This is a genomic window from Providencia sp. (genome assembly GCF_040396775.1).
Classification (GTDB): domain Bacteria; phylum Pseudomonadota; class Gammaproteobacteria; order Enterobacterales; family Enterobacteriaceae; genus Providencia.
Genome location: NZ_JBEBNT010000001.1, coordinates 230,687 through 461,372 on the forward strand (window position 1 = coordinate 230,687; position 230,686 = coordinate 461,372).

At 39.5% G+C, this 230,686-nt stretch carries 204 protein-coding genes and 1 pseudogene (2 of these 205 cut by a window edge); 83 read left to right on the forward strand and 122 right to left on the reverse strand.

What is annotated here, in order from left to right; genetic code table 11:
• Window positions 1-554, forward strand: the 3' portion of a protein-coding gene (locus tag ABWP91_RS01070; RefSeq protein WP_353241611.1) for a LysR family transcriptional regulator. 349 nt of this gene lie to the left of the window's left edge; only the last 554 of its 903 coding nucleotides appear in the window; its start codon lies beyond the left edge, outside the window; it ends in the stop codon at window positions 552-554.
• 177 nt (window positions 555-731) lie between these two features.
• Here the strand turns inward: ABWP91_RS01070 and add are convergent, their stop codons facing one another.
• The 3 genes from add to manA all read right to left on the reverse strand — a co-directional run bounded on the left by add (window position 732) and on the right by manA (window position 4,861).
• Window positions 732-1,733 (reverse strand): adenosine deaminase, encoded by a 1,002-nt coding sequence (add, locus tag ABWP91_RS01075; RefSeq protein WP_353241612.1) that lies wholly within the window; start codon window positions 1,731-1,733, stop codon window positions 732-734.
• A gap of 192 nt (window positions 1,734-1,925) precedes the next feature.
• Window positions 1,926-3,575 (reverse strand): YdgA family protein, encoded by a 1,650-nt coding sequence (locus tag ABWP91_RS01080; protein WP_353241613.1) that lies wholly within the window; start codon window positions 3,573-3,575, stop codon window positions 1,926-1,928.
• A 110-nt stretch (window positions 3,576-3,685) separates the two neighbouring features.
• The gene (gene manA / locus ABWP91_RS01085; RefSeq protein WP_353241614.1) at window positions 3,686-4,861 is read right to left on the reverse strand and encodes a mannose-6-phosphate isomerase; all 1,176 of its coding nucleotides are present in this window, start codon (window positions 4,859-4,861) and stop codon (window positions 3,686-3,688) included.
• A gap of 179 nt (window positions 4,862-5,040) precedes the next feature.
• Between manA and fumC the strand changes: the two genes are divergently transcribed.
• Window positions 5,041-6,438, forward strand: coding sequence for a class II fumarate hydratase (gene fumC / locus ABWP91_RS01090; protein ID WP_219247843.1), 1,398 nt, complete (start codon window positions 5,041-5,043; stop codon window positions 6,436-6,438).
• A 56-nt stretch (window positions 6,439-6,494) separates the two neighbouring features.
• On the opposite strand, the gene tus is transcribed toward fumC, so the two are convergent.
• The 3 genes from tus to ABWP91_RS01105 form a co-directional block, all read right to left on the reverse strand.
• Complete coding sequence (gene tus, locus ABWP91_RS01095) at window positions 6,495-7,403, reverse strand: DNA replication terminus site-binding protein (protein WP_353241615.1); 909 nt, start codon at window positions 7,401-7,403, stop codon at window positions 6,495-6,497.
• A 115-nt stretch (window positions 7,404-7,518) separates the two neighbouring features.
• Window positions 7,519-8,097 (reverse strand): lytic polysaccharide monooxygenase, encoded by a 579-nt coding sequence (locus tag ABWP91_RS01100; RefSeq protein WP_219247847.1) that lies wholly within the window; start codon window positions 8,095-8,097, stop codon window positions 7,519-7,521.
• Window positions 8,098-8,179: 82 nt separating this feature from the next.
• Window positions 8,180-9,451, reverse strand: coding sequence for an MFS transporter (locus ABWP91_RS01105; protein ID WP_353241616.1), 1,272 nt, complete (start codon window positions 9,449-9,451; stop codon window positions 8,180-8,182).
• A 114-nt stretch (window positions 9,452-9,565) separates the two neighbouring features.
• Between ABWP91_RS01105 and ABWP91_RS01110 the strand changes: the two genes are divergently transcribed.
• From ABWP91_RS01110 to bioD, 3 genes are all read left to right on the forward strand, one after another.
• On the forward strand, window positions 9,566-10,471 hold the full coding sequence (locus tag ABWP91_RS01110; RefSeq protein ID WP_353241617.1) for a LysR family transcriptional regulator: 906 nt from the start codon (window positions 9,566-9,568) through the stop codon (window positions 10,469-10,471).
• A 96-nt stretch (window positions 10,472-10,567) separates the two neighbouring features.
• Complete coding sequence (locus tag ABWP91_RS01115; protein WP_353241618.1) at window positions 10,568-11,779, forward strand: ROK family protein; 1,212 nt, start codon at window positions 10,568-10,570, stop codon at window positions 11,777-11,779.
• Between the two features lie 142 nt (window positions 11,780-11,921).
• Complete coding sequence (gene bioD, locus ABWP91_RS01120; RefSeq protein WP_353241619.1) at window positions 11,922-12,596, forward strand: dethiobiotin synthase; 675 nt, start codon at window positions 11,922-11,924, stop codon at window positions 12,594-12,596.
• A gap of 64 nt (window positions 12,597-12,660) precedes the next feature.
• Here the strand turns inward: bioD and ABWP91_RS01125 are convergent, their stop codons facing one another.
• The 4 genes from ABWP91_RS01125 to ABWP91_RS01140 form a co-directional block, all read right to left on the reverse strand.
• Complete coding sequence (locus ABWP91_RS01125; RefSeq protein ID WP_219247856.1) at window positions 12,661-12,894, reverse strand: DUF1161 domain-containing protein; 234 nt, start codon at window positions 12,892-12,894, stop codon at window positions 12,661-12,663.
• A gap of 44 nt (window positions 12,895-12,938) precedes the next feature.
• Complete coding sequence (locus tag ABWP91_RS01130; protein WP_353241620.1) at window positions 12,939-13,313, reverse strand: DUF1283 family protein; 375 nt, start codon at window positions 13,311-13,313, stop codon at window positions 12,939-12,941.
• 81 nt (window positions 13,314-13,394) lie between these two features.
• On the reverse strand, window positions 13,395-14,144 hold the full coding sequence (ydfG, locus tag ABWP91_RS01135) for a bifunctional NADP-dependent 3-hydroxy acid dehydrogenase/3-hydroxypropionate dehydrogenase YdfG (RefSeq protein ID WP_353241621.1): 750 nt from the start codon (window positions 14,142-14,144) through the stop codon (window positions 13,395-13,397).
• Window positions 14,145-14,218: 74 nt separating this feature from the next.
• A complete protein-coding gene (locus tag ABWP91_RS01140; protein ID WP_353241622.1) occupies window positions 14,219-15,850 on the reverse strand; it encodes a DUF4139 domain-containing protein in 1,632 nt (543 codons plus the stop codon).
• A gap of 214 nt (window positions 15,851-16,064) precedes the next feature.
• Here ABWP91_RS01140 and ABWP91_RS01145 point away from each other — a divergent pair, with 214 nt between their 5' ends.
• Both ABWP91_RS01145 and ABWP91_RS01150 read left to right on the forward strand, forming a co-directional pair.
• Window positions 16,065-16,229, forward strand: a complete 165-nt coding sequence (locus tag ABWP91_RS01145; protein WP_353241623.1) for a PAAR domain-containing protein — start codon at window positions 16,065-16,067, stop codon at window positions 16,227-16,229.
• Window positions 16,230-16,330: 101 nt separating this feature from the next.
• Window positions 16,331-17,341: a DUF4225 domain-containing protein gene (locus tag ABWP91_RS01150; protein ID WP_353241624.1), complete on the forward strand. Its 1,011-nt coding sequence runs from the start codon at window positions 16,331-16,333 to the stop codon at window positions 17,339-17,341.
• 428 nt (window positions 17,342-17,769) lie between these two features.
• On the opposite strand, the gene ABWP91_RS01155 is transcribed toward ABWP91_RS01150, so the two are convergent.
• Window positions 17,770-18,180, reverse strand: coding sequence for a hypothetical protein (locus ABWP91_RS01155; protein WP_353241625.1), 411 nt, complete (start codon window positions 18,178-18,180; stop codon window positions 17,770-17,772).
• Window positions 18,181-18,248: 68 nt separating this feature from the next.
• Here ABWP91_RS01155 and ABWP91_RS01160 point away from each other — a divergent pair, with 68 nt between their 5' ends.
• The gene (locus tag ABWP91_RS01160) at window positions 18,249-18,560 is read left to right on the forward strand and encodes a cupin (protein WP_353241626.1); all 312 of its coding nucleotides are present in this window, start codon (window positions 18,249-18,251) and stop codon (window positions 18,558-18,560) included.
• Between the two features lie 159 nt (window positions 18,561-18,719).
• Window positions 18,720-18,965 carry a DUF2543 family protein gene (locus ABWP91_RS01165; protein WP_353241627.1) on the forward strand — a complete coding sequence of 82 codons (246 nt, stop codon included), beginning with the start codon at window positions 18,720-18,722 and terminating at the stop codon, window positions 18,963-18,965.
• Window positions 18,966-19,083: 118 nt separating this feature from the next.
• Here ABWP91_RS01165 and ABWP91_RS01170 read toward each other — a convergent pair whose 3' ends face one another.
• Window positions 19,084-20,205, reverse strand: a complete 1,122-nt coding sequence (locus ABWP91_RS01170; protein WP_353241628.1) for a ribosomal protein uL16 3-hydroxylase — start codon at window positions 20,203-20,205, stop codon at window positions 19,084-19,086.
• A gap of 334 nt (window positions 20,206-20,539) precedes the next feature.
• Here ABWP91_RS01170 and ABWP91_RS01175 point away from each other — a divergent pair, with 334 nt between their 5' ends.
• Window positions 20,540-20,818, forward strand: coding sequence for a VF530 family protein (locus ABWP91_RS01175; RefSeq protein WP_353241629.1), 279 nt, complete (start codon window positions 20,540-20,542; stop codon window positions 20,816-20,818).
• Window positions 20,819-21,102: 284 nt separating this feature from the next.
• Here the strand turns inward: ABWP91_RS01175 and ABWP91_RS01180 are convergent, their stop codons facing one another.
• Both ABWP91_RS01180 and ABWP91_RS01185 read right to left on the reverse strand, forming a co-directional pair.
• On the reverse strand, window positions 21,103-21,858 hold the full coding sequence (locus tag ABWP91_RS01180; protein ID WP_353241630.1) for an alpha/beta fold hydrolase: 756 nt from the start codon (window positions 21,856-21,858) through the stop codon (window positions 21,103-21,105).
• 38 nt (window positions 21,859-21,896) lie between these two features.
• Window positions 21,897-22,928, reverse strand: coding sequence for an MDR family NADP-dependent oxidoreductase (locus ABWP91_RS01185; protein ID WP_353241631.1), 1,032 nt, complete (start codon window positions 22,926-22,928; stop codon window positions 21,897-21,899).
• Window positions 22,929-23,014: 86 nt separating this feature from the next.
• Between ABWP91_RS01185 and ABWP91_RS01190 the strand changes: the two genes are divergently transcribed.
• Window positions 23,015-23,647: a TetR/AcrR family transcriptional regulator gene (locus ABWP91_RS01190; protein ID WP_353241632.1), complete on the forward strand. Its 633-nt coding sequence runs from the start codon at window positions 23,015-23,017 to the stop codon at window positions 23,645-23,647.
• Window positions 23,648-23,830: 183 nt separating this feature from the next.
• The gene (locus ABWP91_RS01195) at window positions 23,831-24,496 is read left to right on the forward strand and encodes an alanyl-tRNA editing protein (protein WP_353241633.1); all 666 of its coding nucleotides are present in this window, start codon (window positions 23,831-23,833) and stop codon (window positions 24,494-24,496) included.
• A 181-nt stretch (window positions 24,497-24,677) separates the two neighbouring features.
• Here the strand turns inward: ABWP91_RS01195 and ABWP91_RS01200 are convergent, their stop codons facing one another.
• Window positions 24,678-25,175: a GNAT family N-acetyltransferase gene (locus ABWP91_RS01200; protein ID WP_353241634.1), complete on the reverse strand. Its 498-nt coding sequence runs from the start codon at window positions 25,173-25,175 to the stop codon at window positions 24,678-24,680.
• Between the two features lie 104 nt (window positions 25,176-25,279).
• On the opposite strand from ABWP91_RS01200, the gene ABWP91_RS01205 reads away from it, so the two are divergent.
• The gene (locus ABWP91_RS01205) at window positions 25,280-25,732 is read left to right on the forward strand and encodes a GNAT family N-acetyltransferase (RefSeq protein ID WP_353241635.1); all 453 of its coding nucleotides are present in this window, start codon (window positions 25,280-25,282) and stop codon (window positions 25,730-25,732) included.
• A 48-nt stretch (window positions 25,733-25,780) separates the two neighbouring features.
• Here the strand turns inward: ABWP91_RS01205 and ABWP91_RS01210 are convergent.
• Window positions 25,781-26,910 (reverse strand): annotated as a pseudogene (locus ABWP91_RS01210) (lactonase family protein).
• 522 nt (window positions 26,911-27,432) lie between these two features.
• On the opposite strand from ABWP91_RS01210, the gene ABWP91_RS01215 reads away from it, so the two are divergent.
• Window positions 27,433-28,524 carry a porin gene (locus tag ABWP91_RS01215; protein ID WP_353241636.1) on the forward strand — a complete coding sequence of 364 codons (1,092 nt, stop codon included), beginning with the start codon at window positions 27,433-27,435 and terminating at the stop codon, window positions 28,522-28,524.
• Between the two features lie 65 nt (window positions 28,525-28,589).
• Here ABWP91_RS01215 and ABWP91_RS01220 read toward each other — a convergent pair whose 3' ends face one another.
• Complete coding sequence (locus tag ABWP91_RS01220) at window positions 28,590-29,162, reverse strand: hypothetical protein (protein ID WP_353241637.1); 573 nt, start codon at window positions 29,160-29,162, stop codon at window positions 28,590-28,592.
• 281 nt (window positions 29,163-29,443) lie between these two features.
• Here ABWP91_RS01220 and ABWP91_RS01225 point away from each other — a divergent pair, with 281 nt between their 5' ends.
• The gene (locus ABWP91_RS01225) at window positions 29,444-29,944 is read left to right on the forward strand and encodes a DUF2938 domain-containing protein (protein WP_353241638.1); all 501 of its coding nucleotides are present in this window, start codon (window positions 29,444-29,446) and stop codon (window positions 29,942-29,944) included.
• 219 nt (window positions 29,945-30,163) lie between these two features.
• Window positions 30,164-30,628 carry a MarR family winged helix-turn-helix transcriptional regulator gene (locus ABWP91_RS01230; RefSeq protein WP_353241639.1) on the forward strand — a complete coding sequence of 155 codons (465 nt, stop codon included), beginning with the start codon at window positions 30,164-30,166 and terminating at the stop codon, window positions 30,626-30,628.
• Window positions 30,629-30,727: 99 nt separating this feature from the next.
• On the opposite strand, the gene ABWP91_RS01235 is transcribed toward ABWP91_RS01230, so the two are convergent.
• Window positions 30,728-31,666 (reverse strand): quinone oxidoreductase family protein, encoded by a 939-nt coding sequence (locus ABWP91_RS01235; RefSeq protein WP_353241640.1) that lies wholly within the window; start codon window positions 31,664-31,666, stop codon window positions 30,728-30,730.
• Window positions 31,667-31,735: 69 nt separating this feature from the next.
• Here ABWP91_RS01235 and ABWP91_RS01240 point away from each other — a divergent pair, with 69 nt between their 5' ends.
• Window positions 31,736-32,200, forward strand: coding sequence for a MarR family winged helix-turn-helix transcriptional regulator (locus ABWP91_RS01240; protein ID WP_353241641.1), 465 nt, complete (start codon window positions 31,736-31,738; stop codon window positions 32,198-32,200).
• 19 nt (window positions 32,201-32,219) lie between these two features.
• On the opposite strand, the gene ABWP91_RS01245 is transcribed toward ABWP91_RS01240, so the two are convergent.
• Window positions 32,220-32,762: a hypothetical protein gene (locus ABWP91_RS01245; RefSeq protein WP_353241642.1), complete on the reverse strand. Its 543-nt coding sequence runs from the start codon at window positions 32,760-32,762 to the stop codon at window positions 32,220-32,222.
• A 190-nt stretch (window positions 32,763-32,952) separates the two neighbouring features.
• On the opposite strand from ABWP91_RS01245, the gene ABWP91_RS01250 reads away from it, so the two are divergent.
• Together ABWP91_RS01250 and ABWP91_RS01255 are read left to right on the forward strand one after the other, a co-directional pair.
• Complete coding sequence (locus tag ABWP91_RS01250) at window positions 32,953-33,300, forward strand: helix-turn-helix domain-containing protein (RefSeq protein WP_219247923.1); 348 nt, start codon at window positions 32,953-32,955, stop codon at window positions 33,298-33,300.
• On the forward strand, window positions 33,297-34,604 hold the full coding sequence (locus ABWP91_RS01255) for a type II toxin-antitoxin system HipA family toxin (protein ID WP_353241643.1): 1,308 nt from the start codon (window positions 33,297-33,299) through the stop codon (window positions 34,602-34,604). The genes ABWP91_RS01250 and ABWP91_RS01255 overlap by 4 nt, the downstream gene beginning before the upstream one ends.
• 113 nt (window positions 34,605-34,717) lie before the next feature.
• Here the strand turns inward: ABWP91_RS01255 and ABWP91_RS01260 are convergent, their stop codons facing one another.
• Both ABWP91_RS01260 and ABWP91_RS01265 read right to left on the reverse strand, forming a co-directional pair.
• The gene (locus tag ABWP91_RS01260) at window positions 34,718-35,818 is read right to left on the reverse strand and encodes an alkene reductase (protein ID WP_353241644.1); all 1,101 of its coding nucleotides are present in this window, start codon (window positions 35,816-35,818) and stop codon (window positions 34,718-34,720) included.
• A 53-nt stretch (window positions 35,819-35,871) separates the two neighbouring features.
• On the reverse strand, window positions 35,872-36,477 hold the full coding sequence (locus ABWP91_RS01265; RefSeq protein ID WP_353241645.1) for a TetR/AcrR family transcriptional regulator: 606 nt from the start codon (window positions 36,475-36,477) through the stop codon (window positions 35,872-35,874).
• Between the two features lie 126 nt (window positions 36,478-36,603).
• Here ABWP91_RS01265 and ABWP91_RS01270 point away from each other — a divergent pair, with 126 nt between their 5' ends.
• The 4 genes from ABWP91_RS01270 to ABWP91_RS01285 all read left to right on the forward strand — a co-directional run bounded on the left by ABWP91_RS01270 (window position 36,604) and on the right by ABWP91_RS01285 (window position 40,132).
• Window positions 36,604-37,302 carry a hypothetical protein gene (locus ABWP91_RS01270; RefSeq protein WP_353241646.1) on the forward strand — a complete coding sequence of 233 codons (699 nt, stop codon included), beginning with the start codon at window positions 36,604-36,606 and terminating at the stop codon, window positions 37,300-37,302.
• Between the two features lie 105 nt (window positions 37,303-37,407).
• Window positions 37,408-37,731: a YhaZ family DNA alkylation repair protein gene (locus ABWP91_RS01275; RefSeq protein ID WP_502935779.1), complete on the forward strand. Its 324-nt coding sequence runs from the start codon at window positions 37,408-37,410 to the stop codon at window positions 37,729-37,731.
• Between the two features lie 294 nt (window positions 37,732-38,025).
• On the forward strand, window positions 38,026-39,060 hold the full coding sequence (galE, locus tag ABWP91_RS01280) for a UDP-glucose 4-epimerase GalE (RefSeq protein WP_353241648.1): 1,035 nt from the start codon (window positions 38,026-38,028) through the stop codon (window positions 39,058-39,060).
• 19 nt (window positions 39,061-39,079) lie between these two features.
• Window positions 39,080-40,132, forward strand: a complete 1,053-nt coding sequence (locus ABWP91_RS01285; RefSeq protein WP_353241649.1) for a UDP-glucose--hexose-1-phosphate uridylyltransferase — start codon at window positions 39,080-39,082, stop codon at window positions 40,130-40,132.
• 46 nt (window positions 40,133-40,178) lie between these two features.
• Here the strand turns inward: ABWP91_RS01285 and ABWP91_RS01290 are convergent, their stop codons facing one another.
• Entirely contained in the window at window positions 40,179-42,365 is a 2,187-nt protein-coding gene (locus tag ABWP91_RS01290; RefSeq protein ID WP_353241650.1) for an extracellular solute-binding protein, read from the reverse strand.
• 292 nt (window positions 42,366-42,657) lie between these two features.
• On the opposite strand from ABWP91_RS01290, the gene ABWP91_RS01295 reads away from it, so the two are divergent.
• From ABWP91_RS01295 to ABWP91_RS01305, 3 genes are read left to right on the forward strand one after another with little or no spacing between them, the layout of a single operon-like run.
• Entirely contained in the window at window positions 42,658-43,479 is an 822-nt protein-coding gene (locus tag ABWP91_RS01295; protein ID WP_353241651.1) for an MBL fold metallo-hydrolase, read from the forward strand.
• 8 nt (window positions 43,480-43,487) lie between these two features.
• Window positions 43,488-44,747: an MFS transporter gene (locus tag ABWP91_RS01300; protein WP_353241652.1), complete on the forward strand. Its 1,260-nt coding sequence runs from the start codon at window positions 43,488-43,490 to the stop codon at window positions 44,745-44,747.
• Between the two features lie 18 nt (window positions 44,748-44,765).
• On the forward strand, window positions 44,766-45,476 hold the full coding sequence (locus ABWP91_RS01305) for an MgtC/SapB family protein (RefSeq protein WP_502935774.1): 711 nt from the start codon (window positions 44,766-44,768) through the stop codon (window positions 45,474-45,476).
• A gap of 45 nt (window positions 45,477-45,521) precedes the next feature.
• Here ABWP91_RS01305 and ABWP91_RS01310 read toward each other — a convergent pair whose 3' ends face one another.
• Together ABWP91_RS01310 and ABWP91_RS01315 are read right to left on the reverse strand one after the other, a co-directional pair.
• Window positions 45,522-46,058, reverse strand: a complete 537-nt coding sequence (locus tag ABWP91_RS01310) for a hypothetical protein (protein WP_353241653.1) — start codon at window positions 46,056-46,058, stop codon at window positions 45,522-45,524.
• 111 nt (window positions 46,059-46,169) lie between these two features.
• Window positions 46,170-46,631 (reverse strand): Lrp/AsnC family transcriptional regulator, encoded by a 462-nt coding sequence (locus tag ABWP91_RS01315; RefSeq protein ID WP_353241654.1) that lies wholly within the window; start codon window positions 46,629-46,631, stop codon window positions 46,170-46,172.
• 199 nt (window positions 46,632-46,830) lie between these two features.
• Between ABWP91_RS01315 and dpaL the strand changes: the two genes are divergently transcribed.
• From dpaL to ABWP91_RS01335, 4 genes are all read left to right on the forward strand, one after another.
• Window positions 46,831-48,033, forward strand: coding sequence for a diaminopropionate ammonia-lyase (gene dpaL / locus ABWP91_RS01320; protein ID WP_353241655.1), 1,203 nt, complete (start codon window positions 46,831-46,833; stop codon window positions 48,031-48,033).
• Between the two features lie 104 nt (window positions 48,034-48,137).
• Window positions 48,138-49,529, forward strand: a complete 1,392-nt coding sequence (locus ABWP91_RS01325; protein ID WP_353241656.1) for an alanine/glycine:cation symporter family protein — start codon at window positions 48,138-48,140, stop codon at window positions 49,527-49,529.
• Between the two features lie 22 nt (window positions 49,530-49,551).
• Window positions 49,552-50,802 (forward strand): M20 family metallo-hydrolase, encoded by a 1,251-nt coding sequence (locus ABWP91_RS01330; protein ID WP_353241657.1) that lies wholly within the window; start codon window positions 49,552-49,554, stop codon window positions 50,800-50,802.
• A 1-nt stretch (window position 50,803) separates the two neighbouring features.
• Entirely contained in the window at window positions 50,804-51,967 is a 1,164-nt protein-coding gene (locus ABWP91_RS01335; RefSeq protein WP_353241658.1) for a M20 aminoacylase family protein, read from the forward strand.
• Between the two features lie 41 nt (window positions 51,968-52,008).
• Here ABWP91_RS01335 and ABWP91_RS01340 read toward each other — a convergent pair whose 3' ends face one another.
• The 16 genes from ABWP91_RS01340 to ABWP91_RS01415 all read right to left on the reverse strand — a co-directional run bounded on the left by ABWP91_RS01340 (window position 52,009) and on the right by ABWP91_RS01415 (window position 80,936).
• A complete protein-coding gene (locus tag ABWP91_RS01340; RefSeq protein ID WP_353241659.1) occupies window positions 52,009-54,036 on the reverse strand; it encodes an RHS repeat-associated core domain-containing protein in 2,028 nt (675 codons plus the stop codon).
• A gap of 35 nt (window positions 54,037-54,071) precedes the next feature.
• The gene (locus ABWP91_RS01345; protein WP_353241660.1) at window positions 54,072-56,954 is read right to left on the reverse strand and encodes an RHS repeat-associated core domain-containing protein; all 2,883 of its coding nucleotides are present in this window, start codon (window positions 56,952-56,954) and stop codon (window positions 54,072-54,074) included.
• 11 nt (window positions 56,955-56,965) lie between these two features.
• Window positions 56,966-61,363 (reverse strand): SpvB/TcaC N-terminal domain-containing protein, encoded by a 4,398-nt coding sequence (locus ABWP91_RS01350; protein WP_353241661.1) that lies wholly within the window; start codon window positions 61,361-61,363, stop codon window positions 56,966-56,968.
• A 44-nt stretch (window positions 61,364-61,407) separates the two neighbouring features.
• A complete protein-coding gene (locus ABWP91_RS01355) occupies window positions 61,408-68,487 on the reverse strand; it encodes a Tc toxin subunit A-related protein (RefSeq protein ID WP_353241662.1) in 7,080 nt (2,359 codons plus the stop codon).
• Window positions 68,488-69,098: 611 nt separating this feature from the next.
• A complete protein-coding gene (locus ABWP91_RS01360; protein ID WP_353241663.1) occupies window positions 69,099-69,980 on the reverse strand; it encodes a hypothetical protein in 882 nt (293 codons plus the stop codon).
• 119 nt (window positions 69,981-70,099) lie between these two features.
• Window positions 70,100-70,873 (reverse strand): prepilin peptidase, encoded by a 774-nt coding sequence (locus tag ABWP91_RS01365; protein ID WP_353241664.1) that lies wholly within the window; start codon window positions 70,871-70,873, stop codon window positions 70,100-70,102.
• A 58-nt stretch (window positions 70,874-70,931) separates the two neighbouring features.
• Window positions 70,932-72,131 (reverse strand): hypothetical protein, encoded by a 1,200-nt coding sequence (locus ABWP91_RS01370; RefSeq protein ID WP_353241665.1) that lies wholly within the window; start codon window positions 72,129-72,131, stop codon window positions 70,932-70,934.
• Between the two features lie 12 nt (window positions 72,132-72,143).
• Complete coding sequence (locus tag ABWP91_RS01375) at window positions 72,144-73,172, reverse strand: type II secretion system F family protein (RefSeq protein WP_353241666.1); 1,029 nt, start codon at window positions 73,170-73,172, stop codon at window positions 72,144-72,146.
• On the reverse strand, window positions 73,156-74,700 hold the full coding sequence (locus ABWP91_RS01380; protein WP_353241667.1) for an ATPase, T2SS/T4P/T4SS family: 1,545 nt from the start codon (window positions 74,698-74,700) through the stop codon (window positions 73,156-73,158). Before ABWP91_RS01380 ends, ABWP91_RS01375 begins: the two co-directional genes overlap by 17 nt.
• 1 nt (window position 74,701) lies before the next feature.
• Window positions 74,702-75,217, reverse strand: a complete 516-nt coding sequence (locus ABWP91_RS01385) for a hypothetical protein (protein WP_353241668.1) — start codon at window positions 75,215-75,217, stop codon at window positions 74,702-74,704.
• On the reverse strand, window positions 75,205-76,023 hold the full coding sequence (locus tag ABWP91_RS01390; protein WP_353241669.1) for a hypothetical protein: 819 nt from the start codon (window positions 76,021-76,023) through the stop codon (window positions 75,205-75,207). The genes ABWP91_RS01385 and ABWP91_RS01390 overlap by 13 nt, the downstream gene beginning before the upstream one ends.
• A 10-nt stretch (window positions 76,024-76,033) precedes the next feature.
• Window positions 76,034-76,576: a hypothetical protein gene (locus tag ABWP91_RS01395; protein WP_353241670.1), complete on the reverse strand. Its 543-nt coding sequence runs from the start codon at window positions 76,574-76,576 to the stop codon at window positions 76,034-76,036.
• Window positions 76,577-76,579: 3 nt separating this feature from the next.
• The gene (locus ABWP91_RS01400; protein ID WP_353241671.1) at window positions 76,580-78,052 is read right to left on the reverse strand and encodes a type II and III secretion system protein; all 1,473 of its coding nucleotides are present in this window, start codon (window positions 78,050-78,052) and stop codon (window positions 76,580-76,582) included.
• Window positions 78,053-78,067: 15 nt separating this feature from the next.
• Entirely contained in the window at window positions 78,068-78,505 is a 438-nt protein-coding gene (locus ABWP91_RS01405; RefSeq protein WP_353241672.1) for a TcpQ domain-containing protein, read from the reverse strand.
• Window positions 78,506-78,519: 14 nt separating this feature from the next.
• On the reverse strand, window positions 78,520-80,148 hold the full coding sequence (locus ABWP91_RS01410) for a type II secretion system protein (protein ID WP_353241673.1): 1,629 nt from the start codon (window positions 80,146-80,148) through the stop codon (window positions 78,520-78,522).
• A 65-nt stretch (window positions 80,149-80,213) separates the two neighbouring features.
• On the reverse strand, window positions 80,214-80,936 hold the full coding sequence (locus tag ABWP91_RS01415) for a type IV pilus major pilin (protein ID WP_353241674.1): 723 nt from the start codon (window positions 80,934-80,936) through the stop codon (window positions 80,214-80,216).
• A 586-nt stretch (window positions 80,937-81,522) separates the two neighbouring features.
• On the opposite strand from ABWP91_RS01415, the gene ABWP91_RS01420 reads away from it, so the two are divergent.
• Window positions 81,523-81,774 (forward strand): hypothetical protein, encoded by a 252-nt coding sequence (locus tag ABWP91_RS01420; RefSeq protein WP_353241675.1) that lies wholly within the window; start codon window positions 81,523-81,525, stop codon window positions 81,772-81,774.
• A gap of 123 nt (window positions 81,775-81,897) precedes the next feature.
• On the opposite strand, the gene ABWP91_RS01425 is transcribed toward ABWP91_RS01420, so the two are convergent.
• Window positions 81,898-82,161: a YjbD family protein gene (locus tag ABWP91_RS01425; RefSeq protein ID WP_353241676.1), complete on the reverse strand. Its 264-nt coding sequence runs from the start codon at window positions 82,159-82,161 to the stop codon at window positions 81,898-81,900.
• A 186-nt stretch (window positions 82,162-82,347) separates the two neighbouring features.
• On the opposite strand from ABWP91_RS01425, the gene mnmH reads away from it, so the two are divergent.
• From mnmH to ABWP91_RS01445, 4 genes are all read left to right on the forward strand, one after another.
• Entirely contained in the window at window positions 82,348-83,433 is a 1,086-nt protein-coding gene (gene mnmH, locus ABWP91_RS01430; protein ID WP_353241881.1) for a tRNA 2-selenouridine(34) synthase MnmH, read from the forward strand.
• A 166-nt stretch (window positions 83,434-83,599) separates the two neighbouring features.
• On the forward strand, window positions 83,600-84,349 hold the full coding sequence (gene modA, locus ABWP91_RS01435) for a molybdate ABC transporter substrate-binding protein (protein WP_502935775.1): 750 nt from the start codon (window positions 83,600-83,602) through the stop codon (window positions 84,347-84,349).
• Between the two features lie 8 nt (window positions 84,350-84,357).
• Window positions 84,358-85,146: an ABC transporter permease gene (locus ABWP91_RS01440; RefSeq protein ID WP_502935776.1), complete on the forward strand. Its 789-nt coding sequence runs from the start codon at window positions 84,358-84,360 to the stop codon at window positions 85,144-85,146.
• Window positions 85,133-85,747: an ATP-binding cassette domain-containing protein gene (locus ABWP91_RS01445; protein ID WP_353241677.1), complete on the forward strand. Its 615-nt coding sequence runs from the start codon at window positions 85,133-85,135 to the stop codon at window positions 85,745-85,747. The genes ABWP91_RS01440 and ABWP91_RS01445 overlap by 14 nt, the downstream gene beginning before the upstream one ends.
• A gap of 60 nt (window positions 85,748-85,807) precedes the next feature.
• Here the strand turns inward: ABWP91_RS01445 and aceE are convergent, their stop codons facing one another.
• Window positions 85,808-88,495, reverse strand: a complete 2,688-nt coding sequence (gene aceE / locus ABWP91_RS01450) for a pyruvate dehydrogenase (acetyl-transferring), homodimeric type (RefSeq protein WP_502935777.1) — start codon at window positions 88,493-88,495, stop codon at window positions 85,808-85,810.
• Window positions 88,496-88,678: 183 nt separating this feature from the next.
• Here aceE and ABWP91_RS01455 point away from each other — a divergent pair, with 183 nt between their 5' ends.
• Window positions 88,679-89,116 (forward strand): MarR family winged helix-turn-helix transcriptional regulator, encoded by a 438-nt coding sequence (locus tag ABWP91_RS01455; RefSeq protein ID WP_353241679.1) that lies wholly within the window; start codon window positions 88,679-88,681, stop codon window positions 89,114-89,116.
• 38 nt (window positions 89,117-89,154) lie between these two features.
• Here the strand turns inward: ABWP91_RS01455 and ABWP91_RS01460 are convergent, their stop codons facing one another.
• The 5 genes from ABWP91_RS01460 to ABWP91_RS01480 all read right to left on the reverse strand — a co-directional run bounded on the left by ABWP91_RS01460 (window position 89,155) and on the right by ABWP91_RS01480 (window position 93,407).
• Entirely contained in the window at window positions 89,155-90,180 is a 1,026-nt protein-coding gene (locus ABWP91_RS01460) for a transketolase-like TK C-terminal-containing protein (protein ID WP_353241680.1), read from the reverse strand.
• A 78-nt stretch (window positions 90,181-90,258) separates the two neighbouring features.
• Entirely contained in the window at window positions 90,259-90,903 is a 645-nt protein-coding gene (locus ABWP91_RS01465) for a LysE family transporter (RefSeq protein WP_353241681.1), read from the reverse strand.
• 114 nt (window positions 90,904-91,017) lie between these two features.
• Window positions 91,018-91,479, reverse strand: a complete 462-nt coding sequence (locus ABWP91_RS01470; protein WP_353241682.1) for a YaiI/YqxD family protein — start codon at window positions 91,477-91,479, stop codon at window positions 91,018-91,020.
• Between the two features lie 170 nt (window positions 91,480-91,649).
• The gene (locus tag ABWP91_RS01475) at window positions 91,650-92,141 is read right to left on the reverse strand and encodes a GNAT family N-acetyltransferase (RefSeq protein ID WP_353241683.1); all 492 of its coding nucleotides are present in this window, start codon (window positions 92,139-92,141) and stop codon (window positions 91,650-91,652) included.
• 45 nt (window positions 92,142-92,186) lie between these two features.
• On the reverse strand, window positions 92,187-93,407 hold the full coding sequence (locus ABWP91_RS01480; RefSeq protein WP_353241684.1) for an MFS transporter: 1,221 nt from the start codon (window positions 93,405-93,407) through the stop codon (window positions 92,187-92,189).
• Between the two features lie 109 nt (window positions 93,408-93,516).
• On the opposite strand from ABWP91_RS01480, the gene ABWP91_RS01485 reads away from it, so the two are divergent.
• Window positions 93,517-94,098: a TetR/AcrR family transcriptional regulator gene (locus tag ABWP91_RS01485; RefSeq protein ID WP_353241685.1), complete on the forward strand. Its 582-nt coding sequence runs from the start codon at window positions 93,517-93,519 to the stop codon at window positions 94,096-94,098.
• Here ABWP91_RS01485 and ABWP91_RS01490 read toward each other — a convergent pair.
• The 4 genes from ABWP91_RS01490 to ABWP91_RS01505 all read right to left on the reverse strand — a co-directional run bounded on the left by ABWP91_RS01490 (window position 94,095) and on the right by ABWP91_RS01505 (window position 97,721).
• Window positions 94,095-94,856, reverse strand: a complete 762-nt coding sequence (locus ABWP91_RS01490) for a DUF4184 family protein (protein WP_353241686.1) — start codon at window positions 94,854-94,856, stop codon at window positions 94,095-94,097. The genes ABWP91_RS01485 and ABWP91_RS01490 overlap by 4 nt on opposite strands.
• A 120-nt stretch (window positions 94,857-94,976) precedes the next feature.
• Complete coding sequence (locus ABWP91_RS01495; protein WP_353241687.1) at window positions 94,977-96,002, reverse strand: threonine aldolase family protein; 1,026 nt, start codon at window positions 96,000-96,002, stop codon at window positions 94,977-94,979.
• 167 nt (window positions 96,003-96,169) lie between these two features.
• The gene (gene alkB / locus ABWP91_RS01500) at window positions 96,170-96,805 is read right to left on the reverse strand and encodes a DNA oxidative demethylase AlkB (RefSeq protein ID WP_353241688.1); all 636 of its coding nucleotides are present in this window, start codon (window positions 96,803-96,805) and stop codon (window positions 96,170-96,172) included.
• Between the two features lie 58 nt (window positions 96,806-96,863).
• Window positions 96,864-97,721 carry an EamA family transporter gene (locus ABWP91_RS01505; protein WP_353241689.1) on the reverse strand — a complete coding sequence of 286 codons (858 nt, stop codon included), beginning with the start codon at window positions 97,719-97,721 and terminating at the stop codon, window positions 96,864-96,866.
• A gap of 84 nt (window positions 97,722-97,805) precedes the next feature.
• On the opposite strand from ABWP91_RS01505, the gene ABWP91_RS01510 reads away from it, so the two are divergent.
• Window positions 97,806-98,291, forward strand: a complete 486-nt coding sequence (locus tag ABWP91_RS01510) for a MarR family winged helix-turn-helix transcriptional regulator (RefSeq protein ID WP_353241884.1) — start codon at window positions 97,806-97,808, stop codon at window positions 98,289-98,291.
• Window positions 98,292-98,294: 3 nt separating this feature from the next.
• On the opposite strand, the gene ABWP91_RS01515 is transcribed toward ABWP91_RS01510, so the two are convergent.
• The 5 genes from ABWP91_RS01515 to ABWP91_RS01535 form a co-directional block, all read right to left on the reverse strand.
• Window positions 98,295-100,352: an SWIM zinc finger family protein gene (locus tag ABWP91_RS01515; protein ID WP_353241690.1), complete on the reverse strand. Its 2,058-nt coding sequence runs from the start codon at window positions 100,350-100,352 to the stop codon at window positions 98,295-98,297.
• Window positions 100,349-101,503 (reverse strand): VWA domain-containing protein, encoded by a 1,155-nt coding sequence (locus ABWP91_RS01520; protein WP_353241691.1) that lies wholly within the window; start codon window positions 101,501-101,503, stop codon window positions 100,349-100,351. Before ABWP91_RS01520 ends, ABWP91_RS01515 begins: the two co-directional genes overlap by 4 nt.
• 2 nt (window positions 101,504-101,505) lie before the next feature.
• A complete protein-coding gene (locus ABWP91_RS01525; protein WP_353241692.1) occupies window positions 101,506-104,052 on the reverse strand; it encodes a DUF5682 family protein in 2,547 nt (848 codons plus the stop codon).
• Window positions 104,053-104,122: 70 nt separating this feature from the next.
• A complete protein-coding gene (locus tag ABWP91_RS01530; RefSeq protein ID WP_353241693.1) occupies window positions 104,123-105,232 on the reverse strand; it encodes an ATP-binding protein in 1,110 nt (369 codons plus the stop codon).
• Window positions 105,233-105,255: 23 nt separating this feature from the next.
• A complete protein-coding gene (locus ABWP91_RS01535) occupies window positions 105,256-108,990 on the reverse strand; it encodes a DUF4132 domain-containing protein (RefSeq protein ID WP_353241694.1) in 3,735 nt (1,244 codons plus the stop codon).
• A gap of 388 nt (window positions 108,991-109,378) precedes the next feature.
• Here ABWP91_RS01535 and ABWP91_RS01540 point away from each other — a divergent pair, with 388 nt between their 5' ends.
• The 3 genes from ABWP91_RS01540 to ABWP91_RS01550 all read left to right on the forward strand — a co-directional run bounded on the left by ABWP91_RS01540 (window position 109,379) and on the right by ABWP91_RS01550 (window position 111,466).
• Entirely contained in the window at window positions 109,379-109,768 is a 390-nt protein-coding gene (locus tag ABWP91_RS01540; protein WP_353241695.1) for a RidA family protein, read from the forward strand.
• Between the two features lie 27 nt (window positions 109,769-109,795).
• Window positions 109,796-110,764, forward strand: coding sequence for a threo-3-hydroxy-L-aspartate ammonia-lyase (locus ABWP91_RS01545; RefSeq protein WP_353241696.1), 969 nt, complete (start codon window positions 109,796-109,798; stop codon window positions 110,762-110,764).
• A gap of 78 nt (window positions 110,765-110,842) precedes the next feature.
• On the forward strand, window positions 110,843-111,466 hold the full coding sequence (locus ABWP91_RS01550) for a helix-turn-helix transcriptional regulator (protein WP_353241697.1): 624 nt from the start codon (window positions 110,843-110,845) through the stop codon (window positions 111,464-111,466).
• Between the two features lie 20 nt (window positions 111,467-111,486).
• Here ABWP91_RS01550 and ABWP91_RS01555 read toward each other — a convergent pair whose 3' ends face one another.
• Together ABWP91_RS01555 and ABWP91_RS01560 are read right to left on the reverse strand one after the other, a co-directional pair.
• Complete coding sequence (locus ABWP91_RS01555) at window positions 111,487-112,023, reverse strand: metallophosphoesterase family protein (protein WP_353241698.1); 537 nt, start codon at window positions 112,021-112,023, stop codon at window positions 111,487-111,489.
• 112 nt (window positions 112,024-112,135) lie between these two features.
• The gene (locus ABWP91_RS01560; protein WP_353241699.1) at window positions 112,136-113,074 is read right to left on the reverse strand and encodes a LysR family transcriptional regulator; all 939 of its coding nucleotides are present in this window, start codon (window positions 113,072-113,074) and stop codon (window positions 112,136-112,138) included.
• Between the two features lie 94 nt (window positions 113,075-113,168).
• Here ABWP91_RS01560 and ABWP91_RS01565 point away from each other — a divergent pair, with 94 nt between their 5' ends.
• Together ABWP91_RS01565 and ABWP91_RS01570 are read left to right on the forward strand one after the other, a co-directional pair.
• Window positions 113,169-114,356, forward strand: a complete 1,188-nt coding sequence (locus ABWP91_RS01565) for an MFS transporter (RefSeq protein WP_353241700.1) — start codon at window positions 113,169-113,171, stop codon at window positions 114,354-114,356.
• A gap of 137 nt (window positions 114,357-114,493) precedes the next feature.
• Window positions 114,494-115,384: an alpha/beta fold hydrolase gene (locus ABWP91_RS01570; RefSeq protein WP_353241701.1), complete on the forward strand. Its 891-nt coding sequence runs from the start codon at window positions 114,494-114,496 to the stop codon at window positions 115,382-115,384.
• A 32-nt stretch (window positions 115,385-115,416) separates the two neighbouring features.
• Here ABWP91_RS01570 and ABWP91_RS01575 read toward each other — a convergent pair whose 3' ends face one another.
• Both ABWP91_RS01575 and ABWP91_RS01580 read right to left on the reverse strand, forming a co-directional pair.
• Complete coding sequence (locus ABWP91_RS01575; protein WP_353241702.1) at window positions 115,417-116,301, reverse strand: 4Fe-4S binding protein; 885 nt, start codon at window positions 116,299-116,301, stop codon at window positions 115,417-115,419.
• A 215-nt stretch (window positions 116,302-116,516) separates the two neighbouring features.
• Window positions 116,517-123,791: a C80 family cysteine peptidase gene (locus tag ABWP91_RS01580; protein ID WP_353241703.1), complete on the reverse strand. Its 7,275-nt coding sequence runs from the start codon at window positions 123,789-123,791 to the stop codon at window positions 116,517-116,519.
• Between the two features lie 284 nt (window positions 123,792-124,075).
• Between ABWP91_RS01580 and ABWP91_RS01585 the strand changes: the two genes are divergently transcribed.
• A complete protein-coding gene (locus ABWP91_RS01585) occupies window positions 124,076-125,233 on the forward strand; it encodes an iron-containing alcohol dehydrogenase (protein ID WP_353241704.1) in 1,158 nt (385 codons plus the stop codon).
• 310 nt (window positions 125,234-125,543) lie between these two features.
• The gene (ydeE, locus tag ABWP91_RS01590) at window positions 125,544-126,734 is read left to right on the forward strand and encodes an efflux MFS transporter YdeE (protein WP_353241705.1); all 1,191 of its coding nucleotides are present in this window, start codon (window positions 125,544-125,546) and stop codon (window positions 126,732-126,734) included.
• 45 nt (window positions 126,735-126,779) lie between these two features.
• Here ydeE and ABWP91_RS01595 read toward each other — a convergent pair whose 3' ends face one another.
• Window positions 126,780-127,919, reverse strand: coding sequence for an MFS transporter (locus ABWP91_RS01595; protein ID WP_353241706.1), 1,140 nt, complete (start codon window positions 127,917-127,919; stop codon window positions 126,780-126,782).
• Window positions 127,920-128,460: 541 nt separating this feature from the next.
• Between ABWP91_RS01595 and ABWP91_RS01600 the strand changes: the two genes are divergently transcribed.
• The gene (locus tag ABWP91_RS01600) at window positions 128,461-129,702 is read left to right on the forward strand and encodes an MFS transporter (protein ID WP_353241707.1); all 1,242 of its coding nucleotides are present in this window, start codon (window positions 128,461-128,463) and stop codon (window positions 129,700-129,702) included.
• A 58-nt stretch (window positions 129,703-129,760) separates the two neighbouring features.
• On the opposite strand, the gene ABWP91_RS01605 is transcribed toward ABWP91_RS01600, so the two are convergent.
• From ABWP91_RS01605 to ABWP91_RS01620, 4 genes are all read right to left on the reverse strand, one after another.
• Entirely contained in the window at window positions 129,761-131,167 is a 1,407-nt protein-coding gene (locus ABWP91_RS01605; protein WP_353241708.1) for an aminotransferase-like domain-containing protein, read from the reverse strand.
• A 535-nt stretch (window positions 131,168-131,702) separates the two neighbouring features.
• Window positions 131,703-132,785: a bifunctional DNA-binding transcriptional regulator/O6-methylguanine-DNA methyltransferase Ada gene (gene ada / locus ABWP91_RS01610; protein WP_353241709.1), complete on the reverse strand. Its 1,083-nt coding sequence runs from the start codon at window positions 132,783-132,785 to the stop codon at window positions 131,703-131,705.
• A gap of 86 nt (window positions 132,786-132,871) precedes the next feature.
• Window positions 132,872-134,086, reverse strand: a complete 1,215-nt coding sequence (locus tag ABWP91_RS01615) for an MFS transporter (protein WP_353241710.1) — start codon at window positions 134,084-134,086, stop codon at window positions 132,872-132,874.
• Window positions 134,087-134,170: 84 nt separating this feature from the next.
• Complete coding sequence (locus ABWP91_RS01620) at window positions 134,171-135,349, reverse strand: MFS transporter (protein ID WP_353241711.1); 1,179 nt, start codon at window positions 135,347-135,349, stop codon at window positions 134,171-134,173.
• 116 nt (window positions 135,350-135,465) lie between these two features.
• Between ABWP91_RS01620 and ABWP91_RS01625 the strand changes: the two genes are divergently transcribed.
• The gene (locus tag ABWP91_RS01625; RefSeq protein ID WP_353241712.1) at window positions 135,466-136,365 is read left to right on the forward strand and encodes a LysR substrate-binding domain-containing protein; all 900 of its coding nucleotides are present in this window, start codon (window positions 135,466-135,468) and stop codon (window positions 136,363-136,365) included.
• On the opposite strand, the gene ABWP91_RS01630 is transcribed toward ABWP91_RS01625, so the two are convergent.
• A complete protein-coding gene (locus ABWP91_RS01630; RefSeq protein WP_353241713.1) occupies window positions 136,362-137,150 on the reverse strand; it encodes a helix-turn-helix domain-containing protein in 789 nt (262 codons plus the stop codon). The two genes, ABWP91_RS01625 and ABWP91_RS01630, sit on opposite strands and share 4 nt — an antisense overlap.
• A 206-nt stretch (window positions 137,151-137,356) precedes the next feature.
• On the opposite strand from ABWP91_RS01630, the gene ABWP91_RS01635 reads away from it, so the two are divergent.
• The 4 genes from ABWP91_RS01635 to ABWP91_RS01650 all read left to right on the forward strand — a co-directional run bounded on the left by ABWP91_RS01635 (window position 137,357) and on the right by ABWP91_RS01650 (window position 141,179).
• Complete coding sequence (locus ABWP91_RS01635) at window positions 137,357-137,899, forward strand: GNAT family N-acetyltransferase (RefSeq protein ID WP_353241714.1); 543 nt, start codon at window positions 137,357-137,359, stop codon at window positions 137,897-137,899.
• A gap of 168 nt (window positions 137,900-138,067) precedes the next feature.
• Window positions 138,068-139,495 carry a Na+/H+ antiporter NhaC family protein gene (locus tag ABWP91_RS01640; RefSeq protein WP_353241715.1) on the forward strand — a complete coding sequence of 476 codons (1,428 nt, stop codon included), beginning with the start codon at window positions 138,068-138,070 and terminating at the stop codon, window positions 139,493-139,495.
• Between the two features lie 16 nt (window positions 139,496-139,511).
• A complete protein-coding gene (locus tag ABWP91_RS01645) occupies window positions 139,512-140,498 on the forward strand; it encodes a D-cysteine desulfhydrase (protein ID WP_353241716.1) in 987 nt (328 codons plus the stop codon).
• A gap of 159 nt (window positions 140,499-140,657) precedes the next feature.
• Window positions 140,658-141,179: a GNAT family N-acetyltransferase gene (locus ABWP91_RS01650; RefSeq protein WP_353241717.1), complete on the forward strand. Its 522-nt coding sequence runs from the start codon at window positions 140,658-140,660 to the stop codon at window positions 141,177-141,179.
• 42 nt (window positions 141,180-141,221) lie between these two features.
• Here ABWP91_RS01650 and ABWP91_RS01655 read toward each other — a convergent pair whose 3' ends face one another.
• Window positions 141,222-142,136, reverse strand: a complete 915-nt coding sequence (locus ABWP91_RS01655; protein ID WP_353241718.1) for a DMT family transporter — start codon at window positions 142,134-142,136, stop codon at window positions 141,222-141,224.
• 97 nt (window positions 142,137-142,233) lie between these two features.
• On the opposite strand from ABWP91_RS01655, the gene ABWP91_RS01660 reads away from it, so the two are divergent.
• Window positions 142,234-143,100, forward strand: coding sequence for a LysR family transcriptional regulator (locus tag ABWP91_RS01660; RefSeq protein WP_353241719.1), 867 nt, complete (start codon window positions 142,234-142,236; stop codon window positions 143,098-143,100).
• Here ABWP91_RS01660 and yqfB read toward each other — a convergent pair.
• Window positions 143,097-143,417: a N(4)-acetylcytidine aminohydrolase gene (gene yqfB / locus ABWP91_RS01665; RefSeq protein WP_353241720.1), complete on the reverse strand. Its 321-nt coding sequence runs from the start codon at window positions 143,415-143,417 to the stop codon at window positions 143,097-143,099. The genes ABWP91_RS01660 and yqfB overlap by 4 nt on opposite strands.
• Before the next feature lie 175 nt (window positions 143,418-143,592).
• Here yqfB and ABWP91_RS01670 point away from each other — a divergent pair, with 175 nt between their 5' ends.
• The gene (locus ABWP91_RS01670; protein ID WP_353241721.1) at window positions 143,593-144,375 is read left to right on the forward strand and encodes a GNAT family N-acetyltransferase; all 783 of its coding nucleotides are present in this window, start codon (window positions 143,593-143,595) and stop codon (window positions 144,373-144,375) included.
• A 38-nt stretch (window positions 144,376-144,413) separates the two neighbouring features.
• On the opposite strand, the gene ABWP91_RS01675 is transcribed toward ABWP91_RS01670, so the two are convergent.
• The 3 genes from ABWP91_RS01675 to ABWP91_RS01685 form a co-directional block, all read right to left on the reverse strand.
• Window positions 144,414-145,010 (reverse strand): LysE family translocator, encoded by a 597-nt coding sequence (locus ABWP91_RS01675; RefSeq protein WP_353241722.1) that lies wholly within the window; start codon window positions 145,008-145,010, stop codon window positions 144,414-144,416.
• A gap of 25 nt (window positions 145,011-145,035) precedes the next feature.
• The gene (locus ABWP91_RS01680) at window positions 145,036-145,959 is read right to left on the reverse strand and encodes an alpha/beta hydrolase (protein ID WP_353241723.1); all 924 of its coding nucleotides are present in this window, start codon (window positions 145,957-145,959) and stop codon (window positions 145,036-145,038) included.
• 77 nt (window positions 145,960-146,036) lie between these two features.
• Entirely contained in the window at window positions 146,037-146,810 is a 774-nt protein-coding gene (locus ABWP91_RS01685; RefSeq protein WP_353241724.1) for a DeoR/GlpR family DNA-binding transcription regulator, read from the reverse strand.
• Window positions 146,811-146,897: 87 nt separating this feature from the next.
• Between ABWP91_RS01685 and ABWP91_RS01690 the strand changes: the two genes are divergently transcribed.
• Window positions 146,898-147,698, forward strand: a complete 801-nt coding sequence (locus ABWP91_RS01690) for an inositol monophosphatase family protein (RefSeq protein WP_353241725.1) — start codon at window positions 146,898-146,900, stop codon at window positions 147,696-147,698.
• Between the two features lie 28 nt (window positions 147,699-147,726).
• The gene (locus ABWP91_RS01695; RefSeq protein ID WP_353241726.1) at window positions 147,727-148,887 is read left to right on the forward strand and encodes an MFS transporter; all 1,161 of its coding nucleotides are present in this window, start codon (window positions 147,727-147,729) and stop codon (window positions 148,885-148,887) included.
• 55 nt (window positions 148,888-148,942) lie between these two features.
• Here ABWP91_RS01695 and ABWP91_RS01700 read toward each other — a convergent pair whose 3' ends face one another.
• Window positions 148,943-149,770 carry a PhzF family phenazine biosynthesis protein gene (locus ABWP91_RS01700; protein ID WP_353241727.1) on the reverse strand — a complete coding sequence of 276 codons (828 nt, stop codon included), beginning with the start codon at window positions 149,768-149,770 and terminating at the stop codon, window positions 148,943-148,945.
• Window positions 149,771-149,903: 133 nt separating this feature from the next.
• Between ABWP91_RS01700 and ABWP91_RS01705 the strand changes: the two genes are divergently transcribed.
• From ABWP91_RS01705 to ABWP91_RS01720, 4 genes are read left to right on the forward strand one after another with little or no spacing between them, the layout of a single operon-like run.
• The gene (locus tag ABWP91_RS01705; protein WP_353241728.1) at window positions 149,904-151,004 is read left to right on the forward strand and encodes an NAD(P)/FAD-dependent oxidoreductase; all 1,101 of its coding nucleotides are present in this window, start codon (window positions 149,904-149,906) and stop codon (window positions 151,002-151,004) included.
• 3 nt (window positions 151,005-151,007) lie between these two features.
• Window positions 151,008-151,781, forward strand: a complete 774-nt coding sequence (locus tag ABWP91_RS01710; RefSeq protein ID WP_353241729.1) for a GNAT family N-acetyltransferase — start codon at window positions 151,008-151,010, stop codon at window positions 151,779-151,781.
• Complete coding sequence (locus tag ABWP91_RS01715; RefSeq protein WP_353241730.1) at window positions 151,765-152,238, forward strand: GNAT family N-acetyltransferase; 474 nt, start codon at window positions 151,765-151,767, stop codon at window positions 152,236-152,238. Before ABWP91_RS01710 ends, ABWP91_RS01715 begins: the two co-directional genes overlap by 17 nt.
• A gap of 10 nt (window positions 152,239-152,248) precedes the next feature.
• Window positions 152,249-152,803, forward strand: coding sequence for a P-loop NTPase family protein (locus ABWP91_RS01720; protein WP_353241731.1), 555 nt, complete (start codon window positions 152,249-152,251; stop codon window positions 152,801-152,803).
• 68 nt (window positions 152,804-152,871) lie between these two features.
• Here the strand turns inward: ABWP91_RS01720 and ddlA are convergent, their stop codons facing one another.
• Both ddlA and ABWP91_RS01730 read right to left on the reverse strand, forming a co-directional pair.
• Complete coding sequence (gene ddlA, locus ABWP91_RS01725) at window positions 152,872-153,975, reverse strand: D-alanine--D-alanine ligase (RefSeq protein ID WP_353241732.1); 1,104 nt, start codon at window positions 153,973-153,975, stop codon at window positions 152,872-152,874.
• 134 nt (window positions 153,976-154,109) lie between these two features.
• The gene (locus ABWP91_RS01730; RefSeq protein ID WP_353241733.1) at window positions 154,110-154,979 is read right to left on the reverse strand and encodes a LysR family transcriptional regulator; all 870 of its coding nucleotides are present in this window, start codon (window positions 154,977-154,979) and stop codon (window positions 154,110-154,112) included.
• A 147-nt stretch (window positions 154,980-155,126) separates the two neighbouring features.
• On the opposite strand from ABWP91_RS01730, the gene ABWP91_RS01735 reads away from it, so the two are divergent.
• On the forward strand, window positions 155,127-155,741 hold the full coding sequence (locus tag ABWP91_RS01735) for a LysE family translocator (protein ID WP_353241734.1): 615 nt from the start codon (window positions 155,127-155,129) through the stop codon (window positions 155,739-155,741).
• Here the strand turns inward: ABWP91_RS01735 and ABWP91_RS01740 are convergent.
• From ABWP91_RS01740 to ABWP91_RS01750, 3 genes are all read right to left on the reverse strand, one after another.
• Window positions 155,738-156,214, reverse strand: coding sequence for an NUDIX hydrolase (locus tag ABWP91_RS01740; protein WP_353241735.1), 477 nt, complete (start codon window positions 156,212-156,214; stop codon window positions 155,738-155,740). The genes ABWP91_RS01735 and ABWP91_RS01740 overlap by 4 nt on opposite strands.
• A gap of 23 nt (window positions 156,215-156,237) precedes the next feature.
• A complete protein-coding gene (locus tag ABWP91_RS01745) occupies window positions 156,238-156,624 on the reverse strand; it encodes a cytidine deaminase family protein (protein ID WP_353241736.1) in 387 nt (128 codons plus the stop codon).
• 76 nt (window positions 156,625-156,700) lie between these two features.
• Entirely contained in the window at window positions 156,701-158,041 is a 1,341-nt protein-coding gene (locus tag ABWP91_RS01750) for an aminotransferase-like domain-containing protein (protein WP_353241737.1), read from the reverse strand.
• A gap of 94 nt (window positions 158,042-158,135) precedes the next feature.
• On the opposite strand from ABWP91_RS01750, the gene ABWP91_RS01755 reads away from it, so the two are divergent.
• From ABWP91_RS01755 to ABWP91_RS01765, 3 genes are all read left to right on the forward strand, one after another.
• Window positions 158,136-159,020, forward strand: coding sequence for a DMT family transporter (locus ABWP91_RS01755; protein WP_353241738.1), 885 nt, complete (start codon window positions 158,136-158,138; stop codon window positions 159,018-159,020).
• 92 nt (window positions 159,021-159,112) lie between these two features.
• On the forward strand, window positions 159,113-159,742 hold the full coding sequence (locus tag ABWP91_RS01760) for a GrpB family protein (protein WP_353241739.1): 630 nt from the start codon (window positions 159,113-159,115) through the stop codon (window positions 159,740-159,742).
• Between the two features lie 5 nt (window positions 159,743-159,747).
• Window positions 159,748-160,206 (forward strand): GNAT family N-acetyltransferase, encoded by a 459-nt coding sequence (locus ABWP91_RS01765; RefSeq protein WP_353241740.1) that lies wholly within the window; start codon window positions 159,748-159,750, stop codon window positions 160,204-160,206.
• An 83-nt stretch (window positions 160,207-160,289) separates the two neighbouring features.
• On the opposite strand, the gene leuE is transcribed toward ABWP91_RS01765, so the two are convergent.
• Window positions 160,290-160,931 carry a leucine efflux protein LeuE gene (leuE, locus tag ABWP91_RS01770; RefSeq protein ID WP_353241741.1) on the reverse strand — a complete coding sequence of 214 codons (642 nt, stop codon included), beginning with the start codon at window positions 160,929-160,931 and terminating at the stop codon, window positions 160,290-160,292.
• A gap of 503 nt (window positions 160,932-161,434) precedes the next feature.
• Here leuE and ABWP91_RS01775 point away from each other — a divergent pair.
• The 4 genes from ABWP91_RS01775 (at window position 161,435) to ABWP91_RS01790 (ending at window position 164,010) form a co-directional block, all read left to right on the forward strand.
• Window positions 161,435-162,256: an AraC family transcriptional regulator gene (locus ABWP91_RS01775; protein ID WP_353241742.1), complete on the forward strand. Its 822-nt coding sequence runs from the start codon at window positions 161,435-161,437 to the stop codon at window positions 162,254-162,256.
• Between the two features lie 91 nt (window positions 162,257-162,347).
• The gene (locus ABWP91_RS01780) at window positions 162,348-163,049 is read left to right on the forward strand and encodes an AzlC family ABC transporter permease (RefSeq protein ID WP_353241743.1); all 702 of its coding nucleotides are present in this window, start codon (window positions 162,348-162,350) and stop codon (window positions 163,047-163,049) included.
• The gene (locus tag ABWP91_RS01785) at window positions 163,046-163,360 is read left to right on the forward strand and encodes an AzlD domain-containing protein (protein ID WP_353241744.1); all 315 of its coding nucleotides are present in this window, start codon (window positions 163,046-163,048) and stop codon (window positions 163,358-163,360) included. Before ABWP91_RS01780 ends, ABWP91_RS01785 begins: the two co-directional genes overlap by 4 nt.
• Before the next feature lie 182 nt (window positions 163,361-163,542).
• On the forward strand, window positions 163,543-164,010 hold the full coding sequence (locus ABWP91_RS01790) for a YehS family protein (protein ID WP_353241745.1): 468 nt from the start codon (window positions 163,543-163,545) through the stop codon (window positions 164,008-164,010).
• A gap of 95 nt (window positions 164,011-164,105) precedes the next feature.
• On the opposite strand, the gene ABWP91_RS01795 is transcribed toward ABWP91_RS01790, so the two are convergent.
• From ABWP91_RS01795 to ABWP91_RS01820, 6 genes are all read right to left on the reverse strand, one after another.
• Window positions 164,106-165,020 (reverse strand): LysR family transcriptional regulator, encoded by a 915-nt coding sequence (locus tag ABWP91_RS01795; protein WP_353241746.1) that lies wholly within the window; start codon window positions 165,018-165,020, stop codon window positions 164,106-164,108.
• A 21-nt stretch (window positions 165,021-165,041) separates the two neighbouring features.
• A complete protein-coding gene (gene accA / locus ABWP91_RS01800) occupies window positions 165,042-166,001 on the reverse strand; it encodes an acetyl-CoA carboxylase carboxyl transferase subunit alpha (RefSeq protein ID WP_353241747.1) in 960 nt (319 codons plus the stop codon).
• A gap of 109 nt (window positions 166,002-166,110) precedes the next feature.
• The gene (locus tag ABWP91_RS01805; protein ID WP_353241748.1) at window positions 166,111-166,527 is read right to left on the reverse strand and encodes a helix-turn-helix domain-containing protein; all 417 of its coding nucleotides are present in this window, start codon (window positions 166,525-166,527) and stop codon (window positions 166,111-166,113) included.
• Between the two features lie 20 nt (window positions 166,528-166,547).
• Entirely contained in the window at window positions 166,548-167,087 is a 540-nt protein-coding gene (locus ABWP91_RS01810) for a GNAT family N-acetyltransferase (RefSeq protein ID WP_353241749.1), read from the reverse strand.
• Between the two features lie 16 nt (window positions 167,088-167,103).
• Window positions 167,104-168,564, reverse strand: a complete 1,461-nt coding sequence (locus tag ABWP91_RS01815) for an AMP nucleosidase (protein WP_502935780.1) — start codon at window positions 168,562-168,564, stop codon at window positions 167,104-167,106.
• 82 nt (window positions 168,565-168,646) lie between these two features.
• Entirely contained in the window at window positions 168,647-169,555 is a 909-nt protein-coding gene (locus ABWP91_RS01820; protein ID WP_353241751.1) for an AEC family transporter, read from the reverse strand.
• Window positions 169,556-169,807: 252 nt separating this feature from the next.
• On the opposite strand from ABWP91_RS01820, the gene ybiA reads away from it, so the two are divergent.
• Window positions 169,808-170,347 carry a riboflavin biosynthesis intermediates N-glycosidase gene (ybiA, locus tag ABWP91_RS01825; protein ID WP_353241752.1) on the forward strand — a complete coding sequence of 180 codons (540 nt, stop codon included), beginning with the start codon at window positions 169,808-169,810 and terminating at the stop codon, window positions 170,345-170,347.
• 102 nt (window positions 170,348-170,449) lie between these two features.
• Here the strand turns inward: ybiA and ABWP91_RS01830 are convergent, their stop codons facing one another.
• Complete coding sequence (locus ABWP91_RS01830; protein WP_353241753.1) at window positions 170,450-170,908, reverse strand: GNAT family N-acetyltransferase; 459 nt, start codon at window positions 170,906-170,908, stop codon at window positions 170,450-170,452.
• A 102-nt stretch (window positions 170,909-171,010) separates the two neighbouring features.
• Between ABWP91_RS01830 and pdxR the strand changes: the two genes are divergently transcribed.
• Both pdxR and ABWP91_RS01840 read left to right on the forward strand, forming a co-directional pair.
• Window positions 171,011-172,498 (forward strand): MocR-like pyridoxine biosynthesis transcription factor PdxR, encoded by a 1,488-nt coding sequence (gene pdxR / locus ABWP91_RS01835; RefSeq protein WP_353241754.1) that lies wholly within the window; start codon window positions 171,011-171,013, stop codon window positions 172,496-172,498.
• Window positions 172,499-172,599: 101 nt separating this feature from the next.
• Complete coding sequence (locus ABWP91_RS01840) at window positions 172,600-173,178, forward strand: YebB family permuted papain-like enzyme (protein ID WP_353241885.1); 579 nt, start codon at window positions 172,600-172,602, stop codon at window positions 173,176-173,178.
• A 62-nt stretch (window positions 173,179-173,240) separates the two neighbouring features.
• Here the strand turns inward: ABWP91_RS01840 and ABWP91_RS01845 are convergent, their stop codons facing one another.
• From ABWP91_RS01845 to ABWP91_RS01895, 11 genes are all read right to left on the reverse strand, one after another.
• Window positions 173,241-173,909 carry a CerR family C-terminal domain-containing protein gene (locus tag ABWP91_RS01845; RefSeq protein WP_353241755.1) on the reverse strand — a complete coding sequence of 223 codons (669 nt, stop codon included), beginning with the start codon at window positions 173,907-173,909 and terminating at the stop codon, window positions 173,241-173,243.
• A gap of 21 nt (window positions 173,910-173,930) precedes the next feature.
• Window positions 173,931-175,196 (reverse strand): M24 family metallopeptidase, encoded by a 1,266-nt coding sequence (locus ABWP91_RS01850; protein ID WP_353241756.1) that lies wholly within the window; start codon window positions 175,194-175,196, stop codon window positions 173,931-173,933.
• 272 nt (window positions 175,197-175,468) lie between these two features.
• On the reverse strand, window positions 175,469-175,816 hold the full coding sequence (yajD, locus tag ABWP91_RS01855; RefSeq protein ID WP_219248137.1) for an HNH nuclease YajD: 348 nt from the start codon (window positions 175,814-175,816) through the stop codon (window positions 175,469-175,471).
• Between the two features lie 142 nt (window positions 175,817-175,958).
• On the reverse strand, window positions 175,959-176,990 hold the full coding sequence (locus ABWP91_RS01860) for a methionine synthase (RefSeq protein WP_353241757.1): 1,032 nt from the start codon (window positions 176,988-176,990) through the stop codon (window positions 175,959-175,961).
• A gap of 29 nt (window positions 176,991-177,019) precedes the next feature.
• On the reverse strand, window positions 177,020-177,997 hold the full coding sequence (locus ABWP91_RS01865) for a DUF1852 domain-containing protein (RefSeq protein ID WP_353241758.1): 978 nt from the start codon (window positions 177,995-177,997) through the stop codon (window positions 177,020-177,022).
• 414 nt (window positions 177,998-178,411) lie between these two features.
• Entirely contained in the window at window positions 178,412-179,986 is a 1,575-nt protein-coding gene (gene ahpF, locus ABWP91_RS01870; protein ID WP_353241759.1) for an alkyl hydroperoxide reductase subunit F, read from the reverse strand.
• Window positions 179,987-180,112: 126 nt separating this feature from the next.
• On the reverse strand, window positions 180,113-180,676 hold the full coding sequence (ahpC, locus tag ABWP91_RS01875; protein ID WP_206084249.1) for an alkyl hydroperoxide reductase subunit C: 564 nt from the start codon (window positions 180,674-180,676) through the stop codon (window positions 180,113-180,115).
• Between the two features lie 186 nt (window positions 180,677-180,862).
• Window positions 180,863-181,987 carry an ABC transporter permease gene (locus ABWP91_RS01880; protein WP_219249430.1) on the reverse strand — a complete coding sequence of 375 codons (1,125 nt, stop codon included), beginning with the start codon at window positions 181,985-181,987 and terminating at the stop codon, window positions 180,863-180,865.
• Window positions 181,988-181,992: 5 nt separating this feature from the next.
• Window positions 181,993-184,749 carry a ribosome-associated ATPase/putative transporter RbbA gene (gene rbbA, locus ABWP91_RS01885; protein WP_353241760.1) on the reverse strand — a complete coding sequence of 919 codons (2,757 nt, stop codon included), beginning with the start codon at window positions 184,747-184,749 and terminating at the stop codon, window positions 181,993-181,995.
• Window positions 184,746-185,816 (reverse strand): HlyD family secretion protein, encoded by a 1,071-nt coding sequence (locus tag ABWP91_RS01890; RefSeq protein ID WP_353241761.1) that lies wholly within the window; start codon window positions 185,814-185,816, stop codon window positions 184,746-184,748. Before ABWP91_RS01890 ends, rbbA begins: the two co-directional genes overlap by 4 nt.
• A gap of 387 nt (window positions 185,817-186,203) precedes the next feature.
• Window positions 186,204-186,680 carry a GNAT family N-acetyltransferase gene (locus ABWP91_RS01895; RefSeq protein WP_353241762.1) on the reverse strand — a complete coding sequence of 159 codons (477 nt, stop codon included), beginning with the start codon at window positions 186,678-186,680 and terminating at the stop codon, window positions 186,204-186,206.
• A 413-nt stretch (window positions 186,681-187,093) separates the two neighbouring features.
• On the opposite strand from ABWP91_RS01895, the gene ABWP91_RS01900 reads away from it, so the two are divergent.
• Window positions 187,094-188,836 (forward strand): ABC-F family ATP-binding cassette domain-containing protein, encoded by a 1,743-nt coding sequence (locus ABWP91_RS01900; RefSeq protein ID WP_353241763.1) that lies wholly within the window; start codon window positions 187,094-187,096, stop codon window positions 188,834-188,836.
• A 211-nt stretch (window positions 188,837-189,047) separates the two neighbouring features.
• Here the strand turns inward: ABWP91_RS01900 and ABWP91_RS01905 are convergent, their stop codons facing one another.
• The 5 genes from ABWP91_RS01905 to ABWP91_RS01925 form a co-directional block, all read right to left on the reverse strand.
• Window positions 189,048-189,248 carry a DEAD/DEAH box helicase gene (locus tag ABWP91_RS01905; protein ID WP_353241764.1) on the reverse strand — a complete coding sequence of 67 codons (201 nt, stop codon included), beginning with the start codon at window positions 189,246-189,248 and terminating at the stop codon, window positions 189,048-189,050.
• On the reverse strand, window positions 189,241-189,798 hold the full coding sequence (locus tag ABWP91_RS01910; RefSeq protein WP_353241765.1) for a PadR family transcriptional regulator: 558 nt from the start codon (window positions 189,796-189,798) through the stop codon (window positions 189,241-189,243). The genes ABWP91_RS01905 and ABWP91_RS01910 overlap by 8 nt, the downstream gene beginning before the upstream one ends.
• A gap of 248 nt (window positions 189,799-190,046) precedes the next feature.
• The gene (gene tyrP, locus ABWP91_RS01915) at window positions 190,047-191,195 is read right to left on the reverse strand and encodes a tyrosine transporter TyrP (protein WP_353241766.1); all 1,149 of its coding nucleotides are present in this window, start codon (window positions 191,193-191,195) and stop codon (window positions 190,047-190,049) included.
• A gap of 77 nt (window positions 191,196-191,272) precedes the next feature.
• Complete coding sequence (locus tag ABWP91_RS01920) at window positions 191,273-193,216, reverse strand: pyridoxal phosphate-dependent decarboxylase family protein (RefSeq protein ID WP_353241767.1); 1,944 nt, start codon at window positions 193,214-193,216, stop codon at window positions 191,273-191,275.
• Window positions 193,217-193,620: 404 nt separating this feature from the next.
• Entirely contained in the window at window positions 193,621-194,631 is a 1,011-nt protein-coding gene (locus ABWP91_RS01925) for an NAD(P)H-quinone oxidoreductase (protein WP_502935781.1), read from the reverse strand.
• A 364-nt stretch (window positions 194,632-194,995) separates the two neighbouring features.
• Here ABWP91_RS01925 and fnr point away from each other — a divergent pair, with 364 nt between their 5' ends.
• A complete protein-coding gene (fnr, locus tag ABWP91_RS01930) occupies window positions 194,996-195,751 on the forward strand; it encodes a fumarate/nitrate reduction transcriptional regulator Fnr (protein WP_068443675.1) in 756 nt (251 codons plus the stop codon).
• A gap of 125 nt (window positions 195,752-195,876) precedes the next feature.
• The gene (uspE, locus tag ABWP91_RS01935) at window positions 195,877-196,827 is read left to right on the forward strand and encodes a universal stress protein UspE (protein WP_353241769.1); all 951 of its coding nucleotides are present in this window, start codon (window positions 195,877-195,879) and stop codon (window positions 196,825-196,827) included.
• 59 nt (window positions 196,828-196,886) lie between these two features.
• On the opposite strand, the gene ABWP91_RS01940 is transcribed toward uspE, so the two are convergent.
• Window positions 196,887-197,513: a TetR/AcrR family transcriptional regulator gene (locus ABWP91_RS01940; protein ID WP_353241770.1), complete on the reverse strand. Its 627-nt coding sequence runs from the start codon at window positions 197,511-197,513 to the stop codon at window positions 196,887-196,889.
• Between the two features lie 168 nt (window positions 197,514-197,681).
• Between ABWP91_RS01940 and ABWP91_RS01945 the strand changes: the two genes are divergently transcribed.
• Window positions 197,682-198,881 carry an MFS transporter gene (locus ABWP91_RS01945; protein WP_353241771.1) on the forward strand — a complete coding sequence of 400 codons (1,200 nt, stop codon included), beginning with the start codon at window positions 197,682-197,684 and terminating at the stop codon, window positions 198,879-198,881.
• Between the two features lie 69 nt (window positions 198,882-198,950).
• Here the strand turns inward: ABWP91_RS01945 and pntB are convergent, their stop codons facing one another.
• Complete coding sequence (gene pntB / locus ABWP91_RS01950) at window positions 198,951-200,339, reverse strand: Re/Si-specific NAD(P)(+) transhydrogenase subunit beta (RefSeq protein ID WP_353241886.1); 1,389 nt, start codon at window positions 200,337-200,339, stop codon at window positions 198,951-198,953.
• Between the two features lie 13 nt (window positions 200,340-200,352).
• Entirely contained in the window at window positions 200,353-201,882 is a 1,530-nt protein-coding gene (pntA, locus tag ABWP91_RS01955) for a Re/Si-specific NAD(P)(+) transhydrogenase subunit alpha (RefSeq protein ID WP_353241772.1), read from the reverse strand.
• Window positions 201,883-202,270: 388 nt separating this feature from the next.
• On the opposite strand from pntA, the gene ydgH reads away from it, so the two are divergent.
• Window positions 202,271-203,221 carry a DUF1471 family protein YdgH gene (ydgH, locus tag ABWP91_RS01960; protein WP_206084228.1) on the forward strand — a complete coding sequence of 317 codons (951 nt, stop codon included), beginning with the start codon at window positions 202,271-202,273 and terminating at the stop codon, window positions 203,219-203,221.
• Between the two features lie 363 nt (window positions 203,222-203,584).
• The gene (locus ABWP91_RS01965) at window positions 203,585-204,925 is read left to right on the forward strand and encodes a basic amino acid/polyamine antiporter (RefSeq protein ID WP_502935782.1); all 1,341 of its coding nucleotides are present in this window, start codon (window positions 203,585-203,587) and stop codon (window positions 204,923-204,925) included.
• Window positions 204,926-205,211: 286 nt separating this feature from the next.
• Here ABWP91_RS01965 and hrpA read toward each other — a convergent pair whose 3' ends face one another.
• Complete coding sequence (hrpA, locus tag ABWP91_RS01970; RefSeq protein WP_353241774.1) at window positions 205,212-209,111, reverse strand: ATP-dependent RNA helicase HrpA; 3,900 nt, start codon at window positions 209,109-209,111, stop codon at window positions 205,212-205,214.
• Between the two features lie 214 nt (window positions 209,112-209,325).
• On the opposite strand from hrpA, the gene ABWP91_RS01975 reads away from it, so the two are divergent.
• The gene (locus ABWP91_RS01975) at window positions 209,326-209,925 is read left to right on the forward strand and encodes an FMN-dependent NADH-azoreductase (protein ID WP_353241775.1); all 600 of its coding nucleotides are present in this window, start codon (window positions 209,326-209,328) and stop codon (window positions 209,923-209,925) included.
• A 64-nt stretch (window positions 209,926-209,989) separates the two neighbouring features.
• On the opposite strand, the gene ABWP91_RS01980 is transcribed toward ABWP91_RS01975, so the two are convergent.
• Genes ABWP91_RS01980 through ABWP91_RS01990 form a run of 3 tightly spaced genes read right to left on the reverse strand, consistent with a single transcriptional unit; the run spans window position 209,990 to window position 213,140 of the window.
• Window positions 209,990-210,319 (reverse strand): YdbL family probable chaperone protein, encoded by a 330-nt coding sequence (locus ABWP91_RS01980; RefSeq protein ID WP_353241776.1) that lies wholly within the window; start codon window positions 210,317-210,319, stop codon window positions 209,990-209,992.
• Window positions 210,316-210,489, reverse strand: coding sequence for a YnbE family lipoprotein (locus ABWP91_RS01985; protein WP_206084422.1), 174 nt, complete (start codon window positions 210,487-210,489; stop codon window positions 210,316-210,318). The genes ABWP91_RS01980 and ABWP91_RS01985 overlap by 4 nt, the downstream gene beginning before the upstream one ends.
• A 50-nt stretch (window positions 210,490-210,539) precedes the next feature.
• Window positions 210,540-213,140 carry a YdbH family protein gene (locus ABWP91_RS01990; protein ID WP_353241777.1) on the reverse strand — a complete coding sequence of 867 codons (2,601 nt, stop codon included), beginning with the start codon at window positions 213,138-213,140 and terminating at the stop codon, window positions 210,540-210,542.
• A 232-nt stretch (window positions 213,141-213,372) separates the two neighbouring features.
• Between ABWP91_RS01990 and ABWP91_RS01995 the strand changes: the two genes are divergently transcribed.
• Both ABWP91_RS01995 and ABWP91_RS02000 read left to right on the forward strand, forming a co-directional pair.
• Window positions 213,373-214,371 carry a 2-hydroxyacid dehydrogenase gene (locus tag ABWP91_RS01995; protein WP_353241778.1) on the forward strand — a complete coding sequence of 333 codons (999 nt, stop codon included), beginning with the start codon at window positions 213,373-213,375 and terminating at the stop codon, window positions 214,369-214,371.
• Window positions 214,372-214,386: 15 nt separating this feature from the next.
• Window positions 214,387-214,824 (forward strand): META domain-containing protein, encoded by a 438-nt coding sequence (locus ABWP91_RS02000; RefSeq protein ID WP_353241779.1) that lies wholly within the window; start codon window positions 214,387-214,389, stop codon window positions 214,822-214,824.
• A gap of 81 nt (window positions 214,825-214,905) precedes the next feature.
• Here the strand turns inward: ABWP91_RS02000 and grxB are convergent, their stop codons facing one another.
• Window positions 214,906-215,544 carry a glutaredoxin 2 gene (gene grxB / locus ABWP91_RS02005; protein ID WP_353241780.1) on the reverse strand — a complete coding sequence of 213 codons (639 nt, stop codon included), beginning with the start codon at window positions 215,542-215,544 and terminating at the stop codon, window positions 214,906-214,908.
• Between the two features lie 178 nt (window positions 215,545-215,722).
• On the opposite strand from grxB, the gene ABWP91_RS02010 reads away from it, so the two are divergent.
• Both ABWP91_RS02010 and ABWP91_RS02015 read left to right on the forward strand, forming a co-directional pair.
• A complete protein-coding gene (locus tag ABWP91_RS02010; protein WP_353241781.1) occupies window positions 215,723-216,322 on the forward strand; it encodes a DJ-1/PfpI family protein in 600 nt (199 codons plus the stop codon).
• Window positions 216,323-216,826: 504 nt separating this feature from the next.
• Window positions 216,827-217,138: a helix-turn-helix domain-containing protein gene (locus ABWP91_RS02015; protein WP_219248307.1), complete on the forward strand. Its 312-nt coding sequence runs from the start codon at window positions 216,827-216,829 to the stop codon at window positions 217,136-217,138.
• 203 nt (window positions 217,139-217,341) lie between these two features.
• On the opposite strand, the gene ABWP91_RS02020 is transcribed toward ABWP91_RS02015, so the two are convergent.
• The 9 genes from ABWP91_RS02020 to ABWP91_RS02060 form a co-directional block, all read right to left on the reverse strand.
• Window positions 217,342-218,337, reverse strand: coding sequence for a fimbrial protein (locus ABWP91_RS02020; protein WP_353241782.1), 996 nt, complete (start codon window positions 218,335-218,337; stop codon window positions 217,342-217,344).
• Complete coding sequence (locus ABWP91_RS02025; RefSeq protein WP_502935783.1) at window positions 218,328-220,814, reverse strand: fimbria/pilus outer membrane usher protein; 2,487 nt, start codon at window positions 220,812-220,814, stop codon at window positions 218,328-218,330. Before ABWP91_RS02025 ends, ABWP91_RS02020 begins: the two co-directional genes overlap by 10 nt.
• A gap of 9 nt (window positions 220,815-220,823) precedes the next feature.
• The gene (locus ABWP91_RS02030) at window positions 220,824-221,525 is read right to left on the reverse strand and encodes a fimbrial biogenesis chaperone (protein ID WP_353241784.1); all 702 of its coding nucleotides are present in this window, start codon (window positions 221,523-221,525) and stop codon (window positions 220,824-220,826) included.
• Between the two features lie 115 nt (window positions 221,526-221,640).
• Window positions 221,641-222,264 carry a fimbrial protein gene (locus ABWP91_RS02035; RefSeq protein WP_353241785.1) on the reverse strand — a complete coding sequence of 208 codons (624 nt, stop codon included), beginning with the start codon at window positions 222,262-222,264 and terminating at the stop codon, window positions 221,641-221,643.
• A 1,563-nt stretch (window positions 222,265-223,827) separates the two neighbouring features.
• Complete coding sequence (locus ABWP91_RS02040; RefSeq protein WP_353241786.1) at window positions 223,828-224,058, reverse strand: putative hemolysin; 231 nt, start codon at window positions 224,056-224,058, stop codon at window positions 223,828-223,830.
• Between the two features lie 598 nt (window positions 224,059-224,656).
• The gene (locus tag ABWP91_RS02045) at window positions 224,657-224,866 is read right to left on the reverse strand and encodes a hypothetical protein (RefSeq protein ID WP_353241787.1); all 210 of its coding nucleotides are present in this window, start codon (window positions 224,864-224,866) and stop codon (window positions 224,657-224,659) included.
• Window positions 224,867-225,063: 197 nt separating this feature from the next.
• A complete protein-coding gene (locus ABWP91_RS02050; protein ID WP_353241788.1) occupies window positions 225,064-225,186 on the reverse strand; it encodes a hypothetical protein in 123 nt (40 codons plus the stop codon).
• 51 nt (window positions 225,187-225,237) lie between these two features.
• Window positions 225,238-225,657, reverse strand: coding sequence for a hypothetical protein (locus ABWP91_RS02055; RefSeq protein WP_353241789.1), 420 nt, complete (start codon window positions 225,655-225,657; stop codon window positions 225,238-225,240).
• A gap of 118 nt (window positions 225,658-225,775) precedes the next feature.
• Complete coding sequence (locus ABWP91_RS02060; RefSeq protein ID WP_353241790.1) at window positions 225,776-225,988, reverse strand: AAA family ATPase; 213 nt, start codon at window positions 225,986-225,988, stop codon at window positions 225,776-225,778.
• A 693-nt stretch (window positions 225,989-226,681) separates the two neighbouring features.
• Between ABWP91_RS02060 and ABWP91_RS02065 the strand changes: the two genes are divergently transcribed.
• Window positions 226,682-227,428 carry an SDR family oxidoreductase gene (locus ABWP91_RS02065; RefSeq protein ID WP_353241791.1) on the forward strand — a complete coding sequence of 249 codons (747 nt, stop codon included), beginning with the start codon at window positions 226,682-226,684 and terminating at the stop codon, window positions 227,426-227,428.
• Window positions 227,429-227,463: 35 nt separating this feature from the next.
• Here ABWP91_RS02065 and ycgN read toward each other — a convergent pair whose 3' ends face one another.
• From ycgN to ABWP91_RS02085, 4 genes are read right to left on the reverse strand one after another with little or no spacing between them, the layout of a single operon-like run.
• Window positions 227,464-227,904, reverse strand: coding sequence for a cysteine cluster protein YcgN (ycgN, locus tag ABWP91_RS02070; protein ID WP_353241792.1), 441 nt, complete (start codon window positions 227,902-227,904; stop codon window positions 227,464-227,466).
• Between the two features lie 20 nt (window positions 227,905-227,924).
• Window positions 227,925-228,581: a fumarylacetoacetate hydrolase family protein gene (locus tag ABWP91_RS02075; protein ID WP_353241793.1), complete on the reverse strand. Its 657-nt coding sequence runs from the start codon at window positions 228,579-228,581 to the stop codon at window positions 227,925-227,927.
• Window positions 228,582-228,601: 20 nt separating this feature from the next.
• Entirely contained in the window at window positions 228,602-229,690 is a 1,089-nt protein-coding gene (locus ABWP91_RS02080; RefSeq protein ID WP_353241794.1) for a lytic murein transglycosylase, read from the reverse strand.
• Between the two features lie 47 nt (window positions 229,691-229,737).
• The gene (locus ABWP91_RS02085) at window positions 229,738-230,007 is read right to left on the reverse strand and encodes a YcgL domain-containing protein (protein ID WP_353241795.1); all 270 of its coding nucleotides are present in this window, start codon (window positions 230,005-230,007) and stop codon (window positions 229,738-229,740) included.
• Between the two features lie 129 nt (window positions 230,008-230,136).
• Here ABWP91_RS02085 and minC point away from each other — a divergent pair, with 129 nt between their 5' ends.
• Window positions 230,137-230,686 carry the 5' portion of a septum site-determining protein MinC gene (gene minC, locus ABWP91_RS02090; RefSeq protein ID WP_353241796.1) on the forward strand. 152 nt of this gene lie beyond the right edge of the window, so 550 of the gene's 702 nt are visible here — the first part of the coding sequence; the start codon lies at window positions 230,137-230,139; its stop codon lies off the right edge, out of view.

The window sequence follows — 230,686 nt, forward strand, 5'->3', positions numbered from 1 at the left end:
CAATGATCAATCTGGATATTGATTATTCTGACAATCTTGTTGATATCATCAAAGGGGACTTTGATGCCGTAATTAGAACAGGAAATCCTAAGAGTTCAGGCTTAACCGCAAGGAGAATTGGAGAAAGTCGTAGAGTTATTGTGGGGGCACCGCATTACTTTAATGGCATTTCGCTACCTGTTCATCCTGAAGAATTATTGCAACACAAATGTTTACGTTACAGATTTCCACATAACGGGAAATTGGATAGCTGGCCTTTCCAGTTGACTGATTTTCCTTATGATAATGTGCTTCCTATGAATATGGTTGCAAATTCGCTAGACCCATTAATTAGTTTTGTAGAGCAAGGATTTGGACTGGCTTGTTTACCTGAAATGGTGCTGTATGAGCAGATAAACAGTGGTAAATTAATCACTGTTTTAGATGATTATTTAACTGACCCAATGGTTTTTCACATTGTGTGGCCTTCAAGTCGCTTTTTATCACCGAAAGTACGTGTATTTATTGATTTCATTGTAGATAATTTATTTCAATCGTTAGCCAGAGAAGCATAGCGAGTCATGGCGAACACGGTGAGAATGTTTATTACACCCATATTAGTTACAACATTCAATTATTAATTAGTTCTAAACCCTTAACATCAAAATAGGGATTATAGTCACCTAGGAAAAATCAGGGATAGGGCATATACGAAGAGTGGGCACCGAATGATGCCCTTAATGAATCATTGATTAACGGTTTGCTGCTTTTTGGCTTAAAGCCGCTTTCTCACTGTCAGATAAAAACGCCATTGTTAGGCCGTTGCGTTGAGCTTGTTCTATCTGGGCAGCACTTAAACCAGCTTGCGGAGCTGCAACTTCATATTCATGGCGCAACTCAATACCTTGAACGGCTGGGTCATCAGTATTAATCGATGCTAATACACCGTGTTGTAAAAAGGTTTTGAGGGGATGTTGTGCTAATGAAGGCACTGTGCTCGTTTGGATATTCGACGTTAAACAGCTTTCCATGCCAATTTGGTGTTGCACTAAATATTCAATCAGAGCAGGGTCTTCAATGGCTTTTACACCATGACCAATACGTTGTGCGCCTAATTCTTTGATGGCATGCCAAATACTGGCTGCACCAGCGGCTTCACCCGCATGCACAGTAATGTTTAAACCTGTATCACGAGCCTTGATAAAGTGGTCTTCAAATAACTCACCAGGGAAACCTAACTCATCACCCGCAAGGTCTAAAGCACATAACTGATTGCGATGTGCAAGTAAGCCTTGCAACTCAGTAGTACAGGCTTTTTGCCCAAATGTACGGCTCAAGATACCAATGAGATTAATTTTAATATCATACTGGCGACAACCAGCTTGCACACCATCAATAATCGCTTCCACTACACCTTCAACTGGCAACTGGTACTTCATGGCCATGTAATAAGGTGAAAAACGTAATTCTGCATAATCGATACCTGCATTGAAGGCATCTTCGACGTTTTCAAGTGCAACGCGGCGACAGGCATCTAAATCAGCGAGAACAGCAACACCCCAATCTAATTTTGCTAAGAAACCGACTAAGTCGGCTTCTTGGCCTATAATTTGTACGTGAGGGCGCAACGCTTCAAGTTCAGTGGCAGGCAGCTGAATGTTGTGTTCTTTCGCTAAGGAAAGAATAGTTTCTGGACGGATATTACCATCAAGGTGGCGATGTAAATCGGTTAAAGGGAGATTTGTTTTTATCACGGAATGTTCCTTTATCTATTTTCTTCCCTTATTTTGGCGGTTATAACGGCAAAAGCAATTTTAAATCACGAAAAATGTGAAACGCGTTTATTTATTACATTAAAATCGTGATATGTATCACGTTATTTTCTGTGGGATAAAAAAACGCCAATCAAATTGACTGGCGCTTTTAATCTTTTCAGATAACAGAAATTAGTTGGCTGGCGCTTCTTGCGGAGCAGGTGCTAATTCCGGTGCTTCCATCTCTGGTGCTACTTCAGCGCCAGGTGCCGGTTCAGCTTCATACTCTAAAGTATCATCTTCTGGGTTAGACATCACTTTCATCTTAGTCAGGAATTCAGCTAAGGTGTATTTATCGTTATTGAATGTCAGGTCATTACCTGCAAACTTGATAGTCATAGTTAAATCATTTTCGCTATCAATCATCCAAGGTGATTTTTTCTGTTTTGCTTTTTCAGCACGTTCTTCGTCAGTCATGAACATTTCTTCGAATGGGGAAGAGAACATGTCAGAGGTTAACATTTGCTGAACGCCTTCAAACTCAGACGTGACCATACCTTTCATTTCTTTCTTTGTATCAGCATCAACAGGTACACCTTGGTCGATGATCATGGTTTGAGTCATGGATTCAATCAACATAGGTTTGTTCAGTTTCAGGTTGAAATCAAAAGAAGAAATCAGTTGTTTGATTGCTTCATCAACTTTGTTAGACATGGCTAACGCAGTGATTTCGTCTTGGTTCCATTTGTTAAATGTGATGTTTAAGTCAACAGAACTTTGGCCAGCTTCGTTTTTCCAGTAGAACGGGCTAACAGAGAAAACAGGCTTGCTTTTCATCAGCTCAGGTAATGTTGTAGACATCATTTCCATCGCTAAACGCTCAGTCGCTTCCGTCGGATCGCCACTTGCTAAGCCTTGCGCTAATGCTTCGTTGTATTGCTCAACAAATTTACCTAATGCTTTTGCATCTAATTTTTCAATCGCAACCGTTAATGCGCCTGAACCTAAGTTTTGCTCTAATGCTTTTAAGTCAGCGATGCTGTAAGAGATATTCCCTTTAACATCTTCACCAGTAATAGAGGTATCACTTGAGATTTTGAAATCTTTGAATGAGAATTTAGTATCAGGGATGTTAAAGTCAGTATCCGCAATAACAAACTCTTGTTTACCTGTATAGAAACCGTATTGAGATTTGGTCACATTAGAGACTAATTTTAAGCCTTTTAATGTCATGGATTCGGTTTTATCTTTTTTACCGATAACTAAACTGTCAGTAACTAAAGAAGCATCAACTGCCGCAAGGTCAGCGGTTGTGGAAACATCAAACTTAGAGCCACTGAAAGAAACTGTTGCGTCATCTTTTGTGTATTCAACAGGGATTAACTCTAAATTAGTATCAATGCTCTTGCTGTAACCAATAACGGCATTACCATGAATAAATGGTTTACCTTTGGTTGCTTCAAATAATTCTTTAGTTGTCGCATTGTTCGCTAATTCAACTTGGGTCGCTGCTAATTTAGGCATTAAATTAAACTTAGCAACCTGTGAAATAGGGAATGGACCATGGTCGATATTCGCTTTAAATACGATTGACTCATCAGGTGTTGCAGAGTCTGCTGACGTAATTACGATATCTGCTTGTGAAGAGAAAACACCTTTTTTGTAGTTTTCTAATTTAAAGTTCACACCTGACTCAGGTACATTTACAGCAAAAAAATCGTTGGTTTTCAGGATGACTCGATCAAGTTCATCTTTAACTTTAGAACCTGTATACCATGATGCACCGGTCCACACTGCACCCAGAGCAACGATAACACCAACCGCGACTAATGACTTTTTCATTATAAACATCCATCCTTTCAGTACGTTTCTAACGCACTTATAAATTTGTATAAGTTTTATATAATCGTCCTAATGCTGCGTAAGAAGGACGGTTAATACAGAATATGACACTAAATATTAAATACTCGGGCTAGTTTACCATTACCTTTAATGGAAACACTTTCCTCATACGCAGGCAGAAAAACAGACTCACCAGAATCAATGATAATTTCTTTATTGCCTGAGTTTAAAACTAACTCACCATCAATACAGAATAAAATTGAGGCTGTATCGTTAGTTAGGGTAACCCCCGAGTAGTTAATAGAATATATATTAAATGAAAAATCTTCTACTGGAATATGATATTTCCAGATATTTCCAGATTTTTCGGGGATATTTAACAAATCCTGTGCGGCCGTGGGTTTGAAATCGATATTGGCAATTAACTCAGGTATATCAATATGCTTGTTTGTTAGGCCTGCACGTAACACATTATCTGAGTTGGCCATCACTTCTAAACCGACGCCTTCTAAGTACGCATGCGGTGTTCGCGCATATAAAAACATTGCCTCGCCAGGTTGCAATTCAACTACATTCAACAGGAGAGGGGTAAATAACCCATTATCTTCGGGGTATAAGCTAACCATTTGCTTAATTGAAGCCCAAGGCTCCCCCTGGCGGCTATTTAAAGCTGCTTTTAGTACCCCAAGCGCTAACTCTTTTTGTGCGCCTGTTAAATTCAGAATTTGTGCAAACAATCGAGAAAGACGTTCTTCAGTTGGCGACTGAACAAATAACTGAATATCAGGGTGAGCAGCAGAAACAAAATCAAGTAAAGTTGCAATCTCATCCAAAGGACGGAATGCATTCATGGCTTTAAATGGTGTTAATGCATAGATTAGCTCAGGTTTATGATTATCGTCTTTGTAGTTACGAATCGGCGAATCGAGTGGTATACCCGCTGCATTCTCTTTTGCAAAGCCAACCTCAGCATACTTTTTATTGGGATGAACTTGAACGGACAGAGGCTGAGCCGCACAAAGCACTTTGAAAAGATAAGGCAAGCGGTGGTAAGTCTGCGCAACCTTTTTTCCTAAATACAGCTCAGGGTTACTATCAATTAATGTATTTAGCGGCGTAATTTGATTATTTTGGCTATCGATAACGTCGGAGCTTGCTTTAGGGTGAGCTCCCATCCAAAGCTCAGCCATTGGCAAATTCTCTGGATTTGCGATTCCGTACAGCTGTGTTAGGGCGCTTTTGCTTCCCCAATCATAATTTTGGACTTTGTTTATCATTTTAAGCATAGCAAAATTCTCTTTTTTGTAAAAATCAACTCATTTCCTTAACATCAGGGCACAATAAGCTCGACCAAGTCTCATAAATGAAATTCAATTTGTGGCATTATACTGCTCGGTTATTTGCTTACCTGCAAGCAGATGATTCTAAAATCAATTATTCTGTGTATGTACCTAAGGAGATAGTAATGGCAGCCACTCGCATTGAAAAAGACTCAATGGGGCCTATCGAAGTACCTGCTGACCAATTGTGGGGCGCGCAAACGCAGCGTTCTTTAGAACATTTCCGTATATCTGTAGAAAAAATGCCAGTCGCGCTTATCCACGCACTTGCGATTACAAAAAAAGCGGCAGCAAGTGTGAATATGGATTTAGGGTTACTCGTAAAAGAACGTGGCGATGCAATTCTTGCAGCTGCTGACGAAGTCTTAGCGGGTAAACACCCAACAGAATTTCCGTTAGCGATTTGGCAAACGGGTTCTGGTACACAAAGTAACATGAACATGAATGAAGTGTTAGCAAATCGTGGAAGTGAAATTTTAGGTGGACAAAGAGGTAATGACCGTCTAATTCACCCAAATGATGATGTTAACAAAAGCCAAAGTTCAAATGATGTCTTCCCAACTGCGATGCACGTAGCTGCTGTTGTAGCAATTCGTGAACATCTGCTCCCAGAACTGAAAATTTTGCATAAAACTCTAGATGCAAAAGCAAAAGAATTCAAAGACATTGTTAAAATTGGCCGTACCCACTTACAAGATGCAACACCGCTGACTTTAGGCCAAGAAATTTCTGGCTGGGCGGCGATGTTAGCCCATAGCGAAAAGCACATTGAGAACGCGGTTCCTCATGTTTGTGAATTAGCATTAGGAGGGACCGCAGTAGGTACGGGCCTGAATACTCACCCTGAATATGCTGTTCGTGTCGCGAAAAAAATCGCAGAATTAACAGGGCAGCCATTCATCACAGCGCCGAATAAATTCGAAGCACTAGCAACGTGCGATAGCTTAGTCCATGCTCATGGCGCATTAAAAGGTTTAGCAGCATCATTAATGAAAATCGCTAATGATGTTAGATGGTTAGCATCGGGCCCTCGTTGTGGTATTGGTGAAATTTCAATTCCAGAAAACGAACCAGGTAGTTCAATCATGCCAGGTAAAGTTAACCCAACACAATGTGAAGCATTAACCATGCTGTGTGCACAAGTTATGGGTAACGATGTAGCTGTAAACATCGGTGGTGCTTCGGGTAACTTTGAATTAAACGTTTTTCGTCCAATGTTAATTGATAACTTCCTGCAATCGGTTCGTTTATTAGCAGATGGTATGCGCAGCTTTAACGAACACTGTGCGGTAGGTATCGAGCCAAACCGTGAGCGTATTGAAAAATTACTGCATGAATCATTAATGCTAGTGACCGCATTAAATACGCACATTGGTTATGATAAAGCTGCTGAAATTGCGAAAAAAGCGCATAAAGAAGGCCTAACACTTAAAGAGTCTGCATTAAAGCTGAACTATTTAACGGAAGAACAGTTTAATGACTGGGTTCGTCCAGAGGACATGGTTGGCAGTATGAAATCTTAATTTAAACGTTAAGATTAAATTTATGACACCCGTTGGCGTAAGTTAGCGGGTGTTTTTTATCGCTCAATATAAAGATTTAGTCGAGGGAGCAATAACTCAACAGGTTTTGCTCGGGGGCGATTACGCAAAGCGATATTATCTGCATGGTAGTCAGGCAACTCTCCAATTTTAATTTCCGCCAATGTTTTTTCTACAGCAAAGACCAATAATGGTGTTGCACAGGCAAATTGAGTCTGTTTTTGTTGTGCCTTATCCCAAACACGAGCAATTGGTTGAACTTTTACAGGACGCTGTGTTTTTAAAACGGCATCATGTGGAAGGGACGCAATCAATTGTATTTCTGTTTTTAACTGCAATTGCCAATGCTCTCGCGTTAGATGAGCAGGGCAACGGCCACTTTCTAAACTGTATTGTAATTTATCGAGCAATGCCTCTCTGGTGATTTTATTGATCACCTTTTTATTCGCCCAGCCAAAGCCCAAAGTGTCTATATCAACTAAATCAGTAAGCGTGCGATAAGTATTAAGCGTGAGTAGGCCATGCAAACTTTCGCGAATAAAATCAAAGCGCTGAGTTTCTTCAACTTGGGTTACAATATTTTTAACTGTACTTTTTAATTGATTAATTTCGGTAATTAACTGATGAAACTGTTGGTAGCCTTGACTATTTGTTTGGATGCACACAACGCCAGGTAAGCGAATTGCTGTTTTATTGCTTAACTCATCTGACTTGTGGTGAATAAATAACAAATTGAGTAGGGTGATTGTTTCTTCAATGGCTTTTGTGCCAGAAACTTTATCAACAATAATTTCGCTTATTTCATTATTTTCATCACCTTTGGCCGTACCCGGTAAGGTAAACACATGAGCAATATAGTGTTTTTGTTCGGAGAGTAAGCGTGAAAGCTGCTTAATCTGTAATTCTAATAAGTTAAATGATTCGATTAATATCTGTTTTTTGTTCATATTAGTTACAACATCCTATATGTTTAAATTAGAATAACATCAGCATCCAGATAAAACAAATGGAAATGGCTAAAAAGGAAGGGGAGGAACTATTCCCCTTATTCTAACATGACTTCTAACCAACAGGTGTGTAAATTATATTTAAATCAATCACTTGATAGAATGCATTTGGCGTATCTGCTATTGTCCAAACTGCTAAAACAATATGTTGCCCATGATTTAAAGGGGGTAAGCTACAACTATGACTTTCCTGATCATTCACTGGGCCTATTTGGTCAACTTTACAAAAAGGTGTTGATTCAAACTGGCTACGCGTTAGGGGGGCATTTGGGTTCCAACCTCTCTTTGTAATAAAATACTCCCATTTTGTGGTTTTGTGTTTTGCTGTTATTTTCCATCTAAAATCAATCTGGACATATTCTAATTTAGAACGTTTCCAACGATTTGCAGATTGTTCATCCAATTGGCCAAAACGGGCAATTCCAGCACTTGCTAGCTTACCATCAGCAGGCCCTCCCTGAGGAAAGCCTTTAGGGGCTTCAAGGGATTGGGGTTCATATTGAACAGGGCCGCAATTAGTATTTTGGCCCTTTTGGCAATAATACGCTCGACTTTCTGGAAATTCGACATACCCATGTGACCAAACTAGAAAGCTACAACAGAAAAGAATAGGGGCAAGTAACAACTGTTTCATTTGATTTCCTCGTTATTAAAAGAGTTCATATCATCCGGTAATAACGAGGGGGAGAAAATTTCAACCTTTATCAGTGTCTAAGCTAATGGTCATAACAGCCTGATTTCAATCGGTATGCAATGATAACACCTACCAATAATATCCCTGCGATAAATAAAGCGACGCCGTTCCAACCATAATTAGCCCAAAATAGCCCACCGACCGTTCCCGCAATACTCGAACCTGCATAATAACTAAATAAGTACAGTGATGATGCCTGCCCGCGAGCCCGTTTAGCACGACGCCCAACCCAGCTACTTGCAACAGAGTGAGCAGCAAAAAAACCAGTTGTTAATAAGGTCATACCCAATAAAACAATCCATACATTCGAATGCAGTGTGACTAAGATACCTAATAACATCATAGCAATAGCAGCAATCAATATATTACCTAAGCCATATTTTTGGGTTAAGCTACCTGTTTTTGTCGCGCTGTATGTCCCCGTTAAGTAGATAACAGACAAAAAGCCAACGGTAGATTGTGAGAAATTATAAGGGGCTTCTAATAAACGGTAACCAATATAGTTATACATTGTGACGAACCCGCCCATGAGCACGAACCCCTCAACAAATAACCAAGGTAAGCCTTTATCCCTAAAATGAAGGTGTAGATTCACCCATAAGTTTTTCGGTTTTAACGAGCTAGCACGAAAATGTTGTGAGGGCGGTAATAAACGCCAGAAACCAATTGCCGCGATTAAAGCTAAAGTCCCTAAAATCACCACGGCGACACGCCATGAAAAATAATCCGCAACAACCCCCGTCATTAAACGGCCACTCATACCTCCAATTGAGTTACCACTGATATAAAGCCCCATGGAAAGAGCCACATAACTCGGGTGGATTTCTTCACTCAAATAGGTCATCGCAACGGCGGCAACACCACTTAACGACAAGCCGACTAAGGCTCTAGCAATCAAAATACCTTGCCAACTTTGCATCACTGAGCTCAATAACGTAAATAATGCCGCGCATGTTAAGGCTATTACCATCACATTTTTGCGGCCAATCGCATCAGATATTGGCCCTGTTATTAATAAGCCTAAGGCCATTAAACCTGTACTTAATGATAGTGCCAAACTGGCCGTTGCGGGGGAGACATTAAAATCAGCGGATAACAACGGTAGAATGGGCTGGACAAAATAGAGCAATGCAAATGTTGCAAACCCAACGGTAAAAAAGGAAAGAGTCACACGCAAATATAATGCATCATCTCTTTGAATATAATGCTTTTTAGGTGAGGTATGTACGGTAGGAACCGTTCTTTCCTTGTCATTCGCTTGCTCAGTCGCCAGGCTATTTGATGAGTGTTCCATGTGTATTCCTTTTCATACCAACTCGATTGATTTCGATCAAATCATAGAAATTTCTCAATTTTTTGTCTAATATATTAATTATGTAAAATAATACTTTAAAGATATCAATTAGCAATGAGTATAGAACTTAGGCATTTACGTTATTTTATTGCGGTCGCAGAGGAGCTGCACTTTGGCCGTGCCGCTGAGCGATTGCATATTTCACAGCCCCCTTTAAGCCAACAAATACAATCACTTGAAGAGAAAGTTCATGCAAAATTATTAGAACGGAATAACCGAAATGTGGCTCTAACGCCAGCGGGTACCATGTTTTTGAAAGAGGCCTACCAAATACTTTCTCAAGTGGATGCGGCATCAACTAAAGCGGCAAGAATGGAGAAGGGGGAATTAGGAGAGCTTTCTATTGGTTTTACCTCGACCACGCCGTTTATGCATAGAGTTACGATGAGCTTACGCCAATATCGTGAAACCTATCCCGAAGTCTCGATTCACATGCACCAAATGAATACAAAACAACAAATTGCACCGCTCGTTACGGGGCGTATTGATATGGGGATTATGAGAAATACGGTTTTACCGGAGCAACTTGACTACCAATTGTTATTTAAAGAGCCATTTATGGTCGCTGTTTATGAAGGCCATCCATTGCTCGAATATGAGAAACAGGGCATTGATATTCAACAGCTTGCAAATTATCCGTTAATCTTTTTTGAACGAGAAGTGGGTACTGCGCTTTATGATGAAATTAACCGCTTATTGACATCTGCGGGTATCGTTCCAAAAATATCCCAAGAGGCGGGTGAAGCGATGACAATACTTGGGCTCGTCTCCGCAGGAATGGGGATATCCATTATTACAGAATCATTCACCAGAATGAAAGTTGATGGTGTAAGGTATGTAAAACTCACTAATATTGAGGCATCATCCGAAGTGTGGTTAGTTTATAATACCCGTAGAACTTTACCCGCGGTGGCCAAAAAACTCACTCATCTTTTGATTTCTAATATTGTGGGTAAATAATTGAGACAGCCATCACAATTAATATGTATATGAAATCATTACTATACATAATAAGGCATAATAACTGATTGCTTTATAAAGGATTTGACAATAGCCATGCTGAATCAAACGGGTCACATTGACCAAATCAAACAATTAAACACGGGTATCGTGTATCGAATTATTGATCAACATGGTCCAATTTCGCGTATTGCCTTATCTAAGCAAGCCTCATTAGCCCCTGCAAGTATTACAAAAATCACGCGTGAGCTCATGGATGCTCATTTAATCAAAGAATTAGAGTTCCCAGTATTAGGTTTACGCGGGCGTCCTGCCGTAGGTTTGGTGATTGAAAGTGAAGGATGGCAGTTTCTTTCAATGGTTATTGAGCCACGTAAAATTACGGTTTCGTTGAAGGAAATCAATGGAATAACACTCGCTCAGAATGAATACACATTTGATGTAAAAGGTAGCGATGCTTTTATTCACGCGTTACTTGAGCTAATTAGCCAGTTTTTTGCCGACCATCAACCCTTGATTGAACGGCTTACCGCCATCAGTATTTTAGCTGAAGGGATTTTAGACCCATACCAAGGCACCATCCACCAATTAGCGGGGTTTGATATCAAAGCACTGCCCATTTCTGAACACCTCACGAAGCAAACAGGGTTACCCGTTTATTTGCACCCAACGGTTGATGCATTGGCACTGATGGATCATTTCGCGTTCTCCGCCAAGCGGCAGGTAAAAAACATTATTTACCTACAACTCCATGATGTTGTTAATGTGACTGTCCTCAACCAAGGATCAACCTTAGATGCTAGCACACAAAAACCGCTTCTTTTTGGACACAGCCAATCCAATGAACTTCATCAAACTGCTTGTTACTGTGGTGGTAAAGGCTGCTTAGAAAGGCAAGTTTCCATTCCTGCAATCGTACAAAAAGCCAACGATTTATGTTGTGAATACCCGAATACGGTTTTACACCAAAGTGAAATTTCAATTGATAAAATTTGCGCTGGCGCAATATTGGGCGATGACCTTTGTGTTTATCTAATGGAAGATGTCGCAAAACAACTCGCAAAACCATTGGCACTTATGATGAATTTACTTGGTACAGAATTAATCCTTATTAATTCACCTTTAAATGTCGCATCAACGGTATTATTTGAACAGTTACATCATTACATACAACAAAATGCATCTCCTCTGTATAGTGCTAATTTATCGATAGAAAAATCTAATTTTTCCATAGTAGAGAGTGAATCTACATTAATTCAGCGTGCTTTGTATGATGGTTCACTATTACTACAATTGCTACAAGGTTAAAACAATTCGATAAACTTTTGACTATCGACCACAAAATTGAGCTAACGCAAACTTATCACTTTCCCATTCCCATAAACTGAATCCATATCATTTTTGCAGCTTATTGCTGTGCGAGTCTGTCACTTCAGGATAGAAAAAGACCATGATCAATCTATTTATTACCGGGACAGATACAGATGTCGGGAAGACAGTATCGACGCTTGCAATCTTGCAAGCACTCAATGGGCAAGGAATTAAAGCAGTAGGATACAAACCTATTGCCGATCAATGCATTGATACCCCTGAAGGAGTCAGGAATAAAGATGCTTTACTGATCCATAGCGTGTCTAAAGACCTTGTTTCTTATGATGAAGTTAATCCTGTTCGTATTACGGATAACTACAGTCATGAGAACAGCATAGATTTTAGTAAGATAAAACAAGGTTTAGAACACTTGCATAATCAGTGTGATATGGTGGTCATCGAAGGAAATGGCGGTTGGCGTTATTTGCTTGATGATAATACCTTTTATGCAGACTGGCTTAAAGGGCAGTCGGTTGGTGTCATCTTAGTTGTCGGAATTCAACATGGTTGTGTCAATCATGCTCTGTTAACTGCGGATGCAATTAGGGCGGATGGTTTACCATTAATTGGTTGGATGGCTAACCGAATTAATCCTGGTCTTGCACATTACGCGCAAATTATTGACCGTTTACAGCACCATATCAAGGCACCATTGATTGGTGAAATTCCGTATTTATTACGACCAGAAGAGCGCGATTTAGGGCATTATTTACATATCGAAAAATTACAGGAATTTATTACTGTACCTGCATAATCGATTGAAAAATAAGAATTGAAAGGGCGACTGAGTCGCCCTTTATTTTGTTATTTATTAAACTCTAGTGACGAGTATAAATAATTTTGTATGAATCATTTTGGCAGTGACCGACAACTTGCCCTTTGGCAGGGTCAACTTCATCATTAGGAACAGCAACTAAACTGAAATTATCGGCAGGTACACCGTTATTGATAATTTTCTGTTTAATTTCCTCTATCACGCTTTCACATGACGCTTGAGCAAAAGCCGGCACTAACATCGCTAAGAATAATGGAATTAATAATTTCTTTTGCATCGTTCCTCCTTGGGTAAATGATTCCATCAAGTACAATTCAAAACTTATGGGTTAATTGGGCGGCCAGTACCCACATCTAAACAACGTTTCGTACTCGGTTCCCAATAAGCATTAAGATTTAAGCTTTTTTCACATTTGTCTTTTGCATCAAATGCGGCATCAATCTTATCGAACTCTCTTTCAGTACGTGTATTGACCTTATTACGCAGCATACGGGTGTTATCCCATTGCTCTTTTTCTTGTCGGGCTTGCTCTTTATTTAAAGAGTCATCACCTTTACCAACAGAAACACAAGTGCTGCCTGCGGTACATGAGGTTGTGGTATTCCCCTGAGCAGCGGGTGCAGCTGCCGCCCAAAATAATGGCAGACAAACACAAACTGCTGCGACGCTTTTCTTCAAAATATTCTGTGTACTCATGTAAATTCCTTACTAAACAGGGTCTATAAACTGAGTATAGCCAAAAATAAACTGTTTCGTCTGTAGAGAATAGTACGAAAATTAAAGTTGTTTATGAACGGTTAACCCAGCAAATGTTTGGCAAACTGGCATTAACTCAAGCGTATTAACGTTCATATGCGCTGGAAGTGTTGCCACCCAAAAGACGGTTTCAGCAATATCTTCTGGGGTTAGTGCTTCAGCACCTTTATAGGTATTTGATGCTTTATCGCCATCACCTTTAAAACGCACATTAGAGAATTCAGTCCCGCCAACTAAGCCAGGCTCAATATCAGTAACTCTGATTTTTTTGCCTTGTAAATCAGCGCGTAAACCTAACGAAAATTGTTTAACAAAGGCTTTAGTGGCACCGTACACATTCCCACCTTTATACGGCCAACTTGCCGCTGTCGAGCCAATGTTAATGATATGACCATGGTCTTTTGCCACCATACCTTGCAGTACTTCATAAGTCATATTGACCAATCCTTTGGTGTTGGTATCAATCATGACTTCCCAATCATCAGGATTTGCATCAAAAGCGGGTTCCAAACCCAATGCCAGTCCCGCATTATTAACGAGAACATCAATATTTTTCAAAGACGAGGGTAAATTAGCAACAGCGGCTTGAATCGCTTTTCTATCTTGAACGTCTAATGTCAGTGGGTGAAAGTTATCGCCTAGCTCTTGTTGCAGTGCGACTAAGCGTGCTGTTCTGCGCCCAGTGCCAATAACAGTATGACCTTGCTGAATAAATTTACGCGCGATAGACTCACCAAAGCCTGATGATGCACCTGTCACTAATATAATCATGGAAACCTCTGAGTTGTTATAGTTGTATTGCGTAAATTTATTCTAACGCCTTCGAAAGGGAACTACAAAAGTTACTATTCAAGGCCCAAAATATGCTTATCTTTTGGGTAACTCAACGTATAATTAAACGGAATTTCAATCTGTTGGTTGGGCTCTATAGCGACTTTCCAAGTTAATTCTCCTGTTGTTTTATTCACTACCGCCTGTTTATTATCTATTTCAGATACCTTGATTTCACTGTCTTGGCTAACTGGTAATTGGTCAATAATCGTCAGGTTAATTGGTTTCGAATGCATGTTTTTGGCTTTAATTAAATAGCCTTCTTTTTGTTCGATGGTCGAACCAATAAAACTTGGTTTTTTCTTCATTTTTTCGTTACTTTCACGAGAAATCTGAATGTTTTTATCGATGCCAAAAGGAATGAATAGGGTATCGCTTAGTTGATTGGTATCAATTTGGAAATTACCAATATAGGTATTTCCATAATAAATGTTGACATTACCATTGAGTAAATTCAGCGCCTGCCAATTATCGATATTGGCTTGTAAGAAGACATCTTCAGCCAATTTGGGTGTCGCTGTGTATTGGTATTTCCCTGTTACATCCGATTGTTTGATGGTTAACGAGTTAGGTTTCGTACTGCTTTTTAGACTATAGGGTAATGAAATATCGTAGTTTAAATTAATGCCATTGTTTGATGCCGTGACAAAATCGGCAATGCCTGAGCTATCACGCTGTTTTTTTGCACGCATACTGGTTTCTGCCATTGCGATGGGTGCAGGAGCCGGTCGCATTAAGGCTTGGGATTCATATTGCACACTATCATCGTAAACTGATAATCGCCAAGGTTGTAAGTTAAACGGTGTTATATTTTTAGATGGATTAACCGAGGACAAGGTTAAATTAACGTCTTGCCAATCAATCCCTGTATTTTGTACAACATTAGCTTTGTAGGTCAGAACGATAGGGGATTCAATATCTTGACTACGAAAATCATAACTTGGGGACCATGCAGCATCAGGGGTAAGGTAAGAAAGCTGCATTTGTGCTGTGGTTGTATTTTTCGCATCAATAACCATTACCACTTGGGTTTGCTGATCGACAACAGCGGGTAGGTTTTCATCAATCTGCGCTTGTAATAATGCATTTTTTTCTTCAAGTGCATCAATTGAAGCTTGGCTTTGCTGCTGTTCTTGCAGTATTTGTGTCATTTGTTGGCGGATAAAACTCAACTTCTGTAATGATTGCTCAATGGTTTGGCTGTTGCTTTCGCCAAAAAAACGCTGGTCTTTCAATAAAGATAACTGTTCTTCACCAACTTTAATTGTAATATTCAAGTTTTCAATTTGTTGGTTATTCTGTTTTTGTTGTTCTTGCAGTGTTGTTATCTCAGGCGAGTAGACAGGGGGTATAGAGACTTTCTGAACATTGATTGAGCGAATAATAACATCACCGTTTTTCAGGCTAACAGACAGCGTTCGTGGATCTATGTTTGTTGCAATATTGGTTAATACGACATTATTTTGGCCTTGCTTAAGTGACAGCGTCACATTATTATCCAACTCCGCCCCGCGTAGAAATATTGTCGCATGGTTTAGTTTAACACTTTGATTTAAATTACTTTCTGCTTGTGCGAGTGCATGATTAGCGGCAACAAGAAGTGATGTCAAAAGTAAACCACTGGCAATACGAATGGAAACCGTCATAGTTGAACTCCGAGTATAAAGACCAAAACTGGATAAATGGGCAATTTCCTCATCATATTTTATCCGCTTGTCACTTGGTAACAGATAAAGCCTAAAAATCAGCTTATTTTTTCAAACTTTTAGAGGAAGCAGTAACCTATTTAGCTATTTTTATTTAATTTAAGTTAAATTATTATGCCACCTAAAATTGAATAAAGATGGCAAAGGTGATTAAATGGCAACTGGGTATTTTTTGCGGGTCGGTGATAAAACAACCTGTGGCGGTCAGATTTTAACGGGTGATAATACGATGCAGTGGTATGGCGCGGCAGGCGCTCGAGAAGGAGATAGAGTCACCTGCGGAAAACATTCTGGCCTCTATTATATTCTTGGGGCGTGAATAGCTTCTGGTTAGAAGACCGAAAGCATGCGGGAACATTAGAGAGTTTTAGCTCCTGTCCCTGTAATGCGCGATTTATACACTCCATTAATGATTGTTACATGACAGAGGATGAACCTAGCCCGAGAGTGGCAACCTCACCCACCCAGCAACCTGAACAGACATTTGCGCAACCAAATTCCCCGCAATCTAGCACAATGCCATTTGTTCCTGTCTCCGATAATCGCATTCGTATTGATGCCCAACAACTTATTGATTGTGCTAATAATATTTGTGAAAAACACCTGTATTTTCCTGATATAAAAGCGGCGTTCAGAAGCGAAATTGAAGCCTTTGCCTCAATGATTGTTGAACAAGTCGAATCAGGCCAAAAAAGCTATGAACAAGGCTCTGCTGAGCTAAAAGAAACCGAAAAAGATATTGTAGAGCAATCTATTGATTGGCTTCTCAATGGGCTATCTATTTTAGGGGGCATAGGGCAAATTTGGGCAGGGGGAGCGTTATGTATGACGGGTGGAGGGTGTTTTATTGGCGCAATGTTAATCTCTCATGGTGCAAATAATATTTATGAAGGGACGGTAGGTATTCATGAAGGACATAGTAACGCCAATGGTTTTTTAAAGGAGGGGTATCAAGCTGCAGCAACTGGACTTGGATTTGATGAATCCGTAGGAACCCTAGCTTATGATATGGCGGACTTTGGGTTATCAATGCATGGTAAATTAAAGCTTGTACCTAAACTAAATGAGTTTGGAGAAGCAGAAAAACCGCTATATTTGAAAAAATATGCTCGTCAAGATATGGAGCGAGCATATAAACAAACCCGAGATATCCTATTAAGATTTGATATGATTAATGATGTAATTAGCATCGTGAAAATAAGAAATGATATCAAAAATGCCTTCTTTTTAGATAAGCAATCAGGAGAAGTTACTATGGTTGTAACTAAACCAGAAAAAATTATCAATGTAAAACAAATCCTTACGGATGATTGCCGCCGATACATTGTCTTTACTAATGATGGTATAGACCATTCTTATTTTGAGTGTCCAGATCCTGATAATAGTAATAACATATTAAAAGTTAATAAGAATGGTGGAATTATTGAATGAACCCATACTTTGTTTATTATTTATCCTTTTTCATCGGTGTAATTATTTACATTAAAATAAATAATCATTATATGTCTGTTGGAAAAATAACACGAAGAGTAGTTTATATAAAAAGAGCATTTATTTTATCTCTTTATATTATTGGTGCTGTAGGGATTAATTTAGCAAGAGAAATGAAAGGTGAATCATTTTTTCGTTGGTTTATTTTTATATCGTCCGTCATCATTTTGTTTACTAATATATATTTGATAACAAAATTAGAATCTCTTCGGAGTTGACTCTTTTATGCCGTAAGGCATGTAAGGCAACACTTTAGATTTCCAGAAATAACTAAAACTTACTCGCCGATAAAACGGGTGGGCTTTTAAAAAAATACGAAACTGTGCTTGTGCCAGACAAAAGAATATACGACACCATTCTGGCACTGCTTAATATTTGTACTTTTGAATTTGGTAGATAAAGTATCCAGTTGCTAAAGGAATGATAAATGGAATAATCATCATTAAATACAAAACGCCGAAGCCTCTGGCTCCACCTCCATTAATAAACTCTTCAAATGTATGCTCTGAAAAATAGTGAAGAAGAACATCATCGCTGCATTTTTTAGCAAAAGGAAATAAAGGTAGGCAAACACAAGCATAGATTATCCACAAGAGATGTGAAGTCGCATTTTCACTTAACGAATAAATAATCATTCCAAAAATAATAAATCCAAAGCAGGTTTTCCCCAAAAAGTCCCAACTTTTGATAAATAAACGAATAGGGTGTTTATTTTTTCGCTCCAAGGCCTTACGTTTGTTAATTTTATCTTTTGTGTAATATCTCCCGCTTTTACTCATAAAATTTCCTTGTAAAACAAAAAGAAGTAAAGCTATATTAATCTATCATTAATAGTTCAAAGGTTAAAATGAAAATATTTAACAGCGCTAGTTTTACAGCTTCAAAAGCGTGGGAAGCTCAAGATATTGCTAATTTTGATGGTATAACTGTCCGTTTACATTGGACTGATAAACCTTATAAATGGCACATCAATGATGGGCAAGAAGTTTTCGCTGTCATGGATGGTTCAGTAGAAATGCACTACAAAGAGAATAACGAAGTTAAAAAAGCGATCCTAAATACAGGTGATATTTTTTATGCCAATGTAGGTTGTGAGCATGTTGCACACCCGATTGGTACCGCTCGAATTTTAGTTATCGAAAAAGAAGGTTCAGTGTGACGATCATTTCATTATCTAACGCTTTTTAAATAAACTGAACTGCTTGTATGAGGCTAACATCAGCATATCTGCGGCATCGTGTTTAGTTTGTGCCACTCCTCATGTAAGATATGGCTAACAATAAGATACGGACGTACAGGTTAACTTCAGAGGTTTTTAATGGCTCATTATATACCATTTAAATATTATGACATGGTGGAAGAATATTCACTGGAATCCGCAATTCCAGTCACTGAAGAGGAATTCGACCCTCTGGCTCACTATTTTCAGTTATTGCTTACCCGTTTGTCTGATAACGAAGAAATTAGTGAAGAGATGCAAAAAGAAATGGCAAAAGAAGCAGGTATCAACAAAAAATATATTGATGACATAGCTGAATTTTTGAATAGCTGGGGTAATGACTAAAAAACGGAGCAGGGAAGCATCACACCGTTTAATCGAGGTTCTTTAACGTTATTCAAAAGCGGAGCGTTGAGATAAAACACCCGACAGCAGGTGTTTTATCTTGTCAGGCGGATATGACTTATTCTTCGAAATACCAATATCCCTGATTGATAAACTCGGTTAATTCCACAACAAAATCAGGATTTTTCAGTGCTTCACCAAGTTCATTCTTTCCAACTTCGGTAAACTGGCATAATGTATCTGCGCCTTTCACTTCTGTAGTAATCCAACTTTCTGTATTAACGAAGAAGTCATCTCCGACACGCAAGACGCGTAATCCATTCAGCCGTATTAGCTTTTCACCTGCATTCAGCGCGCCCAATACTTCTTCAGGCTGATACGGTGGTTCTGGAGGAGCAATATCCAGCTCATGGCGTGGGGTGGTTGCAAAACGGCCTAACCACTGCTCAAAATCACCGGGTTTATTGACCATTTCAATCATCATGGCGCGTAGACGTTCAACCTCATAAGTTTCCATAGTTCCTGCATTTTCACGCACGGTCAGGTCGGGGTCGCCATAATTTACTCCCCCCAAATCCTGTTCCAGTGCATAGTCTGCAAAACTACTCAGCAGGTCACGTCCAGTTGGTCCGCGAAAGCCAACAGAATAATTCATGGTATCTTCGAAGGTGAAACCATCATGAGGAAATCCGGGCGGAATATACAGAATATCTCCGGGAGCCATTTCCACATCAATAATCGGCTCAAACGGATCGACATGTAATAATGCTGGATGTGAACAGAACTGACGCATCGGGAGGGCATCACCCACACGCCAGCGCCGATGTCCCATTCCTTGGATGATGAAAACATCATAGTTATCAATATGCGGTCCAACGCCACCACCGGGTACCGAATAGGAGATCATCAAGTCATCAAGACGCCACTCAGGCAGCACACGGAATGGTTTCACCAGTTCAGCGGCAGGAACATGCCAATGGTTGACGGCCTGTACCAGCAGTGACCATCCTTTTTCCCCTAATTCGCTGTAATCCTCAAACGGGCCATGACTCGCTTCCCATTTATTATCAATGAAGCTAACTAGGCGGCTGTCAACTTCCGGCTCCATCGCCAAGCCGGCCAGTTCATCTGGCGTGATAGGGTCCGCAAAATCAGGAAATGCATTTTTCAATACAACGGGTTTTTTCTGCCAGTATTTTTCTAAAAATTCAGGCCAGTTAAGATTTAGTTTGTTAACCATGTGACCACATCTATATGAGTAAATAAGCTGATAATTATAGAGGTAATGCACCGCCATATTTTTGTTTGGCGTCAAGTGCTGGCCAATAACTTTATGTGAAGATAAAGGCGCATATCGAAGCTCAAAAGAACCAACACGATTAACCAGCCAGAACGCTGGATTTCTTCATTTCACACTTTGGTTCGCATAATGCATATTATGTTAAATAGAATATTGCATTAATAATCGGCTACAGTGGCTCAGGTATTGTGAGCTCCCTATTGACTTAGTTTCGTGTTCAGCTTATTTATATGCGCCAACAATGATAACCTAGCCTCTGCTTCGGATATACCGTATGAATGAATCTAAATCGAAAGACCCTCTACATGGCATTACACTAGAAATGCAAGTTATTGCATTGGTTGATAGATACGGTTGGAGCCAACTTGGGCGCACGATAAAAATAAATTGCTTTAATAAAGATCCAAGTATTAAATCGAGCTTAAAGTTTCTTCGTCGAACGCCTTGGGCAAGAGCTGAAGTTGAATTGCTCTACCTGGATATGATAGAAAATAATTCGATTGATAATGCTGGCTCAGATTCTGATGACCCATGGCATAATTCACGGCGTTAATAGATAAAATGGTATTGAACTCAATAACCCAGCTACATAATACTGCATCTAATAATGTCCCAAATAGTGCATCTGCGATGTGAAGGAAATCAAATTCACAACCATACACTATTCGTACATCCATTTAGAGCTTGGGCTAAAAACTAATTTTGTCCATATTTATCTCAAAAGCAAACCTTCTTCCCATCAAATGCCCTAACCTATTATTTTTAAACCTATATTAGGGCATTTATTTTCATCTTGTTTTAAACCTAAAATAGCAAGAAAGACCATCTCGAACTAATCTATTGATTTTTGAGAAAACACTCAATAGCCCCAACAAGCGAAAGTGGAGTCTCGTTCATCGGATAATGGCCAGCATTTTCGATAATATCAACAGTTGCATGGGGATAACGTCGAAGATAGGTTCTCGTCATTAATTCTGCATTGAATGTTGGGTCGTGCTCACCCACGAGTACTTTTACCGGATGTAAACCAATAATCTCATCGCTGAAATCAGTATCAGCCCACGAATGAAAATATGCAGAAAATGCTTCCAAAGAGGAATGTGATATCGAATACGCCGCTTTCCATTCGACCCAAGATGCAGGTAATCGACTACCAGTACTACGGTCTATAATGGTTTTTCGATTGTCCAGTTGTTCTGCGGCATCTTCAAGTAAGCGGCGCGTTGGAATATCGTACGAAATACCACCACAAGGAACGGGAGCAACAGCTACGAGTGCACGCACTCGATTAGGTGCGAGTATTGCAATCCGCTCAATCACCATCCCTCCCATCGAGTGGCCAATCAAGCTAAAATCGTAAAAGCCGAGAGCATCAGCAAGTTTTAATGCATCGGAGGCAATCTCATCGATGGTGTAGGCTCCGCATATTTCTTTCATCCCCCCGTATCCGCGATAATCCATGAACACATAACTGAATGCATCTCCATTCAACCAAGGTTCAATTTGTTCGAACGAGTGTGCATCACCGAACCAGCCGTGAAGTACTAGGATGGGATGCGGGCCGTTTCCTACGCGATGATATGTGTTAATCATATTAACTCCAATGTGAAAAAAAATGGATGGCTTCAGCCTTATAGCTCAACGAGGACCACGCCTTTAAGACGGCCAGCACAGGCTTCTTGTAAGGCAAAAATTGAATTTTCTATTCCCTTGAAGGTGACGGTTGGAAGATGAATGCGCCCTTCACGCTTCCATCTCTTCAGATCCTGCAACCAAAATTCAAACGCATCGGGCGAATGATCCGCACTAAAACCACGTAATGCCATGTCTTTGAAAATGAGTTGAAAACTATCCAAAGTAACTGGTGCTTGCAAAGACGCCTTTTCTGCGTTCAACTCAGCGGTGAGCGCCCCAAGCAAAACGCCACGGGCACCATTATTAGCCAGCTGGATGGCAGCTGATAGCTGTTCACCACCCACCATGTCTACGATGACATCAATACCTTCAGGTGCAGCTTTCGATAATTGTTCTATTATTGGGCCACCATCACGAGTGATGACGGCATCGTAGCCCAGCTCCTCTTGCATCCATCTGGCTTTGTTGAAACTACTCGTACTACCAACCACTCGTGTCACACCGAGGATCCTTGCTATTTGCCCTGCCATCGAGCCTATGGCTCCTGCTCCACTGGAAACGAATACAGTATCGCCTTTTTTCACCTGCACACCTCGGGTCAATGCTGCATAGGCCGTCCAGCCATGACCGAGATAAGCTGCGGGATCAGGTTCACGGCAGTTGATGAGCTTGCAGTCTTGCTCGTGAACCACTGCATATTTCCGCCAACCAAACGGATGCATGACAAGGCTACCAACAGATAGGCCGCTGCCCGCTCCAGCCTGAATAACTTCTCCGATCGCGCCATCCGCCAAAGTATCTCCAAGATTAAGCGGTGGGAATGGAATTCCTTCAGCAGCCTTCGCATCTTCCTGTGCCATCAACCGTGTTGATATGGATACACGGAACCAACGATTGCGGATGATGACTTCATGAGGTTTGGGCGCAGGAATGGGCGTTTCCATAATGGTAAAATCTTCGGGGTGAATTTCCCCTTGTATATGGCGTATGAGTTTAACTTCGCGATTATTGGTTGAACTTGTAAACATGACGGACACTCCATAAGAATAAGTTTGCTCTTTCTGGTAAAATCCAAAATATGAGCATTTGCTTATATTAATAATAGAGGTCGTATATGGCTACTCGCATTCCTACAGGCCATCGCGTGATGCGCAAATCCCCTAAACAACAGCGTTCGCAGGTCACGGTGGAAATCATCGTCGAAGCCGGTGCTCGCGTTTTAGCTCATAAAGGCTGGGCTAATTTTACAACTAATGAGGTAGTACGTACCGCAGGTGTCAGTATCGGATCGCTGTACCAATATTTTCCAAATAACTTGGCGATTGCCGAAGCTATTCGAAAACGGCATCTTGATGAAATACTACGCGTGCTTCCTGATATCAAAGAACAAGAAGAAACGGTTTCTCTCGAACAACATATTGGTCAGTTAATTGATGGACTTATTGCACTTCATTCGACTAACCAAAATCTGCATCGCGTTCTGATCCATGAAGTTCCGCTTGCTCCAAGGGAGTTTTATGAAACTTTTGAGCGTGAGTATCATCGTCGCTATGAAGTTATCATCCGAGCGGCGGCTCCTTCAAATGATACTAAAACTGACTACTTAGTCGCAGCACGTATTCTTGCAGATGCGTTGGAAGGCATTGTCCATTCAGCCTCTCGTCGGAATGAACTGATGTCACCGGTTATAAAAAAAGAAATGATGAAGATGATAATGTCTTATCTCTCGTTGCAAGAGAGTCGCTAAACGCCTCTGGGGAAAGCCAGTCAAAAATAATGGTAGTGTTGTTAGTGCGATACTGAGTTCAAATTCTAGACAATTTTCTTGAGATTCATTACATTGAATTAGCTTAGTTTTTCGTTACCTATTTGTATTCATGGGTCTGAATCATGTTCAATGCCCTTTCCTCAAAGAAGCAAGAGTAATACGATGACAATTAAATCATTTTGGCTAGATCCCTATGCAACATCACATACCACACAAGTTAAAAATGTCGTTGGCAATGACATTGAATTAAATTCAACAATTTTCTTCGCTTTTTCTGGCGGGCAAGAAAGTGATGAAGGCTCTATAGGTGGTTACCCTGTGATTGCGGCTAAAAAAACAGCATTAAGTATTACCTATACACTACCAGAAGGCCATCAGCTAGAAGTTGGGCAATCGGTAGATGTGCTGATTAATGGTGAAAGACGTCAACGTCTTATGCGTCTTCATTTTGCGGCAGAGCTTGTGCTTGAACTATTTTATAAAACGTACGGGGACATCACAAAAATTGGTGCGCATATTAGCCAAGACAAGTCTCGAATTGATTTTTTCTGGCCAGAAAGTATCACAAATATCCTTCCTGATTTAGCAACAAAGGCCAATGAAATTATACTTGAAGATCATCAAATTCAGACAGGGTTTGATGATGAACCTAATGAACGTAGATACTGGAAAATCGAAGGATTTTCTAAAGTCCCTTGTGGCGGTACACACGTTAGATCGACAGCTGAGATTGGTACTATTCGATTAAAAAGAGTGAATATTGGCAAAGGAAAAGAACGAGTAGAAATCTATCTTGATGATGCTGGAGATAAGGTTAACACTTTATGAAAAAAGTTGCGTTAATATTAACCCCTGGCTTTGCTGACTGGGAATACATACTTACTGATTGCTGGAACGAATGTCTATTACGGTGTTGAGATTGCTCGCTACGAGTGGGCTTTGCTCCCTTAGAAACTATTCATAAGCAATTTCTAAGGCTACTCTAAGATAACTTCCGAGGCATTGGGCGTTAACGAAGGATTAACGCCATCAGAATTTCATCCCGATATTCAGTGCCCTCTTTCAATGCTCGAGGCTCAACCCCATATATCTTGAAACCATGTTTCTCATAGAGGCTAATAGCAGCTTTATTTCCATCAACCACAGTCAACATAATTTGTTCCATATGTTCATTTGCGTAACGCTTCACCGCCAATAATAATTTTTCAGCGATTCCATGGCCTCGCTGTTCAGGAGCCACAAATACCCCTGATAAATATGCTTTGTGTGCATCTTTGGGGCCTCCATCCTGTTTAAGGACTGAAAGACCGACAATTTCTTTATCTATGTATGCACCAAATACCATTGCATCACGCAATCGTGCTTCAAACACTTCAATAGATAGTTTTTCTTCGCATGCATAAGTAGAGCCAAACATCTCTGGTGACTCTTTCAGTGCTGACAACCGAATATCTCGAAAATCTTGTGCATCAGCCAATTCGAGTAAGCGAATTTTAGGTTCAGTCATAGTATTTAATTTCCTGAATAAGTCATACGCATTTAAGAACAAACAGATACTATCATCATTAGTGTATATTTTCTTCTTTATCGCTTAAGCATATTGGGTGAAAAATGAAAAATATTTATCAATGGAGCCGACTGAATTATCGAATTACAACAGATCCAGAAGATTTTGATTTATCCGCTATTCACCAGTATCTAACCCGTTCAACTTGGGCAAAAGGAATTGACCTAGAAACGGTCGCTCAAAGTATATCTCACAGCCTTTCTTTTGCCCTTTTTCACGATGATAAGCAAATTGGTTTTGCTCGTATTGTTACTGATTGGGCGACATTTGGTTATTTATGTGATGTTTATATCCTAGAGGAATACCAAGGTGAGAAACTTGGACGCTGGTTAATGGAATGCTGTCATTCTCACCCCCTAATGAAACGCCTGCGACGAACCATGTTGGTGACATCAACAGCACCTTGGCTATATGAAAAAATAGGATATACCCCGATAAACCGCGAAAATTTTGTTTGGGAAATTGCTAGACCCGATATTTATCAAAAAATTGAGTAAGACGGTTTAAAATAAGACGGTATGTTTCTCACATACCGTCTTTCTCAATTACTTATTTCCGATAACCATTTGTGATGGTGCTCCTACTGCCACATATTCATCGACAAAGGTTAACTCACCTGTATTTGGGGCAATCTTAAAACGTGTGATATTGTCACTACGCTGATTTAATGCATATAGATATTGGCCATCTGGCGAAAGTGTTAATGTTCTTGGATAATCACCGCGAGTCCATGTGTATACTGCATCCCCCAAAGTACCATCGGCATTAACATTAAAATGAGCAATTGAATTATGCAATCGGTTCGCAGCATATAGTTGCTTGCCATCTTTGCTTTCAACAATGCCTGAAATAAAACTGGTTCCTTTATAGTTTTTAGGTAATGTTGAAGTTGAGTGCCCTTCTTTTAATGTCCCTTTTTGCTTGTCAAAGTGGTACTGAGTGAGTGTTGACGCTTCTTCGTTGACTAGCCACACATTATTCCCTCCTTTTGAAAAAACAAAATGACGTGGCCCAGAGCCTTTTGAGGATGACATAATAAACGGTGGATTATTCGGTATGAGTTTTCCGTTTTTATCATCAAATTTATATTGATAAATACGGTCTAAGCCAAGATCGGTAACAAACACAAATTTTCCAGATGGGTCAGTTCCTATCATGTGTGCATGAGGACCATTATGGTCGCTACGGCGGCTTCTGGTCGTGGTGCACCCGCAGGGCCTTGATTTTGTATCATTTCACTCGCGATATTTAACCCGCCATCCTCGCGTATAGGTAAAACCGCAACCGAACCACTATGGTAATTTGCCACTAATAAAAAGCGTTCATCCGGTGTTAATGACAAGTAGACTGGGCCATCGCCGCCTGAAGGCACATCATTAATAACCTCAAGTTCACCCGTATCTTTGACCCGCCAAGCGTGAATAGTGCCTTTTTCAGTTTCACTGCCAGCATATAGCACATGACCATTTTTAGAGAGTACCAACTGCGCAGCATTGATCAGAGGAGCGGCGAGTGTTTTGTTGGTTAATTGCCCAGTTTGACCGTTGATATCAAAACGATAAACACCCTCCCCATTTGGGCTATAAGTTCCTACCCATGCAAACTGTGCTTCAGCAAATAACGACGAACTAGCAAACATTAAGGATAATGCCCAATACGATAATTTCGTTGACATAATAAGCACCTAAATTAAGCCATTAATAAAGTCGCATCATGTTGATGATGTGTGCGATATCTAACCATTACTCTGACACCATACTGGATTGGCTTAATGCTGTGCAGACAGTGAATTTCCATTTCACCGTGGAAATAATGCCTACACCAGGGCATCCCTTTTCCACTTATCTATTCATCGAGATGAAAACTGGTTTTTCGCAAAAATCATAGCGTTATCCATTATGAGAATACTTAAATTTAGACTAAGTAATAATTACTATTTTTGGGATACCGATCGCGATATTAAAACCATCCTGAATAATTTATTTATCCTAAAAAATATTATTCTCTTTTTTTTGCGATAACGTACTTATTAATAAGAAAATAATAGTATGTTCTGCTCTATATCTGCCTAAATGACATCTTTTCTTACTTATTAAGAATTGCTTAAAGTATTTTTTATGGTTGATAATACCCAGCAGTTACTTGTTATAAGTACTAATAATGTATTCCAAATAAATAAACTTAAGGAAGACTTCCGATGCAACTCAATAAGTTAGCGATATATAGCACGATGTTAATCGTGACAGGAACAGCTTACAGTGCTGAAGTTTATAACCATCAAGGCAACAAAATGGATGTTTATGGGCAAATTGATGTCCGTCATCATATTGCTAAGTCTAAAAGTGGTGAAGATGGTGATGATTCAAGAGTTCGTTTAGGGCTAAAAGGTGATACGCAAATTACAGATCAGCTTATTGGTTTTGGCCGTTTTGAGTGGGAAACAGCGACGAATGAGTCTGAAAACGCTAACAATAACCAAAACCGTTTGGCCTATGCTGGGCTAAAATTGGGGGATTTTGGCTCCCTTGATTATGGTCGTAATTATGGTGTTATTTATGATACCAATGCATGGACTGATGTTCTGCCTTTATGGGGCGCGGATACGATGGATCAAGAAGATACGTTCATGACCAGCCGTAACCGTAACCTACTGACTTACAGAAATAATAATGGCTTTGGTTACATCGAAGGGTTAAGCTTCGCGCTTCAATATCAAGGCAAAAATGGTGACCAAAACTTATCTTCCAGTGATGATGTTATGAGTAACAATGGTGATGGTTATGGTTTCTCAGCGGCGTATGAATTAGGTTATGGCGTCACGTTTGGAGGGGGGTATTCAAATTCGAAACGTACATCGGGTCAAAATAATATTGCGACTGGCGCAACTGGTAAACGTGCTGAAGCATGGAATATTGGCAGTAAATTGGAGCTTGATGAGTTTTATTTAGCTGCAATGTACGGCCAAGCTTTAAATACCACAAGATTTGGTTCCGATGATGAGTCGATTGCGAATAAAACAGAAAACTTAGAAGTTGTTGCGCTATATTCTTTTGATTTTGGCCTCACGCCCTCCATTGGTTACAATCAATCTAAAGGTAAAAACTTAGGTTCAAATGGTAATCAAGATCTAGTTAAATATATTGCTGTTGGTGCAGCTTATGATTTTAATAACAATATGTCCGCGGTAATTGATTATAAAATCAATTTGCTTAATAACAATAGTTTCACCCGTGATTATGGCATCAATACTGATAATGTATTGGGGTTAGGTTTACTTTACCAATTCTAATAAAATAAGAATAAGGTTGATTTATTGGCCCTATTCTTTCTATTTAACCCTGTAGCTGATAAAAGTTAACCTTTATATTTTTTATAAAAATCTTTTCCACACATTGTTTTTGTAAATTCTTCCGTTACAGTGGCAATGGATATAGGCCTATCTCTCGCGACATAAATAAAATCTTTTCTTATTTTGTCTTCATCCTTAACTTCGGCAACTTTACCATTAATCACTCTGTCTGAGTCATAATTCACACAATAGCCAATAACCTTAGATGACTGCTTATCTTTTACAGCCATGACCTCATTATATTTAAATTGGTAACCTTGGTTTGAATCCGCTAATTCTTGCTTTGTCTTGGAGTTCAATGCAAATGGACTAGCAACACGATTAACTGCATCAGCATACTCATCATTCATTTTTTTACTGACAAATTGCTGATCTGATGTGGTTGACTTTGCATAAAAAACACCCTTTTGAGTTGTTTTAACACTATAATCTTCCCAATCTTCCGATTCTTTAACAAATGGCATCGCGCCATCTAATATATTCGAAAATTTTCCCCAGACATCATTGCTAGAGCTGCAACCCGATACGAATAAAACTGAGGTACTCAACATACCGAATAAAAGAATCGTTTTTTTCATTTCTCTTCCTATCATATAAATATCATAAACTAAGAAAGCACAAAATTGGCAATAAGAGTTAAGTATAGGTAAGGAATTAGGTATATTCAAATATGAAAAAAAAAGAAACCCATTGATATTATTAAGTATATTCACCTAACTATAGGGCTTTGCACAATTTATCTATGTGCTTATCTAAAAAACCGAAAGCACGATTGCATCTTTGCTTTACATTATTTTAGCTATATTAACGTGTATTAATTACCCAATAATTGCGTGTAACTTAACACTAAAGGGGCGAAATGACGTTATCAACATTATTTTTAATTATCTTGCTTGGCGTAGGCGCAACCATCGTGATGGACCTCTGGGCGCTATTTCTTAAATTTTGTGGTCAGCATACATTAAACTTTTCAATGGTTGGCCGCTGGGTGGGCCATATGGCTCATGGGCAATTTATGCATAAACCATCGGTTGCTCAAAGCGATAAAATCCCCGCAGAAAATGCATTAGGTTGGGTTGTCCACTATGCCATTGGTATTGTTTTTGCTTTTATTTTTATCTTCATTTATGGTAACAGCTGGTTTCTCGCACCGACATTTTTGCCTGCTTTAATATGGGGAATTGTCACGGTCGTGGCTCCCTATTTCTTTATGCAACCCTGTATGGGAGCTGGTATTGCTGCAAGCAAAACACCCAATCCGAATAAAGCCCGTTTAATGAGTTTGTTGTCGCACAGCGCATTTGGTATTGGAATTTATCTTACAGGATTGATTTTATTACCATTTATTACACATTTTTGATGTGATTCTTGGTTAGCAGTTTGTTATTTCTATCCTGCTAACCACCTCTGTTGAGTCTCGTAAAAATACCTCTCAGGTTTTATTCTTCATTTATTAATGATATACGTGATATTATTAACCTAATATTAAATTAATAATGACGTTATTATTAGCACAATAGAAAAACGGCTAAATAATAAGCTCTGCAATTAACCTGCGTATTACCGAGAGTAAAAAACGATGGATGAAAACAAAAAAAATATCAGACTATGGCTATATTTACTGTCCACAGTAAAAATTATTGAATCCGAATTACAACTACGCATGCGCAATAATTTTAATAGCTCATTATCTCGGTTTGATATTCTTTCTCAATTGGAACGTAACCCTGAGGGGATCCGTATGGGGCTACTTTCTGAGTTGATTATCGTCACCGCGGGCAACATTACAGGGCTTGCAACACGACTTGAGAAAGATGGCTTAATTATTCGCCTCCCTGACCCTGATGATCGCCGCGCGAGTATTATTAAAATAACCCAGACAGGCTTAGACTTATTTTATGAAATGAAAACTCAGCATCAAGCATGGATTAATGAATTGTTGGCGGGCATTAAAACAGAAGATAAAGAAATTTTAAGCAGTTTATTATCCAGCACTAAATCAAAAGTAAATGACATTGTTCACCAACACCCTATTTTGAAATAAAGCTAAGCCGAGATAATCTATTTAGGATTATTTCGGCTTAGTATTTATTCGAGTAATTAATAGTGGAGAATTTCCTCCGCTATTATCCTTCATGAGAATTTAACAAACCAAAAACACAGTACGTTTGTCGCTGTTATCATCGTGCCATACATGTGCTAACTGGCTTAATGGAACTGTTTGATAAGGCAAGTTAAACCCTTTTTCTGCGGTAGCGAACAATAGTTCCCCAACGCAAGTCACTAAATCCTCAAGGGAAACACTACCTAATCCACTGCCGATTAATGTAAGGCTCGAAGAGCGTAATACTTTGCTGCTTAATTGGATAGCATCACCACTAATTGACCCTATTTGCACAAAGCGGATCGGGTCACTTTCCACATTTATCGCACCATTAAGGATGGCCGTTGCACTTTCCCCCCATAAATAATCAAGAATAATATCAATGCCTTCATTAAATAAGCGAGGTAATTCGTCTGTAAGTTTATCCAGCGGAATGGCTTCATCAGCACCTTGTTGGCGTAACTGTTCAAGTTTTTCAAGATTACGCCCCGTGACGATCACCTTTGATGCCCCAAGGTGTTTCGCAATGGGGACGGCAAGCGTGCCCGATGTCCCCGTGGCGCCGTTAATTAAAACGGTATCCCCTACTTGAATTTTTGCTTGGCGAGTTAATGCAGCCCAAGATGAAAAACCGGGGTTGGCAATTGCCGCCGCCAGTGCCACATCGAGATCCTCAGGTACACTAATGCAATGTGTTATTGGCACCAACGTTTGTTCTGACATTCCGCCCCATGGCGCATCCGGTAATAAAAAATAAACACGTTGCCCATTTTCGAGCCGCCCTACGCCATCAATCCCCGCAATAAATGGGTATTGTTTAGGGGAACTATAATGTGTTCCCGCCGCACGTACTCTTGCCAGCTGGCTTAATGCACTCGCTTCAACGTTAATGAGGAAGTGCCCTTCTTGTTCGATAGGCGCATTAATATCATCATAAACGGGAGTTTCCCCTTTATTTTTCACAACAGCTGCTTTCATTTTTTTTCCTTTCATATAAGTGTATAATACACATATTAAATGAAGATAAATTAAACACCAAGAAATAACATGCAAAATACACCTAATTTACAGCAAATCGATGAACTCCATAGCGTATTGCTGCGGATCGTTTTCCAATTTAATGACCCTAATCGTGATGACATTCTCATTAAAGCCGCTGGCATTAATTTAGATAAAGCATTGTTTCCGTTGCTAATTGGCATAGACAAGTTTGGTCCCGTAGGCATTGTTGAGCTAGCCAATATGGTTGGGCGGGATTACACCACAGTCAGCCGTCAAGTGGGGAAATTAGTGGCACTACAACTGGTCATCCGCCAGCAAGATAGCCAAGATAAGCGTATTAATAATGCCCTGATAAGCCCTCAGGGAAAAAAAATGACCGCTAAAATTGACCAAACCCGCTACCAGTTTTATCAACAAATGTTTAATCAATGGTGTGATGATGAGATTGACGATTTTAAGCGCCTGATTGAGAAGTTTTCAACCGCCTTAACGCAATTTGAAATCTCTTAGTATCAAGGGGCGTTGTTAATCAAACAGGCCTATCAATTTTATTTGCAGCTTTTTCTAATAGGCTATCTAAGCTGGAGTGCAGTAAGCGGTTTTTCACCGTTTTGCTTTCAACTCCCAGTTTAGACCCAATTTTTTTATCCATCGTATAGATATTCACTTTGCCTGCTACATGCTCATATAACAATAAGCCATCAACCCCCTCACCTTGCTTATCATGAAACTCAGTTAAGACTGTTTGCATACGGTTTTTTGCTTGCTTATCTCCCTCCACTGCTTTGCGGAGGTCTTCTGTTAATAGCCCAACGGGTGCAGAATAAACATACAGTACCTCAACAGAATAGCTGTCATCATTAGCGTCACAGATAAAACAGCGATGATTTTGCTCGTCAGGAAGTTCGTTCATTTCGCGCAGTTCAATCAATAACTTTTGCCCATCATTATATGGAGCTTGAGATATATCGAGAAATACTAAACGGTAAGGCCCTGGGTCGCCTGCAAATGCACTTGTCATGCTACAGAGTGAGATAAGGCCTGCGGTAATTAATGAAAGAATGCGTTTCATAAATGACTCAATGAGAATAAATGTGCATTTACTGTACGGGGTTTACTCAGTAAAAGAAAAGAGTGAATTGTCCTATTCATCAACCTGGGCTCATCTAGCGTTGAATTTAATTTATTATTGCAACGTATACATTGCAAAATAATCAAATAATCGCTAAATTGTAATATATACATTACAGATTGAGGTTCCTATGAAAATTTCAATGGCAATGTCGGACTTAGCAATCACACAAGAACTTTATAACCGCCTTGAATATTATAGACAATCAAGAGGCCTATCACAGGAAGAACTCGTTGAAAATTTAGGTATTAGCCGGCCGACTTATGCACGGATACAGAAAGGAACTTGCAGCCTTGGCACTTTTATTAGTGTATTACGCGAACTCAATTTACTGGAAGGGTTCGATACCTTAGTGCCCCCACCGTCTTTGCGCCCTTCAGAAATCGTTAAACAACAAAATGTTAGACGTAACCAAATACAGACTAAACTTTCCGTCAAAGAAATGTTAGCTAACCGGAAAAATAAAGGTTCAATATGATAGCCAAATCTTGCACTGTCTTTTTTGATAATATCCCTACTGGCTATTTGGCCTACACCGATGATAGCGGATTTGCGACGTTTGAATACACTAAAGAATGGCAAAAAGACGGTTTCAGCCTATCCCCACTTCACTTACCGTTAAGTTCACAAACCTATACATTTCGCAGTTTGCCAGTTGATACCTATCGTGGCTTACCTGCCGTATTTGCAGATTCATTACCTGATGATTTTGGAAATGCCTTAATCAATGCGTGGCTTGCACGCCAAGGTAAAGACAAATCACAATTTTTAGCCCTAGACCGATTACTCTATACCGGAACTCGAGGTATGGGTGCACTTGAGTACCAACCGACAAATTATCCAAATGCTGAAGAAGATACTCCTATCTTGATTGAAGAATTGGTGAATATCGCCCAAAAAGTGTTGGATGCGCGAGATGATTTGCACTTAACTGATAGCGAAGAATCCTCGATGTCTAAACTGCTGCAAATCGGTACTTCCGCAGGTGGCGCACGGGCTAAAGCCGTAGTCGCCGTCAATAAAGACCGCACAGAAATACGTTCAGGCCAAGTCACCGTCCCTGAAGGTTTTGAACATTACTTACTTAAATTTGATGGCGTGGTCGAACACCAAAGCAATAAAGAAACCTTTGGTGACCCAAAAGGGTTTGGGGTCATGGAGTATGTTTATTACCTGATGGCCACGCAAGTGGGTATTGAAATGTCCGAATGCGAGTTATTAAGGGAATCGCAAAGTGGTCGCGCCCATTTTATGACCAAACGCTTTGATCGTGTGGGTAATTTAAAATATCACGTATTAAGTTTATGCGGCTTGGCTCATGCTGATTTTCGCAAACCTGGCGCATTCAGTTACGAAGAATTGCTGTTAACCGCGCGGCAATTGGGTTTGTCGAATAAAGAGCAAGAGCAAATTTATCGCCGAATGGTATTTAACATCATCGCCCGTAACCATGATGACCACACCAAAAATTGGTCCTTTATGGTAAATGACCAATATGAGTGGCAATTAGCGCCTGCTTATGACCTTGCATGGAGTTATAAAAAAGACTCAGAATGGGTACAGTCGCACCAATTATCCTTAGCGGGTAAGCGCGATAATTTTACTCATGATGATTTGTTATCAATTACCGAACAAATTACTCACCTTCGCCGTAATAAAGCGCAAAAGATTATTGATGAGACAATTGCGGTAGTTTCAACATGGCGAGAGCTGGCAGAACACCATGGTGTACCCGCTGCGCTAAGGGAAAGTGTTTGGCGTACACTCAGGCTTCACTGGTAACGTATAGATTACAAAAAACAGTTAAAACCTTTAAATTGTCATATATACATTACAGAATAGGCACGAACAGTTTTAATGCTAATCTATTGTTTGTGCCTATTTCAATTATATTGCTACTTCATGAAGGGGTAGTCAGTGTAACCTTCTGCACCACCACCATAAAATGATTCAGGTCGCTGAGGATTCAGTGACGCATCTTGTTGCAAGCGGGCGACTAAATCAGGGTTAGCAATAAAGTCACGGCCAAAAGCCACTGCATCAATCAATCCTTTTTCAATTAAGTTTTCTGCTTTTTCAGGAGTATAAGCACCTGCACCAATAATCACACCATCAAAACATTGGCGAACTTTCTGGCGAAATGCTTCGGTATAAGGCTCTCCACCAGCCCAATCAGGCTCAGAGAGGTGTAAATAACCGATGCCTCGTTGGTTTAACGCGTCAATAACATACAATGCATCCGCTTCTTCATCAGGGCCATTCCCTGTATTTTGGAAACTACCAATAGGTGATAAACGAATACCAATACGCTCGGGAGCCCATTGTTCACAGACCGCATCAATCACTTCTAGCAGAAAACGGGCACGATTTTCAATGCCACCACCATATTGGTCATCACGATGGTTCGCATCTGGCGATAAGAATTGGTGCAATAAATACCCATGAGCGCCATGCAATTCCACCATATCAAACCCAGCTTGGCGTGCGTTTTCTACCGCTTGGCGAAAATCATCAACAATTTGCGGGATCTCGTGCAATTCCAATGCTCTTGGAGTGGCGGTTTCCACTCGAACTGCTTTCCCATGCTCATCACGCAGCGATGTTCGTGTATTCGCATTCAAGGCTGAAGGAGCAACGGGCGCTTGATGCTCAGGCTGTAAGGTTTCATGGGAGATCCGCCCAGTGTGCCACAATTGGACAGCAATATGCCCACCGGCATCATGTACTCCCGCGGTGATCTGTTTCCATGCGGCAATTTGCTCAGGACTATGTAACCCTGGAGCCCCAGCATAGCCTTTGGCTTGTGCTGAAATTTGTGTCGCTTCAGAGATGATAAGCCCAGCACTCGTACGTTGACGATAATATTCACCCATTAATGACGTAGGAACATCACCAGGTTCAATACTACGTAAACGAGTTAATGGCGCCATAAAGACTCTATTCTTAGCGGTGAAGGCACCTACTTTTAGCGGGGTAAATAATTTTTTTTGCGACATAACGACTCCGTATTAGACCAGTCGACTATTAACTCGGTAAATAAAAACGCCAATTACATATTTGGCGCTTGTGTTTGCAGTATGGTTTTGACATGTTCCAAAGCGTTTTCCAATGGAACTATACTGCGTGTAATTTTCGATTGTAAATTTGCCCCTAACCATAGTGCATAATAAACTTGTGCGTTTGATAAGGGAGAGCCAGTAAAATGAAGTGATTTTTCTTGCCGGCCTTTTTCTAAGGTATCAGCAAGCAACCCAATAATTTGCCGAACACCCTCATCCATCGCTTTGTTCATATCTTCAGATAAATCACACACTTCAGCGGATAATTTTACCGTGAGGCAACCATTAATATGGCTCATTTGACAAACCTGTTGCAGCATTTCGCCATAATACGCTAAAAAGCGGTCACCATAATTCCCCACCCCTTGTTCGAAGTGCGTTGTTAGCCGTTGCAAGTAGTCAGCGTAATAACGCTCTAACATCGCAACACCAAACGCCTCTTTGGAGCGGAAATAATGGTAAAACGACCCTTTAGGCACTTGTGCGGTTTTTAACAGCTCGCTAAGCCCCATCCCCGTAAAACCGAGATGCAGACAAAGGCGCTCACCCGTGGCTAAAAGATGTTCACGCGTATCGTGTTCAGTGTGTTTGTTCATGGTATTACTGTAGTAGACCAACTGGTCTATTACAAGTTTTTTTTCATCCACAGCACAAAAATGGCATATTCCGCCAAGATAATTTCAGGCAATATAACGACTTAAAATAGCGATAAAGGAATAAACATGACGAGTGCAGCTGAAGAGCAAAACGAAAAGGCATTTAAGCATCTTTTTAATGAAACACTGTTGCAGCAACTTGCTGAACTCATTCGCCCTGAATATCCAGAATTTAGCGCTAACGCATTGTATAATTTAACGCTTGATTTTCCTCAACTCGAAATGAAAGCGCGTGTTTGTGCTATCCGAGATGTGCTCATAAAAGAACTGCCAGCTGATTACCCTGCTGCACTTAAAATTATTGTTTCAGTGCTAAAACAAAATAAGTTACAAGGATTTTCCGTTTGGCCACTCGCCGAATTTATTCAATCCCAAGGCTTAGCCCACCGCCAAATCTCATTAGATGCCCTAAAATTGCTTACCACCTATTTTACATCAGAGTGGGCCATTCGCCCTTTTATCAAACAATATCCTGATGAAACTATGGTATTTTTAGCTAAGTGCGCCAGTGATGAGAATGTGCATGTACGCCGTTTTTCATCAGAAGGCACTCGCCCTCGTCTACCTTGGGGAGAACAATTACAGGCATTTATCCTGAACCCTATCGCAACTCGACCTATTTTGGATGCCCTTAAATTTGATGGTGAACTCTATGTGCGTAAAAGCGTGGCGAATCATCTTAATGATATTTCAAAAGATCACCCTAACTATGTGACACAATTACTCGCTGAGTGGAAACAACAAGCGGATACACTGCAAAAATAGCAACATATCACATGGGTTATCAAGCAAGCGCTAAGAACGTTAATTAAAAAAGGAGATCCCAACGCCTTAGCACTCATAGGTGTAGAGCATGAAGCAAAGGTTTCTATTGAGCAGTTTAATGCCACTCCAAATATTACACTGGGAGAATATTTAACGCTTAACCTTTGCATACGTTCACACAGTGACAAACCGCAAAATTTGGTGATCGATTATATTATTGACTTTATGAAAGCAAATGGGAAAACCACCCCTAAAGTATTTAAACTACGCACTATGACACTAGGTGCCCATGAAACCCTTACCCTAGAAAAGAAACATGCGGTTAAATCCATTACCACTCGGCAATACTATGCAGGAAAGCAGCAAATACAATTACAAATCAATGGAAAAATAATGGCTAAGCAAGATTGGCAGTTAATTTTACCTTAAGACGTCTCCATTAATAGGCTGGGATAAAATCCGTTTATTAACGCTAGGAGTATATCTATCATTTTAGGTGAAAATGTAATGCACTTATTTTCATCCACATTAATATCCTGTGCTAACCTCAAACTGCCTATCACATACACCTGTAAGTTACCCCCCCTTTTACTTTGCTAATCAGCTTTTTTATTACGACTCACTTCACTTTAATTTAAAACTCAAAAAGAGATCACGATCATGGTAATTGATACGTTCAAATTATAATATCACCTAAGTTTAATTTGAAAATCGAGGAAGCAAATGGACAAGCCAGAAATACTTGTAACAGGTGGCATGGGCTATATCGGCAGTCATACGTGTGTCCAACTTAGTCTTGCGGGTTATCGCCCCGTAATTATCGATAGCTTGATTAATGCTAACATTGAAGTGCTTAACCGCATTGAGGCATTAACAGGAATTCGACCCGTTTTCTACCAAGGCGATATTCGCGATGAGCGTTTATTGAAGTGTATTTTTAATAGTCACAACATCCAATCTGTAATCCATTTTGCAGGTTTAAAATCAGTAGCTGAGTCGGTTGTTGAGCCGATTAAATACTATGAAACCAATGTCAATGGAACGCTCGTACTGCTTGATGCGATGAAAAACGCGGGCGTTTTTAGTATCCTTTTTAGCTCCTCCGCAACGGTATACGGTGAACCAGCTCAAGTTCCTATTGATGAAACCTTCCCAACAGGCGCAACATCCAGCCCTTATGGCACGAGTAAGTATATGGTCGAGCGTATACTCACTGATTTATCAGCATCGGATAACCGCTGGTCTGCAACCTTATTACGTTACTTTAACCCAGTGGGCGCCCATCCTTCCGGCACAATGGGCGAAGACCCACTTGGGGTACCCAATAACCTAATGCCATTTATTGCCCAAGTCGCTGTTGGTAAAAGAAAAATTCTGTCTATCTTTGGTAATGACTACCCAACAATCGATGGAACGGGTGTTCGCGATTATATCCACGTGATGGATTTAGCGGATGGGCACCTTGCGGCACTAAAAGCGGTTTCTCACCAAGCAGGGCTACATGTCTTTAATTTAGGGGCGGGAAAAGGTACCAGTGTGCTGGAAATGCTTAAGGCATTTGAAATTGCATGCGGGCACCCTATTGCGTTTGAATTTAAACCTCGTCGCGCAGGCGATATCGCTGAATATTGGTCAACACCAGAGAAAGCACAAAGAAAGTTACAGTGGCAAGCAACACGCAGTGTTCAAGATATGGCCAATGATGCTTGGCGCTGGCAGACAAATAACCCTAATGGCTACCACTCAATGGATTCATAAATAAAAAGGACTAAATCATATGGACAGTTTACCTTTTGACCCAGCAAACACCCCTCATCGTCGCTATAACCCATTAACTAACCAATGGGTACTTGTGTCTCCCCATCGTGCGAAACGACCTTGGAGTGGGCAAGATGAGCCGCCACAATCACAGGCTCTCCCGTCCTATGATGAGCATTGTTTCTTGTGCCCGACAAACCAACGAATTTCGGGAGATACTAACCCTAAGTATCAACAGACATTTGTTTTTCAAAATGATTTTTCAGCCCTATTGCCAGACGCAGTCCAACAACCGACAAACAACACTGATTTAATTAGAGCCCAAGCAGCACAAGGTTTAAGTCGAGTTATTTGTTTCTCTCCTGACCACAGCAAAACACTCCCTGAGCTCCCTATTAAGCAAATTGAGCATGTCGTACAGACTTGGATAAGCCAACTAAATGAATTAAAAAACGATTATGTTTGGGTACAGATATTTGAAAATAAAGGGGAAATGATGGGATGCTCTCAACCTCATCCCCATGGACAAATTTGGGCGAGTGACTTTTTACCCAATGAGATTCAGCGTAAAGAAGATAACCTACGTCTCTATTATCAAAAGCATAAACGTAACTTGTTGCTTGATTATCTTGAATATGAAAAGCAAGACGGTAATCGTACTGTTGTGGAAACAGAACATTGGCTTGCAGTTGTCCCTTACTGGGCGGCATGGCCATTTGAAACGTTATTACTGCCTAAAGCTCATGTCACTCGAATGACAGATTTGACACCGTTACAACAGGCTGATTTAGCCCTTGCTTTGAAGCAACTCACCTCAAGGTATGATAATCTATTTCAAACACCATTCCCGTATTCAATGGGATGGCATTTTGCGCCTTTCTTTACGGATAGTCACAATGTTGAACATTGGCAGTTACACGCACATTTTTACCCTCCCTTATTAAGATCCGCTTCTGTGCGTAAATTTATGGTGGGATATGAAATGTTGGCGGAAACACAACGAGACTTAACACCTGAGCAAGCCGCTCAAAGGTTGTGTGCTGTCAGCAATGTGCATTATAAACAGGGATAATCACAACCGCAGATTACCTCGGTATTTCTGCGGTCTATTGTTTTCACTAATTAAGTTCTTTCAATGATTGATTGATATGCGAGATGGCATCTGCTGGTGACATAATGCCATCCACCGCATTAATCACCCCTCGGCCAATGACCATTTCCGCTTTTCGCAAGTTAAATGCCTCGCCATTTTCAAACGTAGACTCACGAATACCGACATTAATTTCATCATATGCCATCGGTAACCATGGATAGCGGTGAGTGATCTCCTGCGTATAGACAAAATCACGCTGAACACTGTTCCCCCCTAACATAACGATATGGTCCATTATCACATCTGAATACAGCCAGCGTAAGAACTGCTCCGCTAAATGCGGCTTCTGACTGTACTTTGAAACTCCTAATGCCCCGCCCCCCACTTGTGGAACCCCGCCTGGTACAGGCGCGAAACCAATACAGGATGAAATGGCACTGTGTGCGACATCATTAAAGAGGTTCATGTAGGCAATGTTCATAGCCAAGTTACCATTTTCAAAATGGCTGATGGAATCACTCCACCACTCACTGTTGATCCGCTCAGAGTAAGGTAATTGACGTATATAGTCATTGAGCACAGCAAGGGCAATGCCTTCATTTAGCTGCGGAGGTGCGTTGGACGTAATAATTTTCCCCCCCGCCGCATAATAGCGCAGTAAATATTCCGAAGAGATAATACCTGCACTCCCCGTCGTTGCGGAGGTACCAAAGGGGCGCATCACATTGCCGGTTTCTTTATAGCAATGGAAAAATCGACCTATACGGTCATATTCTTCAAATGTTTGCGGCGGGCATAATTCCTTACCCGTATGTTCAAAATACATGCGGCGAATGACAGGGTCATCAAATAAATCTTTCCGATAAAACAGTAACTGTACACTGGCATCAAAAGGCAATGAGTAGGCTTTGCCATTCACTAAACTGAAGCGTTGTTGCTTGCTTTGGGTGAATTTTGTCAGCAAATCGGTGACGCCGTCACCGATTTGCTCTAGCGGCATTAATGTTTGATTGGCAAACCAAGGAAAAAAGGCAACATCAACACGTAATAAATCATAATACGGGTAATCCGCTATCTCTGACAAAATATTAAAAATCTCGCTAAACGGCCTAACCGCAAGATTAACGGAAATCCCCGTGTGGCGATAAAAGTTTGGCAATAACTTTTGTAATGCACTGGTCGATGGGCTTGGCAGCGTGAGCAAATTTAGACTCATTTTTGACATGCCAATGTTTTCATCCGGTAGCGAGCCAGTATAAATACGTTTACCAGGATTAGGCACGCGAATATTTGATGCCGATATTAATTTTTCTTTTTTAAACAGATGGTTGATAACATCTTGTCCAAGTTGTGCATAGTTAACGGGATAACAAAATAGCCCATTGAGCATCGGCGGTATATTACTGCATAAGGTATATAATGGTGGGCAGGTTTGTGTGCTACCAAAATAACTGGCTTGGCTGATAAACCGCATTTTTTCAATGTCTTGTGTGACGATAATATCAGGGCGAAGATGTAATGAGAAAAACTCAAATGCCGTGTTATATGATTCTGAATCAGACGAATGATAGGTAATAATTTCAATAGCTGTTTTATTTTGTAGTATTTCTTTTCTGAATGCTTCAACAAACTCTTCGCTGTCTAAACGATTCGAGCCATCGGCATAAATACCAACAACCTGTACATCGTCAAAATCAATTTGACTGCAAACTGCCTCTGCCGCTTGGCGATAATCAAGGCTAAAGAAATTTTTTGCCCCTTTCGGTTTACGGTAAACAAACACCACATCGTCTTCTGGGATTTGTAACGCGTCAAAATAGGCTGTAGCATTATTTAAGCAACTAATTGCAATCACATAACGATAACCACCAGAAGCAATTTGCTGGATAACTTTGCGCTCTTTGACTTCAAGATCATCTGTAAGGTAAATGTCAAAATGATAATCAGCACGTTCTTCAATAGATTGGCGCAATGCATTGAAAAATGTAGTGTATTTTTCAGAAACTAATTGAGGTAGGACAATGGCAATCTTATTGCTCGAATTGGAACGTAACATTTGCGCTTGCGTATTAACACTGTAACCCGCTTCTTTCGCTGCATTCAGGACGGCTTCCATCTTTTCGACACTGACATTCCCGCGGCCGTTAAGTACATTTGAAACGGTACCATAAGAAACCCCCGCAATTCGGGCGATATCTTTCATTGTTGCCATATTAAGAACCCTTCTCCACCACGTTTTACTCATCATACCCGATTTTTATATGCATAACACAAATATTGATTGGTTCGTATCAATAATAAGACACATTCAACAAAATAAAATCTGTTAAATACACTGGAAAATTTATCTCCTGATCCCCTTTTATTTGGCTTAAACACCGATTTATTTTGACCGTGATCACTGAATGAACGATATCCACTTTCTATTTTTCCATTCAATCATATATTGATACGTATCAATTGATAAAAATTTAAACAGAAATAATAAAAATAAGGAATGAAATATGAAAATCCATTTTTTAGGGACTGCGGCTTCTGAAGGGATCCCAAACCCATTTTGCCGTTGTGAACATTGCTTGGAAGCTCGTCGTTTAGGCGGAAAAGACATCCGGACACAATCTTCCGCTATCATTGATGACCTCATGTTGGTTGATATGTCACCCACATTTAGTTACCAATTATTACGTGATGGTCGTGATGCAACTGAAATTGAAATGTTATTATTTACTCACACTCATCCTGATCACTTTAATGTGGGTGACCTGTATAGCAGAATGGAAGGCTACGGCTATGAAATCTGCCACCCTCTGCATATTTTTGGTAATGACCGTGCAATCAATGGCTCTGTTAACGTGTTGCCAGGGTATTCAAAAGATCGTTTTGGTTTTCACTGCTTAGTACCCTATGAAACCATTGAGCATAATGGCTATAAAATCACCCCGCTACTGGCGAACCATGCAAAATGGGAATATTGCTTTGTTTACCATATTGAAAAAAATGGCCAGGTTATTTTTTATGGCCATGACTCGGGCTGGTTCCCTGAATTAACGTGGAACTGGCTCATCAATAAACCGTTGGATATTGTCGTCCTTGAATGTACTTATGGATTAAATGGCAATGATCGTACCGATAACCACATGAGTTTAGAGACAGTTTTTGCAGCAAAAGAAAAACTCACTAACCAAGGTTGTATTCACGACAAAACACAGGTACTTGTTTCGCATATTTCCCACAGTGCTCGCTTGTTACACACTGATTTAGAAGCGGTTTGTGCAGAACACAATATTCTTGTTGCCTCTGATGGGCTGACCGTAACTTGCCCATAGGAGGCAATATGAATATCAATATTACCTCTCGACTGCTGGTCATGATGTTTATCCAGTATTTTATGCAAGGGGCATGGAATATGACCATGGGGCTGGTTTTAAGCTCCTACGGTATGGCGAATATTATCGGAAACGCATATGCTCTACTGGGTTTAGCGACAATTTTATCACCGTTATTTATTGGTATGATCGCAGACCGTTTCTTCTCATCACAAAAAGTGATGGCGGTACTGCATATTATCAATGCAGCTGTATTGTTTACCGTGCCTCAATTTGTGGAAGCGCAAAATGTGGGCATGACCCTGTTTTTAATCTTTATCGTCGGGTTACTCTTTTACCCGACCACAGCCTTATCCAATAGCATCACTTTCTCGCATATTAACGGCGTCAAAATGTTCCCAGTGATCCGTGTATTCGGCAACTTCGGCTTTATGGTTGTCGGGTTTATCATGGGTGAAATGGGTTTCTCTGGCAGTACCATGACTTGGTATATTGCAGCTTGTAGCGGTATTGTACTTGCACTCTACTGTTTAACCCTACCTGACACACCACCCAAAGCAAAAGATAAACCGTTCGCACCACGGGATATTCTTTGCCTTGATGCACTATCGCTGTTCAAAGACCGCTATTTTGCCATCTTGATGTTCAGTATCTTTGTCTTAATGATCCCTAAAACGGCTTACTCCGCTTATATCCCTGTATTTATCAAAGCATTAGGGTTTGATAATGCGGCCTCAATGATGCAAATTGGTGTCGCTTGTGAAATCGTATTTATGTTCTTGCTCTCCTTTGTGTTACTTAAATTCGGTTTCAAAATCACATTAGCGTTAGGTATTGTGTCATGGATCATCCGTACCGTTCTGTTTTCCTACGCAGCTGTCGATTCAGGTACAACATTTCTTATTATCGGCCTGTTGCTTCAAGGGCTCTGTTGGGACTTTTTCTTCACCGCAGGCGATATTTATGTCGATAAAAAAGCCAAGCCTGAAATTCGTGCCCAAGCGCAAGGTATCCGCTTTATTGTCTCCAATGGTGCAGGGTTACTATTTGCATCAACCGTTTGCGGCTTCATCTTCAACAACACTGTCACTGAAACAGGTGCCGCATCATTGCCACAATGGGTGAACTATTGGCATTACCCAACCGCGATTGCCGGTATTGTCTTTATCTTCTTTATATTCTTCTTTAAAGATGACGTATCAAAAAAAGACACTGCAAACACAAACTCAAGTAAAAAGGATGGCCTGAATCACTCAGAAAGCCAGTAAAGGAGTTAATGAAGTTATATGGACAGCTTGACCTCGATTTACCCCATGTTGAGCAACTTCACTCCCGTCTTTATCAAGTTAACGGTCGCCTTTGTACTTGGCGGCCTTCTTGGATTAGAGCGGGAAGCAAAAGGAAAACCTGTCGGGTTTACAACCTGTGTCATTATTTCCGTTGCCAGTTGCCTGTTAACCATCGTGTCGATTCAATCAGCGGAATACTATGCTGGAATTTCAGACAATATTCGCAGTGATCCAATGCGCTTAGCCGCACAAATCATCAGCGGTATTGGTTTTCTTGGTGCAGGTGTCATTATGCATCGCAGTGATGACGCCATTTCTGGATTAACCACTGCTGCCATTGTTTGGGCATCTGCCGGTATCGGTATTGCATCAGGAAACGGTTTTTATCTTCATGCGTTAGCCGTCACAGGGCTATTTTTTGTTGCCATTTGGCTCAGCCCACAAGTTTTACTCTACCAATCAAAATCTAAACGTATTGGAAAATTAAATGTGCGTCTGTTATTTAATGATGAACAAGGTGTGCCCATTTTGATGGAGTATATGAGGCGCAAACGAAATATTATTGATAACTTGAATATTCGCGATATAAAAAAAGAACGTGTAGAAGTGAATTTACGGCTCAACGTACGCCAACGGATTACCCTTCCTGAGCTTTATTGCACGTTGAAACAACTTCCCCATGTTCATGCTGTGACATTAGAGCATTAAGTCACCAATAAGGTCAGGTTTTCCTGGCCTTATTCACGAGAATCATTAACGACGGATAATTTTGATGGAGCGGATTTTCTCGCCATAACCTAACGCGTTATGTGTACCACCTGACTCTGAGTGGTACTTTCCTGTGTAGTTAAATCCTTCATAAAAACGCACTGTCCAACCATCTGGAATACTGAAAGAGGCTATTTTATCAGCAAAATTATAGCGGGATAAGTTAGGAATATTTTCATCAATTTCTAGATACTCCCCTTTTTGCCATGTTTTTGTGTAAACAACCATGCTCTCTTCGATGTAATCGCCATTGAATGATATTTTACTGGTACTGCATTTCGCATCTTTGGCTTTACAAAAAATACTGCCGTTTCCTTGACCTAACTCACAACGGCGAGATACTTTTTGCCGTGCATTTTGTTCTGAAAACGCGGCTTCTGCATAAAATTCAGAAAATGGCGACAGTGCGCAAATATGCACAGCTTGTGTGTCATGACGGGAGGAATTACCATGGTAATTGGACTGGGACTTTGCGTAGCTAAAGCTGGTAAACAAAATCAGCAATAAAATACATTTTTTCATCGTAAAAGCATCTCTGGTAAATATTGAATTGCGTCAAATTACGGTGAATAAGTTAAATTTCCCAGTGGAACACTCTGATAAACAGTGAATTAGTGACTTTTACTTATAAAGTCAGTTCAGTATAACCGTCAGCTCTTGTTTGGCATTTTGCATAGATACAATCGTTCTAAAGCTCTGTATATTTTCAGAATTGAAAAAAAGCGCATGCGTTAGACGCTCATACTCTTCCATATCCGCGACATTAATAATCAACAAGAAATCAAAATCCCCTGTGACATAGTAAACTTGTTGAACTTGAGGGCAGTTCGTAAAATTCTTTTTGAGTTTTTCTAACAAGTCTAAGCGTTCATTAATCAAGCTAACCTGAGTAATAATCGTAATAGGCCTGCCAACTTTATGGGCATTCACTACGGTCACACTATTTTTGATGACTCCAGCTTTTTCCATTGCGGCAATACGCCGATTAATCGCAGAGGCTGATAAACTAATTTCAGACGATAACTCCCGCTGTGAAATTCTATTATCTCTTTGTAATATCGCTAGAATTTTCTTATCAAACACATCTAACTTCATTATCCCGCCCTTTTATTAGCAGAAAAAAATGCAACATTGTTGCGTATTTTTTCGATATTAACGTTATTTTTGCATTTTGCCTGCAAAAACAAGTCAATTATTAGCGCCAGTTATCAATATGATTAATACATCATTAATTGGGATGGTCATGATTATTGCCATGTAGCGATTATATTGTGTTAATTAACAAGGATTTTTTATGTTAGAGAAAATTGCCTATCAATTTAATTTACAAAAAAAAATACGCCAACAAGCCGCGGATTTGTCGTTTTTAAATCAACTTGTCGGAGATGAGGTTAGGCATTTCCACAGTAAGTTTCACGATTACCAACCAACACCACTTAGGGAATTACCCCACTTAAGCCGCACTCTTGGGCTAGGTGCTATTCATGTTAAAGACGAATCAAAGCGCTTTGGCTTAAATGCATTCAAAGGGCTTGGCGGCTCTTATGCGATTGGTAAATTTTTAGCAAAAAAATTAAACCGAGATATCAATACATTAAGCTTTGAAATGCTGTCATCACCAGCAATAAAAGCACAAATTGGTGATGTTACTTTTGTGACTGCAACTGATGGCAATCATGGTCGTGGCGTTGCATGGGCCACCGAGCAGCTAGGAATGAAAGCTGTTGTTTATATGCCAAAGGGTTCATCAGAAATCCGAGCACAGAATATCCGTAATCACGGCGCTAAATGCACTATCACCGCATTAAATTATGACGACACTGTGCAGCTAGCTAGCCAAATGGCGGTTCAAAACAACTGGATCCTACTGCAAGATACCGCTTGGGATGGATATGAAGAAATTCCAACTTGGATCATGCAAGGGTATATGACTCTCGCCTTGGAAGCTGTTGAACAATTAAAACAACCGCCAACACACCTTATTTTACAAGCGGGTGTAGGTTCATTCGCCGCTGCCATCATGGGTTATTTTGCTGGGTTAATGAAAGATAATCCACCAGTTTTAATTGTTGTCGAACCTCATAAAGCGAATTGCCTATACCAATCTGCCATCGCTAACGATAGCTTGCCACATAGTGTCGGTGGTGCCATGGATACGGTAATGGCTGGCTTAGCATGTGGCGTACCAAATACCATCAGTTGGCCTGTGCTACGTGACTATAGTGATATTTTCATCTCAGCACATGACAGCCTTGCTGCAAACGGCGTTCGCATTGCAGCAGCCCCCCGGCCGGATACTGACACACCTTTTATTTCAGGGGAATCCGGTGCTATTGGTCTTGGCCTTTTGTATGAACTCACTAAAAACCCAACTCATCATACTTTGTGCCAACAGCTCAAACTTGATGACCACTCACGCATATTACTTATCAGCACTGAAGGAGATACTTCACCCGATATTTACGAAGACATTGTTTGGTTAGGCAGAAATGAATAATTAAAAAAACAAACCGTATTGCTGTTACCCATGACCCTACATCATTAGCGCAATGCGTTGGAGGTAATAGCAATGCAGGTAATAAACACTGTAAGAGGCTCACCATGGAATTTTTACAATCAATAAATAATATCTTCTGGGGATGGCTCGTTGCCGGTTTGCTATTAGGCACAGGCATTTTTTTTGCTTTTCGATTTTCCTTTCCTCAAATCCGTTACTTTACTCAGCTATTTAATGTTTTTAAAAATAATAAGAAATCTACCAATGAAAAAGGCGTCTCTGGTTTTGGTGCACTTTGTGCAGCTTTAAGCAGCCAAGTGGGCACAGGAAGTTTAGTCGGTGTTGCTACGGCGCTAGCGTCGGGTGGACCAGGGGCAATTTTTTGGATGTGGGTTACTGCTATCTTAGGCATGGGGATTAGCTTTAGCGAGGCAATTCTAGCCATATTGTTTCGCGAAAGTAACGGGGATGGAACCTATCGAGGAGGCCCCGCCTACTATATTTCAAAAGGCCTAAACTGTAAGCCATTAGCCATTGCCTTCTCGATCAGTATGATCATCGGTATGGGGTTTTTCTACACCATGGTACAAGGCAACTCGGTTATCTTAGCCACAACAGGCGTTATTGATATCCACCCTGCTTTAGTCGGCTTAATCCTAGTTCTGTTAGTCTCCATTATTATCTTTGGTGGTGTAAAACGGATCAGTGATTTTGCTTCATTCTTTGTCCCATTTTTATCTATTGGTTATATCCTTTTATCACTTTTTATCATTGTTCTGAATGTCACTGAGCTACCAGCCATTCTCTCGCTCATCATCAAATCTGCATTCAATTTTGACTCAGCGGCAGGTGGTGCAGCAGGTTATACCATCTATATGGCTTTCCGTTATGGCGTTGCTCGCGGCTTGTTCTCTAATGATGCAGGAAATGGGACAACACCGAGTATGCATGCCACCGCAACGGTAAACCACCCTGTGACGCAAGGTTTTACCGCAATGTTTGGCACCTTCTTTACGACAATTATCGTCTGTAGCTGCACCGCTTTTACCATTTTGTTAACCGGCGCACTTGGCAGTGGACATACAGGCGTTGAACTTACCCAACATGCTTTCACACTGGGCGTCGGTGATTGGGGTAAACATGTGGTATTTGTCGCGATGGTGCTATTTGGTTTTAAATCTGTTATTGCCGATATCTACTACGGTGAAGTGAATCTGCGTTGGATTATTGATAATAAAATGGCCACACAGTGCTATCGCTTACTGTGCTGTGCGTTAGTGGTGTTCTGCGGCATGATCCCTGTTTCAACTATTTGGGAATTAGTGGATTTTGCCGCGGCCATGCTGATTATTTTCAACGTTCCTGCGCTCTTGCTCCTCTCAAGATATGTCATTTTTGTCCTACGAGACTACATACAGCAAAAAAACAAGGGTATCAGCGATCCAATGTGGGATTACGCAAGTGATGTTAAAACACGAATTAAAACAAATAAATAAAGATTAAAAACAAGGAATTAAAATGAAAAATAAACGCTACATCAACTCAGAGCGCCTAATGAGCTCTCTCTTTGAACTGGGAACACTGGGGGCATTACCCGAAGGAGGATGCTGCCGTATCGCAGGAACGCCACAAGATAAACTCGGTCGGGATTTCGTCGTTGCGAAAATGCAATCTTTGGGTCTAAAAATCCGAATTGATGAGATTGGTAACGTAACGGGCATTTATTCAGGTCGCCATGATTTACCCCCAGTCATGATGGGGTCTCATATTGATACAGTTGGAACTGGCGGGTTATATGATGGTAATTATGGGGTTTTAGCTGGGCTTGAGGTGATTAATACACTAAAAGACGCCAATATTCAGCCATACCGCCCTATTGCTGTGACTTTTTTTACAAATGAAGAAGGTGTACGTTTTCAACCTGACATGATGGGAAGTGTTGTTTTTGCTGAACAATATCCAGTGGAAAATGCACTAGCAGCAAAAGATCTTGATGGTATCTGCGTTGAACAAGCTTTACTTGATATGGGTTATAAAGGCGATGCCAAAATTGGTAGCTTCCCTGTCGACAGCTATTTTGAACTGCATATCGAACAAGGCCCTATTTTAGATAAAGAAAATATTAATATTGGTATTGTTACAGGTGTTCAAGGTATTTCATGGACAGAATACACTATCGAAGGTGTTTCAAACCATGCAGGTACGACACCAATGTCAATGCGCCATGATGCAGGTCTAGTTGCATTTAAAATGGGCGCATTTGTGAGGGAAATCACCCAAATATTGGGCAGTAATCAAGTCGCAACGGCAGGTTTTATCTCGTTCAAACCGAATCTAATCAATGTGATCCCTAATCAGGCAACCCTGACTGTCGACCTGCGCAACACTGACAATAATCAACTCAAAAAAGCAGAAAAAATGATGCAAGACTACGCACAGAAAATCGCTGCGGAAGAAGGCGTCCTACTCAGCAGCCGAACATTAGCACGCTTTGACCCTGTTGTTTTCTCAAATACGATCATTGACGCAATTGAGCATGAAGTGAAACAGCAAAACCTCAGTTACCGGAAAATGCCAAGTGGTGCGGGGCATGATGCCCAATTTATGGCAAGTATTTGCCCATCTGGCATGATATTTGTCCCTTGTGCTGGTGGGATAAGCCATAACATCAATGAATTTAGTGAACCTGAAGATTTAGCTCGTGGAGCCAATATTCTTCTCAATGTTGTTTTACAAAGAGCCCAACGCTCCCATTCAGAGGACAAATAATATGGATAAGAATCAATTAAAACAGCAAATGATTGAATGGCGTCACCATTTACATCAGCACCCAGAAAGTGCATTTGAAGAAACGCATACCGCTGATTTTGTTGCTGAACAATTAACTCATATGGGGTTAGAGGTTCATCGGAGTATCGGCAAAACAGGCTTGGTCGCCCTATTAAAATGCGGTGATGGCACAGACGTGATTGGCTTGCGTGCAGATATGGACTGTATTCAATTAACGGAAAAAACTGGCCTACCTTATGCCTCGCAAACGCCTAATAGAATGCATGCATGCGGCCATGACGGACACACTTCCGTCATGTTAGGTACCGCACAGCTTTTAGCAGAACGAAAGGATTTTAATGGAACCGTCTGTTTTGTTTTCCAACCTGCGGAAGAACCTGGTTGGGGCGCTAAAGCCATGATTGATGACGGCGTAATTGAACGTTTCAACATCAAAGAAATTTACGGTATGCACAATATGCCGGGCATCCGAAAAGGCCAAATAGCGACCCGTGTTGGGGGGATAATGGGTAGTGAAGATAACTTTATTATTCGAATCAAAGGCTTTGGCAGCCACGCATCGCGCCCTCATATGGGGAAAGATCCACTCGTCATCGCCGCAGAAATTATTCTTTGCTTACAAACTATCGTGTCACGTAATATTGACCCTAGCATTCCTATCGTGATTTCTTGCACAGAAATTCACACAGATGGCATTCGTAATGCCATCCCTACCCATGTTGAAATCAAGGGAGATACACGCAGTTATGACCTACAAGCTCAAAAGTTAATTGAAACTCGAATGCGTTCAATTTGCGAACACATTTGTGCGATGAATGATGCTGAATGTGAGTTTGAGTACACCCATGAATTTGCGCCAACCGTTAACTGGGCTGAATGCGTCGATGTTGCGATTGAAGCTGCAAATAATACAGTCGGTGCACAACATGTTGATAGTAATGTACAAGCCATGATGACCTCCGAGGATTTTGGTGCATTTTTACAAAAAATTCCAGGTTGCTTCGTCTTTATTGGTAATGGGGATGAGGAAGACGGAGTTGGTCATATACCACTGCATAATGCTTTGTATAATTTTAATGATGATATTTTGCTCACTGGAGCCGAATTTTTTTCTGAAATCATTCGATTAAGGCTCCCTAAGTAAAAAAATGCCTCAATCTCTTTTAGGGATTGAGGTATATGTTTTTAGACAGAAGCCCGTCTAGCGCTTTGGGGTTTATACCAAGTATTTCCATTCGAATTTAACCCGTAAGCCCATCTTGGCATCCCTCGTTGTGTTGGCGTAATTTCTGTTCTATGACCAAAAAGATCAGATTCTTTAATATACTTTGATTTTCGTAAAAGAAAGGTCGATACACTAGCTCGAAGCCAACTAGAAAACATACCTGGACCTGTTCCTCTTACTGTAATATTTAACCGATCATCCGCTTTAGAGCGTTTAGCGCCCCACATAATCGATTCCCAAGATACATTCGAGTAAGACTGCTTTTTTATTTCATTTAAGTTATCAACGGGAGCTACCGGGCCGGATGTTGCGAAAGTTTCGACTTCATTGTTAGTATAAAGATGGCGGATATAACGCATCATACTACGCGAACTTAATGCCCTTGGATTGGCCGCAATAACGGCATTTGACAAAGAAAATGACCCTGGGTCATCAGGCTCTAGTGCATAATGAAAAAGAAGGTCGCGACACATGCCTCGCATCTTAATAGCTGGGTTAATTTCGCCAATATTCTGTTTCACCGCAACATCCACATCCATATATAAGCCACCAGAGTGATAAAGCACCCCTAATCTCACCATATCCGATGCCGCCGCATAATTCGCATAGGCCGTATTTGTTGACTCCCGATTAATCGCCGCTTGGTATTGATAGTCAAATTGCGGTACTTTCTGAATATTAATTACATTCAATAGAGCTTGGCTGTACCCCCGCTCTAGCAGGTTGTTTTTCAACCTGTCGGGATTATCACTCCACAAATTGACTTGATATACCCGATTATGGTCTTTAAAGTGGATCATATTACTAATCCCTTCGGTAGGAAGTTCTTTATTACCTAACCAAATATAATGCGCAATTTTAGGGTATTGTCCTTGCTCGTCATGGTAAGTCATTGGGTTATTGCGCACCATGCGGTATAAGTTGCTCCCATCTACAGCGCCTGACGGATCTGCACTCAGCCAGCGACCAACCCATGGCTGGTAATAACGGCTCCCATAATAATATAGCCCGGTGATATCCCGCTCTTTACCCCCATAATGCCGGGTTTTATAACCCGCCGTTAACTCACTGTCCGCTAGCCAAATGGCTATGCCACCATAAGGGTAATACTCTTCTTGGCTAACAATGTTACCATCTCCATCAAGTTCAGTTCCCCGGCTGCCAATTAATGAGGTTAAGCTATAGCGCATGGCGTTATTGTCGATTTCTTTGGGCTTATTTTTATCCCAGTGGAATACTTGAAGCGTGATACCGATCAACTCATCAAGGGAAATAACCTGCAACTCCCCTTGCTGCGAAGAGCGTCTTAACTCCAAATTGGCTAAATACGTCACGGATGATGTTTGGCCAGCGCTCTGTGTCACTTTTAATATGCGCTGTCGTTGGCTGTCATAGCGATAATGCTCATTTACCGCTGAGCACCTTACCGACCGCAGTTCTTGGTAGGCTGTCCAATGGAGAGTTTGCCCTTGTAACAGCAATTTTTGCCCGCCTGCTGGGGTAAAGAACGTTTCAACTTGATCGGCGTTTTCCACCAAAGGATCCACTACCCCATGGTTACTGTGGTCGCTCACCGCTATGTTCGTTGAATACTGTTGGTTTGTTGCTGGAGCGCGGTGGTGGATCTGGGTTAAGTTGCCACTTTCGTCGTAATGATAGGTGCGAACGTACCGCGTATAGGTGGCATTATCAAAGGCAGTGAACGTTGGGTTTGGCGTATTTTTCAGCTGCTGATTAGCCATTTCACGCCCCGAGGCACTGACTAACTGGTAGAGCGTGTCGTATTGAAAGGCTTGTTTTGCCTCGACTTTTTGGTTGCGCCAAAAGCGTGTGGGTTCGGCGAAGTTACACAGCGATAACAGATTTCCCACGGGATCATACTGATAGTGTAAGTCTTGGAGCAGTTTAAACCTCAATGCGTGTTGAGCTGGGCGCTCGGTTTTCACCCTGATTATTGTTGGTGTGTTTGTTGACAGTAAAAAAGCCATATTCCTCCCTATTCCATAAACAAAGACATTACACTTCATGAACCCAGTAGCTCAGGCCGGTATCTGATCTCACGCACAGTGGTATTTTTTGATTTTAATTCTCTCGGAACGAGGATTTGAGGGCGAAATAGCAGTGACATGAATGAGTCAAATTCAGCGTTCTCTTGAATATTCATCACACGATTGTACCCCTCTTGAGATAGCAATCTTGCAGTATTAACCATAGCCAACGCGATGGCTTCTTTAAAATCTTTGATGTCAAAAACCGTATCCATCGCCTCTAAAGCAATGGTTTGTCTTATCAGAATTTTTGTGTCAGCAGGACCAAATACGCTTTCTAAACGTGACGAGGACTGCCGCGTGGTAAAACGCAACGTGTCATTAAGCGCCATGTGTGCATATGGCATATAGCGCTCATTTTCAACCTGATTTAGGGAAGTGATATAGAGTTTATTGCCGAATCGACTTGAGTTTTTACCTTCCGCGCCCTCAACCCCAAGGGAGAAAAAAACAAACTCCCTTGTTTCTAGATTTCTATCATCATCATAGCTGGTATTAGGATGTTCATATTCAATGGTATTCTTGGTTCTTAACTTAACGCGGGATTTAAAATGGACTTCGCCGTTTACCCTAAAATCTGTATTAGAAGCATGTAATAATGTGAAATCGAGTGCCTTAAACCGCCCAACAAAACCTGTTTCTTGCTCATTCAACGAACTACCTACAACTTCGCGCATACCGGCAATATTTTCCCCTGTCCTTTTATCAAAACTTGATTTGCCATTAAAATGATTTCGCCAAAGGAGACCTCTACTCATAAAAAGGTAACAATCGTCAACATTCGTCGCGGTATTATACTCATCTATTTTTTGGCTTAGTGACCTAACCCAATGTAACGGGTTAAGTAAATGGAAAGGAAATAAACCATTAGGGTCATGAAAATTAATCGGATTATTGCGGGACATTCGGTAAAAATTAAGCCCATCGGCGGTTCCCGCAGGATCAGCGCTTAACCAACGTCCAGCCCAAGGTTGATAATAACGGTAGCCGTAATAATACAACCCTGTCGCATCACGCTCTTTCCCCGCATAACGCCGTGTTTTGTAGTCTGCCTCTATTTGATCACGCGCCAGCCAAACAGCGGTACCGCCATAGGGATAAAACTCTTCTTGGCTGATAATATGCCCTTCTCCATCTAACTCTAAACCCCCATTACCGGCTAAAAAATCAAAATGATAACGCCATAAATTGTTCTTTATGCCATTAGGAACATTACCTTCCCAGTGTAGAACTTGCACTTGCGTATAGCCTTCACTACCCGCACTAACGACCTGTAAGCATTCTTTTGTAATACCATTTCTTTGTGTGTTTTTTACATCTAAATCAGTTAAATACCTAGTTTGGATGCAAGAATGCTCTTGTTGGCTCATTTTGAAAACACGTTGGCTTGCACTGTCATAGCGATAGTGTTCATTCAAACTTAAACTGGAAACATGTTGCAACTCTTGGCGAGGTGTCCAATGGAGATGTTGCCCTTTCAAAAGCTGTTTTTGCTGGCCACTTAAGGTAAAAAAATCATCGACTTGGTTTGGTTCTGTAACTAGTGCTGCGATAACGGCACGGTTACTGCTTTGACTTACCGTCATTTGCATTACGTAACTTTGATTTGTAGCAGGAGAGCGATGATATATCTTAGTTAAATTCCCCCCTCGGTCATATTCATAACGCCGCCTATATTGGGTATAAGTTGCATTATCAAAAGGAACATAATCAGGTATTTGATGGCCTTGTTGCCCAATATTCGCCATTTCTCGACCTGTTGCACTAACCAGTTGATATAGCGTGTCATATTGATAACATTGTTCTGGAGTAACTTTCTGATTACGCCAAAAACGCGTTAGTTCTGCTTCATTACGTATACTTACCCTATTCCCTACAGGGTCATATGCATAATGGACATCTTGGAAAAGTTTGAAGCCTAGTGGATGGGCTTTAGGGCGTTGTGTTTTAACATGTAATAAACGCTGCGTTTGTGGTTCATATCCATAATAGGTGAATACCCCATTACCATGCTCTTCATGCTGTTTTTGGTTGGTTGCCAAGTACTCAACCGATTTAATTACCGATTGCTCTTTTTGGCTATTGATAGTTAACCAATGTTGTTTAAGTTGCCCCGTAATATTGTATGCATAGCGCTGTTGATGACCTTTTCCATCAATAGATTGCAATGGGTTCCCCATCGCATCAACCTGTATTTGATGACGGTACTCTTCTGTTTCAAGCTTTTCTTTTTGGTCGTTATTTACCCAGTTTACCAGAGTGTCTTTTTCCTCAATTTGCTGAATAAACTGGCGCGTGGTTAAAAGCGGCTTCCCTTGCAGAGAAACCTGGTTTAAAACCAATACCCCAGCGGTATCATAATGACGAACACAATGCCCTGCTAAATTGGTTTGCTGTTCAGCGACAGAGAAGCCTGCATAATCAAAGTATTCACTGATACAAGGAGCTTTATTCTTAGTTTGTTCCATGATGCTGACGGGACGACCTAACATCGAGCTCTCTTCATATTGGCATGTTCGACGTGTTTTATTTGCATCGATACTGAACACTAAACGTCCTTCAATGTCGTTTAGCGCAACACCAGTACCCACATCTACCCCATGAGTGCGCAGTGTTTCCCCCGTTAAATTATAGAGACAAGCCACGTTGTTTATTTTACTCGATGCAAATCGAGGGTCAGCTAAACTGACTAAATACCCTTGTACATTTAACTGCTGTAATGTGACCCGTTCGTCAAGCTCAGCTGGCCGCTCAAGTTCCCGATAATACTGTAGATGGCGAATGGCCAAGCCCCGATTATCCACGACTTGTATTGTTGGTGTACCTGCATGAAAGGACAGGTTTACGCTTGTTTTCATCGCTCCCCCGTTTAGCCTTCTAACGTGTCATTTTCATCTTCTTCAACCGTAAACCATGGAAATATTTGAGTACGTCGTAAATAGCTTTTAGCTGTTAGCACTTGGCTGGCTCTTCCCAAAGGGTCGTAATAGACGGTATCGGCATACAGATCACTACGGCTACTCGCATCGCTGACATAACGCCAGTCATTGAGGAAATAAGGTTGATAAGTCCTGACAGCAAGGCCTTTGTTGTTATATTCCGTTTTTCCTGTTACTGCCCAACGAGTTGGCGTAAAACGCTCAATTAATCTCCCCTGAGAATCACAATCTAGACCAGCTAAGTCATTACGCACGTAGGCATTTCCGGCTTCATGGCGTACGGCTGTTTGCAGTTCACGACCAAACCCATCAAAAAAAGCGACTTGTTGGCGCAGCTGCTGTTCAGGGTCATTATCATAACGGTCAGTCGTAATCGTACAAAAATGTGGAGGAATACGAGAGCCTGTCGTCAATGAGTCAAACGCGTTTTGCTTTAAAGCACAATACTTTCGCAACCGACGTAATGCCAAAGAGCCTATTTTTTTTGTGCTTGATACTCTAATCCCATAGGGTAAATCATGCGTTTTATCAACCTGATACATCCAGCTATCATCTCTGTAAACTATTGCCTGAGAAACTGGTGTGCCTTTCGGTAAACTCAACATGCCCTCAACAGTTAATGGTGCCTTAAACGGTTTATCAGAAGGTGGACTGTAGCCACAAGGTAAGCCATTTTCTGTCCCCCAAAAACGTGTAGAAATAACTCGTCCTAAGGCATCTAACGCAACATGACTCTGGTTATTATTGATATCTTGAATCTGAATTGGTGTCATAAACCGATAATCATACTGCGCGTATGTTGTCATACCCGCAGCATCTTCTGTCGCAGTGATAACACAGTAATGTTGGCTCCAACGATAATGTGTCTTGCCTGTCAACAACGTGGTTCGGGTGGCCAATGGCTGCCAAAATTGCTTTGCATCTCCATAATCGGTATATCCTTGACGGGCACACCAAACTAATTCAGTGGAATTACCTAATAGTTGTGGTGTTTGTACATAGCCTCCCTTATGTAAATATTGAATAAGTTCCTCTTTTCCAATATGTCCATCAAATGCTTTTAATGCTTGCTCATCTAATACCGCAGTTTCGGTATAAGCGACAAGAACAGGAAAAACAGGCTCAACAAACTCTTGTTTGCCATCGGTATAAACAATTCGTTGTTGCCCTAAATACGCGGAAGAATGATGTTTCCCAAGTAGAGCACTGTCTGTTATCAACGTTTCGAGCGTAATGCCCTCTTTAGGGACTTCAGTGGCATCAAACTCAAACGCATCGCTACGTTGGCAATCTACAATGCCTAATACATAGGTATCTGAAGAGATTAATTGGTGCCATCGTGATTGCTTTATGACTAAGCGTAAAATAGTTTGTTGCTCATCATAGCTGCTCCCCACCGTTGTTGTGGGGAGTGTCGTCGGATAAGGGTCACTTGTCGGTTTTGGCCTACGAGGATAGGCAATTGTGATATCTTTAAGGGATGCACCAAATAAGTCTTGTTCCACAACAATCGACTGGGCGCATTGAGGGTCAGAGACAATTCGTTCGTAGGTATAGGTTCTTTCCTCTATTTGCGAAATTTGAGTGACATATTGAGCAGATGCGCTAGGCAGTAAGCGAGATTGGCAGCGAAATTCAGCAATATTGTAAGGAGTATCTTGTTTTTCGCTGCCATCTAAACCAAATACTTCGGTACGAAGTGGCATCCCTTTCAAACCTCTGGATAGCCAATATTCACTCCCATCAGGGTAAACATCCAGCAATATATCTTTATCATCAATCCATTGCGTATGGCGAGGATATAAATAGTCAAATGCGTGGGGATCCCCTTTCCAGAAATGTGCGTATTGTTGTTGGTCAACGGCTTGTTTTCCCGTTAGAAACCAATTTTTTGTTAGTATTGGTGCTGTACGCTCAGGCGCATTACCTTGAGCTCGTTCATCAGTATCAAGACTTTCCAAGTAACCAAATCCACGAAACTCACGCTCAATACTGTCCCAAACCCCTTGCTCATAACGAACACTACTGATCAGGCTATTTTGCGTGATTTCATCCACACTTTGCGTCTGCCATAAGAGATGGATAGGAAATGGAAGATGTGATGTTGCAGGTAAGTTCATTTGCCGCAACTTGACTTTTTCATCCAGCCAAAATTGTGCCGAACTTCGATATTTCAGGGTAGTTTCAGCCCCCATATTGTTGTTGATCGTATTTAATAGCCACGCTTTTTCCGAGGCAAAATCCAATTTCCAGTGGTAGGGAGCTTGATGAGGAACGGTTAAGATTAAGCTGACAACTCCCATACCTGTGACATCAGCGGCCTGCAACATGCACGTATTATCAAATTGCACGCCATTTGGCAGAGGAAGCGTATAAGGTTCACTAAAGCGATTACCGCCTTCATTGCAATAAACTAAAAGTTGAGTCGGTTGCACATAAATTAAATCCACATAGCCAGAACCATCAGTATCAACAAGGTAGATAAAATCAGGGTTAAATTCGGCTTTTGGTATATTAAAACCGTCGAGTTTGCATGGAGAGCTAAACGTCCCGTAACCTAAGTTAGCCCAACAAGTCACTCCTTCCGCATTAATGGCTATCAGGTGCTGCTGTCCCGATCCTAAAAGATCGCTAAACCCGACTAATGTTTCTGCATTGGCAATGGGTAAAATAACCCCAGTGGATTGTATTGTTAGTTCACCTGCCGCAAACCCTCCGCGTGTATTGGGATAAATACGCACACTTTTCGGACCAATTAAAACAAGGTCAGTAATGCCATCACCGGTTAAATCAATAAGTTGTGAACTAGCGTAAAAATATTCTGTCGGAAATGCAGATATTGGAATAAATTGAGTCCAATGACCATCCGGTTTTTGGCTGTAATAACCCTCAAGACCAGGTTGAGCAATCACCCAGTCCAGTTGGCCATCCCCCGTAAAATCCATCAAAACTGCATTTTGTTTTAACGACGGTGTTTGCATTAATTCAGTAGGTTCTGCGAAACTGACTGCGCTTCCCCCTGTGATGGCATCCCGTTCAGGTGAACGATACCACCAGGCTTCAAACGTTTGATATAAAATGCCTGAGATCCCCTCACCAAGTAGGTCAACCAATTGATAGGGCTGCTGTGAATTGAAATAACGTAACGCTGTAAACTCTGTCCATTTATCCGCTTTATGGGGCTCTTGATGTTGATAATCAAACTCTAATGGCGCCCTAGTAATAATTGTCCCGTCGATTTCATGTCCAATTTGTTTGACAGCCACCAGCGTAGTTAGTGTCGGTTGTAAATCATACTCAAACAACATTCTAGCAACTAATTCAGGTGGTTGTTCAGAGGCTGTTGCCCCCGATAATAAATCAACCCGATGAAACATAAAAACTTGGTGGCAAAGGCGACGTGTCCGTATTTCAAAGCCATATTCAAACCGTGAAAAGCAATCAGGTCGGCACAACCACAGTGGTTGTTCGTGATAATCAGGCTTATCCGTATCAATGATACTGCGTTCGCCATAATCAAAGATGGCATGAAATAACCAACCATGTTCTTGAATAGGAGTATCTCTTAGAATGAACGGTTTTTTATCGACTTGAATGTTGCCATAAGAAACTTGCCATAAGTAACGTTGTGCACCGATAGTTGCGGGAGCTCGTGCTTGCTCTTGTTCATCACAGTTCGTGAGGTCTTCTGCTTTATATTGATAATAAATATGTTCACCTGTTGGGGTAATCGTCTCCTCAATAAGCCATTGTGCAATATGTCCCGTATTTTCAGAGGAATAAATACGCGCCTGTTTCGTCTTACCTAAAAAGTGAATATTTCCATCGGGGGTATAAATAACCCAGAAAGGTTTTTCGTCGCCTTCACGGCTCGGTTGCCAATATTCTAAGCGGCTATTATCTTCGATGACTCTTGGTTGATACGTGCTCACTAAATGTGTCGATGACAGAGTCACACCTTGTAATTCTGTACGTGGTTGAACATCGGCAGTACCCAACGTGTTGAGCGCTATGACTAATAGTTCGCCTGCTGGAGACAAAAATTGGTCCTTGCCTGCATAACGGGGAACACCATGTTGTGTTCTAAGGCTTATCGCTAACAGTCCGACTTGCCAACCTAAGCCAAAGGCTCCATTTCCTGCGCCGCTGTTGTAGGATAGTGATAGAGATGGTGAATACGTTCTCCCTGAAGATAAAGGAAGTGGAATTGACATTGATGACATACCGCTTGGCCCCGCATTGCCAATGTTTTCCCCCATACCTTGACTACTTCCACCCCCTTTGGGGAGTGATAATGGCGCGATATTAACACCGGATTGTTTTTCCATAGTATTTTCCTGACAGGCAGCTTCCTGCCTGTGCTTCCATGAGATTAATGACGTATGCCGTAGTGAATATGCAAAATAATGTTACTTAAACTCAAAAGTAATAGTTTTTGCTTTCCTACTGCATTTGGAAAACTGAGGGTGAAAATCCCGCTATCATCAATAGGAATGCCTTCAAAAGGCAGGAATTGGGGATCGTCAAAATTAAGTTGGAATTGGCCACTGTCATTCGTGCCATGAGAAAGCGCGATGGTATTGCACCCTCTTGGCACGATAAGGCTACTACTGTAGTTCAAAACAGCTTGAACATCTTGATAAGCACCCATTAACATAGGAAGAGAAACACTAATTTGTTTGATTCGACGAATATTTCCTAGGTTATCCGGGTAGTCATTTTTTATATTAAAATCAGCGAGTTTAAATTTGCTCATTAAAATACCATTACGCTCAAGTGTTAATCCATTTTCTTGAGTTCCCACCCATCCATCCCCCTTCATCAGGAGGTTTTTTACTTCATCGGCTAAGGTAAAACCGTTACCATCGGGTTGTGAAGAATACCATTGAGCCAGTGAAATTGTGCGAGTCACGTCCATCGGGCGGCTTTCTTGTTTGATGTATGCTTCGTCCATTTGGGTCAAATTCAAGGCAAGGTTTTCGCCTGCAAGTAACCCCGCATAATTGCTGTTCCATGCGCCAGGTTTGATAAATGAAGCGTCTCTTTGGTTACTTTCCCAACGAAAAGCCTCTTGAGCCATTAAGCAACGAGACAATGTTAGGTCATAAAATTGGTAATAAATTGAAGATAAACAACCACGTAACCAATTATACATCGCTTTATTGCTAAACTTGCGCTGTATAAATTCAAGTTGAGCTTGTGTATGCCCCCTTTGCATTTCTAAATAATGCTTTTGTAACATTGCCGATTTATGTCGGATCCCTAGCATATCGAGCTGCGCATCTATTTGCCGCAATTCGTTCTCTGCATTATCTTTATGGATCCCCCACTCTTGACGTCGTCGCCGATAAGTTTCATTGTAACTTAGACGTTCCGCTGAAATTCGCATAGCATGTGAGCTCATTTCGGTGCCAATAGCTAGTGCATTGAAAATAGCGCCACTTTCTCCCCCCCCTATTGCTAAACCATAAATATTGGGGATCATATTCATCATCGCCGCCGCCATACGTAATGCTTCGCAACCGACCACTGTGATGGATGATGATAAAAAGAGATCCATCGCCAATTGTTCGCCCTCATTCACATTCTCATCATAAAGCTCGGTATAACTATTGAAACGTTGTTGTGCCCCTTGTCGGTTAGCCTTTAGGACTTTTTCATCGGCTTCAATTTCAGCTATGGTCGATTCTTGTAATGCAATCGATACTTGAGAAAGATCACGTGCTTGTAATTGCAACATCTGAGCGAGCGCTTCACTATCCTGTCGTTCAATGATCCCCTGTAACATGCCGCCAAATTGAATCAATTGGTTAACTAATCCACGAGCGTTATTTAATGTGACTGAAAAACGTTGTAGGGGTAATTGCACTTTCGGCAATGTTCCACCGCCATGTGATGAAGCAATATTTGCACTTTTTAATACGTCAGGGGAAATTGGCGCTGCGTATAGCGGTAGGTACAAAGGCTGCCCGTCAATTGAAAGATTATGTCGCAAGTTATAGAGCCGTAGTTCTAATAGCTTCCAATAACCGTCGAGCTTAGTATTAACCTGTGGATAGAAACATGTTGTCTGCCGACCAACGCTTGCTGGTAACCGATGTGATACGCCATGCTGCTGAATTTGAATAATATCATCATGATAATTTTTAATACGTTGTTGTTCTGCGGCTGCACCTAAATTAATATCCTCCCATTCATCACCTTTATGCGGTACATAAGGCTTGTCCCCAAGTAAACTGAGCGCATTGGTATACCACATTTTGGCTTCATTCAACGTATCTCTTTCCAATTGCCGATAAGCGGTATCCCCACGCGCAATCAACAAATCAAGCATTTTCATAAATGTGGTGATTTTATAATGCATCGGATCATTCTGTGCAATTGCATCAGGGTCAGTGGTATCAACCGTTGATGCACTCCAAGAAATACTTTCCTCAAGTGGTCGGCAATTCCAATGATAAGGCGCTTTGTTCCCTTGCCATGTCTGATACCCCATTGGGCTCCAAATATATTTGAGCCAGACAAGCGATTGGTCAAATTGGTTTTCTTGCAACAATCTTGAACAAACCATGGCGGGCAGATAATAGAACATCTCCCAAAAATACAATGAGTTAGCGCCATCAAAATCCATTGGCTCGATGTAATTTTTTAGCAATTCAACCTGAACCGATTGATTATCATTTGGCGTATAACGGGTAAGGGAAAGCCGGCTATTTGCTACAGTAACAGCGAATATACCAATGGGCGATATGCCGCTTTGGCTTTGGAAATGTAATTGTAGAGTTAAGCCTGGGTTATCAGGGAAATCTATAATATCATTGAATGGTGATGCTTTTTTACTCAGCGGGACAAAAAGGACAATATTCGTATCGATATCGTTCAGTTTCCCCTGCCAAAAAACTGTCATAGAAGAAGAATCTGATCCGATAAGTAATTTAGCGGCTCGCGAATTTCCATGAAGCTCAGCGTCGTATTTAGGTATTGTAACGCGAACATAATCACCATTCCCCATTCGTGGTTCAGGTAAATACTGTGTGTCCATTGTTAAAATCCGATCGATGCCCTTATTCGCTTTTGTAATTAATTGCTGTGCAAATAAAGTATTGATTCGAATTCGGTGCACATCACGCTGTAAATATTGAGAAAAACTTTCTGTTTTACATAAGCTGATAGCATCGAGCTCAATACCTTGTCGCTGAACTTTAAAACTAAAATACTGGCTACCTAATGGACGCCCCTCAATAGATAAGGCACGGCACTCAACGTTAACAGTCAGTGTATTATTAATAAACTCAGACGTTGGGATCTCGATGTTCAAACCACCAAAGTGATATAGCATCTCCTCAAGGCTGAAACTTGGTAAATTATCTATATAATCAATGGCTTTAAATCGTTTTTGGGTTTTACCAGCAGTGATAACGACATAAACATTTTGAGGGTCTATCTGAGTATTAATTTCATAGCACCCTTTTGTTATCGATTTATTATTTGCAGAATCAGAAACATTGAGGGAAGAAATAGTTGTTGCCACATTAAAAGAATAATCGAGTCGGTAGTACTCTTCATAAGGTGGGATTGATAAATTAGCCCCTGTTGTTCCCGTTGAATAATTATAATAGCTAGCGGCACTTGGATTATTAAGTAAAACTTTTTGCGTGAGCCCTGCATTATCTTTTGTAAAATGCACCACATTATAAAGTGGCTTACCCGCTAAGGTATGCTGATAAAAAATAACAAATTCACTTGGGGTGTGATTGTAATATTTTTTCATCATATTACATTGCTCGTGTTGGCGAGACCCAATTCCGCGATAAGTGATACGTAAATTAGCGTCTAAAGTTAGCATAATTGAGCCAATTTCAGCCTCAACAATACTGACATTACTCAGTCCCCCGCCATCCAACGTTGTTAAATCATCGTAGCCATATTTATTATAACTTTGGTTAAGTTCCAATTTGTTATATAGGTAATTGCTTTGTGTGGTTTTTTTTATCAATCGTTGGCTGTTTAAAGTATCGAAGTCATTATAAACTCTGGTGGTTATATTTTTTGAGTCTTGGCTGCTCATCTGCTTAATTGCCATATTTGGATAAATAAACAAACCTGAAGCAGTGGTCAGTATTTCTGCTGTGTAAGATTCTTTTTTTGCATAAAAAAGAACTGTTATCGTGTCCTGTTCCAGCTCTTCAACGGTGTTGCTATACAAAGAGCAATAGAAACCAACTTGGTGTAAATTGTCTTTTGAAAAAGTACTTATTGCGCCATCAATATTAAAAGCGTTAATTCCTCCCCATGTTCCATTATAGTTTAACTTGCTGATTTTTAATACATAACGGTCTATTGGTTGATTATCGCTATCGGTTTGTTTTTCTTTTTCAACCCAAACAATATGAAGCCTAGAATTAAAAATAAGCGGCCTGACCCAGTCTTGAACTACGTTTACCCCTATTTGAATCACTTTCCACTCACTCCAAGCATTCGCTGGGAATTTTCCATCTTCATTAAATTGGCTTTGGTCAACACTGCGCCAATAAAACTCACTAGAATCTGATGAATGGCCAATAAGATAGGTAAGCCCATTATCGAAATTAATATTATCGTGGTAACCACTGACAATATTTAAATTTGCGATTTGTTCAAATTGGCTTAGGTATGAGTTAAAGGCTGTTTCTAACGTATCTGGATTTAAATTGCTCTGACTAATATCTTGTAGCATGCCATCCATCATCTGCGTTTGCCCAACTCGCATTGTTGGATCCAGGTAGTTTTCTGGGTAATACAGTAATTGAGAGCTCCCTGCCCAAGTGCTGTATCTAGCATTATATTTATCCCAATTGATAAAAAATGGGCGGCCGATTACACCGCTTTCCGTTTTCTCCTCAAGGTCATTGAGTGCCCGATAGATATACAGTTGTAGTGATGCAATCGTTTCTGCGATCCTCGATGTTGTTACTGTCGCTGAAACTTGGTTATCAATTAATAAGTAATAATAAACATCATCACGACTAAGCAATGAAACTGGGGCTGCTTTTAAACGATAATATGTACTTAATGCATTTCCCAATTGCTCATCTAATTGATGATAAACAATTTCATTATCAGGTTGTTTCAAAGCTCCTTGAATAAGATGGCTTTGTATAGACCAAGTAGAATAATTTTTATTGGGATCGTAGGATAATTCGAGAAGCTGAACTATACCGTCAGGTGTGATATTGAGCTGTTTTGATACAATGAGTAACTGTATTGCTATAGAAACTTGGCCCCAGTGCCCTAAATAGGTTCGTTCTTGCAATCGCAAAGAGGTATCCTTACTGTGCCGAAGCCCAATCTGTCTAGCGAGCATGAGTGCTTGGCCAACTCTTGCCACATCATCTTGCAAACTATTCGCTAAAATTTCAGCAGATAATTGTTGATGATTCAGTGCAGTAAGTACATCATTTGAAAATTCACCTGAACCGTTAACCCATTGATGAAACTGTGTTAATTGCATTAATATTTCAGTCGTTAACCCGAGTTCTGACAATCCAGCTATCAACAGTGATGGCTTTTTAATGATCAGATCTAATTCTTCTTCGCTTATGTGAATTTGATTAATAATAATGGCTAATTGAGCCAATGCTTGTGTAAATGCAATAACATCAATGCGTTCAGCATCCGTAAGAGATTGTTTTTGGATTAATTGCCAGAATTTATCCGTTGTTTGCCCGTTGGGCTTTATCTGATTAACCCAATGTAAGCATAATTCTGAAATATAATTAGAATTTAAAGACAATGTTGAGACAAAAAATGGTGCCATCCATATGATAAGCTCCTCACCTTGTAAATTAGGCACAGCACCAATGCCATTTAATAACGTTTTCTGCAAATCATCGAGGGCTGGAGTCCACACAGTAGTCATGGTATCGCCGACCATAATAAACAACTGATAAACGCTCCAATTTTGTTCTGCTAGCCATAACGTGATCTTCGATACATATTGTATAATTTCATGTAATTGATTATTATCGAGATTATAGAGTGGCACTTCACGGTAAACAGATAGCTGCAATATAATTTCGAGTTCATCAATGGTTAATGAATGAACTCGTGCAAGCAATACTATTCGGTATAAGTCTGATAGCTTTTCCCTTGTATTATTAAACGCATCAGAGCCATCTCTACTCCCCATTCGATGAAGTAACCATAAACCTGCATCATCAACTTTAAAACTGCGCTTCAATACTGACCGATGAAAGGTTTCGCCTTGAAATAGCTTATCTGGATGAACTGTAATTAATTGTTCATCAAATTCATATCTTTTCCCATCGAGTAATGGTGTGTTAAATAAAAGATCAAACTGACTAACTTGTAATGGTGTTGAACTGACACCAATCATCCCATGAGTTAAAATTAAGGCTTCTGGCAGTGTTAAAAGACCTTGTTGTACAAATATTTTAGCATCCGCAATTTGATAAACAATATCGGGAGTTAATTTATCAATGGGTAAATCTGTATTAAGAACCAAGATAGCCATGTCTTGCAAAGTGAATTCTGTCGCCCTGAACAGCCTGACCATTTTATTTAAATAAAGAAGAAACAATGCGGTATAGTTACCATCATCCCCCGTTTCTGATAACCCGCATCTCTGACTAGTCATTTCTATTAAGGCAGCAATCTCATCTGTAGAAACTTGATAATAGTGAGATAATTGATTTATAGACGACAAATCGGACTCACTGATGCCTTCAAAATTATTATCATAAAGTTCACTAATTTCTTTTTCGACCTCGGTGACTTCTTCAGTCAAAATAGCAAAGCCTTCTGGTGGAAGATTTAAACTAAGGGCAGTTAATTTTTGCGCTGTTAATAGCAGATTGAAAAATGGGAAACTTTTTATTATTTTTAAATGAGGGTCTTGCTGAAGTATTCCTAAGCGGACAGTATTGTAAGCATGATGATAAGGTAGATACCCGCCTTGTCGACAGAATGACAATTTTTCTTCGATTTTATCTGGTGGTTCAACCATAATACTTGAAATTGCATTTACAAGTATTTCATTTGCATACGTGAGTGTGGAAATTTTAATGTCCATGTTATCTTGGGATAACAATATATTGCTTATATCAGGACGCCTATTAGCTAGACTATATATTGACTGTTTATCATGAATGGGCAGAGCTTCCCGATAAAGCTCCGTTAAATAAGCGGCAGGTGAAAATATAGAAGAAACAGAGCCCTCAGCAACAAAATTACTAGACCGCTCAGGGAATGTATCAATATAACTGTATTTTTCAATGATGGAGTTTGCATTCAATGATAACAAATCGGATGTTTGAGGATTAATACGAGATAATAATTGGGACTCAAATAGTCTGTTTTCTTTATCTTTTTTCTGTGCTATCGCATATAACTTTACGATTTCATCCCTATTTAATATATGGCTAAATTGCTCATGTAATTGTTCTTGGGACATTAGCATTATCTCTGCTAATGATAAGGGCTCTGGACATATTTTATTAACTTTATTTGATATCATCTCAAATGATGGCATTAAGCGCTCCTTACTCATAACGGTTTCATAGTCTCAATAATCAATAAGACACTACTTTAATAACCACTAAGTAGGTAACACTCTTATGATCTATTAAGTTACTTCTAATTTAGTTTTAAAAGAAAAATAATAAATCACTTTTTTTAATGGCCATACATACTAAATATAATAGCAATGCATATTATTTTAATATAAAAACCCCAAAAAAATAGGGGGTGACCAGCACCCCCTTAAATAACGAATCATGAAAATGAAAGTAAATGTTACTTACCTTATTTAATATAAACAGAATAAAACAAAAAGCAATCATTAAAAACAAAAATAATTTTTAATAGCAATTTGAAATTCAGTGGAAATTTAAATTAAAATATTATAATGGATATTAAATTCATATTTAATTAATATAAAATAAATTTTATATTAATACTCCAGTAAAAACTAAAATAGCTTATAATTAAAAAATAGAATTGATATCTCGTGACAACTGTGAAAATTTCAAATATTCTAACTAATGCCTGCTGGTACTGTAATTTTTATTCTATGATACACTCGGAACCAGATACTTTTGTAAAACCTGAAATAACTGCGCTACCACAGACTTGTGCATTATCTTCTACCATTGCGTGGCCTGAAATAACAGCCTGCCCATAGATTTTTGCATTATCTTTAATTATTATATTTTCAATTAAAGATGCCTTTTCATAAATTTGAGCATTTCCCCTTACAATCGCTTTGCCACTCACAGTTGCATTATCAAAAATAACCGATTGTCCTAAAATAATCGCTTCTTGCTGGAGCATCGCATCCCCAGAAATCTTTACTTCTCCATTTAACCGAACATGACCAGAAATGATTACATTATCGGTGACAAATGCTCCTCCATCAATTTTAGCATTTTCTAAAATAATCGCATTGCCCTCAATAGTTGAAATATTCACCACTGCATCATTTACCACTTTGGCACAGTCTTTAATAGTACTATCAATAATCTGTGACTGATTTGAAACAAAAGCACTCCCCGATATTTTTGAATAACCAGTGACACGAGCAAAACCACTGATAATTGCCAGATCAGATATCTGTGTGTTTCCACTGATACTAACTTGCTCATCTAAATACGTAGAACCAGAAATCTTAGCTTGGCCAAACACACGGGCATTGCCCGACACAATCGCATTATCAAATATGTGACATTGACCAGAGACTATTGCATTTTCTTTTATTTTTGCATTTCCACTGACTACCGCATCCTGAAAGACTTTAGCATCATTGTAAATCCATGCAGAACCTTTCTGACTTAAGTTATTTTCGTTTTCGATCCAGCCTCCTAGCTCACCCGTTAATACATTTTTAATTCTAAATAACTTAATACCATTGAATTCCATTGATATATCAGAAATTATATACTTTTCCATTTCACGTCCTATTTACTGAAAAAATAACAGTAACGGAAAACGCCTGCAATGAATAGAGTACAATAAATAACAATCACATTAAATTATATTTGGATAATTAATATAATATTATGCGATCACTAACACATTAAATTATAGTAAAATAAAAAAATTATTGCTAAACAAATTGCTGGGCCAAATGGTACATGATATTTTTCATCAATATCGTAATAATTTTTATATTCACCTCGTTCAGGGGCATATTTATATGCCTTAAATATGAGATAACAGCCTACTCCAAATATGGATGAGAGTAAGAGTAGCCAATGCACTTGTGAAATACCCATAAAAGAGGCTCCTGCTGCAAATAGCTTGGCATCACCATCCCCCATTCCGTCCTTTCCTGTTAGTCTTTTAAACACAATAATCATTGTTTTGATAATTAGCCATGTCACAACACAACCCAACACAGCTTGAATAGGCGTTATCGGTGCCCATTTCATAACTGCGCTGATCAAACCTAGCCATATCAACAAAAAGTTGAGTTCATCAGGGATGATATACCACTTGAGATCAATAAAAAAAATAGCGTAACACGTGCTAAAAACAGTCAGGGAAATAATGATAAATATGAGATCTTTTTCTTGATAAAAAAAATAAAAAATTGCCGCAAAAATAACACCAAAAACTATTTCTGATAATGGATAAATCTTAGGAATTACTGCCTGACAGTGTCTGCATTTTCCATTTAAAATAAACCAGCTAATAATAGGTATATTATCACGTTTATAAACCTTAGTTTTGCAATGAGGGCAATGTGACGAGGGAAAACTCAGTGTCATGGTTTCACCCTCACCACAATTAAAAACCATGACAGGTAAACGATAAATGACGACATTAATAAAGCTGCCCACACAGCATCCTACTGTAAGAGCTAAAACAGTATAAAAATAATAGATAAAATTATGCATATTAATCACAGATATCTAAAATTGAGCCATTTTTACGGTATTGTTCTTCATTAATATAAACATTATTGTAAGCGTTGATACTACCTCTAAAATAAGTTTGCTTAAATTTATCGAAACCAAACTCACCCAAATTACCTTCAATCAAATCAATATTGGCATAAATAAAATCAAGTTTTCTTAAGCTAATATCGTAACCAGGAAATTTTTCATTTCTTTCCATACCATTATATAAATCGGGAAAGTTGACTTTGAGCGCCCCAAAGGCATCCCTAGCCGCTCTATATTGTTTAGAATAGTTACCGTTTGTTGTCAGATTTCGTATATCAGGAATTCGGCTCCACTTCATAGCTAACGTATACGTTTCACCAAGTGACATACTCACTTTTGCACTCAAATTAGATAAAAACTGAACGTTTAAATCATTATCAATACCTTGTGAGTAACTCCCACCATTTTCGGCATCCCACCCTGACATTTCGACTTTGCTCAATTCTAATATTGGCGGCGTCGTTGATTTTGGGTTATAGCCTGACTTGGCAGTCCATGTAAATGCAACAAAAGCTGGTATATTTGAGATTTCAGGCCTTGGCGGTGAGTTTTTATCCTCAATCTTTATCTTCAGACTTTTTATGGAACGTGTTGGTAGCCAAATTATCTCATCAGGTTGCCTCAATCCATAATCACCATACTGGACATCAGGATTATAGAGGATGACATAAGAATTTCGGGATTTTAAATATTTCACTTGGCTATAGTAAGGCGAAAACTGTTTCTTTTGATCTTGTGTTTTTGGGTAACCAATTCCTGCATCCGCTACGCTCATACCTGGCATGTATCTCGTGCTCAGTGGGATTTGTGATACTTCCGTACTCGGTGTGTTTTCTCCAAACGCTGGTTTTCCATCCCAATCTATTTGACGATCACCAAAAAAATTAGCCAACTTAATGGGAAAGCCCCGTTCTTTCTCTGTCCAATAAAAAACTTCAATTGTAACCAGTATTCGGCCTTTATATGCAGAAGTGATACCAAAATCCCGTAATGTTGAAATTACAATAGGTAATGGGGTTGATGTATTTGCACAGACCATAGACGCTGGGTTTGTTGGCCCAGAGCCATCGATATATTTGATACCTTTTGTTATCTCACTAATCGCAATCGGCGGCAGTAGTAACATAGCTAAATATAATCCTTTAAATTTCATATTGTGCACCTATTACATTTGAGACATTTTTGAAAGTTGATCGGATAACGAAAATAAAGCAATAAACACCCAAATAACACAACCACCCAATATTAATGTCGATAATGACTTTAATAGTGCGGCTAGTTTATCCATTTTATCATTAATATTTACTTTGGATTTTTCTGATACTGACGTTAAAACTTCATGAAAGGAGGGTAATGCTGAATATAAACTAATATTTAATAATTCGTGAACATTTAATAAACCAGTATTAAGCGCATCGCCATAATTCATGCCTTTAGACATATTGATTTGCATGATTTTAATATGCCCTTTTAGCCACCGGTTAGCATTTAAACTCAATATAGTTAAAGCATCATTAATCGGTATTTTGTTTTTAAGCATACCAGATAGACTATTCAAAACAATGGAGGCATTTAATTGTTTAAATGTTGAAAATGGAATGACCCTATCAACAAATTTATCACGAATTAAGCCCGTTAAGTTCGCCATGATGATACGAACAATCACTGTCACTACGATTAAAAAAACAAGCATATATATCCATAGTCCATCATATAACGCTAATCCAAACTTATACAATGAACTAGTGACTGCAGGCCAACGGCTCACGGGTAAAACACGTTCAAAAGCAGGAAAGACCTTTAGAGAATACCCGGCAATAACAATTAAAGATAAAACAAGCATAATCATTGGAAACGTCATCGATTTAATAACTTTGGCCATTAATTGATCTTTATATTTAATAACGTCAATAATACTTGTAAAGCCATTTGCCAATGCCCCACTTTTTTCTGCGGCATAAATTAAACTCAATTCATTTTTAGGTACCATACCATCAAAAACAGAAGCAATTGATTCCTTGTTTGCCATCTTATCTAATAGAAAATTCAATTTTTTTATAAACCCTTTTCCAATAACTGATCCTCCTTCTTTTTTTAGCTTTATAATCGAATCATATAATGGAAGATTAGAATTAATCATATCTGCACAAAATTGATATAAATATAATCGTTGAGACTTAGTGAATTTTTTCAAAAATCACCTCCAGATCTTCGGGTGGAACAGCACCAAATTCATGAGTAAACCAGTGATAACAAACTTTATTATCAATAACCAAGAGCATTGTTTTTTCTTTTATTTGAAACCCCTCGCCAATTCCCTGCCCTATAAAACGTTTTTTTCGCCAATGCACGTATGCTTCAAGCCAATTATTTTTAGCAATAGCAGAAAGCTCATCAATAGAGGGCCGCATATATTCAATCACTAATTTTCGTCCACTAATGCCTGTATTCTTGCAATGCTTGCAGCCATCACGATTAATAACGGAAATATCTTTTTTATATTTACCCAAAATTACCGTTTCCGTTTTTTTACAATGGGGGCATAAAAGAGGCATTAACTTTTGGCATTGTAACCCCGCAATAAAACCAGGTGTACAAAGCTTATCACCGGCTATCCCTAAAGCAGACAACCGTTGCAATAAAGTAACAATACTTCCCGCATGCACGGTTGTGAAATAATAGTGGCCACTTTCAACGGCGCCAGATAATGCATTAGCAGAAATTTTGTCACGAATTTCCCCTATCATTAAAACATCTGGGTCGCGTCGCAGTGCAGACTTTATCGCAGAATGAAATCCTCCACCATCAACATCCAATACCGAACTTTGCTTAGTCCCATAAATATAATATTCAACTGGGTCTTCAACTGTTAAAAAGCAACCTTTATTATTAAAGCGGTTTATTTGTAGCCATTCCATCACTGTTTTAAGCGTTGTCGATTTTCCCGAACCTGTTGTACCAGCAATAAAATATGCGCCATAGGGATTACTCAAAATTGTTTTAATATCATCGATTTCAATTTCTGATAGCCCTGTATTTTCGAGTCGAGGATTTGGATTAGTATCAATAGATGCGGGAATTATCCGTAAAACACAGTGATAACAATCACTGCTTTCGCCAAAAATTGGAAAATGAGCATACCTAAAACGGTATTTTTTACCTTGTAAGTCATAAAGGATATTTGCACTTTGTGGTTGTTGACGGTTCCATGTTGTTTCTTTAGTGGTGGCCTCAACGTTATACAATACAAAGACAAGTTCATCACAACTTGCAGATGTCATTTGTGAATAGAGAATTAAAGAGCCATTGACCCTAAATTCAATTTTAGAAATAACATCTCCCCGAGTGATATGCAAATCACTCGCTCCTGTATCTACCGCTATTTGTAATAAGCTTTCGAGTTCTTTTTGCACGTGACTGGTCTCAAGTAAGATATCATTACTTGTTGCACGCGTAACGCTTTCGATTATTTGATAATACTGGGCCTCACTACTTAGCATAAATCCATTAATTTTCTTTTTATATACAGACATTGCATAATGCAAGTCCATATAATGATTTGCTAAGTTGTCAATTTCAAATTTATTAACAATAAGATATTTTTTATTATTATAGTCAACCGTAATTAAATCTTTTTCTAATAAGTTGAATTGGCATTTTTCTATCGCCTTTATACCATTTTCTATATTATTTAAACAAATAAAGTCAACAGGTAAATTCATTTCATTCAATAACTCTATATTGTTGATTTTTTAGAACAACACGATAACGTATCCCATTCATTCTAAATGTCGTATTTTCCGCCGTAAATGTTACTTGTCTATTTTCGGGATTTAAGACACCGATTTTTTTCACTCCAGCAACATGAGAGATCATAATTACTCTAGGCTTTTCTGTAGGTTTAATAGGTGCATCCATTAGTTCAGTAATTTTTTGTTCATAAGCTTCGTTTTCAGGCTCATTCACAACGGGTTTATCTTGAACAATAGGTTCATTGAGCAATTCATTAACTTCTTTAAGCTCTTTTTTTAATTTTGCTAATGTAATTTGATTTTCAATATTGAGTTTTTCAGATTCAAATTTCAGGTTATTTTGCATTAAGTCAATAATATTTTTTTGTTCGATAGAGAGCACTGGTGCTTCTGGTTCTGTTAATCCTTGGTTTTCAACCTGCTCTTCTGCGAAAGCATTCTGACTACCTACAACAAGGATAAAAAATGAAAAAACTATCTTGTACATGAAAAAGCTCCTGTTACTTTAATGTTATTACTATCTAGTTTTTCTATCGACTTGAAAATATAAAAATTAATATAGGGTTGCCTTTCAAGAATTTTTTCTATTTTCAATGGATTTTCTGGTAATACCATCTCAAACTTTGAAAATAGAAGGTTATGACTATTTTCAAAGTTTGGGTATTTTTGTTCTAAATTAACCACTGATGAAGATGGGAGTTCAATAAGTGAAATTCTATCATTAGCATTGTGTTTCGATGAGTTAAATGCATATATATAATTAATATAGTCATTACATAATGGAATGTTATCACTACCCTGCTTAACAATATTCCCTATAACCTGCCCATCTGCATAGCCGATATTTAACCCAGTAAACTCGATACTATCTGAGCTTATTGTCCCATCATAATGTTCATTAAAAAATATTTTTTCTTGAACATTAAAGATCGCCCCTGACTTTAACTTATATAAAAAATTACATTCATTAGTATCACAATTAAATGCATCTTCGGAATAACCACTAAGCGCAAAAGCATAGCGACTTACCATAACTTGCTCAAGTATGTTGATTAAATCATGGAATTGATAGCCATATAATTGATTAGTATAAAAATCCGATATTTTTTTCTTTTCATTTATAACTAATTGCTGTTTTTGATATTCTCGTTTTTCTTCCTCAACTTTTTTTTGGTATATATAGTAAGTCCCAACCGAAATCATGAGCAAAACCATTACTAATATTATAGAAATATACATACTTTTAGATTTAAGCAGACCATGCTCTCGCCAGCCAGAAAGAATATCTTTCATATTAATAGCCTTAGTATAGAAAAAATAAAGAAACGAATAAAGTAAATAAAAAAATAGAAATTGATATTGATGTATATATTTTTAATGATTTAATACGATACCTTTTTTCCTGATTTTTATATTCCTCATGGATAGCATTAAAAATTTCATTGTTTATCACTGTAATATTTAATGAACCGTATTCAGAGTTTTCTTTTTTACTTAGTAAGTAAGCTAACATGCTTTCAGTGATGATAGTATCCGAAGGGGATATAACACAGTCATCCTTAATGCAAATCAAATAATAATTCGTTATGCTACTTTCGATAACTGGAGCATAAAAAAAGCCATCGCCATACAATCCTTTTATATACAAGGCTAAAATTTCATGAACTTTAACATGCCGTGGGAATAAAACTTCCTTCATCCCATTTTGTGTTTGATAACGTATTTTTTTATATCTCTTCTTCGTTGATTCTAACCAGAACCGATGGCGATGTTCATCGACTTTATAAGAGTCAATCCATATGCCGTTGATTGTTAATTTGTTTTTTAATAATTCATTTAATGTCATAACTTACTCATTAATTGAAAAATAATTATCTATCCCAACAATCATAATTACCGTTGAGTTTGTATCCTCGCCATTTAATATTCCTGAGAAAATCCCAGCTTGTTGCATGTCAGAATCACTGTCTTCATCGTATTTACCGACGATAAGTAAATCACCAGGTTTAATTGTTGAAGTATTAAACATTTCAGTCGTCGTAAAATTCGGTAATTGTACGCTATCAAATTTTTCAATACTGATTAAGTTTTTACGCGTAAAGCCGCTTGCCACCTCAATTTTACCGTCAGATAATGCTCTTGGTGTAATAATAAAACTGCTCCCAGTGACGATTTGGTCTGTCGTTAACTGGCTTTCAGTGATATCCATATTGGTATTTTTAGTACTTGTCACACCCGAAACATAATGATGTGTTTTTGTTAGGTTCAACGGTATTGGCATGTTATTGCGCGTAATAAATGACCCACTTTGCAATATTTTACTGCCCGTTAATTTATAGACGGCATCCAACTGGCTTGCTAAGCGAAATTTGGCATCTTCTCCGCCATGGAAATTAGAATTCGCATTTAATTTACCAGTAAGCTTTGTCAGTAAATGCTGATTGAAGCCTATTTGCGTGCCACCACTATTATAAGAAAACCCTAATTCAGCTTCGAGATTTTTTGATTTGCCCTTGTCTATAATGTAAATTTTATAGCTAACAACAAATTGACGGTTATTTGCCTGTTTATACTGTTCTAATACTTTACTTACATGGTCATATTCTGATTGTCGACCAACAAACGTCAAAATTGATGAATCTTGAAAAATATTGTAAACGCCTGATGAAATATATTTGTCCATCATATCTTTTACATCCTCCCAAAAAGAAGACTTAAAAGATGTTGTCGATTTACCTTTCAGCCCGCTTGCAGTCGCAGCGTCATTATTAGAAATATCTAAACTTGCCTCATAATTATTGTCTTTGCCATAATAATCTAGGCTAATTGCATAATTACTGTATAAATTCACCTCAAGTAGATTGTTTTTCTTCAATTGTATATTTACATCATATAAATTAGATAGATAACTAATAAACTCTTTTAGATCACCATTGAAGTTAATTGTATAAACCGTATTCTTTAGTATCTCCTCTCCTGCAACTTGGTTTTCAGTTTTACCTGGCGTATTAGCGTCAATTTTATACGTAATTTCCATCTGTTCGCCAAGCATTTCCATTACCGTATAGATATTAATCGGTGAGTAAGAAGTTAATGAAATCTCCTTATCCAAGACTTTTTTTTGCTGGCGATCGTAATCAACTTCTTTGCCCAAATAAGGTGAATCTAAAGACATAAACGCATTTTGCTTGCTATCATTGATATCCTGTAACCCCGTTACACGGTCGAACAGTTCTTTTTCATCATACTTTTCTTCAAAAAAGCTGCTGCAACCTTGAATAAGAAAAGGAATGAGTAAAAAAAATATTTTATTTAGTTTCATTGCTGTTTCTACTTATTAATTGTCTATAACAAGAACATTATTTTTTTCATAAAACTTAAGGTAAAAACCGGCTTTTTGGTAAGATAACTGCTTACCCAATTTTTCCATAACCTCAATTTTATTTTTACCTTCAATTTTAATTTCATTAAACACGACAATATCTTTTGGACTATTCCATATGAAATCTATTCCATTATATTTAGCCCAATCTTCAACACTTTGGCTCAAGAGCTCATTCTTTTTTAATACCAATTCACTCAAAACATCAATTTGACGTGGTGATTCTCCTCCAGTTTTTTCTTGGTTTAGTTGTGTATCAAGTTGGGGGGTACTCTTAATCGCTTTTATTTCTTTCATGGGTTTTAAATTAATCCACTCTTGCATTTCGATATCTGTATTTGCAAAACTACTTAACGTAAAACCACATAACATAATCAAATAATTATATTTCATTTTACTTATACCTTTTAATCAAAAGCCGCCCAATAATCCCCTTTAATTGAGCTGCACCATTCGACTGCCATAATGGACAGTGACTTAGGGTTAACATATGTTTTTGATTTTCCATCAGCTGGGTTATTAACACCTAAAGAAGCACTAATTATCCAAACCCTTTTACCACCAATAAAAGCATGACGAGGTTGTAAAACAACGCCAGCGGCTAGCCCCACATTCGTGATTTTATTTTTCCGTGTGTTATATTCCCGGCTAAGATCGATATCGAGTTTTTTACTATCGTCGTATACAACGGGCATCATCGATGAAACCGCAACAGTCAGTCTTGGCCATAGCCTCACGTTTTGTACTACTGGGCATTTTTTTATCGGGATAATTACTTTGCCTTCCTCTTTTTCATCATCGCCAATGTAATCTTCACCAACTACCATCGTCTTATCATTATTTCCGGTAAAATTGTGGTAACTCACCTCAGGGACCGTGCGATATTCTTTTATTAACTTGTTACCTTCATAATGGCTATCCTCAATAATAATATTTGCGACTAATGTGCCTGTGACAGCGTTCCCTTTATTATCTGTATCCGTCAGCATAAAATTACTTTCAGGGAGGTACTGAGCATCCGTTATAGGAAATTTTGGATCCTGTTTTTTTAATGCTAGACAAGTCGTTTGCGTTTTATTTTCTCTATCCCAACAAAGTGTAGGGGCTTTTTTTTCATTGTCTGGATCACCACTAGTCAATACTAATGTATTTTCGTCTTTTGCTTTTAAACATGGGCCATATTGGCTTGTTTTTGTATTCCAACATAATTTATCTGCATTAACAGAACCGTCTGACCTTAAAAACTTACCTGCTTTAACATTAAAACTAAACCGAAGCCCATAATCAAAACCTGGGTTTTTGACTAGCTCTGCATGAGAGGCTAAATCGCCAAATTGAACATTTTCATTATTTATTTTAATGAGCTCCCAGCCAGTGTTCGCAGTGGATTTTTTCCTTTTAACAAAACTTGCCTGTGTTAAGTACAAAAATTTATTTTTAAACGCATCATTAAAGTTACTATAGTAGGACTCAATATATAACCCCTGCTCATCTTCAATAGGATGATATAAAACAATAAAATCTACACGCTCAATTGTTCTTTTTAGTTCATCACCTATAAGGTCAATTCTTTCAATAGAGAACTGAGGATTGCTAATCAGTAATGCATCCATCGTACATTTTAAAAACTCTTTTTTTAATGATATTCCTAATAAACTTCCTTTGCATGTCTTATCAGTAAATAGGTTTCTATCACTGTTTACCGTCTGTTCCCAATTGAAGTGTTTACCATCCGTCGTGATTGCCTCTTCTAGCTTATAATTACTCGTTCGTCTACTATAGGCTATATTTTTTTGCTCTTTTTGAAATAAAGGATTACGAACAAAATTATTATCTTCTTTTTCTAACTCATCATTATTAATAAAATCGATAAAACGGTATATTTCATCAACAACAGCATCTGAAATATGCTGCCTATGATTATCCTCAATTCGATTAATAATGAATCGACTCAATGGAATCATTATTACTCCAATAATTCCAAGTACGACAATAACCTCAAGTAATGAATAACCAGCTATTCTATTATTTCTCATATTTTGTCTCTCGAACCTCCCTAATTATAAGGGAGGTTCTTTAGCAAGTTATTATTGCTTATGAATTAACGACTACCTAAAATTACAGAGTTTTCAGGGCTATCAGTACATACGCCAGCAACTTGGTCTGGTGTAATATTGATATTACCGGCTGCATTTAATGTCCTTAAAATATCTTTTCCAGTTACAACAGACATATCAACCGCTGATTTCACGCTGTATGTACCCGCTGCCGCTGAATCGACTGCAACATAATCCCACTGATTACCAACTTGAGAAATAATATTACGGCATTGGTCTTGGCTTAATCCATTAAGCTCAATCACAAAGCCTTTAAGACCTGAATCTCCTTGTGCCGCTGCCGTTTTTGCCCCACTAATATTAAGAAAGTCATTTGAAATACTATTACGAGCCTCATCAATAGATAACTTACCTAATTGAACAAGGCGGGCAATGGCTTCTTTAGAGTTTTCAGTGTCCTTAATATTATCGACATTATAACCACTCGCAGCACCGGTAGAGGCAGGATATCCAGCCGCTCGCTGATAGGCATCTTTCATGGCAACTCTGACTGTATTAGTATTGCTGACAACATCAGAAACAGCACGGCTATCAAATGCACGCTGTGCCAATACCACAACACCAGCAGCAATTGTCCCTATGATACCTAATACAATGATAATTTCTAATAACGTCATACCCCTTTGTTTTTTGGCTTCATGATGTTTTTGTACTTTTTTAATTTGTTCCATTTTTAAGCTCTGTGTCTGTTGATAGACTTTAAACATAGGTATTCCTTAAGAATTTAATCTAATTTAATTTGGTTTATTAATTTGAATGTTTATATTACTGGTAAAAACTATATTAATTAAACTAATTACTTTTTTTACTAATTAAGTTCCTTCTAACTTCCTTTCATTGCAATAATTATTAGTTTAAATTATTTTCCAGTCAATAAAGTTTTATTCAAAGAAATATTTACACGGTGAATTTATTGTGAAATTCATTAACTTTTCCTTAATATTACATACACTGACTATATCAAAGACATATATATAAAATAATAAAATCGTATCTATAAAAAATAATGTTAGGATTATTCCTAATGTCATTTAAATCAAAAGAAATATTCCCTTACATTATTTATTTCGATTCAATCATTATAAACATATACAAATAAGTAATATTAATATATTTTACTCTATATTCGACTAAATACTCTTATTTTAGGTAATTGATACCTTGCAAATACACTTTATTAAATTAGTTTAATCTAGTGACATAAATTTTAGTCGAACTACTACTTTTACTAAATAATATCGCTATAGCCTCAATAGTCTGTGTGGCAGGTAGCTCTGATATGAGATTAATAATATGGCATATTCTAAATTGGTTTTTTCAGGTACATCTTTTACCTCTAATCATGAATCTACGCTGAATCAAAAAACAGGAAAAGTGATGAAGCCTGATTTGAAAAAAGCAAAATTAATACAAGTCCCAATGATATATATAGATGCTTTTGAAAGCATAAAAAATGAAGGATATACATCGTTGTCGTTCTCGTCATACCTGATAGAAGCATTAAAGGAAAAAATTATTTGTGATGTTTCAAGGCTTGATTCGTAAACTATATTAGCATTCAAAATATAATATAAAAAAATCGCGTATCTCATGTTTAATGAAATACGCGATTTTTTTATAAACTATTACCCGAACAATTAAATAAACTGCGTTATTAATTCATTTAATTTAACGATAACCCCGTTTATGATTACTGGATGACCAGCTGTATGTTGCATCACTCGGTACTAGTTTATCTTTTTTCTGTTGGGCTCGAATTTTTCGAGCTTCTTTATCAACTTCTTTAGAGATTTCCGCAATAATTCCTTTTTTTACTTTCGTTTGCTCTGAATTTGTTAATTCACGCTCTAATTTTTTGCGCTCTTGCGCTAATCGTGTTCGTACTCGATTTTTTTGTGTTTCTGTCATTTCCTGGATAGTTAACATTTTCATTGTACAGCCCCTTACTCATGTTTAAATTCCTTTTTGCAATATAACACTATTTCGAAAGCCATAATATGAAAAACTACACTCATTATGTCTTAATAGGACTTTTTCGATTCTGCAAGAGCTGCAAAAATGCGGAATTAGGCGTATAATATCGAGCATTGCTACTTGGATAAGCGTATTTTTACTATTATGGAATTAGCCCCCTCACCTCAAAACATTCGCCAGATACTCGCCTCTGACACCCCTATTATTGACGTCCGTGCTCCTATTGAGTATCAACAAGGAGCAATGCCCACGGCGATAAATCTTCCGTTAATGAATGATGCAGAACGCGCCGCAGTTGGCACTTGTTATAAGCAACATGGTTCCCATAAAGCCGTAGAACTCGGTCATCAACTAGTCAGTGGTGAAATCAAAGCTGCTCGTATCACCGCATGGCAAGCTGCTTGCCAACAATTTCCCAATGGTTTTATTTGTTGTGCTCGGGGTGGTATGCGTTCTCATATTGTACAAGCATGGCTTAAAGAGAATGGCATTGATTACCCACTCATAAACGGTGGTTATAAATCACTTCGTCAAACAACTATTGATGCCATTAATGAATTATCCTTACGGCCTACTATTTTAATTGGTGGATGTACGGGAAATGGTAAAACAACGCTGGTGCATAACCAAGCTGACGGTATTGATTTAGAAGGTATTGCCCACCACCGTGGGTCGTCATTTGGTCGTACTCTGCAAGCGCAATTTTCACAAGCCACTTTTGAAAATCATCTCGCCGTCGAAATGCTTAAAAAATCGATAAGCCATACTCGATGGATACTTGAAGATGAAGGACGAGCAATTGGAGCAAATAGCCTCCCTGTAACATTACGTACACAAATGGAAAAGGCAGCTATCGCGGTTATAGATGACCCTTTTGAGTTACGCCTTGAACGACTAAAAAATGAATATTTTGACCGAATGACCCACGACTTTATTGATGTATATGGTGAAGAAACAGGATGGCAATATTACAGTGAGTATCTCCACCACGGTTTGTTTGCTATCCGTAAACGTTTAGGCTCTCAACGCGCCACTGAATTAACACATTTATTAGATACTGCATTAATTCACCAACAAGCGACGGGCGAAACCCAATCACATTTTTCTTGGCTTTGCCCATTACTGCATGAATATTATGACCCAATGTATCGTTATCAATTAAGCCAAAAACAAGAGCGAATTATTTTTCAAGGCACTTATGGTGAAGTTGAGCAGTGGCTCAATCAATAATTACCGAAAAATCAGATTTGGCTTTAAGTTCATTCGACTGATAAGCCAACTCATCATTAAATTCTCAAATAGCTTAATGAATATCAAAACTTACGCAGTTGCGCCTTGCGTAACTTAACCTGATTCCTCATTATATGTTTTTTTATATAACGATAATGAGGTACTCATGCGCCGCCTATTACTCTCTTCTTTATTTATCTGCTTTACATTACCCCAAGCGATGGCTGCTCAGCTACACATGTACGCAGGAGCAGGATTGCGCCCACCGATTGAAAAAGTGGTCGAAAAATTCGAAAAAGAAACAGGCAACACTGTCACTGTTGAATATGGCGGTTCGGGGCAAATTTTGACGCGCTTTGAGTTAACTCAGCAAGGGGATTTGTTTTTCCCAGGATCTGAAGATTATGTTGAAAAACTGCAAGCCAAATCTTTAGCAACGGATGCATACCCTATCGTACGCCATATCCCTGTCGTTGCCGTACGAAAAGATAAAGCCCAAGGAATAACCAGTATTGAAGATCTCGCCAAAAGCAATTTACGTTTAGGTATGGGCGACCCGAAGGCTATCGCCCTTGGCCGTAGTGGTGAACTGTTACTTGATGCCAGCGGTTATGGCGACCAATTACGCGATAAAGTCATTGTTCGCGCCGCAACGATTAAACACCTGTCCATGTATTTGCTCAATGGCGAGGTGGATGCGGCAATTATTGGCCGAGCGGATGCGATGAAAAACCAAGATAAACTGCTTGTGTTGCCATCCCCAGAAGGCAGCCCTGAAGAAATCGCCACCATTGCGGTACTGAGCACCAGCGCTGCGCCAAAAGAGGCTAAATTACTTGCTGAGTATTTTGCTGCGCCTGAAGGCATCAAAGCCTTTACAGACTACGGTTTTTTACCTGTTACCGCTAAAAAATAATTCTCAATATGTACCCAATCATGAAGTGGGCACTTGTGCCCCTATTACTCTTATTACTTTTGATTGTCGGGTCATTGACGGCGTTGCTGTTTCAACTCACGCCATCACTACTTTCGCAATTAATTGCTGAGCCTGAGTTCCATTTCGCAATTTTAATGTCCCTTGCTACGTCATTGACGTCATTATTTTTCGCATTCTTAATTGCCATTCCTGCGGCTTGGGTGATGACACGCAGCGAATTTTTCGGCAAACGTGCCGTTGACGCGCTGTTTGATTTGCCCCTCGTCACCCCTCCGTTAGTCATTGGGATAGGTTTATTGCTACTTTTGGGTAGCCAAGGGCCTTTTTCCGTGATTTTTCCAGAACTCAGCCGTTGGTTATTTTCCCCACTCGGCGTGATCATTGCACAAACTTATGTGGCAAGTGCGGTGCTGTATCGTTCTGCACAAGGGGCTTTTGCCGCCATTGACCCTGCTTTTGTCAGAACAGGGTTAAATTTGGGGCTATCTCCTGCAAAAACATTAGTTTTGGTTGAGATCCCCCTGTGTTGGCAAGGGTTAATGAGTGGCGGCATATTGGCCTACTCACGGGCTTTGGGGGAATTCGGAGCTACCTTAATGTTGGCTGGCGCCACTCGCTTTAAAACGGAAACTTTGCCCATGGCAATTTATTTGAATATTGCCAGCGGGGATTTTTCACTCGCACTTGGGTGCGCTCTGATTTTAATGGCATTAGCGGTTGTGTTGTTGCTCGCGCTTCACCGTTTAAAAAGGCGGAAAACCCATGCTAAACCTTGAGAATATTCACGCAGGGATTTTAAAAGACGTGACACTGTCACTTCAAGAGGGGTGCTGTACCGCGATTTGTGGCCCTTCTGGTAGCGGGAAAACCACGCTGCTCAATTGCATAGCAGGCTATCAACGTTATCAAGGCGATATTTATTACCAAGGTAATTTATTGAATAAATTGCCCATCTGGCAGCGCCCTTGTCGTTATCTCAACCAGCGGTTGTATTTATTTCCGTGGCTAAACGTAATGAACAATCTCCGTTTAGCTCAATACGCAGCTAAAATACCCAGAGATAAGCAACACATTATCGCTTTGTTAGATAAGATGAATATTACACACTTGGCCAAACGTTACCCCCATGAAATATCAGGAGGTGAACAGCAACGGGTTGCACTTGCTCGCGCGATGATTTCATCGCCATCTTTGCTCTTATTGGATGAACCGTTTTCTAGCTTAGATTGGCAAACAAGGGAGCAACTTTGGTCGCAAGTGAATCAATTAAAACAAGATGGCGTCACTATTTTATTAGTTACTCATGAACCGAAAGAAGCGGCTGCATTGGCGGAATACCACGTTGCCATAGAAAATGGGTACATACTCCAGAGTTAGCAAAAAGAGGCTTAGGCCTCTTTTTGCTTTTTCACGATAAGATAAAAATCACTGATAAGGCTACTTTATCGAATCAGGTGCAGGTTTATCCACATTTATCTCATAAAGTTGTAGCGCTCGGTTAACTTCTGAACGAGCAATCAGACCTTCATCCGCTAATAATTTCAGCGCAGCCACCACAATAAAGTGACGGTTGACCTCAAAGAACTCGCGCAGTGCCTCTCGAGTGTCTGAACGCCCAAATCCATCCGTACCTAATGAGATAAATTTTCTATCTGATACATAGGGTTTAATTTGGTCACCTACGATTTTCATATAGTCCGTTGCAACCACCAATGGCCCTTTGTATGGCTCAATCATTTGTTCCACATACGGTTTTTTAGGCTCATCTTCAGGGTGTAGCATATTCCAACGCTCTACTTTCATCGCTTCACGCCGTAATTCGTTTAAGCTGGTTGCACTCCAAATATCGCTATTCACCCCAAAGTCAGTCGCTAAGAGCTCCGCTGCTGCAAGGGTTTCACGCATAATCGAGCCACTAGACATCAACTGAACACGCGGGGAATTCTCAGGGGCATTATCGTAGGATTTAAATAAATACGCCCCTTTTAGAATACCATCCTCGACCCCTTCTGGCATGGCGGGTTGCGGGTAGCCCTCATTGAGTAGCGTGATGTAATAGTAAATATCTTCATTATCAACGAACATGCGTTGCATACCGTTTTGGATAATTACTGCTAACTCATAAGCATACGCTGGGTCATAAGAGACACAACTTGGGATCACGGAAGATAAAACATGGCTGTGACCATCGTCATGCTGTAAGCCTTCACCCATTAAGGTGGTACGCCCTGACGTTGCCCCCAGCAAAAAGCCTTTGGTGCGCGCATCTGCCGCAGCCCAAGCAAGGTCACCTACGCGCTGCAAACCAAACATAGAATAGAAAATATAGAAAGGGATCGTTGGCACATCATGGTTACTGTATGCCGTACCCGCAGCTATCCATGTAGAAATGGCCCCTGATTCGTTGATCCCCTCTTGCAGAATTTGCCCGTCTTTTGCCTCTTTATAGTAGCTTAATTGCCCTGCATCTTGTGGAGTATAAAGCTGGCCTAAATAGGAGTGAATGCCTATTTGACGGAACAACCCTTCCATTCCAAAGGTTCTTGATTCATCAGGTACAATTGGTACCACCAGCTTGCCAACTTCGGCATCTTTGAGTAACACATTTAAAATGTTCACAAATGCCATCGTGGTGGACATATTACGCTCCCCACTGCCTTTGAATAAATTGGCAAAACTGGCTAATGGCGGAATAGCCACAGGGCTTGTTTGGCCAAAACGTGCTGGAATATACCCTCCCAGCACTTGACGCGTGCTCTTAATATACAGGGCTTCTGGGCTATCAACTTCAGGTTTGAGATACGGAATTTCGTCTAATTGCTCATCTGCCACAGGCAAATTGAGTTTGTCACGAAAGGCGCGAACCGCATCTTGGCTCATCTTTTTCAATTGGTGATTAATGTTTTGCCCTTCACCCGCCTCTCCCATCCCGAAACCTTTTACTGTTTTGGCTAAAATAACAGATGGCTTGCCTTTGGTATTTACCGCTTGATGATAGGCAGCGTAAACTTTTTCTGGGTCGTGTCCCCCACGGTGTAAATTCCAAATGTCGTCGTCACTCATATCCGCCACAAGCGCGAGCAGCTCAGGGTATTTGCCAAAGAAATGTTCGCGAACATACGCGCCGCTTTGCGATTTGAAGGTTTGGTAATCACCATCAACGCACTCCATCATTCGCTGCATCAATAAGCCCGAGGTATCTTTTTCCAGTAATTTGTCCCAAGCACTTCCCCAAATGACCTTAATAACGTTCCAACCAGCCGCTTTAAATACCGACTCAAGCTCTTGAATAATTTTACTATTGCCACGTACTGGGCCATCGAGTCTTTGTAGATTACAATTTACGACAAACACTAAGTTATCCAGTTTTTCTCGCCCACCTAAGGAGATTGCCGCTAGTGATTCAGGCTGATCCATTTCCCCATCACCAAGGAATGCCCAAACTTTACGGCCTTGATGAGGTTTGAGGTTACGATACTCAAGGTAGCGCATGTAGCGCGCTTGATACGCCGCAGTTAATGGCCCAAGCCCCATCGATACTGTCGGGTACTGCCAAAAATCAGGCATTAAGCGCGGGTGAGGATAAGATGATAAGCCACGGCGGACAGATTCACGGCGGAAATTATCGAGCTGTTCTTCGTCAATTCGCCCCTCTAAATAGGCACGGCCATAAATTCCCGGTGCAGAGTGCCCTTGGATATACACCATGTCCCCGGCAAAATCATCGGTTCTCCCCCTAAAAAAATGTGTAAAACCAATGTCGTATAACACTGCCGCGGATTGGTAAGTTGCAATATGCCCCCCCACATTAGAGTGTTTCCCCGCGCGGAGTACCATCGCCATCGCATTCCAACGAATATACGCGTTTAACCGCCCTTCCGTTGCCAAATTACCTGGATATTCAGGTTGGTTATGGACGGGAATACTATTGATATACGGCGTGGTCACAATGCTTTGAAAATCACCGTATTTTCGTTGATCCGCTTGCGCCATTTTGTTAAGTAAAAAATGTGCGCGCTCACGGCCATCAACTTCGGTAACGCCTTCATAAGACTCAAGCCATTCCGCGGTTTCCTGAGGATCGACATCTTTTTCTATTGTTGTGTGGTTCATATTTTCTCCCAAATCTACTTTCCCGTCAGGGCAGGTTTACGTCTCAAACCGGATTATTGACCTTGAATTGCAATTGCTATAGTTGCGATTACTATTATACCTAACGGTATAGTTGCATATGCAATAATGGTAAAAAAGACTTTATCCTTTTATAATTGCAATTGCAACTAACTCCCTTTAATCAAGAAAGGCCATATGAAAACTAAACAAGCGGATTTGTGGTTTTCCTTTGTCCGCGCACATCGGATCATCATCAGAAAAATCGAAACTAAACTTTCCGAAGCAAAATTGCCTATTTATGCGTGGTATGATGTTTTATGGGGGTTGGAAAGCGGCGAAAACGGAACGCGGCGAATGCATGAATTAGCGGATGTCGTGGTGATTGAACGCTATAATTTAACGCGTTTAATTGACCGCTTAGAAAAGGAAGAACTCGTCATTCGCTCTCGTTCAGACGATGACAGAAGAGCATCTTTTGCCACAATCACGGAAAAAGGCAAACAGCTTCGCAAACAAATGTGGGAAATCTACCGAGAAGTCGTTAAAACACATTTTCTCAGTCAATTTAGTGAAGCTGAAATCAATAATTTTGCCAACGCTCTTGATAAAACCGCATTGAGCGCAAAAGACTAAACAAAATGTGGCGGTACCACTGACGATACCGTCACATCCTAGTGGGTTAGCTTTTCGATCGCCTCTTCATAGATAGCGACAGAGAGCTGATTTTCCTCATAAAGTTGCTTCAATGCACACAAGGTAATCCAATTTACTGATGGGTAAATAATCCCGTTTTTATCAATAGAATCAGAACCTAATGCCATAAATCCTCGAGGTATGAATGGTTTTATTTGCTTAGCGATATGGTGAGAGTAATCCGTTACCGCAATGACAGGCACCTTGGTATTCCCTAAACAGTGTTTAAGGTGAGAAGACGCAAACTGCTGCTTTGCATCAGACGCGAGTCGCGTATAACTTGGGCAACTCCACACTTCAGACTCAACGCCCCATTGTGTTTTCAATAATTGGGCAGCTTGTTTAATCCTTTCGAGTGATTTTCCTGCCCCACACAATTGAATATCAATTTTTGGCGCACTGCGCGATAACCGGTACATACCTTTAAAAGCCGCTATGGCTGCGTCTTCAGATAAAGGCTCCGTTGTTTGATTAACACTGTGTAATGCCATATACACCAATGACTTATCGCCATTTACATACAAATGTGTCAATGCTTGTTGGGCGATAGCCGCGGCTTCTTGCGCATTCGCGATATCATAAGCTAGCCAATTTTCCATCGACGTAAGCTTTAATGGAAACCACGGATAGACCCCTTTAGGTAAATAGCTTTCACTCGTATCGATACAGTTAAGAAAAATCCCTTTATGGTTTGTTTCTGTCTCTAGTGCGCTTAACTGCTCAATTAAGGGAGTATTCACAAAATAAAATAAGGGTTTTTCATAGGTTTCTTGGCTATTAAACCAAATTGGCCACGCTGTTTCTTGCTGACCAGCAGCGCCATTTTGATTAATAACCCAAATCGAAGCGTTATTATGTTTAAACACTTTATGAAGCAAACTTGCCGGAGAGCTTGGCAGATTAGCGCTGTCATGAGCAACCTGATTGATATGTTGTAAACACACATTAGCGGCGGCTTGAGTTTGTGCCGTTGCAGCTGGCATTTTCATTGTTTGGGTGAACATTAGCGCTCCTTTTTGTTATTGCAATTGCAACTATTGTAATTACAATAATAAGGTGAAGTCAAATGAAGCCTAACGCTCTTATTTTTTAATCACTAGCTCAGTAACGCCTTGGTAGATAAGCCTTGTCGCCAATGTCCCCAAAATCAACCCGACCACTTTCCCCACCACTTTATGGATGCGCGAATAGCTCCGTCTGACCGATGAAAGAGAGAATGTTTGGCAGAGAATAATTCGCCATATCAATGAAGCCAAGACGATCCCAAGCCAAATCACCAGTTTTGTCCATAATGGCGTTGAGGGGGAAATGGTCGTTGAGAAAATACTCATGAAGAACAGCACAGTTTGTGGGTTCGAAAGATCGGAAATCAAACCACGGCGAAAATACACACCTTTCGGGAAATGTTCCGTAATATTTTCAGTAGATAAATTTAGTTGGGTTTTATTTTTAAAAACGCTAATCGCGTAATACAGCAAATACAATCCGCCTAGTATTTTAATTAACGAAAACAACGCACCAAACTCTGACATTAAGGTCACAAGCCCAAATAGCCCAAGTCCTGAATAGATGGCATTACCTAAAACGACACCATAACCACAGGTCAGCCCCGCCTTTTTCCCTGAACTAAGCGTGGTTTGAACAACAATAAATAAATTGGCGCCAGGATTAAAAAAAGTCAGTACAAATAAAAATAGAGTGATAATAATGCTATGTAACGGATCCATAATTTTGTCTTCGAAAATTTAGGGTTTTCCATTATAGGCACGAAATTATTATCAACTCTATTTCAAAATACAGATTTACTGCACAAAATTAGGGCAATTATTCGACAAATCGTATTATTGGCTTAACACTTTTTTTCGTTGTAATAACCATTTATCTAATTCATTTGCAAATTGCTGGCGATCCCGTTGGTTTAAACTTGCAGGGCCACCAGTTTGCACACCACTCGCCCGCATCGTATCCATAAAATCACGAATATTCAGACGCTCACGAATAGTTGCATCACTGTATCGTTCACCTCTAGGGTTCAATGCTGACGCGCCCTTTTCCATCACTTCTGCGGCAAGAGGAATATCTGCGGTGATCACTAAATCCCCTTTTTGCGCACGAAGAACAATTTCATTATCTGCGACATCAAAGCCCGCGGGAACTTGTAAGGTTTTTAAAAAACGAGATGGCGGAACCGACAAGCGTTGGTTGGCAACAAATGTAATTTGCACATTTTCTCTGTCAGCTGCGCGATATAAAACTTCTTTGATCACTTTAGGACACGCATCCGCATCAACCCATATTTCCATTATTTTATCCAAAACTTAGCGGTATATTATGGACGTATCATAACACGATCACAGCAAGAAAAAGTACCGATGTGATTTTAGCGGGGTTTAATTAAACATTACATCGACCAAGCTTATTACTGATAATATTAGCAATTAATCTGAAATAAACTTGGTCATCATTCGATGTTCTAAAGCACCATAACCATTTCATGCCATGTCATTCCACCGTGATCTGACTCAGAGGGTTTGACATATTGGTAACCAAAATGTTTATACAAATCAACGTGGTGTTCTTTGCACATTAGATGAATGGTTTCTTTGTTATTTTTTCGCATTAATGCAATAAACTCTTTCATTAACAACGATGAATAGCCTTTTCCTTGATGGGCTGGGTGAACCACAACCGACATAATAACCACATTTGGTGCTTGTGGGTCATGGCCAATCAGCTCTTTGAATTCTTCATCGGACATCACCACGTCCCACGCGCAGCCAGCATTAATGAAGCCGACGATTTCACCCGCGGCCTCCATGCACAAAAAACCTTGTGGATACTGCGCTATTCGCGTGGCAATTTTTTCTTTGGTCGCTGCCTCATCCCCTTCATATGACTCTATTTCAATGGCAAAACATGTATCAACATCATTTAATGTCGCTTGTCTAAATACGGGGGGTTGCATTTAATAACCTCTTATTCTTTATTTGTACTTCTTTTATTTTCCAAACTATGGGCAGCTATTTTCGCACGTTTTTGTCATTTTTTGCAGCGCATTTAGTTGTACATAACTTAATGTCGTGGATAGTAATACCATGGTACCCCCGACTATTGCCACGAGAAAACCCGCATTTAGTCCATAAGTATCAACCATTTTCCCCGTCATCATGGCGCCTATAGCCACACCAATATTTAACCCTGCGAGTAACCACGTCATCCCTTCTGTTAACCGATTTTGTGGAACGATATTTTCCACTAATGACATCGCAATAATCATGGTTGGTGCAAAGAATAACCCTGAAATAAACACCACAATTGCGAGGGAATAAACGCCGCTTACCCACCACATTGGCACGATAGATAAAAAGGTCATGACCCCACTAATAAATAATAAGCGTGGTAATGGTACCTTTAAATTGAGCGCCCCAAAAACCAAGCCCATAGCACAAGAACCTATCGCATAAGCGGATAAAACTAAGCTTGCCGCTGCGGGTTGTTGCTGTAATTGTGCGAGCGTGACACTTAATATATCCACAGAGCCCACAATAACCCCCAGTGCAATCATTAATACAATCAACAGCTGCAAACTGATCATTGATAAAATTGGTTTTTGCTTCGGCAACAACATTTCACGAGAAGCCACGCTCGGCTCAGTGCTACGTTGCTGTACAAGAAACATCACCCCCACCAGCAGCAAAACAGCGGCAGCCAATAAACCTGCTTGCGGAAACAAGGCAACCGTCAATCCAACTGACAGCGGTGGCCCTGCAATAAACGTTGCATCATCAAAAACAGTTTCAAGTGAATAGGCCGTTTGTAAAATGGGCTGTCCTTTATACAATGCCGTCCATCTTGCCCTAATCATGGCGGACATACTAGGCATCGCGCCTGCTAAAAACGCACCAATAAATAACCCAGCGTCAGGTAATACCAGCCACGTTGTAGCGACGAGCAACACAACACCCAATAAGCTGATAAGCGTAACTACAGGTAACACCCGATACTGTCCCAATTTATCAACTAATCGGGAAATTTGCGGTGACAGCAATGCATAGGTAAGCACAAACGTGGCTGAAACAAGCCCCGCCAAAGTATAACTCCCCCTTAATTGTGCCAGCATAGTGATAATACCGATGCCCATCATCGGTAACGCTAGGCGAGCAAGCAATCCTGCAATAACAAAGCGCTGGCTTCCTTTAGCTTGGAAAAGCTCTTGATAGCGACTTAGCATGTAAGCTCCATATGATAAATTTATTATACATACACTGGGTATGTATAAAGATGATATAATCATACACAGTGAATGTAAATAACAAAACTCAGTGTTTGTAAGAGGTTTTATGGCAAGAAGAACACAAGCTCAAATGGAAGAAACCCGTGAGCTTTTATTAACCACAGCACGGGAACACTTTAGCCGTTTGGGTTTTACAGCAGCTTCCATGGATGAAATTGCGGCGAGTGTTGATTTAACGCGAGGCGCTCTTTATCACCATTTTGGTGATAAAAAAGGTTTATTTACGGCCGTTGTCGAAGAAATTGATAACGAAATGAATGGGCGGTTGCAAAAAATCTCTGCCAATTCTACTGATCTGTGGAATAACTTCCGCCTGCGCTGCCATGCCTATTTAGAAATGGCGCTAGAGTCTGATTATCAACAAATTATCTTACGCGATGCCAAATCTGTTGTGGCTGAAGATCTTGCAAAATCAAACCTTAAATGCACTGAACAAGTCGACATCCTGCTACAGGAATTAATGAGCAAGAAAATCATTGGCAATGTTAATACTCGCGCCCTTGCCTTTTTAATCAATGGCGGGCTTGCTGAATCCGCCTATTGGATTTCTCAGGCCAATAGCCAAGAACGACTACATCAAAGTATTCAGGCTATTGATAAAATTCTTAATGGACTACTGGAAAACTAATCGCTATTGACCATGAGCGGCTTATCTTTCACATAAAGCCGCCATCCAAGTATCAATACAATTAGCAAAAAAACAGGCACTGTTAGTGTTAACTCTAAATAAACGAACCGATTGAAATTAAAACCATTTATTTTCGGCGTTAGCCAATAAGCTAAAGGCAACGTTGATACGCATGCAAGCCCACCAAGAATAATCAATCGCTTTAGCTTTTTATTGTTTTTGTTTTTAATTTCAATTGGTTGAAAACGATGAAACTGAAAGTATTTATAGCAAAGATAGGCGAAGCCACCCGCAGACCCAAGGTGTTGTAACAGTTTATAAAACGCAATTTCTTGGCTATCAGACATCGCAAACAGTTTCATTTGCAAAAATGAAATTTCCCGTACAAATGCCCCTGATTCATGTGTAAAACTATCCCACATAATATGTGTTAATGCCCCGATATACAGGGAAATAAAGATAATTAACGTTTGTCGGGCAGATGGCACATTCATTGTGTGAATAGTAAAAGGGCTCATACAATTCAATGCGGGTACCATTTTTTGCGTTAACCAATAAACCAATATGCATAATGGAAGCCCTGTATAGAACCATCCAATATATTCATGCGCCACTGATGCGGCGTTGTACCAAGTCAGCGAATAAAATAAATCTGGGCTCAAGCTACCTAAAATAAGTGCAGGCAAACTTAACCAACGAAAATATTTGGCCTGTTTAATGGGGAAAACCACCGCAGGATGGGAAAACGTCCAAGGCATACTCGCGACCAACTCAGTTAAATAGATATCAGGATAGTGCCGTTTTATTTGTAAAAGGGATATACGAGAAATCGGAAAGATTTGCCCACAAATTCATGCGGGCAATACATTTTAGGCGAACTAGATGAGCGAATTGAAAGTGTGTTTCAATTTTTCAATATCTTGTGCTGTTGTTGACCAAGATGTACAAAAACGTAGGCAAGTTGTGTCTGCCGTTGGCTCGCAAACTTTACTGACGACATAGTGAGCCAAGACTTTGTCACTGAGTGAATTAGGTAAAATCACAAAAACTTGGTTTGATTCCACAGGCGCTAAAAAGTCGAATCCTTTTTCGCTAAAGAAATCGGCAAGTTCACTTGCGGCATCGTTAATTTGCTGACCTAACTGGAAATAAAGATCATCATTAAAGAGTGCTTCAAACTGCGCAGCTAATAACCAGCCTTTAGCTTGTAACCCGCCTTTTTGCTTAATGCTATAACGAAAATCAGATTTTATCGCGGGGTTTAAAATCACTAAAATTTCCCCAGTCAATGCCCCAATTTTTGTCCCACCGATATAGAAAACATCCGTGAGTTGTGCAATATCTTCAATGGTTAAATCACTGACGGAGGACATCAAACCTGATGCAAGACGTGCACCATCCATAAATAGGAACAAACCATTTTCGTCACAAATTTTACGCAGAGCAACCAGCTCCTCTTTGCGATACACCGTACCGATTTCAGTAGAGTTACTGATATAAACGACTTTTGGCTGAACTGAATGCTCATCAGGATGCTCAGACAATACTTTTTCAATATGCGCCGGAGTCAGTTTCCCTGAGGCAGACTCTACTGTGATAACTTTATGCCCAGATGCTTCAATCGCCCCTGTTTCGTGAACATCAATATGGCCACCAATAACGGAGATCACCGCTTGGTGTGGACGTAAAATATGGGAAATCGTCGTTAAATTGGTGATCGTTCCGCCGTTAAAGAAATGGATATCCGCATTAGGCTGACCAATACGGTGTTTAACTTGCTCAGCAACTTGCTTGCACAGGCCGTCTGTACCATAACCTGTAAAACGTTTCCCTGCTAAGTTGTTCAATGCATCCATCACATTAGGATGCGCAATTTCGTTATAATCATTTGTAAAGCTATACATTAATTCACCACCAATACCCTGTTATGTAAATAATTAGCTAATAGTTATAGAGACAACTAATTTATTATTCAACGATCTTTTTTATCGTTCTCTGATACAATTTTATAGGTACACAAAAATAACAGCTACCAACGAAATTTGTAAACAAAACCAACGCTTATAAACCGTTATTTTTGCGAGCGACGAAATGTGAGATTAAAACGGTATGGCCCCAGTAATGGGTGTTCCCCCGCCTTTATGGTTCGAACACCATGGTAATTTAAACGGGATTTTCCACCCCAAACCAGTACATCCCCATGTTCCAGTGTCAGCGCTATTTTAGGCGCTTCTCGTGTAGTTCCACCAAAATCAAATAGGCAGGGCAACCCTAATGAAAACGAAACAATTGGTTGTGAAAAATCCGCTTCATCTTTATCTTGGTGAAGTGACAGCTTAGTCCCTACAGCATAACGGTTAATCAAACAGGCATCTGGTTCAAACCCCAGAAAACCCGCTCTTTCTGCCGCCTCTTGGGCTAATTGGCGAAAGGCTCTTGGCATAGGCTGCCAAGGCTTATTAGTGACAGGGTCACTATCTGCATAGCGATACCCTGTTTTATCAGTCACCCACCCCCAATCACCGCAATTGCTCATCGCAACTGACATGCGGTGCCCTCCTGGGGTTTCCATATTTCTCAATGGGGATAGCGAAATAATGTCATTTAATGATTGTAATAACACCTGGCTATTGCCCAGTAAAAAGCCTTTTAGCAAGAAAGCATCTGGTGCTATCTCAATGGTGTTTTCATCATCAGAAAATAACATATTCGATTATCTCATTAATTTAACCGTAGCCACTCATAATACGCCGTTAAGCGTCACGTCACCGTGCTTTGCGTGCTTCTGCGCGTTGGCTCATCCAAACACTGCCTAAAATCACTATCATGCCAATAAATTGTAAGGTACTCAGCTGTTGATTAAGGTAAAACCACCCTAAAACCACAGCACTGACAGGGCTAAGAAAACCTAACGATGCCACTGAGCTCGGCCCTAACAACGCCAACCCACGGAACCATAGTGCATAGGTTAATGCCCCACCAATTAAGGTTAAATAGCTGAGCCCGATAATATTCACGGATGTTAACGCGGGCAATGCTGGCTCAAAAATGAATGCAAATGGGAGTAAAATCAAGCCGCCTGCGGTTAATTGCCACGATGTAAAGGTCAATGCACTAACGGGTGGCTGCCAACGACGGCTTAACACGGTGCCCGCGGCCATTGAAAATGCCCCTGCCAACCCAGCCATCACCCCCACCCAGTCAAGTGCAGCCGTGGGGGTTAACAGTAAAATTGCCACACCAACAATTCCACTTAGTGAAGCGATTACTGAAACACTGGATAATCGGTTGTTCAATAACCAACGACTTAAGAATAGTACAATCAAAGGCTGTACAGCCCCCACCGTTGCGGCAACACCACCAGGTAGACGGTAAGCCGCAATAAACAATAACCACCAAAACAGTGAAAAGTTCAACGCCCCTAAGATAGCAACTCGTAACCACCAAATTCCTGAAGGTAACTGGCGTAAAAGCTGTATCAGCAATAATCCCGCAGGTAAAGCGCGTAAAACAGCCAATGTTAAAGGAAGGCCCGAGGGCAGCATTTCAGTCGTCACCAAGTAGGTACTTCCCCACACAATGGGGGCTAATGCAGTGAAACATAAAACAACATAACGATTCATAGTATGACTCTCAATTTTTATCTTGAGGTCAAGATAGTTTTTATTTACCTTGACGTCAAGATAAATAAAGCCCATTATTTGCCTATGGATAGAATTGATAAAATCACTCAACAATGGGAGCGTGAGCGCCCAGATCTCGATATTAGCCCAATGGGGTTAATTGGTCGGCTAGGCAATGTTGCCTATCATCTCACTCGTGAAATGGAAAAAGTCTTCGCTGAATTTGGCCTTAATCGGTCAAGTTTTGATGTGCTGGCCACTTTACGGCGCTCAGGTAAACCTTATACCCTGAGCCCTGGGGATATGCTTGCTACGCTAATGGTAACCTCGGGGACTATGACAAACCGCATTGATCAACTGGAAAAAGCGGGGTTAGTCTCCCGCCACACTAACCCCGATGATGGTCGAGGTTTTTTAGTTTCACTGACTAATGATGGGCTAACCTTAATTAATCAAGTCATTGAAGCCCATACAAAAAACCAAGCACGGTTAGTCGCCAAGTTGACGTTGGAAGAGCGACAGGCGCTCAACCAACTATTACGGACATTTCTTGGGACGTTTGAATCTTAAGTACTATTGTGTAAATTGAAACGGTAACGGCATTTGCAAGCGCTCAAATTTATCGCATAGGTAGACTAATCGTAATACGTTTTCGGAGGGGATCTCCCCTGAAGCAGTTAACAATTTGACCTGATTGGCTAACCATATTGTTCCCAAATCCTCCAAAACACGTATAACATAATTAATTTCAGCGTGTTGAGACGATGAAAGCTGCTGCCTTCCCGTGCAGGCTTGGGTTTCCAGTACGGATAAAATTGGGCGAACCAATTGGCTTGCGAGTGTTATTTCTGGCGCAAATGTATTGCGCTTTTGCTGTTTTTTCTCCATGTATTCCATGATCTTATTGAAAAAACCTGAACGCTGTTTTTTACGGGGAATGGATTCAAAATCAAGGTAAAACAGCTCAATATCTTGTTCTTTCTTCAGCCACACGGTTTTTGGCACCAGTTGAATACCGTTCGAAGTGTGATTGATCAAAACACTCACCGCGGCAATAGGCCACTTTTCTTTGGTGATAAAACGTAATTCATCGATTTTATGGTTTTCATTCCCTTCCCAGTTTAACCGCAAAAACGCCCTATTTTTTTCGCTATCGGATACCGCCCATAAAATGCACTGTTCTGCTTCATCCCAATACAACTGTTCGTAATCAGCAATATGCAAAATAACCGGTTGATAAACATTTTCGTTGGATAAACTCGAAAGGAACTCGCTAGCCTCTTGCCAATGCGTAAAGCCCAATTCCCCTTGAAGGGTTTGGTAATCCTCATTCGCTAACAGTTTTTGGCTATTTTTTACAGCAAAACTGTCGCCACTGGCCGATAATTTACCTTCATCCGAAAGCCGTGGATCATGTAATTTAAACGGTGTTCGCATCAAATTATCAGCCGTTTGCTTCCAAATGGATAACGTTTGCCAAACGTTTTGTCGACCAAACATCGGGTCAAGTCGGTTTGCGCGCCCTTGCGTACATTGAATAATTTTTTTCTCTTGGTTATCCCAAAAACTAAATGTTGCGCCAATTGCACCACTTTGCGCTTGCCACCAATTCGCATCAATCGGTGTTAAATCAAGCACTGACGATTGGTCGGTATATTGCCGACGCTGTAAACCTTTAAGCATCGCAAGCTGTGCTTCATCTGCCGTTAAAAGTTGCTGTAGATAGGCGGAAATTTCGGCGATTAGCCGCAAAACTTGCCCTTCATCCATGGTAAAGTGCTTATCAGCGAGCAATTTCACTTGTTGACTAAGCCTTTTCAAATAATTAGCTAACCGAGGTAAACCTTCCGCTTTCGCCGACATATTCAACAAATGCAATTGCGTGGCGCTACTTTGGCTAATGTGCGACAAACCTTGGCGCAACAAATCTTGGATAAATTGCCCGATGGTGGCGATAACGGTTTTATCATCATCAGTTAATAACAGTGCAATATCAGGCGCAGGGGCTAAATCATCAGGCCATTGCCAAACCACACCATTTTGCATCAACAGTTTAGCAATCACCGCAAGGTGAACGGCTTTTTTCTGTTTTTCAGGTACCGAGGAGATCATCCCTTGAAAACCACTACCTTTCAGGTAAATAATTGGCTCATCATATTCGGCTAGTGTCATTCTTAACTGGTTGCATTGGTCATCAAAAGTCAGCTCACGCCCTTGCCACTCATCTAACAAGCGGATAGCTAAGCGGCAATCGGGTTTCGAGGCAAGTTTAATGACTGACATCGGTTCTAATGCGAGCAATTCAGGCAGTAGCGGCTCTGGGTCACTAAGCTCAGTTTCGCTGCCAATTTCCTGAGTGCTTTCATTCGCCGCATTATTCTGAACCCAAAGTACAGCGGCCAAAATATGCTTACAACAGCCTGATGCGCTGCAATTACAGGTTGCTTTTTGCACACCTTGCGCATCTAACCGTACAGTTTGCCCATCACTATCAAATTGCCCCACTGCAAGATCTATAGGGCTAACTTTTTGATTTTCTATATCTTTACGTGCCCGGCGCAATAACCCGACATTGGCAAATACGGCCAATGCTTCGTCGTCATATTGGTAGTAAATTGCTTGCCAACTCATTGCATCACCTCCGCCAGCCACTCGGCAAAGTGCTCTGGTGTCAAAGCTGCGACATGCATACCTCTATCTGCCAATTTTTGGGCAATTTCAGGGTCATAAACAGGTAATGCATCATCATCTAATGCGGCTAAGCCTAAAAGTTTCACTTGCTGACTGTGCAGGCGCTGTGTGCAGTTAAGCAGATGATTTAACGCACCGCCTTCTTCAAAGTCACTGATCAAGCTGATCACCGTACGTTTAGGGTTACGAATTAAGCTCTCGCAGTACTGCATCGCTTTTGCAATATCGGTTCCACCGCCTAATTGCACCGTCATTAGAACCTCAACAGGGTCATGGGCTAAATGGCTCAAATCAACCACTTGTGTATCAAAAACCACTAATGAAACCCGAACCGTTGGCAATGCCGCTAGAATACTGGCGCAGACCGCTGCATACATGATTGAACTTGCCATTGAGCCACTTTGGTCAACACACAAAATCACATCCCACGGTAAATGCTGCTGCTGGCGTGAGTTGAAATACGGGGTTTTAATGACTAACCGTTGATGTTGCACATCATAGTTTTTCAAATTTGCTGCAATGGTTGCCCGCCAATCGAAATTACGGCTATTCGGTATTAACGAACGACGAAAACGGTTTTTGCGCCCTGTTAGTGCTTGGCGGAATTGATTGCGCATTTGGCTGAGGATATCATCCACCACTTTGCGAATAATATTTTTCACTGCATCACGCGTATCTTCGTTCATTTTTCCCCGTAAGCTCATTAACGTTTTTGCTAAGGCTTTCGTGGGTTCCATGGCATTCAATGCATCGGGGTTTTTAAGCAAGCTACTGATTTCATAACGTTCTAACGCCTGTGATTGCATGCGTTCAAACGTACTGTTCGGAAACAACTTTCGTGCTTGGTTTAACCAATTAACCGCGGTAAGTTGCGAGGCATCCAACGAGCCATGACGGCCGCTTTCTTGCCGTAATCCACGCCGTTGGTATTCACGGCGATATAAAAAATCCAGTGAGCGTTCAATTTTTAGCTCTTCTGCGCTGAAAGCGGCTTGCCCCAGTGCGTTATCGGCATATTGGCCTAACACCAAGCGCCAACGTTTCGCAAGTTGTAACTGTTCTGGCGTCAATGGCGTCTCTTTTTTACTCATGGTTATTTCGCCTCCGACGCGTGGGTGAACCAGCTTTGTAGGCCAAGCTCTCCAAGTTGGTTTTGTAGCCGTTGTTCTAATTGCAGCGCTTGCAGCATTTGCTTCTCATTAAACTCAGTTTGGTGCAGCGTTAAATCTTGGGCTTCTATTGATAAGTTTTGCGCGACATACTGTGCCATTTGCGCATTTTGCTTTGGCGTCAATTGGCTAAATGCGAAGCGCAAATCAGGCAATACTTGAATAAATCGGCGCTCATCCCATTCACTGAGCAAATCATTCAGTAATTCGATTAAGAGCGGAATGCGTAAAATTAACTCAGGTGCCGCTCGCATTACGCCAATAAAATAGCCAATGGCAATTTCAGGGTCACTTCCTGCACTAAACGCCTTTTGGATCTCGTTGACTAAGGTATTTTCATCGGTTTTACCGCCTAAATAACATAACGCATCCACAGCCCCTTTTAATAAAGGAACATGGTTTAGTTTGCCTTCACAACGCGCCAACTGGTGATAAAAATCGTTCGAGTAATCATGAGTTTTATTAATTTCAGGCATAAAGGTGATTAATTCACGGCATGAAAGCAGCGCATTAAAATGCATTTCTTGTTGCTGTTCATCCCCCTGCGTAATTTGTTCAAAGCAATAAAAAACTTGTTGCAATAAGGTATCCAAACGGACTTCAATCGCAAAGTTTTCTTCGATATCAAAGAATTGTCGACTACGCCATAAATGCACTAACTTATGGCCACAAGCAACTAACGATTCGAATTTAGCGTCTTGTTGAATATAGTTGTCGAGTAATGAAAATAAAGCAGGAATACGTTGGTGTAAGCCAATAAGCGCAGCTTGCATTAGCAATGTCACTGCACTTTGGCTTGAACGGCTGACACCTTGTTGCTCAAGGTTTTTTTCCATTTCAAATAAACGGTTTAGTGCTATTCCTTTAAGCTGAGTGCCTTTTTCAGATAACGCGATCAGTTCACCTTCCACATTTGGCGTCCACGCATATTGCCACTCTTCAAATAGCACATCCATTTGGTTTCCTGACATGAAATTGGGGCCAGAAAGGTGTTTTGCAAAATGGATATCTAAAAAAGCCAATAAATGTAGGAAACGACTGCGTACACGGTGCTGCTTATTACGATAAACATCTAACCGACTGATTTTGCTTAATGTGTCATCGAGTTTAAAGCGAAACGCTTTCGCCATCTCATAGGTTTGTGCCACCAACGGCGGCGTTGTTGTGCCTTTGGGGATTTGGCCTAGGCGAAAACCTGAAAAACAGGTTTTAATTTCATGCCAAAGTTCATCTTGGCTCTCATCCAAGCTGCCTTTGATAAATGCACTTTGTAGCCCATCCAGTAAATCATAGCGCCCTGTACCGACATGCCCACGAAAAGCCGCTAAGCGAATGCTTTGTTCCGCAGCCAGTTTTACCGATAAAAAACCCGGAGCTGCATCAAATTGCTTTTCGCGCAAAATTATTGCCACTTTTGACAGGTACGCGATCCCCAATTCATTTCGATATGCTTGAGTCGGGCGAACTTCGCCATTTTCATAGTCTTGGCGTTGCTGCAATAGCGTTTCCCATACCTTTTGGTAAAACGCGGGGGATGGCATGCCTGATGCATAACCGTTTAATGCATCCAGCTTATCGTCACTGTAGCGGATCAGCCATGCGTTATCGTTTTCAGCCGTTTTTTGTTGTTTTACAAACTGTTTTTGCGCTGTCGCTGTTAATGCAAATTTTGCCGAAATGCGTTCAGATAAACCTTCAATTAACGCTAGGGTATGGAAGCCGCCTGTCACGACAACAATTTTGGCGTTAGGTTGTTGTGCTTTAATGGTTTGAATATGCCCCTGCATATGGGCTTCACGCTGTGTTGAGCCTTCTGACTCAAGGACTTCAGGCTCATAATCTAAACGTGCTAACCCACACCAAGTGAAAGCATCTTTAAAAAATGCTGACCAATCAGCGAGCTGTTCAAACGTGCGTAATTCAAATAGTTGCTCCCAAAGCTCATCATGGTCACGGCAACCACTCTTTTTGGCTAATTGCGCAATAAACAAGCTGTGCGCTAAATAACGCTCTTTTTGCAAGCTTTGGCTTTGCCCTTCATCAGTCTCATCAATATTAACCTGCGCAGACCATGGCAAATCAATAAACTGTAATTGTGCTTTATGCAATGAACCTTGCTTAAGTGCTTGCCACTCTGGGGAATATTCACAAAAAGGAAAATAAGCTGATCGCGTGACAGCGTCACCTTCACCGTTCAATGACTCTGCTTTAACTTCCGTTTGCGCCATAATGGCAACGGGAGGCAGTGTGTCTTGATGCAGTAGCCCTGCAATTAATCCATTAAAACTATCAGGCCCCTCAATCAACACATAATCAGGCTTAATTTGTTCGATTAACGAAAGTGTACTGTAGGCGCAAGCCGGACTATGGTGGCGCACCGGCGCAAAATAAATATTTTCTGATTCAAGCTGTTGCCAGCTAGCCAATGCTTTTTCAAGCCGTTCTGGTAAAGGTATGGAAGGCAAACTCACCGTGATATTCCCTGATTGATAAAAATGGGCGAAGCCAAAGGCCTCGCCATTGCACTACACGTCATTGAGTCTATTGCCAGAACTGACGAGAAGCTTCAAAAAACGCTTTCCACTCTGGACTCTGTTTGGCTCTTTCTCGTGCGACATTATCAATGTAATAGCGCATCCGCTTGATATCATCCGCATTATCTTTGAGTACAACACCAATTAACTGACGAGCAACCGCACCAGCGCTTAACGTACCATCGCCCAAATAGTGGGCTTCTAATGCACATGCATAAGCGATATTCACCGCTTCTGCCGTCGACATCACTGCATCGGGGGTTTTGATATTGCCGCCGTCCTTGGTGTTACCCGAACGTAACTCTTGGAATGTCGTGACTAATAATTCAATCACATTTGCAGGTACCGTTACCAAACCATTCAGCTCACCTAATTCATTAGTTAGCTGTTTATTAATTAGCTCAATTTCAAATGCAGGATCTTGGATCGGCCTAACGGTTTCAAAGTTAAAGCGGCGTTTTAATGCCGACGACATTTCATGAACGCCACGGTCACGTAAGTTGGCTGTGCCGATTAAGTTAAAACCTTGCTTGGCGCTGATCCGCGCATTGTCTTTCATTTCGGGGATCATCATCTGTTTTTCAGACATTAAGCTGACCAACACATCCTGTATTTCTGGTGGGCAGCGGGTGATCTCTTCAAAACGCACAATTTTCCCTTCCATCATACCTTGGTAAAGTGGCGAGCTAACTAACGCTTTTTCCGTTGGCCCTTCTGCCAATAACAACGCATAGTTCCATGAGTATTTAATATGGTCTTCAGTTGTTCCCGCAGTTCCCTGAATTGTTAATCCCGAATCACCACTAATCGCAGCGGCTAATAATTCAGATAACATTGATTTTGCTGTCCCGGGTTCACCGACTAACATCAGCCCCTGTTTACCTAACAGGGTCACTATTGCACGGTCAACTAAGGCGTCATCGCCAAAAAACTTCGGTGTAATGCCTAATGCTTCATCACCTAAAATAAACTGGCGAACTGCGCGAGGTGAACGTAACCAGCCTTGTGGTTTCGGGTTATGGCTATCGGCTTGCGTGAGTTTTTCCAGTTCATCGGCAAAGCGGATTTCTGCGCTTTCGCGCAGAACATGTCCTTTTATTGTGTCTTTGTTACTCATCGAGTTATCCTATTAAACCCTAATTACCAAGGTGTTTTCTTTTCCCACTCAGGGTCAAATCCTGCACATGCGTCAGCCACTTTTAAGTAATCGGCATAGCTTTCTGCTAATAAAATTGGCGGGATATCTTTCAGCTCTATATAACTGCGGTTCCATGAGCTTTGTTGCCCACTTTCGAAGCTTAAGGAGTACAAGACCGCGGGAATATTTTCTTCTGGTACATAGCTGCCGCTGAACTCAATGTAAACGTAGAAACCTAGGCTAGCATAGTGTTTGGAGTAATGCATAAAACTACCACCATCCTCTGCTTGGCCACGTTGATAACCCATTTTGGTAAGCACACCACGTAACGTATAGGTATCCGTTAACCAACCTTTACGGTCTTCAATTTCAGTGAGTGCAAGGTCTAACTCAGGGATTTTGTGCTCCATTTGTGAGAACAAAAATTTCACTTTGTAATCTTTAAAATGGGCTATCCAACCTTTTCGCTCGTCTTCCGAAATCAACGCTGCATGGGCCAATTTAATTGATGACCCTACGCTTAGCTCGATTTCATCATCTTCAAGGTTCAACAAACTGCCATCATCAGAAGGACGGAATATATTGATAACTTTATCATTATCGACTTCCATCCAGACCAGTCTTTCAATCAAACCGCGCATAATTGGGTGAGCTTGAATATATTCTTGCCAGTCTTGAGTCGTCCACAAACGCTCTGCACACATCGCTTCATATAAACGTGCAGTTTGTAGATCAATCACTTGCTTAAGTTCTTTCTTACTGGAACTCAACAATTTTTTCGATTCTTTAATCAGTTCTTCATTATCCGTTTTACGTGCTGCAGGTAATGCTTTGATTTCTTTGCCTTCTGGGTTGAATAACACCAGTTTTTGCTGAGCATCCAGTTTGGCAGTAAAAGTACGGTCTCCATACTCAAGGGCAAGTACCCCCGTTTCATCCATACCTGCTGTAGGAATAGTTCGGTCTGCTAACTCATCGGCACTCCAGCCATTACGTTCAGCAATCTGAGCCACTAAACCACGGGCTTTTTCTTGTACGGATGCGGTACGATATCGGCGTGATAGTGAGAGTAACAATTGGATAATTAATGGGTCATTGCTGGCTGCAACCGCATCAATCATGGATTCAATTTGTGCACGGCGCTGATAGTGATCACGCATATAATTACGTAACGCGGTGACTGCAATATGTCCTTCAATGCCACAAATCAGTGCTAACATGCCTTTATCCGTAATGGCTGACCCTAAATAACGGCGAAGCACTTCATTTTTAATGTCATTGATGCACTGCTCAAGGGTGTAGTTTTCATACTGACTGTAATATTCCGGCCAACGTTTTACCCAATCTTGGTAATTGGTTAAACGCTGTGGTGCATCACGTTCTGCTTCTGCCATCGCCATTTCAAGTGATGGGCCCGCAGTATCTTGAGCAATAAAGCTATTTAAAATAAAGCTGCCAAGCTTGCGCTGGCTATCTACAGACAACAAACTGATATAACGCTGCAACAACCCGTTCCCTGCTGGCATTTTTAATTTCACGGCTAAAATAACCCACCAACGAATAATATCCCCATCCACCGGTTTATTATTTTGCCAAGTCAGTGCTGGTAATGTGTCTAAATTAAACCAAGACATACTCGCTGGGGCTTTAGCTTTAAGCCCTTTTTGTGCTTCCGCTAATAGGACTTTTGGCGATAAATAACTGGAAATATCTTCGCCAAATTGCTCTAACGCCGTTAACAATGCCGCGCGAACAATTTCACGTTTCTCTTTTTTCAATAACGCATACAGCGGTTTTAAAGAGTCAGGGTGTTTTAGACGCGCGAGCCACTCAATCGCCGTTACACGAATTTCTTGTTTACCTGAATCTAAACCTTCTGCGGCATTAATATGAATATTCGGTAATGTTTCGAGTAATTTCTGTGCGCTTAGGCGATGGGTTTTATTTTCCCCTAACGCTAATTCCATAATACGTGGAATAAAACGAGCAGGAATGGTTGGTAACATCGCTAATACTTCAATACCACTTGAAGCATCATATTCTTGGTAATAACGCTGTTTTGCTTGCTGAGGGATCAAGCCTAACGCTTCGGCGATAAAATCAGGATATTGCGTAAAGAACGGCCATACTTGCTCTGGCTGATTAAACAGTTTTAAACCGTCATTGTATGAACGCAAACAGAAATCGGCAATTAAGCGGTTCGCTTGTTGGTAATGGCAATGGGTTAAAACTTGTTCTAATTGGCGTAATTCAATTTGACCAATAATACGCGGGGGCACTTCACGGGTCAGATAATAGTGGGAAAAATGATCCATTCCGGTGCGGTTATGGCTTATCAGACGTAATGCATGAAATAACGAAAACTCAGGGAGGTTATTAATACGCTCTTTGAATTTCACCACGCTGTATTCGTGGTCGGTGATAACCTCTTTACCTGAATTTAGCTTATCAATAATTTTTGCGCAGGTTTTCGCATCCAGCTTTTGAAATTCTTTGTAATGGCGCTGTGCCCAGTTATACGTGTGTTTTTGCTTTTTATTCTCTTCAATTTCATTTTCTGCATTTTCTTTGGCTTTTTGCAGCATTTCATTGAAATTGCTGATTAAAATATCTTTTGCACTTTCTGGTAGCGGAGTATCTTCTAACTCAACAAGTGCTGGCAGTGCAGTTTCTTCAATTTCGTTGGCTGTATCCATCACCGAAAAACGTGAAATGGCACTTTCGATGCCTTTCAATACTGTTTTATTGGTTTCCGTTTGCAATGCGGCTTCGAGAGCGTCCCTATCTTTACCAATTCGGGCAAATAAATCTGCAGCTTGCGTACGTTGCTTTGGTGTCCCTTCAGTCAGTACTTTGGTCAAATAGATTTTGACTGACTCATCAGGCAGAATAGACAGTGTAGGCTCTGCTGCACTACGCACAGTTTTTAATGAACTGGTCGCAAACGTCACTAAGCAGTCGGCAAAGATAGAATATAACATTTTATCTTTTTTCAGGGCATTGATGAGCTGCACTTGCCCAGCAGCAGATAAATTACCAACCAATGTTTGTTTAATAAAATCTTGCTGCGCAATTAAATACTCTTTAAAACCAGGGAGAACAAACAAGCGGTTTAAGTTCTCATAGTGGTAATCAGACAAATGCTGTCTATCAAAAATAATATATAAAACTGAATTAGCCGGCTTATCGGTTTCCTTACCAATAATCTCAGCTAGCAATTCCATATTCCAATGCTTACGGTGATCTAATTTTTCATCACGAGAGTTATCGAAAGTTTTGGAAAATACATCGCCAACTAAATAACTGACCCACGACGGTAATTCAGAGGTTAGCACTTTAATATTAATATCTTGGCACGCAGCGGCTAAAACTTTGGCAAAACGCGCAACTTGTTCTGCACTCACCCCATCGCCGACTTTGGAATAAAGCTTATGGCGTGCATTAATCCCTTGGCGGATCACTTTATTATATTGGCCCGTATTAAAATTATTACCGCCCCACCACCAATCCACAGTGCCTGGTTTATCTAATAAAATAACTGCTTTTTCGGTGTCTAATTGGCTTAACTTGACCAAGACTTCTGGCGATGTTCCTTCCAGTACATATTCAACCACCATTTTGGGTAATGAATCATCTAAAACGGATAATGGTAAAACGGCTTCTTGAACATATTGTTCAGCCACTTTGCTGCTTTTTTTCCCAAAAATAGAAAGTATATCAAACGTAAACTTCGCCATGTCGTATCCCTAAAAGTTTTTATATAACAACTTCTTACCATTTTATTTTTATCGTCACAATTTGATTATTCTTAATCACTTTTATTTAAGATAACTCCCTTTTGTTCTGAACAATTTTTAATTTCGTTCATTCTGACTTATGCAATTTCTTTCACTGAAAAATTTACTTTTATTAAATAAATGAGTGGCGAATTACAAAGCAAAAATATTCATGAGCAACACCCACGCTAACAATTCACAAAAACATTAACTGTAAATTGTTCTGTTTTTCTCCCATATTGATACTTAACCATTGATGTTTTTTTCTTCAAAAACAGATTGACTATACACATAGTATAATATTAGACTAAACTTCCAACAGAGAGTTATTATAAAGTTCGAGGTTGCTATGAGCCAATCAATTCAATATATCAATGCCCCTACACTGCTCCCGCCACGAGGCCATTATTCCCACTGTGTTAGCGCCAATGGATTTGTGTTTATTTCGGGTCAGTTACCCGTCGACGCTTCTGGGCTGGTAATCACTGACGCGCCCTTTAAGGTTCAGGCTGAATTAGTGTTAAACAACCTTGATGCTTGCTTGTCAGCCGCCAATCTGACAAAAGCAAGCTTAGTTCAAGTGCGGGTTTATATAGCAGATATGAATGATTGGCAGGAATTTAATCAAATTTATGCAGCATGGGTAGGTGATTTTCGCCCTGCTCGTGCTGTTGCAGGTGTTTCAGAGCTCCATTTTAATGCAGCACTCGAAATTGAAGCGACTGCGGTTTTAGGCTAACTCACAAAATTTCCAAGAGGCACAAACATGACTGGTTTAATTTTACCCACTTATCGAGATGTTGAAGCAGCCGCTAAGCGCATAGCGGGCTTTGCACATAAAACCCCAGTACTCACCTCAACAACGGCCAACAAAGAATTCGGTGGTGAGTTGTTTTTCAAATGTGAAAACTTCCAACGCATGGGGGCATTTAAATTCCGTGGTGCTTTTAATGCGCTTGCTCAATTTACGCCAGAGCAGAAAAAAGCAGGCGTTATTGCCTTTTCTTCAGGAAATCATGCTCAAGGGGTTGCCCTTGCAGCGCAACTATTGAATATTCCTGCAACCATTTTAATGCCACATGACGCACCTGCCGTCAAAGTTGCCGCAACACAAGGTTATGGGGCAAATGTTGTCCATTTTGATAGGTATACACAAGACCGCGAAGCGTTATGTAAACAACTCGCAGAACAACAGGGTTTAACCCTCATTCCACCTTATGACCACCCTCATATTATCGCTGGGCAAGGGACATCCGCGATGGAACTGTTCCAAGAGGTGGGTGAATTAGATGCGCTATTTGTTTGCTTAGGCGGTGGTGGCTTGATCTCTGGCTGTGCACTTGCGGCTCGCCAGTTGTCCCCTAGCTGCAAAGTCTACGGTGTCGAGCCGTTATCAGGTAATGATGCTCAGCAATCTTTCCGCCAAGGTAAAATTGTCCATATAGATACCCCTAAGACGATTGCGGATGGTGCGCAGACGCAACATTTAGGGCAATATACATTTGAAATCATTAAAAATAATGTTGATGATATTTTCACGGTTACCGATGAACAGCTTATCGATAGAATGAAATTTTACGCAGAGCGCATGAAGATGGTTGTTGAACCTACAGGTTGCCTCTCTTTCGCAGCAGCACTCGCGCAAAAAGCGCAGTTTCAGGGTAAGCGTGTCGGTATTATCGTCAGTGGTGGTAATGTTGATATTAATCGGTTTGCTGAATTAGTTTCACAGTAACTCCCCACCCTTTATCTATTAGCGAGATAAAAAATAGGTTAAAATTAAGTGATTAGCGCTTTTAGATAAGGGGGTTTTATGTCTAACACCAATGAAAATACATTACTGGCACAAATCGACACAATAGCAAAAGGGCTCAGCGAAACTTTTGCGCCATTTTGTGAGGTTGTCGTTCATGACTTAAAAAACCCCGATCACTCAATTTTGTCGATTCACAATAATTTGTCTGGTCGCCAAGTGGGTGAGCCAACCACTGAATTGGGCTTAGCACGTATTGAATCCGCTGATTTCCCCAGTATTGTTGCCAATTATACCAATCAGTTTTCCGATGGTCGCCCAGTAAAAAGCACATCCATCGGGATCAAAAATAACAGTGGTGAATATGTTGCTGCCTTATGCCTAAATATAGATATGACTTTATTTCGGGGCATGCAAAGTATGCTGTCGCAATTTATCGAGGTTGGAAATAGCCCAATCAAAGAGCATATTGAGCCCAATGGGTCTGAAGCTATTCGCCATAGAATCGATCAATATGCCGCGACACTTGCTGCAACACCGCGGACACTAAAAGCAGAAGAGAGAAAAAACCTTATTGAAGTTTTACGTAGCGAAGGCTTGCTTGACGTAAAAAAATCCATGGAAACTGTTGCTCAGCACCTTGGTGTGTCACGTGCATCGGTTTATCTGTATGCTAAAAAATAACACTGTTTATTATTAGAAATTTAACCATTTGCACGCTTTAAAATGGTTTTAATACTAATCGGGAAAAAATCATTCACGTCAACGCCAACATTAATTGCGCGAGGCCCTAAAATATCTAAACGCTTACGTTGTTCTGGGTCTTTACTTGAGTTATGTACATGGCCATATAAGTGTATCGCATCACGAAAAAAACCTTGCCACTCTAAAATAGGGTAATGAAATAAAACAATTTTTTGTTTTTGGTAATCCAACTCATAATAACTTCTCACCCATTCAAACAGTGATGTATCAAACTCGGGATCATCTAAAAACTTGTCATGGTTACCACGAATAAGGTATTTTTTGCCCGATAACCTGCGCAAAATTTTATTCGCATCTGCGCCATTACCTTTATATAAAAAATCCCCTAAGATATAGATTTCATCATGGTCTGTCACATAAGCATTCCAGTTATGAATTAGCGTATCATTCATATGGCTGGTACTTTTGAACGGGCGATCACAGAGGTTGATAATGTTAGAATGGCAAAAATGAGTATCTGAAATAAAGTAAATCATATAAAACCTAAAAATCTGTTGTTAAAAAAATATCCTTAAGCAACGAATTGCTTGATAGATATCATATCCCAATGATTTTTAATTGCTTTACAGAATAGGCTGAAAAATCATCTTATTGGTTCTTATTTTCATCCCAGATAGCACGCCCTTGCCAATGTTCATCAAAAAGTTGTAAAAATTGGCGCACTTTCGGTGGCAAATAACGTTTTGTTGGGTATAACGCGCAGATTGGCGCCTCCAGTTTCGAAAACTCAGTTAAAATGGGGATTAAATTTCCTTGCGCGATGTGCTCCCCCACCAAGAACGCACCTAACTGGCAAATACCATGCCCCTGTAATGCCGCATTTAAAATAGCTTCCGTATCATTCAGCACAAGTCGCCCTTTTGGCATGTAATTTTGTACCGCTGAACCCGATTTAAATTGCCAAGGCACATTCAAACCGCGATGGCGAAAAATTAAGATATTATGTTGATCCAGTGCATGCAGCGTTGTTGGGTAACCAAATCTCTGAAGATACTGTGATGAAGCACAGGTAATAAAACGGTGTGGTGCGAGCACTTTGCGAACCAAGCGGTTATCATCATTACCACCAATACGAATAGCAATATCAAAACCATCTTTGACGATATCGCAGTAATCATCCGAAAAATCAACATCGACCTCAACCTCTGGCCAACGTGCTAAGTAATCATGCACAAGAGGCATAATGAAGCGCTTACCAAAAACCACGGGAACCGTAATTCTTAATAAACCTCGAGGTTGTTGCTGCCCTTGGCTGAGAATATTTTCAACATTTTCAATTTCTTGTAATATTTTTAGTGCAGATCCATAAACAACCTGCCCATCATCACTTAAATGAATACTTCTCGTTGTTCTATTAAATAAACGCGTCTGTAAACGATTTTCTAAGCGAGCAATACACTTGCCGACTGCAGAGCGCGATAGTGCGAGCCGTTCTGCGGATTGTGTAAAACTGCATGTTTCCACAACATCAACAAACACTTTTAAATCAAGTAAATTGTCTATTGATAATGACGTTTGATTGACCACAATTAATCCCCAATGTTAATCCAAATAGGTTATTTATCTTATATACCGTCCCCTATAAGCTTTTTCAACTTGTTATTTTATCGGTAGGAACACCATGTCACTTAATTCTGTTGAAAATGTATCATCGGTTCACCCGTTTCGTTCATGGATGGCAGTTATCTCCCTCACCCTCGCAACCTTTATTGTTGTCACCACTGAAATGCTCCCTGTCGGCTTGCTGACACCAATTTCAGAACAGTTCTCCGTTTCCGTAGGGTTAAGCGGTTTATTAATGGCTTTACCCGCGATAGTCGCAGCGATCAGCTCTCCTTTTATTATTTTGCTTGCTAAACAACTAGATCGAAAATTTCTGCTCATCTTTGGGGCTAGTTTACTGATGGTGTGTAATTTTTTAGCCGCTGCTACACCCTATTTTTGGTTACTATTCGCCAGTCGAATACTTGTTGGTGTCTGTATTGGTATTATTTGGGTTATTGCTGGTGGGATTGCCCCTCGTTTAGTAAACAAACAGCATATTGGTTTTGCCACGTCACTAATTTTTGGTGGTGTTGCGGCCGCATCCGTTATGGGGATCCCACTTGGCGTTTTTATGGAGGGCATATGGAATTGGCGTAGCGCATTTCTCTTTATGGGGGGGATATCATTGATTTTAATTTTATTGATGGCTATTTATTTACCTAAACTCCCCACAGATTCAGTCGCAGTAAAAGCCGCTTTTACGCAACAACTAAAACGCCCGATTATCACTGCTGGCCTGCTAATCACGCTGTTATTAGTCGCGGGTCACTTTATGGCGTTCACCTATATCCGCCCATTATTAATTGCACATTTTAATTTAGACAGTAATCAAATCAGTTTTGCCCTGCTCATTTACGGCATTGCAGGGATTTTAGGTAATTTTATCTTTGGAATGGTCGCAAGCCGAAATACCAAAATTTCCATTTTTTGGATAATTAGCTTAATTATCATCAGCCTAGTATTATTTTCCTATTTGCCGTTAACCATTTTAATGAGCTATTTTGTCATCGCACTTTGGGGTGTGGCGTACGGTGGGGTATCAGTTTCATTAATGAATTGGATGATCGGATATAGCATTTCACAAATTGAGATTACAAGCGCCTTATATATCGCATTCTTCAATGGCGGAATAGCGTTAGGATCAGCCTTGGGCAGCCTTATTGTTTCTGCCTATTCGCTAAATATGAACTTACTTATTGCCTTGGTTTTGCTGACGTTTTCACTTATCGTGCTGCTATCTAGCTGGTTTATACCGGCTAGATAATAAACTGTGTTATTTTCTGCAAAATAACAGCAATGTCGCTAAAATTTTTTCTTGGCAACCCTTGTGCATTTTTGGGGCTCGTATTTGCTACACTATAGCGGCATAAATAGCACAACATTCAATTCAATGGAAAAAAAATGACAACCAAGCAACCTATTTCACTTTTTTATGATTCATTTGGCACTCCAGAGAACCCTGCCGTTGTATTAGTACCCGGCCTAGGCGGTCACAACATTAGTTGGACAACCGATTTTTGCCAACAAATCGCCGATGCGGGTTTTTATATCATTCGGATTGATAACCGTGATGCAGGTTTATCTCCTCATATGGATCATTTTCCGCCAATCAACCTTGGGGAATTGATTCAAAAAATGCAAACGGGCCAACAATTCGATATTGCATATACGTTATTCGATATGGTGGATGACATTGTACGTTTATTAGACGGCTTATCAATTGATAAGACACATATTATTGGCCGTTCAATGGGCGGAATGATTGCCCAATTATTTGCCGCAAAATACCCTGAACGCACATTAACTTTGTGCCCAATTATGTCCTCAACAGGGAACCCAAATTTACCGCAAAGTGCCCCTGATGTGATGCAAATGTTGATGAGTTCAGGTGCGAACCCCAATGAAAATTTCGAAGGTTATATGGCAGGGCAACTTGCATTCTATCGGCGTATTAGCTCAAGTTGTTGCCCATTTGATGAAGCCTATTACCGCGATTATGTGCAGCAAGCGCTTTTGCGCAATTATTCACCGGAAGGCACCAAACGCCAAATTGTTGCGGTTGCAGTAACTGGAGATATGCGACCACATCTGAGTCAAATCAATGTTCCAACATTGATTATCCATGGCTCAATTGACCCGTTATTCCCTGTGGAAGCAGGTCAAGATATTGCAAATAGCATCTCAAACGCAAAAATAGCCATTATCGAAGGAATGGGACATGAAACGCCCCCTGCCATTAACCCGCAGGTTGCAAAATTAGTGATTGAAAATTTAAATTCGGTCAGCAACTAACTGAAAAAGGTGCTCTTAATAGCACCTTTTTTCTATAGCCACCCTTGTTTTTTATGCTGCGAGCATATTGGGCAGGTTTGCACGCCTTCTTCCCAAGAAAAAAATGGTAAATGACAGGTGTGGCATTTTGCATCATAGTAGTGAAACACGGTTGGCTCGCTATGTTTGGCCGTATGCCCGTGAACTTGAATTGATTTTGGAAAACACACCACTTGGCAACTCATGCACCCCGTACAGCGTTTTGCATCTAAAACAAACTGATTATCACCAATTTGTATCGCATTTTCATCGCACACTTTTGCGCATGCCCCACACAAAATGCAGCATTCGCTATCGAGTGAAATCTGAAACCAACTGTCTTCTGGGTAGAATTGTTTCCGTGCATTGAGCCCTGTTTTTACCTGCCCTTTATCCAGTGGTTTTTGGTCTAATTTTTGACGAAACAGCATCATACGGCGCCCACTATCTACCACAGGAGGTTGTTCAATTCGCAGTTGCCAAACAGGCTCTTGCAGTGTTTTTAATTTAAGATTAAGTGCTGCTAAAGTGGGTAACCATTTATCAACCAATGGCTCTGCAATTTGAATTCCTCGAATTTGATATTGTTTATGCCAAACAATAAGCTCTTCCGTCGTTGCAATAGGTTCATCATGGTTGACCACTAAGTAACCCTGTTGATAGGTACGTTCATGTGGCGCAATATTTTCTATCGCATCAACTGGGCAAGAAAAAAGGCAGTTCCCACACTGGAAACAAAGTTCATTATCAATTTTGGCATCCATGTGACTAAATGAAATAGCATTTACTGGGCAACTGGCTGCACAGTTATCACAAATGCTGTTTTTAAGGCGTTTTCTCACACAGTTGCTATTAATGATGGGTTCAGGAGGAAGCTCTAGATTCATAAAACGTTTCATTACTTAGCCCTCCTTACATGGCAAACAATGACCGTAAAAATGTATGCGTGAAATTCATGTGAAATTTTAACATTAAATAGACAGTAAGTTTACTGCAACTTACTGTCTGTAAAGATGATTTAGACCAAACAATGTACTCAAAAACCGTAAAATGTTTATTGCTGGCATTTTACGGTTAACTCAACAACCGTTCAGGTAGATTCTATGTTTGCAAATTACCCTATATGATTTAGGTAGCCTTTAACCAAGTTTACGGGCGTCCATTTCACTGAAATATCACCATGATTGCTGTTAGCAACACTTTGCGCTTCATCTTGCATACGTAACGACGCTAATGTGTTCACTAAATACTCTAATTTTTGTGAAACCTTATCCGTATTCTCTTCAATATCCCATCGTTGATGAACAATTGTAGGAGCCAGTGTATTCGGGTATTGAAATATTTTAACTGTTCGTCCGTTTTCTGATTCATAAATATAGCGAGTGGCGTTACTGATATGGTCAGGAGATTCCCTGATCATATTATGTTTAAAATTGACCAAATAAATCGTATTCTCCCCACCAAAACTATAGAGTGAATTCCAACCTGGCAGATCACCATTTATAACAAATAAATTTTTACCGCTTTCATCGGTCATTAAACCGTTAACCCCATTTGCAATAAACACATCATCACCATCACCACCGGATAAATTGGTATCACCCTGCGCTGCATATAAAACATTATTGCCTAAACTCCCATTAGGAATGGATATCAACCCCTTTTGAGCTTCTGCTTTAAATACTCGCCCATGCCCACTTGAGTCCCAGACTTTTTGTTTTTCCCCCTTGGTCTGAATAACTTGATGACGTGGATTTGATTGTGGTGAAATACGTATTGATTTTTTAGTTAAAGAAATTTCTTCTGGTAAATTATGATTAAATTTAGATTTAAATTCATCAAAGGGATGAGATGGAATTAACGGATTCATTTGTTTTTTATAATATTTTTGTTCTGCAAGATACCGAACTAAATGACTCATATTTTCATTAACATAACTTGGCATATGGTTTGGTAGCTGCTCATGATGGTGTATCTTCATTGAGCTCATTGTTCTTTCTTTAGGGATTCTTATTCTAACAGTACGCTGATTCGAATTAGATGTATAAATATGATATAAATTATTTTTAATCGCTCTAATTTCATAGTCCTGTTGAAAGTTCATTAAATATATATTGCTGAAACCTTGACTGTCACAAATCGTGGTTTCTCCAATACCTTTATTTCCATCAACGATATAATAATCATCCCCTTCCATTCCATCTAATATATCATTGCCTAAATCTGAAAGTAACAAGTCGCTTTTAGCCCCTCCATACAAAGTATCATTCCCATCACCACCATATAAGGTGTTTTCACCATTTACGGCGATAATCTTATCATTACCATCTCCACCATTGATGATGTTACCTTGCCCGCTTTCGTCAAAGATCACATCATCACCAACTAGAGAATCAACTATCCCTGTGGGAAATTTATAATGCGGTTGAAGGTGAATATAATCAGAATAATTAGTAGGGATTGTATCTTTACCATTTTCTATAATTATACATACACCATCATAACCTAATCTGAATAACCTATTTCTTTCATCGATTATTTTTATTTGGTCAAAATTTATAGAATTATAATTGATAAACTCAATCTCTAAATTTCTATCTCCAAAATTATTTTCCACGTAAATGATTTTGTTATCTACTTTCAGGTTATAACCACTTATAGATGTAAGTTTTATCGTTACACTATCATTTTTTGCATAAATCCCTTGTACTTCCGAGTAGTCAAAAACTAATTTTCCAGGGCTAAAATCATCTGTTATAACTTGATAAATATCAGCACCCTTGCTAACCATGACTTTATTATCCAAGTTGGACAAAACGACTTTTTCATTTTTATCACTACCATGATAGATCAACCCAGCACTATTTTCTATAAAGCCCACACTAGCCCAACTACCCATTAAATAACTATCATTATCTATAGCAATAATATTCTCATTGGTGTTGACATTAACTGTTGCTTTAAGTGTTCTGTCAGATAAATCAAACTTACGTTGATAATTAACGGTATAAATTCCCTGACCTAAGACCCTTGGCTCACTATCATTTATATCATTAATTTGGCTAGTTAGCACAAACCCATCATTTGTAATTAATTGATAATCATGAAATTTAACTTTATTAATATAGACATTTTTAAGCGTCAAGTTAAACTGAACATCTTGTTCTGTTTGGTCATTTGCTATTTCTATAGTCACAACTATGTCATTATTAACAACAGAAACATTTTTAATTTCCTTTAATGAATAGCCTAAATAAACTGCACTTTTACCTTTGTTATTCTCAATCACTGTCGCAGCAAGAAAAACATTACTTCCATTTTCATTTGAAATGGTTTTATTTACTGATTGGCTATAGCGTCTTAAGAAGTAGATATCATCACCATCGTCTCCAGCAACAATTCCTGATTCAAAATATATTCTATCATTGCCTGCACCGCTACTGACAAAACACTCGCCACCTCTTACATCAAAAATATTATCCTCTTCATTACCGTACAATGAAAAGATAGAATTATATTGCCCATTTAATGTTACGTTGCTTACACTTCTAAAATAGAGTTCATCTGTCCCCCCTCCATGAGTAGAAACACTCCCATTGTTTACTTTAAGGTCAATCTCAACTTGACTATATTCAGGGATGTCGTTAATAACAATGCCATTTTGTCCTTTACCGCCATCAAAGTATATCTTATTTCCTGAATTATTAGGTTGCTCATTATTAAAATATACACTAACAATATCATCTTTATCTCCTCCTGCAAAAAACTTCCTTCCACCATGAAAAATAAATGCATTCTTTGCATTTATTTTCCCTATTATGATATCTGTACCTCTTCCAAAGTTTAGACTTATGTTTTTTCTTCTTTCTATGGGCTCTAGGCTATATCCAATATTATGCATTCCCTCAAAAACAATTTCTTTATTTTCATTACTAATATCTCTGAATATAGCTTCAGGAGAACTAATATATTCCATACCAGTATTTCGTATTTCCGCATCAGAAGAAAAGTCAGGATGAGACATATTAGAATATATGTTTCGGCCACGAAAAAACCGCAAATCTCCTTCAGACAATATACTTATTTGTTCAAGAAAACTGTGACTTTTATATATATCATAGTTATCTTTCAATTGTTCATTGAGTAAAAAAACATCAAAAAAAACACTGTGATAATCAGTATTTAATATAAGTATATCGTCAGTTTCATTTTTACCTGTTTCTTTGTACGAAAATGGTGCTTCTTTATCAATCAAACTAAATCGCCAGTTAAAATTTAGATAGTTAATTTCTGTAGATGATGTTGATTTAACCCATCTCTGGTTTCCTCCGTCATAGAAAAAATTATCTCGAATATAATTTATCTGTTCTATCGTATAGCATGGGCCGACTTCATCAACATCTATGTTACCGAGTATCGAACCCGCACTATCACCAATAAAAACTTGGGACTGAATCACATTTTTACTCGCCCAATATTTTATATAGTATTTATCATTAACATCTAGAACTGGGGTAGAAATAAGCTGTAAATGTTCCTCAAACTCTTGGTGTAATAGTGTACTTTTAAAAAAATTCAGATCACGTTGCCAATCTACATTCTTATAAAATTCAATATGCTGTTTATGACTAAATCGATTAAGAATATCATCTGAAGGTTTGAATCCTAGAGCCGCTCGGATCCCTTCTTTCGCTTTTTCATCCCATTTAAGTGACTCTCCCAGCTCTTCTTCTATTTTTTCAACCGCTCGTATCCCTGTGTAAATCATCCCCCCGATAAGTAAAGCACCTGCAACAATTAAGCCTATAACAGGCAATGTGGATGACCCTATTAAGATCCCTAAAACCGTCACCCCACCCACAACAATATTTGCAATAGATAATGAGCCATTTACAATAAGATCTTGCCGTTCTTTCGAACTGGTTATGTTATCGAGTTGCTTAAATGCTTCACAAGCTTGGTAAACATCCAACCCCATACCAATTAGGTTAAATATTAATGTAATGCGTGCTGTAATTTTACTTGATGCATTAAATGACCCTGCCTGCTTATAAGCTAACTTAAGTAAGATTGGCTGTAACACCATATCGTCATAATTAAAGAAGGCATTTGCACAAGCTAAATCAAGGTTCCTTTGTAACTCAGCCCTTTCCCGCTCTGTCAGATTTGGGTTGTCTAACTCATCGATTAGTTGATATACATTATTAATGGTGAGAAATATTCCTGTTCCCCCAATACCTTGACCGACAGAGTTAGCAACTCTACTGTACATGGGTAACTTCATTCCTGTTTTTTGTAGTTTCTGGAGCGTTTCCTTAGGAATAGTAGATTCATTCATTTTTGCATTGTAAATAATCGAAAGTTGCTCTTTCAATAACGCTTGATTATGTATCGTCGTCCCATTAGAAATTAAATTTCCATTATCTGGCTCACTTAAGCTATTTACTAATATTGATGTTAATTCAATACATTCTGCCTCATTCTTTACCATTGCGAGCTTAGCACTAAGTTTTTGCTCATCGAAATTAATATAATCTTGCCAATTTTTTTGTTGGGTATGCTTTGCGTTTAAGGGTTCACCATTTATATTCGCCCCTATATCTCTAAGTTTTTTTAGTGTTGTACGTTGCTCACCAAATATAATTTCAAAATCATCGATAACCGAAATTTCAACAGGCTTAAATAGGGAGTCTAGTTCTGTGACTATTGTATCTCGCACATTTTTAAAAGACGCATTTTTGGTATTTATAATTTGTACTTCACCATAGCGATGCTCACCTACTTTACGGTTAAACTCTGCACCATCTCCCTTTGTAATAGATTTTTCATTATCCAACTCTACGTCTTGATTAATAAATCGTGTAAATATGTCTAATAACCTTTCCTTCGCAACGGCTAAATCAGCATGACTAACTGTAATTTCAACACCTGCCGTATCAGATAGTGAAATATAAAATTGTCCATCACGGTTATAACTTACTATTGTATAAACTTCATTCTCAGCTTGAAAATAAATGAATTGGCCGTTTTTTATATTATTTATCATTACAGTATGTGTTTGACTATCAATGTTTTCTGTCATCGATTCTAAAAAAAAACTCTGTTTTTCGTATAACTCCCGATATTGGTCAAGTATAAATTTCTCGTCTAATGTCACTTCATTTAAAGCATCTTTTCGCATTAAATCTTTTAATGCCTCCAAGTATTTTTTAACACTATTCCCTTCGTCTCCTAATGAATCATAATCACTTAGAATATATAAAAAATTAATACTATCGTCATGAAAAATAGGTGATTCTACTTTTCTCACCGTAGCTTCCAAGCTATTTTCATTTAATATTTCCAATAATTTTATGAAGTTAATATTTTGTTTATTTTTCAAATCGGAAATGTATTTAAATTCCCCACCTAGCGATTTTTCACCCCCGTATGGCGTTTTTATTTCAACATAACTCATTAAGAAGTTTTCTATATCTCTGTTATAATCCTCCAACTTTACTGGATCGTTAATTAGCTTAAGAACATCGGAGTGGTTAAATCCGCCCTCTGCAGGAAATAATTCAGACAACCTGTTAATGGAAGGTTTACTTAAATAATTGATCCTTTCTGGTTGTAAGCTCAAAAATTTTAAAACCTCTTTTAGCTCTATTGCTTGTTGTTTAACACTAACATTCGGTTCATCTTCAAAATTAGCATTCCACCTTTCAAACCCCTCCTGTCCAGTTGAATCCCTAAAATATTGGTTTATTTTTTTACTCACTATTGGGTCATAAATTGCAATATTAATTTTCCCATAATCAATGCTACCATCTTCTAACGTAAAATAACCCTTTAAATAGGTATAGCGAGTTATACTAACATCTTCTTTTTTAACATTATTTAATGCTATTTTTTCCAATAGGAACATAACCTTGCGTACATCATCAAAATACATTTCTAAATTAACATTAGAATTTATTCCTTTTTCTTTTAATCTTATGGCCAGTTGTTGTGTAAATTCAAACTTATCCTCTAATTCTAAAAATGATTTTTTATCTGTCAAATACACTGAAATATTTTCAGGTTTCCTAAGTAGGTATCTATGCTTGGCAACATCAATTGAATTAGCTAAATTCTGTATAAAAGATGGTTCAGAACGAATATTATCAATAATAACCCATTGCTGATGCGATAATGTATCAAGATTTCCTATATCCCCATACTCAATAAAAAAATGCATTGTATTAGGGTTTATCTGAAATACGATAGTATTATTCGGATTTTCTGACGCTAACTTTTCAGCATATATTTTTCCCGTCAACCCATTACCTGATCGAAAAATAATAGTTAAATCTTCAATTGATTGAGTATTATTATTCTTACTTACATTTATCATCGGCCATAATGGAGCCTCTATAATCCCCAAATGCGTTAACTCTGCCACAAGCTCCTTTTTAAAGTTAGTCAGGCCACCAACAAGTTTTGCCTTAAAAATTTCATATGCCCTCTCATTGTACGCAACCGTTTTCACTAGCTCAATATCAATATAAGTATCATCCACATTGTCTCTAAATACATCTAAAGCTGTTGAATTACTATCTTTTATAAGCTGCCATATATCTAATTCGCCATTTCTCAGTTCATCGACAAAATATAAAGCTGCAATTTTATCATTAATAAAAACTTGTTGGCCTTCTGGATTTATCCGTAATTCTAATCGATGCAGCTTTGTGGAAACTACCTCACTAGAAAAACCTGATGTACTAATTTTTTTCTTGCCCACTTTCGTTATAGAAATCACTCGACTATAGCCGACAACTGGCAGGTATATCCCGTGTTTAGCTAATTCAACTCCCGTACGAAATACAAAATTTTCACTCGGGCCACCACGACCCAATTCACACCCCACCAGTACAATTTTATCTGGCTGATGGTTTTTTAATATATTATTTTTTATATATTTTAAAGCATCAATAAAAATCTTTGAATTATAACCTTCAAAAAGTGTTTCTTGGTTTTTACCTAAATAATCACCGTGACCAACTGTAATCCAGCGTATTTTCCCTTCGGGTTTGAAATTAATATCACCGTGAAGAACCTTCCATTGCTGGCTACTTAAATCAAATTGTATTATAATAGTTTTATTATTATATTTTGCAGTCAATTTAGCAACTGAATTTGCAACTGTTTCATCATTGCCAACTTGAATAATAACATTAAATTCATATTGAGATTTATTTTTTATATTATCACTATTTGTTTTTTCTACTAAATCTATTGGATTAACCCATTCGTCAATGTTTGATGTTTTTTCTGATTGTTCACCCGCTAAAGAATTATTACTTAGGACATACTCTAAAACACGTAAATCATTACCATTAAACTTATTCAAATCAATATTATTTTCCATCACTTTAATTGCTTTTTGTTTTATTTAACCAATTTAAATGTAACAAAAAATAATTTATTTATGTGTTTATTTTTAGAATTTAGGAATAAGTTTCATCATTGCTAATAATTTCATTTAAATAACAATTTTTTATCCCCTCTAACAAATCATTTAAATAAAAAAACCATCAAATTGATAAACTTTAAAATTATTCAAAGTTATACTATTCCACAGTGAGGTTATCAGCCATGGTAGTACTATGGTTCTCAATCCACAGTATTTTTCATTTCAACAAAGGCTTATATATGAATAATTTTGAGTTCTATAACCCGACACGTATCCTTTTTGGTGATGGTAAAATTAGTGAGCTTGACCGATTAATCCCTAAAAATGCAAAAGTACTGATCTTATTTGGCGGTGAAAGTGCACGTAAAACAGGCACACTAGATGAAGTTGAACAAGCTTTAGGCTCACGACAATTTTCACTTTTTGGCGGAATAGAAGCCAACCCACGTTATGAAACACTAATTAAAGCAGTTGATAAAATAGAAAAAGAAGGCTTTGATTTTTTACTGGCCGTTGGTGGTGGCTCCGTCATTGATGGCGTTAAGTTTGTTGCCGCTGCTGTTAATTACCCTGGTGACAAGTGGGAAGTTGTTACGAAGGGTGGTACAACAATTCAAGCTGCATTGCCTTTTGGTACAGTGCTAACCCTACCTGCAACGGGTTCAGAAATGAACAAGGGCTCAGTCATTACTCGCGAAGCGCTGCACTCTAAACTTGCTTTTATGAGTGACAGAGTTTTCCCTCAGTTTTCGATTCTTGACCCAGTTAAAACTTATACTCTCCCACCTCGTCAGATTAGCAATGGTGTCGTTGATGCTTTCGTTCATGTTATTGAACAATACTTAACTTACCCAGTTAATGCTTACGTGCAAGATACGTTTGCAGAAGGCTTATTAAAAACCCTTATTGAGATTGGCCCTAAAGCACTTGAAACGCCTAAAGATTATGATATTCGAGCAAGCTTAATGTGGACGGCGACGTTAGCGCTAAATGGCTTAATTGGCGTGGGTGTTCCACAAGATTGGTCTACCCACATGTTAGGCCATGAAATTACTGTACTTTATGGTTTAGATCACGCACAAACATTAGCAATAGTACTGCCATCCATGTTGCTTGAGAAATTACCACAAAAACAAGCAAAATTAGTGCAATATGCTGAACGAGTATGGGGAATAACAACTGGAAGTAATCAGGAAAAAGCAATAAAAGCCATTGAACTAACTCGTGAGTTTTTCGAAAGCATGAATGTAGGTACACATTTTAGTGATTACCAGCTTTCATCTGATGTCATTGAGCCTCTGATAAAAAGCTTAGAAACTCATAATATGGTTAAATTAGGCGAGCACCAAGACATCACGCTTGATGTAAGCCGTCGTGTCTATACCGCTGCTTTATAAATTCAATTATCTTTAGTTAAATAGAGAGGTGTATTGATACATCTTTCTATTTAAAAACGAAAGGTACCAGTTTAAGTATCCGCCACATTCATTTGCGATTTATTCTCAGCATATAACGTTTAATACTATTGAGCCGCTTTCATATTGCCATATATTCAATCGATAATGGCGGATTGAACTGTGAAAAATATTGTTTTCAATTTAGCGCATTTTTACCCATTTCTCGCCTCACTAAATTTATGTATTTTATTGTAATATCGTTTAGTTGAAACAAATTATTAACAATAATAAAAATCCTAGGTTGTGAATTATGTCAGCGAAATTTAGTATATCTAACAGTGCATTACTGGCATCGTCGTTACTCTTGACCATTGGGCGTGGAGCCACACTGCCTTTCATGGCGATTTACCTCACTCGAGAGTACCAAATGGCAATTGATATTGTTGGTATTGCAATGTCATTGGCGATGGTTGTTGGGGTGTTATTTAGCATGGTCTTTGGCATGCTAGCTGATAGAGTTGATAAAAAAAGATGTATGCTACTTGCTGTAGCAGCCTTTATTGGTGGCTTTATTGCAATTCCTCTTTCCACTAATGCCATCTTAGTGATTATCTTTTTCTCTTTGATCAATTGCTCCTATTCTGTTTTCTCTACCGTGCTGAAAGCTTACTTTGCAGATACTCTTACCCTCTCGTTAAAAGCTAAAATATTTTCCTTAAATTACACTTTTATCAATATTGGGTGGACCGTTGGGCCACCTATTGGTACTTGGTTGCTAATGTATAGTATCAATTTACCCTTTTATTTAGCTGCTATCTCTGCTGCTTTTCCTATATTTTTTATTCAGCGTTTTGTACAAAGTATAAAACCTGCTCAATCTGTAGACGGTAATAAGCGTCCATGGAACCCAGCGGTAATGCTACGCGACCGTGTACTTGCTTGGTTTATTTTATCAACGTTCTTAGGGTCATTGGTTTTTGGTACCTTCACAACTTGGATTTCTCAATATGTTATTACTGTAGCAAACAGTGATTTTGCACAAGTCGTCATCGGCGTAATACTCCCTGTAAATGCAATTGTGGTCGTGACACTACAATACGCTGTTGGTAAACGGATCACTCCAGACAATTTAAAAAAGCTAATGACATTAGGAAGCTTATTTTTCTTACTTGGTTTAGCCACCTTTATGTTCGCAGCTGAAAACCTCTATATATGGGCGTTTGGTGCTTTTCTTTTTACGCTTGGAGAGCTTATTTATGCTCCTGGCGAATATATGTTGATTGATAGCATTGCGCCAGAAGGCATGAAAGCCAGCTATTTTTCAGCTCAATCTTTAGGTCTATTAGGGGGTGCTTTTAACCCAATGATGACCGGTGTAATTTTAACTGAATTACCTGCTTATTTTATATTTATCATTTTGATGATAATTACGTTCTTAGCTTGGTTATCCATGCTAAATGGAATGAGATTACGGCAAAATCAGTTACTTGAGCGAGTGTAATCCTCTAGCAACACCCTGTTTATTACCCAAAAGGGTGTTGCTATCTCATTGCTGTTTTTGCTTTTTAATAAACATTATTGCAATGCTAAATAATAAACTAATCAATATTGCGGAGGTTAAAACTCGCCCACCAGAGATCAGCCAAGAAAAGAGCGGGATCGCCAATAACAGCACTAAATTATTGAAACTTTCTGAAATAGATAGTACCAACCCTTTATTGTTAACATTTAATCTAGCAAGTAACGAAGTACTGATAGGTGAAATTAGACCTAACAAAATACCAAATCCAAATAAACTAAAACAATCACCTATTAATGCTAACCAGCCACTAATAAACAAAATAATAGTAATAAACAATAATACGAGTATAGCTAACACCAGCGATAGCTCAGAGACTATATTTGAAACAACTCTCGAAACAGCACTATTTCCTAATATTAATCCCACTCCAAAAAGACCCATCAAACTGCCGATAGTTACACTATTAAGTTGATACCTACTTCGTAAAACTTCGCCCGCTAATAAAAATAGGCAAACGGTAATACCATTCCAAATTCCCTTAGCTATAATAAATTGGCACAGCGCTTTTTGTTTATAAATATTTAATGAACTTTGTTTTACCGTTGGTGATTTAGAGGATGGTAAGACCTTCATTGATATAAGCATAACCAAAAGGCCGCCTATTGCCATAAAGATAAATGGCATTTTCCATGAAAAATACTGTGTCATTCCCCCTGCAATAATAGGCCCCGTGATGATACCCAGTGTCATTCCCAACATGACATAGCCCATTGCAATAGCCTGTTTATTTTCATCTATTACATCGGAAATAAACGCAAATGTAATCGGAACTAAAGCTGCGGAAGCAACCCCACCAAACACTCGCAAAACAAGCGCTACCGATAAGCTAGGTGCAGATGTTATTGCTATGCTATCGATAGAAATAAACAACATTGCCGCTAGTAACATTTTTCGCTTATCCATTCTATCCGAAAAGAACCCGATAATAGGTGCTGCCACTGCATACGACAGTGCATAAGCTGATATTAGCCATGAAATTTGTGATGTTCCTACATTAAACACATTCGCTAACGGAAACATAATTGCTGAGAGCATAAATTCAGTTGCACCAACAAGATATACCGCCATTGCGAGTACAAAGAGTAAAAAACGATGTGAAGTCATAACACACTCTTTTAAAATTTTTAGTTAAGTATTAAATAAGGTTCCAGAACAGAGCCATTAAAGAATGATTTGGTGGTGATCAAGATAACGAAAGACCATTTAATAAGCAGGTTGTATATTAATAACGATATTTATCGATGAGAGAAGCTTAGGCAGAATTTGAGGGGAATAGTGGACACAGAAACTACAGAAATGTTTATTCATTAAACACTAAAATAGACATAGTTGCAATTGAAAGTTAAAACTTAAATATTAATTAACTATTTTTGTCTTCTTCCTAATTTCGTTGTCTTTTGCAAATGGCCTAAATTAGCTTAAGCATAACAGGTTAAGTATTAATAACGATTAAAAATTAGTTTTCAGCTTAACTAACTCACAAATAGCCATCTTTACATCAATAAAGTGAGCTAGTTCCTAGCTTATAATGCAAAAACAATAACAAGATAGACGCTTCCATGGTTGATTATTAAACAAGCGACATCCGTCAGTGATATTAATAATTGCATTTAAGTGAGTTTAAGTTAAATCAAGGTGTGCAGACATGAGTATTATAACTCGATTAAAAATAGTTTCTTTCTTACAATTCTTTATCTGGGGCTCATGGCTTGTCACGTTTGCCTCATATCTTTTTAATACGCTCCACTTTAAAGGTGGCGAGATAGGCTTAATATTCAGTACGTTAGGTATATCTTCATTATGTTCCCCCATCATCATCGGGTTTATTGCAGATAAAATTAATAATAGAAAGTTAGTTTATGTTTCCACACATTTCCTTTCTGCAATTTTTTTAATCGTCATGGCCCATAGTGACTCTATCACTCTTTTATTTATTGCTACATTAATTCACTTAATGTTTTACATGCCCACCATTTCAATTTGTAATAGCATTGTATTTGAAATGTTAGGTGCACAAAAATTAGATTCCGAGATTCATTTCCCTAAAATTAGGGTATATGGAACAGTAGGCTTTATTGTAGCAATGTGGACAATTAGTTTATTAAAACTAGAAATGAGTTATTACCAGTTATACGTAGGGGCAGCCGCCTCCGTGGCTCTGGGCCTATTTTCTATATTCTTCATCACCACAAATAGCATAAAAATTACAAAACCTGAGAAATCTAACTTTAGCTGTCATAATATTATTATACTTTTTAGAAAAGGAAGAGTGGCTGTATTTTTGTTCTTTGCTATGTTATTAGGTTCTGTATTACAAATAACCAACACATTTGGTGTTCCGTTCTTACAAGATATGGCATTAGCCCCCGAAGCTAAAGGCTCTATTTTTTCTGAGTACCCCACTATCTTTTTATCAATCTCACAATTTTCTGAGATTATCTTTATCTTATTACTGCCTATTTTATTAAAAAGATTCAAAATCGAAACTATCTTACTCCTTAGTATGATTGCATGGATTTTACGATTAGGTTTGTTTGCCTATGGTGATTTTACTGCAATAGGTACCTTAGCCCTATTTTTATCTATGATAGTGTATGGTTGCGCATTTGATTTCTTTAACATCGCAGGTGCATTATTTTTGGAAAAAGAAATTGCCCCAGAGTTTCGCTCTACGGCTCAGGGCGTTTTCACTACATTAGTTAATGGCTTTGGGACATTCTTAGGTGCAGTATTATGTGGTTGGGTTATTGAGCTCAATACCATTAATGGTGTTGTTGACTGGAAAACGTTCTGGATAGTCTTTACAGGATATACCGCTGGTTTTACGCTTTTATATCTCATTTATATGTTAATCACTAAAAACCGCAGAGCACAAACTGCCAGCTGATTTATCCTATTTTATCCCCCTATTTCATGAAAATTTAAGGTATAGGGGGAATGCCTAATTATACACTTGTCACTTTTAATGCCTCACCCAAAATTTTAATTGCATTACGCCTTCTTGCAATTAAAGGTAGCGCATAATTCACCCTCAAGTGGTTAGAAAAACAGCCACCGGTAGAAAAATGCTCCCCTGTTAATACCGTAACTTTATTGCGATGCAAAATATCGCGCAATTTGCGGTTATCCACGGGCAAATGCTCCACCCAAAGGGAAAAACCACCTTGTGGCCTAGATATTCGAGTATTTGCTGGAAAGTGTGTTTCCACTAATTCCTTATATTGGCATTGAAGTTCACTATAATGTTGACGCATTCGGCGTAAATGCAAAAAATAATGCCCTTCTTTTAGAAAATTAGCCATTACTTGCTGCATGAATATTTCCCCTGAGCAGTGAGATAAATATTTTAAGTGCAAAACCTTTTCTTTATATTTACCTGGAATTATCCACCCAGTACGAGTACCTGGGGCGACCGTTTTGGAAAACGAACTACATAAAATGACGTGCCCGTTTCTATCTAACGATTGAATTGTCGACGGTCGTGGATACTGATATGCCAAACTCGCTAAACAATCATTTTCAATGACCGTTCCTTGATATTTTTCAACAATTTCGAGTAAACGTTGCTTATTACCATCTGGCATAATGCAACCCATCGGGTTATTACACGTAGGGGTCACCACCACCGCTTTCACATTCCAACATTCAAAAGCCTCTTCAAGCCTTTCAAGATTTATGCCTGTTTCAGGGTCAATGGGAATTTCAATTATTTTTCTTCCTAAACCATACAATGTCTGTAATAGACCCGGAAATGTCGGTGACTCTACCGCAACAACATCATTTCCTTGCGTGCAAGCTTGCAAGGCAATAGATAATGATTGATGGCCACTTGTTGTCGTGACAACATCATCAGGCGTAAAAAGGTGGCGGTCATCCGAGATTAAATAAATCTGTTCTCTTAATGCTGCAAGCCCTTGTAAACTATCATATTCAAGTGTCAATGATTGTTTTCTACGCGTTACCATTGTCATTTCTTGCCATAAAGGCTCTAAACTTTTATCTTCAATATTTGGCACAGCACAAGACAAAGATGTTACGCCTTCTCGCTCTGCAACACGCAGAAAATCCATAGTAGGATTCCATTGTGCGATTTGAACGGGTTTTTGAATATAATTCGCGACTTTCGGTAATAAAGCTTCCGTTTTTTCGGGAATGACAAAGTACCCTGATTTAGGTACCGCATAAATGAGCTGTAACCTTTCAAGTTCACGATAAGCAAGTTGCGCCGTGGTAATACTGACATCATGAGCCCTTCCAATATCCCTCACTGATGGTAGTTTTTCACCGTTAAGAAACTCTCCCTGCTTAATTTTTTCTTGCAATATTTGCGCAATTCGTTTGTACAATAACACAACAAAACCCTTTTCATTTTCCCCGTATGGATAATGTAATACAAAAATTAGCGCTTTTGATCTGTATTTTGCAAAAAATCATATCTGTCACTTTTTTATATTTTTCACCCATGTAATTCTTAATAAAAATGAGCAGGACATTAGGATTACTTATGGAATATGAAAAAAACGTAAGGGGTAAACCATACCCAAAATTTATCTTATTGCAGCCAATATTGTGGTTATTTAAAAAACTCAACATGTATATTAAAAAGAAACGATATGAAAAATATAAAGGACAAAAAATATAGCCCGACCGTTACTTATGTAAAAAAGCTCATTATCAGATTGATTTTTGAAGGATATGCCATGGAGGGTGCACATCTTAATAAATAAGAGCTTTATTGAATAATAATTTATTTTTATATCGTTGATTAACAACTATGTGAGAAAAATAAGTAAGACTTAGTACCGTCAATTAATAAAAAATATTTATTAATAATTTATTAAGGTGTTCCTTAATAAATTCACCTAATAGCTTTACATCTTAATCTAATTATTCGTTAGGTTTGGCTAAACAGACTTGTGCCTCTTTTAATAATAAGGCCTGCTTACGATCTATCCCCCAGCGATAACCAGACAACTCACCATTATTTCTCACCACTCGGTGGCAAGGGATAGCCACCGCTAGCATATTTGCACCACATGCACTTGCTACCGCTCTAACCGCTTTAGGGTTACCTATTTTTTCTGCTATTTCACGATAACTCACTGTTTTTCCAACAGGAATATCACGCAAGGCTTGCCACACACGCTGTTGAAATGCAGTTCCTTGAATATCGAGCGGTAAATTAAAGCCAATCTCTGGTGCCTCAATAAAACCAACAACATCCGCAATTAACTGTTCAAAATGACCATCACCACCAATCAACTCCGCATTTGGAAATTTGTCTTGCAAATCATTGAGTAGTTTTTCAGGGTCGTCCCCAAGTAAAATTGCACATACACCTATAGGACTTTGTGCAACTAATACCGTCCCTAATGAGCACAAAGCAAGTGCGAAATAAATTTTGCTACCATTTCCACCTGACTTCCAAGCTCTAGGCGTCATTCCTAATCGCTGTGTTGATGTTTCATAAAAACGGCTATTCGATTGATACCCCGCATCATAAATTGCATCTGTAATACGTTCTTGCTCTTGCAGTTGTGCCTGCAATTTTTTATGCCGAAAAGCATCTGCATACGCTTTTGGCGTTAAACCCGTGTGTGATTTAAATAAGCGATGAAAATGATAGCGGCTAATCCCAACATGACCAGCCAATTCGGACAAAGTCGACACTTGATTATTTTGCTCAATATAACGGCAAGCTTTTTCTATTTTTTGTTTATAAAATTGTGTTAACTGAGTCGCCTCTGTGCGATGTCGCTTCCCTTGGTGATAACCTTGCTCAATCGCTTGGGCTTCATTATCAAAAAACTCAATGTTTTCACGTTTGGGTAAGCGACCAGCGGTTGATGGGTGGTTATAAATACGTGAAGTTTTTACACCATAAACAAAATGACCATCTGCCGTTTTATTTCTTTCCACGACAGCCTGCCAGCGTTGTTCTGCTGTTTTCCATACATTTTTCGTCGTCATGATATTGTCCTTTTTTAATTTAATAACGCCATTATCGCGAATACGTTACGTAAAGAATCTCCGCAGATTGCTTTTTAATTATGACATCAACTGATTATTGTAGGCATCGCTTTTAATGCCCGGATAGGTGACTGACTAATAATCCCTAATTGGATAGCAAAGAAAAAAATGGCAGCCCATAAACAATATTCTACACCACATGATGCAGCAATAATTGCGGCTATAGCTGACCCTAATGGCCTAGCGCCAAACGAAGTTGTTAACATTAACGCGGACACGCGCCCAATCAGAAAATTAGGTGTTACTGACTGACGCAATGAAACTGTGGAAATAGTCCAAATAATTGGCCCAGCACCAAATAAAAAATAGGCTAAGCAAACTAAATAAATTGATGAGTTCCAGAGAGTAAATAGCAAGGTTATTGCGCCTAATAAGCCACAAACTGGCCCAAATATTACTAAAAACCCATAGCTAAACCGCAAAGATAAGTAGCGTAGGCCAAGTGCACCAATAATCATTCCTATTCCATAAATTGAAATCGCCATGCCAATTTGCTGTGCTGAAAGTTGTAATACTGTCACCGCATATGCCGTAAAAATCCCCTGAATAATAAACCATGCTGTATTAAAAAATAATGCAGTCAATAGAATAGGTTTTAAATACGGGTTGTGGAAAATGTAGTCGGCTCCTTCTTTTAATTGTTTTAATACGGGCGTTGAGACTGGAATCCCTTTTTGTTCTTTAGGCAATTGAAAAATTAAAACTAAAGCAATCATCGATAAAATAATGGCGAAACTATAAGCAAATGATGCACCAATATAGCCAACCAATACACCACCTAAAGCGGGCCCTGCCGTATAAGATAAACTTCGAGCAAGTTCAATCCAGCGATTCGCATTCACTAGTTGGTCTCGAGGGATCACTGCGGGAATATAGGTTGAAGTCGCAACACTGTAGATTACCGTGCCAACAGCGCCAATAAATCCAAATAAAATTAATAATCCAAATGAAAGTAATTTTGCAAATAATAGTGCAAAAATCATACCTAAAACAGCGATACGTATCACTTCAGAGTATATCATTAGATTGCGAGCACTATATCTATCAGCAACAATTCCAATAAATGGCGACACAATAAGAAAAGGTAATGTCTGCAACATTTGCAGCCAAGCGGTATCACTGGCAGATGCATTGAGTATTAGTACAGCAACGAGAGGTGTTACAGCTAAAGCAATTTGCTCTGACATTTGAGCAAATAAATTTGAATAAGCAACTTTGCTAAAAATTTTACCTGAATTCATGTTTGGCCTTTCTTACCTGTTGAAGATTTCCTTCTACATTAAAGAAAGGCCTTATATTTTGACTTTCCGTTTATTGCTTTTCAATTAACCACACACAATTTCAGTCTCTACTTTCGTATCAGATTTTTTACGAAAAATAACCATGATAACTGCAATACCTAAAACAGCAACTAGCGTTCCCATAAAGCTAATCATTGAATAACTATAACCATAAGATAACACTGCACCACCAATAGCCGCACCAATAGCATTACCTAAGTTAAAAGCACCTATATTAACGGAAGAAGCCAGTGCCTGTGCACCTGTTGCCGCATTCATCACTAAAATTTGTATTGGCGGAACAATACCAAAGCTAAAAATACTCCAGAATAATAAACCGAACCCTGCACCTACTGCATTAGTCGCGATGAATGGGAATATTGCCATGCTTAACGCTAACATTAAGAAAAATATGATTAACGTACCAAATAATGATTTATCCGCAAATAAGCCACCAAGATAATTACCAATCGTGAAACCAATACCGATAATCACTAACATGACAGTAATCATTTGGTCAGATGCATTAATAAAATTCATCAGCATCGGGGTAATATAGGTATATAGAGTAAACATGGCGCTTGCCCCTAATACTGTTGATAACATACCTAACATGACCTGTGGGCGGCGCAAAATACGCAGTTCATTTTTAACGTTGACTGCTCGCCCCTGCAAATTGTTAGGTAATGCCCAAATTAAACTCGCAATGGTTATTAATCCAAGCGCGGCGATTAAATAAAATGCTTCACGCCATCCTACGACTTGAGTTAATTTAGTCATAAGTGGAACACCACCAATATTGGCAATAGTTAATCCCATAAACATAGCTGCAATTGCACTTGCTTGCTTACTAGGTGGTACAACACTGGCTGCCACAATGGCACCTAAACCGAAAAATGCACCATGGTTTAAACTGGTAATAAAACGTGAAATTGATAAAGTCACTAAATCTGGCGACATTGCGGAGAGTAAATTTCCTACCGTAAAAATAGACATTAAGAATACCAATGCCACTTTTGGCTTTCTCTTCACCAGTAATAACGTCATGATTGGCGCCCCAATCATCACACCAAGTGCATAAATAACAACGATTGTTCCCACTGATGGAATATCAACCTGAATATTATCAGCAATATAGGGTAACATTCCCATTGGGGAAAACTCGGTTGCTCCAATGGCGAAAGCCCCTATCGCTAATGCCAACAGTGCAGTGTTAATTTTCATTTTTTCAGCCTTATTGAAATAAATTATTAACATTTCTTAATGGACTGAATTTTTCCACATTGAACGCCAATGAAAAAGACGTTAAGGTGAAAATAACTTTTGCTGGAAATGCAATAATGAAAATAACTTTTGAAGAACTTCAAGCTTTTATCAGTGTTGTTGACTGCGGTTCTATAACTTCAGCCGCCGAACAATTGAACATGACCATTTCAACGGTAAGTCGTGCGCTGCTTCGGCTTGAGGAAAAAATGGACACCACATTGCTTTACCGAACAACACGTTCAATTAAGCTCAGTGATGAAGGTGCCATATTTTTGCAAAAAGCGCGAGAGATTGTAGATCTCGCTCACGAAGCAGAAGAAATGTTATCTATCCGCCAAGCAATCCCATCTGGCAAACTGCGCATTGATGCATCAACCCCATTTTTGACACACGTTATTGCCCCACTGATCCCGTTATTTCATGAACGTTATCCACAAGTTGAACTTGAAATTCATAATTATGAAGGTGTGACAAGTTTATTAGAAAATAGAATTGATGTGGCTTTTCGCATTGGCGTACTCAAAGACTCATCACTCAATGCCACCTTATTAGGTTTTAGTCAAAAACGATTAGTGGCTAGCCCTACTTATTTAGCAAAATACGGTGTTCCACAAAATATTAACGAATTAAAAAAACATTGTTTACTGGGTTTTACTCAACCAGACTCTCTAAATATTTGGCCCGTAAAAAATATGAATGACGATTTGCTTAAAATCAAACCTAATATTACGGGGGCAAGTGGTGAAGTATTATTCCACCTCGCAGTACAAGGCGCTGGAATATTATGTTCTGCTGATTTTGTCACCATGGATGCATTTACAAGTGGCCAGTTAGTACAGGTTTTAGAAAAAGAAACCGTCGTTATTCGCCAGCCCATTAATGCTGTTTATTACCGAAACCAAGCGGTATCACCTCGCTTACGGTGTTTTATCGATTTTATAAAAAAATATTCAACTAAAATAGAGCCCCTCTAATTTTCCCCTACTTTTAATTTCACTCCTTTCTTAAATTCTGTCAGCGTTATCCCTGTATGCCGTTTAAAATAACGGCATAAATATGAGGTATCTTCAAAATTAACTTCATCTGCAATTTCTTTAATTGATAATTTACCAACCTCAAGTAATGCTTTTATTTCTAAAATAACTTGCCTATCAATCAATACCTTTGGAGGATCATTAAAGAAGCTTTGGCTAATTTTTGATAGATAAAATGGACTTATCGATAATTTTTCAGCATAAAATTTAACCTCTTTATGCTGTTTACAGTGTCGAGTGATCAAGTCCCAAAAGCGCCAACAAAGTTGCTCTTGCCTATTCCGCTTTTCAGGTTTAACCAAAATATTTTTAGCATCATTACTGATTTCCAAAAACAAATTTTGCAAATGGTTTTTCAATTGTAATTGCCAATGCTCGCTCTGTTCAGTCGCTATTGAAAACATGATTTTCTTCCAATAATTCAATAAATCATGCTTTCCTTTAGGGATTTCAATAACAGGGTAATCATTAAAAAAGGCAAATAACTGTTGAGGCAGCGAATAAGCAATAGAGGTAGCAAGCTCTTTATCAATTAACAAATATTCCAAATTAAAACACCGTGATTTTGCTTGTAGCATGGAAAAAGTATCATCATATAAAACAATCAGATCATTTTTTCGTACACGATACTGCCTAAAGTTAATATTAAAAATCGCGCAACCTTGTAAACAAATACACACCGTTACGTATGATGAAGATAACTGTTTTTTTTCCATTTTATCCATATTGGTCACACCAATGCGGATCATTTCTGGAATATCAACCAAATGCGTTTGTATGCTTAACATCACGTTGTTCCCTCTTGGTAAACACTTCCCAGCCTATCATAGTTGTCATAAGTACCTAAAACAGACAATTTACGCTCTTAAATATTACTCATTAATACCTAAAATACACGTATTAATTACTTCCATCATTGAGAGGAAAACAGATGGTACTTTATACAGAACGACTAATTTTACGCCCTTGGCAAGAAACAGATGCTGAAGATTTATATTTTTATGCGAAAGACGAAAGAATTGGCCCGATTGCTGGCTGGCCGGTTCACCAAAGCGTTGAAGAAAGCCGTACGATTATTAAAGAAATATTCATGCGTGACGAAATTTATGCTGTTACGTTAAAAGAAGACAACCGTGCAATTGGTTTAATCGGTTTATCGTTGAGTCATGAAAGTAATTTTCCAATTGGTGATAATGATGCTGAAGTCAGCTATTGGATAGGTGTACCGTTTTGGGGTAAGGGATTAATACCCGAATCTATTAAAGAGATTATTCGCCATGGGTTTGTAGACCTAAAATTAAATAATTTATGGTGTGGCTATTTTCAAGGCAATCAACAATCAAAAATTGCACAAGAAAAATGTGGTTTTAAATATTACAAAACATTGGAGCCCCAATTTTTTGAGTTAATTAACGAAACAAAAACTGAAGAAATCAGCAGACTCACAAAACAAGAATGGCTTTCATTGCAGTAATTATCAAAAAAAACAAGGCCATCTCATTGATGGCCTTATCCTTTTTATTGTCACAATACATTTCTAAGCGCACAAACATATTCTACCATTTACCAATTAATGCTATGATTTTTCGATAATTATAAAGTCAAAAAATCAAAATTTTATATAGGATTAACAGGTAAACACATGCACGACTATGGTATTTGGACAATAATCACCCCTATTGTGACGATTATATTGGCAATACTCACCCGCCAAGTAATGCTTTCCCTCATGTTAGGAATACTTGTAGGTTTTACAGTTATTAATGATCACAATGTTCTTTTAGGTGTTAAAGGCACCGTTGATGGCATTATTAATACGTTCTCATCCGCAGGAAATACTCGCACCATTGTTTTTATGGTGATGATTGGCGGAATTATGCGGTTAGTTGTTGTAACTGGAGGGGTTCGAGCTCTCGTTCAATTACTGACCAACAAAACGCGATTAATCAAAAATCGCACAGCAACGCAACTACTGGCTATCGTTATTACCTCTCTCATATTTATTGAAAGTTCTATTAACCAATTAGTTGCGGGTGCTTCTACCAAAAATTTAGCGCGTCAATATGGCGTCGCACCTGAAAAAATGTCCTATTTAATTCAAACAGCATGTGTTTCGGTTTGTTCTTCCGCTATTATTAATGGCTGGGGAGCCGTCATCATGGGATTAATCGGCGTACAAATATCCCAAGGGCTAATTACGGGTGAGCCTTTTGATATTTTAATTACCTCTATTGGTTACAATCTGATGGCTTGGTTATCCCTTGGTACTATTTTATTTTACATCTTCACTAATTTTTCATGGGGGCCAATGAAAAAAGCGGAAGACAAATATCAACAAGCGTTTATTGCTGGAAATATTTCCAAATCAAACACTCAAAACAATGAAGAAGAGATTATCGACCATCCAAATGCACATTCTTCATTAAACTTCTTTATTCCTATTTTATCTACCGTTCTAATGGTTCCTGTTGCACTCTATATCACCGGCGATGGTGATTTCAGTAAAGGCAGTGGCTCAACCTCTGTTTACTGGGGCGTTATGTTCGGTACTGCTGTGTCATTTTGTTGGTTTATTGGTCGACGTCTATTGAATATCGATAGCTTTTTTAAAGAATTATTTATCGGTTATGCCAATATGCTAAAAATAAGCTCTATTATGATTTTAGCATTTTTAATGGGCGATGTTTCTGCTGAGCTTAATACAGGTGCTTATATTGCTGAAGTCACTCAAGGTGTTATGGCTCCTGGTTTTTCCATTGGTTTTATCTTTATTATTAGCGCCATTATGTCTTTAGCAACGGGTACGTCTTGGGGAACGTTTGCAATTATGATCCCAATTGGTGTGCAACTCGGTATATCGGTAGGAATGCCTGTAGAGTATATGATTGGTGCTGCAATATCGGGATCAATATTCGGTGATATGACCTCACCAATATCTGCCGATGCGATTGTGGCCTCAATGGCAACCGATTGTGAGCATATTGAACATATTCGCACGCAAATGCCTTATGCACTCGTAACAGCCAGTGTGGTACTTGCTATTTACCTATATCTTGGTTTTACCTATTAATAAGAAGAGAGTTTAGATGTCAATTAAACAAACATTACGCCAATTCGAAAAAGTTGATTTATTAAAAACCTCAACACCACTTCACCGGCTTAATAATTTGTCAAAAAAATTTGGCCGTGAAATTTATATTAAGCGCGATGACATGACACCTCTTGCAATGGGTGGGAATAAGTTGCGTAAGCTTGAATTTCTCATGGCTGATGCACTCGCAAAAAATGCAAAAATTATTGTTACAGCTGGCGCAATCCAGTCAAACCATGTTAGGCAAACCGCAGCCGTTGCTGCTATGTATGGTTTAGAATGTGTCGCCTTATTAGAAAATCCAATCCAAAGCAATGACACAAATTTTCTGAATAATGGTAATAAATTATTGACGGATTTATTTGGTGCACGCTGTGTTATGTGTGATGAGTTAACTGACCCACAAACCCAAATGGAAGCACTGATTGAATCACTGTCACTGCGTGATGCCTATATTGTACCTATGGGGGGCTCAAACGCTTTAGGCGCATTGGGTTATATTCAATGCGCTGTAGAAATTGCTGAGCAGAAGCCAAAACACATTGAATTTGATAAAATTATTGTTGCTTCTGGTAGTGCGGGCACTCATGCAGGTCTTGCCATTGGGTTGCAAGAATTGTTACCGCAAAGCCAGCTCATTGGTGTAACCGTCTCACGAAAACAACAAGACCAAGCCCCTAAAGTTGAAAAATTACAAAATGAATTAGCCCAATTATTAACATTACACCAAGTGCCTGATGTCATATTATGGGATAACTTTTTTGCGCCTATGTATGGTATGCCTAACCAACAAGCCCTCGCAGCCATAAAACTTCTTGCTCAACAGGAAGGTGTTTTACTGGACCCAGTTTATACTGGAAAAGCAATGGCTGCCTTAATCGACTATTTAGATAACTCTGTCGAAAAAACACCAGTGCTATTTGTTCATACTGGCGGCGCACAAGCCTTATTTGCCTATTCAGATATTAGCCAAACAATCTAATCAATCCAGTTTATTCTCTATAAAGGGCATTTTTGCCCTTTTCTTTTACTGACAATCTTCATTATATTCGTTGTATCAAAAATGCTCTGACCGGCACTTTTTATGATATGGATATCAATCCACCGAATCGATACATTGACACAAAGAGGAGATAACAAAATGACGTCGATACCAATCACACTCAAATTAGCCCGTGAGCAAGATGCATTAACGCTTTATGAAATTGGCATGCAGAGCTATATGCACCATTTCGCCGCACACTGGAATAATAAAGATGAGTTATTTGAATACCTAAATCAAGAATATAGTACAGACAAAATCGTCCATGATATTAGTCAGCCAAACATAGAGTGGTATGTTATTGAATCAGATTTCCCTATAGGGTTAGTGAAACTGACGCACCAAGAAAAAATACCCGATACTCAAATGATAGGAACGCAATTAAATAAGCTCTATTTTTTACCCGCAGCAACAGGAAAAGGCTATGGTAAGTTAACCTTTAAACCTATTGAAGACATCGCCATAAATAAAAGCTCAGATATACTCTGGTTGGATGTCCTCACCAGCAATTCGCGAGCTATCCAGTTGTATCAATCTAATGGGTTAAAAATCCTCAAAGAAATCTTATTTAAAACCGAGTCACAACAAACCCTTGAATACATTATGTACAAAACCCTTTAGATTGGATTATAAAATAACACATCACTACACACTATTTTGCTGTTACTGTTTCTTATTCGTTATCATGATCCCTAGGATAATGAGTACTCCCCCCAAAATGATCATTGAGCTCATTTTTTCATTCAGAAAAAGCGTTCCAACAATAACAGCACTTAACGGATTAAGTGCAATGAATGCTCCTGCCCCCGCAGCCCCAAGCTGTGAAACACCTTGGTAATACCAAACATAAGCAATAGCCGATCCTAATATACCTAAATAACTTAAACTGATTAAGTCACCCGCAGATAATAAAGACAGTGCTCCAAAATTCATTTCTTGTGTATAAACAGAAGTGAGGATTAATAATACAGTGCCAAACAAAACTGCATACGTCACCGTGTGCAATGCACCTATTTCTTGGATCACATTTTTACCTGCGACTGTATATATCCCCCAGCTAATTACACAGCCTAGAATGGCCAAATCCCCTTTATTTATCACAAAGTCATCTGTATTTGGTGCTTTATCTGATAACAAAATGACCGCACCTATAACACACAAACTTATCCCAATACCTTTTTTGATTGAAATTCTCTCTTTCCATAAAATAAATGAAATTAAAGCAATCATCGCAGGGTTGATAGCAACTAATAAAGCTGCACGTGACGCGGGTATGATTTGTAAACCATAGAAAAATAAAATTTGATAAATAAATACTCCACTTGCCCCCAGTACAATAATTTGGCAAAACTGCTTCACTGAAATACGCCTCCAGCCAATGCGACCAAAAAATAGCACTAAAATTAATGAGAGGCTGGCAAAAAGAAAACGTAATGTAGCCGACAATAAAGGGGAGATTTCAGGTTGAATAACCCTTCCCGCAATAAATGTTCCCCCCCAAATAACGGAAACAAGTACCATTTGAATGACAATAATATTCAGAGGTCGTTTTTTGGTTATTGTTACAGTGTTTTGCATTTTGTTTTCTCAGTGATAAAGATAAAAGTCTTGTTAATTCCCATCTCACTGATAAGCTAAGGCTAATTCAATATCATATGCTAATGAGCTTTCACTCATGACACTAACGCAACTCGAAGTCTTTACCACTGTGGCCGAACTAAGAAGTTTTACATTGGCGGCGATGAAATTAAATATTTCCCAGTCTGCAGTTTCTCACGCAATAAAATCGCTAGAAAAAGACCTCAATGTCATGTTATTTACTCGTGAACAAAATCAAACAACCTTAACTGAAATAGGCAGAACATTGTTGTTGCGCTCACACCATATGTTGAATATCCAAGAATCTATGAAACAAGAAGCTCTGGCATCGAATGGCTTAAAAGCGGGGATTTTAAGAATAGGTTCTTTTGGCCCTGGTTCATCATTAAATTTGTTGCCACCACTGTTAGCGCAGTTTCGCCAAAAATATCCGTTGATTAATATTATGGTTGATGAGGGCGATGACGAAACGGTTACTCAATGGTTACAGGAAAAACGTATTGATATCGGTGTGGTTGTGTTACCTGATGAACGGTTTGATACCTTTAAAGTGAAAGATGACCAAATGGTGGCAATACTTCCTCTGGACCATCCATTGGCAAATCAGCCAAGTATTTCATTGAAAGAATTATGTGAATACCCTTTTAATTTAACGCAGGCTGGATCAGGTAAATTAGTGTTAGATTTATTCCATGCACAAAAGCTGACACCCAAAATACAATTTAAAACACGGCAGTTACTGAGCACATTTGCTTTAGTCGCTCGAGGCGATGCTGTTTCAATTGTCGCGCAACTTGCTATTCCTGATTACATTCAAGATATTGTGGTCAAACCGCTAAATCCCCCGGTTAAAAGAAATATCGCCTTTGCCGTTAATGATGTAAGTCAGCTGTCACCTGCAACAAAGGCATTTATTCAAATTGCTAAAAAAACGTATTGTTAATTTACTAACCGATAGGTAATCACGTATAAAGATTGCTCCGTTGGGTAAATTTCTTTGATTAATTTTTTCAAGGTATCTAACGTCATTGCCTCTTGTTCTGCGTGATACTCAGAAATATCATCATAGAAAATAGGCGCCACAGAAAGTATTTCAATTTCGGTGTAATATTTTCCTGTTTCAAGGGCATAGACCTTAACAGTTGTACCCGGCACGTAATGGCTTTCGCTTTTATCACGAATAGTAATCACTTTTTTTCCTGACACCACTAATGGCAGTAACCGCTCAAAAAACGTAATCGTATCTGGTGCATCGTTCATAATTTGTCCCTAGTTTTGTTAAAACGTCTATTTATAAACACATTTTCTTATAACGTCGCCAAAATGCAACCAAATGGTTGTTTTCGTGCTGTTATTTAGCTCTATTCTATTGTTGTTGCAAAGTCTTCTATACAATTAAACTTGTATATGATTAAAACCAAATTGGATATCAATAATGAATAATAACGAAGCCCTATTTTATCAACAAGAAGACCATTTTTGGTCTGCTATTTGTTCAGAGGTTTTAAAGGTGAGTGAAAATACTATCGCCTATTTTTCTGAACTCAACTTACCTATCTTCAATTTTATTTATCTTCATCAAGGGGCTAGTCTTAGCGAATTTGAACACGCTGAAAGTGCATTTAAACAGCAATCTAAACCTTATGTGTTAGTTGTTCATCAACACGAACTAAGCCAATTTGAACACGAAATCGAGAAACGCGGTTTAATTGCTGACGGTGAATCAACAGCCATGATCTTACCTACCTCAGCGCTATCTTTATTTAAAGAACCATTGTCACTTGAGGTTGGCTATCAAATTAAACAATGTGATAAACAATTGAATGATTGGGCGCAACCATTGATTAGCGCATTTCCTGTAGATTCAGATGATGAGGAAGACGACAACACTGTTATTAATGAATATATTCGTTACCATCAAAGAGCTTTGGATAAACACGTTAATATGATGCATTTTGTCTTATTTGCTGATGAACAACCTGTATCGACCTTAACCTTAACAATAAATAATAAAACTGCACGGCTAGATGATATTGGCACTGATATTCGCTTTCAGGGAAAAGGATTTGCGACAAAACTTATCAAATACGCATTAGCCATTTGCAACCAGCAAGGCATTGAACAGTGCGTATTAGAAGCATCATCTGATGGGCTTTCAATCTACAAAAAAATGGGGTTTGAACCTATTTTTAGCTACTTTAGCTTTATTGCTGAATAAATATTTAGCGTGTACCTGAGCCATAAGGTACACGTTATTTAAAATAAGTAAGGCACAAGTATAATTATCAGCAGCAATACGCCACCACCAATATTAATATATTTTCTCAGCGTGTTAACTTGAATTGATGAGGAAAAAAAGATAAGACTTCCACATGATAATACCAGCCAAGCCGCCATCATTAACACATGAATACTGGATAAGATAAGAAAACTCATTAAAGAAGGATCATTACCGACAAAGTTAGAGACCACCACTAAATATAAAACAATAGCCTTAGGGTTAAGCAGATTAGCTAAATAAGCATCTCTAACCGTAACCGTTCTCATCGTGTTATTTGCCGTACTTTTCCCCGCTTTTATCCCTGTATTGATTAATGAGATAGACAAATAGACTAAATATAACGTTCCTAAAATACCGATTGAACGCATTACCCATGGGTAAGAGGCAAGGATTTTAGTCAAGCCAATGCCAACTAATAAACCATGAGTCATTATCCCTAACCCTGTCCCAATAATTGGAATAAGTAGCCCTTTCATTCCTTGTGTTAACGTACTATTCAGTGCGATTGCAAAGCTTGCTCCTGGAGAAACAATGATTGGAAGCAATGTCACCATAAAACCCAGTATATCCACAGGCACAAACCTTATATTCAGTTATCTATTTTAATTCCACTTTGCTGTACCAATTTTGAATGTCTTTCACAATCATCTCTGTGTGCATTTTTCCTTGATTATCCTTAAAAAAATGGTCAAGGTTTTCATATTTTTTAAAACTCACTGATGGGTTATTCGTTTTGCTCATCATTTTTTCTGTGCTGTAAGCATCGACATTTGTATCTGCCATCGTTTGAATAACCAAATGTGGCGTTTTAATTTCCTGCACTAATTTCAAGTTATCAATTGTCAGCATTTCATACCACCAGCGTGGCCCGTGACCGCTGACAAACTGGTCATCATTTAATTGTTTTTGTTTCGCAGCTTGTGCAAATTGGTTAAAGCCCTCTAATGAATTAGCGACTTCGTCCTTTGGGGTATTATTTTTGATACTATAAAGCACATCATCAATAAAATATTGTCCCCCCACATTCAGCGCAATAGATGCAGAAATAAAATCACCTTTGGCCGCAATTAAATGGGTAACTAATGCCCCTTCACTGCCGCCTAATAAGACAATATGTTGGTAATCTTTTTTGAGTTGTTTTAAAACCGCAGCGTAGTTATCAGCACGCTCAATTGGGGAATCTTGCGACATATACGCCACAGGGCATTCTTCCTCTGACGCTTCTTCGCCGTCTGCACCAACTTCGCTATTTAGCCCTGTTTTTTCAACCAACAAAATATCGTTATTAGGAAAAACAGCCCCAAAGTTTTTCACCATATTGGGATTATTTGCCACGCTTTTGCAATCTGAGCCCTGTAATAAGACCAGCAAATCCTGCGATTTTTTGTCATCTTTTTGAATGACATAATAATCAATTTCTTTACCCTCATTGAGCAGAGTTTGTTTTTTATATGGGGCAGACTCAGCGAGTACACCAAATGAACATAAAGAAATTAAAAGCGCGGTCAGTTTAATAGTCATAGGGAAACCATAGGTTGTTTTTATTCGCCATTGTATTAAACAAAGAGATTAAGTTGGTGCTTATAATGCTTCATTGGCTAGCTGGCCATCACTATTTTTAGCGAAGTATCTGCAAATAGCTCAACAATATCTGAGTTCAAGTTTTTATCCATCACCAAAATAGATATTTGATCGCAGCTTGCAATTGTGTATCGGGCAACACCCGGTAACTTATCTGCGGTAACGCCCATTATGACCTGGTTACTGCGCTCGATAAGCACTTTTTTAAACTCGGCTTCCTCATAATCAAAGATAGTCACGCCCATTTGCGGATCTAAAGCGCAGCCACCAATAAAACATTGGTCAAAATGAATATGATTAATTTGGTTAACCGCAGAGGTATCAATACTGGCACCAATTTCACGATTTAACTTTCCACCAATTAGAATCACTTCACAAAGAGGCCTCTTCATTGATTCAATTGCAATGGAAGGGGAATTCGTCACCACCGTAAACGCAATATGAGCGGGTAAATTGCGGGCAATTTCTAAGTTCGTCGAACCTGTATCTATAAATACACACGCACCTTGTTTAATTAATAAACTACAGGCCTGTGCGATTTTATTTTTTTCAGCTTGATTTTGCTCGACTCTTTGCTCGAACGAGCCAAGCTCATCTAGCATACTCACCGCCCCACCATGAACTCGACGGCAGACGCCCTCTTGTGCTAATTCATTCAGATCCCTGCGAATTGTATGTTCAGAAACCTGCATATCACGGGCAAGAATGGTGCAAACCACTCGCCCTTGCTCGCGTAACAATTGGCGAATTTTATTTTGTCTTTGCTCTGGAAAAGCGGCATAATCGAGCATATAGTACCTCATAATTATTTTTAAATGATCATAATCGAGCACGAAATTATGTCAATACCCTCTATATAACGTAATAAGGAAGAAGATATGAACAACTTACCGCTACCTGACAGCTTCTTTTTACATGAACTCGCAAATATTGCGGGGAAAATCTCTCTCGATTATTACCGCACCAATGAGCTCAGTGTGGTTGAAAACAAGCCAAAGGATAATTATCGTTTTGACCCTGTCACACAAGCAGACAAGTTGGCTGAACAAGCAATGCGCGAACACATCACCCAAACCTATCCAAACCACTCAATTATGGGTGAGGAATATGGCATCACAGGGGAAGGCGATATTCAATGGGTGCTCGACCCCATAGATGGTACTCGCCCTTTTCTCTGCGGTATCCCTCTTTGGGCTAACTTAATCGGTCTAACGGAGCATGGAAAAGCGGTGATGGGTATAATGAGTCAACCTTTTATTGGGGAACGCTTTTGGGCAGATAAACATGGCAGTTGGACGAGTAGTCCACATGGGCATTCTCGTTTAGCTACTCGTAAAAACGTTAAACTAGAACACGCGATTTTACATACTACGTCTCCAGAACCTATATTAGCTCGGCCTGATATTCACTTTAAGGCACTAGATGAACGTGTTTTAATGACCCGCTATGGAGGGGAATGTTATGGAATGGCTATGCTCGCGGCAGGAAGAATTGATATTTGTGTCGAATTCGCACTGGAACCTTATGATATTGTTCCATTAATCCCTATTATAGAGCAAGCAGGTGGAATGGTCACCACACTTGAAGAAAAGCGCGCAGAATCTGGTGGAGCTGTCGTCGCAACGGGTTGCCCAATCCTTCATGAGCGCGTTCTGGCTATCTTAAATTCAGGTAGTTAATTTATCATTTAAAAAAGTATTATAAAAAATGCAATCTACTCAACAACTCAATGCGAATGTTCACTTAGCGCCTGCAAAAAGGGAGCAAGTTTCCACGCGCATTATCTTTTTTATTGCCGGTTTTGTTACCGCTGCTTGGGCTGCCATCGTTCCCTATGTCAAAGTCAATACTGGGGCGAATGATGCAACTCTTGGTATGTTACTACTTTGCTTTGGTGGTGGTGCGCTTGTTGCCATGCCAGTAACAGGTGCATTAGCCGCCAAGTATGGTTGTCGCCGCTTGATGGTTATTGCAACCATTGGTTTTTGTTTACTTTTTCCTGTTTTATCGTCACTTTCTAGCATCAGTTTTTTGGTGGCAGGCTTATTGTTGTTCGGTATTTTTATTGGCCTGACTGACTGTGCAATGAATGTACAAGCCGTGATTGTAGAAAAATCCTCGGACAAGCCCATTATGTCAGGCTTTCATGGGTTCTACAGTGTGGGGGGAATTGCCGGTGCTGGCACCATGAGCTTAGTTCTGCTGTTAGGAGTATCAGCCACTTTAGCCTCTATCTTTGTTTCAGTGATTGCGTTAGTTTTATTAGCTATCTGCTATAACGGCTTAATTACTTATGCAAACGCCCCAACAGGCCCACTTATTGCCATTCCCAAAGGGATTGTTTTGGTGATTGGTATTGTCTGTTTTGCGGTGTTCCTAGCAGAAGGTGCCGTGCTGGATTGGGGGGCTGTATTCTTAATCGAGCACCACGGTCTCAAAGAAACTCTGGGTGGTCTTGGCTTTGCGGCTTTTGCGACAACGATGACTATTGGCCGATTATTAGGCGATAAAATTGTGATGCGAGTAGGCTCCGCTCGCGTGGTCTTTTTAGGGGCGTTACTGGCTTGCCTTGGTTTTGTAATCGCAGTTCTCTCTCCTTACCTAACCCTTGCCATTGTTGGTTTCGCGTTAGTGGGTGCGGGTTCATCGAATATCGTTCCAGTGATGTTTTCTGCGGTTGGTAAGCAAAACACAATGCCAGAAGCCTTGGCTGTGCCTGCAATTTCAACATTGGGTTACTTAGGGATCTTAGCGGGACCTGCGGTCATTGGCTTTGTGGCTTTCCAATTAACGTTAGCGACTGCACTTTTAATGATTTCTGTATTATTAGTGTTTATTGCATTCGTTACCCGTTTTATTCGCGTTTAATTTAATCAACATCATAAGGTTGCATTTTATTAGCAACCTTATGATTATCGAATAACTAGAGTTCGATAGTCCCACTAATGCAGTTGATCACATCTCCCGCAATCCAAATGCCCTCATCATCCGCACTCACATACACTCGCCCTTCGCCATACACACACTGCCCTTGGCCAACAATGTATTGCTTGGGCAATTTTCCTTGTGGGATCAACCACTGTGCCGCACCTGCGTTAAAGCTCCCTGTAACGGGGTCTTCCACTGCACTTGTACCACAAAACACCCTTACCTCAAGCTGCTTATCTTTACCATCGGGGTAGATTGCACACAGGCCAATATCATAACCCTTCAGCTGAAAATAATCGGGTTTAATACTCAATAATTTATCGACCGATTTAAGCTGGATCCCCATCCAATCAGGGCCATTAGCGACCCAATTACTGTCAACAACATCATCCTCGGTGATCCCCAACCCTTTAAATACCTTTATTTTATCACTTTGCTCAATTTCGCCACTACGAATAAGAGGTGGTGCCTTAAATGCCAATCGGTCATTTACCTTTTTAATCGCAATTAACCCTGCTTTGCATTCTTGAACTATCGATGTTTTCTGCTGCTGGCCGTAAGTTTGTTGCCACACAAAGCAGCTTCCCAATGTTGGGTGTCCAGCAAAAGGTAACTCGCCTTCTACCGTAAAAATTCTCACACGGTAGTCTGCCTCTGGCGTTGTGGGCTGCAATAGAAAAACGGTTTCGCTTAAATTCGTCCATTTTGCGAATTTATTCATTTGTGCATCTGTCAGGTTATCTGCGCCAACGACAACTGCCAGTGGATTACCATCCAATTTTGTTGCTGAAAAAACATTCACTTGTTCAAAAATATACTTCATTTTTCCCCCTAAATTCGTGATTTTATCTATTCGTTATAGGAATAATAATGCTCTAATTAATAATGCTGGTGTATATAAATGTCATAACACATTAAGATAGCCATGGTAATTGATACTCTGACACAGGTAACCCATGGATTCGACAACTAAAAACACAATTATTATCGTGGGCGCAGGCTTTGTTGGCACCACCCTAGCGTGGTATTTATCCAAGCGGACAAATCAACGCATTATTTTATTAGACAAAAACCATGCAGGCCAAGGTGTTACCCAACACGCGTTTGCTTGGCTAAACGTATCTTATGGCCGCCCTGATGCCTATAGCCAGCTTCGTAAGCAAGCACTCGCCGAATGGCGTTCGCTTGACGAGCACACTCAGGGACAGCTAAATATTCAATGGTCTGGTGCAATTAGTTGGCAAGATAGCGAAGCAGCGACAGCATCATTTATTGATGACCATCAGAAAAGTAATTTTAATGTCAAGGCGTTAGATAAAGATGCATTACAGGAAATGGAGCCGAATTTGCGTACACTCCCAGCCCTTGCTGCTTTTTGCCCTGACGAAGGGAGTATAAATCCTGTTTATGGCACGCAAACGCTGCTGAAACTGGCTATTGAGCAAGGCGTTACCTATTTACCCGAGCACGAGGTGCTCTCTCTTGTTCAAGAAGGTCACCGCATTCTTGGTGTCATTACCCATCACAGCACATTTTTAGCCGATCAAACGGTGATAACCGCGGGTGTTGATACCACCGCACTTATCGGTTCAGTGGGTGTCGAACTTCCCGTTAGCGCTTCACCATCCATTATTGTGCACATCAATTCGCCAGGCACAGAACAACCGGTACAGCGGATCATATCAACTCCAGAAATGGAGCTACGTCCTGTTTCTGCAAGTAAAATACTGTGTGCTGAAGATTACATTAGTGATAAGCCGGAACACAGTGCAGACTGTATCGCACAAAACGCCCTGACAGTTATCAAAAATTCATTTATAGGTAGTGGTGCGTTAAATCTTGAAAAAGCTTTCATCGGAATGAGACCTATGCCTAAAGATGAGATGCCAATTGTCGGAAAAGTTGCTGATTTCGAAGGTTTATATATTATCAGTATGCACGCTGCGATTACGCTAGCACCGTTGATATGCCAATTGGCTCAAGATGAAATTTTGCATGGAATAGAACAAGCTGCACTTGGCCCATATCGATTAACTCGTTTTGCATCAGGTAACTGACAAATGAATATTCCGTTGTACTATTTAAGACATTATCAATCGATTGAAAAAACGTTTTGGACATCTATTTGCGAACATAGTATCCAGATTGCACAACACACAATTTGTTATTTAACGCCACTTAACTCACCCGCGTTTAACTTCATCTATTTGCAGCCAGACTCCACCAGTCACGCATTTATGCAGGCCCACAACCTGTTTGTTTCACAGAAGAAGAATCACACTTTAGTGATCCCTGAAGAAATGCTCCCTCAGGTGGTTAATGAAGCCGAATCATTAGGGTACAAGCGTGACAGTGTCACAACCGCCATGGCATTAACCTTAGCGAAGCAAAATGAAGTAGAACTACCTGATAACCAAGTAGATATTGTATTAGCTAACCACGATTTGTCGTTGTGGGCAAAGCCACTGGTTTCTGCATTTTACCTTTCAGAAGAGCATGATCAGGTTATTCAGGAATATGTGCGCTATCATGAAGATGCACTGCAAGAAGGTGCTCCGCAATTTCACCTTGTGTTACTCGTTAATGGTGAACCTGCAACCTCCATGACAGTTACGATTGAAGGATCCCTTGCACGCTTTGATGATATTGGTACTGAACCTCGCCACCAAGGTAATGGCTACGCTTCACAACTCATTGATTATGCGCTAGCATTTTGCCGCCAACAAGGCGTAGAGCACTGCTTCCTCGATGCGTCTGAAGCTGGGTTTGATTTGTACAAAAAATTTGGTTTTGAGCCCCTATTCCGCTATATCAATTATGTCTGGTGTAAATAATCTACGTCACTGGCGTTATTTGCACGATGTCCCTGAATTGGAACCATTAATTGCACAATGGTTCCAACAGGAGTGGCCTTCTCACTATGGCAGTGCAGGTAATGGCGATGTTTGGCAAGATATCGCTGCATACCGCCATCGTGAAGGGGTCGGTATGGGGGTCGTCGCCTTTGAAAACAATAAACCCTGTGGCTTTATTGCGCTAAAAAGTGAGCACTTTTTACCAGATAACTTCGTATTTCCATGGGTTGGAGCCGCTTTTGTCGTTCCTGAAAAACGCAATCAAGGCCTCGGGCAATATTTATTTGAACAGCTTGAATTGATTATTGATAAACAGCAATACCCCCATATTTTCTGTGCGACTGCCGTGGCGGATAACTTACTCATCCGCTGTGGATGGCAACTATCGCTACCATTAAGTCAACCTTCTCTGCGTATTTATCACAAATATATCTAACACTTACTATATGAAAATTAATATTATTGGCACCAGCGGCAGTGGCAAAAGCACCCTCTGTCGGCGACTTGCATTACTGTTAAACGTGCCAGCTATTGAGTTGGATAGTCTATATTGGTTAGCAAATTGGCAAGGTTCCACTGATGATGCGCTTAACCAAAAACTCAACACCGCATTAACTGACGCTGCGTCTGGGTGGGTGCTTGATGGCAACTATACGCGAACACAACCCATCAAATGGAAAGAGGTCGATATGGTTATTTGGGTAGATTACTCATTGCCTCGAACCCTGTACCAATCCATTTCACGCACAATATCTCGCATTCGTTCAGGGCAAGAATTATGGGAAAATACGGGTAATAAAGAAAGCTGTAAAAATTCCTTTTTCAGTCGTAATTCGATCATTTTGTGGTTACTGAAGACCTACTACCCAAATAAGGAAAGAAACCTAAAACATATGACAAATATTAATTTACGCCATATTCAATTCGTTCGGCTTACATCACCAAAGGAAATGCGTTTGTTTTTACGACAGATGGAAGCGCAAATTGCGGCTAAAGGATAGGTTTATTTATGGTGGTGAGAGCTAATCTCAGTAGCCATAAAGGCTACCGAGATACAACGACTTAGAAACTAAATCTCATCGCATGCTGTTTTTAACATGGCAGTTTGTTGGTATTTTTCAATCCCTAATTCAATTAAGCGGCTGATTAACTGTTGGTATGTCATACCGCCTTGTTGCCATAATTTTGGATACATACTGATGTTCGTAAAGCCAGGCAATGTATTGATTTCATTAATAACCACATCATCATTTTCTGTTAAAAAGACATCAACACGGGACATACCGCTACAATTTAGTGCACGGTATGCAGATAATGCAATTTCACGAATTTTATCGCTGATCGCTTCGTCTAACTGTGCAGGTGCCACGACAGAAGCACCATTTTCATCAATATACTTGGTGTGATATGCATAAAAGCTATCGTGCAAAACGATTTCACCACAAGGGCTGGCAAGCGGTTCGTCATTACCCAATACCGCACATTCAATCTCACGCCCTTTTACTGCACTTTCAATGAGGACTTTAGTATCGAATAAGAAAGCAAAATCCAATGCAGCTTCAAATTCTGATTCGTTACTCACTTTACTGATCCCAACGGACGAGCCTTGGTTAGCCGGTTTAATAAACAGAGGTAAGCCTAACTTCTCTACTGTTGCTTCATATTCCGTTGTTTCACGTTGATTTTTGAGTACGGTAATAAATGGGGCAATATTTAAGCCTGCATCTCTGAGTAATCGTTTAGTTACGTCTTTATCCATACAGGCAGACGAACCTAATACTCCCGGCCCTACAAACGGTAAATTCGCCATGCGCAATAAACCTTGTAATGAGCCATCCTCACCTAAGTTACCGTGAACAATAGGGAAAATAACATCAATTTGTGGCAATGGTTTTGCATCTTCTAGGGAGATAAATTGTTCGTGGGTTCTTCCCGGAACAAGTGCAATACTACGTTTGGGTGTATTGAGTGCAATGCGGGATGGGTCGTCCCCATGTATCAGAAAATCGGCTTCATTATATTCGTGCCATTGACCTTCTTTATTGATACCTAAAAGGCATACATCAAACTTATGCCTATCGAGGCCATTAATAATATTTTTAGCTGATTGCAGAGAAACTTCATGCTCTGTCGATTTTCCACCAAAAATTACACCTACCCGTACTTTGCTCATTATCTGCTCCAACGTAAGACATCATACCTAGCAGAGAAATATAGCACGCACGGGGAAAGTTATGTCATAAAATCTTTATATTACAGTGAAGTTCGCTGTATTAATGAACAATCATTAGATTTTTGATGAAAACCCTATCTGTTATTAATGTAATCAATACTGATATTGATTTGCTCAATCAGCCAATCTGCAAAAATTGCCGCTGCACGATGCGTTTCGAGAGGCTTTGGCGAAAGTAAATAATACGCTGAACCATCAGGAATAAAGCCACCCGAGGACTGAAGCTGCCCAGATTGAATTTCATCAATGACCATAAGAAATGATGCGAGAGCAGTACCTTGCCCCGCCAATGCCGCTTGAATACATAAATAGAAGTGTTCATAAGTCACATATTTGCAGCCTGTTAAATCCACTCCACTTTTCTGCTGCCATGTTTTCCATGCATTACGCCGTGATGCGCTTACCAATAGTGGTAGCATCATCGAACTACCTGAACGCAATGATACTGCCCCCATTTGCTCTGAACATACCTTCATGGCATGTATTTGCCCGCCCCATGAAAAATCATTACGCCTTAATGCGAGATCAACATGTGTCTTCGCAAAATCGATGGCGCCACCAGCCGCAATAAGATGAACCGTAATGTGGGGGTGCCGTTGATAAAAGTCAGTTAAACGCGGAATTAACCACTTCATAGCAATCGTTGGCTCACAAGACAAGCTCACCACATCGGGTGTGGCGTTTGTTTTTATCTGCTCAACCACTGCACTTAACTGCTCAAACATCCCACGGGTCGTCTGTAGAAGCAGTTGGCCTTCAGGTGTTAAGAAAACGGCACGATTTCGCCGTTCAAACAATTCCACGCCAAGGTGCTCTTCCAATAGGCGAATTTGGCGGCTGATTGCACTGTGCGTGACGCTCAATGCTTGTGCGGCTTTAACAAAGCTGCCAGCTTTAGCCGCGGTATCAAAGAAGCGTAAAGTCGATAACGGTGGTAGTTTCATATAGGTAACGAAAAGTAACAGATTTAAGTCAGAATAAATCGCTTTTTAACTTTATTCAATCTATTGATAATAAAAACATTAAATGGTTAAGAATAATCATAACCATAGCCATTACTGTCAGTTTTTATAACTCTTTAGGATACTTAAATGAATGAAATTCTTGCGGTAGCAACGATTACAATCCTTGCCGTAATTAGCCCAGGACCTGACTTTGCAATGGTGACTCGGCAAAGCTACACCTATGGCATAAAAACAGGGTTATTATGTGCTTTAGGCATTGCCATTGGTGTCCAAGTGCATGTGTTTTATACCATTTTTGGTATTACGCTAATTATTATGAGCTCAAGTACATTATTTCTAGCGGTTAAGTTAATGGGGGTTTTTTATTTGGTTTATATCGGTGTTAACTCATTCACCAATAAAACAAAAATAGCTATTAATAGCACCACCACACAGCTAATATCCAATTTCAGTGCATTTAAAACAGGTTTTTTGACCAATGCCCTAAACCCCAAAACCATGTTTTTTGTTGTTTCTGTTTATAGCCAAGTTATTCAAGCAGGAAATCCGACTTGGCTCAACCTTGGCTATGGGGTGTTTATTTCATTCGTGCACTTAATTTGGTTTAGCTTAATCGCGCTATTTTTCGCCTCTCCTTCAATACGCAATAAGGTACTGAGTTATCAAGCCGTAATGGATAAAACCATCGGTGCCTTGTTAGTCTTACTAGGCATTTCTTTACTTTTTTTCAATATAAATTAAGCCTCATTAAACAACTGATAATATTCATTTGCCATTTGTGCCAATTCAATCACATCTTTCGGAATATTTAAGTTAGTTAGCTGTTGAAAAGGCACCCAACTAAATGGTGAAAAAGGTGGCTGTTCTGGTGAGGTTAACTCACACAAATACACCATATCAATATGCCAATGGTCACCTTTTTTCTTATCCGCAATGAACTCTTTGAGGATAGCCATGGGCAATGGTAATGATTGAGTATAAGATGAATTGGCAACTAAGGTCTTAAAGGGGTAACCACAGCTAAGAATTTTGCAAGGTAACCCAGTTTCTTCTAGTACTTCACGGTATAACGCATCTTGGGGTTCTTCATTTTCTTCAATATGCCCACCCGGTGGTAACCAGAAACCCAGTTTGGGATGTTCATGGAGCAGAAACTCACCTTTTTCATTACGGATCATTGCGGTAGCCGTAAAGTGTTTTATCTCATGACTCATACAATAGTCGCTCTTTTTAGTATTTAACAACGCGATGTTTTCCAATCATATGGCATCAGTTCAGCAAGCGTCACTTGGGTATTCTCATCGACACCGACTATCGTCTTTTTATTTTTATCTGACAACTGGCTCAATAGCTCACGACAACGCCCACAAGGCGGTACAATGCAACCCGATGCATCAACAGCGACAATCGCCTTGATGACTGAACGCCCTTCTTTTAGCATGTCAGCAACCGCTGCATGCTCTGCACAAAACCCCAGCGAGCATGCGGAATCGATACTCACACCGCTATAAATTTTGCCGTCATCAGTTTCTAACGCCGCAGCAACATGCCCACTTTCTATGTATCCATTAAATGTCGCTGGCTTTGCATATTGCTTCGCAATATCGACGAGATGTTTTAACATAATTGCCCTCTCTTCATGCTAATTGAATACCTTAATTAAACGCTAACATAATAGAAAGTATTAATTTTTTTGTGCTCTATTCTAAATCTACCATATACAGTATTACTGATTTAATCGTGTCTAAGGCAGCGGCTAGTTCGTCGTAAGTCACTGTACTTACAGCAACACGTATTGCTTGGGGAACGGCTATTGATGTGGAATAGGATCCCGCGCTACTTACTGCAATGTTGTGTTTGCTGAGCTGACTAATAACTGATTCAGAGCGTAAGCGTTCGGGCAATGGCACCCAAATAAAATAGCTATTAGGATGCGCAATATAGGGGAAATTACCAAATACTTGCTGGACAATTTTTTGTCTATTTTTCGCATCTTGCCGCTTATCACGTTCAATTTTTGCCACTTCACCTTTCACCAGCCAATCACAAAGAATAGCCGTCGTTAAAGCAGGTGTATTCCATGTAGTAATACGAATTATTTTTTCTATATTCTGAATGTATTGCTCTGGTGCTAATACAATTCCCATACGTAACCCTGTTGCCACATTTTTAGAAAACCCCGCAATATAAAAGGTTCTTTCTGGTGCCATCATGGCTAATGGCGTTACCACAGGGCGGTGTAAAAATGCATACGAACCATCTTCAATCAATAAAAAATTATGTTTTTTGGCTATAGTTACCAGCATTTTTCGCGATGATAATGGCATGACCCAGCCTAACGGATTATGCAGGGTTGGCATGGTATAATACGCACGAATTTTTCGATTCTGGCAAAGCAAGTCTAACGCGTTTAGATCTGGCCCGTCATTTAATGCTGGAATAGCCACTAGATCAATGTGATACAGTTTGGCTAATGCTTTAAACCCTGGGTAGGTTAAGGCATCTACAGCCACAATATCGCCCGGACTAAACATACCTAAAACAATCGTAGCTAAACCATGCTGCGCACCACTCACAAAAGTGATAGTTTCCGGGGATACATTACTAAACCCTTGTTGCATTAAATAGTTAGCTGCTATTACCCGCTCATGGTGCCTACCTGTATGCTGCTGATAATAAAGAATTCCCTCTAAATCGCCCCCAACTGCCAACTCCCTTAATGATTCTCGCAGTAATTTTGTTTGTTCCTTGGCGATAGGATAGCTGAAGTTTAAATCTAACATTTCAGGTACAACATCATTTTGAATGCTTAATGTGGGTAATAATTGGATGTCCCGAACAAACGTCCCTCGACCTGTTTCTCCACTCACTAAACCTTTATCAATTAATTCTCGGTAAACCCGAGATGCAGTGGCTAAGGAAATCCCCTCTTGCTTAGCAAAGGTTCTATGTGGCTCTAAGCGGCTACCAGGTTTTAGCTCACCACTGATTATTTTTTCAGCAATTTTATCAACGTACTTTTGGTAACGCGGTTGTGACATGAAATTGTACCTATGACAATTTTTTGATTGTCATGATTATCTACATTAATTTTCCCTTACTCAAGACGCTTATTCATCTACTTTAGGGAAAATCATGGAACAAATAATTACAACACAGCCCAATACAACACGAGGGTACGTCAATGGCCTTATTGGTGTTGTCATCTTTAGCGGTTCATTGCCTGCCACAAAAATTGCCATTGAAGGGTTTTCACCGGATTTTTTAACCGCTGCTCGTGCCGCAATTGCGGGTATTCTTTCGCTAATTATTTTTATTTTTCTACGCCAAAGGATACCGAATAAAACACATTTTATCCCTTTGGTCATTGTCGCCATCGGCGGAGTGATTGGTTTTCCACTCCTTTCTGCTATTGCTTTACAATATGTCAGTTCCGCGCATTCCATTGTATTCATAGGATTGCTTCCCCTTGCAACTGCATTTTTTGCTGTTTTACGTGCTCGCGAGCGGCCTCGCAAACTGTTTTGGTTATTTTCTGTAATAGGAAGTTTATTTGTAATCGGCTTCGCATTGTTTCAAGGTGGGAAAAGTACGCTTGTCGGCGATTTGTATATGATAGCCGCGATACTCCTGTGTGGACTTGGTTATGCTGAAGGTGCTGTTTTATCAAAAAAATTAGGTAGTTGGCAGGTTATTTGCTGGGCTTTGGTGATTTCATTACCCATTATGTTAGTACTATGCGCGTTCTTATGGCCTGACAACCTCACAAACGTACCAACAAAAGCATTGTTAGGCTTAGTGTATGTATCGTTCTTTAGTATGTTAATCGGGTTCTTTTTTTGGTATCGAGGGCTCGCTGAAGGCGGTATTGCAGGTGTAGGCCAATTGCAGCTATTACAACCATTTATTGCTTTGCTCCTTTCTGCTTGGTTGCTTAATGAAACCGTTAATGCCTTTATGATTGCATCGACGTGTGGTGTTATTTTTTGTGTCGCTGCCTCAAAAAAATTCGCCTGCTAGAATTGAATCACATGGCAGGCACACAAAGCGCGATCGCGATAGAAAATTACTTTATTATTTATCCCCACGAATAAATTAAATAGGAGCGAACTATGCCCTCTTCTTTAGCGGATTATAAACTGCAAATCATGCACTTTTGTGAGGGTGACCCAAATGAAAACCCATGGGTGAAAGGAAAACCAGCACCTAGCCAAATTCAGGTTGTGCCTTATGACCCGCAATGGGTTGTGCTTTATCAACAGCAACAAAAAAATATCTGTGCAGCCCTACAGGAAAAAGCGCTGAAAGTTGCTCACGTAGGCTCAACAGCTGTTCCTGGCTTAGCGGCTAAGCCCGTTATTGATATTGACCTGATTGTGGCAAATCCTGTAGATGAAGATAGCTATGTGCCAACACTCGAGAAACTTGGATTTAATCTAATAATAAGAGAGCCATCTTGGTACCAGCATCGAATGTTACAATCACAAAATCCACAGGTAAATCTGCATATTTTTATGCCTGATTGCCCTGAGCACTTACGCCATTTACTGTTTCGTAATTGGCTAATTGAGCATCCTGGAGATCGGGAAAGATATATCAGTGCCAAATTAGCAGCCTTGGTCGATGCCAACTATGTCAAAGACTATAACGATAATAAAAATGCTGTGATTAGAGATATTTATCATCAAATTTTCACGCAATTAGATACACTTCTACCCGATTTACTTTTACGCGAGAGCTAAAAAATATGCATTTTGTAATTGTGACTGAGCAGGATACTCAATTAATCGAACAAATTGGCTATGCATTGAACCAAGAGTGGGCTGATTTAACACCATGGGCCAACATAGCACTGATAAAACAAAGATTACTCGAACGAAGCATGGCCGAGAAGCCGCAAATTCTATCTTGCTTTGTTAATCATGATGGCCAGTTACTGGCAACCGCCAGCACAATTCTCCATGAGCTTCCTGATGTTCAACAAGCGACTTGGTGGTTGGGGGAAGTCTTAACGGTACCATCTGCTCGAGGGAAAAAGATAGGCAGCCAGCTTATAGAAGTGCTTTATCAGCACTATCGCCAATTCACAAACGAAAGCCTTTACCTATACACTCCTGATATGCAGGCTCTTTATCGAAAAATGGGATGGCAAGACGTAGAGTCGCGCGAAATAAATGATGAGCTAGTGACAGTGATGAAGCGTTAAAATAGTATTATCGATTAAGCATTGATATAGATAAAAAATAACCAGCAATTCACTGGCTATTTTTTATTTTAGCTCTTTATCTTTTAGGCGGTTAACGCTAGTTTAGCCCCAAACATTAAGAATACCGCGCCAATGCAGCTATTGGAGAATTTTGACAGTTTCTTGTTGTGTTTTACCATGTTTGTCACGGCCACTGCGCCGAAAATCAACAATGATAAATAAATCATGCTGCACGTTTCTAAAATCACACCAAGAATAAAGAACGGCACGCCTGCGTTTGGATATGCAGGGTCTATAAACTGTATAAAAAATGACACATAGAAAATGATCATTTTAGGGTTTAGAAGACTCAAAAAAACCGCTTTTTTATAAGTCCCTTTCGTCTCTAAAATAATACTATCAACATCATGCGCACCTTCTTTTTTGTGCAACACGCTATACAGCGTTTTTATTCCTAAATAAAATAAATAAGCCGCGCCTGCGTATTTAATCACACTAAAAAAGATTGGTGATGTTTTGACTAATGAAGCTACACCAAGAAAGGACAGGAAAATCAGTATTGCATCCCCTGTAAACACCCCTAATGCGGCTTTATAACCATTTTTTACACCATATTTTGCACTGCTAGTTAAAACAAATAAAGAATTAGGGCCTGGTACCAGTGTAATAAAAATCACACCAATAAGATAAGTCCATAAGTTTGTAATACCGAGATTTTCAAGCATAGGAAACCCGCTAACTCAATAAAAGTTATAACAAAAAATTCACATTAATTCCTGATAGTGATTATGATACAGGTTTTATTTTTTTATAAAAGATATCACTATATAATACATCGATATATAGATTTACATTCCAATACTTTAAGTATAATTGGTGAATTTAAATTGTTTCTGACTTTTGATCTAGAGTTATAATCCAATCGAAGCCATTAAGTTAGAAGCAAGCTAAAAACACCATTCCCAACAGAGTTATATTCCGATAAAAACACAAAGAAAAGCATAAAATGGAGGTTTTTACTTAAAAATGTTGATAGTGATTTGATTCTCATTTCGCGTTATAACATAAGAGCTTATTAGTGCCCCAAATAGGGTAACAAACAACAATAATAGTTTAGCTTAGATATTTTTTAGCGATTGTAATGAATATATTAAACTCACAATTAATTAACAAACTTTAGATAATTAAAATAAAAGTACTTTATATTTAATCAGTTTTTAGGGATCTCATGGAAAGCGCTAACTACTTTCATTTGCAAGAGCTCAATGGCCTTGAAATGATCAATGCTCGATATCACCAACAAAAATTTTCTCGCCATAGCCATGAAGGTTTCTGTATTGGCGTTATTGAAGATGGTGCTCAGCAATTCTTTCGTACAGGTGAAAACCATTACGCACCAAAAGGCGATATCATTTTGGTCAATGCCGATGAAATACACACGGGTTCGTCTGCAATGGAAAATGGTTGGTCATATCAGGCAATCTACCCTACCCCTGACATGTTTTCTCTGCTCACCACCGATTTAAAAATTGAAAATCAAGGGCTAGTGCCTTGGTTCCCTTGTGCGGTCGTACAAGATACGGGGCTGGCTACTCAGTTACGGTTACTTTTCAGCTTGTTATTGCAACCTGGAAACCTACTGTTTAAAGAAACCTTACTGCTTTCTACGTTAAGTTGGTTAACGCTACGCTATAACCAGACTAAAACCGAGTTAACTAAAATTACCCCTGCAAAACAACGTATAGAACAAATTTGCGAATTGATGATAAACACCTGTGAGCAAGAACATTCTTTAGCTGAATTAGCCCAAATAGCGGGCTTCAGTCAATGGCACTTTCTAAGGCAATTTAAGCTGCAAACAGGCACAACACCCCACGTTTTTTTGGTTCAAGCGCGTCTGCATAAAGCCAAAAAACTGTTATTAGCGGGAGACTCCCCTGCTGATGTGTCAAATTTATGTGGCTTTTCTGATCAAAGCCATTTTACACGCCACTTTAAACAATCATTAGGCGTCACACCAGGTAATTTTGTGCGTCATCTAATTACTTAAAAAGAGCAATTTTATTCTATCTGCGGCCAATTCATATCCTTAATATGAATGACACGTTACATAGGCATTATTTCAACAGGTAATAGTTATCATGGATTCAAAGCAAAATCGCAGCTGGCAAAAAGCCATGATGGATGGCGCGGCCCATTCAGCACCTCTTAACCTTGCCGTGATCCCTTGGGGAGTACTTGCGGGCTCAATGGCTGTAGAAACAGGGTTAGATTTTTGGCAAAGTGTAGCAATGTCAGCAATGGTTTTTGCAGGCGCAGCCCAGCTAGTCACTCTTGGGCTACTTAATTCAGGTACTGGCTTTATCACCATTGTGATTTCAGTTTTCTTTATTACGTCTCAGCATTTGCTGTATGGGCTAACGCTGCGCCCTCAAGTGAAAGATTTTACAACCCCTCAGAGGCTCAGTATTGGTTTTCTTCTCACCGATGAACTATTCGCTATCAGCGCAGCAAAACGCCAAAGTTTGAGTTTCCCCTACCTGTTTGGCGCAGGGTTTAGCTTTTATCTTGTTTGGTTAATCACCAGCCTTTGTGGCATTGCGATGGCGAATATTGTTGGTGACCTAAGTCGCTTACACCTTGATTTCTCCGTAGTGGCGACACTTCTCGCGATTGTTGTACCTTTGACAAAAAAAATCAGCACACTGTGTGGTGTCATTTTTTCTCTCGTCGTAGCCATAACCTTATCCATGTACTCCATCAGTAGCGCGATTGTCATTGCAGGTGTCGGTGGAATGTTTGTCTCAGTCATCGTTTCACGCGTATTGAAGGAGGAAAAATGATCTGGCTTTTGATTATCACGCTAACCGCAGTCGTTTTTACACTACGTTATGTATTTCTTATCCCACAACTGCCAATTAGACTACCTTTGATTGTTCGCCAAGCATTAGGTTACTCTGCCCCTTGCTTATTAACAGCAATTTGCGCACCTGTTATTTTATTAGAAAATCATGAGATTAGAGATTTCCCCGATAACCCGTATTTGTGGGGGGCTTTATTCTGTGTTGTCGTCGCATCGCTGCTTAAAAACATGCTATTAACTGTAGGTCTAACCCTTGTATTTTTCTATTCATTGATTTATTTCATGGGGTGATACCAATTAATAGGGACAAAGTAAGGTAGCAACACTTTGCTTTATCCCACTAATCCCGCATAATAGCCTACTTCGTCGCAATACGACCCTATTCAATTACTCCCTTTCTTTATGGAAGTCAGTGATCTATTGGCTTTTTAATTGCGCCAATTAATTTTATAAATAATGGATAATACACAACCATGCTTAATAATTATGTTTTACGCAGTGTTCGCTACATGTTGGACTTGAGCGATGCTCAAATGGTCAAAATCGTAAAACTTGCAGATTTAGATGTGACGAAAGAAGAGATGGTGTGCTGGCTCAAAAAAGATAGCGAGCCTGAATATGTGGAATGTAACGATAACGTAACCGCACACTTTTTAAATGGCTTAATTTACCATCGTCGTGGTAAAGATGAAGACCGCCCTGCTCCGGAAATCGAAAGCCGCCTCAATAACAATATTATCCTTAAAAAATTACGTGTTGCTTTCGAATTAAAAGACACTGATATGATTGAAGTTTTCCAATTGGCCGATTTCCGTGTATCAAAACCCGAGCTCAATGCCGTTTTCCGTAAGCCAGGGCATAAAAACTACCGCGAATGCGGGGATCAACTCCTGCGTTATTTCCTTAAAGGTTTAACTACTCGTTTACGTGGCGATAAATAACACATATCTTACTTCGCTCTGGTATTTGCCTAAAATATAAACAGCAAATACCAGATAGCCTTGCACTATTTACTCTTTTGTCCTTAGCGCCCAGATTAAATATTTTCCAGCAAGTAATTTAAAAATAAATCGATTTTTGGGGATAATGCGCTTCGGCTTGCATAAACCGCTCTTAGCTCTATGGGGGCAGGGTTTGCCTCATCCAATTGAATAATCGTTAACTGGCCTGATTTAATCTGTGCATGGCAAGCCTCTAATGATAAAATAGCAAAACCAACGCCATTCACCGCAGCTGCATGGGCGAGTACCCCACTATTTACCCGATATGGACTATTTATCATCACAGTACGCTGCTTGCCTTGAGCATCAATAAAAATCCAAGGCTGGCCTTGTAAGGCGCTGAGACTTGAGATGCAAGGTAGCTTCGCTAAATCAGCAATGGTTTTCGGCTTACCGAACTTATTGATAAGTTCAGGGGATGCAACCACCACACTTTGCCATGACTTCACTAATCTTGAGTGGTAGCTGCTATCTTCAAGATCTCCACGGTGAAAAGTCAGCAATAAATCAATTTCGTCGCTAATGACATCGCGGGGCATTAATTGTGTGTCACAGTGGATATTAAGCTGTGGGTGCATCAATGCAAATTTTGCTAATAAATTGGCTAATAATACACTACCCGCCTCACTAGGAATGGTAAGGCGTAACGTGCCTGTTACCCCTTGTGGATGGCTAATTTGTTGGACAATATCGTCTAGTTCATTGACTCGTTTTTGGCTTTGCTCAAACAAAATATTACCTGCTTCTGTTAGTCGCATCTGCCTTGTTGTTCTTTCAATTAAACGGCAATTTAGCTGTTCTTCTAATTGCTTAATTTGTCGGCTCACATTGGATGATGGCATCGAAAGCTGCTTCGCCGCATTAATAAAGTTACCTTGCGTTGCAACCGCAATAAAAACCTTTAATAAGTTTAGGTCAACCACTGTGCGCACTTCCTTTTCATTCAACATGATTGACCTAAACTAATAACACTAGCAGTAACCAAATGCCATGATTTTTTGGTAACGCTCTGATAACAAAGTGTCCGTGTCCAGTTGAGTTAGCGCGGCTAAGTCTGTTATCAATTGTTGTTTTAAATGTTCCGCCGCTAACTGATAATTTCGATGTGCTCCGCCTAATGGCTCAGGAATAATCATATCGATAATGCCCAATTCTTTTAATCGAGGCGCAGTCATCCCCATCACTTCAGAAGCAATTTGCGATTTTTGTGCATCTTTCCACAGAATTGACGAACAACCTTCGGGTGAAATGGCTGCATAGGTACTGTACTCAAGCATGTTAATTCGGTCACCAACACCAATCCCTAACGCACCACCAGAGCAGCCTTCCCCCGTAACAACACAAATAATCGGGGTTTTGAGACGAGACATTTCTAATATATTCTTCGCGATAGCCTCGGCCTGTCCGCGTTCTTCAGCGCCCACACCTGGGTAAGCACCTGCTGAGTCAATCAGTGTAATGACAGGTAACTTAAAACGTTCCGCCATTTGCATTAAGCGTAATGCTTTGCGGTACCCCTCGGGTGATGGCATGCCAAAATTACGCATCACCTTTTCTTTGGTTGTTCGCCCTTTTTGTTGCCCTAAAACCATAACTGGGCGCCCTGCAAGACGTGCTAAGCCCCCCACCAGCGCTTTGTCGTCAGCAAATGCACGATCTCCTGCTAGCTCCTGAAACTCAGTGAAAATTAAAGAAATATAATCAAGGGGATATGGTCTTAATGGGTGCCTGGCTAACTGTACAATTTCCCACGCACCGAGAGAGGAAAAAATTGTTTTTGTTAATGAATGTGATTTTTTTTCTAACAGTTTAATTTCTTCTTCGAGCTTGATTTCACTGGGGTGCCCTTGTTGCTTGAAAGCAATCAGAGCTTCAATTTTGTCATTAAGTTCAACGATGGGTTTTTCAAAAGCTAGAAAGTGCGTAGACATATAAACCTTAAAATTATTCATTCAATTTTAAGAGTGTAACGACCAACGCTATCCCACTCTATAGTTGAAAATGGGATTTATTGATATCAAATATGGGATAATTAACAGGTTATTTATTCCTGATACGGTTTAATTTTAGACTGTTATTCATGATTTTTTGGAAATTCGGACACAAAAAATGGTTCTCTTCTGGGCAATTGGCAATATGAACAATCCCCTCTTTTAATGCCAATAAATTTTGAATTGTGTGCTCAATTTCATCTGCTTTAGCCATCAGACTGGCGCGCTCAATATTTGGGCCATCTTGGTGATTAAGCATTTTCGCAATTTCATCGAGTGTAAACTTGGCCTGCTGCCCTAAGCTTATCAATGACAAACGGGTTATCACATCTTTACCATGATAAATACGCTTTAAACCTTTTCTACCAATCGGTTTAATTAACCCCTTTTCTTCGTAGAAACGAAGTGTTGAGGCGGCTAAACCTGACAATTGACTCACTTGCGAAATATCCAGTTCATCATGCATAGAACGATAACCCGTTAATATTATAGTGCCACTGGCATCAATTTCTGCCGTAATAGAACAGTAATATTGCCATTCATAAATATTTCACGATCAACAACATAACCGAGCTTTTTCGCAACACGTAATGACGGCAAATTTCTCGGTTCAATAAAACAGATAGTTTGTTGATGCGTATTTTGCGCTTTTAACCAACTTAGCGCTGCTTGCATTGCCTCAGTTGCATAGCCTTTACCTTGAAATTCTGGTGCGATAACCCAACCTGCCTCGGGGATTCCTTTCACTTGGGGCTCAACCATTCGATGAAAATCTGCAAATCCAAGGTCGCCAACATACTGCCCTGTCGCTTTTTCCCTTACTGCCCAATAGCCAAAACCTAACAAAGGCCAAAGCCCGCCATAGGCCAGCATTCTCATCCATGACTCACGTTCTGTTGATGGCACACCACCAATATAGCGTACCATGGATTCTGTCGCCCACAGTTTTGTCAGCGCAGAAAAATCACTCACTTCATGTTTCGATAAAATCAGTCTTTCTGTTTCTATTTCTGGTATTAAAGCCATAGATTGCCTCTCCTTGCTATCTAAATGGGGGTTCATCAAAGGTTCTTAATTTCCGAGAATGTAGTTTATCCCCTTCTTGATGCAATAAATCAATAGCACGAATACCTATTTGTAAATGTTCTGAGATTGCGCCCTCATAAAAACTATTCGCTTGTCCTGGTAATTTAATTTCCCCATGCAACGGCTTATCTGACACACACAGAAGTGTGCCATAAGGCACTCGAAAGCGATAACCCTGCGCAGCGATGGTCGCACTTTCCATATCAACAGCAACGGCACGGCTTAGACTAAAGCGCCTTGCAGTAGCAAAGAAACGCAGCTCCCAGTTTCTATCATCCGTTGTTACGACCGTTCCCGTACGTAAACGTTGTTTAACCAATTCCCCTGGCATATTACTGACTTGCTTAGTAGCATCATAGAGTGCCCGCTGAACCTCTGCGATGCTTGGAATAGGAATATCTGGCGGTAATACATCATCCAAAATATGATCATCGCGTAAATATGCATGGGCAAGAACATAATCACCAATATTTTGGCTTTCCCTTAATCCCCCACAATGGCCAATCATTAACCATGCATGTGGCCTTAATACCGCTAGATGATCACAAATATTTTTTGCATTGGATGGACCAACGCCAATATTTACTAATGTTATTCCTGAGCCATCTCGTGCAATCAAGTGATATGCAGGCATTTGGAATTTTTTCCATGTCATATCTGAAATGGCAATTTGCGGGTCTGCATTTTCATCCGTGAGATAATTATAACCAACACAAGATAACGCAATATAACGGCTATCAGGGTCACGAATTTGTTCACAAGCCCAACTGACAAACTCATCCACATAGCGGTTATAATTGGTAAATAAAATATACGGTTGTACATGCTCAGGGGGCGTGCCAGTATAATGTTTAAGGCGTGCAAGTGAAAAGTCTACGCGTAAAGCATCGAAATGCGATAACGGCATTTCATCGGAAACTGTATATAATCCATCCGTAATGTCATCACTAATATGGGCTAAATCCGTTATCGGAAAATGCGCGGCAAGGCTACTACTCATACTTCTATCAAGCACTAAATCTGAGCCATCAATCACAAACGGATACGGTATTTCAGTTTTAGACGGGCGAACTGCAAAAGATACGTCATAGTCTTGTTGTAAAATAGAAAGTTGTTCCGTTAAATAACTGCGAAATAACTCGGGTTGAGTCACTGTAATGGAATAATTTCCTTTCTTCACAAACCGTGCATAAGCGCGTGTTTTTTCACAGTGGTCAATTTTGCCTTCCCATGTGACACAAAGTTCAGGGTAGGCAAATAACCCATTTTCTCTTTCGGCTGAATTCGGTATACGCCCTTCTGTGACATAAACGGCAATTGCATCTCTTAATGATTGAATAGCGTTTGAATATAAAGACGACAGTTTATCCAACACGTCCTCAATAGATAAGTTTTCATTTTTCTTTTTTTTTTCCAAAGACACGCACAACTCCTCATCAGATGAAGTAATCTCCCGATAACATAGAGTATCAATGTGACAGTTGCAAAACATATCACTATTAATGCATTACGAATGACAGCACCAAAGGTAATGTGAACACAGCAATAATGGTTTGTAATCTGATAATACCTGCCATTAATTGGCTATCACTATTCAACTGGCGAGTCAAAATATAGGCGGTCGGCGCAGTGGGTATTGCAAAAAATATGACTAATAAAACCGTTTCTAAATCAGGTAACGAAAATAACTTAGCGGTGAGCACAGCTAATATCGGCATAGCAAGTAAACGCAAAATTGTAGACACCATAATGGGCTTAAATTCTTTACGTAATGTCGCTGTTTGCAGTGCACCACCAATACAAATCAACCCTAGCGGTAAACTTGCTGCGGCTAATAATTTTAATAATTGCTCAGAACCAAAAGGCAGACCAACGGGTGATATGTTTAATAAAATTCCGATAACACATGAAATAATCAATGGGTTTTTAACAATTGGTAGTAATAGTTGTTTTACTGATACTTTTTTCCCTGAAGATAGTGCGAGTACCGCAATGATATTACAGCTCGGCACTAAAATCGCCATTATTACCGCCGCAACGGCAATCCCTTCCTTGCCAAACAAATCTGCCACAATTGCTAAGCCTAAGTAAGTATTAAAGCGTGTGACCCCTTGAATATGCGCGCCAAACCGCGGGATGGCTATTTTAAATATATATTTACTGAGCAGCACTAACAATGAACTGACCGCTAAGATGCAAAGAATTGCACTACCCAAGTAAGGTAACTTGGGGTTATCTAAGGGCGCACTCGCTAAGCTATTAATTAATAAAGCAGGAAATAAAATAAAATAGTTTAACTTTTCCGCACCGGGCCAAAAATCCGTAGAAAATAATGCTGTTCGCCGTAAAACAAAACCTATCGCAATCAGAGCAAATAATGGCCATAGCGCCAATAAAATTTTATCCATGATAATTTAATCTATTTTATCAATACATTAGAATTCAACACCACGAAGTCTAACGTTAATTTTTTGTAGCAGATAGGTAAAAAACGCTCTCAATGTCGATATATTTTTAGTTTTATGATTGGCTTAACAAAATACCCCCGAAACTAGCTTTCGACTCAAGAGATTTTATTCACCATAAGCAGGCTTTTCTGATAGCCCCATTTCTTATTTATCCGTATGCTAAGAATATTATTATTTAATTAAGCTTAATCGATGGATATTAAAAGTCTTTGTAAACAATATCGCTCAGGAAAAAAATTCAAATATATTTTTTTCTGGGGGCATCAAACCAAACAACATCAAGTCACTAAAAGCTGCTTTAGTCAGTGGTACCCTGCACCATTTATTGTCGATGGGCACCGATTTGCAAGTGCAGAACATTTTATGATGGCAGAAAAAGCGCGTTTATTTGGTGATTTCGAAATATTAGACAAAATTATTCACGCCCCTAACCCAGGAGCGGCGAAAGCCTTTGGTCGAGAAGTAAGAGGGTTTAAACAAGATATTTGGGATGATAACCGTTTCGAGATTGTTGTTGCCGCGAATATGGCAAAGTTTAGCCAAAATGAGACACTGAAAGCCTTTTTACTTTCTACTAATGAACGTGTATTAGTTGAAGCCAGCCCAGTCGATAAAATATGGGGCATTGGTCTCGCTGAAGAGGCTGAAAACATCGAAAACCCACTCACTTGGAAAGGATTAAACCTTTTAGGTTTTGCATTAATGGAAGTTCGCACCCAATTGGCAAGTTAAAAGCATTTATTGCATTTAATCCTATTTCAATAAAAACCCGTTGTTGCCAAACAACGGGCCAGCCAGTCATTCACTGAAATGTAGGATATGCTACTGCATTGATTACAAAGGCATTCTATATTCAATCACCCCCGGCTTTTCTGCCACCCAGTTATACAATTTTTGTCCACGCAAATTGGTTTCTTGTGTATGCCAATATAAGCGGCCACACTGTTTATCTTGTGCTTGCGCTTGTACAAACTCAATGAGTTGCTTCCCTACGTGACGCCCCCTCATTTCTGGTGTGACATACAAATCTTCTAAATAGCAAAAATCATTTTTTGCCCATGTTGAACGGTGGAATAAATAATTCACAAAGCCAACTACTTTGCCATCTTCAAGTGCGACGGCGCAATACATAGGCTCATTGTCATCAAAAAAACGCTCCCACGCTTTTAAAGTCACATCTTCACTTAATTCAACTTGATAAAACTTTTGGTATTCCAGCCAATAAACTAGCCATTCTGGGTAATGTTCTGGTGTAACAAATTCAATCGTAACTGGCAATGTAGCTTTATTCATAATAACCCTTCCATTTGTAGATATATTACATAATGAGGTTATAGTACAGTTCTATCTGGTGCTGTATAAGATACACTTTTGTTATTTATTTAGGATCCACTTATGCGACGCAAACAACAGGCTCAGTTTCCACTGCTCCTACTCGATGACGGGTTTATAAAAGAAAATGTTTATCACACCATTCGTAATGCAATCTTAGATGGGCGTATTGCATCTGGTGTTAAACTACCCTCTTCACGAGCATTGGCTGAAATGATGTCTATTTCACGTAACTCAGTTATTGCTGGCTTTGATAGGTTAATTGATGAGGGCTATCTGTATTCAAAAAAAGGCTCTGGCACTTACGTATCCGCAAATATCCCTGATGAATTAGTTCGCACAGTAAGCCCATTACAGCCCACTAAGCAGCCTGAATACAATGCACTTAATCTTAACCCTAAGATTGCAACATTGACGAACTTGTGGAATCAATCACGACCAAATACACAATCGCGCCAAATGTTTAATATTGGTATTGGTTGTGTGGATCAGTTTCCCCATGAACTTTGGGGACGGTTATTAGGGCGTGTTTGGCGTAAATCGAAACAAACTATCCCTTATTTCAATCACCCTGATGGATTTATACCGCTTAAAAAGTTACTGGTAGATTATGTACATTCCACCCGCGGCGTTCACTGCAAAGAAAAACAAATTATTATTGTTAATGGCACCCAACAGGCAATTAACTTAGCGGCGAAGGTGCTGTTACAACAAGGTGATAAAGTTTGGCTTGATGACCCAGGTTATGACAGCGCTCGCGCTATTTTAACCGCAGCAGGTGCCGAAATTTCCCCAATCCCTTCTGACCATGAAGGCATGGATATCGCCTATGGTGCGAAACACCATGGAGATGCCAAATTAGTCTATACCGCGCCTTCTCACCAATTTCCACTTGGCACGACCTTAAGCCTTTCGCGCCGCTTAGCATTACTTGACTGGGCACAACAAAATAATGCATGGATTTTTGAAGATGACTATAACAGCGAATTTCGTTTTTTATCTAAGCCAATTCAAGCATTACAGGGCTTAGATAATCACCAACGCGTCATTTACGCGGGCACATTTTCAAAAATGATGTACCCTGGGTTTCGCTTAGGTTTCTTAATTGTGCCAGAAATTCTGAGCGAAGCATTTACCATGATGAAATACTACAGTGATAGCCATTGTGGATATTTAGAGCAAGCCTCTTTAGCGCAGTTTATTCAAGAAGGCCATTATGCTCGCCATGTACGTAAAATCAGAAAAATATGCCATGACCGGCAGAACGCTTTTTTCAACGCCGTTAATCTGTACCTTCCTCATTTATTTGAGGTGCAAATGACAGATTCAGGAATACACACAGTCTGTTGGATAAAGGATGGGTATGATATTAACCTCATACTTGAGCAATGCCGCTTATTGGGTTTTGGCGCTCAACCTTTATCTCGATATTGCATTAACAGTACTAAGAAAAATGCCATTTTATTTGGTTATGCCGCTCATACTGAAACCGATATTGTGCAGAATGTAAAATTACTGAGTGAGCAGATCAATAAGATATACCCAAGCTAAACAAAAAAGATTTTGCGCTTTTATCTGATAGTCAGATTTTTGTTAAGCTTTATAACTATACCTTAATGACATTCTTTCATTTATGTTGAGGTATTTTAATGATGCAAACAAACTACCCCTATGAATATGAAGTGGGTGATATTGTTTTTACCAGTATTGGTACCGAGTTATTTCGCCAAATTGCTTCAGCCTCTTTATGTTGGAGCAACCATGTTGGTATGATCATTGGGCACGATGGTGAAGATTATTTAATCGCCGAAAGCCGTGTGCCCTTATCGACAACCACGACACTTTCGCGCTTCATCGCTCGTTCATCAGATAAACGTTATAGTGTGCGCCGCTTTGGCCATACATTAACGCAAGAGCAAAAAAATGCCTTAGTCGCACAAGTCCCTGCGCGTTTAAATAAGTTTTACCATACGGGCTTTAATTATGATTCACCAAGGCAGTTTTGTTCTAAATTCGTCTTTGATATCTACCAATCTGCCTTATCAGTACAAATTGGCGAGATTGAAACATTTGAAGAGTTATTAACAAAAAATCCGAATGCAAAATTAAATTTTTGGAAGCTCTGGTTTATCGGCCAAATTCCTTGGGAACGTACTACTGTAACACCAGCCAGCCTTTGGAATCACCCTGAACTGTCGTTAATTTACCGCAGCCACGAAGACATTCACTAATAACTGAAATAGAATATTCACTGAGCCACCAACTAATATTAAAAGTGGCTTAGTGTACTGAGTTATTGTTTATCTATGACTAAAGCGTGAGTTGCCATTAAACAAATTTGCTGCAATATATCATTCAATAGGTATTCATCTATTTGTTGAGCGTTGATTTGCTTAAGAAAAGGTTTTCTCGCAACAACAAACCCTAACACTTGGCCTATCAATACATGGGCTCGGATAATCGCGGTTTGTTTATCAATACGATTAATCGCTTGGATTAGGCCTGACAAACGCGTATGGAAAGGTTCGATAAAATCCCGATAAATAACATCATAATTTTCCGTAGGCTCAAGTTGTTCGCGAAGAATAAGCACGGAATAATATTCATGTTTTGGCAATAACAGGGCATTTCCTAACCCTGTTATTAGTAAACTGATGAGTTGATTTGCCTGTGTTTGCTCAATAGGTGTTTGTTGCATCGCTAATTTAAACTGCACATCAAACACCTGAACATTACTTTCCATAGATAAGTCTGTCGCAATTTTTTGAATAACAGCACAATAAACACCTAGCTTCCCCCCCAAATGATATGGGATTGCAGACTGGTTAACACCTGCACTTTCAGCCAGTTGGCGCGTCCGAACGCCATTGATACCATGAATCGCAAATTGTTTAATTCCTTCATTAATTAACTTTTCTTTGGTTAATTCTGATGAAAGCATGTTTTTATTTGTGTCATTCATATCTTGCTGTTATTCCTAAAATTATATGTCTGCGCGCATAAGATAGGTGGAATTATTGTTTAGTTCAATACCCCGATCTTTACCAACAACCACTGTGCCGCCGAGATTACATAAATGATAGCCAAATGCGCAGTTAGGTTCAAAGGCAAACGTCATTCCTTGTTGTAAAACTAACTCACGCCCTGGATTTGGTAAACGTTCCAATTGACGGTATTTTGGGGCTATAGGTAATGACTCAATACCTGGGGCTGTACCAAAACCAATAGGACCATAAGGATTGATACTGTGGATCAATGGATGTACATGCCACCCCTTCGATTTTAACAGTGGTTTCTCCATTTCATCCACAACTTCACCGAATGTGACGCCCTCTTTAAGGTACTCAACACCAATTTCATAGCATTCCCTTGCGACAACAGCGGCTTTTTCGATATTGGGATGAATTTTACCCACTGCAACCGCCGCTTGGTGCTGTGTCTCATACATACCATACAGAGCAAATATCTCTGTTAAAACAATATCACCTTGCTGTATCTTTCGTGGTGCTTGCGAGCGGTATTGCCATGCTGGCGGCCCCCAGCCAATATATTCAGGTCCTGAACCCATCAAAATTTCGGCAGTGAATCCCCCCATCGACAAACATTTCGCAGTAACTGCTGCCGCGATGTCCGCCTCTGAATTACCAACAATAGCGGTAGCCCGCATCGCTTCACTCATTGCTTCGCCTATCATCGCTGCATATTTCACGTGTTCCAGCTCTTCTGCGCTTTTTACGGACGCAAGTTGAAAAAACGAGCGGTAAACAGGGACAAAATTTAATTGTGGTAACCGCGATTTTATTCCTGTCAATGTGTTGTAAGGCATTGCACCATCGAAATAAAATGGTGGGTAAGGCTCTAGCCCTACCACACCAATATTCGCATTTGCCGACACACCTAAATCAACAAATATTTGCGCAATATTACGCCCTGTTTTCCCCACAACGATTTGCTCTGGTGATATCCATTGCCTATCACCTCGCATTTGTGCCTGCATATGATCAGCCACCATCATGGGGGCGAATGTAACCACCAGCGGGGCTTTATCTTGATGGAAAATCACAACAGACCCTAAACGGTCGTTGGTAAAATAGTGGTCAATACAAAACGGTGCAGGTGCCGCTGATTCCCTGTCCCCATAAACCATAAGGACTTCAAGATCATGCATTTTCATGACTTTTCGCGCAATTTCCCACCTTCTGTCACGTTCCTCAAACGAAAATGGGCTTGGTATTGTTAAATTATTCATAAATTTCCTCTCTCATTGACATTTAATTCATTTGAATGAATCAAATATAGGTTGTATTAAGAAATAAAGTCAAACCCTTGCTTGACCATTTCGTGCTAATGGTTAAATTCTATTTTGAGATGGACTTAAATAATGAACGATTTTAATCTATTAAACGTGGCTAGCTTAAAAACACAAAAGCCTCTTTATCAGAGGCTTAATTATAGGCAGATAGGACAAAATCGGGTAAATAACAAATCTTCGGTTTCTTTCTCGATAAGCTAACGTTGTGATTATTTTTTCTTGTTTAACATCGATTTCAAATCAGCAAACGGATTATACGTTGCTGCTTCGATGTCATCTTGTGCATCTTCCCCTGCCACTACATTGGTACCATACATGTCTGCTTCTGTGTATTTTGAATGCTCATGGTCATGACAAAATAAACATAATAGTTCCCAATTGCTGCCATCTTCGGGGTTATTAGTATGATCATGGTCGATATGGTGAACTGTTAATTCGCGTAAGTTTGAATACACAAACTCGCGGGTACAACGTCCACAAACCCACGGATAAATTTTCAGGGCTTTTTCACGATAACCGCTTTCTAAACGCGCATAGTTTTTAGGGATCAGAGCCATTGCCGACATTCCTATTTCAAAAAAGTAATTTAATGATAATTCACCTAATATAACTCACATTAGAACGAAATAAGAAATTCAAGGCAATAAAAAACCCAGAAATTGGTTCTGGGTTTCTCTTGGTTACCAATATTTGGATATATTACTTATTTAACAGCTCTTGGCGGATAATTTCAGCCCCTGCACTTAAGGCATTGAGTTTACCCGTCGCAACTTGGCGTGACAGTGGTGCCATACCACAGTTTGTCGATGGATAAAGCTTATCTGCATCCACAAATTGTAGTGCTTTACGTAACGTATTAGCGACCTCTTCTGGCGTTTCGATGATATTGCTTGCCACATCAATCGCCCCAACCATGACTTTTTTGCCACGGATAAGCTCAATCAAATCCATTGGAACATGGGAGTTATGACATTCCAGTGAAATAATATCGATATTCGACGTTTGCAGTTTCGGGAACGCTTCTTCATATTGGCGCCACTCAGAACCCAGCGTCTTCTTCCAGTCTGTATTGGCTTTAATGCCGTATCCATAACAGATATGCACTGCCGTTTCACATTTCAGGCCCTCAATTGCCCTTTCCAGAGCCGCCACACCCCAATCGTTCACTTCATCAAAAAACACATTAAACGCGGGTTCATCAAACTGAATGATATCAACACCGGCTGCTTCAAGCTCTTTTGCTTCTTGATTCAAAATCTTCGCAAATTCCCATGCCAATTTTTCACGGCTTTTATAATGGTTATCATACAGCGTATCAATCATGGTCATTGGGCCAGGTAATGCCCATTTAATTGGCTGCTTCGTTAACTTGCGTAAAAATTTAGCATCTTCAACAAAAACAGATCGTTGGCGTTCAACGGCTCCAACGACGGTTGGTACACTCGCATCATAACGGTCGCGGATTTTAACCACTTCACGCTTTTCAAAATCAACACCACTGAGGTGTTCAATAAATGTAGTAACAAAATGCTGACGGGTTTGCTCGCCATCACTCACGATATCAATCCCAGCACGTAGCTGATCTTCTAGGGATAAACGCAGCGCATCTTGTTTTCCCTCAATTAACTCTTCATTTTGCAGCTTCCAAGGAGACCAAAGGGTCTCAGGTTGAGCTAGCCAAGAAGGCTTTGGTAAACTGCCAGCGGTAGATGTTGGTAATAATGTTTTCATAATAATTGACCTTAAATTTTTATAATTAATTAGAGTGCGTAGCTAGCAGACCATTGCTCTAGAATATGCTTATAGGGCTCAATAAAATGCTCTTCTGTATATTTCCCCTGCTCAATAGCTAATCGGCTACGTTCTTCGCGGTCATAAACAATTTTGGTTAACGAATAATCTTGGTTCGTTAAGCTTGGTTGGTAACATTGCCCAGCAACAGAATTCGCATTATAAATTTCTGGTCGATAAATCTTCTGGAATGTTTCCATCGTACTGATTGTGCTAATCAGTTCAAGATTACTGTAATCGCTCAGCAAATCACCTGTAAAATAAAAGGCCAATGGTGCAACACTATTTTGTGGCATAAAGTAACGAACCTGTAATCCCATCTTTTTGAAATATTGATCCGTTAATGAAGCGCCATTTTGCTGATATTCAATACCTAATACTGGGTGCTGATTACCCGTACGATGATAAACATCTTTATTTGAGACACTTAAACAAATGACAGGCGCCTTATTAAAGTGTGCTTTGTATTCGTTCGAGTTAACAAAATATTTAAAGATATTCCCATGCAAATCGCCAAATTTTTCAGGAAGACTAAAGCTTGCTTGGTCTTTATTATGGTCGAGCAATAAAACGCTGAAATCATAGTCTCGGACATAAGAAGAAAAGTTATTCCCGACAATCCCCTCTGTGCGTTGTCCCGTTTTATTATCAACAATGTTTGTTTTTAATATTTCAATCACAGGGAACGTATTGGCTTTATTTTCAACACTCATTTCTACAGAAATGATTTCAAGCTCGATTGAATAACGGTCACTTTTCGGGTTATCCCAATAGGCTAAAGTATTAAAACGGTTGTTCATCATGACAAGCGTGTTACGCAAATTTTCTTGGCGATTTTTCCCTCTGGCTAAGTTAGCAAAGTTCGTTGTGATACGTGTATTTTCAGAAGGATTATAATTTTCGTCAAAAAGACTACTTTTAATCGTAAATGTAAAATTTTTGTTCATCGTCTCGTCGCACCCTAAGTCCCAAGATGGAAACTAAATTGACTTCTTGATTTTTTAGAAGTTTTTGTTTCCCATTCATCAATCTTTATGTTGTAAATACGTTAATTTGTTCGCGTTATCTAATTTATGCCAGAGCTGTTGAATGAGTGAAAGCGACTTAATTTCACTACAACATGAATGAAATTCATGATCATTGGTATGACTGATTTTGTGCGGTATTTAGATCTGTATCACATAATTTAGATCAAAAAGGTATAAGCCAAAAAGATGAGCTAAACATGATTATCGGGCAGGATTAGCGGCAAAGAAGTCTAGGTTGATATTTCGGTATTCAGATTTCATGCGCACAAAAAAAAGGCACTCGCCCCCGAGTGCCTTTTGACTACAACTCACTGAATATAAAGTAAATTACACCTATTCAGCGGTTCTGGTACTTGTGCGGATCAGGTAATCAAAGGCGCTAAGTGCGGCTTTTGCCCCTTCTCCGGCTGAAATAATAATTTGCTTGTAAGGCACTGTTGTACAGTCACCTGCGGCAAAGATGCCTTTTACACTGGTTTCATTACGTGCATCAATTTCAATCTCGCCCATACGGTTTCTTGCGACGGTGTCACCTAACCAATTGGTATTTGGTAATAAACCGATTTGTACGAATGCACCTGCAACCTCTAAAGAATGTACACTTTCATCTGTACGGTCTTTATATTCAAGACTAGTCATTTTGCTACCATCCCCTTTAACTTCAAGGGTTTGTGCATTCACAATAATATCGATATTTTTCAGGCTGCGTGCTTTTTGCTGTAACACAGAATCGGCTTTTAATTCTGGTGCAAATTCAAGTACCGTTACATGGTCAACCACCCCCGCTAAATCAATCGCGGCTTCAATACCTGAGTTACCACCACCGATAACCGCAACGCGTTTACCTTTAAATAATGGGCCATCACAGTGTGGACAGAATGTGACGCCTTTGGTGCGATACTCTTGTTCACCTGGAACGCCCATGTTTCTCCAGCGCGCCCCCGTAGAGATAATAATACTGCGGGATTTTAAAATACCGCCAGAAACGGTTTCGATTTGGTGTAAACCGCCGACTTCAGCAGCAGGGATCAGTTTAGCGACTGATTGCCCGTCGATGACATCAACATCATAGCTATCAACATGGTTTTTCAACGCACCAGCAAAAATAGCACCTTCCGTTTTAATAACGGAAATATAGTTTTCAATATCAACCGTATCCATCACTTGTCCGCCAAAGCGCTCACCGATAACACCAGTGCGAATACCTTTACGTGCAGTATAAATTGCCGCGGATGCTCCCGCTGGGCCACTACCAATGACTAATACTTCAAAAGGCTCGCGTTCTGTCAATGACTTAGCAGCACGCGCATCGGCATTAGTATCAACCTTGCTGACAATTTCACTTAATGTCATACGGCCTTGGCCAAACTCTTTGCCATTCAAGTAAACCGCAGGAACCCCCATTACATTGCGCTCATCAATTTCATGTTGGAAAAGCGCGCCATCAATTGCGGTATGGCTGATGTTAGGGTTCAAAACTGCCATTAAGTTTAATGCCTGAACAACATCTGGGCAGTTATGGCAAGATAATGAGTAATACGTTTCGAATTGGAACTCGCCTTCAAGGCCTTTTACTTGTTCCAGTAACTCTTGCGCTTCTTTCGATGGATGACCACCAATTTGTAATAATGCCAGCACCAGAGAGGTAAATTCGTGCCCCAGTGGCGATCCTGCAAAACGCAAGCCGCTATCAACACCTGGGTTAGTAATTAAAAATGATGGCGTTCTTATTGTACTATTGCGCTCTTCACGCACACTCACTTTGTCAGACAGCGAGGCAATTTGGTCGAGCAATTGCTTAATTTCGTTTGATTTTTGGCTGTCGTCTAAATTGGCAACTAATTCAACGGGTTTAGTTAAACGTTCTAAATAGGCTTTTAATTGGGCCTGTAAATTGTTGTCGAGCATGTAATCCCCTTTAATTTTAATCATAAAATCGGGTACATATACCCGTCATACTGCAAGTTACAGGCAGGGCATCATTGCACTAAACGCCTGTAACTCGAGTCATCTAATAATCAATCAAAAGATTAATTAGATTTTGCCGACTAAATCTAAAGATGGAGACAACGTTGCATCACCTTCTTTCCATTTAGCTGGGCAAACTTCACCTGGGTGGCTTGCAACGTATTGAGCAGCTTTCACTTTACGCAGTAAATCTGCTGCATCACGGCCGATACCTTCCGCTGTGATTTCAATCGCTTGGATGATACCTTGTGGGTCAACGACGAATGTACCACGGTCTGCTAAGCCTTCAGCTTCACGCATATTTTCAAAGTTACGCGTTAATGCTCCTGTTGGGTCGCCGATCATCGCATATTTGATTTTACCGATGGTATCTGAGCTTGCGTGCCATGCTTTATGGGTAAAATGTGTGTCGGTAGAAACAGAGAAAATTTCAACACCTAATTTTTGGAATTCTTCGTAATGGTCTGCAACGTCACCCAATTCAGTTGGGCAAACAAACGTAAAGTCAGCTGGATAGAAGAAGAAAACACTCCATTTACCTGCAACGTCTTTTTCAGAAACTTCGATGAATTTGCCGTCTTTAAATGCTTGGTTTGTAAATGGTTTGATTTGAGTATTAATTAATGACATATGATGTTCTCCTGTTTGGTTGCCTATTAAGTTACTGTTTTGCAGTGACTTAATCCAATCAGTACGCGCTATCGATTTGATAGGTGCAATCTAATCATTTATTAACAATTGATAGGTGATGCATTAAAACGCTTACTGAGATATTCAGCAAGCGTTTTAATTTTAAGAGTGCAATTTAGGAAGGTATTAAGCCATTGTGGCAATGGTTTTGCGAAAACGGATTAAGGCGAGTGTAAAGAACACGCTTCCAATGACCAGCAAAATTGCAAACTGGGACCAAACAATCTGGAAACCTGCTCCGCGATACAAAATAGCCTGTGCAAGGCTCACAAAATGGGTAGTCGGCATTGTTAACATAATATCTTGCACTAATTGCGGCATACTTTCGCGCGCCGTCATCCCACCGGAGAGCATATTCAATGGCAATAAGACTAAAATCATTAATAATCCAAACTGTGGCATTGAACGGGCGATTGTTCCCATAAAAATACCTATGGATGTTGTCGCAAAAAGACTTAATGCCACGCCACACATAAAGAGCAAAATTGAGCCTTCAATTGGGACTTGCAACAGTGTTTTCACCACTAGCATCAATGAAACCCCTGATGCAATCAGCACCACCAATCCCATTGACCATATTTTAGACATCATGATTTCAAAAGGCGTCAATGGCATCACCATTAGGTGCTCAACCGTGCCATGCTCTCGTTCACGGATCAATGCTGCCCCCGTTAATACAATCGATAACATAGTGATATTGTTAATAATTGCCATCACTGAACCAAACCACGATTGCGTTAGATTAGGGTTAAAGCGCATCCGCACTTCCAAATCAACGGGTAAGCTCGCATTACTGCGGTATTTTGCTAAGAACTCATTGACCTCACCAAGGGTAATATTTTGAATGTAGCTGTTCCCTAAAAACGCTTGGCTCATGCGAGTTGCATCAATATTCACTTGAATTTCAGGGCTTCTACCTGCCAAGACATCCCGTTGAAAATTAGGCGGAATATCTAAGGCAAAAGTATATGAGCCCCGATTGAGCAAACCATCGATTTGGTCAGGTGTGATATCCGCAGGCGGCAAAAAGTAAGGGGCATAAAAGCTATTGATAATACGGTTAGATAACTGTGATTTATCTTGGTCTGCAATAGCAATCGGCGCATTGTGCAATGAGCCTGGCGTTACCGTTGCAGATGAATAAATCGAAACCGTAAAAGCGAAAACAATCAACGCCAGCATCGCTTTATCCCGCCCTAAACTTCGTAACTCTTTGACACCTAAATTAAAGATATTTTGAATTTTACGAATCATCATTAGGACTCCTGTTTTTTCAGGAACAACACGCTCAGCCCGATGACGAGAGGAACCGTAATCAACAACGGGATAAATGATGCCTGTAAATCAAACAAGTTAAGGCCTTTGGAGAAAGTCCCTCGCGTAATAGTGAGAAAATGTGAGGTTGGATAAACCATGCCCACCCAACGCCCCATTCCCTCTAATGATGACACTGGGTCAATCATTCCAGAAAACTGAGTTGCGGGGATTAATGTGATGATCGATGTACCAAAAATGGCTGCAATCTGGCTTTTCATAAAGCAAGAAATCAACAAGCCAATCCCTGTCGCAATACTAACGTACAAAAATGCAGCCAAGGTTAACGTTAAAAAGCTGCCTTTAAATTCCACACCAAAAATATACACCGACAAAATACAAAGCAGTACGAAGTTAAACATCCCTAATAGAATATAGGGGAGCTGTTTACCCAGTAAAAACTCTAATTTGGTGATCGGGGTGACATAAAGGTTAATGATTGAACCGAGCTCTTTTTCACGTACCACACTTAGTGCACTTAACATGGCAGGGATCATCATTAATAACAATGGGATAACAGCAGGTACAATCGCGGGTAAGCTGCGTACATCTGGGTTATAACGGTACCGTGTTTCGATATCGATAGCAGGCATACCTGCTACGCCTACAGGTTGGCGCGCAGCCATGGTACTTAACCATGCAAGGTGCATTGCTTGTACATAACCACGAACTGTCTCTGCGCGGTTTGGCATCGCACCGTCTATCCAAACACCGATTTTCACATTATTACCACGGGCAATATCCCGAGCAAAATTCGGCGGTATTTCAATCGCAACCGTAATTTGCCCACTGCGCATGCCCTCTTCGAGTGCGTCATAATCTTGAAGAGGTGGTTGTTCAATAAAATAACGGGAACCAGCAAGGTTTAACGTATAACCTTGGCTCAGTCCTGTCTGGTCACGGTCTAACACGGAAAAACGTAAGTTTTCAACGTCCATGCTGATCCCGTATCCCATAATAAACATCAAGATCACCGTACCAAGTAAAGCAAGCGTCGAACGAACTGGGTCTCGCCGTAACTCCATCCCTTCACGAATTGAATAACTGAATAAGCGAAGTAAACTAAAACGTTTTTTTAATGCTTCCGTGGCTTGTTCTTTGAGTTCAGGGTCAACATGGAACTCAGGTGCCGTTTCCGTTCCTTGCCCCGCATCACCGACTGCATCTTGTAAATAAGCAATGAACGTTTCTTCAAGTGTCGTCAAACCTCGCTTTTTGGTGAGGTTGGCAGGGGTATCGCAATCAAGCACTTTACCTGCGTGCATTAGCGATATACGGTCACAACGCTCCGCTTCGTTCATAAAGTGTGTGGAGATAAAAATTGTGACACCGTCACGTCTCGATAAATCCACCATCAAATTCCAGAACATATCTCTAGCAACGGGATCAACACCTGATGTAGGCTCATCCAGTATCAGCATTTCTGGTTCGTGGATCACGGCTACCGCTAATGACAAACGTTGACGTATACCTAATGGTAAATCATCAGGCATAGTATCCCTGACTTCATCGAGCTCAAACCGTTGGCACATGTCATCAACACGACGAGCAATTTTGTCTTCTGGTATATGAAACAGTTTTGCGTGTAGCACCAGGTTTTGCTCCACACTCAGTTCGCTGTATAGGGAAAATGCTTGTGACATATACCCAACCCGTTTACGCGTTTCGATATCCTTCGGGTCAATCTCCTGCCCAAATAGCCAAGCCTGCCCTTCACTGGCCTGCAACAGCCCTGTCAGCATCTTCATGGTTGTTGATTTACCACACCCATTTGAGCCTAAGAAACCAAAAATCTCCCCCTTTGGAATTTTAAAATTCACGTGGTCAACCGCGACGAAGTTACCAAAACGCATGGTTAAATCCTGCGCTTCAATCGCGATAACATCATCTTTCGAAGTGTCTCTTGGCGGGATGACGACTTTTTTGTGACCACTGCGTTTTTCTTCTGGCAGTAATTCGATAAAAGCCGCTTCGAGGTCAGCACATTGTGTTTGGGCTTTTAATTCCGAAGCATGGCCTGTGGCTAACACTTTTCCATCATCCATTGCTACGAGCCAATCAAACCGTTCCGCTTCTTCCATGTAGGCGGTTGCTACTAATACGCTCATGTTAGTTTGACGCAGGCGGATACGGTCAATTAAGTCCCAAAATTGGGCTCGGGATAAGGGGTCAACCCCTGTGGTGGGCTCATCAAGAATTAATAAATCTGGATCATGGATTAATGCACAACATAGCCCGAGTTTTTGTTTCATCCCGCCAGATAGCTTACCCGCGGGTCTATCTTTAAATGGTGCTAACCCCGTGCTTTCGAGTAAATCTTGAATGCGGTACTCCCTTTCTGCCTTTGATTGCCCAAATAAGCGCCCAAAAAAGTCCACGTTTTCATAAACCGATAACGTATGGTAGAGGTTTTTACCGAGTCCTTGGGGCATGTAGGCAATGCGGGGACATACCGCACGGCGGTGATCGACATCATTCATATCACCATCAAGTACAATCACATTCCCTTGCTGGATAGCCCGCGCGCCAGCTATCAATGAGATTAAGCTGGATTTTCCTACGCCATCTGGCCCTATCAACCCCACCATCTTGCGAGCAGGGATCGCAAGCACAATGTCATCCAATGCACAATTTTCACCATAATGCTGGCTGACATGCTGTATATCAATGATCACATCATCCATCAGTTTATTGGTCATTGTGGTAATCTCACCTCTAGTTCAGCTGGCCAAGATCCATTGGGGTCTAAACGCACATAAGCTTTACCCGGCAGACCTGTTTTCACATATTCAAGGTGTTGTTCGAGTAATTCAGGGTAGATACGCGCACGAACGCGAAACATCAGTTTTAAGCGTTCATTTTGTGTTTCAACAGTTTTGGGGGTGAACTGGGCAACGCTGGCAACAAACGTGGTTTTTGCGGGAATAACAATGTTGGGTGCAGCATCAAGAATAATGTGTACATCGCTTCCCAGCGCCACTTTTCCAGCATCTTCCGTTGGTAAGAAGAAAGTCATGTATACATCACTTAAATCCACCATATTCAATACACGACCACCCGCCCCAAGGACCTCCCCCGGCTCTGCAACGCGGTATTGAATACGACCATTACGAGGGGCTTTTAAAATGCTGTCATCTAAATCAGCCATGATGCGGCGCTCTGTGGCAGTTGCTGCATCAACTCGGTTTTTAGCTTGCACAATGCCAGCACTTGCAGAGTCAATCGCGGATGTTGCCGCAGCAACTTGTGCTTTTGAGGCTTCTAGCGCAGCACGTGAGCCCTGCATTTGTGCAGTATCATCATCAACTTGTTGTTGAGAAACGGCTTTGGTTCTTACCAATGCCCTTGAGCGATTAAGGCGTTTTTGCGCGGCATCAAGCTCAGCTTCGCGTTGGCGTACTACTGCTTGAGCTGCCACTTTTTCACTTTTGCGTTGAGCAAGTGCAGACTCTGCAGTGGTTACAGCACTAATGGCTTGGCGTAATTGAGCTTGTACTTCATGAAGTTGTTCTTGGAGTGCCCGGGTATCCATGCGGGCGAGTTCTTGCCCTTCTTTGACAAAATCCCCTTCTCTTACATTAATGGTTTCAATTCGACCTGCAGTTTTCGTCGCAATATCAATCTCTGTCGCTTCTATGCGCCCATTACTTTGCGCAAAACCAGCGGGTAACCCACCAGAATTCACGCTCCAGTAATAAAAACCACCAGCAGCAATAATGAATATTAAAACGATGTAAAAAGATATTTTCTGCTTATTTATTTTCATACCATCCCTTTTCCATTAAATGAGAAAACAATGAACAACAATTATTTTTATTAACCTGGTGAAATTAATAAAGGCGTATAACTGTTAATATGCGAAATAAATACGGCCAAATACAAAAAAAGAAAATTATATTTTTAAAGTAGGCTAAATCAGTGTAATTGCTGTTCAACCATCAGCTATCTATCTAATTTAATGAAAGTTTATCAAAATTTAGATTAAGTTGAGTTGCCTTGCATCACAAAAAAACAGAATAAATTAACAAAATTCATCAGAAGGCATTAATTGTACAACTTTAGATGAAAAAATATAAAAAAAAAGCCAGTAAGTTTATTACTGGCTTTTTTAACACAAAGTTTATATTTGTTTAATTATATGTAGTATTCACAATTAGCATGCAAATTCTGCGATGGTTTTTTCATCCATACGGTAACGTACCCACTCATCTTGTGGTTGCGCGCCAATGCTTTTATAAAAATCGATAGCTGGCTGATTCCAATCCAAGACACTCCATTCTAAACGTTGGCACTTCCTTTCTACGGCTAACACGGCAATATGTTTTAGTAGTTTTTTCCCTGCACCTGCACCACGAAAATTGGGAGATACATATAAATCTTCTAAATAAATACCGTTATTCCCTAACCAAGTTGAATAGCTAGTAAAGAAAACCGCATACCCTGCGGGTTTATCATCCACATAACAAATAAGGGCTTCTGTTTTAGAATCTGCACCAAAGAGTGAATTTTCGATATCAGCAACACTGGCCTTAACTTCATGGCGGGCTTTTTCATACTCTGCTAATTCAATGATCATCTCTAAAATCAATTTAGCGTCTTTCACTGTTGCTGGCTTTATTTCTACGTTCATTTGCGACTCTCTTGTTATTTGAGCTGCAATTTTATGTCTTACGCCTCGAACGCCCAACAGTTAGCAATTTAATTCATATGTGCTCACATGATATAAGAGAGATTGATATCAGTAATCATACTTATCACGACAAAAGTCATGAAAGAACGCATTTCTGGATTTTATTCTCTCTCCTCTATTTGTTATGATGTGCGCATTGTACAACCCAACGAAAAATAAGGAGGCTAATTTATGTTGTTGTGTGATCTTATTGAATACTCACACTTCTTTGGTAATCGCCAGAGCTCAGGCTTTCACAGTTTTATACTGCGATAACCCTGCCTGAGCGAAGCCACAAAGAGATCTTCCCTCAGCTTACTGGGTTGTCGTTATGACTATCCAAGGTATTGTTATACCTAAAATTTGAGTAAGCTATGAGCACTTTATTATCTGTAAAATCATTAAATTACGACATTTCTACCCACACGCTATTAAATGATGTTTCATTCACATTGCAACAAGGCGACCGTATCGGTTTAATTGGACACAATGGTAGTGGTAAAAGTACCTTATTAAAGTTACTTACCCACCAGCTATCCCCCAACAGTGGTAGCATTACCTACGCCAACCACTGCGTCACGGCGTATATCGAACAACATTTACCTGAAGACGTAGCCCATCTAACACTAATCGATGCGCTTGTTCAAAAAATTCCAGAACAAGACAAAATCGCTGAACGTTGGTGGGTTGAAGTATTACTGTCTGAATTAGGTTTTACTGCCCAGCAATGGGAACAAAAAGCCAACGAAATTAGTGGCGGGCAACATACTCGCCTCTTGTTAGGCCGCGCGTTAATTGAACAGCCTGATTTATTATTGCTAGATGAACCGAGTAACCACTTGGACTTACCTACCCTTATTTGGTTAGGGAATTTCCTTCAGTCTTGGAAAGGAAGCTTTGTACTGGTTTCTCACGACCAAGCTTTGCTTGATAAGGTCACTAACTGTACGTGGGTTTTACGTGATAAATCGTTACATTTCTATCGATTACCATGTAGTGAAGCCCGTCTTGCGATGGCCGAAAAAGACATTACCGATGAAAGGCGTAATCAAGCAGAACAAAAAGAGATTGACCGTATCGCCTCCAGTGCAAAACGTTTAGCAATTTGGGGGCATGTATATGATAACGAAGGGCTCTCTCGCAAAGCAAAACAAATGGAGAAACACATTGATAGACTTAAAGAGACTCAAACAGAGCTCACTGAAGGTTATCAATGGAAATTGGCACTGAATGGCAAATCGATTCCTGCCGACCGTGTTTTAGAGCTCGAAGGCACTGAGGTTTCAACGCCGACGGGTGAACGTTTGTTTAAAACCGCTTTTCATCAGGTAAAAAGCGGCGACCGTATCGCTATTATGGGGGCAAATGGTTGTGGTAAATCGACATTATTGCGCCTGCTTTGGCAGCATTATCAACAAGATTTACGCTATACCAAGCACCTGAAGTTTCATCCAACGATTCGTGCTGGGTATTACGACCAGCAATTAGAACAATTGAATGATAACGACAGCCTATTGGATGCGCTACGCCCTTTTGCCGCTATTACAGATGAACAACGCAAAATGGCACTTATTGGTGCTGGATTTGCCTATTCACGCCATCAACAAACCGTGGAAACACTCAGTGGTGGTGAGCGCGCAAGGCTGCTTTTTATTGGTTTAAGTTTAGCCCAGTATGAACTTATCTTATTGGATGAGCCGACTAACCACCTTGATCTTGAGGGAAAAGAGGCTCTGAGTGAAGAAATTAGCCAATTTTCAGGTGCATTACTGGTCGTCAGCCACGACAGATGGTTGATTGAAAATAGTTGCCAACGTTTTTGGTTTATTGATGAACATCAGTTAGTGGAATACCTGAACATTGATGATGTTTATCATAAAATTGAACAACAAGCCCAATTGTTATCTAATCGTTTGACTGAAGATGTTGAACACAGTAATACGGTGAATGCTCAGACAAAGGTTATTTCTCATGAAGATGAGTTGTTAGAGAAATTATTGGTTTTAGAAGAAAAATTACACGCTGACAAGCAACGTAAATTGAGCCATCAAAAACCACAACTCCAGCAGCAGTGGAGTGATGAAATAGCGCAAATACATGCCCAGTTAGGGTTATAAATTTACCCCCTGATTACTGATGTAGTCAGGGGTTTTTAATCAAGCAGAGGATATGTAGAGTTTACAAAATAATTATATTTCTAGTTAAAACCATGTAATTTATTTCAGACAGCAAAAATGAATCTATTTTTAATATAGCCTATTTTCATATAGTGAGAGCTAACCACTCATTCAAGCCGCTGTTGAATAAAGATTTTGTAAACCATCCATCTTAATATTTAATTTTTTGTTTTTTTGCGCGTTTAAAATAAGATGTAGGCACATTTGGACAGATAACCTCTTTAAATTTATCCTCTTTTTTTGTGCTTTTTTCAGCTTCCGTCGGTGGAGACGTATTTTCCTGCGCTGTTTTACGATTATCTGTCATATATAAGTGCTCTTTTGCTTGAATTATGTCATTAGTTTTAGCCATTTGATTTTCCTTCCATCACCAATACCGCATTGACCTCTTCTATCCGTTCAACCGCTCGGTTAATGATTTCAACGACTTTGGCTGAATCATCTTTACTTAATTGCTGTAAGACGATTTTATGCCTTAAGAGTGATTTAAATTTATCCACTGCACATTCAATTTCATTGGCAAATTGATTTCCCGCTTTAAGCTCTTGTGCATAATTTAACTTTAGTTGAACTTCTGCTAAAAGTTCAGCTTTTAATAATAAAAAGCACCGCCCTTCTGGTGTAATGACAAAGCACTTACGCCCTTTATCATTCTCTTTACCTACACCCGCAGTAATAAAGCCTAATTCTTCTAACAATGTTAGAGTAGGATAAATTACCCCTGGACTTGGGCAATAGAACCCTGCCGTTTCCTCTGAAATTTTTTTGATCAGCTCATAGCCGTAATTTATTCCCCCAGTCAGTAAGTGTAGAATATATATTCTTAGCTGCTTAGGGTTAAACATCCGACTAACACTCTTGCCATTACATAAGCAAGGATCAAGTTGTTGTTCGTTTGCCATTCAAATTCTCAGTGATTGTTTTGATGCCAAAACAGATATATCGGATATAATAGTCAATTCTACGAGAAATGCCACCTTTAGATATATCTGTTTTTACACATAACGTGCTAATGATAATCATTCTTAGTTAGATTATACGCATTGGTATAACGTAAAACAGTCATTATTGTGCTGTGAATTATCTGAATCACTTATTTTTACACAAAAAAAAACCAGTCCGCAGACTGGCTTATATTTAAATTAAGTGATTAGCCGATATCCGGTAAAACTTTAAAGACAATCCCCATCTGAACACCAATCACGACAATTCCACATAAAAATACGATTAGTAAACCAATGGGCCCGCCTAATACTTGGTATCGACGCTGGTTTAATGTTCGTGATTTAAATGCCATTGCGCTTGGTAATAATAAAGCAAGGATGGATAAGGCGATTGCAGCATAACCCAGCGCCATCACAAATCCTTTCGGGTAAAACAGTGCAAATACTAAAGGAGGCCCAAACGTCAACAAACCTGTTTGTATACGCCCTGCTGCGTTATCTTGTCGCTTAAATAAGTCGGCTAAGAAGTCAAATAACCCTAACGCTACCCCTAAAAAGGATGTTGCCAGTGCCAAACTCATAAACATTTGTGCAACTAACTCAGTGCGGCCTGATTGGGCGACATCTTTAATCGCATCTAATAAACCATTTAACCCTGCATTCTCTGCCAAAATGCCCACAAACGTCGTTGTTCCAATACTCCCCAATGTCGCGATTTGCCATAAAATATAAGCGATAAGAGGAATAGCACTGCCGATAATAAAAATAACTCGCAACTTTTTCACGTCTCCCCCCATGTATTTCACAATACTTGGAACGCTTCCGTGAAAACCAAATGAGGTAAAAAAGACAGGAATTGCAGATAAAATTAGAACCTTCTCAGTTGGTGCTGCCAATAAATTTTGTTGTTCTACATGTGGCATCATTAGTGCCAAAATAATGACCAGAAAAATAATTTTTGCGGTGAACAATATACGGTTAATAAAATCGACCGATGAAGTCCCAAAACAGACAACCCCACCACCAATCACTGTAAACAGGACTATCCCCATCCAATCTGCCATTTCAACTGCAAAACTGCTTTTTAGATTTGACGTGATGATTTCGCCCGCCCCACTCACATAAGCCGCAGTTAAAGCGTACATCAAGAACATCATGCTAAAACCAGTGATAAATTTACCACCCGAGCCTAAATAACGTTGAGCTACACTACCAATCCCTGTTTCGTAGGATTCATGCTGGTAAACCTCCACTAATAGAAGCGCGGTATAACACATCAAAGCCCATAGAGCTAACAACATGGCTAAACTAACTAAAAAACCATTACCCGCAGCTGCGATCGGCATTGCCAACATCCCAGCACCAATCGTCGTACCAGCAACAATAAAAATACTACCCAATGTGCGATTTTTCATATTGAGATCCTAACAAATTAATTAGAGGCTAATTTATAATTGGAATTTTTTATTTTATTTTCTTCATCAACGAGTTGCTGTAACTTTTCTACAAAAACGGTGGTTAATTCGCCCCAGTAATTTTCGAAATACTCCTTATCACGTAAGCAATGAGTCATTACAGCGGATCGTAAAACATACACTGACTGAACGTTATGCCATTCGCTGTCAGAAAAATTAGCATCTCGACATAAATTCAATGGGTTATCACCATATTCTTCATAAGTGAGTGATGTTGATGAGGTTAAAAAATCGTTTGAATAGGTTCGGCCCGCTGCATAAGAACACAGTTCATAAAGCCGTTTGTTTAAGCGATTTTGCTTTTCTAATGATGGATTTCCTAATTCACGAAACATAAAGTTAATCATATGGAAATCAGGGTCTGGCATCGCAAAAATTGTAAACTTGCGCCCATCAATATTAAATAGCTCGCATTGGTTAATTTTTTCTATCATCCAGTTAGCGGTAGTAATACCCGCAGCGAGGACTTTGCCATACCCCAAAAGATTCAACGGAACTAACCGGTGTGCAGCCCAAACCGCCGCGGCTGTTGCTCCAGCCTTTGAACCTTCCATTATTGATGACCCTAAAACAACATTTTGCTGTTTGTCTGATTTACGGTATTTTTCTTGAACCTCTTCAAAAACATAGGCTGCATGATAAGAAATTAAATCAACAATGCGCTTATCCTTCATGCAAATAGCACCAGCTGCATAAGGGATAAAACCAGCTTTGTGCGGATCAACTGTAATTGAGTCCACTTGGTTTAGTGCTTTAAAACTTTCATAAACATCGGCTTTTGGCCAAGTAACATCTTTGGGGAAGATGCCTTCCTGATGATAACGATGAATAAGTACGTCATATTCCATAAATTGGTTGTCTTCATCACGGAACATAGCACAAACATAGCCTGCATATGCGGCATCGACATGCACATAAAAAGACACACCAAATCGCTCTTCACATTCACAGCGCAAATCAATAACTGCTTTTACATTATCTATAGCGCCTATTTCTGTCGTGCCAACAACCGCAACAACGGCAAGAATAGGCACTCCTTGCTCGATTAATGAAAATACCGTTTCACGCATTTTCTGCACGTCAGTACGATAGCTTGCATCAACAGGCAGCTGCACGATATTTTGCTGACCAAGCCCCAAGATATCCATCGCTTTCATCCATGAATAATGCTTAGATTGGGGTACTAATAATTTACCCAATGTTTTTTGTGGCACACCTGTGCCGCGGGTTGTTAACTCTCTAACCTCCTCAAAAATATTTAATTTTTTTAGATCATCAATAAGATCTAAAACAGCAGCCACCGGTAAATTAAGCAGTTCTTTTTCTGATTTCCCCATTAATAAATGCTGAGATTTTTCATGTTGAGCAATGGCTAATGGCAAGCTTTTCAGGTTTCGAGCTACCCATAACCCTTCATAGTTTGCAACTGTCCCTCCTGAAGTGATGTGCCCCCATGCTCTGTTCACGTCATAACCAAACATTGCGCACAGATCTAACCCAGCTTCAAGTTCTAAGGCAGTTGTCGTCGGCGAAGCTTCTTGTGTGCAATTGTTTTGGTTATACATCATCGCCATCACATAGGCGAGATTTGACACCATCAGTGTATCTGCATTCATATGTCCCAGATAACGGGGGGAAAACCAAGGCACAGACGTACTTTTTAGCTTTGAGGAGAGTTGATTGAGGATCCCTTCAGTTCGATACAGTGTGTCTCTATACTCAGGAGCATAACGATCTACAGCTGTAATGTGCTCAGGGTCTTCCGGATGGTAACTTGAACGCCAATGCATGTGTTCCATAACTGAATATTCCATCATCTCTTTGAAAAATACCGCATTTTCAGATTTTGGACCTAAAAATAGTGCATCTACATTCATTTTTGAATTATTAAAATTACTCATTTCACACACCTTCAATTCACAATTAATTAACATTAATTGTACTTAAGCCTATTCACTTAATATCATTGGAGAGTGCATAACGAACTGTTTTTATATAAAAGACATCAATATATTAATGATATGCATTTAAAAATATCATTTAGGTATTAACTATTGATAAACAGACCGTTAATGGCCAACTTATTTATAGGTATAATTCATTTTTATTTAATTATTAACAAACTAATTAGAATTTTGTTTGGAATTGTGGACGGGCACAAAAAATCAAAAATTATTCAGCTGTAAAGAGTTATTTACGCTAAAAAAGCTTGATAATGTAAATTATTTGTTATAGCAAGAGTTAAATGTAACGACTTCCCATCGACCAGCGGGAAGTCATACCCCTATAACAAGCGATTTCATAACTAGCTATTTAATAGGACTATTTTCCCAATTAAATCACCTGATTCCATATATTGATGAGCTTCTTTCACTTGTGATAACGCATATATTTTGTTAATTATTGGTTTTATTTTACTATTTTGTAACATGGGTAAAATGTGTTCTTTTAACTCTGTCGCAATCTGTGCTTTTTCATCAATAGACCGTGAGCGCATAGTTGAACCTGTATGTGTTAACCGCTTAACCATGAGAGGCATCATATTCAGTCGTTCCGGGTTCCCTTTCATCATGCCAATTTGAATTATTCGCCCAAATTTTGCCGCAACTAAATAGTTTTTTTCCACATAATCACCACCAATAATATCAACCACCATATTTACACCGCGTGATAATGTGAAGTTCTTCGTGGCCTCGACAAAATCATCAGTTCGGTAGTTAATGATGCAATCTACGCCTAAGGTTTTTGCCACATTAGCTTTTTCTTCAGAGCCGACAGTCGTGATCACTGTAGCGCCTATTGCTTTTGCTATCATGATAGCCACACTGCCAATACCAGATGTTCCCCCGTGAATAAGCACAGTTTCATCTTTCTTTAGTTGGCCAATCTGGCACATGTTCGCCCAGACAGTAAAAAAGTTTTCAGGAATGGCAGCGCCTTCAATAAATGATAAATTACCTAATGGCAATGCAATATCTTTATGCACTAAGCAATATTCTGCATAACCGCCCCCTGCCACCAACGCACAAAGTGCGTCACCTAATTGCCAATTATCAACATCGTCTGCTTTCGCCACAACCGTTCCTGCTATTTCCAACCCCATAATTGGAGATGCATCGGCTGGTGGTGGGTAAGAGCCTTTTCGCTGAAAGATATCGGGCCGATTAACTCCTGCAGCTTCAACCTTAACAAGTAAATATCCTGCAGAAATTCTGGGCAACGGTTTTTCAATTAATTGCAATTTTTCAGGGCCACCTGGTTCTATAATATCCACAACGGTCATTGTGGTTGGTAAAGGCTGTTGAACATGAGTCATCATGGTCTCCTTTTTGAGGTTAATTTGAAAAATTGATATTTTTAAATTTATTTTTGTGTTAAATTAATGCTAATAAGTTTAATGAATCGTGCTTTAAAATTGAATTTTTAAGTATTAATTCTAATGATGACTTAAGTCATCTTTTTATTGTTTAGGTGCTAATATTTAATCTATATCAAACATAATATTTAGTAATCTGCGTTAATTTAGCATTAATGTCTAATTTTACTAACTTGATGCCCTTCACTTATCTGGCTATTTTATTTAATTAGTCAATTCTGTCATATATTACTACTTACCAGCTGCCTTATCTTATGTTAAAATTGACTCATATCAATAATTTTAACTTGATTGAGCATTTAATATGATCCCAGAAAAAAGAGTTGTTCGTCGCATCCAGTCTGGTGGTTGTGCAATTCATTGTCAGGACTGCAGTATTAGTCAACTTTGCATTCCTTTTACACTGAATGAACATGAACTGGATCAACTTGATAATATCATTGAGCGTAAAAAACCGATTCAAAAAGGCCAAGCATTATTTAAGGCTGGGGATGAGTTACGTTCTTTATATGCCATCCGCTCAGGCACAATAAAAAGCTACACCATAACTGAAGAAGGTGATGAGCAAATCACAGGTTTCCATTTAGCGGGTGACCTCGTTGGTTTTGATGCCATTATTCATACACAGCACCCAAGTTTTGCACAAGCACTTGAAACATCAATGGTTTGTGAAATTCCATTTGAAACGTTAGACGATTTATCTGGCAAAATGCCTAATCTACGTCAACAAATCATGCGTTTAATGAGTGGTGAGATTAAAGGCGATCAAGAAATGATCCTTTTATTATCCAAGAAAAATGCGGAAGAGCGTTTAGCTGCATTTATTCTTAACCTCTCCCATCGTTTCGCTGAACGTGGTTTTTCACCAAGAGAATTCCGATTAACCATGACCCGTGGCGATATCGGTAATTACCTCGGTTTAACTGTTGAAACAATTAGTCGTCTATTAGGTCGCTTCCAAAAAAGTGGCATGCTTAGCGTAAAAGGCAAGTATATTACGATTGAAGATATGACTAAATTGACTGATATTGCAGGTAAAGTTTCAGCAATTACTTGCTAACTACCCCAAACGGATCACATTAATGGTGATCCGTTTTCGTTTTTTTTTCCAGATTTCTTGCCTATTTAACGCCAATATCTTAGTTTAACTATGTGGAAATATCCGTTTATCGAGAGGACTCCAATATGGCAAACTATAAAAACCTGCTAGTTGCAATTGACCCAAATCAGGATGATCAACCTGCATTAAGACGAGCTGTTTACATCGTGCAGCGTAATGGTGGGCGGATAAAAGCGTTTTTACCTATCTATGACTTATCTTATGACATGACAACATTACTCTCTCCTGAAGAACGTAATGCGATGCGCAAAGGTGTCATTAGCCAAAAAGCGGCGTGGATTAAACAACAAGCCCACTTCTACCTCGAAGCGGGTATTGATATCGAAATTAAAGTGATCTGGCATAACAAGCCTTATGAAGCCATTATTCAAGAAGTTATCAGTGGCGAACATGACTTGTTATTAAAAATGGCTCATCAGACCGATAATTTTGAATCCATTATCTTCACACCTTTAGATTGGCACTTACTCAGAAAATGTCCATCTCCAGTGTGGATGGTAAAAGATAAGGTCTGGCCTGATCACGGCTCTGTGGTGGTTGCCGTTAACTTATCCAATGAAGAATCCTACCATGACGACTTAAATATTAAGTTAGTGGAAAAAACGCGTGATTTAGCGACACGAATTATTAAGGAACAAGAAATTCATCTTGTCAGTGCCTACCCTGTCGCCCCGATGAATATCGCGATTGAACTTCCAGACTTTGACCCTAGCCTGTATAACAATGCGCTACGTGGGCAGCACCTCATTGCCATGAAAGAATTAAGGCAAAAATTCAGTATCGATGAGAAATACACTCATGTTCGCGAAGGGTTACCGGAAAAAATCATTCCAGAAATGTGTGAGGAATTACAAGCTGGTGTGGTTGTACTTGGTATTTTAGGTCGTACAGGTCTATCCGCTGCATTCTTAGGAAATACAGCTGAACACGTTATCGATAAGCTGAAATGTGACCTATTGGCAATAAAACCTGATAGTTTTGTATGCCCGATTAACGCCGCTGATGATGGCGATTAAGCTATCACCTAAAATATAACCTTATAACCCCCATTATTTGGGGGTTTTCTATTTAAAGGTCATGATTGTGGTTGTAAATTTGTATTGAGGATAGGCCACGCCTGCATCGCATTAAAAATAACTTGGTTCAACCTTTCTAACTCAATACCATCACAAGCTTGAATGGTAAAACCGTCAATTACCGTAATATAAAAATCTACGATGGCATGAATGGGAGCATCAGGTGCGACATCACCATCTTCAATCCCTTTTTGCATGCGCTGTAATAAAATTTTTTGGTAACTTTTGCGCTTTTCTTGGACATTCAATTGCACGTCTTCAATTTGCTTAGAGCCGTTCATGGTGGCAGTAATTAACATGCACCCCGCAGGTTTACCCGGTTGAATAAGCTTCTTTGCACTTTCATACATCAATAACTCAATTGCCACTTTCGCCGTTTTCGCTTGCTTAACGATAGATAAAATCGGGCAGGCTTCATTGGTTAAGTAATAATCAATACATTGATTGAATAGTGACGCTTTATCACCAAAGGCACAATAAAGACTGGGCGCAGTGATACCTAGTGCTTGCGTTAAATCACTAATCGACGTTGCCACATAACCATTTTGCCAAAATAATAACATGGCCTTTTCTAATGCGTCTTGTTGGTCAAACCCTTTGGGGCGCCCACGTTTTATCGGTTTCATATTCTCACTTCACCTGTCATCGATACAGTGTAACATAAACATTTTATAACGATCACTATATAAATAATTGACAGCGTTTAAATAAGTATAAAGAATAGCGCAATAATTCTATAGCGGTCACTATAAAATTATATCTTTACACTTTATTCAATTTTCCATGGAAAGCACATGACAACAATTAATTTTTCTTCGCACAATGGTAACTGGCTTTCACTATTATCTGCAACGTTTGCCTGCTTCATTATTGTTACAGGCGAATTTTTAGCCATAAGCGTGCTAAATGACATCGCTCGGGATTTTCAAATATCAACAGGCACAGCGGGCCTGACGGTAACAGTAACCTCGATTGCGGGGATGGCTTCATCCCTGTTCGTGCCAATTTATGCAAAAAATATCGACAGACGCCAAGTATTACTCTTTTTAGTTGCACTGATGATATTCGCCAATGCCATTACCGCGTTTGCATCCAGCTTTGGATTAGTTCTACTAGGCCGATTTGCGCTAGGTATCGCATTAGGCGGTTTTTGGGGCATTGCAGCAGGGCTAGTTATCCGATTAGCACCCAAAAATATGGCAATTACGACATCAGTAACCATTTTCTTTTCTGCGGTAACACTGGTGACCGTCATCGGTGTTCCTTTAGGTGCGTTGTTATCTGACAACTACGGTTGGAGAATGCCTTACATCGCATTAGTTATTGCTGGTATTGCAGCGCTATTGATGCAATATTTTTCGTTACCTTCATTAAAGCCTTCTTCATCAATGCAGTGGAATGAGTTATTACTCATGCCGTCACATCCTATTGCACGTAAAGGGTTGATCATATTCACGTTGATTTTCTTAGCGCATTTTTCAGCTTATAACTATTTTACCGTATTTTTCAAACAAACCGCGGGGTTTGCTGAAGGACAAATTTCTGCATTATTGCTATTTTTTGGCCTTGCCAGTGTCGTAGGTAACATTTTAGCGGGTTACGTGGGGAAATATAACGTTCGCTATAATTTTGCCATCAGTGCATTACTGCTAGCCTTAGCTTTTTTAGCGTTATCTGCCTTCGATTTTAATTGGGCAACCAGCGTAATATTTGTTTTTTCATGGGGTATTGCTGCGGGTATGGTTCCTGCCACAATCAATATGTGGATGCATGTCCATGTGCCTGAATTAACAGAAAAAGGTTCCGCCTTAATTACCTTTATGTTTTTGATTTTAATTACTATCGGTAGCTTAGTTGGTGGGTATGTGATGGATCATTTTGATGGCGGCGTATTAATGGCGAGTATGCTAACCATCGCGGCTCTTGCTTTCTTATTAGTCTTTACCTTTGCACGCGGTTTAACCAATTGCGCTCGCTTTTGTACCAATAAATAATTAAAAAATGGGGTTACTGGCATAGGCCAATAACCCCATCACATTGATAATAGTTACCTAATTCAGTGATTACAACGCACGTAAGATAGCATCGACGCTGTCTTTCGCATCACCAAACAGCATTTGTGTATTTTCTTTAAAGAACAATGGATTTTGCACACCAGCATAGCCGGTATTCATTGAACGTTTAAATACAATCACGTTATTCGCTTTCCAAACTTCCAGAACAGGCATACCTGCAATTGGGCTATTTGGATCTTCTTGCGCCGCTGGGTTAACAGTATCATTCGCCCCAATAACTAATACGGTATCAGTGTTAGAAAAATCATCATTGATTTCATCCATTTCCAATACGATATCATAAGGGACTTTGGCTTCAGCCAATAACACGTTCATATGGCCTGGCAAACGACCAGCAACTGGGTGAATACCGAAGCGGACGTTAATGCCACGTTCGCGCAGTTTAGTTGTAATATCTGCAACTGGATACTGTGCCTGAGCAACCGCCATACCATAGCCCGGGGTGATGATCACTGAGGTTGAGTTTTTCAACATTTCAGCGACTTCTTCAGCAGTGCTTTCACGGTACTCACCCATTTCCTCTTCAGCGCCTGTTGAAGAGCCATCTGTACCAAAGCCCCCTGCTATCACACTGAAAAATGAACGATTCATAGCCTTACACATGATGTAAGACAGAATCGCACCCGATGAACCGACTAATGCCCCTGTTACAATTAACAAGTCATTACTTAGCATGAAACCTGCCGCTGCCGCTGCCCAACCTGAATAAGAGTTCAGCATTGAAACAACCACTGGCATGTCTGCGCCGCCAATAGAAGCCACTAAGTGCCAACCAAAGGCTAATGCAATCACTGTCATGATTAACATTAAGAATACTTGCAAACCAATGCTTTGGGTCTTAACGAAAATCACTAATAAGATAAATGAAACGACTAGTGCCGCTAAGTTAAGTTTATGGCGATTTGGCAACATCATCGGTTTGGATGACATTTTGCCTGACAACTTTCCGTAAGCGACAACAGAGCCCGTAAAGGTTACTGCGCCGATGAAGATGCCTAAGAAAACTTCGGTTAAATGAATGTTTTCCATCACAACATCCGCATGGCCTTCGCTTGCAATAAAGCTGTTGAAACCAACTAGCACTGCTGCTAAACCGACGAAGCTATGCAAAATAGCAACCAGTTCAGGCATTTCAGTCATTTCAACTTTTTTCGCTAAACGAATGCCAATCACGGCACCAATAACCATTGCAACAATCATCCAGCCCACATTGGCACTGTGAGGGCCCAAAATGGTGGCAATGAGCGCAATAGCCATACCAGCTACACCATACGTGTTCCCACGTTGAGAACTTTCATGGCGTGATAGCCCTGCAAGGCTGAAAATAAATAGGATAGCAGCAACAATGTACGCCGCTGTCACAATTCCACTCGACAACATAAGTTACCCCTTACCCTTTACGAAACATTTTTAACATGCGTTGAGTTACTGTGAACCCACCGAAAATATTGATACTTGCGATCAATATGGCAATAAAGGATAAGAAGCTTACCCAGCCGCCACTGCCAATTTGCAGTAACGCACCAACAACAATGATCCCTGAAATCGCATTGGTCACTGACATCAATGGCGTATGCAACGCATGCGTCACGTTCCAAACCACGTAGTAACCCACCACACATGCGAGCGCGAATACCGTAAAGTGTGATAAAAACTCTTTCGGTGCAGAATTTGCAAACCAGCCAAAAAGGATGATAGCTAATGCCATCAAGCCATATTTCAACGCTGGCGACATTTTCTTCTCAGGCGCTTTAACTTTTTCCACCGCTTTCGGTTTCGCCTGCGGTTGTGCAGATACTTGAATTGGTGGCGCGGGCCATGTAATTTCGCCTTGCTTGATAACAGTCACACCGCGAATAACCAGATCGTCGAAATCAATGTTAATTTCGCCATCCTTTTCTTTGCAGAGGAGTTTCATCAAGTTAACAAGGTTGGTCCCGTATAACTGTGAGGATTGTGTTGGTAAGCGACTTGGCAAATCAGTGTAACCAATAATTTTAACACCGTTATCAGTAACAACTAATTTATCCGCTTGTGTTAATTCGCAATTTCCGCCCGTTTGTGCCGCTAAATCCACGATGACACTGCCCGGTTTCATTGATTCAACCATTTCTTTGGTGATCAATTTTGGTGCTGGCTTACCCGGAATCAACGCGGTAGTGACAATGATATCGACCTCTTTTGCTTGAGCCGCAAACAGTTCCATCTCCGCCTTAATAAAGGCTTCAGACATCACTTTTGCATAACCATCACCGCTACCTGCTTCCTCTTTGAAATCGAGTTCAAGGAATTCCGCACCCATACTTTGAACTTGCTCTTTCACCTCTGGGCGTGTGTCGAATGCGCGCACAATCGCACCAAGGCTACCTGCGGCACCAATAGCTGCAAGCCCTGCAACCCCAGCACCGATGATCATCACCTTCGCGGGTGGAACTTTACCTGCCGCTGTAATTTGCCCTGTGAAGAAACGACCAAATTCATGAGCGGCTTCTACGATGGCACGATACCCTGCAATATTTGCCATCGAACTTAGCGCATCGAGTGATTGGGCACGTGAAATACGAGGTACAGCATCCATTGCCATCACGTTGATATTACGTGCTTTTAAAGCATCCATCAGCTCAGCATTCTGTGCTGGCCAGATGAAACTCACCAGTGTAGCCCCTTCTTTTAATAACGGGATCTCATCTTCAAATGGTGCGTTGACTTTAAAAACAATATCCGCAGCAAAGGCTGTGTCACGATCGACAATCTCAGCCCCAGCTTGCTCGTAGGCAATATCATCAAAACTCGCTAAATGACCAGCGTTGTGTTCTACACAAACAGAAAAACCCAACTTAAGAAGTTGGGTGACTGTTGACGGTGTAGCAGCAACACGCGCTTCATTGGCAAGTCGTTCTCTTGGTATACCAATACGCATAATGTTCCCTTTTTAAAGCCTAATGTAATGTTGTTTATAGAGTGCTTGCTAAAATAATGACCATCATCACAGAGAAAAGTCTTATTTTGTGCATAAACAGATTTTAAATGTCCTAATAACCTACTGAAAATATGCTTCTTGATCCATAATTGATCGCGATTCTTAGACAGTAAATGGAATTCACAGTGAAAATCTTAGTTTTAGGTCAATAAAATACTGGATACTTTAAAAATTCTGGTAAATTTAACTAGTCAATAATTATTTATTTCTTATAAAAAGAAAATCATGAGACAACAGGTTCAGTTACGTGTAATAATCACGTGCATGTGATACAACTAAGATTCAGCACGTTTATTATAATAAATTGCGCAAGGCGGAAGGATTTTGTATGAAGCTGAAAACTACGGTCATCGCAGCCGCGGTGTTATCATTAACGAGTATAACTGCTACTCAGGCGGCTGTTGAGTTGACGCCAAAACAGGCTACTGAATTAAAACCTTATGAGCGTATAACAGTCACCGGGCGCTTTAATGCTATCTATGAAGCATCCGATGCCGTCTCCCGTAGGGCTGATAAAATGGGGGCATATGCCTTTTACATTCAAAGCCTTGACGATATAGGCGATAGCGGCAACATGCGTGTTGTTGCTGATGTCTATGCCAAAGATGCACCAAGTGTCGATGAACCAAAACGTCGTGTATTCGGTGGTGTTGAAGAAATGTCTAAAACCGATGCAGCTCAGTACGAACCATTCGATACGGTTACTGTAAGTGGTTTTTACCCTTCTCAACCCGATTTATATGAAGCCATCGCGAAGCAAGCTCTCAAAAAGAATGCAGCTTCATTTTATGTCGTTCGTAATATCGCAATGAATGATGGTGGAAATACACTAGCAACCGCTTATATCTATAAGAAAGATGCGCCCAAACGCCAAGTTCTTAATGAAGAAGCCGTTGTGCCAGCCGATTCAGATGCAGGGCGTGCTCTGTTAGCTGAAGGTGGTGAAGCGGCTAAAAAAGTGCGCATCCCTGGCGTTGCTTCCTCTGAAGAACCAACAACCGCTGTTGGTCGTTTCTTTGAAACATCAAGTAGCCAGCCAGGACGTACTAGCGTAACGTTACCAAGTGGTTATGTAATTGAAGAAGTTAATAAAACTGCTGCTGCGCAGATGGTTCCATTTGACTCAATTACATTCTCTGGTTACTACACCAATACGCCAGAAGTACGTTATCAAATCGCAAAACGTGCAGAAGCTAAAGGTGCAAAATATTTCCATATTACAAGAGAATGGCAGTCTAATGGTGGTAGCGTCACAATTAGTGCCGACCTATTTAAATAATAAATAGTGTACTCTTCTAAAAACCAGCCTAAATCACTAGGCTGGTTTTTTTCACCCATGATTATAGCTCAGTCCCCCCCTCTTTATCTCATTTCTTACCGTCCTTTTTCAGGATTAACACAAGAGTGAATAAATCACCTGATAAAATGCATATTTTCCCATTGCATAACGGCCGTTTCATTCGTAGAATCCACCACTTAAATTATGGTAGTCAAAGTCACTAGATTATTTAAGTCTGCCAGTTAAACTCATTACTACAGTGGCGTTTTAACGTCATTTTAACTTTTGATTGCTAAACACTCAGGATTTACTTTGAAAAATACGTTAAGCCTTACTGCATTAACCGCCCTTGTTCTTAGCTCAATGGTAGGTGCGGGTGTATTTAGTCTTCCTCAGAATATGGCTGAAGTGGCAAGCCCACTGGCATTAATCATTGGTTGGTCTATTACAGGCGTTGGTATCCTATTTCTTGCTTTTGCGCTTTTGTTGTTATCGCGCATACGTCCTGACCTAGATGGCGGGATTTTTACCTACGCAAAAGTTGGCTTTGGTGAGCTTGTCGGTTTTTGTTCGGCGTGGGGTTACTGGCTTTGTGCCGTTGTTGCCAACGTATCCTACTTAGTTATCGTTTTTGCGGCGATCAGTTTTTTCACCGATACCCCTGACAACATTATTTTTGGTGATGGTAATACATGGCAAGCATTGATTGGTGAATCTATCCTGCTATGGTTTGTCCATTATTTGGTTCTACGTGGCGTACAAACAGCAGCTGGCATCAATAAATTAGCTACCATGGCAAAATTAGTTCCCCTTGGGCTATTTATCGTTTTAGCATTTTTTGCATTTAAATTAGATATTTTTAATGCCGATTTTAGCGGCATTGAGCTAAAAATGCCGGTTTGGGAACAAGTCAAAGACACCATGTTAATTACCCTTTGGGTATTTATCGGTATCGAAGGCGCAGTTGTTGTTTCCGCTCGCGCCAGAAACCGCCGTGACGTAGGTTTAGCAACCATATTCGCTGTCAGCTCTGCCTTAATAATTTATATACTTGTCACGTTATTATCGCTAGGAATTATGCCTCGTGCTGAATTAGCAGAAATCAAAAACCCATCCATGGCAACTTTGATGGTTAATTTGATTGGTTCAAGTGGGGATATCATTATCGCTGCTGGGCTAATCATCTCGGTTTGTGGTGCTTACCTTAGCTGGACCATTATGGCCGCTGAAGTACCTTATATTGCAGCGCAATACCAGTCCTTCCCGAAAATTTTCAATAAGCTTAATAAAAATGATGCCCCCTCTTCATCTTTATGGTTAACAAATGGTGCTGTGCAACTGTCACTGGTGTTAATCTGGCTCAGCGGGAGTAATTACAATACATTGCTAACAATTGCCTCCGAGATGATTTTAGTGCCGTATTTTCTGGTCGGTGCATTCTTAATGAAGGTTGCCTTTGAAAGGCACAGTAAAGCCTTGTTGATGGTTGGATTCGTTGCAAGTGTTTATGGGCTATGGCTGTTGTATGCCTCTGGGCTAATCAATCTTATGCTATCTGTTGTGTTATATGCACCAGGGATATTGGTCTTTTTCTATGCACGCCAGCAGCAATCCAATAAAGTCCCATTGAAAGTTATCGAGACTACCATGGCATTCGCTATTATGATTACAGCGCTACCTGCCCTTTATTACTTAGTCGCTTGATAATCACAAAGGAGGGTTTCCGCCCTCCTTACTCACTACCTTTTAATACCAACCACTAATACATCATCTCAACCCTCTATTCACTCAAATCTCCCACTCATTATCCCGCTATTTCCTATTTGTACTTAGTGACTTATAACTGTTGTACTTACTCAAATGCATATAATTTGCATCCAATAATTAGTATGTTGTAACTAAATTGATAATTTGAATCTATTAACCATAAAAAACCGCTTCAGACAATTAAACCCAAAGCGGTTTTATTTATCTAACTTCAAAAATAACGTTAGAGTTTTTGTGACACACTTTCCATCGTTTGAATGATACGCTTGTCTGAAATAGGATATGGCGTCCCTAATTGTTGAGCAAATAAGCTTATGCGTAACTCTTCAATCATCCAGCGAATTTCCTGTACTTCCGGCATATTTTTTTGAATGGGTGAAAGTTTGGCTAGCCATTGTTGCCACATATTTTGCACATGCTCAACTTTACTCATTTGTGCGCGATCACGGTTTGGGTCAATTGCCAATTTTTCAAGGCGGCGTTCGATGCCATTTAAATAACGCAGGACATCAGGTAAACGCTTCCAGCCATGCGCAGTAACAAAGCCTTTAAAGACTAAATTGCCCATTTGCGCTTTTAAATCAGAAAGCGCTAACGCCATGGAAAAATCAACCCGCCCTTTCAAACGCTTATTAATGGCAAACACGGCACTGAGAATTTGCTCAACTTGCTTCGCAATATTAACGACAACATCATTTAGTTCTGCTCGGGCAAACTCTTTGAGTTTCTCGAATTGCACTTCATCCCATACCGCACCACCAAAGTTAGCAATCAGTTGATCGACACCGCAAGCGATACAATCATCAATAAGGTCTAATACTTTTCCATATGGGTTAAAGTACAAACCTAATTTAGACTTGTTTGGTAATTTTTCGTGTAAATATTTAATTGGTGAAGGAATATTAAGCAATAATAACCGACGAACACCACTCCACATGGCTTGTTGCTGCTCAAATTCCGTTTCAAACACCCGAATACCGACGCTGTTTTTTTCGTCAACCAAAGCGGGATAGGCTTTCACCGAATAACCGCCCCGCTTTTGTTCATAGCGTTGTGGTAGTTCACCAAAACTCCAGATATGTAATCCTGATTGCTCAATACCATCGTCAATAACTTCAGAAAGCGTTTCTTGTACTTTTTCCTTTAAGTTATTTTTCAAAACATCAAGATCTTGCCCTTCCGCGACGGTTTTATTTTTTTCACCAATCACACGATAAGTCATTTTTAAATGCACAGGAAGTTGGTCAAGTTGCCACGCATCACGATCAACCGTAACACCCGTCATCCGCCGCAGCTCTTTTTCCAGCTTATCTAATACATTTCCTTCAGGCTCTGAAACACGCTCAAGAAAAGCTGATGCATAATTAGGCGCAGGGACAAAGTTTCTTCTGATAGGCTTAGGCAATGATTTTATTAGCGCGACAATCAGTTCATGACGTAAACCTGGCACCTGCCAATCAAACCCAATATTTTGCACCTGATTTAAAATGGCCAAAGGGATATGTACCGTCACCCCATCTGCATCGGTTCCTGGTTCAAATTGATAACTTAAGCGGAATTTCAAATCCCCTTGATACCAATAATTTGGATAATCAAGCGCAGAAACATTACCTGCATCCTCCTTGATTAACATACTCTTTTCAAAATTCAGTAAGTCAGCTTGCTGCTTTGATGTGGTTTTCCACCAGCTATCAAAATGACGAGAGGAAATCACATCGTTTGGGATACGTTGGTCATAAAAAGCAAACAGGGTTTCATCATCAACAAGGATGTCGCGGCGACGGGATTTATGCTCTAAATCTTCAACTTCTGATAGTAATTTCAGGTTTTCTTTGAAGAATGCATGACGTGTTGACCAATCCCCTTCAACCAAGGCATGGCGAATAAATAACTCACGGCACAGCAATGGGTCAATATTGCCATAATTCACTTGCCGTGATGCGACAATTGGCAAACCATATAACGTCACTTTTTCAGATGCCATCACGGCACCTTCTGATTTTGACCAATGTGGCTCACTGTAGTTGTGCTTGGTTAGGTGCCCCGCTAGAGGCTCCACCCATTCAACATCAATAGAAGCCGCTATACGCCCCCATAATTTTGATGTTTCAACCAGTTCAGCTACCATTGCCCATTTAGGGGGTTTTTTAAACAAACCTGAGCCAGGGAAGATGGTGAAACGTGCATTCCTTGCCCCCGTAAACTCATGTTTATCCGCATCTTTTTGTCCAATATGCGAGAGTAAGCCTGATAATAACGAAACGTGAATACTGCGAAAATCAGCTTCAGCACTGTTAATGGCAAAACCCTGCTCTTTCACCACCTGACGTAGCTGAGTATAAAGGTCCTGCCACTCACGAATGCGTAAGTAATTTAGAAAATCTTGGCGACACATTTTGCGAAATTGTGCATTAGAAAGCTGTGTTTGTTGCTCTTTGAGATAATCCCAAAGGTTTAAAAACGCCATAAAATCTGATTGCTTATCATGGAAGCGACGGTGTTTCTCATCAGAAGCCTGCTGCTTCTCTAATGGACGCTCTCTTGGATCTTGAATCGATAGCGCTGATACAATAACCATCGTTTCACGCACTGCCCCGTGCTTTCGTGCCTCAATCACCATACGCGCCAACCGTGGATCGACTGGCAATTGTGCGAGTTGTCGACCTGTATCCGTAAGTTGATAACCTTTATCTACTTGTTTATGTGGTTTAATACCACCAAGTTCTTCGAGCAATTTCACTCCATCTTGAATGTTACGCTTATCTGGCGCCTCAACAAATGGGAATGCAGCAATATCCCCTAATCCTATCGAAGTCATTTGCAAAATAACGGAAGCTAAATTGGTTCTTAGAATTTCAGGATCAGTAAATTCAGGGCGCGAAAGGAAGTCTTCCTCTGAATATAATCGGATACAAATACCATCCGAGACACGCCCACAACGTCCCTTTCGCTGGTTTGCTGAAGCCTGTGAAATGGCTTCAACGGGTAAGCGTTGAACTTTAGTTCGATAGCTATAACGGCTAATCCGTGCATAACCAGTATCAATAACATATTTGATACCTGGAACAGTGAGCGATGTTTCTGCAACGTTAGTTGATAAAATAATACGGCGCCCACCATGAGGATGGAAAATTCGGTTCTGCTCGCTATTGGATAGCCTTGCAAATAAAGGCAGGATTTCAGTATGGCGTAATGACAATTTGGTAAGTGCATCCGCAGTATCGCGAATTTCCCGCTCACCGCTCATAAAAATCAAAATATCGCCATTACCTTCAACAGATAGCTCATTAACTGCATCAATAATCCCATCAATTTGGTCACGTTCACTATCGTTATCATTCCCCATAATTGGCCGATAACGCACTTCAACCGGATAGGTGCGCCCTGAAACCTCAACAATAGGAGCATGGTTAAAGTGTTTAGAAAAACGTTCAGGATCAATGGTTGCTGAAGTAATGATAACTTTTAAATCAGGTCGCCTTGGCAATAACTGGCGAAGGTAACCTAAGATGAAATCAATATTTAAGCTTCTTTCATGAGCCTCATCGATAATAATGGTGTCATATTGCAGAAGCAATTTATCATTTTGCAATTCCGCCAGCAAAATCCCATCAGTCATTAATTTGACTTGGGTTGTTTCGCTGACTTGGTCGCTAAAACGCACCTTATAACCGACATGAGTGCCAAGCTCGCACTCTAATTCGTGCGCAAGGCGAGTCGCAACCGAACGCGCAGCCAGCCGCCTTGGTTGTGTGTGGCCAATAAAGCCTTGGATACCACGGCCAAGCTCAAGGCAAATTTTCGGGATTTGAGTTGTTTTCCCTGACCCTGTTTCACCAGCAATAATGACGACCTGATGCTTCTGAATCGCATTCAAGATAGCGTCTTTCTTTTGACTAACAGGGAGGTTATCTGGGTAAACGATTTTAGGTGGATTCAGCTTTTTAACCGCAACTTTCTGTTTTGCCGATTCGATATCTGCTTTAATCACATCCAGTACAGCGCTACGTGATTTTTCATCACGAATTTTTGCAATACCTTGAATTCTTTTTTTCAGTAACCACTGATCACGCAGTGAAGTTTGTCCTATTTCAGCATCTAATGCCGTCAGTATGGATTTCACGCTTTAAACCCTTATTTTTAATCAATTATAATGCACGACGGCATTTTACTTCGTCGTTTAGCAACAATATTTCGTTTTAGTTTTTAGTTGTTGTTATTACATAAATAATACCATCAGTTTTTTTGAAAAAGGCTATCTAATTTTCTTCCTATCAATCAGTTAGCTATCACGTATGATTATACGTAAAGCAATATAAATAAATTTAAGGACTACAATGAGTAACGTATTACTATTGAAATCAAGTATCCTGGCAGACTACTCTCAAAGCAATAAAATGGCCGATTACTTTATTCAACAGTGGCAAGAAAAGAACCCTGAGGACACAGTGACTGTTCGAGATCTCGTCAATGAGCCAATCCCTGCCATTGATGGTGAAATTTTAGCAGCTTTTGGCCCTAGTGACACGAAAACTGAGCAACAACAAGCACATTTGAACCTGTCTAATACATTAATTGAAGAAATAAAAGCACACAATGTCATTGTCATTGCTGCACCAATGTACAATTTTACGATTTCTTCACACTTAAAGCATTATTTTGATTTTATTGCCAGATCAGGCCATACATTTAAATATACGGAACAAGGTTCTGTTGGCTTACTGGAAAATAAACGCGCATTCGTCTTAACCAGCCGTGGTGGGATCTATAAAGATACCCCAACAGATACTATGGTGCCTTATATGACGTTATTTTTAAATTTTATAGGCATTAAAGATGTTGAGTTTATTTTCGCTGAAGGAACCGCTTTAGGTACTGATTCAGTCGAAAAAGCCCATCGACATGCTCAACAACATATTAATGACCTTGTTGTCTAAATCAATCATCAAAACAACCTAAGCTACGTTTGTTATACTTTGCGCACTTTCCTAGTGCGCATTTTTATTTTTTCTTAAGCCATTGGCCATTAATACCCCTAACATATTCCCCTGAGCCCGCCCTCTCAACTAATTTTTGTCCTGCAATTCGAGCAACTTCATTTGTTTTAAGGTTATTTTTAGACGCAATTTCGCTGTATTTCTTTTCGCGTTCACCGTTAATTTGTTCTGCCAATTTCACCGCCTCAGCATTACCCGTTTTCACTACCGCTAAATACCCAGATAGCGTTTCACCTAGAACACCCTTTTCTTTTGCTTCATCCACTGTAAGTGCAAATGCAGAAAAGGCACTTAATAATGAACACAAGGCTAATGCTTTTATTATTCGGCTCATTTATCGCTAACCTCCCCGAATAAATCACTGTTCTCTTTGAGTAACTCTTCAACTTGCCTGTCGGCCTTTATCTGTATTTCATGCTCTATTTTCACATTCATATTAATATTAATTGGCTTATCAGGAGTGGCAACTTCCACCCGTAAACACGCCACGAGGAAAAAGGCCATGATGACCACAGCACTTGCTTTTAATGTACCCACATTATTCCTTAGAACCTTCATAGATTCTTTTCTAGCCATTCTTCTAAAGAGCTACCGAATCGTAAACTACGCCACAACTGAAAGATATTTTCTTCATGTTGATAGTTTAAATGCACTTCGCGTTTTTTCTTCTCTTGGGCATTAACCCCTTCCAAGACCGTTTTCATAGTCAGTTGCCCTAAATTGGTAATATTCACATCAGTACGGCTACGTTTTATTTCCAAATACTGTAACCAACCAATAGCTGAACCTGCTGAAATATTATCTTTCTGTATAGATTCCACAAATTGGGTATCTAATCGCAGTGTCAAAGGACCACTGTTTTCCACCCACCCTTGTTTGACTATCCACTCTGGATTATTCAAATAAAACGGAAGTTCACCATTTACTTTACCTGAAACGGCAAATTGAGATACTTTCAGTATGGTAAATAATTGGCTCAGTTCAATTTGATGTAATCGTATTGTTGATGCATCCGTTTGCGGCCAACGCAATAAGTCCATAGAGACATCTCCACCCAACATTTTAAATCCAACGTTCGAGAGCTTCAGTGGTGTCGCATCTGTGGGTGGGTAGGTTCCAACTAGGTCTGCTTTAATATCCGTCAGCTCAAAGAGATTATTAAGCTTTTTAATTCGCAACTCTACAGGAGATTTCTCCCCAAAAGTCCATGTACTTTGTTTCAAACGCCATGGCAATGCAAAATCCAAACCAGCTAACTCACCATCCTTTAGCCAAAGGCTTGTATTTTCAACACGCCAGTGCCCTCCTGCGATAAACCCATCTTCTGGGGTAATTGAAAACGCCGCCTGTGAGAATAGTTTGCCTTGTTTTAGTTCGAGCCCTAGATCAGCAGGTATTAATGTTTGAAAAGCAGTGACTGACTGTTCGGGCCAACGCCCCTCTCCTCTAAGCCGCTCACCATCCCAACGCCCAAAAATAACAATTGGCCCCACGTCTTGTGTGCTTAAATCACCTTTTAATTGAAATTCAGCAGGTGACTTCCCTTTAATATCCACATTCACAGTTATTTTAGGTAAATAACTGTCGGCTCCAAACTGCATTCGATTGCTGGTTAATTGCCATGTGCCATTAAAGCTAGCTTTTGCCTTATCTCTTTGCCACTGTAATGGCTTTGTGAGCTTTAGGCGCGGGGCACTCATCGATAACAAACCATATTTAATTTGACTGAAGCCTGTTGTCAGGTTATTTAAGGTAATCAATGAGTCTTGCCAGCTGCCATTACCCTTAATATCCCAGAGTGCATCTAATGCCGGTAGCTTGGCATTTCCCCAGTAATTCCAAAACCATTTACCATTATCTAAGGTAAATTTATTGGCTTTACCATCAAGGTGGATATCAAAGTTCCCCCAGTATTGCTCTTGCACTTTTAATATTGCTTGCAGCCTTCCAGATATACCCTCTTCACTTAATGACGTTCCTGCTAAGGGCAAACGGATCTCTTTTAGCAAAATTGTCGGAGATGCACGGCCATAAGCTCTTAATAATGCCCCTGATAAGAAAGAAACTTTAGGCGATGTTAATTGCCCTGAAAGTTTCGCAGGCAAATTAATATCAAGTACCATATCGTCATATTTAACTTGCCCATTTAACTTAAAATTAATATCTGTATTTAATAAATCAAGATGCGTTTCTGGTAATGTTAAAACAATATTTCCTTTACCTTTCTTGGCCTGCGTCAACATGTTCAAACGACCAGAAAAAACCATATCGCCTAATGGTTGATTCCAATTTTCAATTTGAAAGCTGACACCACCTGCAACTGGGATCCCCGCATCTTCCCATTGCCACTTTCCTTGCGAAACGGCAAATGTTGATGCAGATAATGCCCATGGAAGATTAAGCAACGTTTTTTGCGAACCTATATCCGTGACAATTAGTGCACCTTTATCATCCAGCCACGCTAATTTTGCTTGTAGGTATGTTTCAGGGTTTAATAATTTAAAGTTTGCCGCCAACACTCCTTTTTGGGGCAATTGACTTGTAATCAGTGGTAATTGGACATCACCTGTTAATGTTACTGTTTGCTGTTGCTCTGGTAAGAACGCAGAAAATTCGCTGATTACAAGCTGTATATCTTTAGTAATTAACGAGGATAGCCTTAGATTATCACCTCTAAAATCAAACTGTAGGGGCGTATTTTTATCTGTCCGACGTAACCAAATACTTCCTTGATAGTCATTCCATGGTTGAATATTTATATTCTTTATCACCAACGAAAATAGCGGGATATTGTCTATCAACTCAGCAATATTCAGTGGCTCACTTGAATTATCTTGCTCAGCTTCAAGTGCGCTTACACATTCGGTAGTAACATTGGCATTATCAACATTCAAATGGAGTGGGAAAATGGAAAGGCGCGCATCACTTAATTCAACAAGTTTGCAATTCTTTGCAGTTAAACTGAGCTCAGATAGACGCAATTGTCCCTGAATGATCCTAGGTTCCGAAAACGATAATTTAAGTGGTTTTGGTAAGTAATGGCTGGCAACAACAGGAAGCCAGCGTGCAATTGTTATCCATAATATCGCTAAGAGAACAGCACTTCCTCCAAAAAACCAGAGTAAAATTTTGCCTGCTCTTTTAAATACCTGCATCAACTGCATCCTTGTGCGATTAGCTCTATACCATTATTGTTGAATTTTAATTCAATTTTTACATTAACCTGTTGTCTAAAAAGCATAAACCATATTCAGGCGTAAACAGATACCTATTTTCTTAATTTCTAGGTGATTTACAAACTTAATTGCCTTATTCTGAGTTTATCTTTTGTAGGTACACCATTTTACCTACTATTTTTATTGGTTCCTAAAAATTGGAGTCTCTTCAATGAAAATTGTTTCTTATAGTACCAAACAGTATGACCGCAAGCACATGGAGCAAGTTAATCAAGGCTCAGAATTTAATTTTAGTATTGAGTACTTTGATTTTCCATTAACTGTTCAAACCGCCAAAAATGCCGTGGGAGCAGATGCGGTTTGTATTTTTGTCAATGATGAAGCGAATCGTGCTGTTTTGGAAGAACTTGCGGCTTTAAATATTCGTATTTTAGCGTTGCGCTGTGCTGGGTTTAATAATGTTGATCTTGACGCTGCAAAAGAGCTTGGAATTCACGTTGTTCGTGTTCCCGCTTATTCGCCAGAAGCAGTTGCTGAACATGCTGTAGGAATGATGTTATGCCTAAACCGCCGGATCCACCGAGCTTACCAACGAACCCGAGATGCAAACTTTTCACTCGAGGGTTTAACTGGCTTTAACATGCATAATCGTACCGCAGGGATCATCGGAACAGGCAAAATCGGGCAAGCGACTTTACGTATCTTAAAAGGTTTTGGTATGCGCCTACTTGCGCACGATCCATACCCTAATCAGGCGGTTTTAGACCTTGGTGCAGAATATGTCGATCTAGATACTTTATACGAACAATCAGACGTTATATCTCTTCATTGCCCCTTAACACCTGAAAATCATCATTTACTCGATGAGGGTGCTTTTAACAAGATGAAAAAAGGTGTCATGATCATCAACACTAGTCGAGGAGCTTTGGTTGACTCTGTCGCCGCAATTAACGCATTAAAATCACAAAAAATTGGTTCACTCGGTATGGATGTTTATGAAAATGAACGTGATTTATTTTTTGAAGATAAATCTAATGATGTGATTCAAGATGACGTGTTTCGTCGCCTTTCATCTTGCCACAATGTGTTATTTACAGGCCACCAAGCATTTTTAACGGAAGAAGCTTTAACTAGTATTAGTCAAACAACACTTAGCAATATCGACCAGGTTAGCCATGGCAAAGCCTGCCCGAATATTGTTAGTGCTTAATTGAGCATTGGATTGATGAAACGTTTAATTCCACTGACCTTATTGGGCTTATTATTAGCCGCTTGCCAAACACATCAAGTTGATGCGAAGAACGACGACAAAGCAATTCAAGATGCTTTAGTTCACCATCGTTATGTTTTAATTGAAGTTGATGGCAAACCCATTAAAGCGAAACAAACTGTTCCTTATATCGCTTTTGGCGAAAAGATGTTTGTATCTGCATCAATGTGCAATGACTTTAATGGATTGGGCAATGTTAATAATGCCAAGATTACCGTTAAAAACTTAAATAAGACTGAACTTGAATGTGTTGATGAAGATTTGTCTAGATGGGATTCGATGCTAAAGCGCATGCTTGCAGAAGGTGCGACTATTAATTTAAAGAATAACCAATTGGTCTTAATTCAAGGGCATTATAAATTAGTGTATTCCCTACGTGATTACGTCAATTAGCCTAACACTCTAGATACAAAACCGTACTCATTAATTAGCTTCAAATGAGTACGGTTTTCATAGACATGCATTCATTCGATTCTACTTTGCCTTATCAAACAATAAATCCACTTTTGCCCTATGTGACATTTTATCCATATAATTATGAATATTGCTGCTAAACGCTAGCCCAACAACAATACTCAAGCTACGTAATGTAGGAAAGATATAAAAATCGTTTATATCAATAACCTCCCTACGGTTTTCTAGCCAGACATCCAATAATGACATTTGAGGGGCGAGCTCAACTAACAAAGTGTGCGTTTCTTTGCGTAATTCCGCAAGGTCACCATAGGATTTCGAGGTTCTCTCTTTATATGCATTTCTTGCTTCATTTGTGCTTATTTCAGGAAAATCAGTTTCAACAAAACGAGGTGTTACTAATTTATATACGACACCAGATACGGCTTTAGACCAAGTTTCAATTTGTGGTGATAAAGCACCTGCCGCATATTTTTTTTCACTTAGTTGGTCAATATAATGCACGATATCTAAACTTTCAGGTAAATAGCTCCCATCATCTTTTTCTAAGATTGGCAGCATTTTTTTACCGATCATTTTAGTAGGCGTCTCATGGTCATCATCCAATAGAACGATTTGCTCTACTGCGATATTTTTTAAGCCAAAAATCATTCTTGCTCTAACGCAAAATGGGCAGTGCTCATAAATATATAGTTTCATTTTTCACCTCACAGATAGTGATAAACACCTGTAGAACCTTAATAATAGTATATGTTAATACACACATTTGTGATTAGTTTTTGTTTTTTAGGTACATTAGTATTTAGTGCACAAAATCCCAATCGAAAAAATAAGGTTATGGCAAAATAGCTATTTTAAAAACAAGCAACTATTCATTATGCCGATAAATAATATTGCTATTATCCTGTTCGAGCAGTTTGAAACCCTTGATGTGATGGGGCCTGTTGAGGTCTTTGGCCGCTTAGAAAACTGTCAAATAAATTTTATTTCACCTAATGGCGCGGCTATGACCAGCTCTCAAGGCGTCACCCTCAATACTCACGCAGTATCGGTTCCTACCTACCAACACATTTTAATCCCTGGAGGCCAAGGCACTCGCCCTCTTTCTATGGATGCGGATTATATCCGGTGGGTAAAAATGCAGTTTGAATATGCTGATACGGCTATTTCTGTCTGTACGGGAGCGGCTCTACTAGCAAAAACCTCATTATTAAATGGGTTACAAGCAACGACGAACAAGCTTGCTTATGATTGGGTGACTTCATTAAATCAATCTGTTCTATGGCAACCGTCTGCTCGTTGGGTACATGATGGTAAGTTTTATACATCATCAGGAATTAGTGCAGGTATTGATATGTCTCTACAAATCGTAAGTGACTTTTATGATGATGAAATAGCTAAGAACATTGCATTAAGAATGGAATATTTATGGAATCAAGACGCTAGTAATGATCCTTTTGCAAAAATCATCATATAAGATGTCTTTTGGTTTTGATATTCTGCCTTACCTAGCATTTATCAAATTATGTTATTTTCTAATAAATATAATCAATTTTTAATTATCCAGATTAGACATTAATGACCAAACTATTAACAATGAATTATCCAAGCATTAACTTATTTAAAAATCAGTCAATTTTAATTATCTTAAAGCAGCTGTAATACATTGGTTTTAATGATTTATTTTTATATTAATTTCATTTTGAAACATTCAATTTGAATTACAAATATAATAAATTGATATCACTAATATTATTATTTTTCTTGATTATGTTAACGAAAAAAGTGAATGCCAAATTTTAATGTCATTATATATTCCACACTAAAAATAATGACTTTAGTTATTTTATTATAAATAGGGAGTTTTATCATAATTATGAACATTAAAACTTTTAAACCATGTTGTTTTTTAATATAATCTAGTATGTAAATAAAAAACAACCATCAAATAATAACCCTTCATGTAAATTGAGGATGTCATATGGACATTCATAGTATCATCGGTATAAAAATAAAAAACCGGAGAAAAGAACTTGGTCTTTCTGGCGCCGACTTAGCTAATAAATTAAATTTAAGTCAGCAGCAAATATCTCGCTATGAGAATGGCATAAATAAAATACCAATTAATCACTTAGTTGATATTGCTGAAGTACTGGATTGCCCTATCGAATGGTTTTTTCACGGTTATGCAAATAGTGCAACATTAAATAAAAACAAACTATCTAATGAAGCCAATCAAGAGTTAAAATATGCAGCAGAGAGCGTTATTGCTCCAACTAAAAACCGCCCCTAACAAAGTTTATCATTAGAAAATCCAGTAACTATAAAAATAACATGGATACCACAGGTACTATGTTATTTTTTATGTTTCTATTTAAGATAAAAAAGCCAATCGTTATATAACGATTGGCTTTTTACAACACTAACTTATGTTAATAAAAATATATTAACCACTGGTTTTATTTTTAATGATAATATCAATGGAAATTATATATCTTAATCATAATTGATATTAAATACCATTTTTGAATTTACTTCTCCGGCAGAAATTGAGCTACCATATTGGTAATAACGCGCCTTATAATTTAAATCAAGATACTTTGTTTGCCGGTCTGATAAAACACCCACTTTAAATTGATCATTGAATATAACTGGCCTATCTGTTTTACGCTCTAAAACTTGTATCCCTACTCCAGCAGCTCCATTTGATGCCTTAATTTGATTGACCAAAACACCTTGCCTATTATTCATTTTATTAGGTATGTCACCCTTAAACGTCATATTCACATTTGCAAAGCCAGAGTAGCTAACCCCACCACTACAAATCAATCTAATATCAAAGTTTTTTTCACCTGCAGTTGTACCAACACCATTGAGCTGGGAACGCTTAATTGGATCCAAATAAACATTTTTTTCATTCCCACCCTCTACTTGGCAAGAAGGAGAAACTATAGTAATTGCTTCAGCATCTAACTTTGTCACTAAAAATGGATCGTTATTAGGGATATACCCATAAGATGTATAGTAACCACTCGCAATAACACCAGATCCCGTAACAGGGGCAGTTTTCACTAAAGTTAAAATAAATTTTGACCCAGCTAAATAGTAGTTATTGTTTTTTGGTGCATAAAATACATCTGGGTATGTCATTCTTACCGCACCTTCACGGTGAAATTTCATCCCAATACCAGGAACATTTGTCTGATAAATTTTATTCCCGACAGGAACTAGTGTCGACATTATTACTTGCGCTGTAATCGCTGAATTCCGAGTACAGTAAGCATAAATGGCATTTGAGTTTTCCCTCATATCCCACGTTTGCTCAGCAATCGTATCCCCAACATTTAGATTGGGATCCACCACGACCCGCCCCATTTGCATGTTAAGCACATATGTAGGAGTTGAAGTACGATTACAATACGCAGAAGCATAGCTTGCAGTAAGAAACAATCCAATTCCGATATACAAGCGATATTGTTTCGTTATTGACATAAACTTTCCTTGCTGTTTCCAGCTTCTAAAGAGAATGAGCACTGCCCATTTTCCCATTTAATGAATGCTTCTTTCGCGGTTTCACTGCTAATAAACACGGTTCCACCTTGCCCAACAATCCCAATTGACTCGCCATTTTTATCTGTTACATTCGCGCCGAATGGTAATGATTTGTTGCCTGGTCTTACGACATTAAACGCAACGTTTTTTTCGACTTTTGTGCCAAATTTCACTTTAACTATGCTGCCTTCATAAGGCACAACTTGCGTTGTCGTATTTTCAAAAACAATGTCTTCTGGACTCCCTTTAGGGTCAATTTCAACATTATTAATACGATAAGCTCTTACATAAGGTGCAATAGCATAACCATTACTGTCTACACGTGTTCCTGGTGCCCCCATAATGGATGCGCCTTCAGCACCTTTAGCTTCAATTAACGCTAATGTCGTTGAGCTGTTCGGTGTCAATGTCACACCGCCCGAGTGCACCAGCATAGAGCCATTAGCACCTAATCCAAACTGGCGGTATCCCTGGCCTTGGCTATAGTTAGCGCTGGTATTTACTAACGAAGAACGGTATCCCGTATTCAAACCAATATTTTTCTCACCGCCATTTGCAACAGAAGTATTTACACCGTAAGTCCAGTTATTCTCTTTATCAAACGCCCCACTCGCACCGACTTGAGTTGAACCAAATTTTTCGTTGTTGAATATTGTATTTGACGTCAAGGTTGCACTCTGACTTTCGCCAAAATACAGTGGATAACTCAGGTTTAAACTTATACGGTCGTCTTTTTTATTATTATTCGTATTATTTGCATAAACTCTCATCAGCGCGATACCGTATGAGAGACGGTCATAGTTATTGTTATAACTCAGTTGATATTGCTCTTCAGTTCCTGATTTATCCCAATAATTAGAAATACGGCCAGTAAAATAAATACCGCCATACCCTTCTGGTAAGTTTTGATTTATTGTATAGCTAAAGCCATTCTTTTCACGACCCAGCGTATTTGCTACGCCACGTTTATCATTATCTATTGCATACAACGCATTATTAATATTGTAATAATCTTTTGTTGAATACCGATAAGCCGCTAATACTAAGTTAGTATCTGTTTGCGTGAACAAACGGCTAAATGTCAAACGATAACTTTGCCCATTATCCGTTTTATATTTAAATGCAGTTCTTGATTGCGTTAAATCTACTGCAACTGCACCAAATCCAGTATTAATACCCGTTCCGACTAAATAAGCTTGGTAATCATCAAATGCTGTTACGCCGCCATAAAGCGTAAATGTATTATTCAAACCATGCTGAATAGTACCTTGCATAATCAAGGGACGATTTCTCAATCCATCAGCATCTGCTTTACCGCTAGCGACTTGGTATCGAGTGAAACCTGGGCGTAATAATTGTGCTAACGATGAATATGGCACACTGAATGTTGTTTCATTACCATCAGCTTCTTTCACTGTTACAACCAAATCATTTCCATAACCGGACGGATAGACGTCCGTTAAGCTAAAAGGGCCTGGAGAAACAGTTGTTTGGTAAATAATGGAACCATTTTGCCTGACTGTTACTAAAGCATTACTCTGCGCGATGCCTCTGATCTCTGGCGCATATGTTGACGTCCCATCGGGGTACATATTGTCATCTGTCGCCAGTTTTGCACCGCGTAAGCTGATACTATCGAATAGATCGCCATCTGTATAAAACTGACCCGCAGTCGCTTTTGATTTTAACCCTGCAATAGGCTTTTGCAGGTAGGTCTGGTTGCTATTCCAATTTGTACCATCATGGCGCTGCCAATTGAGATTACCAATGTGCTTAAGTAACCAGCCATCAAAGCTTAGACCTGCGTTTAATCCAAGGTACGCACTTGCGTTATTACTTCCCTGAGAGCCACTAGTATGATTATCATAATAGTTAGCCATATAGCCTACATTCAATGCTGGGATCCCTGTCTCCCAAAACTGAGGGGAAACATATCCACGGGAAATACGCTGTTCATATATTTGTGGAACAGAAATATCTAAACGTAATGTCGATGAGTGAAAAGTATCTACGATATCTTTTTCATTGTTCCAATCTTTTAGTGGTAAGCAACTATCACTCTCTTGGCTAAGCGTAGGGTTCAGTTTTTCAGTATTAATGCCAAAGTCGGAAAGCATTGCTGGGGTATAACATACTGCCAGTTGACCATCCTTTTGCTCTTCAAAACTAAGGTCATAGCGGCCCTTCCAGTTGTTATTTGTGTAAACATCAACGGAATATTTCCCAGGGCTGATCCCGGAAGAATTGAAACGTGCCAGGTCAACTTCTTCTTTACTACCTATAATAAAACCACTATTAAACTCATAGGTTGTATCTTCTTCACTCCATGCATAAAAAGTAGGTACCATGCATGCAGTAACAAAGCAGGTCACAGAGAGCGTATTGCTATATTTATTTATTAACTCTCGCTGTTTCATCATATCTTCCTATTTAACGGTAGTTTTCACCGCAATATCTGATCCATAATCATTAATATTATTAATTACGATATTACTTCCTGATCTTACTACTTGTTTTAATTCAACAGTTGTTTGACTTTTTGGTTCTAATAAAACGGTTTTATCATTTAACCCAGATTTACCATCTGTTGAAATCTTTGTAACTGTAATATAGTAAGGAGTTGGATTATCGATAATAATATTCTTGCCACTTGATTTAATAACAAGTTGCTCTGGTGCTAATTCACGGCTACCTAGCCCTGTTGGACGATAAAAGAATTTAAAACGAGAGCGGATCGCTAATTGCAATACATTCTGATTCTCACTTTCCTTACCTTTAGCCATAGGAGGAATGTCTAAAATATTTAACCACCACAAGCTTTCTCTATCCTGAGGAATACTTCCTTTATCCATTAATTTGATTCGTAATGTTTGACCACCTTTGGCCTCTACACGTGAAATTGGCGGTGTAATTTGAAAAGGTGTTTTTATCGTGTCTGGCGTCTCTGAAGCATCACCAGTATCAAGCCATGCTTGTGCAATTGCAGGGCGATCCGCGGTGTTGTTTAATTGCACGGTAATTTCTTTCTCATTTCCAGGGTAAATAAACCGTGTACCATTAACGATAATATTATTAGCAAATGAATGCATACTGAAAATGAAGCAGAATATAAATACTATTGCTTTCATTTAAACCTCAAAAATAAAAGCGGCAGCATACCTACCGCTTATTAAAGTAATGTTTACTTAATATTTAAATAATGTCATAGATATAACACTAGTAAATAATTAACTTACAGATCTCTTATTGGTAAGTGATTTCGTAAGTTGCATAGCTTTTAACTTCACCTGTCGTTACAGTTGTAGGTGTCGAAGTTGCATAACCAACGTAATATTGGAAACGAGCACCGTTCTCAACTTTAGTTACATCACCATCAGCTTTTTTCTGTGTCGGGTTACCAGGGATGATTTTGTCTGATAAGTCTGCTTTATCAGAAGTTGAAAGTGCTAATTGGATGTTGCTAGCGCCAGTAGTTTCAGTATTTGCTAAGTAACCTTCTGAGTTACCAGATGCGCCTTGCAGTAAGTTACCGCCAGTCCAGTTAACGTTTAATAACGTTTTATCGATAGCAGAGCCTGTTCCTTTAGGATCTTTAACATCTGCAGCGATACAGTTAGTTACATCGATAACAAATGGTTTTGCTTTCAGAAGTGCATCTGCACCACCAGCACGAACTTCAGTTAATGAAACCGGTGCTAAGTAAACGCTAGCATCGCTACCTTGACCATCAACAGAAACAGTACAAGAAACGTCAGTTACTTTACCGTGGAAATTAACTTGGCCACCGCCAACGTTTGTGCCAGCTGCATTAGCTGTTGATAAACCGATAATTGTAGTTGCAACAGCAGTCAGTAGTACTTTCTTCATTTTCATTTCCTAATATGAGATTTTTTTCTTACGCTTACAGAACTCATTAAGTTTTTGTTTTATTTAGTAGTAAAAAATGAAAACAAAAATCCTATCGTATAATGAATATACGAATATTATGATTTACGTTTCACTTTGAAACCTTCTGTACTAATGCAAATAAATATGTTTCTTAATTAGTCCTACTTAGAATTAATAATCATATGTTCTATATGATTTCGAAGAGAGGATACAGAATAACTTAAATTTTATTAAATCGTTTTTATCATCGCATATCAAATTATTTGATAGGTGATAACTATTGAAAATGATCTATTGATTGAATCGCCTGATGTGTTATTTTCGCTGATTTACACGTAAAAAGTTCAATTTTTAGATATAAAAGTGATTTATAATAACTTTATAGTGAATATGCAATGAAATATTGTCTTTTTAGGTTTTTTATAAAACATTGTTTTTTGGTTTTTATGGATATAAGTGGCATTTACCTTACATTTAGATACTTTTTGTCGCAAAAAATCGATCTAATACATCATATTTAGAATAGTAAATACATTACAAAACATTAATTTAATTTATATGTTTTTAAGAGAGGGATAAGTTAACTAACGACGATTAAAGAAAAGACAATAGCGAATTATTATGCTTAATCCCATTAAAACGCACAATACGAGTATTCAGGGTTTTTTATATTAATAATTAGCTTTGAACGAGAAAATAGCAATGACTTTCAGATTAAGGAATGATTTAAATCCGATTTAATCTAAATAAAAAAATATAACTGGATATTGAAAAATAAATAATTGGGAAAATGATAATAAAATCGCAATAAAATGCTTTATTCATTCAAACGCACAAACGACTAACTCGTCAAAATAAGAGTGTCATCATTAGAATCAATGTAAAAAAATATTATCATTGTTTTTGATATAGGATAAAAAAACCAATCAGTTCGTGTAAAAAACAAACTGTTCTACATCAATTTTCACATTTTATAACCATATGAAAATCATCATGATTTCTTAAAACGAACAACACGTAAAAAAGGGATATTGACCTTCATTTTTAGCATTAAGAATATTCCTAATTTACACATGTAGTGCGTAAGAGTGTGACCTATCACCTTAAACACATCAAAAAAATGACTTAAAAAGAAACAACTCCCTACCCTAAGCTTTATCATAACGTTCTTAAACATATTCAATGCGCACAATAAGCCCTGTTTTCACCTCTATTACATAACATAAAATAGCCAACTACATTTTAGTATTATTTTTTTAACACAATGAGACAATGACCCATAAAAATATTTTACATCAATAATTTACGATAGTCCGTTCTTCGACAATACCAAAAGCCATATGGATCGATAAAAATCTCGCCACATAAGCACTTAAAGTGTTCTACAAAAATTTATGCTTAATTTAGAATGATTATCGAACAGATAGCGATACTACTGTTATCGGCCGATAACAGAAAAAGGTGAGTAAAAGATGATTTATTTTTAATAAAGGTAAAGCAAAAACCAAATAGGCTTTTGCTTTAGGAGAAAGGCTAGTAAATTTATTGTTGATCTCTACGGTATAAGGCCCATTCTTCTATTTTTTCACCTGAAGGTAATGCACAAATACCTACTTGCCCTTGTGCAGTATCCGTAATTTCAGAGGTCCCGCCTAATTTCTCACAGTAAACTGAAGCTGGATTAGCCATTCCAATAGGTTTTGCCACATTCGTTTCTTTAGCGGTACACCCTACAATTAAAATCAGGGCGGAAAAGGCGAGTAGCTTTTTCATATATATCCTTATTTAGGTTAAGTCGGTTCATTCTATTCTAACCGATTAATCTGAGCAATATCCGATATTCATGTTACGACTCATCATCACAATGCAAACATAACCCACTACCGCTGACATACTTATATTATTGTATTTGGATAAAACCTACCGTTGCATTACAACCATGTTAACTTGTGTGAAAATATTTTTTAGAGGTGTTACAGAGATACAAACAAGAGGAGCACAACAAATAAATCATAACACTTTGTTTTTTATGAAAATAAAAATGACATTTCACGGTATGTGAATTTTATAAAAACGGAATATAACAAAATATAATGATATTGAACCACTTTTTTACAGAATATCATTATTTTATTGGTTATGATAAATGCGAATAACAAATCATGTAAGTTCAGCCCATTTCACCATGGGCTATTTTTTATCACAACATACATCAGGATTAACATCCCAATATTTCTACATTAGCCAGTTAAAATAACACCATGAACCTTACTAGACTGCATATTCATTGGAATTAGTATCCATCGGATATTTATGATTTTAACCCAAAAGCTACAATTAGTTTATATTATGATTAAATTACCGAGCTAAATTATTTCTTCTTACGATTATCAAATATAACAATTAAAACCCCTAAACAAGCAATAACAAAACTCCCTATAATGTAATTTTGTCTATCAAATGCGAGGCCTGCATCCTTTACATTCTCACCGTAGACGATAGGAATACTGACATCCATATTATATGATAAAAAAGCAGTAATGAGCCCAACTATCGTTAAAACGACACCAAACGTTTTCATCCTGTTTCCCTTAAATTACATTAATTTAGGATATGTTAACCAACAACCTAGATAAAAGCAAAGTTTATGCTCGCTATTACCTTTTATTTTTTAACAAAAAATGCGTGAATAGCCAACAATATTACACTCAGTTTTATAACGAAAAATGGGTGATTAAAAACCAGACTGATTATTTAAAAATAACCATAAGTGATTAATTAGAAAGCATAGTTAATCATTAATGCATAATGACTAAATTTTTCTAATACAGGGAACTGTGATGTAGAAAAGAGAATATCCAATAACGCAATTAAATCAAGTTCAGGTAAAGATGCTTCCACTTTAGTACCTATATATTTAAAGATTAAAACGACCACACCTTTATATTAATGTTATGGTTCCATTACCGAAATTTCATTTACACAGCGTTGTTGCCAGATTTTCTGAAAATCCTCTTCAGGTATCATTTCGCCTTCAAAATCAAATAAAGGGAACGATAAGATATTTTCCCCATTATGATCTTTTGCAACTTGAATAATAAATTTTTCATACTGGTATGGCGCTTCATCTTTAAAAGTAAATACTTCACCACACACATTTCCAACGATATTATGAGAAGAATTTTTAGCCGCTGCATATAGTTTCACATTTCTAAACTCAGTGGCTTGCGGTTGATACATAAAATTTGCCACCATCAATTTAGCTTGGGCTGTTATATCCAATTGTGGATTAAGATTAAATGAGACACCAAGCACAAATGCAAATAGCACCAATATTAAAAAGCAAAGCGCGCGAAAGACAGTTGTAATCACAACGATAAGCCATTTGTAAAGAACATCATTAAATCCATCTCCTATCTAAGTCAAGATTAACCTCAATATACCAGCCAATTATGCACCATAACCTTATATACAAACAAAGAGCATTCTATTAATAGCGTTCAAAAACACCATAGTCTGGCCTTTCCCCTCTCATAACTGCGCGTTGTTGCTCATGAACAGCTTCTCTATCTATGCGCTTTTGCTCCGATGTACGCGAGTCTTTATGCTGTTTTGGCCATGTCGGCTTATTTGGTTCAAAAGTTGGCGTTGAAGAACATCCCGAGATAATGCATAAACAAAATAGTGAGCATATAAATTTCATATTTTTTCATTATACCGTAAAAAATGGATAAGGAATTTAGCAAATTTGGCGAACAATAACAATTAAATAAGTATTTATACTTAATGGGAGTGAAATATAAATCTTACTTGGAACAATATTGTAATAAGTGTAAAAATTTGTTAGCTTATTTAACTATATATTTAACTTTAAACAATTTAAGTATATATACGAACACCAAACAAAAGGAGTAAACTCCATGCTAACAAAATACACTCTATTTATCGGATTTTGGTCAATTCTAGCACTGGGTGCTGGAATTATTTATTCCCATATTTAATACACCAGCAAAAATAGATTCATTTATCCATATTTTTAACTAACCGCGTGCCTATCCCCAATAGAAAAAGAGGCACGCATCCTCCCTTTCGGTATCCATTTGTTCATTAACTATAAGACCAGCAGAGATAACTTAAAAACCAAGAAAGGGTCTACCGTACCTACTGCAATAAGCGCTGTTAGGCCCAAAATAGCAATCATATTAAGTCTTCCGTTTAACTAAATTACCATCGAATAAATTTGAAGAATGTTATCAACAGCTATGTATCAACGATAATCCTATTGATAACTTTCCACACGCTTAAATTCCCATTATTAAATTATAAAGCAAGAAACAGAGATTGCCATGTTCTCATGTAGGTTATGGTTTATACACATAAACGAGAGGGCACAAGAATGTTATTAAAAAACAAAGTTGCGATTATCACAGGAGCATCATCTGGTATAGGTAAAGCTATCGCTCTTCTGTTTGCTAAACAGGGTGCATCTGTATGTTTAACCGCAAGGCGCGAAGAAAACCTTCGCAAAGTTGCATGTAAAATACAAAGATATGGTGGTAAGGCCATCTATCATACGGGTGATATCTGTTTAGAAGAGACACATCATTCCATCATCGATAAAACACTTACTGAATTTGGTAGGCTAGATATTGCAATAAACAACGCAGGCTCTGTTGGTACTCTAAAGCCTTTAGCAGACTTTACATTAGAAGAATGGTTACAAGTACAAAATGCAAATATTACCGCTGCATTTATGGGGGCAAAAAGCCAAATCCCTGCCATGATTAAAACAGGTGGTGGATCACTTGTTTTTACATCTAGCTTTGTTGGAACTAGCTGCGTTTTGCCCTATATGACAGCCTATGGCGTAGCAAAAACCGCCTTAATTGCGTTGGCTAAAGGGATCACCGCAGATTATGCGACACAAAATATTCGAGCAAATGCTTTACTGCCTGGGGGAGTAAACACGGATATGGCGGGCGATCAACAGCAAAGAGAGTGGGCGGCTAACCTGCATGCTATGAAAAGGTTGGCTGAACCTGAAGAAATCGCTTCAGCCGCATTATTTTTAGCCAGCCCGATGTCAAGTTTTGTGACAGGAGCTGCGCTGTTTGCAGATGGTGGTAATTCCGCCATTAAATAAAAATAATACAGACTTTCAATGAAAAAATAGAGTCGTTAGCCCCTACCCTTTGGTCTGTTCATGATGTGGTCTTCCCAATCAACCACATCAATTTCCCTGACTGCAATGTGCCGCACAGACACACCTTCATTGTGCATTGAGGCTTTCGAACCTGTTTTTAACGGGTGCCAGGCGGGTAAGGTTTTTCCTTCAAGTAATAAACGATAAGCACATGTCGTTGGTAGCCACTCAAAGGTTTCTAAATTATAACGATTGAGTTTGATGCAATCCGCTTCATATTCAAAGCGGTTCTCATAATGCTTACACTGGCAGGTTTTTAAATTTAATTGGTTGCAAGCCACATTGGTGAAATAGATTTCATCAGTATCTTCATCCATTAATTTATGTAAGCAGCACTGCCCACACCCATCGCACAAAGATTCCCATTCATCATCTGTCATTTCATCTAGTGTCTTAACCTGCCAGAACTGCGACATAATACTTATTAATCCTATACTTAAATAACTCGAGTGGTCAGCGAGTGGTCATTAATCGATAGCTTTAACATATCACCAGAGGCCAATGGACCGACACCTTCTGGGGTTCCCGTCAAAATGACATCCCCTGCACGCAATGTGAAGAAGCGGGACATATAGCTAATTAGAGGTAAAATCGGGGTGATCATATCACGCGTTGAACCTTCTTGGCGAATTTCCCCATTGATCTCCAGTGATAGCTGAATATTCTGCAATTCACTTGGATTATTGACAGGAATAAACCCTGAAATTGGGCATGAGCCATCAAACGCTTTGCTTTTTTCCCACGGTTGACCTGCTTTCTTAAATTTTGCCTGTAAATCACGCAATGTTAAGTCCAGCGCAACAGCATAACCAGCGATAGCGCGGGAAACACGGTCTTCATCCGCATTTTTTAACGGCATACCAATCAAGATTGCCATTTCGACTTCATGGTGAACCTCGCCCAAATCTTTTGGAATAACAATTGATTGAGTGATATCACAAAGTGCGGTTTCAGGTTTGATAAAAATAACAGGCTCTTCGGGTACTGCTGAGCCCATCTCTTTGATATGCTTGGCATAGTTACTACCTACACAAACAACTTTGTTTGCTGGAAAATCAAGTAAAGCACCTTGCCAGTCACGATGTTGATACATAAGGGTAACTCCTATTATCGTTATTGTATTTTTTGAGCGATGCCATCGGCCATCAAGCTAACACTCAATGCAAAATAGTATGAGCGGTTCCAATGCATGATGGTACGAAAGTTCTCAGTCACTAAAAATGTTCTACCTTCAGGATCATCCGGAATAACAACCCATGTTTTTACATCCGGTGATAATTGTGCAAATGCAGGTAACTTAACCCCTAATTGCTGCCAGTCATTGACGGTTTTACCTTGTTCTGCTTTAACGCCTTCTAGAGCTCGGTTAAAGTCCGCCGGTAAACTGACTTGATAACCCCATGGTAACTGGGATTGCCAACCTTCTGTTGATAAATAATTGGCGATTGATGCGAAAACATCCGCTTTATTATTCCAAATATCCATCTTTCCATCGCCATCACCATCTGCCGCATAAGACAAATAGGATGTTGGCATAAACTGGCTTTGGCCCATCGCACCTGCCCACGAGCCTTTTAATTGCTGGTCTTCAGGAATATAGCCCTTATCCATTATCTCAAGCGCCGCCAGCAATTGCTTGCTAAAAAGCGCTTCACGACGCCCTTCGAAAGATAATGTGGCGAGTGCTGAGATGACGTCTTCCTTACCTTGTGAGCGACCAAACCCGCTTTCCAGTCCCCAAAGGGAAACGATAAATTGCGGTGGAACACCATATTTTTGACTAATTGAATCAAGCAGCGCCTTGTTTTCAATATACTTATCATATCCCGCATTAATACGTGATTGAGGAAGGACATTTTTCAGGTAGCTTGCTAATGTGACCGTGGCTCTTTTTTCTGGCTGCCCTTTATCCGCTTTTACCACTCTTTCGATGAAGTGAATATTGGCGAAACCACGTTCGATAGTAGCGGGCTTGATCCCTTGCGCAATAGCATGTTCTTTCAATAATTCCACATAAGCAGGAAATTGCGAAGCTTCACGTTTCTCAATAGGGAATGCTTTATCAAGTGCAGCAACTTCTTGGATAATTGCCGCATTTTGTTCCGCAGTAATCGGTTGAGTTGCAACCGTTTCATGTTGTTTCGCCGAGCAACTTGCTAAAAGCAAACCAGCGACTAATGTATATAATAACGTTGGTTTCATTCGTATCCTCCAGAACACAAGGCTTTTCAGGTTTTTCTTAAATTGCGTTAAATATTAAGTTCTTTATGTTCTGAAAGTAGGTCCTCCACCGGAGGCGGGAATTGTAAGTAGTAACCAACTTCTTGTAAGTCAGCCTTAACTCGCGCCAAATCAGCATTAGCAAGCTTTTCACGCTTATCTAACGCAATCATCATGGCGAATTGAGGTGTTCCAAATTGGGCTAATAACTCTTCAGGAACGCGTGAAAAATCATCTTTCTTTTCAACATAAAGATAGGTTTGTTCACGCTTAGGGCTTCTATAAATTGCACAAATCATTATATTTAACTCTTTTTCTTAGTTCATTAGCTTGCTTGAAGAATACAGTAACTATAACATGCTATTGTTTTACAGAATATCTTCGCCCGAGGATTGTTTCGGAAATTTTAATTTGCTGAGTCTAGATAGATGCCACAATCGCCAATAGAACTTAAAGGCAGCAGTTTTACTCTTTCAGTTATTCACTTACACAGTGAAGAGCCTAAACTCATCAAAAAAGCGCTGCAAGATAAAGTAAATCAAGCCCCTGATTTCTTTAAAAATGCCCCTGTTGTCATCAATATTGCAGAATTAACTGCACACGCAGATTTATACAGCATTCATAAATCTGTGGTTTCTGTAGGGTTGCGTATTGTTGGAGTTAGTGGGTGTACAGACCCTTTATTGCGCCAAAAAGCCAATGAAGCTGGCTTACCGATATTAAGTGAAGGTAAAAGCCAGAAACCTGTTGAAATTCAGACTGAGGCAAACATTGCCGCAGTCCAAAATGAGCCGGTTTATCGTAAGACTCGAATTATCAATACCCCTGTTCGTTCTGGACAACGTATTTACGCGCCAAATAGTGATCTTATCGTCACAAGTAACGTGAGTGCCGGTGCAGAACTGTTAGCAGATGGTAATATTCATATATATGGTGTGATGCGGGGTCGTGCCTTAGCGGGTGCTTCTGGTGATATTG

What these genes read in the sequence shown, in the direction of transcription:
- ABWP91_RS01080 (WP_353241613.1), bottom strand. Translation starts at nt 3,575, where the DNA reads ATGAAAAAGTCATTAGTCGCGGTTGGTGTTATCGTTGCTCTGGGTGCA.
- manA (WP_353241614.1), bottom strand. Translation starts at nt 4,861, where the DNA reads ATGCTTAAAATGATAAACAAAGTCCAAAATTATGATTGGGGAAGCAAA.
- fumC (WP_219247843.1), top strand. Translation starts at nt 5,041, where the DNA reads ATGGCAGCCACTCGCATTGAAAAAGACTCAATGGGGCCTATCGAAGTA.
- tus (WP_353241615.1), bottom strand. Translation starts at nt 7,403, where the DNA reads ATGAACAAAAAACAGATATTAATCGAATCATTTAACTTATTAGAATTA.
- ABWP91_RS01100 (WP_219247847.1), bottom strand. Translation starts at nt 8,097, where the DNA reads ATGAAACAGTTGTTACTTGCCCCTATTCTTTTCTGTTGTAGCTTTCTA.
- ABWP91_RS01105 (WP_353241616.1), bottom strand. Translation starts at nt 9,451, where the DNA reads ATGGAACACTCATCAAATAGCCTGGCGACTGAGCAAGCGAATGACAAG.
- ABWP91_RS01110 (WP_353241617.1), top strand. Translation starts at nt 9,566, where the DNA reads ATGAGTATAGAACTTAGGCATTTACGTTATTTTATTGCGGTCGCAGAG.
- ABWP91_RS01115 (WP_353241618.1), top strand. Translation starts at nt 10,568, where the DNA reads ATGCTGAATCAAACGGGTCACATTGACCAAATCAAACAATTAAACACG.
- bioD (WP_353241619.1), top strand. Translation starts at nt 11,922, where the DNA reads ATGATCAATCTATTTATTACCGGGACAGATACAGATGTCGGGAAGACA.
- ABWP91_RS01125 (WP_219247856.1), bottom strand. Translation starts at nt 12,894, where the DNA reads ATGCAAAAGAAATTATTAATTCCATTATTCTTAGCGATGTTAGTGCCG.
- ABWP91_RS01130 (WP_353241620.1), bottom strand. Translation starts at nt 13,313, where the DNA reads ATGAGTACACAGAATATTTTGAAGAAAAGCGTCGCAGCAGTTTGTGTT.
- ydfG (WP_353241621.1), bottom strand. Translation starts at nt 14,144, where the DNA reads ATGATTATATTAGTGACAGGTGCATCATCAGGCTTTGGTGAGTCTATC.
- ABWP91_RS01140 (WP_353241622.1), bottom strand. Translation starts at nt 15,850, where the DNA reads ATGACGGTTTCCATTCGTATTGCCAGTGGTTTACTTTTGACATCACTT.
- ABWP91_RS01145 (WP_353241623.1), top strand. Translation starts at nt 16,065, where the DNA reads ATGGCAACTGGGTATTTTTTGCGGGTCGGTGATAAAACAACCTGTGGC.
- ABWP91_RS01150 (WP_353241624.1), top strand. Translation starts at nt 16,331, where the DNA reads ATGACAGAGGATGAACCTAGCCCGAGAGTGGCAACCTCACCCACCCAG.
- ABWP91_RS01155 (WP_353241625.1), bottom strand. Translation starts at nt 18,180, where the DNA reads ATGAGTAAAAGCGGGAGATATTACACAAAAGATAAAATTAACAAACGT.
- ABWP91_RS01160 (WP_353241626.1), top strand. Translation starts at nt 18,249, where the DNA reads ATGAAAATATTTAACAGCGCTAGTTTTACAGCTTCAAAAGCGTGGGAA.
- ABWP91_RS01165 (WP_353241627.1), top strand. Translation starts at nt 18,720, where the DNA reads ATGGCTCATTATATACCATTTAAATATTATGACATGGTGGAAGAATAT.
- ABWP91_RS01170 (WP_353241628.1), bottom strand. Translation starts at nt 20,205, where the DNA reads ATGGTTAACAAACTAAATCTTAACTGGCCTGAATTTTTAGAAAAATAC.
- ABWP91_RS01175 (WP_353241629.1), top strand. Translation starts at nt 20,540, where the DNA reads ATGAATGAATCTAAATCGAAAGACCCTCTACATGGCATTACACTAGAA.
- ABWP91_RS01180 (WP_353241630.1), bottom strand. Translation starts at nt 21,858, where the DNA reads ATGATTAACACATATCATCGCGTAGGAAACGGCCCGCATCCCATCCTA.
- ABWP91_RS01185 (WP_353241631.1), bottom strand. Translation starts at nt 22,928, where the DNA reads ATGTTTACAAGTTCAACCAATAATCGCGAAGTTAAACTCATACGCCAT.
- ABWP91_RS01190 (WP_353241632.1), top strand. Translation starts at nt 23,015, where the DNA reads ATGGCTACTCGCATTCCTACAGGCCATCGCGTGATGCGCAAATCCCCT.
- ABWP91_RS01195 (WP_353241633.1), top strand. Translation starts at nt 23,831, where the DNA reads ATGACAATTAAATCATTTTGGCTAGATCCCTATGCAACATCACATACC.
- ABWP91_RS01200 (WP_353241634.1), bottom strand. Translation starts at nt 25,175, where the DNA reads ATGACTGAACCTAAAATTCGCTTACTCGAATTGGCTGATGCACAAGAT.
- ABWP91_RS01205 (WP_353241635.1), top strand. Translation starts at nt 25,280, where the DNA reads ATGAAAAATATTTATCAATGGAGCCGACTGAATTATCGAATTACAACA.
- ABWP91_RS01215 (WP_353241636.1), top strand. Translation starts at nt 27,433, where the DNA reads ATGCAACTCAATAAGTTAGCGATATATAGCACGATGTTAATCGTGACA.
- ABWP91_RS01220 (WP_353241637.1), bottom strand. Translation starts at nt 29,162, where the DNA reads ATGAAAAAAACGATTCTTTTATTCGGTATGTTGAGTACCTCAGTTTTA.
- ABWP91_RS01225 (WP_353241638.1), top strand. Translation starts at nt 29,444, where the DNA reads ATGACGTTATCAACATTATTTTTAATTATCTTGCTTGGCGTAGGCGCA.
- ABWP91_RS01230 (WP_353241639.1), top strand. Translation starts at nt 30,164, where the DNA reads ATGGATGAAAACAAAAAAAATATCAGACTATGGCTATATTTACTGTCC.
- ABWP91_RS01235 (WP_353241640.1), bottom strand. Translation starts at nt 31,666, where the DNA reads ATGAAAGCAGCTGTTGTGAAAAATAAAGGGGAAACTCCCGTTTATGAT.
- ABWP91_RS01240 (WP_353241641.1), top strand. Translation starts at nt 31,736, where the DNA reads ATGCAAAATACACCTAATTTACAGCAAATCGATGAACTCCATAGCGTA.
- ABWP91_RS01245 (WP_353241642.1), bottom strand. Translation starts at nt 32,762, where the DNA reads ATGAAACGCATTCTTTCATTAATTACCGCAGGCCTTATCTCACTCTGT.
- ABWP91_RS01250 (WP_219247923.1), top strand. Translation starts at nt 32,953, where the DNA reads ATGAAAATTTCAATGGCAATGTCGGACTTAGCAATCACACAAGAACTT.
- ABWP91_RS01255 (WP_353241643.1), top strand. Translation starts at nt 33,297, where the DNA reads ATGATAGCCAAATCTTGCACTGTCTTTTTTGATAATATCCCTACTGGC.
- ABWP91_RS01260 (WP_353241644.1), bottom strand. Translation starts at nt 35,818, where the DNA reads ATGTCGCAAAAAAAATTATTTACCCCGCTAAAAGTAGGTGCCTTCACC.
- ABWP91_RS01265 (WP_353241645.1), bottom strand. Translation starts at nt 36,477, where the DNA reads ATGAACAAACACACTGAACACGATACGCGTGAACATCTTTTAGCCACG.
- ABWP91_RS01270 (WP_353241646.1), top strand. Translation starts at nt 36,604, where the DNA reads ATGACGAGTGCAGCTGAAGAGCAAAACGAAAAGGCATTTAAGCATCTT.
- galE (WP_353241648.1), top strand. Translation starts at nt 38,026, where the DNA reads ATGGACAAGCCAGAAATACTTGTAACAGGTGGCATGGGCTATATCGGC.
- ABWP91_RS01285 (WP_353241649.1), top strand. Translation starts at nt 39,080, where the DNA reads ATGGACAGTTTACCTTTTGACCCAGCAAACACCCCTCATCGTCGCTAT.
- ABWP91_RS01290 (WP_353241650.1), bottom strand. Translation starts at nt 42,365, where the DNA reads ATGGCAACAATGAAAGATATCGCCCGAATTGCGGGGGTTTCTTATGGT.
- ABWP91_RS01295 (WP_353241651.1), top strand. Translation starts at nt 42,658, where the DNA reads ATGAAAATCCATTTTTTAGGGACTGCGGCTTCTGAAGGGATCCCAAAC.
- ABWP91_RS01300 (WP_353241652.1), top strand. Translation starts at nt 43,488, where the DNA reads ATGAATATCAATATTACCTCTCGACTGCTGGTCATGATGTTTATCCAG.
- ABWP91_RS01305 (WP_502935774.1), top strand. Translation starts at nt 44,766, where the DNA reads ATGGACAGCTTGACCTCGATTTACCCCATGTTGAGCAACTTCACTCCC.
- ABWP91_RS01310 (WP_353241653.1), bottom strand. Translation starts at nt 46,058, where the DNA reads ATGAAAAAATGTATTTTATTGCTGATTTTGTTTACCAGCTTTAGCTAC.
- ABWP91_RS01315 (WP_353241654.1), bottom strand. Translation starts at nt 46,631, where the DNA reads ATGAAGTTAGATGTGTTTGATAAGAAAATTCTAGCGATATTACAAAGA.
- dpaL (WP_353241655.1), top strand. Translation starts at nt 46,831, where the DNA reads ATGTTAGAGAAAATTGCCTATCAATTTAATTTACAAAAAAAAATACGC.
- ABWP91_RS01325 (WP_353241656.1), top strand. Translation starts at nt 48,138, where the DNA reads ATGGAATTTTTACAATCAATAAATAATATCTTCTGGGGATGGCTCGTT.
- ABWP91_RS01330 (WP_353241657.1), top strand. Translation starts at nt 49,552, where the DNA reads ATGAAAAATAAACGCTACATCAACTCAGAGCGCCTAATGAGCTCTCTC.
- ABWP91_RS01335 (WP_353241658.1), top strand. Translation starts at nt 50,804, where the DNA reads ATGGATAAGAATCAATTAAAACAGCAAATGATTGAATGGCGTCACCAT.
- ABWP91_RS01340 (WP_353241659.1), bottom strand. Translation starts at nt 54,036, where the DNA reads ATGGCTTTTTTACTGTCAACAAACACACCAACAATAATCAGGGTGAAA.
- ABWP91_RS01345 (WP_353241660.1), bottom strand. Translation starts at nt 56,954, where the DNA reads ATGAAAACAAGCGTAAACCTGTCCTTTCATGCAGGTACACCAACAATA.
- ABWP91_RS01350 (WP_353241661.1), bottom strand. Translation starts at nt 61,363, where the DNA reads ATGGAAAAACAATCCGGTGTTAATATCGCGCCATTATCACTCCCCAAA.
- ABWP91_RS01355 (WP_353241662.1), bottom strand. Translation starts at nt 68,487, where the DNA reads ATGTCCCAAGAACAATTACATGAGCAATTTAGCCATATATTAAATAGG.
- ABWP91_RS01360 (WP_353241663.1), bottom strand. Translation starts at nt 69,980, where the DNA reads ATGGAAAAGTATATAATTTCTGATATATCAATGGAATTCAATGGTATT.
- ABWP91_RS01370 (WP_353241665.1), bottom strand. Translation starts at nt 72,131, where the DNA reads ATGAAATTTAAAGGATTATATTTAGCTATGTTACTACTGCCGCCGATT.
- ABWP91_RS01380 (WP_353241667.1), bottom strand. Translation starts at nt 74,700, where the DNA reads ATGAATTTACCTGTTGACTTTATTTGTTTAAATAATATAGAAAATGGT.
- ABWP91_RS01385 (WP_353241668.1), bottom strand. Translation starts at nt 75,217, where the DNA reads ATGTACAAGATAGTTTTTTCATTTTTTATCCTTGTTGTAGGTAGTCAG.
- ABWP91_RS01390 (WP_353241669.1), bottom strand. Translation starts at nt 76,023, where the DNA reads ATGAAAGATATTCTTTCTGGCTGGCGAGAGCATGGTCTGCTTAAATCT.
- ABWP91_RS01395 (WP_353241670.1), bottom strand. Translation starts at nt 76,576, where the DNA reads ATGACATTAAATGAATTATTAAAAAACAAATTAACAATCAACGGCATA.
- ABWP91_RS01400 (WP_353241671.1), bottom strand. Translation starts at nt 78,052, where the DNA reads ATGAAACTAAATAAAATATTTTTTTTACTCATTCCTTTTCTTATTCAA.
- ABWP91_RS01405 (WP_353241672.1), bottom strand. Translation starts at nt 78,505, where the DNA reads ATGAAATATAATTATTTGATTATGTTATGTGGTTTTACGTTAAGTAGT.
- ABWP91_RS01410 (WP_353241673.1), bottom strand. Translation starts at nt 80,148, where the DNA reads ATGAGAAATAATAGAATAGCTGGTTATTCATTACTTGAGGTTATTGTC.
- ABWP91_RS01415 (WP_353241674.1), bottom strand. Translation starts at nt 80,936, where the DNA reads ATGTTTAAAGTCTATCAACAGACACAGAGCTTAAAAATGGAACAAATT.
- ABWP91_RS01420 (WP_353241675.1), top strand. Translation starts at nt 81,523, where the DNA reads ATGGCATATTCTAAATTGGTTTTTTCAGGTACATCTTTTACCTCTAAT.
- ABWP91_RS01425 (WP_353241676.1), bottom strand. Translation starts at nt 82,161, where the DNA reads ATGAAAATGTTAACTATCCAGGAAATGACAGAAACACAAAAAAATCGA.
- mnmH (WP_353241881.1), top strand. Translation starts at nt 82,348, where the DNA reads ATGGAATTAGCCCCCTCACCTCAAAACATTCGCCAGATACTCGCCTCT.
- modA (WP_502935775.1), top strand. Translation starts at nt 83,600, where the DNA reads ATGCGCCGCCTATTACTCTCTTCTTTATTTATCTGCTTTACATTACCC.
- ABWP91_RS01440 (WP_502935776.1), top strand. Translation starts at nt 84,358, where the DNA reads ATGTACCCAATCATGAAGTGGGCACTTGTGCCCCTATTACTCTTATTA.
- ABWP91_RS01445 (WP_353241677.1), top strand. Translation starts at nt 85,133, where the DNA reads ATGCTAAACCTTGAGAATATTCACGCAGGGATTTTAAAAGACGTGACA.
- ABWP91_RS01455 (WP_353241679.1), top strand. Translation starts at nt 88,679, where the DNA reads ATGAAAACTAAACAAGCGGATTTGTGGTTTTCCTTTGTCCGCGCACAT.
- ABWP91_RS01460 (WP_353241680.1), bottom strand. Translation starts at nt 90,180, where the DNA reads ATGTTCACCCAAACAATGAAAATGCCAGCTGCAACGGCACAAACTCAA.
- ABWP91_RS01465 (WP_353241681.1), bottom strand. Translation starts at nt 90,903, where the DNA reads ATGGATCCGTTACATAGCATTATTATCACTCTATTTTTATTTGTACTG.
- ABWP91_RS01470 (WP_353241682.1), bottom strand. Translation starts at nt 91,479, where the DNA reads ATGGAAATATGGGTTGATGCGGATGCGTGTCCTAAAGTGATCAAAGAA.
- ABWP91_RS01475 (WP_353241683.1), bottom strand. Translation starts at nt 92,141, where the DNA reads ATGCAACCCCCCGTATTTAGACAAGCGACATTAAATGATGTTGATACA.
- ABWP91_RS01480 (WP_353241684.1), bottom strand. Translation starts at nt 93,407, where the DNA reads ATGCTAAGTCGCTATCAAGAGCTTTTCCAAGCTAAAGGAAGCCAGCGC.
- ABWP91_RS01485 (WP_353241685.1), top strand. Translation starts at nt 93,517, where the DNA reads ATGGCAAGAAGAACACAAGCTCAAATGGAAGAAACCCGTGAGCTTTTA.
- ABWP91_RS01490 (WP_353241686.1), bottom strand. Translation starts at nt 94,856, where the DNA reads ATGCCTTGGACGTTTTCCCATCCTGCGGTGGTTTTCCCCATTAAACAG.
- ABWP91_RS01495 (WP_353241687.1), bottom strand. Translation starts at nt 96,002, where the DNA reads ATGTATAGCTTTACAAATGATTATAACGAAATTGCGCATCCTAATGTG.
- alkB (WP_353241688.1), bottom strand. Translation starts at nt 96,805, where the DNA reads ATGTTATTTTCTGATGATGAAAACACCATTGAGATAGCACCAGATGCT.
- ABWP91_RS01505 (WP_353241689.1), bottom strand. Translation starts at nt 97,721, where the DNA reads ATGAATCGTTATGTTGTTTTATGTTTCACTGCATTAGCCCCCATTGTG.
- ABWP91_RS01510 (WP_353241884.1), top strand. Translation starts at nt 97,806, where the DNA reads ATGGATAGAATTGATAAAATCACTCAACAATGGGAGCGTGAGCGCCCA.
- ABWP91_RS01515 (WP_353241690.1), bottom strand. Translation starts at nt 100,352, where the DNA reads ATGAGTTGGCAAGCAATTTACTACCAATATGACGACGAAGCATTGGCC.
- ABWP91_RS01520 (WP_353241691.1), bottom strand. Translation starts at nt 101,503, where the DNA reads ATGAGTAAAAAAGAGACGCCATTGACGCCAGAACAGTTACAACTTGCG.
- ABWP91_RS01530 (WP_353241693.1), bottom strand. Translation starts at nt 105,232, where the DNA reads ATGAGTAACAAAGACACAATAAAAGGACATGTTCTGCGCGAAAGCGCA.
- ABWP91_RS01535 (WP_353241694.1), bottom strand. Translation starts at nt 108,990, where the DNA reads ATGGCGAAGTTTACGTTTGATATACTTTCTATTTTTGGGAAAAAAAGC.
- ABWP91_RS01540 (WP_353241695.1), top strand. Translation starts at nt 109,379, where the DNA reads ATGAGCCAATCAATTCAATATATCAATGCCCCTACACTGCTCCCGCCA.
- ABWP91_RS01545 (WP_353241696.1), top strand. Translation starts at nt 109,796, where the DNA reads ATGACTGGTTTAATTTTACCCACTTATCGAGATGTTGAAGCAGCCGCT.
- ABWP91_RS01550 (WP_353241697.1), top strand. Translation starts at nt 110,843, where the DNA reads ATGTCTAACACCAATGAAAATACATTACTGGCACAAATCGACACAATA.
- ABWP91_RS01555 (WP_353241698.1), bottom strand. Translation starts at nt 112,023, where the DNA reads ATGATTTACTTTATTTCAGATACTCATTTTTGCCATTCTAACATTATC.
- ABWP91_RS01565 (WP_353241700.1), top strand. Translation starts at nt 113,169, where the DNA reads ATGTCACTTAATTCTGTTGAAAATGTATCATCGGTTCACCCGTTTCGT.
- ABWP91_RS01570 (WP_353241701.1), top strand. Translation starts at nt 114,494, where the DNA reads ATGACAACCAAGCAACCTATTTCACTTTTTTATGATTCATTTGGCACT.
- ABWP91_RS01575 (WP_353241702.1), bottom strand. Translation starts at nt 116,301, where the DNA reads ATGAAACGTTTTATGAATCTAGAGCTTCCTCCTGAACCCATCATTAAT.
- ABWP91_RS01580 (WP_353241703.1), bottom strand. Translation starts at nt 123,791, where the DNA reads ATGGAAAATAATATTGATTTGAATAAGTTTAATGGTAATGATTTACGT.
- ABWP91_RS01585 (WP_353241704.1), top strand. Translation starts at nt 124,076, where the DNA reads ATGAATAATTTTGAGTTCTATAACCCGACACGTATCCTTTTTGGTGAT.
- ydeE (WP_353241705.1), top strand. Translation starts at nt 125,544, where the DNA reads ATGTCAGCGAAATTTAGTATATCTAACAGTGCATTACTGGCATCGTCG.
- ABWP91_RS01595 (WP_353241706.1), bottom strand. Translation starts at nt 127,919, where the DNA reads ATGACTTCACATCGTTTTTTACTCTTTGTACTCGCAATGGCGGTATAT.
- ABWP91_RS01600 (WP_353241707.1), top strand. Translation starts at nt 128,461, where the DNA reads ATGAGTATTATAACTCGATTAAAAATAGTTTCTTTCTTACAATTCTTT.
- ada (WP_353241709.1), bottom strand. Translation starts at nt 132,785, where the DNA reads ATGACGACGAAAAATGTATGGAAAACAGCAGAACAACGCTGGCAGGCT.
- ABWP91_RS01615 (WP_353241710.1), bottom strand. Translation starts at nt 134,086, where the DNA reads ATGAATTCAGGTAAAATTTTTAGCAAAGTTGCTTATTCAAATTTATTT.
- ABWP91_RS01620 (WP_353241711.1), bottom strand. Translation starts at nt 135,349, where the DNA reads ATGAAAATTAACACTGCACTGTTGGCATTAGCGATAGGGGCTTTCGCC.
- ABWP91_RS01625 (WP_353241712.1), top strand. Translation starts at nt 135,466, where the DNA reads ATGAAAATAACTTTTGAAGAACTTCAAGCTTTTATCAGTGTTGTTGAC.
- ABWP91_RS01630 (WP_353241713.1), bottom strand. Translation starts at nt 137,150, where the DNA reads ATGGATAAAATGGAAAAAAAACAGTTATCTTCATCATACGTAACGGTG.
- ABWP91_RS01635 (WP_353241714.1), top strand. Translation starts at nt 137,357, where the DNA reads ATGGTACTTTATACAGAACGACTAATTTTACGCCCTTGGCAAGAAACA.
- ABWP91_RS01640 (WP_353241715.1), top strand. Translation starts at nt 138,068, where the DNA reads ATGCACGACTATGGTATTTGGACAATAATCACCCCTATTGTGACGATT.
- ABWP91_RS01645 (WP_353241716.1), top strand. Translation starts at nt 139,512, where the DNA reads ATGTCAATTAAACAAACATTACGCCAATTCGAAAAAGTTGATTTATTA.
- ABWP91_RS01650 (WP_353241717.1), top strand. Translation starts at nt 140,658, where the DNA reads ATGACGTCGATACCAATCACACTCAAATTAGCCCGTGAGCAAGATGCA.
- ABWP91_RS01655 (WP_353241718.1), bottom strand. Translation starts at nt 142,136, where the DNA reads ATGCAAAACACTGTAACAATAACCAAAAAACGACCTCTGAATATTATT.
- ABWP91_RS01660 (WP_353241719.1), top strand. Translation starts at nt 142,234, where the DNA reads ATGACACTAACGCAACTCGAAGTCTTTACCACTGTGGCCGAACTAAGA.
- yqfB (WP_353241720.1), bottom strand. Translation starts at nt 143,417, where the DNA reads ATGAACGATGCACCAGATACGATTACGTTTTTTGAGCGGTTACTGCCA.
- ABWP91_RS01670 (WP_353241721.1), top strand. Translation starts at nt 143,593, where the DNA reads ATGAATAATAACGAAGCCCTATTTTATCAACAAGAAGACCATTTTTGG.
- ABWP91_RS01680 (WP_353241723.1), bottom strand. Translation starts at nt 145,959, where the DNA reads ATGACTATTAAACTGACCGCGCTTTTAATTTCTTTATGTTCATTTGGT.
- ABWP91_RS01685 (WP_353241724.1), bottom strand. Translation starts at nt 146,810, where the DNA reads ATGCTCGATTATGCCGCTTTTCCAGAGCAAAGACAAAATAAAATTCGC.
- ABWP91_RS01690 (WP_353241725.1), top strand. Translation starts at nt 146,898, where the DNA reads ATGAACAACTTACCGCTACCTGACAGCTTCTTTTTACATGAACTCGCA.
- ABWP91_RS01695 (WP_353241726.1), top strand. Translation starts at nt 147,727, where the DNA reads ATGCAATCTACTCAACAACTCAATGCGAATGTTCACTTAGCGCCTGCA.
- ABWP91_RS01700 (WP_353241727.1), bottom strand. Translation starts at nt 149,770, where the DNA reads ATGAAGTATATTTTTGAACAAGTGAATGTTTTTTCAGCAACAAAATTG.
- ABWP91_RS01705 (WP_353241728.1), top strand. Translation starts at nt 149,904, where the DNA reads ATGGATTCGACAACTAAAAACACAATTATTATCGTGGGCGCAGGCTTT.
- ABWP91_RS01710 (WP_353241729.1), top strand. Translation starts at nt 151,008, where the DNA reads ATGAATATTCCGTTGTACTATTTAAGACATTATCAATCGATTGAAAAA.
- ABWP91_RS01715 (WP_353241730.1), top strand. Translation starts at nt 151,765, where the DNA reads ATGTCTGGTGTAAATAATCTACGTCACTGGCGTTATTTGCACGATGTC.
- ABWP91_RS01720 (WP_353241731.1), top strand. Translation starts at nt 152,249, where the DNA reads ATGAAAATTAATATTATTGGCACCAGCGGCAGTGGCAAAAGCACCCTC.
- ddlA (WP_353241732.1), bottom strand. Translation starts at nt 153,975, where the DNA reads ATGAGCAAAGTACGGGTAGGTGTAATTTTTGGTGGAAAATCGACAGAG.
- ABWP91_RS01730 (WP_353241733.1), bottom strand. Translation starts at nt 154,979, where the DNA reads ATGAAACTACCACCGTTATCGACTTTACGCTTCTTTGATACCGCGGCT.
- ABWP91_RS01735 (WP_353241734.1), top strand. Translation starts at nt 155,127, where the DNA reads ATGAATGAAATTCTTGCGGTAGCAACGATTACAATCCTTGCCGTAATT.
- ABWP91_RS01740 (WP_353241735.1), bottom strand. Translation starts at nt 156,214, where the DNA reads ATGAGTCATGAGATAAAACACTTTACGGCTACCGCAATGATCCGTAAT.
- ABWP91_RS01745 (WP_353241736.1), bottom strand. Translation starts at nt 156,624, where the DNA reads ATGTTAAAACATCTCGTCGATATTGCGAAGCAATATGCAAAGCCAGCG.
- ABWP91_RS01750 (WP_353241737.1), bottom strand. Translation starts at nt 158,041, where the DNA reads ATGTCACAACCGCGTTACCAAAAGTACGTTGATAAAATTGCTGAAAAA.
- ABWP91_RS01755 (WP_353241738.1), top strand. Translation starts at nt 158,136, where the DNA reads ATGGAACAAATAATTACAACACAGCCCAATACAACACGAGGGTACGTC.
- ABWP91_RS01760 (WP_353241739.1), top strand. Translation starts at nt 159,113, where the DNA reads ATGCCCTCTTCTTTAGCGGATTATAAACTGCAAATCATGCACTTTTGT.
- ABWP91_RS01765 (WP_353241740.1), top strand. Translation starts at nt 159,748, where the DNA reads ATGCATTTTGTAATTGTGACTGAGCAGGATACTCAATTAATCGAACAA.
- leuE (WP_353241741.1), bottom strand. Translation starts at nt 160,931, where the DNA reads ATGCTTGAAAATCTCGGTATTACAAACTTATGGACTTATCTTATTGGT.
- ABWP91_RS01775 (WP_353241742.1), top strand. Translation starts at nt 161,435, where the DNA reads ATGGAAAGCGCTAACTACTTTCATTTGCAAGAGCTCAATGGCCTTGAA.
- ABWP91_RS01780 (WP_353241743.1), top strand. Translation starts at nt 162,348, where the DNA reads ATGGATTCAAAGCAAAATCGCAGCTGGCAAAAAGCCATGATGGATGGC.
- ABWP91_RS01785 (WP_353241744.1), top strand. Translation starts at nt 163,046, where the DNA reads ATGATCTGGCTTTTGATTATCACGCTAACCGCAGTCGTTTTTACACTA.
- ABWP91_RS01790 (WP_353241745.1), top strand. Translation starts at nt 163,543, where the DNA reads ATGCTTAATAATTATGTTTTACGCAGTGTTCGCTACATGTTGGACTTG.
- ABWP91_RS01795 (WP_353241746.1), bottom strand. Translation starts at nt 165,020, where the DNA reads ATGTTGAATGAAAAGGAAGTGCGCACAGTGGTTGACCTAAACTTATTA.
- accA (WP_353241747.1), bottom strand. Translation starts at nt 166,001, where the DNA reads ATGTCTACGCACTTTCTAGCTTTTGAAAAACCCATCGTTGAACTTAAT.
- ABWP91_RS01805 (WP_353241748.1), bottom strand. Translation starts at nt 166,527, where the DNA reads ATGCATGATGAACTGGATATTTCGCAAGTGAGTCAATTGTCAGGTTTA.
- ABWP91_RS01810 (WP_353241749.1), bottom strand. Translation starts at nt 167,087, where the DNA reads ATGGCTTTAATACCAGAAATAGAAACAGAAAGACTGATTTTATCGAAA.
- ABWP91_RS01820 (WP_353241751.1), bottom strand. Translation starts at nt 169,555, where the DNA reads ATGGATAAAATTTTATTGGCGCTATGGCCATTATTTGCTCTGATTGCG.
- ybiA (WP_353241752.1), top strand. Translation starts at nt 169,808, where the DNA reads ATGGATATTAAAAGTCTTTGTAAACAATATCGCTCAGGAAAAAAATTC.
- ABWP91_RS01830 (WP_353241753.1), bottom strand. Translation starts at nt 170,908, where the DNA reads ATGAATAAAGCTACATTGCCAGTTACGATTGAATTTGTTACACCAGAA.
- pdxR (WP_353241754.1), top strand. Translation starts at nt 171,011, where the DNA reads ATGCGACGCAAACAACAGGCTCAGTTTCCACTGCTCCTACTCGATGAC.
- ABWP91_RS01840 (WP_353241885.1), top strand. Translation starts at nt 172,600, where the DNA reads ATGCAAACAAACTACCCCTATGAATATGAAGTGGGTGATATTGTTTTT.
- ABWP91_RS01845 (WP_353241755.1), bottom strand. Translation starts at nt 173,909, where the DNA reads ATGAATGACACAAATAAAAACATGCTTTCATCAGAATTAACCAAAGAA.
- ABWP91_RS01850 (WP_353241756.1), bottom strand. Translation starts at nt 175,196, where the DNA reads ATGAATAATTTAACAATACCAAGCCCATTTTCGTTTGAGGAACGTGAC.
- yajD (WP_219248137.1), bottom strand. Translation starts at nt 175,816, where the DNA reads ATGGCTCTGATCCCTAAAAACTATGCGCGTTTAGAAAGCGGTTATCGT.
- ABWP91_RS01860 (WP_353241757.1), bottom strand. Translation starts at nt 176,990, where the DNA reads ATGAAAACATTATTACCAACATCTACCGCTGGCAGTTTACCAAAGCCT.
- ABWP91_RS01865 (WP_353241758.1), bottom strand. Translation starts at nt 177,997, where the DNA reads ATGAACAAAAATTTTACATTTACGATTAAAAGTAGTCTTTTTGACGAA.
- ahpF (WP_353241759.1), bottom strand. Translation starts at nt 179,986, where the DNA reads ATGCTCGACAACAATTTACAGGCCCAATTAAAAGCCTATTTAGAACGT.
- ahpC (WP_206084249.1), bottom strand. Translation starts at nt 180,676, where the DNA reads ATGTCATTAATTAATACTCAAATCAAACCATTTACAAACCAAGCATTT.
- rbbA (WP_353241760.1), bottom strand. Translation starts at nt 184,749, where the DNA reads ATGACCAATAAACTGATGGATGATGTGATCATTGATATACAGCATGTC.
- ABWP91_RS01890 (WP_353241761.1), bottom strand. Translation starts at nt 185,816, where the DNA reads ATGAAAATAAATAAGCAGAAAATATCTTTTTACATCGTTTTAATATTC.
- ABWP91_RS01895 (WP_353241762.1), bottom strand. Translation starts at nt 186,680, where the DNA reads ATGAACGTAGAAATAAAGCCAGCAACAGTGAAAGACGCTAAATTGATT.
- ABWP91_RS01900 (WP_353241763.1), top strand. Translation starts at nt 187,094, where the DNA reads ATGAGCACTTTATTATCTGTAAAATCATTAAATTACGACATTTCTACC.
- ABWP91_RS01905 (WP_353241764.1), bottom strand. Translation starts at nt 189,248, where the DNA reads ATGGCTAAAACTAATGACATAATTCAAGCAAAAGAGCACTTATATATG.
- ABWP91_RS01910 (WP_353241765.1), bottom strand. Translation starts at nt 189,798, where the DNA reads ATGGCAAACGAACAACAACTTGATCCTTGCTTATGTAATGGCAAGAGT.
- tyrP (WP_353241766.1), bottom strand. Translation starts at nt 191,195, where the DNA reads ATGTTGGCAATGCCGATCGCAGCTGCGGGTAATGGTTTTTTAGTTAGT.
- ABWP91_RS01920 (WP_353241767.1), bottom strand. Translation starts at nt 193,216, where the DNA reads ATGAGTAATTTTAATAATTCAAAAATGAATGTAGATGCACTATTTTTA.
- ABWP91_RS01925 (WP_502935781.1), bottom strand. Translation starts at nt 194,631, where the DNA reads ATGACTCATGTTCAACAGCCTTTACCAACCACAATGACCGTTGTGGAT.
- fnr (WP_068443675.1), top strand. Translation starts at nt 194,996, where the DNA reads ATGATCCCAGAAAAAAGAGTTGTTCGTCGCATCCAGTCTGGTGGTTGT.
- uspE (WP_353241769.1), top strand. Translation starts at nt 195,877, where the DNA reads ATGGCAAACTATAAAAACCTGCTAGTTGCAATTGACCCAAATCAGGAT.
- ABWP91_RS01940 (WP_353241770.1), bottom strand. Translation starts at nt 197,513, where the DNA reads ATGAAACCGATAAAACGTGGGCGCCCCAAAGGGTTTGACCAACAAGAC.
- ABWP91_RS01945 (WP_353241771.1), top strand. Translation starts at nt 197,682, where the DNA reads ATGACAACAATTAATTTTTCTTCGCACAATGGTAACTGGCTTTCACTA.
- pntA (WP_353241772.1), bottom strand. Translation starts at nt 201,882, where the DNA reads ATGCGTATTGGTATACCAAGAGAACGACTTGCCAATGAAGCGCGTGTT.
- ydgH (WP_206084228.1), top strand. Translation starts at nt 202,271, where the DNA reads ATGAAGCTGAAAACTACGGTCATCGCAGCCGCGGTGTTATCATTAACG.
- ABWP91_RS01965 (WP_502935782.1), top strand. Translation starts at nt 203,585, where the DNA reads ATGGTAGGTGCGGGTGTATTTAGTCTTCCTCAGAATATGGCTGAAGTG.
- ABWP91_RS01975 (WP_353241775.1), top strand. Translation starts at nt 209,326, where the DNA reads ATGAGTAACGTATTACTATTGAAATCAAGTATCCTGGCAGACTACTCT.
- ABWP91_RS01980 (WP_353241776.1), bottom strand. Translation starts at nt 210,319, where the DNA reads ATGAGCCGAATAATAAAAGCATTAGCCTTGTGTTCATTATTAAGTGCC.
- ABWP91_RS01985 (WP_206084422.1), bottom strand. Translation starts at nt 210,489, where the DNA reads ATGGCCTTTTTCCTCGTGGCGTGTTTACGGGTGGAAGTTGCCACTCCT.
- ABWP91_RS01990 (WP_353241777.1), bottom strand. Translation starts at nt 213,140, where the DNA reads ATGCAGGTATTTAAAAGAGCAGGCAAAATTTTACTCTGGTTTTTTGGA.
- ABWP91_RS01995 (WP_353241778.1), top strand. Translation starts at nt 213,373, where the DNA reads ATGAAAATTGTTTCTTATAGTACCAAACAGTATGACCGCAAGCACATG.
- ABWP91_RS02000 (WP_353241779.1), top strand. Translation starts at nt 214,387, where the DNA reads ATGAAACGTTTAATTCCACTGACCTTATTGGGCTTATTATTAGCCGCT.
- grxB (WP_353241780.1), bottom strand. Translation starts at nt 215,544, where the DNA reads ATGAAACTATATATTTATGAGCACTGCCCATTTTGCGTTAGAGCAAGA.
- ABWP91_RS02010 (WP_353241781.1), top strand. Translation starts at nt 215,723, where the DNA reads ATGCCGATAAATAATATTGCTATTATCCTGTTCGAGCAGTTTGAAACC.
- ABWP91_RS02015 (WP_219248307.1), top strand. Translation starts at nt 216,827, where the DNA reads ATGGACATTCATAGTATCATCGGTATAAAAATAAAAAACCGGAGAAAA.
- ABWP91_RS02020 (WP_353241782.1), bottom strand. Translation starts at nt 218,337, where the DNA reads ATGTCAATAACGAAACAATATCGCTTGTATATCGGAATTGGATTGTTT.
- ABWP91_RS02025 (WP_502935783.1), bottom strand. Translation starts at nt 220,814, where the DNA reads ATGAAACAGCGAGAGTTAATAAATAAATATAGCAATACGCTCTCTGTG.
- ABWP91_RS02030 (WP_353241784.1), bottom strand. Translation starts at nt 221,525, where the DNA reads ATGAAAGCAATAGTATTTATATTCTGCTTCATTTTCAGTATGCATTCA.
- ABWP91_RS02035 (WP_353241785.1), bottom strand. Translation starts at nt 222,264, where the DNA reads ATGAAGAAAGTACTACTGACTGCTGTTGCAACTACAATTATCGGTTTA.
- ABWP91_RS02040 (WP_353241786.1), bottom strand. Translation starts at nt 224,058, where the DNA reads ATGAAAAAGCTACTCGCCTTTTCCGCCCTGATTTTAATTGTAGGGTGT.
- ABWP91_RS02045 (WP_353241787.1), bottom strand. Translation starts at nt 224,866, where the DNA reads ATGAAAACGTTTGGTGTCGTTTTAACGATAGTTGGGCTCATTACTGCT.
- ABWP91_RS02060 (WP_353241790.1), bottom strand. Translation starts at nt 225,988, where the DNA reads ATGAAATTTATATGCTCACTATTTTGTTTATGCATTATCTCGGGATGT.
- ABWP91_RS02065 (WP_353241791.1), top strand. Translation starts at nt 226,682, where the DNA reads ATGTTATTAAAAAACAAAGTTGCGATTATCACAGGAGCATCATCTGGT.
- ycgN (WP_353241792.1), bottom strand. Translation starts at nt 227,904, where the DNA reads ATGTCGCAGTTCTGGCAGGTTAAGACACTAGATGAAATGACAGATGAT.
- ABWP91_RS02075 (WP_353241793.1), bottom strand. Translation starts at nt 228,581, where the DNA reads ATGTATCAACATCGTGACTGGCAAGGTGCTTTACTTGATTTTCCAGCA.
- ABWP91_RS02080 (WP_353241794.1), bottom strand. Translation starts at nt 229,690, where the DNA reads ATGAAACCAACGTTATTATATACATTAGTCGCTGGTTTGCTTTTAGCA.
- ABWP91_RS02085 (WP_353241795.1), bottom strand. Translation starts at nt 230,007, where the DNA reads ATGATTTGTGCAATTTATAGAAGCCCTAAGCGTGAACAAACCTATCTT.